A 230,686-nucleotide genomic window follows, 5' to 3' on the forward strand; every position below is an offset into this window, starting at 1 on the left:
TTTGATATTGCCGCACAAACAGTTTATGAGTTTACCTGGAACCAGTTCTGCGACTGGTACCTGGAGCTTACCAAACCGGTACTGAATAACGATGAGTCGAGCGACGCTGAAAAACGCGGTACCCGTCATACGTTAATTAATGTGCTGGAGAGCCTGCTGCGCTTACTGCACCCGTTAATGCCGTTTATTACCGAAACCATCTGGGAACGTGTGGCACCGCTTAGTGCGTTGGATTTCAACGCTGGCGACAGCATCATGGTTCAGCCTTTCCCGGCGGTAGATGCCGCTAAGCAGGATGAGCAGGTATTGGCCGACATCGAATGGGTTAAGCGCTTTATCGTAGGTATTCGTAACATTCGTGGTGAAATGGATATTGCACCGAGCAAGCCACTTCCTGCACTGCTGCGTAACGTTAGCAGCGAAGACGAGCGCCGTTTAGGTATTTCACGCACCTTTATCGACCGCCTGGCGCGTCTTGAGTCCACTGCGGTGCTTAAGGAAGGTGAAGAAGCACCAGCCAGCGCGGCAGCGGTAGTGGGTGAGATGGAAATACTTATTCCTATGGCGGGCCTGATTGATAAAGAAGCCGAGCTTGCCCGTATTGCTAAAGCCATGGGTAAACTGGAACAAGACGTAGCCCGCTTTAAAGGCAAGCTGTCTAACGAAAAGTTTGTTAGCAATGCGCCAGAAGCCGTGATTGAAAAAGAAAAAGCCAAGCTGGCCGATTCTGAGTCACAGCTGGCTAAGCTGAAAGCTCAGCACGAGACAATTGCTGCGTTGTAATGGTTTAGCCAAGCAATAAAAAGGTGAGGTGTCTATTAGACACTTCACCTTTCTTGTAACTGTAATGCACCGGCGTTATTGTGGCGCTATACCGCATTTATTATCAAGCCAATCAATCAGTTCACCATAAAACTGCATCTTATGGTCGTAAAACAGGGTATCGCTGAAGTGATCAGCGCCTTCAAGAACAACGTATTTGTGTTCCTTGTTTAGGCGTTTTAATTCGGCAACAAAAATGTCGCTGTGTTCAATAGGTACACGCTGATCAATATCACCGTGAATCACTAAAATTGGCACATTGGCCTTTTCAACATTTTCGACAGGACTTACACCATCAATGGTCGGTTTTTGTAGCTTCGATAATAAAGGACTGTCATTAAGCGTTGCATTGATTCTGGACAAATCACTTACCCCTGCACCGGCAACAGTACACTGGTATAGATTTGGTTCCCGCAACGTGGCTGCAAACGCTGCATAGCCACCATAGCTCCAGCCGAACATGGCCAATTTGTCTTTATCAGCCAGGCCTTTAGCAACTAAAAAGTTGGCTGCATCATCCAGATCATCCTGCATAGTTAAGCCCCAGTTTTTATCACCGGCTTTCCAGTGGTCCAGACCGTAGCCGGTTGAGCCGCGGAAGTTTGGCTGAATTACCAGATAACCATGAGAGGCCAGTAGTTGCGACCAGTCGTCGAAGATTGATGAATCGCGAGCCCACGGACCACCATGCGGTAATACCACGGTTGGGTAGGGGGCTTTGCCAACGGTTGGGCGAGTTACATAAGCATTAATCTTTCTTCCATCGCGGGCCTTGTAAGAAATGTAAAGGTTTTTACCGAGTTTGGATTTATCGATGAAAGGCATGCGCTCGCCGAGTTTTATAAGGTCTTTTTTATTACTAAGTAAGTAAAACGAGCCGGGATCATTGGCTGCCTGAGTCAAAACCACTAACTGACTATTATCATCCGACGCACTGATTACGGCCACCCGCCCTTTTGGCGATAAGCCGTTAATACTGTCCTGAATTGCTTGCCATTCGGCATCTTCATAGAAGGTTTGGCTGAACTTGGTGGTATAGTTGTAACCGATGACATGGCCATCATCGTCGAAGTTCACACCGTCTGCGTCGAGGCCATCAAGGCCAAACAGACGTTCGCTGTATTTGCCGCTTTTGATATCCAGCAAATACACACCGGTAGTATCTTCACCATTATTGGCCACTACATAGATTTTGTCTGGATCCTGATTATTAAACCCGTTAACAGCAAAATTTGAACGGTCTTCGCCGCTGGCAGAGTGCAGTAAAATCCAGTCATCACTGCCTTTGGCTCTGACATAGGTTTCTATTGCTTGCTCGCTGCGATTCCAGCCCTGGCCAATTCGAACTTCGCCATCATTGTCTACCCCAAAACTGTTACTCACTTTTGTGGTCCCACGTAACACGGTGTTGGTTCGACCATTATTAATATTTAACTTAACAACATCCGGGATCCAATTGTTGTTAATATCAACCTCAACCAGAATCTGGTCAGGATCATTTACCAGCATGTCGATCATCGAGAAGCTGATGTTGCCTTTATCCCTGAATGGGATAAGCCAGTCTCCTTTGCCATCGGCATCCGTAACGGCAAACTTCGTTACCCAGTATTTTCTTCCGCGATCCTCAAGCAATTGACGGAAGCTAACGCCGATTTTTTCGTTGTTTAACCAGCTAACGCCCGACACACGCATTTTATCTGCGCCCAACGTTACCGGCTCTTTGGCCAGACTGTTGGTCTGATGAATCTCTATAATGTAATCGCCATCCTTACTGGTGGCCCTTACCAGCGCCAGTTGTTTACCATCTGGTGACAATTGTACGCTTCGAATAGCGGGTTGAATGGCAAAGCTCTCAACAACGGAGATTTCCTGTTCGGCATTGGCCGCTGTTCCTGCTATTAACCCTGCCACTACAATGCTTTGTTGTAGTATTTTTTTCATGACTATTTCCTTAAATAAAAGGGCTTCGGCATTGCTGCGGAAGCCCTTGAAATTAAAAAAACTGCTTAATGACCTGGATTAAAAGGCAGCTCGGAAATTAATAAATGGCGTTCTACCATCAGTATCATAACCAACCCCTAGAGGAATGTTGGTATTAGAGAATGAACCATCTGGATCAACTGCTGGAGGCGCTTCGTTAAACACGTTACGAATACCTGCATTGATCTGAATGGTGTCAAACTCATAGGAAATACTCATATTGTGAACAAAGTAATCCTCGGTAAAGGCAACCGGACGACACAGTAATGGAGTGCCTGCAGAATTAAGCAAGCCGCGACAACCAGTGGTACCTTCTTCGAACTCACCTAAGTCGTCTTCTTCACCTTTACCAATAAAGCGGGTTTCCCAGTTAAAAGTAAAGTCAGAGACGGCTACGCGAAATCTCGCACTACCACGCCATTCTGGTACAGCAGGCTCACCTTTATCATCATCTACAGTCCCTAATACATCGTATAATGATTCGGTCATGCGAGTTGCCTGCAAGTCCAGGCTGACATCAACGTTTTGTTCGCCAATAACAAATTCTTGCGAGTAGTAAATGTTGTAGTCAAACCCTTTAGACGTTAACAAACCGATGTTGATAAAGCTTGAGTCTACGAAGCTGATTTGCTGGTTCTCGTCCCGGTTTATACGTCCACAGAATGCAGGGTTACCTGATGCAGAGTAACACTGTCCGATACTGTACCCAGCACTTGGCTCTGCAATACTGTTAGTCACTTCAATATTGAAGCGGGTTAATGAGAAGGTCAGATCTAAATCGTCACTGAATGGCTGTTCAACGATGAAACCATACGTTTTCGCTAATGATGTTTCAGGCTCCAGCTCTTCAGAACCCCCGCTTACTACCTCTGCACTAACAAAGTTAGTGAATTGGGTTTCTTCAGTGTCGCCTATACCCAGCGTCGTAGGGTCAACTCCTGCGGCTAAACAAGCGTCCAATACGCCTTGAACCCGAGTGTCTTCAGCTGGGTTGTAGGTAATGGGAGAGTCTGGATCCAACGGATCGGTTACCCGTGCGTTTTCAGGTACAACACAAGGATCACTTAAACTTGCGAAACCTGAAGTACCATTAAGGAATCTTTCTCGTAAATTAGGTGCGCGGTAGGAAGTACCTTTAGTGCCTCGAATAGTAAACCAGTCTACCGGGCGGTAAATCGCTTTCAGGCTATAAGTACTTTCCGGATCGTAAAAGCTTTCATCAGAAATACGGCCAGACATAGTTAATGTCAGCTCTTCAGCAAATTCAGCGCCACGAACCAGAGGTAATTCTATCTCAGCAAAAACTTCTTTTAGATTACGGGCACCATCAGCTCCCTGGTCGGAAAAATATCCCCACAGTAAGCCATCAGCGGCAACGTCATTTGGATCTGATTTAATTTCGTCGCGGCGATATTCCAAACCAAATACACCACTAACAACTTCATCATTCCACGGTAATGTCGTTAAGTCACCACCAATAAAACCATTTGCCACGAACTGGCTAACTTCTGTGCCAATAGTACGATCTACCATCAGATACGCTTGTTCTTCTGGTGTAAGTGTACCGCCACCTGGCTGATAAATATTGTCAGAGAAAAGGTTTACAGGCACGCATCCGTCGCCGCACGATACAGTGCCGTCATCGTTAACTACTGTATTGTACAGTGAATTTAACAGGCGCTCTTCACTAATACCAGGACGCGAGTCGGTACCTTCTGATGCGCTGTAGGAAACGTAAAAGTCGTAATACCAGTTGTTCAGGCCGATATTCTCAAACGATAGCAGGTTACCAGTTACACCGCCCACCAAACGATACTGTTCAACTTCTATATCGAAGCGATCGCGGTCACCACGAATATTCAGAATTGGCTGAACATCCTGCGGACCATAAGGGAAACCAATGCCTGCACGACAATCGATGCCATAGTCACCACAAGGGTTGAACGGGTTTGATGCTGGTACTACTTCAAAAATTTGCGCACCAGGGTTAAAAATTGGTGACTCACGCTTGGCATATAAGCCTTCGTAGTAGAACAGCGTATCACTATCATCATTTAACGCATATTCACCGTTTAACAGCAGTGAATACCGTTTGTTACGTGATCTGTAGTCACCACTTTTAAAATAATCAGATTGTTCGTAAGCATACATAGGATCCTGGAAGTCAACGTCTCGGTAACCGTCACCGTTGCCGTCAGGGAACCATACATCGGCAATGCCGTCACCATCGGAGTCACCATTGACCCAACCCGGTATACCATAATCCGGCCCTAGTGCACCGCCGGTAGGGTCAGCTGTTTCTGACCAGCCTGGAATACCAACGTTGGTAAAGCCATTTGTGCGATAAACACTACCCCAGAACGGGATACTCATACGGTTTGTTAGCGGGAAGATATCACAGCTGTCATCAGCGCGTGGAAGCGGGCCATCACCACTGTAACGACGAATGATATCGCCTTCTTCAGTTTCCCAGATACGCTCCTCACAGCCTTTAACGAATGGGTTGCCGCCATAAGACTGAGCCTTGCGATCCATGTATTCTGCACCAATAGACACGAATCCGTTATCAAATGTTTTACCCCACATAGCAGACAATACGGTTTCTTCGCCACCATCACCTTTAGGCTGAAGATAAGAGCCCTGAACCTCAAAGCCTTCCAGGTCTTTACGTAGAATAACGTTTGATACACCCGCTACCGCGTCAGAACCGTAAACCGTAGAAGCACCATCAAATAAGTTTTCAACGCGCTGAATCATTACACCCGGGATCAGGTTTAAATCAGGTGCCGTTGGTGCGCCACCTACACCGGCTGGTGCCATACGACGGCCGTTAACCAGTACCAGGGTACGTTCTGCTCCAAGGCCACGGAAACCGATAGTTGCAGAGCCCGGGCCGTTATCCAGAACATAACCACCAAAGGTGTTATCAATCTGAGTACCTGATGCCTGGTTGGTGTTTTGCAGCATCTGACCGGCGTCGAACAAGCCCATTTCACGTGCAAAGTCACCACTGATCACCTGAATTGGTGATGCATTAGAGAACTCTGAACGGCGAATTCGTGAACCAGTTACCTGAATTCGCTCAGTAACTTCTTCCAATGAATCTTCTGCAAGTGAGTCTTCAATCAGCACATCAGAACTCTGATTAGCTGAAACTTCAACTTCCTGCGTTTCTTGAGCAAACGCAACGTTTGTCGTTAGAGAAGCTATGCTGGTGAGCAGTGCATACCTAATAGCATTGCTTAGCTTGTTGGTTTTTATCATTTATGTACCCCTGGATGAGTTTTATTATTGTCGAGATCCAGACTATTTCAGGCCAGATTATCCCGTAGTTTTATAGTATTGATGTCGAACGGAGAGTTATGAGAATCGACATATTCCCGATTCTCAAACTTACAATGGGGCTTATCCTTACCGCGACCTGCAGATTGCGGAAACATTCGGCAGATTTTTAAGCTTAAACCTCATTAGAAAAACATGGATTAATTATTTCTACATCCATGTTAATTCCTGCTCCTGTCGCATCATTGCATATCAAACGTGTAATCATCGATAACACATCTGTATGCAACTATAATTATTTATATTTAAACAACCCCACCAACAAACGCGATTTGACGTTGTTACTGCGATGGCTTTGCCTGTCAACTAAATTAGAGAAATTGACAAACTGAAAGTTAAATAAAAAACATTCTGCTGTCAAATAAATGGAACTTTTTATATCCCTCCCTGTCAGTCCTTAATTGTATTGAAAATCAATGCTTTATGGTTGTCACCCTGGCAACTTAAAGTTACAGCGATGTTGCTTTTTTTGTAATAACGTCATTATTACGGCGGAATAATTTATTTTGACCATTTTATGCACAAAAAAAGTTGTTCAGACCATCGGGGGGCAGAATAAAATAAAGGCGTGTTACTAACACGCCTCTAAGAATGTGCAGTGATGAGCTGCACACACTGGAGCAGATTAAAACTGGTATGAAGCGAACAAGCGCAGGGTTCTGGGCTGGCCGGGGCCAACAAACTCGGTAGACTCAATGTCATCGTAAATGCCTTCCAGCACTTCATCTGCCTCGCCGTAGGTACCAAAGGTTTCAAACTCGGTATCAAACAGGTTTTCCAGACGCAGACCCACAGTAATACCACTACTGTGGGCATAAGTAGCACTCAGGTTAACCAGGGTGTAGCCGTCCAGTTCGCGGTTTTCATTAGCCTCATCGCCACGGAAATACTGGCCAGAGGCGTAATCCACATCGGCGCTGATATACAGGTTTTCAATCACAGGGTAAGTTACCTCAAAACCGGCCTGCCATTCAGGCTGGCCCGGAATGTTATCCCCGGGCATTACCTGACGTCCCGGACCCCTGGGATTTTGTGGGCTAAATGACACATAAGGCGTTTCAAACGTGGCCTGTAAATAGCTCACATTGGCTGAGATCTCCAGATCGTCGTATTGCTGCAGCAAGCTCAATTCGGCGCCCTGACGACGGGTTTTATCCACATTAACAAAATAGCCTACCGAAGCACGGTCGCCCGCTTGTTGGAAGATAATGTCGTCTTTGCTTTCGCTGCGGAATAATGCTGCGTGCAATAAGCCGTTCTCCAGGGAGTAATTCACGCCTACCTCCAGGGTGTCGGTGCGTACCTGATCAAGCGGCGGATCGGCCACAAAGCCATTGGGCAATTTACATGGGTCGTCTTCGTCGGCGCAGCTTAGCTCTGCCGGGCTCGGTGTTCGTGAGGATTGGCTGTAAGATGCATAAGCATGATAACCATCCTTGCGGTAATGCACGGTGGCTGAGGGGTTGAACCGGCTGAACTCATGGTTACCGTTTAGTGAGCCTTCGCCTACTTCCACGCCATCGACCATATCAATGGTGGACTTGTTGTACCGGCCGGCTACGGCGAATTGCCAGTGCGGGTTTAATTCAATCACGTCACTGACAAACAGGTAAGTGTGTTTTACATCGGTGTCCAGGCGAACCCGCGAACCTTCGTCGAATACACCAATGCCGGTTACGCCGCGGCTGTCTTGTGGCGTATCGTTATCGAGCACGGCAAATTCAGTGTCACTTCTGAACGAGATATCAGCAGTATCCAAACCCAGGCCAACTACCCAGTTGTGGGTTAACGAGCCTGATTGCGTCACGCCGGCAAGCTCAGCACTTAAACCATAGCTTTCCTGCTCGGTTAAGCTGGTGTTGGCAGTACCGTCCAGGGTATCCGGGTCGGCATTTGAGATATCTTCCAGTGGCACCAGCGGAGCGAAGCCAACAAACTGAATGGCATCGTCTTCCTCAAAGACTTCCTCTTCTTCACCTGCTTCCTCACCGTCTTCAGCGCCCTCGGCTAATTCGGCTTCTTCATCTTCTTCACACAAGGTTTCACCGTAACCTACGTCACATTCTTCGTAGTCACTGTCATCACCATTGTAGGTTTCGATTTCGTTTTCACGGAAGTAAGCATTAACACGTACCACCATATCATTGTCGAGTTGCCATTCGTGATTCAGGTTAATGAAACGCAGGCTGGTAAAGGTTTGGTCCGGACGGGTATAAATGGCGTCGCGGCCTTCATAAGGGATCAGATCAACCGGAATAGCACCGTTACCAATCAGATCGTTATCGTTGGCTGCCAGGGTGATCCGGGTAGCTGAGTCGTTACCCTTATGGGTAATGTTAGCCAGGCCTTGTTGAACATCACTGGGTGAATAGTCACGCCAGCCGTCTTCTTCATATTTATTAACATTAATGTAGTAACCCCATTCGCCGTTGTTGCCGCCGGATTCCAGGTTAATACCTTGCTGGCCAAAGTCGCCGCCCATCACGGTAACTTTATTATGCGGGAAGCTAAAGCCGTCTTTACTGTTCAAGATGAGTGCGCCGCCCAGCGTATTCTGACCAAACACAGGGTTTGCACCGGAAACCAGCGTGACAGATTCCAGCGCCGAAGGTGGGATCAGGTCCCAGTTTACCGTATCACCGAAAGGCTCGTTAAAACGGGTACCATTAAAATATACCGCCAGGCCCTGAGGTAAGCCCAGCAATGGTGAAGCCGTAAATCCGCGGTATTGTAAATCAGCCTGGAACGGGTTGTTTTGTACATCGTTAATCGACACGCTGACTAACTGGTTATCTAAAATACGTGCCAGCGAGTTGCCATTGTCTACATCCAGTGCATCGGCATCAATCGTCTGGCTGGCGGGTGAATATTCGGTTAAGCCGGAAACAAAGCTCAGTGGTGACTGGCCATACACGGTGACTTTTTCGACATCACCCTGATTGTCCTGGGCCTGCACCTGAAAACTGCCCGCGATACAGGCTGCAAGGTAGAGATAAGAGGTTTTTTTCATTGCGTTACTTCCAGTCCGTTTTCATCGATACATTACGCTGCTGGCTGCTATCACCAGAGCTTGTATTTTTTGTGTAATAAAGTGGTTAAGGCGAGGTAAGTATGGGAAGAGATGCGCGGTTATCCAAGGGATCTATTCCCTTATATAACCGGGAAAAGTTCCCGGTTTTAGCCATTGCGACTTTCGCTACAGACCAAGTGATTAGCGATATAGTGCTAAAGTAGTAATGCTTTACCGGCGGCCGCGCATTTCTCTGTAGAATTTAGAATTCACTTTCCTTTATGATGCAAAGCCTTTTTCTTAACGAACAGGTGATGCAATCATGACAAACGCTAAAATACTGGCTGTCCCTACCAATATCATTACCGGCTTTCTTGGAGCGGGTAAAACCTCAGCCATCTTACATTTATTAGCTCAAAAACCAGCGGATGAACGCTGGGCCATTCTGGTCAATGAGTTTGGCGAAATAGGCATTGATAAAAGCTTGTTTGAAGGTCAGTTAAATAACCTGAACAATGTGTTTATTCGGGAAGTGCCGGGCGGTTGTATGTGTTGTGCCGCGAGTCTGCCGATGCAGATTGCCCTTAACCAGCTACTGGCAGAATCACGTCCTCATCGGCTTATAATCGAACCCACCGGTCTTGGCCACCCTAAGGAAGTCATGCAGGTGCTCACTGCTGAGCACTATCAACCGGTGTTATCCATTCACAAAACCGTTACCTTAGTGGATGCGCGCAAACTGAGTGATGCAAGATATACCAGCCATGATACCTTTAATCAGCAACTGGCTATCGCCGATGTTGTTGTTGGCAATAAACAGGATTTGTATAGCACTGACGATGGTGACCGTTTAGCACACTATGTGAGTGAACATTGCCAGGCGAGTACGGAACTGATGCTGACCGAGCATGGGCAAATGTCGCTGGCAAGCCTTGACGGGACCGCTGCAAATTATCAACAGCCGCAGCATCATGAAAAGCATGCTCATCAAGAGCATCATCACCACGAGCACAGCCATCATCATACTGTTAGCGATAAGCCACCTGCTGCAGAACAAAAGTTGCCCGTTGGAGGGATGTTATCGGCTGAAAACAGCGGCGAAGGGTTTAACAGTGTGGGTTGGCGCTTTGCACCGGATTGCGTGTTTGATTACAACCAACTGCGTTTACTGCTAGCGAGCGTGGAAGCGGAAAGGCTAAAAGGCGTATTTATCACCAATGCCGGCATATTTGGCTACAACCTCACGGCAGATGGATTAACCGAAATAGCCCTTGATGAGAGTGTTGAGAGTCGGGTTGAGATCATCGCAACAGAGCTTCCCCCTGATTTGCAGGCTAACTTGCAGGCGTGTGTAAGTAGTGCGATGAGTTAGCCGATTTTATATATATTGGATTTACTACGGTTGTTAATTGTTATGTTATATTATTATAATAATTTTCCGGAGTGCTTGTTAGTCGCAGAAGAAGTGTGCAGAAATAGACACCGTTTCAATTCATTGGTTAAGGGTATAATCTGGACATAACAACAAGGTGTAGTGAAAATTGACATTGCCAGAAACGAAACCAGTACAGTCGATTAGCCTCGAAAATGTGACCTATCAGTATCCCAAAAGCACTTCCCGACTGGGCTTTCCCCATTGGCAGGTAGCGCAGGGCGAACGTCTGTTTTTATATGGGCCCTCAGGCTCGGGGAAAACAACTTTGCTAAACCTGCTGGCTGGGATCCTGACCCCGGATACGGGCAGCGTAGCGTTGTTGGGTAAGCCGTTTTCAAGTCTGAGCGAGGGCAAGCGTGACAAATTCAGGGCCCGCCACATTGGCGTAGTCTTTCAGCAGTTTAATCTGGTGAGCCATTTAACCGTGGCGCAGAACATTGCCCTGGCGGCGCATTTTGCCGGCGGCAGTCAGCCGGGCCAAGAGCAACTTGCCGCGCTTATCCAGGCATTGCAGTTGCCGGCAGAGGTACTAAACAAGCAGGCCAGCCAACTAAGTGTGGGGCAGCAACAGCGAGTGGCTATCGCCAGAGCGTTAATTAATCAGCCGGAGATCCTGCTGGTGGACGAACCTACCTCGGCGCTGGATGCCGAAGCACGAGATGCGTTTATGCGGCTGCTAACCGAGTTGTGCGAGCAGCATCACACGACGTTGATTTTTGTTAGTCACGATCAGAGTCTGAGTCAGTATCTGGATAAAAGTGTAGCATTAAGCGCAATTACCGCTCCTGCGGAGGCTTCGTCATGCTGATGTCTTTTGCCTTAAGCAGTTTGCGTAGTCGCGGTAAATCACTGGCACTTACCTTTTTGTCGCTGCTGATCAGCGTAAGTGTATTGCTGAGTGTGGAACACGTGAGATTACAGGCTCAGGAGAGCTTTAACCGAACAGTGTCGGATGTCGACCTTATCGTTGGTGCGCCAAGCGGTCAGTTAAACCTGATGCTTTACACGGTATTCCGTATGGGCAGTCCAACCAATAATATCAGTTATGCAAGCTATGAGATGTTGCAACAACACCCGCAGGTAAACTGGGCCATTCCCATTTCATTAGGTGATGCCCATCATGGTTATCGCGTGCTCGGCACCAATCAGCAGTATTTTGATCACTATAAGTTTGGTAACAAGCAGCCGTTAGTGTTTAGTCAGGGGGAACCCTTTAAAGGGGTGTTTGGCGCGGTGTTGGGCGCTGATGTGGCCAGTGCGCTTAATTATAAGCCAGGTGATGACATTGTGATTGCTCACGGTCTTGGCGCGGTGAGCTTTCAGAATCATGACGATTCACCTTTTACCGTTACCGGTATCCTGGCTCCCACCGGTACGCCGGTAGATAAAACTGTGCACGTTTCATTGCAGGGAATTGAGGCCATGCATTTGCCGCATGCCCGGCTTGATATCGTGTTAGAACAGCCAGATAACGTGACTAATCCGGCCGTACAGCCCGACAGTATTACCGCAGTGATGGTGGGTCTCACCAGTAAATTTGCCACCTTTACCCTGCAGCGGGAGCTGAATAATTACGAAGATGATCGTCTGATGGCCATTTTACCAGGCGTAGCGCTTACTGAAATGTGGCAGATGATGTCAAGCATCGAGAACCTGCTGCGTTTTATCAGTCTGCTCATTATGCTGTCTTCCCTGTTCGGACTATCCACCATGTTGCTGGCATCGATGCAGCAACGTGAAAAAGAAATTGCTGTATTGCGTATCATCGGTGCCGGGGCCGGTAGCATATTTCGCCTAATTCTGATTGAAGCCATGCTGTTGGCGGGCGCGGCGAGTGTTACCGCTGTAACGCTGATATCCGGGGTGTTTGCCGTGGCCAAAGAATGGTTAGCCAGCCACTACGGGATGTTTATTTCGGCAAATCTGTTAACTCTGCACACCGCAATGGTGGTTGGCGCGATAATGCTGGCAACGCTGATTTGCAGCCTGTTACCCGCTATTGATGCCTACCGGGGCGCCATTAACCAAAGGCTCTGATTACTGGGTGAGGCCCGGCAGACAGCCGGGCCTTCAACAACAGGTTTATTGACCGAGGCATTGCCCATCATTTTTACGGGCCGGGAAAATGCTATTAAGCGTGGCGATTAACTTCGCGTAATCGTTGGCCATCCGCTCCGCCTGCACCTTTGTTAGTACCTGCCCCTGCAGTTTTTTGCGCTCGGCTTCTACATGGGTGTAATGAAAAATCCGCATATCGGTGTTGTGCTGCTGCCAGGCGTTATCCATGTTTTCGATATTGTGTTGCGAATCATCGACAAACACGATGGCGTCAAAATCACGCCCAGTTGTATTGAGGATCCACTCCAGCATGGTGCCTTTGTTCATACCTGTGGTCATCATCAGGCCGCGGCTGTAACTCATTTCACGTTCAAGTTTTTCCCGGTAAACCGGGTTAGCGTTATCCACAGGCATAAGCGCTGCCTGGCTAACATCAATGCCGTGGCGTAACAGTTCGCGCTCGGTTGCCGCGCGATTTTTGGGCGCACGGGAAGTGAGTAACAGCAGGGTATTGCCGGCTTCCTGCCAATCGTTGAGTAACGCCGGAACCTGAGGTTCGGTAAGATTCATTGGCGCCAGTTCATAGAGCAGGCTGATAGTGTCTTCAAACAGGCAGCTCACCTGTTGCTCAGGCGTGGGCTTAACCGCCAGTTTACCGCGTTGCCACTGGTACCAGATATCGCCGCCCAAATCGGTGGCACTGGTCAGCAGCGTATTATCAATGTCGGCAACGATAAGGACGTTTTCGGCACCGTAATGGCTATTGAGGTTTGCAACAACCGGTGCAATCTTATCGAAAGTGTGTGCTTCGGTGACGGTAACTTCACGGTCGACGGTTGATGGAGTGCTGCTGCAGCCGGTGGCAGTCAGTACCAACGCGAAAAAGACGGCGCGAAGTGCGGTATCAGGGAAAGAAATTGAAAGCATAAGCATTATTGTTGATTAAAAGTTCTGCGTAAAACACCGTAATGTAGCAGATTTAACGGTTAATCGACATGCCTTATGGGCGGTTTGCCAGACAGACCACTAAGCGGTGTAATTGACCAATACTTAGTGGTAAAGCTTTATTCTGCGCAATGCCATTTTTTCTAAATTCATGAAAAATAGTGATTTATTATCTGGCGCGGCAATTGCTTCAAAGTACGCAGTTTAAATGGCATTGAACAATACAGGGAGCCTCCGTCATGGTAAAACTTGAAGATCGTCCTATCGAGCAGGTCAGGGAGGAAGTTATCGATAAGCTGATTTATCACTACAGTCATGGAGTGATTTCGGCCGAAGCGTTTGAACGCCGCTTGGATAAAGCGATGGCCAGTCAGGACCATCAGGAAATAGCCGATCTCGCGGCTGATCTCACCATGCAGGTCGATGGTGACTATACCCGTGAAAAAGAGCGAAAGCTCAATATTAATTACAGTGCCGGTGATGTGCCGGACAATGAAACGGTGATCAACATTATGGGCGGTTCAGATCGCTCCGGACGCTGGAAAGTACCCGCCGAAATTCGCGTGCTTAGTCTCATGGGTGGCTCAGACATCGACTTTACTGATGCTGTGTTTACGACCCCAAACGTCACTATTAAAGTGTTGTGTGTGATGGGAGGTATCGACATCAAAGTGCCGGAAAATGTCAACGTCGTCACCAAAGCATTTTGTTTAATGGGCGGCCTCGACAACAAAGCCCCGTCAATTGCTGACCGGCAGGCACCAACCATCACAGTGGAAGGCTTCGTATTAATGGGCGGCGTGGATATTGGTCTTAAACGCACCATCAAAGAAAAGTTTGTCGAGCTGGCTAACCAGATGAAAACCCTTTTTGGCAGTTCCCAACGCTAGGCTCCCGGGGCTTTTGCAACAAGGCTATAAGAGTTACATAATTCTGCTGGCCAGTGCCTGTGGATTGTGGTGTGACTCGGTCAGGGTATTCACAGTTAATTGCAACGTTGATGAGTGAGAAACAAAAGCACCGTGTAGTTCGGATGCCGGCCACTACCTGTGTTAAGGCGATGGAAAAAGAGCAACTGCTGCTGGAACAGGTGAAGCAGGGCAACTTTAGCCAGGGGTTATTGTTGTGGCGCTGCACAGCGCCGGCCATCGTTTTACCGGCTGGCAGAAAGTGGCAGATAACCGAGCCGTTAAGGGAATGGCTGGCGCAAAGAGGCTGGGATATTTTGCAGCGTCGCTCAGGCGGTTCGCCGGTTCCACAAAGCCCGGCCATGCTCAATATTGCTCACATGTACACCCTAACTGCAACGCAGTCTTATTCTGTTAAAGGCGCATACCAGAAGCTGTGTGATAGTCTGCTAGACTTCTTTGCCGCACTGGATATCAGCGCCGACATTCATGCTACCCCGTATGCTTATTGTGATGGCGACTATAACCTGAACATTAACGGTCAGAAAATTGTGGGCACGGCGCAGCGCGTGCTGACTGCCCCGGGCGGGCGCAAAATTGTGCTGGCGCATGCCTGCCTGCTGATTGATGATGTGCTGGAAAGCATTATTCCGCCGGTGAATGCGTGTAACGAATTCAATAATATCCCGGATAGAGTAAAGCTGAATGCCCACACCTGTCTAAATCGCCATCTCGCTGATTCACTCACTACCGATGAGTTGTTCACGGGATTAATCCGGGCTTTTTCTCGTCACACGGTTTTTTCTTAACGGTTAAAAAGACTATACTGCGTTCTTTTTTCAACCCAAGGACATTCAGTTAATGATTGTAAAACTTGTTCGCAACGCACTGGGTCTGGTTATTGTATCCGTTGATGTAGTAACTCGCTGGAGTCGGGTGAAGCGTACCCCGGAAGCACAGCAAAAGGTTGCTCAGGCTGCTGAGGGGATGACCCTTTACCACTTTTTTGCCTGTCCGTTTTGTGTCAAAACCCGCCGAGCTATTCATAAACTGCGCGTACCCATTGAAAAGCGCAGCGCCGTGCAGGGCTCACCGCACCGGGAAGAACTGATTCAGGGCGGCGGCAAAGTGCAGGTGCCTTGTTTACGTATTCAGCACAGCGATGGCCGGGAAGAGTGGCTTTACGAATCCAAGCAAATTATTGGTTACCTTAACAAACAGTTTGGCCCTGCCTGAATACTTCAATTGATGCCGCGGTTGCCTGAACAGCTAGCATCCGCGGTAGCATAACCCTGGTTTGTTTTACTCCCCACTCTCAGTTTTACAGTCCTCACAAAGTTTAAACCCCTGATTCCCGAGACCAGTGTAGTACCTGCGTGTTGACGCTCAAATAAAAATGGTTATCATTTACCTTTCCGCAAGGGTGCCCTGACAGCCAGGATATTCCTGCCCCCAAATGGGTTCACAGCACGTACTGCATAGCAACGATAAGGGTATTTCGTTATGCGATTTTCACTGGGCACGGCCCGTCAATGGCACTGGATCAGTGCTGCCGTTTCGCTGGTTGGCATGCTGCTATTTGCCGTTACCGGCATTACGCTTAATCACGCCGCAGTCATCCCTGCATCAATTTCCGTTACCACTGTAGAAAGTGAAGTGCCCGCCAGTGTGTTAACGCACTTACAGGACTTACCCATGGCAGCAATGCCTGCGCCACAACCGGTTCGCCAGTGGCTGGCCAGTGAACACAGTATTAGTGTTCCGGCCGATGTAGCGGGAGAATTTGATGGCATGGAGTTTTACCTGGCCTGGCCGGGGCCTGGCGCCGATCGCTGGCTGGCCATCAACGTGGATGACGCAGCACTGCTATATGAAGGTACAGAGCGCGGCTGGATTGCTTATTTTAATGATTTACACAAAGGCCGTAATACCGGGTCGGTGTGGTTTGTGTTTATCGACGTAATAGCCATTGCCATGATTGTGTTTACCCTGACCGGGTTATGGTTACTGGTAAAACAGGCCTCTCACAAACAGTCAACCTGGCCCGTCACCGCGCTGGGATTATTGATCCCAGTGGTCATCGCACTGGTTTTTATCCATTGATGCCGGGCGGGGAGCAGTTTGAATGACAGATAACCAACGACTGTGGCTGGCTATTGCCCTTTGCCTGGCTTATTGCGCATGGGTAGGCTTTATCATTGTTAGCCATTATGCCCGGCAACGAGAGCGGCGGCATGTCACTACCGGTGCGTTTATTGTGGCTTACGCCAGCCAAACCGGCACGGCAAAACAGTTGGCCGAATTCCAGGCTGAATTGCTGGGTGCAGACCGCCCGGTGAAAGTCATCGCCTTAAACGACCTGGCCATTGATACATTGCGCAAAGCAAGCGATGCACTGTTTGTGGTGAGTACCTATGGTGACGGTGAGCCACCCGATAATGGCCGACGATTTTACCGGGCGTTGCAACAACATAATAAACAGCACAATACCGCATTACCTCAATCCCTTTCATACCGGGTAATCGCTCTGGGGGATAGTCAGTATCCAGCGTTTTGTGCTTTTGGCGAGCAACTCGATGAAGCCCTTCAACAGGCCGGTGCTACAGCCATTGCAGATCTCGAAAAAATCGACCGGGCAGAGTCACAGCCCCTGCCGGGTGATGTTTCTGAGGGGGCTGATAGTCCTCTTACTTCAAGTACCTGGCGGGTCACTGAGCAACAGCAACTCAACAGTGCAGACGGCCGGGAACTTTTCATGGTGACACTGGATGCCGATCAGGCATTGCCCGCCTGGCAGGCCGGTGACATTCTCGACATTCAGCCCCACAACACTAACACGGCCATCGCTAAATGGCTTGAAAAGCATGATCTTAACCCGGATACGGTCATCGCAGTTGAGGGCACGCTAACCCCGCTTGAACTTGTATTGCAAACCCGCCAACTGACTGATTTATCCGGGGCTGGGAATGCAGAGCAATACATTCTAAGCATGCCCTTGTTACCTTTGCGCAGTTACAGCATTGCTTCTGTACCTGAGGAAGGGCAGCTAAAACTGATTGTCAGAAAACAGTATTACCCAAATGGTACGCCAGGTATCGGCTCCGGCTGGCTGACCACCTATGCGGGCGGTGAAGAGCCATTTTGTGCTTACGTGAAGGACAATCCGCTGTGCCATATTGCGCAACTTGATGTACCTCTGGTGCTCATTGGCGCGGGCAGCGGCCTGGCGGGCATTCGGGCGCAACTGGCAAAACGATATTATGCCAAAAGTGACGCCGATATCTGGTTAATTTACGGTGAGCAGTCGCCGCAACTGGACAATGTTATTCCTGCCGTTATTGAAGCGTGGCAAACCGGGTTTGCCGGGCTTAAGATTCAGCAGGCCTATTCGCGAGGCGAGCCAGGGCAATATGTACAGGATGTCATGGTCGCGGCAGCTGATGAACTGCAAAACCTAATCGCCCGGGGAGCGCATATTTATGTATGTGGCAGCCATCAGGGGATGGGGCAGGCAGTGCACCAAACGCTAACTGACATACTTGGTGAAGATGCATTAATGCAGCTTATTGATGAACAGCGTTATCATCGTGATACCTACTAGGGTGTGGTGCTGGCGGCAAATACTAATCAGGCAGTAGTTCATAAGTAGTACAGATGCGGCTTAAGGGATAATGTTAATCCATTATGCCGAGTGGTACATATATACTCATTTAACAGATGAGAGTATGTCTATGAAAAAGTGTTTAGCGTTTTTGTTGGTAGCCTTTAGCAGTTTTACCCTGGCTGATGAGTGCGCTGTGACTATCGAAAGTAACGATATGATGCAGTTCAACATGAAAGAAATGTCTGTGCCTGCCTCGTGCGATACCTTTGAGGTAACGCTAAAGCATACCGGACAGCTGGACAAGAAATATATGGGCCATAACTGGGTTTTATCGACTACTGCCGATGCCCAGGAAATTGTTAACGGCGCCCTGAAAGCAGGTCCGGATAATAATTATCTGCCACCGGGCGATGAGCGTATTATCGCGGCGACCAGGATTATTGGCGGCGGCGAGCAGGACACGATCACGGTAGATGTTGCCGGTTTAACTGCTGGTGAAGACTACACTTTCTTTTGTTCATTCCCTGGCCACTTTGCCATCATGAAAGGCGCGTTTATCGTTAACTAACCCATCCCGGCTAATCGCCTTTAGCAAAGGGCGGTTAGCTGACTTTCGCGATTATCTACCCCCCTCCACGTACTCCACAGCTGGTGATGAAACCTGATACTGGTTGGTCGCTAAGCATATCCTCCTAAGCCAAAATTTGTATCCCCGTACTGGTAACTTAGGCTTAGTAATGGCTGGTTTATTCATCAGGTATCGCCTGGTTTTGTATTAATAATATTCACAATATCAGCTTGTTATAGCACTGGCAGAATACTGGGTGGCTGCTAAACTTCAGGTAAGTACTGAGAAGAGCCCCCTCGGTTTGTAAGCTGTAAAGCAAACAGCCTGGTAAGCTTCGAAAAATGTAAGGTGTAAATGTGAGTGAACCAAGATGTGGTAATCCTTCCCGCTCTTCAGTGATGCGTCCTGTGTGGATGCTGCTGGGCATGTCCAGTGTTGTGCTAGGAGGCATTGGCGCGGTATTGCCGTTATTGCCTACGGTGCCTTTTATGTTGCTAGCGGCCTACTGTTTTGCCCGCTCCTCCCATCGTGCCCATGACTGGTTAGTTAATCATCGCGTATTTGGCCCGGCCATAGCCGACTGGCAACGCAGCGGCGCAATTAGCCTCGCTGCGAAATACGCAGCTACGGCATCGGTGGTAGTGGTTTACACCTTATCAATATTCATGGAACTGCGCCCGGCACTGCTTACCATCCAGGGGATTACGCTATGCGCTGTGATGGCTTTTATCTGGAGCCGGCCGCATCACTAGCGACTTGAGAAAGCGCCTGAAATAAACCAGTTTTCTGCTCCCGCCGTATCAGTTTCAGGTTTACTTTTTGGGAAAATGGCAGTGTTACCCGGGCTATTAAAACGTTTCAACAGCGCCGCGAAGAAAACCGATGTTAGCCAACCAGAGCAGCTTGGCGGCTCTATTTGGCAGGATACCGGTGAGGTGTATTATCTGGAAAATACCCTTAAGCTGACTTATACCGCCAACAGTGGGGTAGTAACACTGGAAAAGCTATCGCCGGATTCCCTGGCTAATGTGGTCGAAACGCTGGACCGACTGCCGCCCGACTCGCCCTTTGCCCGTGCAATCACCGCAACGCGAAATACTGCACTGGTTATTAGTGTTTGTGGTGTTACCTGGCAGAAAAACAACGAAACAGTTCGAATCAAAGCGCTGCCAGAGGCCGCACTGCTACGCAGCACCAACGTTGACTTCAGCAAGTCCCAGGCGGTGTTTAAACATGCATTTTTGCTGGAGCATGATGATTTGCTGACGCCTACAACCGGCAGCGGCAAGCCTGGTGTCTTCACTTATAATCGTATCTCTCCAGCCCAATTTACCCGACAACTGGCGCGCGCCAATGAACGCATTGCGCCGCCGCTTCGCCGCGCTATTCCTGTTCATCCGGACAATTTCAACAGCGCATTTACCGAGCATGAACAAACGGTTATCGATGGATTTCTGGATGCTGGCTCGCCGCCAGACAACGATGCGCTGAAGGCAAAACACGAGTAGCCTGTGCCTTAGGGCCAGGGTAGCTAGCGGAGAATCAAGTGAATAAAGATACGCTTATCAATAATGCATTACACTATTCGGCGGTCATCATTTCAGCCGGACTTGGTTACTTTGCCGTGTTCTTTGTGTTGCTTAGCCTCGAGGTAGAGGCTGACAGAGCGCTACACTGGTCCTTGTTTGCCAGTTTAATAACGGCGCTGGCAACCTTGTTTTTCAAAATGGTGGTTGCACCACTTAGAACTAGAGATCACGATAGTGAATGACTTTTATTGAAAAGGACAGTCAGATGTTTATTGCAATGAATCGTTTTAAGGTGAAGCCGGGCAGTGAAGCGGCATTTATCGAAATGTGGCGACAGCGGGAAAGTTTTCTTGATGAGGTGCCGGGGTTTGAGTCGTTCCATTTACTGCAAGGCGAAACATTTGAGGAACACACCTTGTTTGCGACCCATGTGTGCTGGGAAAGCCGAGCAAGTTTTGACAACTGGGTGAAATCTGACGCGTTCAAAAAAGCCCATGCCGGGGCAGGCCAGAATCGCGATTTCTACGCGGGCCCGCCCCGGCTTGAGCTGTTTGATGCCGTTCTGTAAGGATTGTCAGAACGAACATCATTGACTGATTTTCAACGCCAATGTTACTGGCTGTTATCGGTCAGCTTTCTCGGGTCGAGCAGTTCGGTTAACTCTTGCCGTGACAGGTCGGTCATTTCGTCGGCCACGTCGACAATCGGCCGCTTTTCTTTGTAAGCTCGCTTGGCAATTTCGGCGGCTTTGTTGTAGCCGATAATGGGATTCAGCGCCGTGACCAGTATCGGGTTTTTATCCAAAGCAGCTTCCAGATTCTCGTTTAATACCTCAAAGCCGCTTATGGCGCTATCTGCCAGTAACGAAGCGCTGTTGGCCATCAGCGTAAAGCTACTTAACAGATTGCTGGCAATCATTGGCAGCATGACATTTAACTCAAAGTTACCTGACTGACCGCCAACCGTAATGGCGGCATCGTTACCTATAACCTGGGCGGAAGCCATTGCCACGGCTTCGGGAATAACCGGATTTACCTTACCCGGCATAATGGAGGAGCCGGGTTGCAGAGCAGGCAGCGCGATTTCGCCGAGCCCTGCCAGTGGCCCTGAGTTCATCCAGCGTAAGTCATTGCTGATTTTCATTAAGCTCACGGCGGTTGATTTCAGCAAACCAGATAAGGTAACCGCGGTATCCTGCGAGGCAATAAGCGCGAAATAGTTATCTGCCGGCTGAAAAGGGACGCCGCTAAGCGTAGTCAGCTTTTCATTAAATCTCGCTGAAAAGTCAGGGTGAGCATTAATGCCGGTGCCAACTGCCGTACCACCCAGTGCCAGTGTTTGTATAGCCGGCTGGTGGGCATTCAATGCTTTAATCTGCTGGCCTAGTTGTGCCTGCCAGCCGGATAAACTCTGATCCATGCGCACCGGCATGGCATCCATCAGGTGGGTACGGCCGGTTTTACAGACACCTTTTAGCTCACTGGCCTTGTTACCAATCACGCGATACAGGTGACTGAGTGAGGGCAAGAGTTCCTGCTTCAGGGCTAGGGCGGCACTCACATGAATAGTGGTGGGGATTATATCGTTACTGCTCTGGCCGTAATTAACGTGATCATTGGGGTGAACAGACAGGCCGGACTGCTGACTGGCCAGCCTGGCAATCACTTCGTTAGCGTTCATGTTGGTGCTGGTGCCTGAACCGGTCTGAAAGATGTCGACCGGGAAGTGAGCCATGAGCTGCGGCGCGTTGAGCAATTGGTCGCAGGCCTGACAAATCGCATCACCTATATCACTGTCCAGCGTATCTAATGTGACGTTAGCCTGAGCCGCAGCTTTTTTTACCGTGATCAACGCTCTGATAAAAGCCTCTGGCATAGACTGGCCACTGACCGGAAAATTATTGACTGCCCGCTGGGTTTGCGCGCCATATAAAGCTTCTGCAGGGACTTCCAGTTCGCCCATGCTGTCTTGTTCGATTCGTGTTTCACTAGAGGTGGTCATAATTGAGGTCCTTAGTTAAAAAATGTCGGCGTGAGATGAGTAAACAGATGACTAAACTGCCTCACGCGATGGTGATCACCGGCTGTAATACTTTGCTTTTCGGCCGCCAGCAGCGGCCGGTAAATCTGGTCGAGACACTGGTAGCGCCAGCTCAGCACTATCTTTTGATCGCAGGCTGTCTCGAGCAAAAGCGCCGCGCAGTCCAGCAGGATACGAATTTTTTCGGACGATGCCCCGGCAGTGTTAGCACTGTCGAGGGCTAAGTTTATATAGCGTTTAAGCAACTGTGGATCATCCGGGTGACATGCCGTTCTGATTTGTTGCTTTAAATTGGCCGATGTCACAAGCGCTTTGGCAATGTGTTGTGTCATAGCATCTACCATTGTAGTCCACTGAAAGTAATTTTATGCTTATGCAAACAATTATCATTTGCAATAAGTCTAAAATGGCGTATGTTTAAGTCAGGAGGACATGCCAATGGAAATTTCTTTTTTATGTACCAAACACGCCGACTGGGTTTATAGCCATCCACTGGAGGCAGTTAATTTTTTAGCCCGGGATGAGTTTCAGGGCACGACCCTGTTTTACGACGGTGAGTATCGTGAATGTATTCCCTACTTAGGTTGCGCGTTCGATATCACCGCGATTTTGCTGGAGGTAGAGGAGGGTCAGAACCGGCAACTGATTGAAAAAGTTTTTGCCCTGTCGACACTGATTTGTGACGCCTACGGTGCCCTGGGACTGTTGGATTACCAGGCGGCCATGCAGCGCCGCGTTGCCAAACTGATTACCGCGGTAAGTTATCAGGAAGCGGCTGCTCATCAGGCCATAGCAGCCTTTACTGACTGCAGTGCCAGCCGGCATTAATTCAGGAGGTCATCATGAGTCAGTCTGACGCCACATACGCTAAGTGGCGGGAAGTGATAGCGGCAGGTAATGATAACTTTGAACTGCATCACACCCTGATAACACTGGTTTATTACTTCAGAGCCATTGAACTGGCCAGAACGCTGGTAAAAAAGTGGCCCGTATCACGCCGCACTGTTGAAGCGTTACTGGTGAGTTATCACAATCTCGCCGAGCTTTATGAGCGGGAAAACAGCCTGCAACTCGCCTGGCAGGTATTAGTCTCGGCAAAACAGCAGATGATGGCAGTTTTCTATAAACAGGGGGAATCAGCCTGCACGGTTTGGGGTTGTCGAAATGCTCATCAGCGTTTGAGTCGGTTTGAACAACAGCATGGCAGCTTCGACCGGCTCAGGCCAAGACAAAGATTGCTGAATCCCTATCAATACGATGGGTTTACATCAGGTTACTAACAACACAAAACAAGGAGATCATCATGCAACGGGTTGATTGGCGCTGGCTAATTATCGGGCTGTTAGCCATGAGCCACACTGTTCAGGCTCATGATGGGCACGATCACAGTCACTGGAGCAGCTTGTTTATTCATGCCTTACTGTTACTTTCTCTGGCCGCCTCCGGACTGGCCATTGTGTTTGCCATTTACCGTGCGATCAGCCGTTGGTTGCCGGCGGGCAAATGAGTAAGGCTTAGTGCAGCATCTATCCGCGAGCGCAATGGGAACAAAGTACTAGTTAAACAGACCGCAAAGTACCGGCTTAATTGGTTTTCTTAATGGTTATGAAGGTCTATCATGACCGCTGGCTCAACTCGGGCCGCATTTCATTAATCAAAATAAAAGATAAGCCATGACCAAGTTACCTCGAAGCGGCTGGTTGCCTGCATTAACCATCCTGTCCTGTGCCATTAGCGGTACGTTTAACGCCAGCGCGCAAACACCAGTGCAGTTGCCTGCAGATATCGAGCAGATCACAACCACGGGTTCCCGGCACGGCGCTGACGACAACAATGCTCCAGTCATCATCAGCGCCGTTGGCCAGCAGGATATTAATCTTGTTTCGCCGACGCATATTGAGGAAGTGCTTAAATTTATTGCCGGTGCTCAGGTGCAGCGAGGTAACGGGCAGGAATACCTGCCAGCCCTGCGTTCCCAGGTATTTAGTGGAGCAGGTGCCTGTGGTGGCCTGTTAACTGCTGAAGATGGCATTCCGCTGCGCGCTGCCGGCTTTTGTAACATTAACGAATTGTTCGAGGCGCATTCTGAAATGGCCGAGCGGGTAGAGGTACTTAAAGGGTCCGGGTCGGCATTGTATGGCTCTAATGCGGTACACGGCGTAATTAATGTCATCACCCCGGATACCACTCAGGGCGGCGGTTTGCTCGGCTATGACTATGGTTCTTACGGGTACAACCGGGTGAAGCTGCGCAGTGGTTATCACTACGGCGATGGCGGCGTAGGAGTTAATGCCAGCGTAACCAGGGACAATGGTTATCGGGTGGCCGAGGGGCTGGATCAGGAAAAGCTTAACCTGCGTCATGAACAGGCGTTCTCGTCATTAACCCTGACAACCGGCCTGACCTATACCAATCTGGAGCAGGAAACCGCTGGCTACATTACCGGTACCGATGCATATAAAGACGCTCAGCTTGCGCAGGGAAATGAAAATCCGGAAGCCTTTCGTAACGCCAGCTCGTTGCGCCTGTGGTCCAAAGCACTGTGGCAGTTAAACGGCGGCGATACGCTATCGATAACGCCCTATATGCGCGACCAGGACATGGAATTTTTAATGCACTTTCTGCCCGGGCAACCTACCGAAGAAAACAGCCAGCAAGGGGTGGGTGTGCAAAGTTTATGGACCCATAACGTTTCAGCCAGCGTTACCCTGAAGGCCGGTATTGATGCCGAGCACACTCAAGGCAGTCTGTTACAATATCAGGAGCAGCCAACCACCGGCTCGGCGTTTCTGGTTGCCACCATTCCGGCGGGTAAACATTATGATTACGATGTGGATGCGTCGTTGATTGCTGCCTTCAGTGAGTTGTTGTGGCGCAATGACAGCTGGTTGCTGAGTGCAGGTCTGCGCTACGAATATATGCATTATGACTATACCAATAATATGAATTCGGGGCGGCTTAAGGAAGATGGTACAGCCTGCGCTATGGGCGGCTGCCGGTACTCGCGACCACCCAGCAGTGAAAACAGCTTTACTAATGCCTCCCCCAAATTGGGTGCTACCTATCTCTACTCCGATAGTACGCAGTTTTATGCTAACTATTCACTAGGCTATCGCGCGCCTCAGGCCACCGAATTGTATCGTTTGCAGCGTGCTCAGCAGGTCGCGGATCTAAATTCGGAAGAAGCGCGTAACCTGGAGTTTGGGGTAAAAGGGAATTACCCCGGCTTAAGCTATACCCTTGCTGCCTATTACATGGATAAAGACAACTTTATTTTCCGCGACAGTAACTTCTTTAATGTTAGTGATGGTCAGTCGCGACATACCGGAGTGGAGCTGGAACTGCGCTGGCAGGCCAGTCAGCGCCTGGATGTTGCATTGGCGGCAACCCTGGCGAGTCACACTTACCGCTATAATCAGGAACTCGGTGGCGTTAATATAAACGGTAACGACATTGACACAGCGCCCAACACCATTGCCGATGTGCGAATAGGCTATAACTTCACGCCGCAAGTGCGCGCTGAGCTGGAAGTAAACCGCGTTGGTGAGTACTACACCGACCCGGAGAATCTGCACGAGTACGAAGGCCATGAGTTAGTGAATTTGCGTTCTTCCTGGCAGTTAACGCCCGAGCTCACCCTGTATGCCAGAGTCAATAACCTGCTGGATACCGCCTACGCCGAACGCGCCGATTTTACTTCATTTGGTGGCGATCGCTATTTTCCGGGCAGACCACGTAATTATATGCTGAGCGCCACCTACAGCTGGTAGTTAAGCGCTGGTCAGAGATACAAAAAAGCGCGTATCCTGGAGTTACGCGCTTTTTCTTTGAGTTGAAGAATAAGTCTTAAAGTGGCAGGACTTCAAACACCAATACGTAGCTGGCGCGGCGCTTTTTAGCCGGCGCTGTGGCTTTGTCGTCTTCGTACTCGGCTTCCAGCCAGTACATGCCCGGCTCATCGAATTGCAGGCTGATTTTGCCTTCTTTGTTGGCCGTCACTTCTACACCACCGGCGGTATCGCGATACTTCTCGCCGTCTTTGACCACAATCACTTTAGTGCCCTGGGCTTTATCGCCGCTCATAAAGAACTGAAAATCAATGGGCTCTCCGGTGTAAGCGTCGTTGGGGTGGGTTAATGCTTTGAGCTCAAGCCCCTTGCCGGTGAGTTTATTGTTGTCGGCCGTTGGTGCGCCCAGCGTGACATAGGTTTCCAGGCGGTTAGCGGTTTCCATTACGTTCAGGTCATCGGCATCCTGCGGTACTGCCTCGTAAAACTCCTCTACCGTGCCGGTTTTACCACGCCCGGGCCAGAAATGGCGCTCGCCGTCTGCGTCTTTCCAGAACGCCACTAAGGACTGTGAGGCATTAAACACTTTGTAGGTGCCGCTCTCAGTCAGCTCCACATCAAATACACTGCGGTAGCGCAGCTTTTGCTGGTTTTGAATGTCTACCGGCTTGCCGGTGGGTGAGACAACAGATAAACGCTCGGCCGGATAAGCAAAATGATCCGGATGAAAGATACCGTTGGCCACGGCCACATCGAAGGTGATCCATTCGCTGTCACCAGAAACAGAAGTGGTAGATGGCTTTATCCACACCCGGTGGGCCTGACTGAACGGGCTGGCCAGAGTCAGGGCCAGAGCGGTGGCACCGATTAATAGTGATTTCTTCATTGTGCAGGCTCCATGATTAATTTTATAGAAGAGAGTTCGTGCTGACCTTCAGCACGGGTATTAACTATTTGTTTTACCGGGAGTGATACCGGGACTTTAAGCGTTTCACGGCCACCGAGTTCGCGCGCGGCTTCAACCCAAACAAAATAGTCGCCAGCCGGTACATCATCGAAACGGCCGTCGAGCGCGATGCTCGAGGTGCCCGGTCGGCGGGTAGCGCCACTGACACCATCGATGGGCATGCTGGCACTGCGACCGCTACGCCGCCACCACATACGTAAGTCCTTGAGCCATTTTTCGCCTTCGCTATTGGCCATGTCGGTGTCGTACCATACGGCAATATCCACTACGCGCTTGCCACGTTCATCAGCCAGCCATGCGGCAACGTAAGGGGCGTGGTATTCGGCTACATTCAAGGCCGGTAATGTGATTTCAAGCTCATTGGCCTGGGCTGTCATGGCTGTGCTGAGCAACCCTAGCGGCAATACTAGCGGCAGGGCCAGCCGGTACAGCTTATTCAACAAAGTGTTGGGACGGCTTTTCTTGCCGTAACGCGGCAATAAGCAGGGGGTATCTTTTAACAACGTAAAATCTCCTGAAATAATATCCTGGTTGCTCTGCAAGACGAAAATCAAAACCTTAATCTAAATGGTATTGAGAATCAATTGCAATTAAGGTGGTTGACCCATTAATTCGGCTGATGACATAAACCTGATGACATAACAGAGCCCGGCGCTGCCTGCGCTCGGCATAAACCGGCGCAGGCAGTTTTACTAAAGCCCTAAAAAGACCAGGCCAGTGACAGCCAGTAACGTCGGCCATCTTCCACGTAGCCGTATTCTTCCATACCAATGTCTTTATCCAGCAGGTTATAAATACCGGCGCCGAGTTTTATATCGTTGGTTAAACCGTAGTTTAAGCCAACGTCTGCCAGCGTATACGAGGGGGCTATCAAGCTGTCCTGCGACGGACCCGTGGTGGGCTGACTCTCTTCACCACGGTAGTGAACGCGCAGCCAACTGCTGGTCATATCGTTGATGGCCCAGCGCAGAGAGGTTTGAACCAGATGTTTGGGTAGTTGATTGAGCGGGCTACCAGCATACTCACCGGTTTTTTGTTCCGAGTCGGTATAGGTATAGTTGGCATTAAACTCAATGGCTTTGGTGAGTTTAGCCTGCACACTCATTTCAAATCCCTGGGTGATGGCCTCATCGATATTGATATAGGTGGTGGGGGCTGAACCGAAATCGTTAGGCCCGTCACTGCACAGGTCTGCCGGGCACTGAATGCGGGTAATACGGTCTTCAAACTCGTTGTAAAACACTGTGGCAGAGACCGTGGTGTCCTTTCCAAAATCCTGATACAAGCCGAGCTCATAGCTCACCGACGATTCAGCTTCCAGATCCGGGTTACCATAAATATTACCGCCGCGACTGATTTGCCCCCACGAAGGATTAGTCTGGCGTAGGTTCGGCGCCCTGAAGCCAGTGGATATGCCACCCTTTAAAATGGTTGTTGAACTGATTTGCCACACCCCATATAAACGGGGGCTTAACTGGCCGCCATAGTTCTGGTCGTCGTCGTAGCGTAAACCGGTAGTAATCGCGAAATCCTTAATGAGTTTCCATTCCCCTTCGGCAAACACCGACCATTGATTGCCATCCACCAGGGATAGTTCGCTGATCTGGTTGCTGGTCTGATCATTGAGTTCTTCCTCAAAATAAGCGCCGCCAGCACTCAAGCTCAGCAGATCGTTGAGCGGAATGGCCCACATGGTTTGAGCATCGAGGTTTTTAACGTACATTTGCCGCGATTCATTATCAAACTCATCTTGTTTGATATAAGTTTGCGAGGTTGCCCAGCCCCAGTAACCGGTGTGACTGAGTGAAAGGTTTGTACGGTCATACTCGGTCATGCTCGATGCCGGACAACCGCGACGGCCGCATTCTTCACCTTCGGCCAGGGGGGCAACGGTTTTACCCAGGGTCGCGTTAATTTCCTGCATGGTATGGGTGGCTTCAAGCACAAACTCGTGATTATCATTGGGGGTAAAGGCCAGTTTGGCACTGATGTTTTTATGGTCACGGTCGCGAAAGCCATCGACGATGTTGTCTTCTTCGCGCTGGGTATACTGGCCATAAAGCTGCAAGCCGAGTTTGCCGGGGATCAGGGACCCGGCGGTGAAGAACGTGGTTTGGTATTGATTACCTGAGTCGCTGTCTTCCTGAATAGTAGCATCTAAACGTACTTCACCGCGCCATTCATCCGGGGTTTTGCTGGTGATAATATTAATCACACCGCCAATGGCATCTGAACCGTATAAAGAAGACATAGGGCCGCGGATAACTTCGATGCGTTCTATTGCCGATAACGGCGGGATCCAGGCGCCTTCAACACCCGGGCCGTCGCTGTTGGGCCTTGTTTCGCGTGAGGTCTGACGCTGACCATCCACCAGGATCAGGGTATACTGGCTGCCCATTCCTCGCAGGCTGATATCTTCTCTGTCACCGCCGCCGGTCACAATTACGCCCGGGATATCAGTCATGGCATCGGTGAGGTCCCGATAAAACCTTTCACTCAGGTCTTCTTTATCGAGCACACTGATGGAGGCGGGCGCTTCTTTGAGCATTTGTGCAGAGCCGGAAGCGGTCACCACAATTTTTTCCAGTTCTTCATTATCGGGAGAAACAGCCAGTACAGCTGAGGAAACGAAAGCACAGCAAAGTGCCAGGGACATCTTGGATAATTGCATATAACAGTAAAAATCTTAGTGAGAATGATTGTTATTTAGGATAAGATCGGGGTCAGTTATCTGCAATCGACTAATATTAAACGGTGTGTTTAGCAAAAATGAATTTCTATGAACGTTAAGTTTACCCGCGCCCTGAAAGTGTTTTTAACCGTTGCTGACTGTGGCAACATGAGTGTGGCTGCCAGGCAGTTACACATGACCGTGTCGGCCATAAGCCAGCAGCTGCGTAAGCTGGAAGAAGATATCGGCCAGCAACTGGTCAATCGTAACTCCCGCCATCTTAGCCTTACTGAAGCCGGGCGGATTTACTACCGCACCAGTCAGGAGTTACTTGCCACTGCTCAACAGGGACAGCAGGAAATCGACGCCTTGCTGCATTCAGCTTCCGGTGAACTGAGGATCCTCGCACCCGAAGGCTTTGGCGGGGGATTATTGAGTAAGCCACTGCGCCAATTACTGCAGAGCTCTGAGCGCATTTCCGTTGCGGTAACCCTGGGCGAAGGCTATGACGATATCGTTGCCAGTGGCGCCGATCTGGCGTTGGGGTTTACACCGGTTGATAAAGAAGGGTTTAAATCCTATCAGCTTGCCACCTGGTCACAGGTGTTATGCGTTGCCCCCTCTCATCCGTTAAGCACAGAGTCTTTATCGCACCCGGAGCAATTAAAACAACATCCGTTTATTGCTTACGATCACCTGCCTGTACACGAGCTGAGCGGACCGCATGATGAGCGTTATCTGCTGGCGCAACCCAGGCTCAGTGTCAATTCGATGCAGGCGCTTATTCAGTTTACCGTGGATGGACTGGGCTTTGCGGTGTTACCGCAAAAGGAAGTTCAGCACTATCTGGCCGACGGTGAGCTGGTTGATTTGCTGCCAGACTGGCAATTACCGGATTATCAGGTGTTTGCGGTTGTTGCTGATTATCCGACAATGCCGGTTAAAACACGCCAGGCCATTGAACTGCTGGAGTCCTATTTTACTATCCTGTGAGGCACGCTACACAGCCACTTTAAGGTAGCCCTGCTCAATAGCCAGGTGCACCAGTTCTGCGTGCGTGCTGATTTGTAACTTGGCTTTTAACTGGGTGAGGGTATTCGAAACGGTTTTACTGGAGACGTTGAGTTCGTCGGCTAACTGAGCCCGATCGAGGCCTTTAGCGATACCTAAAAATACATCAAACTCGCGCTGGGTGAGTTGTTTGCAACTGTCGTCTGCATCATTGAGTTGGTGGGTGGCCAGTTGAATAGCAATATTGTGCTCAATGTAGCGTTTGCCATTGAGTACGGCTTTAATCGCCTCAACCATCACCTCTGGCTTGCTGCGCTTGCTCAGATACCCTTTAGCGCCGGTCTGAATTGCACGGTTCACTACAGAGGGTTCGTCAAACATACTGAAGAAGATGATCTTAAGCCGTGGCCAGCGTTTTAGTAGCCGACCGGCCAGGTTCAGCCCACTGGCGTTTTCCAGATTAATGTCGAGAATAACCAGGTCAATATCTGTAGCGGCCAGTGCTTTCAGCGTTTGCTGGGCATTCTCGGCTTCGCTGACAACGGCATCAGGCAGCATCATGGTCAGTAGCGCACTATAGCCCTGGCGGACTACAGCGTGGTCGTCAACGATCAGAATATTCATAGCGGAGATCATCCTGTAGTTGCAAAGGTGCGACAAGAGTAACCGTCGTCCCTTTAGCATGGGTATCAAGTTTAAGTGTACCGCCCAGCAATGAGGCCCGCTCATGCATCGATTCCAGCCCCAGCCCGGTGGTTTTTGATTGCTGTGGATTAAAGCCCCGGCCATTATCGCGCACAAACAGAGTCAGCTGGTCGTGGGTAGTGGTTAAACCAATGGTTACTTCGGTGGCATGGGAGTGCTTGGCAATGTTATTAAATATTTCCTGCGTGATGCGATAAATCTGGGTGTCACGGTTGAGGTTACTGGCAAGGGTGGCAGCATCGGGTAACCAGCTTACTTCAATTTGATGAATGTCCTGCCAGGTCTGAATCATCTGTGCAATAGAGGTGGTTAACCCCAGTTTGTTCAAAAAGACCGGGTAAAGCTGGTTAGTTAAATCCTTCATCCCTTGATGCACAGCGTCACACTGTTGCTGAATAGTGGCGCAGGCTTTAACAATGAAATCGGGATTTTGTTTTTGCTGCTCAAGCATATAGGTTTGTACTGTAATGCCTGTGATCAGCTGACCAAGATTATCGTGGAGTTCTCTGGCCAGCAGCCGTCGTTCATTTTCCTGCAGCGCCGACAAGCGTTGACGTAACCCGGCAACCTGGGTGTCTTTGCTGGCCAGTGAGCTGATTAATTTATTGTAATGCTCAATCAACCTGTGGATTTCGGCAATATCAGTTGACGCCGCCGACAACCTGAACTGGCCCGACTGAATGGAATCCAGCCCCTGACAGAGCTCGGCCAGTGGCTTGAGGCGGGTATTTACCGCATAACGCAGGGTAAAAAGCGTCAGTAACAGTGCCATCACGAAAATGCAAAACACATTCCCCAGGGTAGCGCTAATTTCATCTAACTCAGCCGCGCTGTTAGCGATTACGGTAATGGGTTCTCCTGAGGCTGAATGGATAGTAGTGCTTGCTGGTGGTGGTGCCAGCCATTTTTCCAGCGGGCCGGTAAGTGTCAGTGGAGCAGAGCCTTCAGGTTGGTCAATAACAGTGAGGTGACGGCTGTTTTGTAAAATGCCAGTCAGGGTCTCGCTGTCCAGATTGGTTTGCGCCAGGGTTTCTGCCAACTGTAGCGCGGCTTCGCCTTCGTCGCTGATATCTGCTCTGGCCTGATAGAACATCGCGATCGCCAGCAAACTGAACACCGCAGTGAAAATCAGAACAATTGTCAGTGTGATCTTGTTGGAAGCATTCATATTGCTCAGCCGTACCGCACATAATTTACAAACCCGTAACATTATACTGGAGATGGGCAGACTAGCGTTATCTGATATCTGCTACTTTGGTTAGTGTCATCTACTACTTTGGTCCTGCTTTTAAGCTGAAAACCGGTTACGCCCCCGCTAAAAATGCACAGTACGAAAGTGCTACAGGATTTGTTTAACAAATTATCAACAATGATTTAACAATTGGTGAACACAAAAAGAAGAAGGTGGAGATATGACGTTTAACAATAAACTACTGGTAGCAGGGACACTGCTGTCTGCCACGCTGGCTTTACCTGCTCAGGCGGGCAACTGGCAACAGAATGTGGCAGTAGGTAATTTTAATAAGGTACACGTTTATACCCCGGATTCGCTATCACCAATAGGGCAGGGACGCTCGCTGCTAGTCGTACTTCACGGCTGCACACAATCCATAGACGCATACCTTTCTGCAAATCTTGAAGATGCTGCGGAAAGTTATGGGATGGTTATAGCGGTTCCTGATGCAATGAATAAGGCGGGTTTTGGTTGCTGGTCCTACTGGCAGGGCACCAAATCCCGCTCTGCTGGTGATTATGCCAATATCCTGTCGCTGGTGTCGTCGATGAAAGCTAACAGCGGCTACGCCATTGATGAAGACCAGGTGTACGTGGCGGGACTGTCTTCCGGCGCGGCCTTTGCCAATACTACGGCGTGTATTGCACCGGACGTATTTGCCGGGGTTGGCGTGAGTGCCGGACCCAGTATTGGCACCAGTTCCAGCGGCGCGATAGGCAGCTGTGAATACGCCAACGTCGCGCAGCGATGCCAACAGTATGCGGGAAGTTACAGCGGCTCGCTTGATGACCAGATCGCATCTATCGCACATGGCGATGCTGACACCACCGTTGATACCTGTTACAACCGTCAAAATGCTGAGGGGATGGCTGGCGCCTATGGGGTTAGTGAGTTGCCTGGCAGCAACCTCCTTGGCAGTGGCTCGCGTACCGCCGAGGAATACCTGTGGGAAGAAGGTCGGGTATCCATGGTCTGGCTTAATGGTGTGGATCACTCCTGGTCGGGCGGTGCCGGTGCAAGCGGTTCCTACGTGAGTGGCACTGGCATTAACTATGCGATGTACCTGGGGGAATATTTCAGTGAGAATAATAAACGGGTCGATCGAAACCAGCCTCCGCAGTTATCTTCGGTGACCGCTTCACAAAGCAGTGGTCAGTTGATTGTTACCGGGAACGCCACCGACGCTGAAGGTTACGTGGACAATGTTGATGTGCTGATCACCAATAATAGTGGCGATACCTATCAGTATTCGGCGTCGACCCAAAGTGATGATAGTTTCTCGGTAACCTCGGCCACCCTGCCAGACGATTTGTACTTTGTAACGGTGACAGCCAGTGACGATGTTGGTGCTGTGTCTGAGGCCAGCACCGTGAGTGTGCGCGTTGGCCCGCCACCGCCGCCTGCTGCACCAGTGTTATCTGATGTGCTGGTGGATGCCGATGGGCAGTGTGCAACGGTGACCGGTTCGGTTTACGACGAAAACCAGGACCTTACTACAGTGGAAGTCACCTTCGCGACCGGTACCCAAAACGCCAGTGTGGATGGACTTTCCTTTAGCGCCGAAGCCTGCGATCTGCCAGGCGGTGGGCAAACTATTACGGTAACGGCTATCGACGTCAGTGGCCTAAGCAGCAACATACAGCTGACGGTAGACATTGATGCTGGCGTGACTGCTACGCTTGATCAGCATATCAGCGCTGGTCGTCTCGATTATACCGGCTACTCTACCTGCTATCTGGAATACTCAACCGATACCTTTAAGCTTACCGAGCAAACCCAGAGTGGTGGTATGTGTGTTTGGCAGGATGACGATGCTTCCTGTACCGGTCCGGTTCAGGCTTGCAGCGGCACTGGTTCTGATGGCGGTAGTGGCGGTGATGACGGCTCTGGCGATGATGGCTCGGGCGGTGATACCGGCGGTGATACCGGCGGTGATCCGGCTACCTGTGCCGAATACACTACAGCAAACTACTATCACAAAGTAGCTGGCCGAGCTTACAGCACTGGCTACTACTATGCGCCGGATTATTTTGCCAGCGGCTCGGATGATCCACTGGCGGGTTCGACCTGGGGGACATCAACCTTGTACTCAACCGATGGCAGTGTGTGGTTTGCAGGCAACTGTCCTTAATAAATGGTTATTAAAGCATAACGGGGTCCATGGCCCCGTTTTACGTTGTTGACTTAGGTTACTTACCTGCGGCGCCATAAAATCAGGCCGAGCAGGCCCAGGCTCATCCACAAACTCCAGCTACCAGCGTGGGTTTCTACTACTACTTCTGACGTTACCGGCCGGTCATAGTCGAAACTTTCCATACTCTGATAAGATAAATCGGCATCTTCATAGGCATCAATAGTGGCCAATACCTGATCGGTTTGCGCATCGATTAACTCAATCAAAATATCGTAGTCGTTACTGGGGTACCCGCTAACTAACTCACTTTCCAGCAGCACTGAGTCATCACTGCTGTCGCTATACAGGTTAAATACCGACGTGACATGAAATGCTTCGTAATAGTCGTTGGTGCCCAGATACACAATGGCGTAAACCGGTGCCTGGTAATAGTTAGTGTCGGCGTCAAATTCAAGGTCGAAACTGGCGTAGTATCCATCGTAATCACGGTCGGTATAGAGTGTCATCCAGGCATCATAAAACCAGTAGTCAACACTGTGAGTGGCAGTGCGAAGCTGCTCGCCTGATTTACCCGCAATGCTACTGAGATCTTTCTTTTTCACCCGGGTCGGCACATTATCGGCGGCATTGAGTTCAGGCGTATTGATGGTTTCACTGACCGCCACCTCTTTGCCCGAGGCGGCAGATGAAAACGCGATAAAGCTCAGTGACATCAGCGTCGCAGCCAGTATAGTCTGTGTTACTCTTTGATTTTTCATAGTCCATTCACCCTGTTGTCTCTGCAATGACTGTATAAACAGTTTGCGAAAATCAGGCTGAACAATAACTGAAGCGAAACTTAACCATGCCAAACCGTGCTTTGTGGCAGCGTATTGCCATACTCTTACTGATGCCCGTCCTTTCGTTACCGGCACTGGCTGCGAACCTGACGGTAACGCCGTTGAGTGACGGGATGTACCTGCTGCGCTCTGAACGTGCTGTAGAAGGTTTTGGACTGGTAAGCGGCAATGGTTTAATTGTGCAGACAGCGCCGCATAAAGCGGTTTTAATCGACACACCCTGGGACAACAGTGATGTGGATACGCTGTTTAGCTGGCTTGAGTCGCAGGGGCTGAGTCTTGAGGCCGTGGTCGTCACTCATTCGCACGAGGATGCCGGCGGGCATCTGGCACGTTTTCACAGCAAAAATATCCCCTCATGGACGTTTGAGTTAACTAATGAGTACTTAACTCAGAATGGCGAAACGCCCGCTCAACATACTTTTAGCGACAACGCGTGGGTAGTACCTGAGATGATTGAAGTATTTTACCCGGGGCCGGGCCATACGCTGGACAACAGCGTAGTGTGGGTGAAAAAACATAACCTGTTGTTCGGTGGTTGTTTTATTCGTGAACAGGCGACCTTTTCGCTGGGGTATACCGCAGAAGGTGACGTGCGCGCGTGGCCAGAGTCCGTCAGCCGGGTAACTGATTACTTTCCGGAGGTGCAGAAGGTGGTTCCCGGCCATGGCAAAGTCGGTGATGCAGCGCTTCTTTCCCATACCCGCGAGCTGGCGCTAAAAATGCTGCCTTAACAGGCAGCATTTTAAAGCTTAACGTCGATCGAAATTCACCGGTTTGTCGGGGTGTTGGTAGTAGCCTTCGCGCAGTAAAGTTTTATAGCGGTCGAGTTTACCTTCCATTGCTAACTTGCGCAGACCTTTGTTGAACAAGGCTAAAATTAACTCGCCATCCTGACTTTTACGCGGAATAAGTAAGTGGGTTGTCACGGTAGAGATAAACGGCTTGAGCATTTTTATTTCGTCACGGTCGAAGGTGGTGAAATCCCGTTCCAGTAAATACCAGGCGGTTAGCTCATCGATGGGAAACAATTGAATATCGTTGGCAATCACCGCATTGAGGCCGTCTTTGTCGGTATCAACGGTGACGGTATTGGGCGCCTGCTTAAAAAACGCAAAGAGTTCATCGGTATAAGCGTACCCTTTGGTGACGCCTATTTTGTATTGCTCAAGTTGTTGCAGGTTTTCCCACTGATCCAGAGAAAGTTCTTCATTCGCCGTAAACACCAGGCTTTCTGAAGTGATAGGCTCGCTCTGCCAGAAATCAACACTGTAAACCCGGGTGAAGTTAGCATATGACACAGCGTCATAGCGGCCGTTTTTGGCACTTGCAATGGCATCTTCCCAGGACATGGTTTCGTACACCACGTCTACGCCAACCCGTAAGAACGCCTCACTGATAATATGGTTTATATAGCCATTGTGCTCCATGTCCGTGGAGGTATAGGGCGGATATTCAGTGGTGGCAATGGTGAGTGTGCGCCACGCGTGAGCTGAGGCATTATTTACAACTGCAAAAAGCAGGGACAGCATTAAAATAAGATTTTTCATAACGGTCACTAAAAATAAAGGCCTAAACTGATATTTAAACGATGGGTGGAGTCCTGATTACCGCCAAGGTCCAGACCAATGCCGGAACCGCCGGAAAACCACATGTTTTTACCCTGAATGCTATCCACATAGAAATACAACGCGCGCCAGCCAAAACTGCAACCATTAACCCATTGCGTTGAGCGCAGACCAGCCGCCACATCAGGCTCAACCGCCCCGTATTCGGAATAGCATTTAATCGGCGACAGGCCGGTTACTCTGAATGGTAATTCATAACTCACTGCCGCGGTGTAACTGTGCGCTTTGGAGGCAGTAAGGAAAGGAAAATCAAAAGCAGACAAAGCGAGACGGTCAGTTGCCTGATCTTGTGGTGCGGCAGATCATAATCGTAATCGGTATATTGCAGGGCAACGCCCAGCGGGCCCTGGGTATGGCGAAGGTGCAGGGCATAAGCGTTCATATCACCTTCGTTCAGAGTATCCAGATTGAGTACGTTAGCGGCTTGCCAGGACGCGCCAAACTCGGTAGTAGCGCCGCGGATCAACCCGGCAGTATAGCTTATCCGCAGGTTATACTGGCCATCTTCCTGATTACGAAACTCACCGTTATCGGCAATATCGAAAGAGTAGCGACCAAACCGGCCGGCATCATTGTACTCATCATTAAAGAAGTAGCCGGCGCGAATATCCCAGTTAGATTTCTCGTATTGCACTACCACGCCAGGGTCGTAGTCATCCTCGAAGCCAATATAGTAATTGATGGAAAACCAAAAGCTGTTTGAGGCGAAGGGCAATAAACCGAAGGGCACCTTGGTGATCCCGGCTGACACACTGGTGCGGTCGTCGTAGTGATAAGTCAGGTCGGCATAGCGCACGGTGTTAAAGTCGGTATTTTCATACCAGCGGTAATCTGCTTTATAGCTGAACTGGTCGGTTTCACCGGAGACGGTTAATTTGAGTGACTCAAAACCAAAGCCGTCACGCAATTCAACTTCCTGCCAGTCCTGATAACTGTAATTGAGGCGCACATGGCCGCCGATATTGACCGGGAAGTCATCGGCTGACTGTGCCGTGCCGGACACTAACAAAAGTACCGGTGCTAACCGGAGGAGCCTGGCATTGCTCATTATTCGATCCTGAATTGGTCTGAGGCAGCATGCAAGCAGGGTAACAAACCCCGGGAGTGATTGAAACATGCATGCTCATTGTTTGGATTAAGCCAGTTGTACGGGATGAGTCGATTACCTGATCAGTCAGCGATAAATACAGATAATAAAAAACCCCGCCAGGGCGTAATGCCAGTCAGTTAAGCTGACTGGCATTTTTCTTTGAGGGGTATTTAGCCGGTCTATTCCTTACCACTCGTGGATAATACCTGTCAGGTCGTTTGTCCGGTAACCTCATCATCCTCAACGATTCCATCAGGTATTCATAGTGAACTGGCAGTTTGGTCACTGTGTCTGGGATAGTGGTCAGGAAGAACACAATGATATGTCTCATGCAGAGTCCGAAGCTAAGTCGAGAGGGAGATAAATCCGGTATGTCTTTTACTGCATCTAGCATCATCATCCTAATCAGGTTGTAGGCGAGCAATAGTCCCCACAGTTCCTGACGCACCATCTCAGGTTTCTTACTACGAAGCGTTAGTTTTGCCTGATGCAGAGTCTGTTTCATTTCCCTGAAGCCCAACTCTATTTCCCAGCGCTGAACATACACATCAACAACGTCTTCATAGGGAAACTGCATCGCATCAACCATTGAACTAAGCACCCGATAGGTCTTTCCGTCGATTTCGTAGCTGGTCAGTCTCGCTTCGATGGTTTCCGGTAAACCATCGAACTTCTTCCTAGCCTGAGGAGAAGTTTTCAGTGTGACAATAGCATCATCTTCACTTAGTTGATGTTTTACTGTGTATTGTAAATCTTTACGTGCAGGGAGCATCCAGTGCGTGTTGACCCCTTTAGTCATCCACAAGTAGAGTAATCCCAGCGAGTAATAGCCTCTGTCGAACAGGGTCAGAGAGTTATCAGGCACCGAAGGGATAAGCCGTTCAGCGAGGGACATCTCTCCTACATTACGACTATCAAATTCACTGGCCAAAAGAAGGTGGCTGGACGTTTCCATCAGGCTGCACATGCGTACCTGCGGGTACGGATTATCACCCTTGGCATTCCGGTCACAACCAAATGCATTAAGGTTCTCCGTAGTATCCTGAGTACGAAACATCACGCCATCAACCGCCAGTACATTTAAACCACACCACTGCTCAAAAGCGTACTCACCAAATGCCCGCTGTGCCATCAGTTTAAAAGTGTGCCCGACGGCATCTTCCCCCAGTCGTTGGCGCGCTTGTACCACCGCACTAGGCGCAACAAAACGATTTTTACCCGGTAGTGAAACATCGAGTTTATTCGCAATGTCCCAGACAGGGTCGTTACGGAAAAGACTCATACCAACAATGGTAAAAACAACCGAATCCAGAGGTAATCGTCGACGCCTGACGGTCGCTACACCCGATAATTCATAAGCTTGCTGGAGAAGTTCGGGGTCAACGAAAGACATCAGTTTATCGATAGCATTCAAATCTTCTGCATGACCAAATGTATCATCGAGGTGTGTAAGTAAAGACATAAAAAAATCCGATACCAGAGACTGATATCGGATTGTGAACCCGTAGAAAGATCGGTCAACCGATCAGTATAAATTTCTTAACTGATCGGCATTACGCCAGGGCGGGGTTTTAAATAGTTTAGGTAAGCCTGATTAGCTGCGACGACGAGCGACCACAAGACCGCCTAAGGCCAAGGCTAGCAGCAGGGCAGTTTGCGGTGCTGCAACGTCAGATGATACACCCTCTGTTACGGTTAAACTGCCTTGGTTTATCTCGTATGAGATAGGATCGAAGGTAGCCGAGTCAAAAAAATCAAAGTTCAGCATGTCTGTTGTATCGAAAGTAAAATCGAACACACCCTCAGCCGTAGCTGTTACGTCAAAACTGAACAGTGAAAAAGGAGCCGGGTTAGTATAGGTACCGGCAGATGAGCTGGTCCAGCCCATGGTTACATCACCGGCGTTTTCATATAACTCAACGTAGGGGTCAAAATTCACATCATCTGACGGCAAATCTGATGCCAGGCTCAGTGAATCAACCAGTAGTGAACTATTGTCGAAGAACACTCTCAGCAAAGCAAAATCAAAAGCTTCCGTCTGGCTGTCGAACTCACCGGTAATATTAACGGTGGTGGTGTCTCCCACGGCAATTTCACTATCGGCAAGGTCTACCGAGATGACCGCTGCCTGGCTGCTAAACGCAACCAGACTGGCCAGGGTTAATAAAAACTTCTTCATTATTTGTTACTCCATTTTCAATTAAGGACGGCAACCACGGCGGGTACACAGCGCGCGCATGGCAACCAGGTCACGCATATTGACGCGGCCATCATTGTTAAAATCATATTCCATGCCTAGCGGCAGACGACGAACAATAGCCATCTGGAAAGCCCGGATATCAAGCAGATCAACATCGAAGTCACCATCCATGTCGCCTGGTAGTGGCGCCATGTCCAACTGGTAAGTAGCGACTACCGGGTCATGGTCTGATGCACGGAACACCAGCTCATTAAGGAAGTCGGCGGTTTTATATTCTTCGTTGTAATCCAGAATACTCAGTTCGTCAGCATTGATATGCCATTCAGTGGCATCGATTAACCATTCGCCCATAGCGGTATTAACCAGCTGGTAGTCTAGGCTGCCAACTAAGCCGTCAAAGGTATAGCTGTAAGCGGTATCGCCCAGAATGGTGCGTGCCGTATCGGTTAAGCCCGCTTCGGTCAGGACCTGAATCGGATCTTCCATGCCATAGCTGTTCAAATCACCCAGTACGGTAAATGGCATATCCGGGAAAGTGTCGTTTAACCAGACAACCAGTGCCTGAGCGGCACGGGTGCGGGTCAGGTTACAATTGCCCTGGCCTGTTGTTGTGTCGTCGTCACCGTTACCACATTTTGAACCCTTGGATTTAAGATGGTTAACATCCACTACAATGGTCTGGCGGGTTTCGCTGTGAACAAACGCCTGGGCCAGTGAAGGACGGTTACGTGAATCGTCAAACAGTGGTCCATCGGTATCAACGATACTGTTCGCAGAAGTTAGTAGCTCAGGCGCACCTTCCGGCGTTACTACCGCAGGTTTATAAATAATACCTACTGCAATTTCGTCGGTGCCAATACCGTTACCCACACTGATGTACTCATAAGTACCAGCGCCCATTTGTGCATTAATCGCATCAACCAACTGAGCAATCGCACTGGTGCTGCCGTAGCCATCGTTCTCAATTTCCATTAAACCCAGCACATCGGCATCAATAGCGACAATCGCATTAACGATTTTTGCCAGTTGACGCTCATATTCAGAGAAACTGTCGGCGCCACGGCTGGTTGGGAAGCCAGTGCCATCGCCATTGCCGTTAAACAGATTCAGAACGTTAAAGCTGGCAACCCGCAGGTTCCCGTCGGCAATGATCGGCGAGTCATTGCGCACATTGGTATTTACCACGGTAACGTCAGTGACCGGGCGAATACGGTAAGCACTGAAACCATAATCCATAATCCCTTCAACCCGGGAGACACTGTCGCCAGAGCGTAGCGGATTATAAGGACCTACATCACCGATAGACAGTAATGGCGCCGCATTGTCAGAACCATCGCGATTATCGTCGATGATCAACTGGTTACGGGCGTTAAAGTCGGCATAATCAATGGCTTCCTGACTGCCTGCATCAAACAGTTGGGTCGGGTTGTAGAGACGGCCATTAGAGACCAGAATTTCGCCATAACGAATGAAGCTGTAGGTGTCTGAGATATCCCAGCTGGTGTCGTTTACTACCAGCATGTTCTCTACTGATTCAAAACCGTCGCTGCTGTCCTGAGGCAGACTGATTATCGTTGCTGTCACAGCGCCAGTACCACAGATTGCAGACTCGGTAACAGTGGACAAAATGGTACGACCATATTGTTCTGCCACATTGCCCTGAACGCGGACAACGTCTGATGCCTGCAGGCCAGAAGGCAGGTCTGCCAGTTCAACAAACAGACCTTCAGAAGTTAGTGGGTCGGCATCGTGGTCTGCGTCTTCTTCCTGCATAAAGAAGCCGCCTAAATCGGGGAATACCGCCGTAACAACACCTTCTACTATCACGGTTTGTCCGCTTAGAGGTGACGTGTCGGTGCTGCCCTGGACAGCACTGATATAAGTTGCTGAGTCATAACAGGCGCCAAACTCTTCACCCGGTTCGCCAGGATCGCCCGGGTCACCATCACCATAGATACCGAAGTGATCCAGGGTGTTATTCGGGAAGCCTTCCCATTCAACAGACGGGTCAAAGGTATCGTCTGCGTTAGTGTCGCCGGTAGTTACCGAAAGCAGGCGACGCAGGGTATTGTCTTTGGTGCTGGTATCACCCGTGCCCCACTGGGAGCCCGGATCTACGCCGACCTGACCAATAGCATCGATGACTTCGCCGTCTCTGAAGAACACAACCGCGTCGTCGCCGTTAAAGTTTAACGAGGCTTCCTGGTCTGAAACGGCAGGAAGTGGCGCGTCTGCGTCAGGATGAGAAACCACAAATACATCGCCTGGTGCAATACTACCACTTAGGGTAACACTGAATGATGGGCTGTTACCGCCATTTGAGTAAACACTGATCACATAGCTGTGCGCCGACAGATCAACGCTTTGCGAACCAAGGTTGACGATTTCCAGGGCCTTATTATAGCCGCTGCCTTCAGTATATTCAGAGATAAACAGTTCAGGCTGCACAGCAGTAAAGGTTTTATAGGGATAAGGCGTAGTTGCTGTAGCATTGGTGCTCTCGCCGTCTAACGCAGAGCGTCCAGGCAGGATCCAGTCATTAACATTAAAGGATGTGCTGGCCGCAGTATTAGATTTGCGGTATGCCCAGCTATCGGTGTAATCCCATGCTTCATAGTCACCGTTTACATCCGGATCACCGAACACATCGACGACTTCACCGTCACAGAACAATTCAATGGCATCATCACCGTTGATGGATACGCTGCCGCTATTGTAGTCTGGTGTGCTATCAAAAAAGGCGCCAAATTGCGAAGTTTCTGATGCTACGATGATGCGCTCGCCTGCCAGGGCAGAGTCAGCCGGGAAAGTGTATTCCTGTCCATCCGTACCACCACCATTATTGGCGAAACCGATACCACAAACACTAAGGTCGGCGATATCACGAGTCGCGAAGACTTCAACGGCTTTCGGTAATCCGCCACTTAAATCGGCGTCAATGACACCGCTCAGGATAAGCGGGCTAGCGCCGCCGACTGGCGGGTCTTCTGGATCCACCGGTGGTTCTTCAGGGTCGGTAGGTTCGTCATCACAGCTAGCAGCCGGGTACAACAGGTCAACCCATTCCGGATGGTCTACGAATGGATTACGGTTACCCTGATACTCATAAATAGTGTCTGCACGTTGCGCTTCAGATGCATCAACCGGGTCGGCATTATGCCAGGCAATCAGAGTGCACAGTTTACCTAAAGCTGCTTCACCAGGACCGGTAGTGCGGTTAACCAGCACCAAATCAGGAGTGCTGTCACTGCCGGAGCCTTCATAGCGCACATCCATGTATAACATCATGCGCGCTACATCGCCTTTTACTGCATCACGGGGCTCAAAAGAATCGCCGTCAATACGGTTTTCAGGCGCTTCAGAGAGCGGACTGTCGCTGTAATCAAAATCCAGGTTACCCCGAGAGCCGTTTACCGTCACATCTTCAGGGCGCAGGTGATGAATATCGGTATAACCTTCGTAGGAATCACTGCTAAAGCCATGGCTGTTAGGCCATACGTGTTCGCGATTCCAGAAATCGTTATTATTGACGCCAGACTGATTGCTGGTTTTCGGTAGTGAAATACCCGAATAGAACAACACTACGTTGTCAGGATTAGCCGGATCTTGGTCGGTTTCGGTTAACGCAGTCCAGACCTCGCTGTAGCTTAGTACGGTATGGTCGGCACTGATAACCGTGTTGAGCGCCAATTTGATAAATTCGACCGGCGAGTTGGCGTCGATTTCGGTTTGTACCGGTGCGTAATAGCTAACCGGATCGAAAGTGCTGGCATCGGCCACTTTGTCCAAATCCGGGCAGTTAGTGCAAACGCCGGTCAGATCGCCACCATCGTCACCACCGCCTGTGTCGCCACCACCATTGTGAGCACCTAAATTACTGGTGTCGTCCTGAGCAAACTGTTCCCATTCCAGTGAGACGTCGAAAGCGTCATCAGGATTGATATCACCAGAGGTGACTGAAGCTTTACGCACCAGTGTTTGGTTTTGCGTTCTGACGCCGTTGGATTCCCAGTAACTGCCCGGATCAACACCAAGTTGACCGAAACTATCTACCACAGCGGTGCCATTCACCAGCAGTATGGCATCATCACCATTATAGAAAGAGCTGGTGCTGGTCAGGTCGGTTACAGCCAGAATAGCGGCATCGGCGCCGTCATCAGCTACTACGTATACATCGCCGCCCGCAAGCATGCCAGATAAGGCAATAGTGGTACCTGCGGTGGTGCTGCCATTTGAATAGATTTCCAGACGATAACCTCTCAGGTCAATGGCAGTGTCTGTGGGATTATGAATTTCTATCGCTTTATTGTTTGAGCTGCCTTCTATGTATTCGGAAATAAACAAGTCATCAGCGAGTGCTGAAACCGGTAAACCGAGTACAAGAGGCAACAGGATTTTTGCTTTCATCTGTGTGTTGCTCCTGCTTGATATTTTTGGATTACTGTCCTGAAGTGCAGGTAACACTATAAGTGCTTTGCTACAGAGAAATGACAAGTTTTTGACGGAGCTGTGGAATTGTTGAGCAGCTCTTTTATTAGTGCAGTATCCATGCGCTCTGGCTGGTAGGTAAGAAGGTTAAATTACTTATTTACGGTAAGCTTACCGGCTTAAAATAAGCTTATTTAAGTAAAATAGTACGGTTTTTTGACACCTGGCATACGCTGGCTGCAGCCGTTTGGGTTGAGGTTTTGCAAGCATTTTTGCGCTCTGCCCACGTGCCTGAAAATGGATTCATTAGAGGCAGAGCCCCGGATACCACGACAATTAACCTTGTTTACCAGCGGGTGACTGGGTAATCTGGGACAAATGGCAGTAAGACCATACCCTTAGCGTTTGAACTTTTGACATCAGGACTTAATTGAATCCTGCCTGTATCAGGCGGGAAGTTAATGGAGCCCTTATGCATCGTCGTCGTTTTCTTCAGGGAGCCGCAGGCTCAGGTATTGCAGCAACCCTTGGTGGTTGTGTCACGGCCAACCCCTCTTCTTCTCAGTTACCTTTATCGCCCGCAAGCTTACCCTTATCACTACCGGAACTGGCCCCAATCAATGCTTATCCGGATCGGATTATCAGTACCAACGTTTGTACCCGGCCTTTTCGGGCAACCGGACCACGGATAGAAACCGAAACTGTCGGCAATAAGACACTCATTCATAATTATGGCCACGGCGGCAGTGGCTGGTCGTTATCCTGGGGCACTGCTGCGCTGGCAGAATCACTGATCAATGCCGATAAACAAACGCCGGTGGCCGTTGTAGGCTGTGGAGCCGTAGGGCTAACCACGGCCATTCAGTGTCAGCGGGCAGGCTATAAGGTAACGATTTATGCCAAAGAACAACCGCCATACGTACGTTCCTCTTATGCCACCGGGATCTGGTCGCCGGACTCGCGCATTGTCACTCTGGCTAATGCTCAGCCGTTTGCCGAACGCTGGCAATGGATGGCCAGAATTTCTTACCTGCGTTTTCAAACACTGTTGGGACTGGCGGGTAATCCGGTGGAGTGGACCACTATGTTCCGTCTGGCTGACAAACCCTTTGATGATCATGGCGGGCATAATATTCCGGGCGAACCGGCTTATCCGAATTACCGTAAGGAATTGCTCAGCGACTTAAACCCCAAAGCCCGGGACGTATCGCCATCGCTCAACCCTTTTGCTACTCCGCATGTCAGACAGTTTCCCTTACTGATGTTTAATATCAGCGCTTACTCGCAGTATTTACTCGACCTGTTTTATCGTAGCGGCGGCCAAATCATTGACCGAACCCTGACTTCAATGGCCGATTTTCAGCAATTTGATGAATCTGTCATAGTTAACTGTACCGGCTATGGCGCAAAGGCTTTACTCAATGATGACTCTATTATTCCGGTGCGAGGCCAAACCTGTAAATTAATGCCGCAACCGGAGGTGAAGTATGGCATCCAGTACTTCGACCGGCACACCTCTGTGTATCCGCGTCGCGATGGATTGCTGGTGCAGGCCGGCGCTGAGGGTGATTTTAACAATCCGCTGGCAAATATTGACCCTCAGGAGTCGATAAAGGCGGTAGAACAGCTCGCTGCTATCATGGCAAAGATGAAACGTTAGCAACCTGAAACATCGGTGGCGACTTGATTAAAGCAACGCTTTTATTGTTACAGGTCAACTGAATCGCCGCTGATGTTTGCATAACATCTCTTATCGGCTTAGCTTTGCTATAGGCTAAAGAGGAGTTGAGGTTATGCGGTTATCTATTTTACACCGAAAGCTGGCTGGCGCAGCGGTTGTTATTACAGCATTGCTGGCAGGCTGCAGCTATAACTTATCTGATGTCAGAAAAGTCACTTACCCACCTGATTTTAATTATATCGAACCTAAGGATATCAAATCCGATATGGCCAGAATGGCGGCGCAAATTCGCCTGCTGGATATTGCTCTGGCGCCGGTGGACAGCAGCGATGCTGCTGCGCGGGAAAATCAGCGCGAGGCAGTGATGGCGGCGTTGAACAATATTGAAAACATTGCTTCTGGCCTGCAAAGTGTGGATGCGGGATCAAATCACCCTTACATGCAGGACTTTATGCGTGACTTTGTGGCTAAGGTCGACAAAGCCCGTGGTGCCGCATCACTGGCTGAGCCCCGCTACTATTTTGCCGGTAAGGTTGCTTGTGGTTGTGCGGTGTGCCATCAGGTGAATCGATAAAATCCTCCCGGCAGGGTTATACGGCTACATATTCACTGAAATGTGAAATCAGATAGTCTTTTAAAAACCTTGCCGGTGCACTCAGGCTCGTTCTTCCCGCCGTCAACAGGCTAAGCTGAGCAGAGCCAGCCGTCCAGTCGGGCAGGATACGAACCAGCTGACCAGCGGTCAGCTCCTCTTTACAGGCGTAGGCGGGCAGGGCCACGATCCCAAGGTTATCTTTCGCTGCTTGCTTTAATGTGCTCATATCATCGCTGCACAATGTCGGGGTAAATGGCAATGCCACTTCACTGGCGTCTGCCTGGCGCAGCGTCCACACGGCGTTAGTAGATTGCCAACCTACTTTAAGCGTCCTTCTTTTTAGCAGATCGGCAGGCGTTGCCGGCGCACCCCATTGTTCAATATGGACCGGACTGGCGAATAGCCACCATTCAACCAGGGCTAATGGGCGCTGAATTAAGTCGGAATCGGGCAAAGTATCCATATGGCCGCGGATCACCATATCAACGCCGGTTTCCAGCAAATTCACCGGGGTGTTGGATACATGCTGAGATACAGTTATTTTGAGATTTTCATGCAAGAAGCGGCTCAACAAACCTTGTAGGGCAAATTGCGCCACGCCAACTGAGCAACTGATACTGGCACTGCCAGAAAGCGATTCAGTAGCCATTTTTATAGCCGCTTCCGCCTCTTCCATTTCTGAGATCATACTTCTGGCATGGCGGTAGAAAAGCTGTCCTGCGTCAGTGATATGAAATTGCCTTGAGGTGCGCTGAATCAGCGTTACCTGAAGCCGTTGCTCCAACTGCACAATGTGCCGGCTTAGCCGCGAAGTTGGTACGCCCAGCGCCTGGCCCGCAGCGGAAAAACCTTTTTTCTCCACCACATGCACAAAGTAGTAATAATCATTAAGATCGATCATAACGAGCGCTCCGCGCCAACGAGGTTATTGTTAATCATTCTGAATATGCAATGGTAGCTTCTAATATTGGTTGTATATCGTTTAAATGTTTCATGTTTAGAATGGTATCGTCAAGTATAAGGAGTTCTCACATGTCTCACACAATGTTAAATACCATTCAGTCGCCCCTGAGCGAAGCAGGCTTACAAGTATCAGATGTCAGTAAAGGGCATTATTTCGAAGTGGGCAAAGGATTTTCGGCGCATAGCTTTCGCCATACCGATTATGCGGGCCTCATGGATCCGCTGATAATGGTGGATCATTACACCATGAGTAAGCCTACTTTTGGTGCTCACCCACACGCAGGGCTCGCAGCGGTATCATTGTTATTTGAAGACAGTGAGGGGCAGTTTCGCAACCGTGATTCCATGGGTAATGACTTCGCTTTACTGCCGGGTGATTTGTACTGGTTAACGGCTGCTGGTGGCGCCGTTCACGACGAATCCCCTCGGCCGGGCTCAGTAACCCACGGCTTACAGGTTTTTGTTAACCTGCCTGATAAGATGAAACAGGGCGTGCCAGGTTCGACACTAGTCAGGCGAGGCGACATGCCCGTAATAGAAAATGCCTCCTGCCGGGTCCGAATAGCCATGGGGCAATGTAATGGGGTGGTCGGTACCACCGCGCCACTGGCGGATATGACTATTCTGGAAGGAACCATTAATCCGTCCTCTGTGTTTGCCTTTCAGCCCGAACTGGCACACAACACCTGGCTGTATGCGGTAGAGGGCTCTCTCGAGGTCGTCTTTGCTAATCGTGCTATTACGCTCAACAAGGGCGAGTCGGTTGCCATCGGCAATATTGACACCCAGCTGAATTTGCATAACCGGCAGTCGGGTAAAGCACGCTTTGCGCTGTTTTCCGGCCGGGCAATAAAAGAGCACTTTATTCAGCAAGGGCCTTTCGCGATGGCTTCCGAGCAGCAAATTATCCAGGCCCGCAAGGATTTTGCCGCCGGTAAATTTGGCCGGGTAGAATAATCAGGAGTGAATATAAGAAGGGCTGCTTCGCTAAGCAATGTTGGAAGTGGACTAAACATGTTCCCCGCAGCTTTGCGCTTGCGGGGGGGGATGCAATGTTTCAGGGTTATTCTTCTTCGCCGGTGGCCCCATCACCGATAAAGTAGGTTCCCCAACCGTCGTAGTGTACCTGATGCTTGTCGGCAATTTGCAGCAGGGCATCAATGTCCGTATCGAGTAGCTCGCGATTTAACTGGCGTTCGGCAATAATGTCGAAACAAAATACCGTGCCACCGTCATCAAGGTATACTTCCTCGGCATCGGTGACTTCAAAGCCGGCCTTGAAGGCATCAACCGCGGCTTTTTCCAGACGATCAAAGTCTTTACAGGCCATGTGATGCTCGATGGTGTAAGTGGCGTCGGCTTCACTGCCGTCGGTCAGCAGCGCATCGATAGTTTCCTGATTGAATTCGTACCATTCGGTACGTTCGTCATATTGAGTCATAATAAAAGCCTGATTAGCAAAAGAGTTGTCTCTTCTTATTTTATCGTGATTTATCGCTTTCGGCGACTTCGTCGTTTAAAGCGGCAAACTTTTTTTCCATTTCGGAATGATAAAAAGCCATCCAACCCTTCGCCGAGCGGCTGGTATCAAGCTGTTGGGGGGGGCTTATGTCAATGATCAGTTCGCCGTTATTCCAGCGGTTCCACTTTATTTTATCGTGCAGGTTGCTGGCGGTAACCATGATCACCGGTGTTTCGGTAGCAATGGCTAAACGAAAAGCACCGACTTTAAAAGGCAGGATCCCGCGGCCATAAGACCTTGTTCCTTCAGGGAAGAACCACACAGACAGGTTATTCTCGGTGATTTTTTTAGCGGTTAACTGCAGCGTGTCCAGGGCTTTAGCGGTGTTTTTACGATCGATCATGATGTTACCGCTCAGCCAGTACATCTGGCCGAAGATGGGGATCCACTTCAGGCTCTTTTTACCAATGGTCACCACCCCCGGAAAAGCGGCTTTACAGATGGTGATAATATCGTAGCTGTTCTGATGGTTGGCCACCACCACATAAGACTTATCGGTATCGAGCCCGGGCGGGCGCCGGATAGTGATTTTGAGGCCCAGTAGTTTGGCTATCTGGCTATACAGCTGGCCGGCGAGATAGACATTATCGCGATGAAACGGTCGGGCCAGGCAGACGATGAGCACCAGTACATTGAGGATTAAAAAAGCCACCAGTACCACTGGAATTCGGATGAGAGCTAACACTTATTTACCTGTTACAAAATTTGGCCTGGGATTATAACGGTTTACATGCGCAGTGCATGTCCGATCAGTCTGTTTTTTAAGATCAGTGCAATGCGCTGTTTGTTCGTACCTGGAGGGTCTAAAAGTATCCAAGAACAAAAATCTCGTGCTATGCTAAATGTCATATAAACATAGTTTTAATGTCGCTTTTCGCCACCGGAACTGTTGAGAAGGCCTGGTGACTGGTTAGCAGTATGAAGCGGCATTTATCATTTGAGTTGTCTAAACAATGCAGACATTTATCCCTGAAGACCTTGAACCCGAGATCCTCACTGATCTGATTGAAGAGATTAATGAGCTATATGAGGCCAGTGAACAAACCTTGATTGAACTGGAACTCAAGCCCGAGGATAACGAACTTCAGCGGGCGTTGTTTCGTTCGGTGCATACCATTAAGGGCGACCTTGGGCTGGTAAACTTTTCTCCCATTATTCCGCTATTGCAACATGTTGAGGACTTACTGGATTACCTGCGTAAAGGGCAGGTGGACTACACCAGCATCATGAGCGATCTGGTATTGCTGACTATGGATCGGGTTAAACAGTTTGTTGAAAGCGTTATTGCCACCGGCAAAGCCGAATATGATGGCGTACTGTATCAACAGCTGATTATGGCCATTACCCGTATAGCGCCGGAGAATCAGGGCGATCATGACCGACTGCTTGGCGAGGCGGTACTGTTGCTTAATCCGGAGCTGGATCAGCCGCGCGCTCAGGCCGAGTCAGACAGTCCGGTAGAAACAGAAAAAGCGGCCCCGCCGAGTGAACCCAAGTTGTCTAAAACCGGTGTACCTAAAGATATCAGTGCAGAGAAGCGCCAGGATATTCTGTTTTTTCGCGATCTGATGCAAACCATCGAAAAGCGCTCTGAGGAGTGGGTAGGTAAGGGCGACCGCATAGCCAAACTAGCGTTATATGTAAACGATATTGCGGGTAATCCTATTGAAGAAGATCAGCTCGCCGTCGCCTGTTACGTGCACGACTTTGGCATGGCATTCATGCCATTAAAGCTGCTGCATAAGCAACAGGCTTACACCGATAATGAATTTAACCTGATGCGTTCCCATGTTTATAAAAGCTCCCGCTTGCTGGAGCATCTTGAACAGTGGGATATGGCCCGCAAAATTGTGATGCAGCACCACGAGCGTGCCGATGGCAGTGGTTACCCGCTGGGCTTAAAAGATGATGATATCTGTGATGGCGCCAAACTGCTGGCCATTCTGGATACCTTTGATTCCATGACGCACTGTCAGTCACGTCAGGATAAACCGCAGTATTCCAAGAAGCAGGCAGTGGTGGCGTTAAACCGTTATAACCAGAATAAGTTCAATTCCACCTGGCTGAATTACTTTAATCAGGCAATGGCCCGGGTGTTAACCCGCTAGCCCCGGAAATTCCGAGCCGGAGACAACAACAGTCCGCCGGCTCAGGCCTGAACTACCCTTCGATATCAAGTTCCTTGAGCTTACGGGTGAGCGTATTACGACCCCAGCCAAGGCGCTTAGCGGCTTCCTGCTTGTGGCCGTGGGTATAATGCAATGCTCTTTCGAGCATGATTTTCTCAAAGGTCATCAGCGCCTCATCGAGAATATTGTGCTGGCCATCCTTAAGCTGTTTGTCGACCCAGACTGACAGTAACTCTGTCCAGTCTCCACTTTGTGGGGCATTCTTTTCTGCGCTGCTATCGGCATGAATTTCCGGCGGCAAGTCTGACGGTAAGACTTCCTGACCAGACGCCATAACGGTTAGCCAGCGGCAAACGTTTTCCAGTTGTCGCACGTTACCGGGCCAGGGCAGTTGCGCCATGACCTTTTCGGCTTCTTTACTCAAAACCTTGGTTTCTACATCCAGTTCTTTGGACGCCCGGCGTAAAAAGTGGTGGGCGAGCAGCGGGATGTCTTCACGACGTTCTGATAGCGATGGGATATGGATTCGAATAACGTTTAACCGGTGAAATAAATCTTCACGAAACTTGCCTTCGGCCACCCGTTGTTCAAGATTTTGGTGGGTAGCAGCGATGATCCTGACATCAACGGTGACGGACTGATGGCCGCCTACGCGATAAAACTGGCCATCTGCCAGTACCCGCAGTAGCCGGGTTTGCACATCCAGTGGCATATCACCTATTTCATCCAGAAACAGCGTGCCGCCATTAGCCTGTTCGAAGCGGCCTTGCCGGGCGGTTTGCGCGCCGGTAAAAGCGCCTTTTTCGTGACCAAATAACTCTGACTCAACCAGGTCGGCTGGAATTGCCGCCATGTTCAGGGCGATAAACGGATTTGCGGCCCGCGGGCTGTGGCGGTGCAGCGCGTGCGCGACCAGCTCTTTACCGGTACCGGACTGACCATTGATCAATACGCTAATTGATGAGCGGGACAAGCGACCAATGGCTCTGAATACTTCCTGCATGGCCGGTGCTTCGCCTATGATCTCAGTGGCCGACTCCTGCTGCGGGACCTGAATGGTCCGTGATTGTTCCCTGGCATGCACCAACGCGCGCTCTACCAGTGTCACCGCTTCGTCAATATCAAACGGCTTGGGCAGGTACTCAAATGCGCCACTTTGGTAAGCGTTTACTGCGCTGTCTAAGTCGGAGTGAGCGGTCATAATGATCACCGGGATCATGGGAGCGATCTGATGCACTTCATTTAGCAGCGTCATGCCGTCCATCTGCGGCATGCGAATGTCTGACACCACCACTTCCGGGTAATGACCTGACTCTAGCTGCAACAGCAAGTCCTGAGGGTTTTCAAAACTACAGCACTCGATATTGGCAGTTTGCAGGGCTTTTTGCAGCACCCACCGGATAGAGCTGTCGTCATCAACAATCCATACAGACTCAGTATTCATTATTGTGACTCCTTACGGTCGATTGGCAGGGATAAGATAAACTCTGTATGGCCGGGACGGCTATCAACTTCAATTTTTCCATCATGGTGATTCACCAGTGTTTGGGCTATGGATAAGCCCAGTCCTGAACCAGAATCTTTGCTGGTTACCAGGGGGTAAAATAACGTGTCCCGAATTTCGCTGGGAATACCCGGGCCATTGTCGATAATTTTAATTTGCGCAGCCAACGGATGTCGGTGGCCGTGAATGGTCAGCTGTCTTTCGATGCGGGTAACCAACCGAATTTGTGGGTTTGGCGTTTTTGAATCCCGCAAAGCCTGAATCGCATTGCGCACGATATTAAGGACCGCTTGTTGGAGCATATCCGGGTCGACTCGTACCTCCGGGATACTGGGATCATAATCACGGGTAATCGCAATCGCCTGAGTGGTATCGGCTTTCATTAAGCTACGCACTTTTTCCAGCGGACGGTGCAGGTTACACCACTCCAGACGGGGCAGTGAGTTAGGCCCAAGTAAACGGTCTACAAGATTACGTAAGCGATCAGACTGCTCAATGATTAGCTGGGTAAACTCTTTTTGCTCGGCAGATTCCAGGGCCTTTTCAAGCAATTGAGCTGCCCCGCGAATGCCCCCTAAAGGGTTTTTAATTTCATGCGCCAGGCCTCGGATCAACTCGCGGGCGGCATAGTGCTGAGCGTGTTGCTGATTTTCCCGCGAAATACGTTTTTGCTGATCGATTTTCTTCACTTCGAACAGCAGCGTGGGGCCATCTTCGGTGCTCAGGTTAGTCACCGTCAGGTCGGCAAGCACCACGCGGTTATCGCGAAAGTACAATTTAATTTCATTTTCGGTGAAATCTTCACCGCGACGAAAAGCGGCGCGGAGTCTGGCCTTATTGATGGTGTTTGGGATAAAGAAATCAGCCAGCGGCTGACCGTAAAGTTGCTTGGTGCCCGTTGCAAACAATGCCTGTCCGGCATGGTTGGCATAAACAATACGCAGTGAGTTATCGATTACAACCAGCACTGTGTTGAGGTTTTCGAGCAAATTATTGGTATCAAACGGCGTGGCGTGCATGCCGGGCTTTCTCCAGTTGCACCAATATGGTGCCTTATTATTTCAGGCTGCTATCAGGCGTGCAATGACTTTCCGATTAAAAGTCTGATTGACCCCCCATGGTGCGCGGGATCCCTAGCGTGCACTGTTATAACCACTTTACTAATTGTTGATTAAACGTGATGCCTGATGCAGATAAAAAGTTTGTGGTGAGGTAGATGCAAGAGTCTTGCCCGTATTGTCTGTGTGGGTAATATAAAATGTGTGGGCCCCGCGGTTGATTCCCTGTAGCTGAAACACCGCGCTGGATTGTTCTTTTACCAGACTATCATTGATGTAGAGTTTAAATTTGCCCTGCTTGTCTGCATTACGCACATTGGCTGCTATGGTCATATTACCGGCGTTATTACGCACGGTGGCCTCGGGTTTAGGGTTAACCACCTCGATAACCGGCTTGGGTTTATCGGCCGTAGCCGATTTTGTGGCTGGCTGGACCGGCTGTGGTGGAGGTACTGGCATACTCACGCGGTTATCCGGACCAAGCTCAACCGGTTCTGCGTTGACCACCGGTTTATCGGTATAGGTGACCGAGCCGTCTTTATTGACAACTTTATAGATTTCCTGAGCGTAGCCTGGCGTACTGCACAAGCTAAGCATTAAAAATAATCTCAGCATGTCTTTGATTGTAGTGATTTACGGGCAAAAAAAAAGCCCGCAGATGCGTAATGCCAGTCAGTTAAGCTGACTGGCATTTTTCTTTGAGGGGTATTTAGCCGGTCTATTCCTTACCACTCGTGGATAATACCTGTCAGGTCGTTTGTCCGGTAACCTCATCATCCTCAACGATTCCATCAGGTATTCATAGTGAACTGGCAGTTTAGTCACTGTGTCTGGGATAGTGGTCAGGAAGAACACAATGATATGTCTCATGCAGAGTCCGAAGCTAAGTCGAGAGGGAGATAAATCCGGTATGTCTTTTACTGCATCTAGCATCATCATCCTAATCAGGTTGTAGGCGAGCAATAGTCCCCACAGTTCCTGACGCACCATCTCAGGTTTCTTACTACGAAGCGTTAGTTTTGCCTGATGCAGAGTCTGTTTCATTTCCCTGAAGCCCAACTCTATTTCCCAGCGCTGAACATACACATCAACAACGTCTTCATAGGGAAACTGCATCGCATCAACCATTGAACTAAGCACCCGATAGGTCTTTCCGTCGATTTCGTAGCTGGTCAGTCTCGCTTCGATGGTTTCCGGTAAACCATCGAACTTCTTCCTAGCCTGAGGAGAAGTTTTCAGTGTGACAATAGCATCATCTTCACTTAGTTGATGTTTTACTGTGTATTGTAAATCTTTACGTGCAGGGAGCATCCAGTGCGTGTTGACCCCTTTAGTCATCCACAAGTAGAGTAATCCCAGCGAGTAATAGCCTCTGTCGAACAGGGTCAGAGAGTTATCAGGCACCGAAGGGATAAGCCGTTCAGCGAGGGACATCTCTCCTACATTACGACTATCAAATTCACTGGCCAAAAGAAGGTGGCTGGACGTTTCCATCAGGCTGCACATGCGTACCTGCGGGTACGGATTATCACCCTTGGCATTCCGGTCACAACCAAATGCATTAAGGTTCTCCGTAGTATCCTGAGTACGAAACATCACGCCATCAACCGCCAGTACATTTAAACCACACCACTGCTCAAAAGCGTACTCACCAAATGCCCGCTGTGCCATCAGTTTAAAAGTGTGCCCGACGGCATCTTCCCCCAGTCGTTGGCGCGCTTGTACCACCGCACTAGGCGCAACAAAACGATTTTTACCCGGTAGTGAAACATCGAGTTTATTCGCAATGTCCCAGACAGGGTCGTTACGGAAAAGACTCATACCAACAATGGTAAAAACAACCGAATCCAGAGGTAATCGTCGACGCCTGACGGTCGCTACACCCGATAATTCATAAGCTTGCTGGAGAAGTTCGGGGTCAACGAAAGACATCAGTTTATCGATAGCATTCAAATCTTCTGCATGACCAAATGTATCATCGAGGTGTGTAAGTAAAGACATAAAAAAATCCGATACCAGAGACTGATATCGGATTGTGAACCCGTAGAAAGATCGGTCAACCGATCAGTATAAATTTCTTAACTGATCGGCATTACGCAGATGCGGGCTTTTGGTATATATCTTAATACAACGTTTTATACGCTGTAGTACATGTCGAACTCAACAGGGTGAGTGGTCATGTTCAGTTTAGTGACTTCTTCCATCTTCAGTTCGATGTAAGCGTCGATCATGTCGTCAGACATTACGCCGCCAGCAGTTAAGAATTCACGGTCACTATCCAGTGCTTCAAGCGCCATTTCCAGCGAGCTTGCAACAGTTGGGATTGCCAGTGCTTCTTCAGCCGGCAGATCGTATAAGTCTTTATCCGCTGCATCACCAGGGTGGATCTTGTTCTTAATACCGTCGATACCCGCCATCAGCATGGCAGTAAATGCCAGATATGGGTTAGCTGTTGGGTCAGGGAAGCGTACTTCGATACGACGCGCTTTATCGCTGGTTACGTAAGGAATACGGATTGAAGCTGAACGGTTACGTGCAGAGTATGCCAGCATTACCGGCGCTTCGAAGCCAGGTACCAGACGCTTGTATGAGTTAGTCGAAGCATTAGCAAAAGCGTTGATCGCGCGAGCGTGCTTGATGATACCGCCAATGTAATAAAGTGCTTCTTCAGAAAGACCTGCATACTTGTCGCCAGCGAAGATGTTTTTGCCATCTTTACCGATAGACTGGTGACAGTGCATACCAGAACCGTTATCACCAACCAGTGGCTTAGGCATGAAAGTCGCTGTCTGACCGTAAGCGTGAGCAACGTTATGAACAACATACTTGTAGATCTGGATTTCGTCAGCTTTAGCAACCATAGTGTTGAACTGACAAGCAATTTCGTTCTGACCAGCAGTCGCTACTTCGTGGTGGTGTGCTTCAACAACCAGACCCATTTCTTCCATTACCAGACACATTGCAGCACGCAGATCGTGCGCAGAATCTACTGGTGGAACCGGGAAGTAACCGCCTTTAACGCCTGGACGGTGACCCATGTTACCGTCAGCGAATTCTGAACCTGAGTTCCAGGCTGCTTCAGAAGAGTCGATTTTATACATTGAGCCTGACATATCAGTGTGGAACTTGATGTCGTCAAACAGGAAGAATTCTGGCTCAGGGCCGAATAAAACAGTGTCACCAATACCCGTAGACTTCAGGAACTCTTCAGCACGGCGTGCGATAGAGCGTGGGTCACGGTCGTAACCTTCCATAGTTGAAGGCTCAACGATGTCACAACGGATGTTAACCTGAGTTTCCTCAGCAAACGGGTCAACAACGGCAGTTGCCGCGTCAGGCATTAGGATCATGTCTGATTCGTTGATTCCTTTCCAACCAGCGATTGAAGAGCCATCGAACATCTTACCTTCTTCGAAGAAATCGTCATCTACGCATGATACAGGGATAGAGACGTGTTGCTCTTTACCTTTTGTGTCGGTAAAGCGAAGGTCAACAAACTTGGCTTCGCTTGATTTAATTAATTCTAATGCCTTCTCAATTGACATCGTGTCCTCCAGGTTGTTTCGTAAATTTGATGTTCGGGGAGCCGAATCATCAGGTGGAAAAATCGTAAGCGATATTCATGCCAGCTACTTGTAAAGGCTGAACAACGCAGTATTCCGGGCTGTCGTCAATTAATATAACTTATCATGCACCATTATGGTGATTTTATGTTTTATTTTGGTGCAGAAGGAAGTGTCAGCAAAGCTTTGTTTCCTTCTAGCATTCTTTCACTGCCCGCAGGCTTAATCAACAGATTAATTTTTCTTTAAACCTAAAAAAACATGCGCAATGCAGCGAGAATTTCTGTACAATCCGCGCTCATTTCCTTTTATCTGTACGAGAAAATTGCAAAATCTCTTTGTTGCATCGGCAATGATGCCGCGTGGGAGTTTTTTGCGGGTTGAAATTCAATGAATGTAACTGACATCAATAAGCTAAGAAATATCGCGATCATCGCGCACGTTGACCATGGTAAAACTACTCTGGTAGATAAACTGCTGCAGCAGTCTGGTACTTTAGAAACCAGAGGCGAGGCACAGGAACGCGTGATGGATTCTAACGATATTGAAAAAGAACGTGGTATTACCATCCTGGCGAAAAATACCGCCATCAACTGGAACGATTACCGCATCAATATCGTAGACACTCCCGGACATGCCGATTTCGGTGGTGAGGTTGAGCGCGTTATGTCGATGGCGGACTCGGTACTGCTGCTTGTTGATGCGCAGGAAGGCCCTATGCCGCAAACGCGTTTCGTAACGCAAAAAGCATTTGCTCAGGGCTTAAAGCCGATTGTGGTAATCAACAAAATCGACAAACCCGGTGCACGTCCTGACTGGGTAATGGACCAGGTATTTGATCTGTTTGATAACCTTGGAGCTACGGATGACCAACTGGACTTCCAGGTAGTTTATGCTTCTGCTCTGAATGGTTGGGCGTCAATGGATGCTGATCAAAGTGGTGAAGATATGACGCCATTGTTCCAGATGATCGTGGATCAGGTATCACCACCGGATGCAGACATTAACGGTGCGTTCCAAATGCAAATTTCGCAGCTGGATTACAACTCTTACGTGGGTGTAATCGGTGTTGGCCGTATCAAGCGTGGTAGCGTTAAGATTAACCAGCAAGTCACCATCGTTGGCGCGGATGGCAAGAAACGCAACGGTAAGGTTGGTCTGGTTTATGGTTATCTGGGTCTGCAACGCCACGAAGTAGAATACGCTACCGCTGGCGACATCATCGCTATCAGTGGTCTGGGTGAACTGAAAATTTCAGACACCATTTGTGACGTGAACACTGTTGAAGCGTTGCCGGCACTGAGCGTAGATGAGCCAACGGTTACCATGACGTTCCAGGTAAACACCTCGCCATTCGCTGGTAAAGAGGGTAAATATGTTACGTCGCGTAATATTCTTGAGCGTTTACAAGACGAACTGGTTCATAACGTTGCACTGCGCGTTGAAGAAACCAGTGATCCGGATAAATTCCGCGTCTCCGGGCGTGGTGAATTGCACTTAGGTATCCTGATCGAAAATATGCGCCGTGAAGGTTACGAGCTGGCTGTATCTCGCCCGGAAGTAATTCTGAAAGAAGAAGACGGCCAGGTTCTGGAGCCGTTTGAAACGCTGACCATCGACTGTGAAGAGCAGCATCAGGGCTCAATCATGGAGCAACTGGGTCTGCGTAAGGCCGAAATGACCGACATGTCACCGGATGGTAAAGGTCGTGTACGTATCGACTTTATGATCCCCAGCCGTGGCTTGATTGGTTTCCAGACTGACTTTATGACGCTGACCTCAGGTTCAGGTTTACTGTACCATTCATTCGACCACTACGGCCCGCACAAAGGCGGCGTAATTGGTAAGCGTAAGAATGGTGTACTGATTGCTAACGCTAACGGTAAAGCGCTGACTAACGCCCTGTTTAATCTGCAGGAACGTGGTCGTCTGTTTATCGGACACGGTGTTGAAGTTTACGAAGGGATGGTTATCGGTATTCACAGCCGTGACAACGACCTGACGGTAAACGCGTTAAAAGGCAAACAGCTGACTAACGTTCGTGCATCGGGTACCGACGAAGCTCAAACCCTGGTGCCACCGGTGAAAATGTCTCTGGAGCAGGCGCTTGAGTTTATCGACGAAGACGAACTGGTAGAAGTCACGCCAGAAAGCATTCGTATTCGTAAGAAGCTGCTGACCGAAAACGATCGTAAGCGGGCATCACGCGCGCCGAAATAATTCACTGCTTGCAAGTGAAACGTTGAATGGTTCAAGTAAAAAGGCCGGTTGTTAACACAACCGGCCTTTTTCTATTAAAATTATAGTCTGACTATTTATTCACAGACGGATCATGCAACCACTTAATATCGCTGTCATTGACGATGACGAAATCACCCTCGAACTCATCGTGGATGTATTGGAGTCTGAGTTGCCGGTAAATGTTGTTAGCTTTTCTAACAGTGCATTGGCGCGTGAATTCCTGCTTAAACAAACATCCGATTCACTCGACATGGTAATTAGTGATATGGTGATGCCCGGATTCGATGGGCTGGCCTTACTGCGGGACGTTCGATCGGCAGATTTAATGTTTCCCTTTATCTTTATGACCGCTTACGAATCCAGACAAACCAAATTGCTTGCCCGTCAATTAGGTGCGGTTGCCTATCTGGTAAAGCCCATTGTGCGCAAAAAGCTGGTGAGTCTGATCAAGCAAACTATGTCGTCATATGCAAAATAGTGGTGTATGCCGCTTACTCCGAATTAAAAGGTAGCAACATTGAGTCAATTTGATAATACCCCCGATCGTCGTGACTTCTGGTCTTTCAAATGGCAAAAATACGCGGGGCAGGACGTGATCCCCTGTTGGGTCGCCGATACCGAATTTCGCTGTGCAGAGCCTATTCTTGAGGCGCTTCAGAAACAAACCGAGTACGGCAATTTAGGCTACTCACTGCCGGCTCAGCATCAGCCGGCTAATCAGGCCGTGGTGCGCTGGCTTAAAGACAAGCACGACTGGGCCATCGAGGCCGACTGGATAGTCTGGACTCCCGGCGTGGTACCAGCTTTTAATGTGGCCATTAAGGCCTATTGTAAGCCGGGTGATAAGGTGCTTATCCAAACGCCTAATTACCCGCCTTTGCTGGCAGCGCCGGGCCTGAATAACACCCAGCGGATAGACATTCCCACCAAACTGGAAGCCGGACGCTGGACCATTGATCTGGCTGCGCTGGAAGAACATGCCGCCGATCCGCTGTGTAAGCTGATCATTCTGTGTAACCCGATGAATCCGGTGGGCTCAGTAATGACTCAGGCAGAGATAGATGCCATTGCAGGAATTTGTGCTCGTCATAACGTGGCATTGTGTTCTGATGAGATCCATTGCGATCTGATCCTGGAAGAGGGCGTACGTCATATTCCTGCCGGACGTGTTGAGCAACTGGCTAACCGCAGTGTGACCCTGATGGCGGCCAGTAAAACCTTTAATATGGCCGGCCTCGGTACCTCTTTTGCGATTATTCCGGATGCTTCTTTACGGCGTAAATTTACTCAGAGTGCAGCGGGTATAGTGCCGTGGGCAAATGTGATGGGGCTGGTAGCCACCGAGGCCGCCTTTACGCAGTGTGACGACTGGCTGGCCGAGCAGATTGCTTATTTGCGTGGTAACCGCGATTACCTGGTAGAGCGTATCAACGCCATTGACGGACTCGAGGTAGTGTCATCAGAGGCCACCTTCCTGGCCTGGATAGATGCAACCAGCCTGGGTGTTGAAGATGTGCTTAAATGGTGCGAGAGCAAAGGTGTCGGGCCATCTCCGGGCCGTGACTTTGGTGAGCCAGGATTCTTCCGGATCAACTTTGGCTGCAGCCGCGCCATGCTTAAAGATATTCTCGACCGACTGAGCAGCTAGACTGGCTTAGCGGGAATATTTCCCCGGGGCCTGATAGCTATCGGGCCCCATTTTTTACATAAACTTTTGCCAGCTTAGCCAGCCAATTAAGCCCACCACAGCCAGTCCTGCTACATTGGCACTCCAGTGGTTTTTTAACAACCCTAACTGCGAGTGGCGATTCATCATAAATAACAGCAGCAGTGCAATAACAGGTAACAACAAGCCATTCGCCGCCTGGGCAAACATAATTGCCAGCAGAGGCTTCGTACCGCTTAAAGTAAACCCGACACCGATAAGAATAATGCTCAGCCAGACCGCCCTGAACCATATACCACGCATGTCTGATGGTTTGTTTAATGCCCCGGTTACGGCATACGCGGCCGCAAGGGGCGCGGTAATCGCACTGGTTAAGCCCGCGGCAAACATCCCCAGGGCAAAAAACAGTTCGGCGAAGTCACCCAGCAGCGGCGCTAATTGTTTGGCCAGATTACCGGCATTCAGCACCTCAGCCTGTCCGTAAAATGCCTGCATGGCGGTGGCCATAATAAACAGCGTTATCAGACCGCCGACGCCAATGGCCAGCGCCGACTGGCGACGATAGTAGCCGGCAGGCTGAGAGCCTTCCTGTTCGTTTTGCGCCACCAGACTGGCATGCAGAAACAGGTTATAGGGCACAATGGTGGTACCGATGAGGGCCAGAATGGTGGTAATGCTTTCCATGGAGGCCACCGGCGCGAACAGTTGACCGCCCATTGCTCCCCAGTCTGGTTTACTCACCGCAAAGGTAACAACAAATACCATGGCCATAATGGCAACGAGCATCACCAGTACGGTTTCAATTAGCTTGTAGTGGCCGCTCCACAGCAGCACGATGGCTAAACCGCCGAGCACACAGCTCCAGGCTGGGATGCCAATGCCGGCAATACTGTTCAGGCCAATGGCGGCTCCAGTCAGGTTGCCGGATTCGTAGGCCGCATTGCCAATGCCAATGGCGCCGACAACCAGCAATGACAACAGCCCACGGATAAACGGGTTAGCAATCTGAGTTCTTAACGCTTCGCTCATGCCTGAGCGTGTGGCATAGCCGAGCCTTACCGCCATGTCCTGCAGAATAATGGTGGCCAGTACAGAAAATACCAGGGCCCAGACCAGATGAAAGCCAAAGTTAGCACCAGCCAGGCTGGCCGTGGATACGGTACCGGGGCCGATAAAGGCGGCGGCAATAATAAACCCTGACTTGGTTCGACGTTGCGACATGTTACACTCTTCTTATTATTGGATGTACGGGCACAAGTGCTGTGAGCGGTTAGGCTCGGTATAAAGTACATTAACACCATTTAGTATCTCAGGGGAATGGCATGGTTGGCAGCAGGACTGACTATGAAAAACTGGCAATGGCGGCCGTACTGCCGGAGCAATCTTACCTGCAAGGGCTCATTTTTGGCGTTGCCGCCTGCCCGGAAATCCCCATGCCAGAGCAGTGGATGCCCTGGGTGATCCGGGCCGATGCGAATACTGCTATCAGCAAGCAACAGGCCGATGAGCTGGCCGATTATCTGATGGGCCAGTTACGGGATACGCTGGACAGCATGCGTAAAGAGGAGCGTTTACTGCCTGAAGCGTATCAATGGCGCGGCAACGGGTTGCAGCATGACGAGTTGCAACAGTGGCTGAAAGGCCTGCTAACGGCCCATCAGCAGTTGGAGAAACAATGGCAACAAGCCTGGCAACTCAGTGAGCAAACTTTGGATTTGCCAGCGCTGTCCGGCCGGCTCAACCGCTGTTTAAAGCTTTTTACTACGCTGGCCGATCCGCAATCGAGATTACAACAAACACCGCCTGAGAAGCGGCAGGAGCTGGCCGACGGCCTGCCTCGTCTGGCAGCCAGTTTGCCGCCAATGTTAAGGGAATACGTAGCGATCAGCGGTGAATTAGTGCAGGTTCTGCCTAATCAGTTTGAGGTGGTCCCGAAGACAACCTGAGATTAGCGCTTAGCGGACTTTCTGATTATTACGGTACTGGAGTTGTTCGCGAAACTTAACCACGTATCGATCAAGTTCCATCTTTGCCTCGTCGTAAGCTGATTGGCGTTCAGAAGACGCAGGCTCATCCATCAGGGCGCGAAAGGCAATGTCGGTCTTATGCAGAAGTTCCTTTAGCAGCTGATTGTTTACATCCATTTAAATTGGTCCTTTAAAACACCACGACTTCCATTTGGGTGTGTGGGCTAGCAGGGCTTAATACCGTTTTGCCCTAGATAAATTTTACCACTGCCAGTAATACCACGGCGAGCAAAATCAGTACAGGTGCTTCATTTAAAATACGGAAATAGCGCGACGAATGCGTGATTTTATCGGCTGCAAATCGTTTAACCAGCGACCACAGATAAAAGTGATAAACGTACAGCAGAGCCACCAGCACTATCTTTATATGCAACCAGGTCGATGCGGCAAACCATGCATAGCCATAAGTGTAGATGAGAGCCAGGCCAAATACCAAGGTTAACAGCGCGAAAGGGGTAACAAACAGCCACAGGCGGCGTTCCATCACTTTAAACTGGTCTTTAACTGCCTGTTCATTGGTTTCAGCATGGTAAACAAACAAGCGGGGTAAGTAAAAGATACCGGCAAACCAGGCCACCATAAAAAAAATGTGCAGGGCTTTTAACCACAGTATTGTCATTGTTTTTTCTCTTATTAAAACTGGGCGCGTTGCAGAAAACTCTGCAACCGGTTCCAGGTAATTACACCGGTGAGTTTGGCCGGATCATCCTCAAAAATATACACCGCCCCGGAGCGGGTACTTTTCAGCAGTTCATAGACTTCCGCCAGGGTCGCCTGGGCTGATACCCCCTGCATAGCCTGATAGCTAATGGGGTGAGCGTGGCGATCCAAACTGACATCATAATGTACCCAGGAGTAGTTAATATCCTGTTCAAAGCGTTTTTGCTGTATAACCGTTTGGGTCGGATTATTCGACAGCACTTTTTCCAGTGCCGTTTCCGGTGCATCATAAAAGAGCTTAAAGTCCCTCTCCATGGCCGCCAGTACGCCGGTTTTCTCCAGTGCCTCGCGAATCGAGGTAATGGCATAGGGCAGCTTCTGGAAATCCAGCTGCTGAATAAAAATAGAGCGGTTACCTAAAAACTGCGTGGCAGTAACGTAAGCCGGCACAATCACTAATATAGCGGGTAAGATGATCTCCGGTCGGTAAGATAACTCCATTACCGCCGACAGCGCGGCCAGCGGCGCGTGTAGTACCGCAGTAAGCATACCGGCTATGCCAAGCAGGGCAAAGCTGGAGGTAAAGTCTTCAAGCGGTAACCAGTGTGCCACAGGCAGCAACAAAACAGCACCAGACAACATACCCAGTACCATTACCGGACCAATAATACCGCCCGGGATACCAAGGCCAATGGCAAAGGTGGCCAGCAGGAATTTCATTAACAGAATTTCAAGCAGGATCAGCGCCGTTGGGTGGGTAGAGAACAGCGCGTTGACGTCTTCGAAACTGGCGCCGAGAGCTTCGGGTAGTAAGGCACCGCCAATAGCCGTTAGGAGCCCGGCGAGTAACAACCGCCACACCATGGAAACCTTTCGAAAGGCTCTCATCACTGACATCAACAACTGATTAAACAGAGTAGCCAGCACGCCAAGCAAACAGCCAAATACAATCAGGTAAAGATACAGCCACTGACTGAATGATGAAAAAGAAAAGTAGGCCAGCTCGTTGCCTTCACCAAACACGATCCGGGTGATCACCGAGCCACAGGCGGCCGCCAGCATTACTGGCACAAAAACGTGGATTTTATATTCTCTTAATACCACTTCCATCACGAAAATCACTGCTGCAAAGGGCGTATTAAACGAGGCTGATATGCCTGCTGCAATGCCGCAACCAGCCAGGGTACGAATGCTGTTCTGAGGCAATTTAAGCGCCTGACCAAACAAACTGCTGCCAGCCGCACCGAGATGAACGGATGGCCCTTCCCGGCCAACCACAAAACCACCCGCCAGGGCCAGCATCCCGCCAAAAAACTGATTCACCGTAGTGCGCCAGGGGATATGGCCGTAATGTTGCTTTACGCGGTGAATGACAAAAGGAATGCCGAGCCGGTAGTGCTTAAAGCCGGTCAGAAAAGCAATTAGCAGAATAACCACTACGGCTGAAATAGGCATGACTACCCACACCCATTTAGCGCTCAACCCCCACTGCTGTAACAGACTAACGCCGGAGGTTTGTAACCAGTCTATGCCTAAACGAAACAATACAATAAGCAGCGCTGACGTAACACCGGCGATGATCCCCAGCAAGCATACCTGAACGGAGGTGCGGGGGTGAGCCAGTTCTTGTCGCAGTGCGCGCAATTGCATAAATTAGGAAAGCCGGTAAGGAATAACTAAATAGTATCACAAGTAGTTGGTTTGCAAAGTAATGGTCTGCCAATGGCGGGCATAAACCGAGGAATATTTGAATAATTGCGGTAAAACGGGCAAAGTTCGGTTTTTAGCTCCACAGTGATTGCCATGCACTTATCTGAAATACCTCAGAAGCTGGGTCAGACCCGCACCGTCCTGCTGTTAGGCGCCAGTCTGCTGGCCATGCTGGTATTCGGGATGTTTCTTGCCAACGCGGACCGTAGCCAGTTAGCTGATGAAACCCGGCAACTGCAACACTCCATCCGCAACCTGCAAACAGAGAATGAACAGCTCCAGACCCAGGCTAATCAACTGGATGTAAAGCTGGAACTGGCTGAAATGCGTGCCGAGCAACTAAAACAGGAAGTGGTGCGTTTGGAAGAAGTGGTGTTTAATCTGCAAAAAGATAAGGCGTTTTATCAGCATGTGGTAGCGCCTGAAACCACTCAGGACGGCTTTTTTATTGATGGTTTGGAACTCTTTGAGACCACAGCGGACGGCTATTTTAAAGCGACCATGGTGTTACTGCAGCAACGCGCAGTCAGCGCTATTGTTCGTGGCGATCTTAAAGTTGCGGTTACCGGCATTCAGAATGGTAAACATCGCATTCTTACCTCTGATGACAATGAGATTTTGCCTGAAGGCAATGTGAGTTACGGGTTTAAATATTTCCAGCCAGTCACCTTATACCTGCAACTGCCGGAAAACTTCGAACCTGAAAGCATCGAGTTTACCACAACGGTTTATCAGTATAAGCGGCGCCGGGGTGACTATCAGCGCAGCTACAACTGGCAGGAAATACTGGTAGCCGACCAGTAAGACAAACCAATCTCTTCGGTTAGTAAAGTTACATCCAGCCGGGTTTTTTCACCTCGACTTCATACAATACCCTTTCAATCAGCGGTGCGGCGTAATCGGTGGCCACGAAGGGGATTTTTACTCTGCCACTGGCCAGCACAAAACCTAAGGTGCTGAGCCGGCGACGGCGCATAAACAGGCTTTGTCTGACCTCTACCTGTTGCACTTTGGAGAGCGGAAAGCACCAGTAATCGATGCCGATAATGCCTTTGCGAACATAAATATAGTTTGCGTCGCTGGCAATTCCCCAGCGCTGCCAGCGAAGGTATGTCAACGTTACCAAAGCACTCAATATCAGCAGTGTCGGCAATGCGCCGGCCGTACCGAGTACCTTAAAACTGACGAAACCCGCCAGGGCGGTCAGGGGCAGGATCCACAGCATCAACTGGCGCCAGAAGAAGCGTATATGAATGGGCTCAAAGTTCATGTGCCGGGCCTGCTGCGCCGAGAAGACGTTGCTGGTCAGCTCATCTGATTCGGTAACGGTCACTGAGGGCACCAGTAGTTTATGGGTTGCCTTGAGTTCGTTCGGGTTGGTCCGGCCGGTGACATTTTGTTCAAAGTAAAGGTTTACCCGGCCGAGTAGTCGGTCGAGCCAGTCTTGTTGTTGACGGGCAATCTGCACCCGCGAGCGTTTCATATTGACTTCCTGACGGTTTAGCAGGCCACTGTTGCGAATGTATTTATCCCCTTGCCGGGTGAGGCGGTAGCCATAAAACATCAGCACACTGCCTCCGATTGAAAAAAGCGCCATCAGGATCAGCAGTACAATGGCAATCAATACGCTCATTACCCCCACGTACCATAATGCCACCACCTGCTCGCCAAGCCAGGCTTCTGCCTGAGGGCGCAGGACATTCATCTGGCGAAAAATAAACCCGGAGATTTGTTCATAGAAAGGCGCCAGGGTGCCGAGCACAATCCATACCCGGTTATTGGTAATGCCATGCAAAATAAGGTCGCGAATGGAGCGTTCATTAAGTAGCTTTTCGTCGGTGGCAGTTGAGGATGGTGATTCTTCTGTAGTGGTTGCCGATTGCTGGCGGTGTGCGCGCATTACTGTTTCTTTAACAAACTGCGCGTAGGCTGAGGTCACCCCGGCAAAGTGGGCTTCCTGTTTAGCCGAGCCAGCCGTGTCCAGGGTGACGATACGTAAATCATTAAAGCGAAAATAAAAGGGCTGATCGAACTTCACATTCTGGATCCGCTCATAGGGCAGATCGGTAAAAGTGCGGTCCAGCACACCAGAACGGATGGCAATACCTTTATCCGTCACCGTAAACTGAAAGAAGTAATATTTGAGTACCGACGAAATGGCCCAGCCCCCACCCATCGCCAGTAGCAATAGAGGGAAGTACTCAGAGTCAATCAGTTTATGACCGCCCACCACGTAGGCAGGCACAATATAAATGGCGAAACTGACCGACTGCCTAAGCTGCATGAACAAGAAATGTAAAATCGACCAGGGCGATAACCGTTGCCACTCAGTTGCTGTTGTCTGTACAGACTCTGTTGAGGTTGTCACGACTAATCCCGAGTGAGGTCTGAATGGTTTAATACAAACTGGCGCATCTTCTCGGCCGTCTCTTCGGACAGTCCCGGAATAGCCAGCGTATGGTCGCTGCCACCGGCAGAATAGACTTTCAGTGTTGCCAATCCGGCCAGACGCTCAAGAGGCCCCCGTTGAACATCAATATGCTGGATCCGTAACATTGGCTGGCAGATGACCTTTTTAAAAACCAGTCCTTTAAACAGCACGATATCCTGCTCTCTCAGAGTGTAATAAATCAGCCGGTCGGCAAAATAGTGGTAAGTAAAAATCAGCCCGCCGAGTAGGGCAGTGATCGCACCAGCAACGCCTAAGGAAAATTCCAGTTTTACCGGCAGCGTAAACCAGGGCTGGTAAGCCACAATCAGTAATACCGCAAACACCAACAACGAAATAACCACTGTTACCGTCAGGTTTAGTTTGCGGTAGGCGGGTGAAACCGGTTCGCCTGGCAGTTCACCCAGACAGGGTAGTTCCCGAGAGTAAAGCGGATGATTAGTGACTGAGGGATGTTCCATAGTAGCAACGTTATTTAACCGGGATTGACGTAGGTCTACTATACCACCACCACAAAGCGGTGAAATATCCGCGCCGGGTTAAATTGTTACGGAGTTTGTCGCAGGGCGTTGCGGCTGGCTTCAAAAGGTGCCGGGTAGTCGATTTCGCCGAGGATAGGCTCGCCGGGCAGGCAGTTTGCGTCCACATGTTGCAGGAGATCCTGACGCACTTCGCAAAACAGCACATCCAGGGCAAAACGATTATTGCCGTATAAGCCGCGATGCAGCATAGAAGCATCGAAAATCAGTAAATCGCCAGCGTTGAGTTTTATTTGCTGACCACGGGGTAAGTTGTGAAAAGTCTCGCGGCCGTTGCGAGCCAGCCGGACGTCGAGTTCTTCCGGGTTGTCCCAGCGGTTATGCGAACCGGGAATTAGCTCGATACCCGGTTCATCATACAGCGCTAAGCGGTAATGCAATACACGGGTAGAGCCGAGTTGTGCCTGTTCTTCCTCGGGTGAGTAGAGATACTGAGTATCGCGATGCCAGTAATTTTTCTGCTGCGGGTTATGTGGGTCAAAAAATAACTGGGTATTCATAAATGCCGCACCATCGGGCAATAACGGCTTAACGACCAACGCCATTTTGGCTGAGCCGATGATGTTGAACATTGTGTGCCGGTCTTCATCTGACATACGCTTGGCATGAGTAAGGTAGGCTGAGTTAATCGCCCGTTGCCGGTAAAAGTTCTGGTTTTCCTGCAGCCAGTGCTGGTGAAAGTGCGCGGTGATCCGGCGCAACTGCTCAAGCTCGTGTTGGTCAAGAAAAGCATGTTTGTAAACGTAACCCGATTGTTCGTACTCCAAGGCGATATCTGTACTGGCCAACACCAAAACCTCCTTTTTAGCGGCGGCTTATTGTCCGCCGGTTAGTTGAAACGCGGCCCAGTAAAAGGGATGCGGGTAAACCGCGCGGGTATCCTGCTGCGCAGCTGCCAGGGCTGAACTCGGTGTTTCAGACTGTAAATAGGTATAAAAGCGGCTAATCAGATAGGTGGTGGCTTCGTCTGGCACCTGCCACAGGCTGCTTACAATACCGTTGGCTCCGGCAAACAGAAAGCCCCGGTTTAAGCCCACCACATCATCACCGGCAGAGATATCACCCAGACCCGTTTCACAGGCCGACAGGACCACCAGGTTGGCATTGAGGTTTAAATCGTAAATTTCAGGCACTGTTAGCAGGCCATCGTTGGCAGCATCGGCAGCCAGAAACAGCCGCGACTGTAAAGGCGCATCAGGATTAAATACGCCGTGCGAGGCCAGATGGATAATCTGAAAATTCGCCGACTGTTGTTTTAATAAACTTTCAGACGCCTGTGCGCGACTGAAAACCTGACTTTGCGGCCACAGTGCACTGATTTGCCGGGCTTCGCGCTGAGCGCCGGGCAAATCCAGCTCCGGCGCGTTTAAATTAGGGTTGGCCAGGGCCAGCAACTGCTCGCCAGCCACCTTTTCATCCACAAACTGCAGTACCGAGGCCGCGGGCAGCAGGCGCAAACTAAACTGTTCACTCAGCAGGCGATTGTCGTAAGCGGTAAGAATGTTAAACGGTAGATAGTGCAGCACGCCGTGGGGCACTATGGTAAGCGTTCTGGCAGTGCTGAGTTTATCATTTACTGGCGCAATTAAATGGTTGTAAAGCTGCACCGCCTCTTGTTGCCAGGCGGTGCTTGTACCCTGATTAATAGCATCCCGCAGGGATGTAATGGACTCTTCAAGTGCCGGTAACGGCTGAGAATGCACGGCGAGAGATGAGGCCGTTACCACAAAAGTAAATAACTCAGGCTGCCGCCCCTGACTGAAAAAATACAGCAGCAGGGTTTCCTGTTTGCCCAACCGACGCTGAATCGTGGGTAATGAGGGCGGCGCTACGGTCAGTAGGGAAGCAAGCTGCGGCGTAGTTTGTTTTATGGCTTTTAATTGCACTGCAATACCGCGTGTGGCTTCGTTGGTGATACCGCCATCGTTCTCGAGCGCTTGTTGTTCGATAGATTGTAGAGACGTAAGGGCTTGTTCGGTGGCGGGCGGTAGCTGACTGCCAAAGCGTTGTTTGGTGGCGAGTAAATCTACCAGCGCGCGGGCCTTGGCACGTTCCACATAATCATAGGCATCGCTAAAGCGCTGTTCTTTTACCAATAACGATACCAGATCACCGTATACCGCCTGCTTGTCGTTAACAAAACCAATGCGCCCGGCTTCGGTATCCATGCTCTTGCGTTGTCGCTCAATAACCGCAATGGCTTGCTGGTAATAGTCGATAGCCTGACTTTTTTTGCTCTGTAAGTCGGCAATGCGGCCCAGACCATAAAGTGCCTGCCAGTATACGGTGCCGAAGCCTTTTACCTTAGGCTCGTTAATAATGGCCTGATAACCTTCTTGTGCCGCGGCCAGGCGGCCGGTTTCAAGCTCTGCCTGATGGCGCATAAAGCGCGGTTCAAACTCAGCGGTAAAATTCAGTGCGGTTTTATAATCGGTGTCGCCATAGGCATCTACCATGGCGGCATACATTATCGGGCCAATCACATCGAGCGCGGTCGTCAGTCCATCGAGAAATTCATACATGGCGTTTTTTTCGATAACGGAAGCCTGGTAGGCCTCCTCAAAGTCGCCAAGGGTTAAATAGATACGTCCCAGCCACAGCGCTTTGGCCTGGGGCAGTCGCCACTGTGCGGCGTTAGTCGATGACGCGTCTATGGCAGCGATTTTTCTGGCATAACCGCTGGCGAGTTCAGGCTGGTTATTGCGGGCAGCCATTAACCCCAGTGTGCCAAGTGCCAGCACCTGATGTTTTAAGCGGTAAATATTGCTGTAGCCACTTTCATCGTAGCCGGCAATTTGCGGGTATCTGTCAGCATAGTCGGTATCGGTAACCGCCAGTGGATAGGCGTAGGTTGTGGTCAGATCATAAAGTGAGTTGGCAAGCCGTTCGGTGTTCTTGATATTGCCTCTGGCCATTGCCGCTTCGAGTTTCAGTTCGGTGAGCATGCCCTCACCGAAGGCGCCGGGGGCAATAAACTGTGTATCAAACCAGCCCTGTACCATGTACAGTAAGGTGTCATCGGCGTCTTCAAAGCGTTTATCGAGTTCGTTTAAGCAGCCATCAATGGGGGTAAATACCCGGCTCTTCACAAAGCTCTGACAATAAGCCCACAGCTCATTGGTGGGCAGTGACAACAGTTCCGGCGTTTGCTGTCCCTCATCGGCCAGGGTTTTATAATCCCCGCTTAAGGTTGAGCGGGTAACATTGGAGGTACACCCGGTAACAAATACTGCGATAACAAGGAGTAAAATACGACGCACGGCAATCACCTTCTTCAGCCTGTCTGTCAAATTTAGTCATAAACCCGGCGACAGTAAACCTGCCATGGGCAGAATGCGTATACAAAGCGAGTTATATTTACTGGTCAGCAGCGGTCAGATCAGGTCTGACAATAGTTGATGTATTTACTCAGGTATTAGATAATACCGCTATTAATTGCCGAGTGTGATCGGCCCAGGATTGAGGTGAATATGTCAGTAGAGATGGCGTTACCCATTGATTTTTCAGACGCGGCGGCATTGAAAGTCCGTGAATTGGTGGAAGAAGAAGAAAATCCGAACCTGAAACTGCGGGTCTATGTTACCGGCGGCGGTTGTTCGGGGTTTCAGTACGGCTTTACTTTCGACGAGAAAGTGAACGAAGGCGACATGGCCATTGAAAAGAACGAGGTGACTCTGGTGGTAGACCCAATGAGTCTGCAGTATCTGGTGGGCGGCACGGTTGATTACGTGGATGGGCTGGAGGGCTCACGGTTTCTGGTGAATAATCCGAATGCTACAACCACCTGCGGCTGCGGGGCCAGCTTTAGTGTTTAATGATTATCATAAAGCAGCCTAAGGGCTGCTTTTTACTTTCGGGCCTCTTTTAAATTTGCGTACAGGGATTAATACTATGAAACTTTATGGCTCTACCACGTCACCCTATGTTCGTCGTATTCGCTTGTTTTTATCCGGTAAAGACCATGAGTTTATCAACATGGATATTTTTGCAGGGCCGGGCCGCGAACTCCTGAGAGCCAAGAACCCGGCCCTCAAAGTACCAATGCTGGAAGACGGCGAGTTAATCATTTATGACTCCAGAGTGATATTTCGTTATTTGAGTGAAAAGTTCGCACTGGCGCCCCTTAGCTGGCCGGAAGAAAATCGTCTGACCCTGATTGATGCGGCCAACGATACGTTTGTGCAACTGATGATGCTTAAGCGTTCCGACATCGCAAACCAACCGGATAAGCTGTTTTTCAAGCTCAATAATGAACGCGTTGATACCTTGCTGGCTACGCTTAACGGTGAAGTAGAGGCAGGGCATTTTTCACGGTGGGATTATCCGACAATTTGCCTGTTCTGTTTACTGGACTGGGTAGCTTTCAGAGAATTAGCCAGCTTCGATGCTTATCCTGCGCTACAGGCCTTTTGGCAACAGCAGCAAACACAGGACGATATTGCCGAAACCGACCCGCGGGTTTAATACCCCCTGTCGAAGTCAAAAAGGTAGATGAGCGGGGCGTTTTCAAGAAACCTTATAAGGTTGCCTTTAAATATCACCGCCACGTCCTGCTCTTTTGAAATAGCCGCTGTATGCTGGGTGACGTAAGCATTGGACAAAGTCCAGTAAGGATGATCGTCGGCTAAGGGTTCGTCTACAAATACGTCGAGTACCGCTGCGCGCAGTTGCTGTGTCGAAAGTGCCTGGATCAGGGCGATATCATCGACCACCACACCTCTTCCGGCATTAATCAGAATACTGTGCGGCGCCATGGCTGCTAAAAATTCCGCATCGATGAAATGACGGGTAGCGGGTGTGTCGGGCAGCAGGCTCAGTACAAAGTCACAGGCGGCAGCAAATTGCAGTTTGTTATCAGGGGTATACACCTGCGTGTAGTCGGCTGTGGCACTGCCATGGCGATTAAGCCCCACCACTTTCATATCAAATACCGTTGCCACATCCACCAGGCTGGCGGCAATGTCACCGGCTCCCGCGATACCCAGAGTTTTTCCTGCCAGAGCGTCAAACCCCGGCGGCTGCCATTTATTGGCTGGTGCCTGTCCCGCTTCGGTAAAGCCTTCAATATTGCGCGCAAAATACAGCAGATAGGAAAACACGTACTCGCGCATTTGCTGATCGAATATCCCCTTTACTCCGGTAAGCTGATAATCTCGTTTGCCCGCGCGTAATAAAGGCGCATTACCTGCGAAGGTGGATTGCAGCCAGCATAATTGCTGGCATTGGTTAACGACCTGTGCCAGCAAATCAGGATCGCCCAGCGCCAGCTGGACGTGCTGGCAATCAAACTGTTCAGGGTCATCGGTAGCAATCGACAAGCGGACGTTGTCTGGCAACAGCGACGCAAGAAGCGCTGAGTAGACCTGGTAGTCGCGGCTTAAGATGCTGAATTGCCAGGTGGCAGCTGACGTAGAAGTGGCCATAAGTAAAGAAAAGTTTCCTATTTGTGATTTTTATGTGAATTATATTCCTTAGTTTTGTTTATGATCCGAATTATATTCAGTTTAAAGCAAAAAGGAACTCATATGAAATCAAACTCATCGTTATCCGTGGAGACCTGTCGCCCACTGTCGCCCCGCCGCCATACCAGCGACGCTAACTCGGTAGAGCAACTGGTAGAAGAGCAACTGGCGCATTTTAATATTCGCCCTGACACCGCTTACGGTCAGGCGCTGGCCGACACAGCGCGTCATCTGTATGGCGCACAGCAAGGCGTCCAGCAACTCTGGCAGGTTACACGAGATACGCTGGAAAGGTTAGATCAAACCGACAAACTGAGCTATTTCAATGCTAAGAAGTTTTTATCGTTTCAGATAGCCAAAGTACTCGATACCCTGCAAAACCCCTTTCGGCAAACCTGGCAAAGTCTGAATAAATCCGCACCGCAACACTATCCGATTTTTGACAACGTGCCGGCGCTGTTCTCGGCGACACCGGCGGTGGTGAAAACCGCAACCTACGTGTATGCCTGTACGGAATGGATAGAAGACGCCTTTGAAGGCAAGGAGTCAACGCATCAGATCTATAGCCGGTTGATGAATCCGACCAATATCTCACTGGCCAATGCTATTGTGGATCTGGAAGCCGGCGATCAGGCAGGCGCTTATCTGGCCTGGAACTTCAACTCCGGTATGGCAGCTATCGATGCGCTGTTATCAAATGTATTAAGCCACGGTGACATCCTGATTGTGTCACGCAATGTGTATGGCGGCGTGTATCAGTTACTGCACGATTACTTTGCCCGCGAGAACCGCTTAAACGTGACACTGGCCTGGTTTGACGGCTATTCGGCGGACGAGTTTGCCGACCATCTTGCCGACGTACAACACCAGTATGCCGATAAGCTGGCTGGCGGTAGCCGTTTGCATGTGTACATTGAATCGCCCTGCAACCCCCATGGTCTGGTATTGGATGTGCCGGGTATCTGCAAACTGGCCCATGCACAGCAGCTGCTGGTCATGCTCGATTCCACGCTGGCTACACCGGTGTTGCATAAGCCCCTGCAACATGCCGATAAACACTGCCGGCCGGACTATGTGGTGCACAGCTATACCAAGGATATCTGCGGTACCGGCACCACTACTGCAGGCGTGGTGATTGGTGAAAACCATCGTATGTTCCAACCCAAAGGCACCCATTGTGAGGGCGTCGACTGGTCGCAAACCCTGTTCTGGGACGTATATTATATTAAGGGCGCATTCCTTGATTCAGAAAAGGCCTTTGACGTACTGACCGGTATGAAGACGCTGACTCAGCGAATGCTAACCAAGGTGATTAACACCCAGGTATTTACCCATTTCCTCGACTCCCATCCGCACATTAAAGTAAACAGCCACGCCTTGAGTCATCACGAAAATGCCGGCCTGCGCGAACAACTACATAGTCATGGCTGGCCTTGTGCGCTGTTTACCGCTGAGCTCGACCTGCCGAAACTGTACCGGGTGCAATTTGCGCGTTTCTTTGATTCGCTGGAACCGGCTTTCGGCCACCAGATAAGCATCGGTCAGACCAACACGTTGATCCTGTGCCCGGCGCTAACCTCACATTCTGAAATGAGTCGCGCTGAGCAGCAAAAGGCCGGTATTGCGCTAACCACCATGCGTATTGCCATGGGCTGTGACTGTGTTAAATCACTCATCGCGCATTTCGTGCTAGCGCTAAAGCAGGCTATCGATCCGATTCATCCCGGATTCAGTGATGGCTTTATGGCGCCGGCGAGACTGGACGAGTTGCACCAGCGCGTGGCGGCAGACGTCCACGCTCAATACTATGATTCTCAACCGACACTGGTAGACATGTTGAAGTAACAATAGGGCAAACAAAACGGGGTATCGAAAGATACCCCATTGATACTCAATTGCCCGATTAAACGAGCTTTTCAGCCTGGTCGATGCCAGCGGCTGCCTGGTAGTCTGAATAATCGCTGTAACCCTCGCTACCACCACCGTACCAGTGACTTGGATCATCGAATGACTCAAGCGGATAATCATTGGCGAACCGTTCAGGTAAATCCGGGTTAGTGATCCAGGGGCGGCCAAAGGCAATCATATCGGCGTCACCGCTGCTGATGCGTTGCTCAGCCGTGTCTTTATCGTAGCCACAATTACCTATCAGTAAGCCTTTATATATATGGCGGAAGTCCTGCAGAGTCATGGCTTCGCCGCGCTCGTGAAAACCAAACGCCAGGCCATCCATGACATGCAGATAGCCGATCCCCAACTGATTGAGCTTATCCGCTACAAACAGATAGGTTTCTTTGTAGTCATCGGCGCCCATATCATTAAATACGCCGTTAGGGGATAAGCGCACGCCAACCTGCTCGGCAGGCCAGACGTCAAGAACCACCTGCATGACTTCAGCTAAAAAGCGGTAACGATTTTCCAGACTGCCGCCATAGTCGTCGTCACGCTGGTTACTGCGGCTATCCAGAAACTGATTAATCAGATAGCCATTGGCAGCGTGCACTTCAACGCCGTCAAAGCCTGCGTCTTTGGCATTAATAGCGGCCTGACGATAATCTTCAACGGTGCGCTTAATATCTTCAACGGCCATAGGGCGGGGCACCTCAAAAGGTTTTTTGCCTTCAGGAGTGTAAATACCATCCCCGTCGTTAATGGCCACTGCCGATGCCGAAAAAGGCAGTTCGCCGTTGTGGAAATCGCTGTGTGAGGCGCGGCCGGTGTGCCACAACTGCAATACCATACGGCCGCCTGCGTTATGCACTCTGTCGGTGATACTTTTCCAGCCGGCCGTCATGTCACTGGTATAAATACCTGGCGCATCCACCCAGCCATTGCCCTCTGGAGAAATACTGGTTGCCTCGCTGATCAGCAGGCCGCCTGAAGCCCGCTGCACATAGTAATCGCCCATGATCTTGTTGGGTACTCTGTTCGGGCCCGCACGGCCGCGGGTGAGAGGGGCAAGTACCATACGGTTTTTCAGCGTCTGGCCGGCAAATGCGACCGGGGATAATAAATGCGGTGCTGTCATCAAGTCTCCTTGCTCTGTAGTGAAAAGCTGCGCTCATGCGCTAACCCAGTTACTACGCAGCAATGTGGTTTTTAGTTTATCCGAAGTAGGGCAGGGAGTTGCTGGTAACGTGATCATAAATGAGGGTGGTTTCCACGTGGACCACCTCATCCCGACCGGTAACCTGAGTAAAAATAAAGTCGCGCAGATGCAAGGCATCGGGCACACACACATGGAGTAAAAAGTCATTTTCACCGCCCATATGAAACACACTGAGCACTTCTTTCTGCTCGACCAGCTGGTGTTGAAACTGAGCAACGGTATCACGGTTATGTGAAGCTAGCCGTACTGCCACCATGGCCTGAATATGGCCGCCGAGTAAGGTGTAATTGAACTGGCTGCGGGCGCCTAAAATTATCCCCTCATTTTGTAAGCGTTTAATGCGTTCAAGACAGGAAGACGGCGCCAGAACCACATGGCTGGCTATGGCTTTGTTGGTAATGCAGGGGTCTTTGAAGATACAGGCCAGTATGGCGATGTCGGTTTCATCAAGTTTACGCATTATCCGTTTTCCCTTACGATTCTGGTAGGTTAATTAATCAGCCAGTGTCAGGCTACCGAGCACCACAGGGCGCGATGCGCCGGTGACATTCGGCACATTACCCGGCACCCGGTGTAAATAGGCCCACGCCAGCCAGGCAAAGGCAACGCCCTCAACCCACTGCGGGTGCAATGCCAGGCTATCCGTGGCTTTTACCGTGCAGTCCGGGAGTCGTTTTTTAAGCTGTGCCATTAACTGGCCGTTAAACGCACCGCCACCGCATACATAGCATTGCTGCACCTGTTTCAGTGCTCGTATTGCATTAGCAATAGTTGTAGCCGTGAGGGCCAGCAGGGTGGCCTGAACATCTTCGGGGGCGATACTGGTACCAAGGTCGCGCAGATGATGGCGGAGCCAGACCAGATTAAAATATTCCCGGCCGGTACTTTTTGGCCCGGTACCCGAGAAATAGGGGTCGGTGAGCAGGCTAGTCAATAATGGCTGGTTAACCGTGCCGCTGGCAGCCCAATTTCCGTCGCGGTCGAAGGGTTGGTTCAGGTGCTGTAAGCACCAGGCGTCCATCAGCGTATTACCTGGCCCGGTATCAAAGCCTCGGGTCGAACCGGGATCTACGCCCTCGAGCACGGTAATATTGGCAAAGCCGCCGATATTTACGATGGCACGGTGTTCGCCGGCTTCGGCAAACCTGGCGGCATGAAAGGCAGGTACTAATGGCGCGCCCTGGCCACCATAGGCAATGTCTTTACGGCGAAAATCGGCGACCACATCAATACCTGTAAGCGTGGTAATCGTATTAGGATCGCCGATTTGCAGGGTAAAGCCGTTGTCATCCTGGTGGCCAGGGGGGCCGTTGGGATAGTGACGCACGGTTTGACCATGAGAGCCAATAGCGCGGATGTCCGCCGGTGATAAGTGCTGTTCTGCCAGCAGTTTGTTTACCGCCTCAGCAAATACCCGGCCTACGGCCCGATCGGCCTGGCCAAGGTGATTGATTTCGTTGGGACTAACAGTGCAAAGCTGATGCAGTAGTTCGAGAAGTTCGGCTGGGTAAGGTATTGAAACTGCGGCTATTGGCGCGATGGACGTATCGGTAATATCAGTCAGGATGGCGTCTACACCATCCATACTGGTTCCCGACATCACGCCAATATAGTAGGCCATGGGTTTATTGCATGGCCAGCATTATACGGCGTGAAGTGCCGAGTTGAGCGAGGCGTTGCTCGGCGATTTGCATAAAGGCATCGCGCTGTTTCGGGTCGATAGGCAGCGCCTTGGGTAAATCCACGGTTCGCGGGTTACGATGCACGCCGTCTACCAGGAACTCATAATGTACATGTGGGCCTGACGCCAGCCCGGTACTACCGAGATAACCAATGGTTTGACCCTGTTTTACCATGTCACCTTTCTTTACTGCTTTCTTCTTAAAGTGCAGGTATTTGGTGATGTACTTCTCACCGTGCTGGATGAACACGTAATTACCGTTGTATTTGTTGTAGCTGGCCTCGATGACTTTACCATCACCGGCTGCCATTACCGGAGTGCCTACTGCCGCAACGTAATCGGTTCCACGGTGCGCTTTCCAGCGTTTTTGTACCGGATGAAAACGTGCTTTAGTAAAATTGGAACTCACGTACTTAAAGTTTATCGGCGCGCGCAGAAAGCTCTTGCGCATACTGCGGCCTTCAGGGGTATAGTAGTTGCCGTCTTCGTGCTGAATGGCGGCAAATTTTTCACCCTGGTTAACAAATTCGGCTGCAACAATATCGCCAAAACCAACAAACTCTCCATCAATATAGCGCTCTTCAAAGACCACATTGAATGTGTCGCCCGCGCGTATTTCCATGGCAAAGTCGATATCCCAGCCAAAAATGCCGGCCAGGTGCATTATTTGGTTATCCGTCAGGCCTGCAGCCACTCCGGCGTTCCAGAAACTTGATGTAATTTCGCCCTGAGCAAAATTGTGACGCACTTCAACCGGTTTGCTGTCGATATGGGATAGCAGTTCGTCACTGTCTTCCTGAGGTTCGATATACAGGGTATCGGTAGGCGACAGTGCATAACGTAATCCGGCAAACTGATTATCGATCACGTTAAGGTCCAGCCTGTCACCGGGGAGCAGGGTTACCAGGGTTTTTGCCTGTTCACCTGCATGGCTGACTGCGTAGGTATCTTTAGGGCTGAGACCGGCGCGTTTGAATATTTTGGCCAGCGTATCGCCGCTTTTCACCGTGTAGGTTTGCCACTGAGGTTCGTCATCCTGCTCAATGAGCACATCGGATTGCGTTAACGTCATCGACAGTGGATAACGCTTGCCGGTTTCCAGGATCAACGACTCTGTATGGCGCGACGCTTCCACCTTTTCAGACGGCAGTAAAATGAGTAATCCAACAAATGCACTGGCTGCCACCAGACCAATACGGTGCGGCCGCGGCATTTGCTTAACTAAATCAGTGAGTAATTGAGGTCTAAATATCTTTCTCATAACAGCCTGAGAATAGCGGTTTCGGCCCTTAGATGCTAGAGGGATCAAGCAAAATTCAACGGATCAGAGGCACAAAACGGCAAATATTTGCGTTGTAGGGCGCATAAAGTGCGTAAAGGGTTTTAATAGACGGTCGGCGCGCGTAAAATGCCCGCCCAGAATGAAGTTAGATGGAAGCAGAAAAATGAGTGACTGGCAAGCAGCCCTGGCCGAAATTAAACGGGGTACTGACGAAATATTGCCCGAAGATGCCCTGATTGAAAAGTTAAAGTCAGGCAAGCCGCTAACCATTAAAGCGGGATTCGATCCGACCGCACCGGATTTGCATTTAGGCCACACGGTCCTGATCAACAAACTGCGCGCTTTCCAACAATTAGGTCACAACGTTGTGTTCCTGATTGGTGATTTTACCGGCTTAATCGGTGATCCGACGGGTAAGAATGTTACTCGTAAGCCACTTACAAAAGAGCAAGTGCTTACTAACGCTAAAACCTATCAGGACCAGGTTTTCAAAATCCTAGACCCGGAGAAAACGCAAATTCGTTTTAACTCTGAGTGGATGGATCAACTGGGCGCGGCAGGCATGATCAAGCTGGCAGCCAGTCAGACCGTGGCCAGAATGCTTGAGCGTGATGACTTTAAAAAGCGTTATGCCAACGAGCAGCCTATTGCCATTCATGAATTCTTATATCCGCTGGTTCAGGGGTGGGATTCTGTAGCACTAAAAGCCGATGTTGAGTTGGGTGGTACCGATCAGCGTTTTAATCTGCTGATGGGACGTGAACTGCAAAAAGAGCAGGGCCAGTCTCAACAGGTGGTACTGATGATGCCGCTGCTGGAAGGCCTTGATGGCGTGCAAAAGATGTCCAAGTCGTTAAACAACTACATCGGCATTACTGACGCGCCGAATGAGATGTTTGGCAAAATCATGTCCATTTCGGATGAGCTGATGTGGCGCTATTACGACCTGCTGAGCTTCAAGCCGCTGGACGCAATTGCTGAGCTTAAGCAGCAAATGGCGGATGGCGCGAACCCTCGCGACATTAAAATTACGCTGGCGAAAGAAATCATTGCCCGCTTCCATTCGGAAGAGGCCGCAGAAGCTGCGCATCAGGACTTCATCCAGCGTTTTCAGAAAAATGCCATTCCTGATGACATGCCGGAAGTGACTGTCGCATTAACCGACGGTGAAGTCGCGATTGGTTACCTGTTGAAAGAAGCAGGTCTGGTTGGCTCAACGTCTGATGCCATGCGCATGATTAAGCAGGGCGCTGTAAAAATTGATGGTGAAAAAGTCACTGATACCCGTTTAGTACTCACTGAACAGGGTGAAAAGGTGTATCAGGTAGGTAAGCGTAAGTTTGCCCGCGTCACCTTGGCGTAAGCTTCTGTTGCGCTGCGTTCTGCAGCGCACTTTTATACATTATTATTGTTGGTTAAACGTCAGCAGCATTTCCGCTGCCACACAGGCACAAAGTGAATCACACACCGGGCAGTCGTAGCCCTCATACATGGCCGCATATTGCCATTTATTAGGGTGCTCTTTAATGAGTCGGCCGCCATTCTTACTGAAGTATTTAAACGCGCTGTTGCCAGGGCTGGCCAGCCAGATATGGGCCAGGCCCGCGTTACTGCCCTGACGCTGAGCGGCGTCGACTGCTTTGCTTAGTAAAGTGGAGCCAATCCCGTAACCCTGCATCGCCGGATCTACCGTATTGCATTTAAAGTAGCAGACCGTTGCGGGATCCACGTCCCATTCCGCAGGGGTTGCCCACTGATCTATATCCCACTGGCCCTGGGCAAAGGTGAGGCGAAAGCCGACTAACTTCTCGCGATAAAAAGCAACGATGCCAGCATTAATACCGTCTTTTACCCCGCGCTGGTAATAATCGGTTAAATTGTCCAGATTCAGATAGCCTTCGCCCTGCACCCGGTTGCCCAGTTCCAGGACTGCGGCAAAATGGTCCGGGGTGAGCGCTGTATAGGTAATATCAGCGCTATTTTTTAGTTTTGCCAAGATCCATTCCCTGTAAGTGTACGTCGAGGGCATCCAGCGATATCCGGATCTCCAGAACCGACTGCCAAAGACTATAAAGAAGAAAAACCAGACTGGCGGCAAACAGCCAGTTACCGGCTAACTGATACGACAGGTAGATGGCCAGCATCGATAATACGCACAGAAAGAAGCTGAACACGCCGGTCTCCTGCATGCGTTTAATGTAATGAATACGCTTGCGCAGGTTTTTGATTTGCGCCTGGGTACTCTCATTGTCTTCGCCCTTATCAAAGTGGCGAATTAACGACGCCAGGGTGAGGAAACGGTTGGTGTAAGCCAGTAGCAAAAGGGAAATCGCCGGGAACAACATGGCCGGCGTTGAAATATCAATAGTCATAATAAAACGCGTGGAGCAACAAGACCGCTATGATGCCGCTAAAGCCGCAATATGTCTATGCCAGGATGTGAGTCGGACAGTGTCGCTAAGGGTTATTGTTCGATGGGCAATGAATCACTCTGCCACGCCTGCATATCGCCATCGAGATGATATAGCTGCTTAAAACCAAGGTCGGTCAGTGTCTCCAGAGCAATGCCAGCACGACGCCCGGAACGACAGTAAACCAGCACCGGTTGTTGGATAGAACCAAGTGTGGCCAGGTGAGAAGTAATCCTGGAATGAGGAACGTTGAGCGCACCGGGAACATGGCCTTCGGCAAACTCTTCGGCGCTACGCACATCCAGAATCAGGCCATCAAAGCCATTGCTGTGCAGGCTTTCAGGGCTTATGTCCGGGATAGTGTCGTGCCCCCAGGCGGCAGCAGAAAGCAGTAAACCTAACAGAGTCAGGGTAAAGGTAATTAATCGCATGCTTGCTCCTATTGTCGGTAACTGTCGATTTGTTGGCACAGGGTGTCTATTGCCTGGGTAATTCGCAGTGTAAACCGATGCAGGGCGTTAGCATCAGCAGTGACAAGCGGTGCCTTAATAACAGACCGGTGAGGTGTCCAGAAAGATTCAAGTGTCTCCACCGACTGATCGCTTGCGGCAATGAGTAGCGCCGGTTGACGCAATAAAACCTGTTTCACCGACACCTCAGGGTAGTCGACGGGGGAGTCTATAAAAACTGACTCAGCGCTGCAACTGGCGAGAATCTTATTGGCCCATGCGCCCTCACCAATGGTCATCAGTGGCTGTGACCACATGTAGTAAAATACTTTAACCGGCGTGAGATGCTGATATTGCTGCTTAATTTGTTCAAGTTCATGGCGGTAACCGGTGACCAGTGTTTTACCTAAATCGGTTTGACCGGTCAGTGCTGCGACTTCGAGTAACTCGATGCCAATATCATCTAACGTCTGTGGCTGGGAAATGTATACTTCAAGTCCGAGACTTTTCAGGCGGGCAATGTCCTGGGGTTTATTGCCGCCGCCCCAGGCCAGTACCAGATCAGGCTCGAGAGCCATCAGCGCAGTGAAGTCCACGCCCTGATAGTCGGCGACAACCGGCAGTTCAGCCGCTTGAGCAGGGTAATCACTATATGCGCTTACCCCTACCAGACGGTCTTGTGCCGCTAAACTGTAAACCCATTCGGTAAGGTGCGGCGACAGGGTCACAATGCGTTCTGCAGCAAGCGCTTTTAAGGGGGAAAAGAGTACTGGTAGCAATAGCCAGAGGAGCTGTTTTTTCATAATTTTAATTGCCAGCAAAGTATTAAGAGCAGAGTGAGTAACACGGTAACCAGCCAGGTCTGGCGGTTGATGGCACGCAACACATAGGTTAGATCAGAAAAGCGCACCTGACGGGAGCCGCCCACTCGTGGATGACGTAATTTGATACCGTCGTAAAAAGCCGGGCCACCAAGCTGGATCCCCATGCCGCCACCAAATGCTGCCAGCAGTAAAGAGGTTAAATCCCTTTCGGTAGCGTACCGTAGCCCCTTAATGGCACCAAGCGGTGAGGTGCTTAAAACAATAAACAACAGACCAAGACAGTAGGGAACAATAATCATAGTCTGACTCAACCAGTAGGCCGGCAGACCAAATGCGCTGAACTGGCGTTTCTTGCGGTGCCATTGCCAGCGAAACTCAAGCAATAACCGGTAAGTCAGGGCGGCTAGCGGACCGGCCAGTAAAAACCAGAACAGCACACCTACAAACTGCTGCATAAAGCGCAGTAAATAGCTTTCGATAGCTGCTTTGGCGATGCCAATATCAGATAACGAATCTGTCTGACGGGCCACCAGCACGCCAAGGCGTTCGCGGGCAAGCAGTTTCTTGTTGCCGCTGAGGGCTTGCGTGATCAACTTGTACTGGCGACGTACCGGGTAAAAATTGACGCAGCAGAACAGCACCAGCGCATCAAAAAACCAGGTGTACTCGGCCAGGCTCAGCACAAAAGCCAGCACCACCAGAAAAGGCAGGGTTAACACCACAATCCCCAGCGTACCGCTAATGTAATGCTGCGAAAGCGGTGCGGAAGGAGCCGGGCAAACCCTTACTGCCAGATTAGTTACCAGCATCCGGTAAAGTGTCATTGGATGGGTTTGAGACGGTATCCGCCAAACCCGGTCAAACAGGATCACGCAAAGCGCGATGATCAACGACAGTGTGATGGCTGGCGGCAACACAATCATCAGGCTGAATCAGTCGCCAGTTGTATGGTCAGTCATAACTTTAATCATGCCCATCACCAGCTCAGCGGAGTTTTTTGCTGCGGTCTCCAGATAAGCGTTGAAGGAAACCGTAGAGGTCTTGCCGGCGATATCCGAAAGTGAACGGATCACCAGAAACGGCGTACCTAACATGTGGCTGGTCTGAGCAATGGCGGCGCCTTCCATTTCGGATGCGCTGATGGCCTCAAAGTCTTCGCGCAGCCGGGCGGCAGCTTCATCCGTACCAATAAATGAGTCACCAGTGCAAATCAGGCCGCGGATGGTTTTAACGTGCAGCGCACTGGCCGCCGCTTGTTCTGCTGCGGTAATGAGTTGCTCATCACACTCAAAGACGGTTGGCATGCCTACACACTGACCGGGTTCATAGCCGAAATGAGTGATGTCCACATCATGGTGTTGAACGCCATTACCAATAACAATGTCACCAATATCAAGACTGGTATCGAAGCCACCCGCAGAGCCGGTATTGACGACAAAGTTCGGTGCAAACGACTGGATAAGAATGGTAGTGGCGACTGCGGCCGCTACCTTGCCGATACCACATTTTACCAGCACCACATCAACGCCGTGCAGGGTGCCGGTGTAGAAAGTCAGGTGAGCGATTTCCTGTGTTTGTAACTGGTCCAGAGACTCTTTTAACAGGGCGACTTCCTGGTCCATGGCGCCAAGGATACCAATTTTCATAATCTGCCTTTAAATTGCTTATTTAACTGGGAAATGAGTGCGTAAGATTGACTGTTGCACTACTATACACACTAAGGACGAAGTGTAATATGAATGTGTTATCGGGTACACAAGGATTCGTAAAAGGAAGGTCAATCGGCCCCATAGCCAGGCATTGACCTGTTATGGCATTTTGACTTGGTTGTTTTTAGAACCTATGAACGCAAAGTTTAACGTAAAATTGTCTGCAGCCATGCTCTGTAGTTGTCTGCTGGCCTCCCCCGCGGTACTGGCAAGCAGTGAAAAACTGGAAATATCCGGTTTTGGTCGGGTGGTGGCCGGGTTTACTGATGATCGCGATGTGTCTTTTGAAGGCTACGAGAATGAGCTCTCGTTTCAGGAACAGACCCTGCTGGCTTTGCAGGTGGATTATCATTTACTGGACAATCTGACGATAACCTCACAGCTGCTGGCACACACCAACAGCGAGCGTGACTCTGGCGTTGAGTGGTTGTATGCCAGCTATGTACCGCACAGTAACTGGCTGGTAAAAGGCGGCCGGATGAGAACCCCTTTTTATCATTACAGTGACGTGATTGATGTAGGCTTCGCTTATCCGTGGATTTCGCCGCCGCAGCAACTTTACAGTGCGTTCTTGTTTAATCAGTACGATGGCGCCAGCGTAATCCACAACTTTGCACTGGGAAATTTCAGTGGTTCGGTTGAAGGCTATTACGGTTCATTTAATGGTGATACCCAGTTTCAGGATCGCCGTTATGCCACGAATATTGATGGCCTGACCGGGCTAGTTTTCAGCGGCGTTTACAACGCAAATCTGCGTTTAAGGGCTTCTTATAGCACCGCCGATTTTAGCGTGAATCTGGCCGAAATCTCCGCGTTTGCCGATCAGCTCCGCAGCTTTGGCTTTGTCGAAAGTGCCGATTCTCTGACTATGGAAGGCGAGTTTGATATTTACCAGGTGGGGCTGGCATTGGATGAGCTCGACTATAATCTTGCCTGGGAATGGATGAGAATTGAGTCTGACACCGTATTGGCGCCGAATATCGAAAGTTATTATGTGCAGGGCGGGCTGGTCTTCCAGCCATTTACCGTGCATTTGACTTACGCCGATATGGCCACTAATCCTCAGGGAGCAGCAACCGACATTCCGCTGGGTTTAGCACCGGATCTCGACCAGTTGTATTACGCCTATCAAACCGTCTTTGCCAGAACCCAGGCTGCTGATCTGGAAAGTATAACCCTAGGTGTGCGCTGGGATGCCGGTGTACGTGTAGCCTTTAAGGCTGAGGTTACCCATTATCGCGGAGCGCTTGGCATCTCCACCTTCGAAGCCGTTGGTGACAGAGACGCATTCGATGAACGAGTAAACCTTTATCAACTGGGTATGGAGTTTGTGTTCTGATGCAAATAACAAACTCTCTCAGAAAGCTTGTAATGGCGTCCTTGTTCGGGGTTTATGCTATAAACGCCCTGGCACAGGAACACGACATTATGGTGGTGGCCAACATCGACAACCAGACAGTGAAACTGGACAAAGTCGATATCCGCAATCTGTTTATGGGTAATGCCAGCGATGTGGTGCTTGAACCGGTGTCGCTGCCGCCGCAAACTCTGGCCAGAGCGGTATTTAACACCAAGATAATCGGTTTAACCGAATCCCGGATCCAATCATACTGGTCGCAGATGCGCTTTAGCGGGCGCTCTCGTCCGCCTAAAGAAATATCAACGGTGGATGAGTTGATCAGCTATGTATCCAGCCATAAGGATACGGTGGCGTTTGTTCCGGCCAGTGCTGAAATCCCCGCCCATCTTACCGTAGTATATTCAACGGCAAAGATGTAATAAGCACTTGCTGATAAAATACCAAAAGGGCCCGAGGGGCCCTTTTTTAATTGCTTTGGTTATTACGCAGCAACCTGTTCACCGCCAGGCTGACGACTGGAGCGTAGCGGCCGGGTAGGGCGCGTTGGCTGCGGCGGATTCATTTTGCTGGCGGCCAGTTTAGCCTGTTGTTTTCGCAGTGGGATCAATTTGGTTTCTACGCACTCTTTGACCTCATCTACTGAGTAGCCGGATTTCACTTTGAAGCGGGCGTGGGGAATACCGGCGGCATCCAGGGCGCCAGACACAAACCAGTCGCGCTGGGTTTTATAACCTTCCTTGCCTTGTTTGTGAACCAAATCAATGGCCAGCACCGGTGTCATGTCGTCGCGACGGCACAGCACGAAGTCGAGTTGCTTACTGCCAGCGCGCAGCAGTGCCTGGCGAGCCTGACGTTTATTGGTGCTGTCGCGAACGGCAAGCAGGTCATTAAGGCGAACCCGTGAGACAATTCTGAATTCACGGCCAACGGCCTGTTCCAGCAAATTGATAAAGGTATGCTCTACCTGGGTAAAAAGCTGTTGTTTTTTACGAAAGGGAAAACTCATACCGTGATCAGAGAGTTTAAGTGCACCAACAGTTACTACTATCAGCAGCATAAACAAAATAATGGCAAGTTCCATACGCTTCCTCAACAATTCAATGCGCACGAGTGTCAATAAAATGACATGCCCGGGCGGCAGGACAAACTTGTTAGAGAAATAGCAAAGGCGGTGCCAGTTATTCGAAACACTGGCAGGCGAGAGAAATAAAAGTTAGTCGTTGGTTAAACTGGCCAGGGGAGCGGGGGTTTCTGCGCCCAGCACCAGGATATCTACCTGAGCGCCATCGCCATCGGGTGACACCACTACGCGTACATTCTGCGCGTCATTGACCAGCAACACACGTTCGTTGTGTTCGCCTTTCAGCGACAAGTCTGGCATCAACGCCAGATAGTAAGCCACAATGGCGTCGGGTGTATCACCAATAAAGTAAACCAAGGAGGCCGGCATTTCGGTGTCAAAAGGCTGACACTGCCTGGCATCCTCGTGAATTTTGACGGCAAAAAACTCCGTCGGACAGCTACTGATTTGCGGCTGTGACTCCGGAGCCGTGGTGGCCATTGAGTCGGTTGCCACCAGCGACGAAGCCATCACCATCAGGCTGGTTACCAGAATGAGTTTACGCGGCGTGAATTTCATAGTCTGACGTTTACTTTTATACATACTGTTACTATAGGAGAGCTCTGCACGCTAAGCAATTGCAATAGCCTCGATTAAAGTATTGCGTAGCAATCATAAGTATATTTCCTGAGGACAGGTTTATGCTGCCATAGCGGCGGTATGGCAACACAAAATGCAGTGGGGAATACCATTGCGACGGAGCAATAGTTTGGGAAGGCTTTCCATACTATGTACCATAATGCACAATACCCCAGTGCAATTCACTTCAGCACCCTCAACCAGGAGCGTGCTCTTCAGTCTACGGCAGTGATCGCTGCCGTGGGTGAATAAGGGGTATGACATAATGCCAGACAAGACTTCCTCCATTACCACCCTGAGTGACATGGCGGCCTGCGCCGATTACTCTTTTATATCTTCTCTCAAGGCAGACCCTCAGGCCACATCTGATGGCGTTGATCATCAGCCACGGCAGGTGTTTTGCGGTCACTATGTGCCGGTCTCACCAACGCCATTAAAAGCGCCAGGTTATGTTGCGCACAGCAACTCACTGTTTCGCGAGCTGGGTCTGGATGACGAGTTGGCAGTAACCGAAGCGTTTGTTCGCTTCTTCTCTGGCGATCTCTCTCAGGCTCCTCTGCCTATGCGCAAAACCGGCTGGGCCACCGGCTATGCGCTGTCTATCTACGGCACTGAATATATCCAGCAATGCCCCTTTGGGACCGGCAATGGCTATGGGGATGGCAGGGCGATGTCGGTGTTTGAGGGGATGTTTAATGGTAAGCGCTGGGAGATGCAACTTAAGGGCGGCGGGCGGACGCCTTATTGTCGTGGCGCAGACGGACGTGCGGTATTACGTTCCAGTGTCAGGGAGTTTCTGGCCCAGGAACACATGCATAGTCTCGGGGTACCCACCTCGCGCTCCCTCAGTTTAGTCATGTCGCATGCTGAAACTGTTAACCGGCCGTGGTATTACGAAGGATCGTCGTCTTTTGAGCCTGAGGTGATGGTGGCCAATCCGGTGGCGATTACCACGCGCGTAGCACCGTCGTTTATTCGAGTGGGTCAACTGGAGTTGTTCGCCCGGCGGGCGCGCAGTCAACAGCACTCCGAGGCTGTTGCTGAATTACACGCGCTGGTAAGCCATTTGATTGAGCGCGAATACTCCCTCGAAATAGACAGCAGTCTGGCATTGCCTGAACAGATCATACAGCTGGCCGAAATCTTTCAGGAACGTCTGACCTCACTGGTGGCCAACTGGATACGGGTCGGCTATTGCCAGGGTAATTTTAACAGTGATAATTGCGCAGCCGGCGGTTTTACGCTGGACTATGGCCCATTCGGGTTCTGCGAACTGTTTGATCCCGTTTTTCAGCCCTGGACGGGCGGAGGCCGGCATTTCTCCTTTTTTAATCAAACCGCGGCAGCCGGGAAGAACTTTATGATGTTCTGCGGGGCTCTGGCACCGCTGCTTCAGGACGAACCTGACCGGCTCAACGAACTGGAGGCAATTGGCACTGGCTTTGCCGCCATGATGGAAAACAAACTGGCGGGCATGTGGGCGTCTAAACTGGGCCTAAAAGCTTACGAACCTGAGTTGGTAATGGCGTTGCTCAGGCTGATGGTGCGTACGTCAGTGGACTACACCATGCTGTTTCGCGAGCTGTGTCAGCTTCCCGATACGGTTACAGCGATAACAAAGTGTTTCTATCAGCCGGTGGATGAGGCATTAGAGCAGCAGTGGAATAACTGGCTGCAGAGCTGGCATCAACATCTCGACGATCGCTTTAGTCATGCTGAAATCACAACCAGGATGAAAGGGGTAAACCCCAAATACACCTGGCGGGAATGGTTGGTAGTCCCTGCCTATAAGCAGGCTGAAAAGGGCGATTTCACCTTATTAAGGGAGCTGCAGAAGGTGTTATCTGCCCCTTTTGAGGAGCAATCTGAAAACATTGAGGCAAGTTATTATCGCTTACGACCTGCTGAGTATTTTGACGCCGGCGGCGTTTCGCATTACAGCTGTTCTTCATGAAAAACACCGGATAAAAAAATGGAGCCTTGCGGCTCCATTTTTCGTTTAGCTTGCTGTCAGGCTATATCAGGCACCGATGTAATCGAGGATACCATCAGCGGCTTTACGGCCTTCATCAATAGCGGTCACCACCAGATCACTACCGCGAACCATATCGCCACCGGCGAAGATTTTCGGATTGGATGTCTGATAAGCGTACTGGCCTTTTGCCGGCGCACGCACGCGGCCTTTCTCGTCCAGAATAATACCGTAGTCGGCAAACCATGGGGCCGGGCTTGGCTGGAAGCCAAAAGCGATAATGACCGCGTCGGCTTCCTGGACAAACTCAGAGCCTTCCACCACAACCGGACGGCGACGTCCTGCTGCATCGGGTTCACCCATTTCGGTGCGTACCAGTTTAACGCCAATGGCTTTACCGGTTTCATCCACAGCAATATCGAGCGGCTGGGCGTTAAATTCAAATTCAACGCCTTCTTCCCGGGCATTCACCACTTCACGGCGTGAGCCGGGCATGCTTGCCTCATCACGACGGTAAGCACAGGTTACCTGCTCAGCACCCTGACGAATGGAGGTTCTTACGCAGTCCATGGTGGTATCACCACCACCCAGTACGACAACCTTTTTGCCTTTCATATCAATAAAGTCTGCGGCGTCTTTTTCCAGACCCATGACTCGATTGGTATTTGAAATCAAAAACGGCAGAGCTTCGTAAACACCGTCGGCACCTTCGTTATCGAAGCCACCTTTCATTGACTTGTAAGTCCCCATACCCAGGAACACGGCGTCGTACTGGTCAATCAGATCCTGAAACGGCATGTCTTTACCAATTTCAGTATTCATTACAAACTCGACGCCCATCTCGGTAAAGATCTCGCGGCGCAGTTTAATAACGTCTTTTTCCAGTTTGAAAGAGGGAATACCAAACGTTAGCAGACCACCAATTTCTTCGTATTTATCAAATACCACCGGCTTCACGCCGTTACGTACCAGAATGTCTGCACAGGCGAGGCCAGCCGGGCCGGCACCCACGATAGCGACTTTCTTGTCGGTCCAGGTAACGCCGCTCATGTCCGGACGCCAGCCCATTTTAAAGGCCGTGTCGGTAATGTGCTTTTCGATAGAACCAATGGTTACCGCACCAAACTCATCGTTTAAGGTACAGTCACCCTCACACAGACGGTCCTGAGGACAAACCCGGCCACAGACTTCCGGCAAACTGTTAGTTTGGTGAGACAGCTCGGCTGCCTCGATAAATTTACCTTCGTTGGCCAGTGCCAGCCACTGAGGAATGTAATTATGTACCGGGCATTTCCATTCACAGTATGGGTTACCACAGTCCAGGCAACGATCTGCCTGGCCTTCTGCCTGTGAGTTGGTCAGAGGATGATAGATCTCAGCAAAGCCATTTTTACGATCCATTATCGGCTTCTTCGGCGGATCAATCCTTTCTACGTCAATAAATTGATATACATTCTTAGCCATTATCTTCTAACCCCTCTATTGCGCCTGAATGCGCAGTTCCGCGCTGGAACGACTAATATGGCCCAACAGATTTTTTACATCACTGGTTTTTGGCTTAACCAGCTTAAAGCGATTCAGTGTATTGGCGAAATCGTGCAGCAGGCTCAGAGAGAACTGGCTGCCGGTTTCTTCGTAGTGCTGGTTGATCAGGCCGCGTAAGTGCTCGGCCAGAATGACTTTATCGTCGATATCCAGTACTTCAACCAACTCCTGGTTAACCCGGCTGTTCAGATCGCCCTGCTCATCATAAAGATAAGCAAAACCACCTGTCATACCGGCACCAAAGTTAATACCTACCGGACCCAGTACCGCCACAATACCACCTGTCATGTATTCACAACCGTTGTCGCCAACACCTTCTACTACCGCAATCGCACCAGAGTTACGAACACCAAAACGTTCACCGGCACGGCCAGCAGCAAACAGTTTACCGCCGGTTGCACCGTACAGGCAGGTGTTACCCATAATGGCACTTTCGTGGGCATTAAATTCGCCTTTGCGCGGCGGATAGATAACCAGCTTACCGCCGGTCATGCCTTTACCCACATAATCGTTGGCGTCGCCTTCGATGTACATGTTCAGACCACCGGCATTCCACACACCGAAGCTCTGACCCGCGGTACCTTTAAAGGTAACGGTGATTGGCATTTCTTCCATATCGTGGTTGCCGTAATGCTTGGCGATTTCACCAGACAGTAAGGCACCAACCGAACGGTCGGTATTACGGATTGGATAACTTAAGTTAATACCACAACCTTTAACAACGGCCTCTTTAGCATCCTTAAGCATCTTCGCGTTAAGTACCCCTTTGTCGAGCGGCGCGTTGGTGGTTTCAGAGCAGAACAAACGAGTGTGCTCACCAGCAACCGGCTTGGCCAGAATGGGTGACAGATCCAGTTTGTTTTGCTTAGCGGTATGACCGTCCAGCAATTCCAGTAATTCAGTGCGGCCGATCAGCTCGTCGAACTTACGAACGCCCATGGAAGCCATGATTTCACGGACTTCCTGTGCCACAAACTTAAAGTAGTTCATGACCATTTCCGGCAGGCCAATAAAGTGGTCGCTGCGCAGTTTATCATCCTGAGTTGCTACACCGGTTGCACAGTTGTTGAGGTGACAAATCCGCAGGTATTTACACCCTAAGGCAACCATCGGGCCGGTACCAAAACCAAAGCTTTCCGCGCCAAGAATAGCGGCTTTGATTACGTCCAGACCGGTTTTCAGACCACCATCGGTTTGTACCCGTACTTTATGGCGCAGGCCATTCTCAACCAGTGCCTGCTGTGTTTCAGACAGACCCAGCTCGAACGGACTACCCGCATATTTTACTGAGGTTAACGGGCTGGCACCGGTGCCGCCGTCGTAGCCAGAAATTGTGATGAGGTCGGCATAGGCTTTAGCAACACCGGTTGCGATGGTGCCTACACCTGGCTCAGAAACCAGTTTCACTGAAATAAGTGCGGTTGGGTTCACTTGCTTCAGATCGAAGATTAACTGAGCTAAATCTTCAATAGAGTAAATATCGTGGTGCGGTGGTGGTGAAATCAGGGTTACGCCCGGCACCGAGAAACGCAGCTGCGCGATATACTTATTGACTTTATCACCAGGTAACTGACCACCTTCACCCGGTTTTGCACCCTGTGCAACCTTGATTTGGATAACATTGGCATTAACCAGATAATGTGGCGTAACACCAAAACGGCCAGAGGCGACCTGCTTGATTTTAGAGTTCTTTTCGGTGTTGAAGCGTTTCGGATCTTCACCACCCTCACCGGAGTTTGACTGACCGCCCAAACGGTTCATGGCAATCGCCAGCGCCTCGTGTGCTTCCGGACTTAGTGCGCCGATAGACATGGCCGCGGTGTCAAAACGTGGGAATAGGTTTTCCGCCGGTTCAACTTCGCTGATATCCACTGCTTCACCCGCTGGCAGCACTTTCATTAAGTCGCGCAGGTGAGAAGGGGAGCGGTCGTTAACCAGTGCTGCGTACTGCTGATAGTCGGCATATTCGCCGCTAACCACAGCTTTTTGCAGGGTTTTGACGACATCCGGGTTGTACGCATGGTATTCGCCATCATGAACATACTTAAGTAAGCCACCATGGGACATTTTCTTACGTTTCAGCCAGGCAACGCGCGACAGGTTGATGGCGTCCTGCTGGAAGTCGTCGAAAGACGCGCCTTCAATTCTGGAGGTCACCCCTTTAAAGCACATTTGCACTACGTCGCGGCTGATACCGATGGCTTCAAACAGTTTAGAGCTACGGTAGCTCGCAACGGTACTGATACCCATCTTCGACATGATTTTATACAGGCCTTTATTGATACCTTTACGGTAGTTCAATACGGCCTGCATCGCGGTTACGTCGAGCTCACCTTTTTCGCACAGTTGCTCGATGGTTTCATAAGCCAGAAACGGATAAACCGCGGTAGCACCTAAACCAATCAGTACGGCGAAGTGATGCGGGTCACGGGCAGATGCGGTTTCTACCACGATATTTGCGTCACAACGTAACTGCTGATCCACCAAGCGGCGGTGAACTGCACCAACGGCCATCGCGGCAGGGATAGGCAGCTTGTTCGGCTTGATGTTACGGTCTGACAGCACTACAAAAGCGGCGCGTTTTTGTTTCACAAGGTACTCTACCTCGTGGCACACACGCTCAATGGCTTTCTTCAGGCCTTCATCCTGTGAATACTGCAGATCAATAACTTCTGAATAATAGTGTTCAGGGTTGAATTCACGTAACTGTTTTAAATCGGTGTACATCAGGATGGGCGATTTAAATAACACGCGATCAGCATAACCACTGGTTTCGCTAAACACGTTTTGCTCACGACCAATACAGGTCGCCAGTGACATTACGTGGTTTTCCCGCAGCGGATCGATAGGCGGGTTTGTCACCTGCGCAAACTGCTGGCGGAAATAATCGTACAGGGTACGGTGTTTGGAAGATAACACTGCCATTGGCGTGTCATCACCCATTGAGCCTACGGCTTCCTGACCGTCTTTACCCAGTACTTTAATCACCTGATGGATTTCTTCATAGCTGTAGTTAAACAGCTTGTGATACACCGCCATGGTGTCGTCGTTGAATACCCGCTGACCAATGAGAGAGGCATCCATATTTTCAATCGGCGTTAATGAACGGATGTTTTTCTCAATCCACTCATGATAGGGGTGACGGTCTTTCAGTTCGTCATCAATTTCGGTAGAACGCCAGATTTTGCCGTTGTAGGTATCAACTGCAAGCATTTCGCCCGGACCAACGCGGCCTTTTTCTACTACGTCTTCAGGTTCGTAATCCCAGATACCAATTTCTGAGGCCAGCGTAATGAAGCCGTTTTTGGTCAGCACATACCGCGCCGGGCGCAAGCCGTTTCGGTCCAGGTTACAGGCAACGTGACGACCGTTGGTCATTACGATACCGGCAGGACCATCCCAGGGTTCCATGTGCATTGAGTTAAACTCGTAAAATGCACGCAGCTTGGGATCCATGGTGTCATTGTTCTGATATGCTGGTGGCACCAGTAAGCGCATGGCACGGAACAGGTCCATACCACCGGCCAGGAACAGTTCCAGCATGTTATCCAGCGACGATGAGTCAGAGCCTTCAGTGTTAACAAAAGGGGCAGCGTCTTTCAGATCCGGGATCAGTGGCGTGGCGAATTTACCGGTACGGGCCATTGCCCAGTCGCGGTTACCTTTAATGGTATTAATTTCGCCGTTGTGCGCCAGATAGCGGAAAGGCTGGGCCAGCGGCCATTTGGGCAACGTGTTGGTAGAAAAGCGCTGATGGAATACACAGATGCTGCTTTTCAGATCTTCATCGGCGAGATCTTTATAAAAGGCAGGTAAGCCTTTGGGCATTACCAGGCCTTTATAAATAGTTACCAGGCCAGACAGGCAGGCAACATAAAAGTCAGGGTCGTTTTCGAGGCGTTTCTCTACCCGGCGACGCACCATAAATAAACGGCGTTCAAGATCGCGTTTACGCCAACCCGCCGGCGCGTTAACAAATACCTGTTCGATTTGTGGTACACCGGTTAACGCCAGTTCACCCAGCACGTCGTGATTAACCGGCACTTCACGCCAGCCCACAACATCCAGGGTTTCTTTTTGCAGCTCTTCATTAACGACTTCCCGCGCAGCTTGTGCCAGTGTCTCGTCCTGATTAAGGAAAATCATTCCCACAGCATATTTCTTGCTGAGCTTCCAGCCATGCTGCTCTGCGATCATGCGGAAGAAGGCATCGGGCTTTTGTAATAGCAGACCACAACCGTCACCGGTTTTGCCGTCTGCGGCAATACCGCCACGATGTTGCATGCGGTCAAGCCCTTCAATAGCAGTAGTTACCAGCTTATGGCTGGCTTCACCTTCTATGTGGGCAATCAAACCAAATCCACAGTTATCCCGTGAATCGTTGGGATTATATAAACTCATTCTCTTAACTCCTTAAACCTTAGACTGGGCAAGGTATGCGCTGCATTTTTGGCCAGAAGTGGCTTTGCAACGTCGTAACAACGCGTAATCAACTGAAAAATATAGAAAAATCAGTTTGCGCCGGTTTGTCGTTAATTATTATTAGTGGATACCAGTCATGTACCGCATTTTTATGCACTATTGCCAAGCGGGCCGTACAAAATACCGATATTGATTCCTAAAATCAATCGGAATGTGTAGGCCGGGTTTTATGAAATCGTATACAATCTTTGTTGTGTATAAATATCAATGGCTTAGCTGTATTCTTGGACGCAAAAAAAATCGAAAAAAAATACTCAATCGTAGCTGGAAAACCATTGTCAGGGTTTTATGTCTACAACTTAAGTTGCATAAAAAGTCGTAATATTTGGGTATTTACCCAGTTTTCGTAAGCAACACTGAATGTTTATTTTAAATTAATCTGGCTGCTTCATAGACAGCAGTGAACAAGGCTACCGTATCAGTCTTACCAGGTGGTGTCCGCTGTACGGTTAGATTGAACCAATTATAAAGGCAGGCTAGGATTCCATTAAACCAATAATTACCGCAAAAGCCCAGTGTTGCGTAGACAATTATTGCAAGAGAATAAAAGTAAACAGTTAACACCGGGCCATTTTATCGGTTTTTCGCAGCGCAGTAACCTATGCGAATGTCGCTAAGACCTGCTAGGATAGCGGCACTAAACAACGAAGTATTTCAGTTATGCAACAAGAAACTCCGAATGATTCCTGGGCGATACGTTTTGCGCAGTTTGTAGAGCGCTTTGGCACTATTAAGCTAAGTGTATTGTTTGTCGTACTAACGCTGGCATTTACCGTGGGCGGCTCGTACGTCATCCGCGTGAGCCTTGGTAGTGACGTGCAGCCTGATGACTTTATTAGTGCCGTTATCCTTACCATGCTGTCGGCGCCCTGGGTGTTGTACTTTTTCAGTGAATTGGTAAAGCAACTGGAACATTCGCGAACGAATTTAAAAGAAGTGGTCAGCCAATTGGAACACCTTCGTGAAGAAGATGTGTTTCTCAACCGCGAGCTGCAAAACAATATTCGCCAGCTCAACCACGAAATAGAGCAGCGTAAACACGCCCAGGAAGAACGGGAAACGGTGTTTAAAGAACTGGAAAAAGAAATTCAGGATAAGTCGGAGAAAGAGGCCCAGGCCCGACGCTTATCTACGTTGCTACGTTCTATTATTGATGCCTCGCCGGATCTGATTTATTACCGCAACGAAGAAGGGCGCTTTGCCGGGTGTAACCGGGTGGCGGAGCAATTGACTGGTATGTCTGAGAGAGAATTGCTTGGCCTTACTCCACACGATGTTTATGAAGAAGAACTCGCCCGCCAGGTAGTGGCCAGCGATCATGAGGTACTTGAAACCAATGCCAGCATCACTGATGAGCTATGGTTACGTTTTGCCGACGGCCGTCGGCGTTTCTTTGAAATGCGTCGGGTGCCTTTTTTTGACCACGAAGGTAACCGGTTGGGGTTACTTGCTTTTGGTCGTGATATGACCGAGCGCAAGCAGGCCGAAAGTGCGGCAGCCAAAGCCAGTACCGACAAAACCCGCTTTATTGCCACCATCAGCCATGAATTGCGTACGCCGCTTAATGGTATTGTAGGGCTAAGTCGTATGCTGCGTGATACCGAGCTTAACGAAGAACAGTGGAGCTGGGTGAGCACCATCTATGCCAGTGCTATTACCCTTGGCAACATATTTAACGACATTATCGATTTGGATAAACTCGACCGCGATAAGCTGGAGCTCTCACTGAAAACGGTATCATTGCGCGATTTCACTGAAGAGCTGAGCTCGATAATCCGCTTGTTGGCAAAAGACAAATCGTTGGAGCTGATCACCAATATAGTTGAACCGTTACCTAAGCAGGTGGAGGTAGACGGTACGCGGTTACGTCAGATCCTGTGGAACATCCTGTTCAACGCCGTAAAGTTCACCCAGAAGGGGCACGTATCGCTCACCGTTTCGGCCACCCGTCCGGATAACGATATCTCACTGGTCACCTATGTGATTGAAGACACTGGTGTAGGTATTCCGGACAGTGAAATCGATAAGATCTTTGCCATGTACTACCAGGTGGATCACCCCGACCATCAATCGGCCACCGGTACCGGAATCGGCCTGGCGATATGTAAGCAAATGGTTGATTTAATGCACGGTGATATCCGCGTTGAGAGCGAGCAGGGCAAAGGCACCCGCTTTATCGTTGAGCTGCCGTTACAGGTTTCCAGTCGTCCGATGCAAGTGGCACAGTTACAGGTAACCGGACTCAATATTCTGCTGGTTGAAGACATTGAGCTCAATGTAATGGTAGCCAAAGCATTATTGGAGAAGCTGGGTCAGCATGTGGATGTGGCGATGACCGGCCAGGAAGCCATAGACAAAGCGCGGGAAACAACCTACGACCTTATTTTCCTCGATATCCAGTTGCCGGATATGACCGGCTTTGATGTGGCAGCCACACTCCATGAAGAAGATCTGGTTATGCAAACGCCGATTGTTGCGCTGACCGCCAATGTGATTAGAAAGCGTGAAGAATATCTACAAAACGGTATGGATGACGTGATAGCCAAACCGGTTAAGAAGAGCCGGGTAGTCGAAGTCCTCAACATGCTGTTTGCGGAGTCTGAAGTGGAACAACCGGCTCCGGAAGCGCCGCAGCGTAAGACACTCGACAGCAGCAAACTGCTGACCAATATCCTCGATATGGAGTTGCTACAGATGCTGGTGGATACCATTGGTGAAGATATGGTTCGCGCCAGTGTGAAAGTGTTCCACGAAAAGATGCCGGAATATATGGAAATCCTGCAACTCAGCTTAAGTGCCGATGAAAAATCTGAAGTCTGCGCGCAGGCTCATAAAATCAAGGGAGCAGCCAGTTCTGTTGGTCTTGCAAGGGTGCAACGAATCGCCAATCAAATCCAGCAAGGCGACCACCCGGCCTGGTGGCAAAACGTGCATGACTGGGTAGAGGAGCTGCAAATGGCGGTACCTCACGACATGGAAAAACTGCACGACTGGTTAAAAGAGCAAACCATCGACGATTAAACCGGATTACAGGGTGTCAAAGTAAGCACGGGCTGAGGCAGACTGCCTCTTCCCGTTCCAGGAATAGCAAAGAAATAATTATGAAACGGATGTTACTGATGATGTTGCTGCTAACAGCAGCTTCAGCCAATGGCAATAGCCTGTTTAAAACCGAAAGTGGCCTTGGCATAGAATATGGCGGCCTGGGTTTTCAGGCTATCGCGCAGATGCCATTTAAATCTCTGGAATTATATGGCGCACTTGGTATCACGGAGGATATTCGTGAGAATGAGAGAGGCATAAGAGGGGGGATTGGTGCCAATTTCTTTGTGACCAAACATATATCACTCACCACTTTTGGCGGCATTATCGACGTTGATCGTTATCGCAGTGATGAATGGTTTGGTGGTGATTTAGAATTAACCGAATATGAGTATGAACGTCAATATGGTGGTTCGATTGGCGTTAAACTTTATGTAAGCGGGCAGGATAAACCCGGTTGGGTAATTGGGGCGACCTATAGCGCCTGCAGTGATGACAGTTTCGGTTTTGTCAGCCTGGCGTATCGTTTTTAGGCTTGTTGCTGCTGATTAATCAGTGAATTCAACCAGGTTTTGGCGTCGTCGGCTGAATCAAAAAACGCCACCTCATGGCCTGGCAGCTCATAAATCGATTCAAACTGGTGCTTTGACAGCAACGGCGAGTTTACGTCTTCAAATACGACTGCCGTGGCTACCCGGCCGAGAGTGATTTCTTTTTTAATTTGCTTGCGAAGTAACGCGAAGGCTTCGGGAACGTATACGGCCTCGCCACGAAAAATGGCCAGCACGCCCCAGGGAGAGCCATACATGGCGCGTAAATTCTGCATGATCTTATCGTCAGATAAGTGCAGTGACTCTGCATTCCACGGGCCTTCACCATTTAACACAATCAGTCTGCCGTCAATGGCAACACTCAGAGAGCCGTGTTTATTAAATTTACCTGCCATATTCCATCTCCAGGTATGTCCATCTCCACTACGCTGATGAATGGTTATTGTGCGCTTTAAAAAAGCAGATTGCCAGTGTTGCAAAAGAAAAGGGGTGACCAGCCCATGCCCAATAGTAGCTGGCCACCCAGAGAAACAGCTTAGTAAAAGCTATACCTGAGGTTCGGGGATATGCACGCGTCCTTCCATCAGAATTCGCGCTGAACGGCTCATCACCGCTTTGGTGGCAGTCCATTTGCCGTTAACTAACGCCGCTTCCGCGCCAACACCCAGGGTACCGGAAGGGTGGCCAAACACTACGTTAGAACGGTCGACACCGCCGGCTGCATCATTCACCAGGGTGGCGGGAATAGCGGCTGCGGTGGCGATAGCTACGGCTGCCGTACCCATCATCGCATGGTGTAATTTACCCATGGATAGTGCACGTACCAGTACGTCGATATCATCAATCTCAATCCGCTTACCACTTGATGAAGTGTATTCGGCGGGAGGCGCAACAAAGGCTATCTTCGGCGTATGCTGACGAGCCGCCGCTTCACTGATATCGCTGATTAGCCCCATCTTTACCGCGCCGTGAGCGCGCAGGGATTCAAATTTGGCCAGTGCTGCCGGGTCGCTATTTATATCGTCCTGCAACTCGGTACCGGTATAACCGATATCCGCCGCATTAACAAAAATGGTTGGGATGCCGGCATTGATCATAGTGGCTTTAAGTGTGCCAAACTCCGGTGTAGTGAGTTCATCAATCAGGTTGCCGGTGGGGAACATATCACCCTCGCCATCGGCCGGATCCATAAACTCCACTTTCACTTCGGCAGCCGGGAAGGTAACGCCGTCGAGCTCAAAGTTACCGGTTTCCTGCACTTCGCCATTGGTAATGGGAACATGCACGTTAATCGCTTTGCTGATATTCACCTGCCATACACGGACCACAACAACGCCGTTGTCAGGGATACGAGCAGCATCTACCAGACCATTATTTACCGCAAAAGCGCCCACCGCAGCCGTTAAGTTACCGCAGTTACCGCTCCAGTCCACAAAGGCTTTATCGATAGACACCTGACCAAACAAGTAATCTACATCGTAACCTTCATGCTCGCTTTTACTCAGAATAACGGTTTTGCTGGTACTTGAAGTGGCGCCGCCCATGCCGTCGGTTTGCTTGCCGTACGGGTCAGGACTACCAATAACGCGCAGCAACATGGCGTCGCGATAAGCGCCCGGTTGTTGCGCTGCCTCAGGCAAGTCGGTCAGATTAAAAAACACGCCTTTACTGGTACCGCCACGCATATAGGTGGCCGGAATTTTTATTTGTGGTGCAAAAGCCATAAGTCTCTCACTAAGGGATTGTTAACTGCTAAGGGGGCGTAAAGCCCCCCTGATATCAGATTAATTTGCTTCGGCTTCCAGGAAGTCCTTGGCAAAACGCTGAAGTACACCGCCAGCTGAGTAGATAGATACTTCCTCGAACGTATCCAGACGACTGGTTACCGGCACTTCCACGGTTTCCCCGTTGGCACGGTGGATAACCAGTGTCAGGGTATTGCCTGGCGTGTGTTCACCAATGACATCGTAGGTTTCAGTACCATCGAGCTCCAGCGTCTTGCGGGTAGTGCCCGGCTTAAACTCAAGCGGTAATACGCCCATACCAATCAGGTTGGTGCGGTGAATACGCTCAAAGCCTTCTGCAACAATCGCTTCTACACCCGCCAGACGTACGCCTTTGGCGGCCCAGTCGCGGGATGAGCCCTGACCATAGTCGGCACCGGCGATGATAATCAGCGGTTGCTTGCGCTCCATGTAGGTTTCGATGGCTTCCCACATGCGGGTCACCTTGCCTTCCGGCTCAATACGCGCCAGAGAACCCTGTTTCACTTCGCCGTTTTCAATCACCATCTCGTTGAAGATCTTCGGGTTAGCCAGGGTGGCACGCTGGGCTGTGAGGTGGTCACCGCGGTGGGTAGCGTAAGAGTTGAAGTCTTCTTCCGGCAGGCCCATTTTGGCCAGGTACTCACCGGCTGCACTCGACGCCAGAATCGCGTTCGACGGCGATAAATGGTCGGTGGTGATATTGTCCGGCAGTATCGCCAGCGGACGCATCCCTTTTAAGGTACGTTCGGCAGCCAGTGCGCCTTCCCAGTAGGGCGGACGACGGATATAAGTGCTCATTTCGCGCCACTCGTAAAGCGGATCGATGTCATCACCGTAGTCAACCGAGAGATCAAACATTGGCTCATACACCTTGTTGAACTGCTCAGGTTTTACTGAGGCTTTCACTACCGCATCGATTTCCTCATCGGATGGCCAGATGTCTTTAAGCGTTACCGGGTTGCCGTCCTGATCATGGCCGAGTACGTCTTTTTCGATATCAAAACGCACGGTACCGGCAATCGCGTAGGCCACTACCAGCGGTGGTGAGGCCAGGAAAGCCTGCTTGGCATAGGGATGGATACGGCCATCAAAGTTACGGTTACCGGAAAGCACCGCTGTTGCATAGAGGTCGCGGTCGATGATTTCCTGCTGAATGCGTGGATCCAGCGCGCCGCTCATACCGTTACAGGTGGTACAGGCAAAAGCCACTACACCAAAGCCTAGTTGTTCCAGTTCTGGCAACAGGTTGGCTTCTTCCAGGTACATTTTTACGACTTTAGAACCCGGTGCCAGTGAGCTTTTTACCCACGGCTTACGCACCAGACCTTTCGCGTTGGCATTACGGGCTAACAGACCGGCTGCCACCACGTTTCGCGGGTTACTGGTGTTGGTACAGCTGGTGATAGCGGCAATGATGACTGCGCCATCGGGCATCAGGCCTTCCTGTTCTTCCCATTTACCGGCAATGCCGCGTGCCGCCAGGTCGCTGGTGGCTAAACGTGCATGAGGGTTCGAAGGACCGGCCATGTTGCGGGTTACTGATGATAAATCAAAGGTCAGTACGCGCTCGTATTCGGCTTTGGTCAGGGTGTCGGCCCACAGGCCTGCCTGTTTTGCATAGGTCTCTACCAGCTCGACCTGCTCAGCGGTACGGCCGGTGAGTTTCAGGTAATCCAGCGTCTGGTCGTCAATGTAGAACATCGCTGCCGTGGCACCGTATTCCGGCGTCATGTTAGAAATGGTGGCACGGTCCCCTAAGGTTAAGTGCGCTGCACCTTCGCCATAGAATTCAAGGTAGGCTGAGACGACACGTTCTTTACGCAGGAACTCAGTAAGCGCTAATACGATATCGGTAGCAGTAATGCCAGGCTGTGGTTTACCGGTTAACTCAACACCCACAATATTCGGTAAGCGCATGTATGAGGCGCGGCCCAGCATAACGCTTTCCGCTTCAAGGCCACCTACACCTACAGCGATAACGCCCAGGGCATCAACGTGTGGTGTGTGACTGTCGGTACCCACCAGGGTATCCGGGAAGGCTACGCCGTCTTTGGCGTGAACAACCGGCGACATTTTTTCCAGGTTAATCTGGTGCATGATGCCGTTGCCGGGAGGGATCACGTCCACGTTTTTAAACGCGGTTTTAGTCCAGTTAATAAAGTGGAAGCGGTCATCATTACGACGGTCTTCAATAGCGCGGTTTTTTTCAAAGGCGTCTTCTTCAAAGCCTGCGTGTTCAACCGCCAGTGAGTGATCCACAATCAGCTGAGTAGGCACAACGGGGTTTACCTTAGACGGATCACCGCCTTTTTCGGCGATGGCATCACGTAAGCCGGCTAAGTCAACCAGCGCGGTCTGGCCGAGGATATCGTGGCACACCACGCGGGCCGGGAACCAGGGAAAATCGAGGTCGCGTTTGCGCTCAATTAACTGAATAAGGGAGTCTTTAAGCTGGTCTGGCGGACAACGGCGAACCAGGTTTTCTGCATGCACACGAGAAGTGTAGGGCAGGGTATCAAATGCGCCGGGTTTAATGGCATCAACGGCTTCACGCGCGTCGAAGTAGTCCAGATTAGTGCCTGTCAGGCTTTTACGGTATTCGGTATTCATGACGTATCCTAAAGCGTAGCAAGACTGCCGCTTCGACGGTCACGAAGCGGCAATAAGGATTTAAGCGCGATCTGCGATAGCAGGCACCGGGCGCAGATCTTCGCCGGTGTAGTCTGCAGAGGGGCGGATAATACGGTTATCAGCACGTTGCTCCATCACGTGAGCAGCCCAGCCGGTTAAACGCGACATCACAAAGATAGGGGTAAACAGTTTAGTGGGGATGCCCATAAAGTGATAAGCCGAGGCATGGAAGAAATCCGCGTTACAGAACAGCTTCTTCTCGCGCCACATCACTTCCTCACAGCGCACTGAAACCGGGTAAAGTACAGTATCGCCCACATCGGCAGCCAGTTTTTCAGACCAGCCTTTAATGATTTCGTTACGCGGGTCTGACTCAGAATAAATCGCGTGACCGAAGCCCATGATTTTCTCTTTACGTTCCAGTTTACCCATCATCTCTTCTTCAGCGTGCTCAGGTGAAGTGAAGTTTTCAATCAGTTCCATGGCCGCTTCGTTGGCACCGCCGTGCAGTGGGCCACGCAGTGAACCAATCGCGCCGGTAATACACGAGTGCATGTCAGACAGCGTTGAGGCACACACGCGAGCGGTAAAGGTTGAAGCGTTAAACTCATGTTCTGCGTACAGGATCAGTGATACGTGCATGACCTGCTCGTGCAGATCGTTTGGCTTTTTGCCATGCAGCATATGCAGGAAATGTGCGCCAATTGAATCATCGTCGGTGTTAACGTCGATGCGCACGCCATCGTGAGAAAAACGATACCAGTAGCAGATAATGCTTGGGAAACAGGCCAGCATACGGTCGGTGATTTCACCCTGTTCGCTGAAGTCGTTTTCCATTTCCAGGTTACCCAGCATCGAACAACCGGTACGCATCACATCCATTGGGTGAGCATCAGCAGGAATACGTTCCAGTACATCAAGCAACGCCTGTGGCAGACTGCGCATGCCTTTCAGTTTTGCTTTGTATTCATCCAGTTCGGCCTGGTTTGGCAGCTTGCCTTTAAGGATAAGATAGGCAACTTCTTCAAACTGACAGTTATTGGCCAGGTCCTTTACATCGTAACCACGATAGGTCAGGCCGGAACCTGAAACGCCTACGGTTGATAAAGCGGTTTTACCGGCTACCTGACCACGTAAGCCTGCACCACTGAGTACTTTAGCCATCGTTTTTCTCCTAATGTAATTTTTGTAGAGTACATCTGTTCGGGCTGACGCTGTGCGGGTGGCAAAACCCGATTGGGCGGCGTCAGCCGGTTAATGGTTTACTTGTTTTTACCTTCCGCGAATAACGCATCGAGCTTCTGCTCGTACTCGTGGTAACCCAGGTAATCATAGAGTTCCATGCGAGTTTGCATCATGTCTGTGACCGCTTTTTGATCGCCGTCTTTTAAGATGGCTGTGTACACGGTTTCGGCGGCTTTGTTCATGGCGCGGAAGGCACTTAGCGGGTACAACACCATGGCTGCGCCCCATTCACCCAGCTCTTCCTTATTCCACAGTTCGGTTTGACCGAATTCAGTGATATTGGCCAGAATTGGCACATCCAGCGCTTCAGAGAAGGCGCGGTAGTGTTCTTCGGTTTTAACTGCTTCGGCGAAAATACCGTCGGCACCGGCAGCCACATAGGCTTTAGCGCGCTCAATGGCTTTTTCCAGACCTTCCTGGGCAAAGGCATCGGTACGGGCCATAATGAAAAAGTCCGGATCGGTGCGGGCGTCCACGGCTGCTTTGATACGGTCAACCATCTCGGCGGTTGATACAATTTCCTTATTAGGGCGATGACCACAACGTTTTTGCGCTACCTGGTCTTCCATGTGCACTGCTGCGGCGCCGGCTTTTTCCATGTCTTTAATGGTTTTGGCAATGTTAAATGCGCCGCCCCAACCGGTATCGATATCTACCAGTAATGGCAGATCGCAGGCAGAGGTGATGCGCTGAACGTCAACAATAACGTCATTTAACGAGGTCATGCCCAGATCCGGCAGACCGTAAGAAGCATTAGCAACACCACCACCAGAGAGGTAGATGGCCTGATGGCCAATCGCTTTTGCCATCATGGCACTGTAGGCATTAATGGTGCCTACGATTTGAAGAGGTTTATTGTCGGCCAGTGCCTGACGAAATTTTTTACCTGCGCTCATAATCATTCTCTTGGTTTAGGTTGATTAGGATTGAAGCAACTTGCGTTCAATGTTGTTTTTTGAATACAAAATATGACGACGCATGAGCATTTCGGCCAGCTCTTCGTCACGGTTTGCAATCGCCTGTACCACGTGTTTGTGTTCGTCAAATGCGGTAGTTACCCGCGGCCCGGCCATGCCGAGCTGCACACGGTACATGCGAATCAAATGGTAGATGCCGTTAACCAGCACTTCGATAAGGTGTTGATTTTTACTGCCCAGAATAATCCGGTAATGAAAATCCAGATCGCCGGCTTCCTGATAGTAAGACTCGCCGTCTTTGACAGTTTGAAAGTGGTTGTCGAGCAGGGCAGTGAGATCGGCAATTTCTTCGTCCGACATATTCTTTGCTGCCAGACGAGCGGCCATGCCCTCAAGCGCTTCGCGCACCTGGTAGAGCTGGATTAGGCCTTCTGGGGTTAGCGATACGATCCGTGCGCCGACATTGGCTTTACGCTCCACCAGATGACAGGATTCCAGGCGATTAATTGCTTCGCGGATAACTGCGCGACTGACCTGATACTTTGTCGACAGTTCAGTTTCACTGAGCTTACTGCCTGCCGGAATAGCTCCTTCAACAATATCTACCCGAAGCTGTAAAAATGTTTTATCAGCACTGGTAACTGCTTGTTCAGCAAAGGCTGCGATACTCACAATTAACGACTCACTGTTAGAAATGATGTCGACAATATAGGGGTTTTAATCTGTTCAGTCAATACGGGTGCCCCGTTATTGTCGACAAAGCTGGGCGGCGGATAGGGATGAAAGTGGTACTGAATATTGCTGACCAGTCGCCAGCCCCTGCCAGTTCTGCGCTCTGTAACTACAGTAGTATAGCTGATGGTTATTTGAGCAGCGCTGCCATACCACCAAAGTATTATGTCGACGATAAAGTGGCTATGCAGGTCTGGTGGCACAGTCTTTTGGAGTTAGCCTGCCCTCATGGTATTTTGGAAGGATTGGTAATATCAAAAAACCGCTTTATGACCGCTTTTCTTAATGCTATCGAAGACTTTGTCCGGCAAATCCGGCTCGAGTGCCAGAGCAATGCTCCTGATTATGTTCAGTTACAAGCTTTCGGTAAGTGTATGCGAGAAATTTGCCTGGCATCAAACTTCGATTTAAGTCAGTTTCGTCGCGCCGGGCCGGGTGAAGAGTTTATGTACCCACTGAGTGAGGATCCGGCCGGCGGCCCATCTGTCTATCTGGTATCTGATGGGGTGGGAGTCAACACGCCACCTCATGACCATCGAACCTGGGCGGTAATTGTTGGACTCGCAGGAACAGAATTCCACGTGTTTTATGATTGCGCCGATGCTAACAGCTTAACTGAAACTAAAGCATGCGCAGTGGCGAAAGGAGATGTGTTGGTGATGACTGAGAGTGATATTCATGCAATCGACGCTACGCGGGGCATGCATCCCACCTGGCACGTGCATCTCTATGGCCGGTCACAGGCCAGGTTACCTTCGTTTGCCAGTCGTTGTTACCCAACAACAGATTAAAGCCCGGCCGCTTAAATCCGGGTAAGACGGTTGCGGCCCGCTTCTTTAGCGGCGTATAACGCTTTGTCAGCCCGCGCTATTAACTTATCAAAAGTATCATCGCTGCGATAAGCCGTGACCCCAATGCTTATGGTCAGGGAGATGTCCGGGGCAATGGCAGAGCAATCTATCTCGCTAACCGCCAGGCGAATGCGCTCGCAGATGTCCTGCGCCGCCTGATTCTCGCAGTTGGGCAGGAGTATGGCAAATTCTTCACCGCCCCAACGTGCAACCAGGTCTTCCTCCCGGCAGTGTAGACTGATGGTATCGGCCACCAGCTTAAGCACTCTGTCGCCTATGCTGTGATTAAACGTATCGTTAATTTGCTTGAAGTGATCGATATCCAACAAGGCCAGACAAAGCGGCAGATTGCGTCTCTTGGAACGGGCACACTCGCGGTGCAGTGATTCATCGAATGCCCGCCGGTTGGCGAGTCCGGTAAGCTTGTCGGATCGGGCCTGTTGCTCAAACTCAGCAGCCTGGCGCTTTATTTCCAGTAATAACGCCGAGCGCTCTTCATCGACTTTACGTAGGTTGTCGGCCTGTTGTTTGAGCGTATAAGTTTGCTCGGCCACCTGGGTGCTGAGTTCCTCGGCACGTTGGCGCAAGCTTTTCATACGCCAGCGGTGAGCCACAATGACCATGGCGATAACCGTCAGCAATGCCACCAGCCAGAAGCCGGTTTGTTGCCAAAAATAAGGGGCAATGGTAAAGCGGAAACTGGCATTTTGTTCGCCCCAGGCGCCTCCCGGATAGGAAGCGCTTACCATAAACTGGTAGTCGCCCGGTGCCAGGTTAGTGTATTCCGCAATAGTATTGGAGCCCCGGTCGACCCAACTGTTATCGAAACCCAGTAAGCGGGTGCGGTACTGAATCCGCTCCGGCATAACGAAGCCCAGCCCGGCAAACTGAATCTCAATCCGGTCAGCACCTGGGGCAATATCTTTATCGGCGTTTAAAGACCAGACCGAACCATTTACTTTGAAGCCTTCTAATACCACCGGCGGGGTATTGGCTGAAAAGCGGGTCAGTTCGGCAGGGTTAACCCGAGTGGCGCCTTTTGATGTGGCAAACCATACCGTGCCATCCTGAGCCAGTGTGGCCGCCTGCATTGAGCCGCCATTGGCCTGCGCACTTTGCATCCCATCACTTTCGCCAAAGAGTTCGTAATCAATCTGCTGGCGCTTTCCGGTGAGGTATTCCTCAATTTGTTCGCGTCTGAAACGCAATATACCGCGGTTACTGCTTAACCACAGATGTCTGTTCTGGTCGATGACCGCCTGAAAGACTTTGTCGAAAGGCAGACCTGCATTCCGGCCAAGCATGGTCAAGTGGCCTGAGGTCAGGTCAAAGGCTATCAGGCCACGATCGGTACTCATCCACAGCAGGCCTGCTGCCGGATCCGGGGCGAAACCAAAGGCATACTCCGCATCATCAAGGTGGCTGATGTCGACTGGGATAATAGCGCCGTCCGGGGTGCTTATAACCACGCCGCCACCGGTACCAATAAACAAACGACCGTCATCGTGTAAATACAGCCCCATTACAAATGGTGTGGGCAGGCCATCTTCTGAAGTGAAACTGCGCACGCCGTTGCCGTCGACATAGTTCAGACCGTGACCTGTGCCTACCCATAAACTGCCCTGTGGGGTAACGGCGATGGCGCGGACTTCGTTAGCCAGTAAACCCGTGTGCCGGTTGTATTGCTGTACAATGGCACCGTCCTGCCACTGCAGAACACCATCAGAATAGGTGCCTATCCAGACTGAGCCATCAGGCCCTTCAACCATACTCAGTACTGACTGGGCGTCACTGTATGCTGAAAGGTCAATAGCTTCTACGCCCTGCTTTGTAATACGGCTGACGCCCTGACTGCTGCCGACCCAGACACTGCCGTCACTGTGTGACAATACTGAGCGAATATAATTGCCGGCTAACCCCTGCTCGGTGGTTAGCGTGACAAAGGGTGCGTCACGGAGCCGGAATAAGCCGCCATTGGTGCCTACCCAGATGCTGTTTTCCCGGTCGCGGAACAATGAAAGGATCCGATTGTTTGGTAACCCGGCAGCCATATTGAGACTCTCCAGGCCTGCGTCACTATAGCGCAGGAGACCACGGTCGGTGGTGCCTACCCAGATTTGGTTATCGAAAGCCAGTAACACTGATACTGGCAGATCCATTAACTGCGCAGAGAAAATGCTGACCTCACCGGACTGATACTGATAAAGACCTCGTTCCGTGCCAATTAACAAGCCATCGTTATAGGCAGTTAATGCCAGCACCGGGACTTCAGGTAGCCCGGCGATCTTTTCCGGCGCAAAACTTTCATCTTCGCTGTTAAGGCGCACCAGCCCGCGCCCGGTGCCTAGCCAGATACTGCCATCATCTGTGCTCAGTACGCTGGATACTACGTTACTCGGTAAGCCTTGTTGAATAGTTAGTTGGGTTCGTTCGCCACGGGCTGCCTGACGGTAGACCCCTTGTCCTTCAGTTGCCAGCCACAGATTGCCCTGTTTATCGTCGGCCACGCCGTTAATTAATACCCGGTAAGGCTGCCAGCTTTGCCAGTCATCAGGGCGACGCTCACTTAATCCGCCGCGGGCGCCGGCAAAGATCAAATTCTGCTGACGATTTTTATAGATGGTGCGGATACCGACATCCGGCATACCGCTGGGTTCGCCGCGGCCAAACACGGTAAACGAACGGCCGTTGAATCGGGCAGCACCTTCCCAGGTGCCTACCCAAAGGTAGCCGTCTTCACTTTGTGCGATGGCATTGATGGTGTTGTGCGGGAGTCCGTCGCGGGTGGTCCAGACTTCTTTAAAATAATCGCTGAGCTGCGATGGCGCAGTATTGCCTGTGATACTAAAAAAAACAGTCAGGGAGTAAATGACTACACGAAAGGCGACTTGTTTAACAGTCTGGCGACTGACGTACCTGGACATCCACGATTTTCCAATCAACATTGTCAGAGTAACTCCCTTTAGCATAATTGCACTATGCATTTTTGTCTATCAGGGAAAAGCCCGCGTTACTTGCTGCTGAAAGACTTCGCCCTGTTAGTAAATTTCAAAAGCACGTATGACCCGCGCGACACCGTCTACATGGCGGGCGATATCGACCGCTGCGGTGGCTTCCTGATTGGTGACCAAGCCCATTAAAAATACTTCGGAGTCTTCAACAATAATACTGATTTGCGAGGTCGGCACGTTATCTGAGGCCAGAATTTTAGCGCGGATCTTAGTCGCCAGCCAACGATCGTAGAGTTCACTGGAGGTGGCAATAGGTTGGCCGATGCGGATCTGGTTGTGGATCTTGGTGACATAACTAATGCTGCGAACCTGTTCTTCGGCCAGCTTAATATCGGCCTGGCTTGGCGCCTGCCCGGTAAGTAACGCCACCTTGTTGTAAACGGTCACCTCAATATTGGCCGTTTCGCTAAGGCTTTCCTGCTTTCCTAACAACCGGGAAGCCGTATTTTGTGCATTAAAATCGTCTAACTGGGTGCCAGCCGTGCGGCGGTCGTTGGACACCGATACGGCGGTGGCGCTGACCGCGCCTACTGCCACTACGGCACAGCCGTTGAGGCTGCCTGATAAAATCAGCACAGCGCCAATGGTGAGTATATTACGTAACAGAGGTTTAATAGCCATCAGGGTCATGGGCCGGGAACAGACTGTCATCAATACACTCGCATAAACAATGAATGACCAGCAGGTGCACTTCCTGGATCCGCGCTGTGCGGTTGGAGGGAACACGGATTTCTACATCGTGTTCACCCAGAAATCCTGCCATCTCACCGCCGTCTTTACCGGTCAGAGCAACGATTGTCATGTCTCGTGACAACGCGGCTTCCATGGCGTTAATCACATTACGGGAGTTACCGCTGGTGGAAATAGCCAGTAATACATCGCCCGGCTGGCCCAGCGCTCTGACCTGCTTGGAGAATACTTCATCGTAGCTGTAGTCGTTGGTGATAGAGGTCAGTGTTGACGTATCAGTGGTAATGGCTATCGCCGGCAGGCTGGGGCGGTCGCGTTCGAAACGGTTTAACATTTCTGATGAAAAGTGCTGGGCGTCGCCGGCTGAACCACCGTTACCACAGCTCAGAATTTTGTTACCACGGATAAGCGCTTCAACCATCATCATGGCGGCTTTATCGATGGCTGGCGGCAGCATTTCAGACGCTGCAATTTTAGTTTGGATACTTTCGGTAAAATTCGCTTTGATATTTTCGATCATGTAGATATATCGTTTCTCTTAACTGCACAGGCCCATGACTCTACTGAGCGATGTTCTTCAGCCAGTTGATGGTGTCACCGTCAATGACTACTGCGTCAAGCCGCATGGGAACCATATTGGAATTAATACCATTATCACTTAAATAACGTTGAAACGCAGTACCCATGCGGTGAATTTTTGCCGGGCTGATCGTTTCGGCAGCATGACCATGGCTATCCTGCTGGCGATATTTTACTTCCACGCATACCCAGGTTTGCTGTTCTTTCATTATCAGGTCGATTTCGCTGCCCCGATAGGTCACATTTTTGGCCACCAGAGTGAGTCCGGCCCGTTGCAGGTATTGTTGCGCACGTTTTTCCTGGTTGTGACCAATCCAACGTGCCATACCATTACTCTGCCAATACCTGTACGCGCTCCTGGGTTACCACTGCTTCCGGTAAACTGCGTACTATCTCATTGTTCTGATTAACACTGAGCGCGCCGGTAAGGCCCTCGTATTGTAACTGTGGTAACCACGCCATACTGTTAATGCGCGGAAGCAGGTTGTAGGCATCCACGCCAAAAGCAAACAGGCGTTGCAGTGGAGTAGGGCGCTGCGGCCAAAGCGCATCGGTTTGAGCGGCCAGCTCCGGCGCCGGATTGTCGGGCAATACCCACGGCATGTCGAGGAAATGCAGGTTCTCTAAATCTCGCCACTGATTGCGCGACTGGGCATAATCGATGGAGCGGGAGGTTGCAAACACCGGCACGGTAACGCCACCAAAGGGGCTGATGCTGGCTTCAATCACCGGGTTAACCAGTTCGGTTTGTTCCGGTGAGGTAAAAACCACTACCGCATCAATATCGCGCCGGTTACGCGCCATGTTATACAGCTCTCCGTCGGCGAAGCTCTGTATTTCTTTTATGCGTTCTTTACTTTGAGCAACATCCAGAGCATCCAGAATGCCTTCGCGCAACGTATTGTTGTCGGAATACGTTACCAGTGTCGGGGCGCTGTGCTGACTGGCTGCCAGGCCACTGGTGAGTTGTTGCCAGCGGGTCAAAAAGGCGTCCTGCATACGCTGGTGAAGCGTGTTCTCTGAGGCGACCAGCACCGGTGAACGTCGGCCCTGAGTAAATACTCGCTCGGCCAGCTGGCTGGCTTCATCTTCTGGTGCCAGGGCATAGTAAACCTGTGAGCTGAAGCTGGCTGGCAGCAGCTCTTGTTGTTCGCCATTACCTAGCGCCGGAAGTGAAGCTTCAGGGCGGTTCAGCGTCAAAATGCGGTGTTGTGGGCTGAGTTTCGGCAGCAGCGCATCGACATTTTCTTTCAGCAGGGGGCCGATGATCCAGTCTGCGTCGGCAGCGGCTACAATTAACTCATCGGCGGTTGCACCATTGGTGTCGATAAATTGTAACTGGGGGATCCGGGTCGCATTCATGGCACTGGCATCGTTAAAGTAAGCGGCGAGGATCCCTTCTTTAATCGCCATACCGGTGACCTGTAAACGACCACTGAGTGGTAACATCACGGCGATATTCTCGCGATTAGTCTGGGCTAGCTGGTCGAGGTTGCTCAGGTTGTCCGGCCAATGAGTTACCAGCGGGTGATTACGAAATACGCGCTGATACTGAGCCAGTTGCTGCCTGAGTACGTCAGGCTCAAAACCATGCTCAAGAATAAGCTGACGCAGCGAAACGTAGGCAGGGAGTTTGTTAAAGCGGCCACTGTCCTGTAACTGCTGCGCCGAAGCCTGATTAACCCATTGCCAGGCCTGCGCTACATGTTCAGGATTGGCATCATCACTATTGAGTAGCGCGTTAGCGGCCGCCAGCCACTGACCCAGGCGGGCATAATCGGTTGCCATCAAAGCAAACTTTTGTGCCTTGGTAGCAGGGTCCGAAGCGGTTATGGATTGCAGCAGTTCGAGCCGTTGTGCACTGCCAACCCGGGGATCGTTACCGTACAGTTCAGCCAGCAGTAACTGATAGCGATTTTGCTGTTCCGGTAAGCGGATTTGATCGCGCAGCATGTAACCAATCTGGCTGGCTTTAGCCGGCGCACCGTCAGCCATAAAGGCTTGCGCGGCATCCAGCAGGTAGCCGTTGCGTAAATTTATATCGCCGGTTGTCTGCCAGACATCCTGCGCCCGGGCGACCATCATCGCCGGCGTCAGCGTTGTCTCGGTGTTTTCTTCGGTTTGCACCTGGGGCACTGAACTTTTCACCGGGGCGCGGGTGGTGGTGGCAGTTGAACCACAACCACTCAACAGCAAAGTCACACTTAAACCAAACAGTAACCATGGGTAACATCGACGCATAAACGTTCCGCGATTCCATACAATTATTCCTGAACCGCCAGTTTAACTGACTGATAACTAAAATCTACGGATTAATCTAAATTCTGGCTGAATGGCCAGCGAATACCACACAAAGGTTTCCGCCATTGTGACAAACAGGTATATTGGCAGCCTTTCAGCTTTGCCGGATTTTACCCTATGACCGCCGCTACCCTTTACATTGTGCCCACGCCCATTGGCAACCTGCAGGATATCACCCAGCGGGCTATCGACGTATTAGGTGCGGTAGACTGGATCGCCGCGGAGGACACGCGCCATAGCCAGAAGCTTTTACAACATTTCTCAATCCAGGCGAAAACCCTGTCGCTGCATGATCATAACGAAGAAAAGCGAACTCAGATGCTGTGCAATAAATTGCTCGGCGGTGAAGCCGTTGCGTTAATCAGTGATGCCGGTACACCATTGATCAGCGATCCGGGTTTTGTACTGGTGCGTGCATGCCGGGCAGCCGGCATTAATGTGGTCGCCTTGCCCGGCCCTTGTGCGGCGATAACGGCGTTGAGCGCCTCCGGGCTGGCTACCGATCGGTTTATATTTGAAGGGTTTTTACCGGTTAAAAGTCAGGCCCGTATGAACGTTCTGGCAACGCTGCTCGACCGAACCTGTACCAGTGTATTTTACGAGGCGCCGAGGCGTATCCTGGATACCGTTAACGATATCAAAACCGCTCTGGGGCCAGATCGGCATCTGGTTCTGGCCAAAGAGCTGACCAAAACGTTTGAGGCCTACGTCAGCGATACGCCGGACGGTATTGTCGCCTGGCTGGAAGCAGATGCAGTGCATCAAAAAGGTGAATTTGTGCTGATGGTGGCCGGCGCGCCGCCTGCCAGCGACGAACTGCCCAGCGAAGCCATGGCTCTGCTTAAACGCCTGAAGCAGGATTTACCCCTGAAAAAAGCTGCTGCTATTGTGGCAGATCATTATCAGCTAAAGAAAAACGCTTTGTATCAGGCTGGTTTGGCCCTAAAATAAATTTAACAATTTGTCCTACATCCGGCTGTTAGTTCTAAGGCCGTTATTTCAATAATTCAAATATCAACACACTGGCAGTTGCGGTGTGCTTCTTTAGTTATTTCAGGTGACACACAATGTTTTTCGGAGAATAACGAATGCTTGAGAAAACGCTCAATATCGATATGGACCGCGGTAACTGGATGGTGAATATCATCAATGAGCATGCCGACAACGGGATATACGAATTAGTCTCACCGGCCCGCTCAGCAACAGTACATATTCATGACAACCATATTTACGGGTTTGAATACAGTATTGTGGGTAAAGCTGACAGTCCGTTCAAAATTAAGCTCGATGATACGGTACTGGCTGAAGGTAAAGTTGCTGCCAGCGGTATAAGCCGTGGGCACGGTATTATTTAGCTTAATCTTAAGCGCTCAGTTATCAGCCATAAATTAAAGCGATGGTAGCGGTCGAGAGAGCGTAATTTATTCTCTGGTGCGCGTTTTACACCAAACTACAGTTTTAGTAGGGAGTGGTGTATTTAATGTTGGATAAAAAACACCATCAAAGCCGCATTCTTTTATCTGTGGGACATTTAAGATAATCTGAAATTATTAGGAGATTGAAAAGCACCAAAATGGCAGTTTTATTCAGCCTGTTTTGGTGTCTATTTAACAGTTATACACCATGGTAACTACTGCTGATGTAATCAAGGGTGCAGTCCTTAGTCCCTTATTGGTATTTCCTTATTTCATAGTCGCTACTTTTAGTAGCGAGCTAATATTGGACGGTTTAGCGGGCGCTTTTATGGCGGCTAGTTTAAGTTTATTGGTTGTTTATCCAGTGATGCTAATTTACGGTGTCCCGCTAGCACTTTTGTTAAATAAATTTTCTATGTTTAAACCACAATACTTTTTACTAGTGGGCATAGTTCCTGGACTTTTAACAAGTTGGCATTTGGGTTTATTGGCTCTATCTATTGCTATCAGCTTATGTGGTTGGTGGGTTGCTCAGCGAAATGCAAATGGTGTATAACAAAAAAATTATGACGCCCGCAGGCGGGCTGGGACACAAACAGGCAGGCGGCTTCGCCATTATAGCCTGCCTGTTTGTGCCCCATATTTAAAAGTTAGCCCCCATTCGTTAATTGTTGCAAAAATAAAAGCTCGGGGCAGTGTTAACGCCGGTATTTTTTTCTTGTTTTAGCGTCCCACCGCTATTGGTTGTTTTTGTGTCCATGGCTATCAACCAACTGTGGTAATTTCTTCCCGTGGTTTGCGCGGCGCGGGCAATCTTTCGCTGTAAGCAAGGATTGCTTTTATCAGCAATCGTACCGTGCAATTCTCAGCTTAATTGGCAGCGCAGATTTTTCAGTACCGGCAAATGGCTAATGTAAAAATCAGTTGTTGTTTTTCTGGTGGTTGTTTAAGGTAAAAGCATATCAGGGAAGGGCAATTATTATATGCAAACATCTTGGTGCAGGGCAGCAAAGCTGCGAACGTTCAGTGTTAGGGCTAACAAGGCGCTGTTGTGGACACAAACACGTGGGCTGCTTCGCAGTATAGCCCACGCGTTTGTGCCCAAAGCTTAGCGTTAGCCCCCATTCGTTAATCCGTTCAAAAATAAAAGATCGGGGCAGTGTTAACTGCCGGTATCTTTTCTTGTTTTAGCGTTCCAACGCCATTGGTTGTTTTTGTGTCCTGGGCTATCAACCAACTGTGGTAATTTCTTCCCGTGGTTTGCGCGGCGCGGGCAATCTTTCGCTGTAAGCAAGGAGAGCTTTTATTAGCAATCGTAACGTGCAATTCTCAGCTTACTTGGCAACGTAGTTTTTTCAGTTCCGGTAAATGGTTAATGTAAAAATCAGTTGTTGTTTTTCAGGTGGTTGTTTAAGGTAAATGCATATCAGAGAAGGGCAATTATTAAATGCAAACATCTTGGAGCAGGGCAGCAAAGCTGCGAACGTTTAGCGTTAGGGCTAACAAGGCGCTGTTGTGGACACAAACACGTGGGCTGCTTCGCAGTATAGCCCACGCGTTTGTGCCCAAAGCTTAACGTTAGCCCCCATTCGTTAATTGTTGCAAAAATAAAAGCTCGGGGCAGTGTTAACGCCGGTATTTTTTTCTTGTTTTAGCGTCCCACCGCTATTGGTTGTTTTTGTGTCCATGGCTATCAACGAACTGTGGTAATTTCTTCCCGTGGTTTGCGCGGCGCGGGCAATCTTTCGCTGTAAGCAAGGATTGCTTTTATCAGCAATCGTACCGTGCAATTCTCAGCTTAATTGGCAGCGCAGATTTTTCAGTACCGGCAAATGGTTAATGTAAAAATCAGTTGTTGTTTTTCTGGGGGTTGTTTAAGGTAAATGCAAATCAGGGAAGGGCAATTAAGTAATGCAAACATCTTGGTGCAGGGCAGCAGAGCTGCGAGGGTTCAGTGTTGGGGCTAACAAAGCGCAGCACGGGACAATAACGCGCAGTTCCCCTTTTTTGCAAAGAGCGCAAAAAAGTGGCCCTTCGCTATTGCCCGTGTGCTAGGCGTTAAGCGCACTTAAGGGTAGACACAGTGATACTGGAAACGTCTCGGCTGATAATAAGGGAAATATCAGAATCTGATATAAGTAGTTTATCTGCAATGCTTGCTGATGAAAAAGTGATGGAGTTCTCTATTAATGGTCCTATGAGCAAGTCTCAAACGTTAGAGTTTATTAAATGGTGCCAATCATCTTATGAAGATCATGGGATTGGGCCATGGGCATTGGAAAATAAGCGTGATGGTTCATTTATAGGGTTTGCTGGTCTCAGTAAAGAGCTTATAGATGGTATTGAAGAAGTACACGTTGGTTATAGACTTGCAAGAAATCATTGGCACAAAGGCTTTGCTACCGAAGCTGTTAGCTCGGTAGTCGACTATGGTTTAAATAGCGAGGGTCGTGAGTGCATCTACGCAATTATTGAGCCTGAGCACTACTCATCCATAAGAGTAATAGAAAAATCTGGATTCAATGTCTCTAAAAAAACCAAATTCCATGATAGGTTTGTTAATATATATCGCAAAAGTAAGTTGCAGTGTGAGGTGGTCAGCGCTTAACAAGGCAATTAAAAATCGCCCACAAAAAGCGTGGGCTGGACTCGCTACCGCTCGCCTTTTATTGCGGCGTTATAGCTAAAATTAAAAATAGGTAATAGAAGCTAGTAGTAGCATCAAGCTCATCTTAAAAAATCAGCACACTGGCCGCCGCCACAATCCTTCAGCTTTCTTGCAAAGTAATAGCACCTTCAGTTTAAGATAAAGGCTGCATTGCGCTAAACGTCAATGTGCAGCTCTCATCTAATAATCGCATCAATTTAGCAAAGTTCAGTGGTAAGCGGCTTGGAAATTGAGTGCCAACGGCCTTTTGGTTTTTGTGGTTGTTTTGGTAATAATTACTGTACAAACAATAGTTTGGCAGGTAGTTTAAAAATCAATTAAACAAGGGTGCTTCATGGTTGAGTACGATTAATTACACAGGCATGTTGCTATAACAAGTTGCTGTTGTCGCCGCTACGCGGCTGGGACCTCCGTTCCAGCGCTTCGCGCCTACACTATGGCCCCAAAGCAAAACGTTAGCCCCCATTCGTTAATCCGTTCAAAAATAAAAGATCGGGGCAGTGTTAACGCCGGTATCTCAACTTGTTTTAGCGTCTCACGGTCATAGGTAGTTTTTGTGTCCAGGGCTATCAACCAACCATGGTAATTTCTTCCCGTGGTTTGCGCGGCGCGGGCAATCTTTCGCTGTAAGCAAGGAGTGCTTTTATCAGCAATCGTACCGTGCAATTCTCAGCTCATTGGCAACGCAGTTTTTTCAGTTCCGGTAAAAGGTTAACGCAAAAATCAGTTGTTGTTTTTCTGGTGGTTGTTTAAGGTAAATGCATATCAGGGCAGGGCAATTATTAAATGCAAACATCTTGGTGCAGGGCAGCAAAGCTGCGAACGTTCAGTGTTGGGGCTAACAAAGTGCAGCACGGGACAATAACGCGCAGTTCCCCTTTTTTGCAAAGAGCGCAAAAAAGCGGCCCTTCGCTATTGCCCTTGTGCTAGGCGTTAGCCCCCATTCGTTAATTCGTTCAAAAATAAAAGCTCGGGGCAGTGTTAACGCCAGTATCTATTCTTGTTTTAGCGTCCCACCGCCAGTGGTTGTTTTACTTCCAGGGCCATCCACCAACCATGGTAATTTCTTCCCTTGGTTTGCGCGGCGCGGGCAATCTTTCGCTGTAAGCAAGGAGTGCTTCTATCAGCAATCGTAACGTGCAATTCTTAGCTTAATTGGCAACGTAGCTTTATCAGTTCCGGCAAATGGTTAATGTAAAAATCAGTTGTTGTTTTTCTGGTGGTTGTTTAAGGTAAATGCATATCAGGGAAGGGCAATTATTAAATGCAAACATCTTGGTGCAGGGCAGCAAAGCTGCGAACGTTCAGTGTTGGGGCTAACAAAGCGCAGCACGGGACAATAACGCGCAGTTCCCCTTTTTTGCAAAGAGCGCAAAAAAGTGGCCCTTCGCTATTGCCCGTGTGCTAGGCGTTAGCCCCCATTCGTTAATTCATTCAAAAACAAATGATCGGGTAATTTTTACACCAGTGTCATCACTCGTTTTAGCGTCCCACCGCCATTGGTTATTTTTGTGTCCAGGGCTATCAACTAATCAAGGACGTTTGTTCCCGTGGTTTGCGCGGCGCGGGCAATCTTTCGCTGTAAGCAAGAAGTGCTTTTATCAGCAATCGTAACGTGCAATTCTCAGCTTAATTGGCAACGCAGTTTTTTCAGTTCTAGCAAATGGTTAATGTAAAAATCAGTTGTTGTTTTTCTGGTGGTTGTTTAAGGTAAATGCATATCAGGGAAGGGCAATTATTAAATGCAAACATCTTGGTGCAGGGCAGCAAAGCTGCGAACGTTCAGTGTTAGGGCTAACAAAGCGCAGCACGGGACAATAACGCGCAGTTCCCCTTTTTTGCAAAGAGCGCAAAAAAGTGGCCCTTCGCTATTGCCCGTGTGCTAGGCGTTAGGCACCGTTTAAGGATCGATGGATGAATAAAAGCTGCGTGAATTGTCATTTCTTTGCCAAGAAGACATCATTAAAGAATGACGACAGTGTATCTATCTCTTTAAATGAGTCAGACAGGACTGCTCTGAAAAATACAAAAGAAAAACCGAACTGTGACAAATTTTCTATAACCTTATGCCACAAGGGCGTGTGGGATGAAGGTATAATTCCTCATGAAAACTATTATTCTTCAACAGTCCTAGAGAAGCGAGATGCGTGTTTTTTCTTTCCGTTTAGACACAATATGTTATTTAAAGCCGCCGACGAATTACAAAGAAGAGAAGACGAATATACTAAATTTTATCGGACAAATAGAAATGCAGTTTGGGGTTTATGGATAGCAGGTATAGCGTTAGTGGTTAATGTTTTGGTCAAGCTATTCTGTAATGCCTAACAATCAAATGTTGGGGACACAAACACGAGGGCTGCTTCGCAGGATACCCCACGCGTTTGTGCCACCAAATTAGGGCGTTAGCCCCCATTCGTTGATTCGCTTGAAAATAAAAGAACGGGGCAGTGTTAACGCCGGTATCTTTTCTTGTTTTAGCGTCTCACCGCCATTGGTTGTTTTACTTCCAGGGCTATCAACCAACCGTGGTAATTTCTTCCCGTGGTTTGCGCGGCGCGGGCAATCTTTCGCTGTAAGCAAGGAGTGCTTTTATCAGCAATCGTACCGTGCAATTCTCAGCTCATTGGCAACGCAGTTTTTTCAGTTCCGGTAAAAGGTTAACGCAAAAATCAGTTGTTGTTTTTCTGGTGGTTGTTTAAGGTAAATGCATATCAGGGAAGGGCAATTATTAAATGCAAACATCTTGGTGCAGGGCAGCAAAGCTGCGAACGTACAGCGTTAGGGCTAACAAGGCGCTGTTGTGGACACAAACACGTGGGCTGCTTCGCAGTATAGCCCACGCGTTTGTGCCCAAAGCTTAACGTTAGCCCCCATTCGTTAATCCGTTCAAAAATAAAAGATCGGGGCAGTGTTAACGCCGGTATCTCAACTTGTTTTAGCGTCTCACGGTCATAGGTAGTTTTTGTGTCCAGGGCTATCAACCAACCATGGTAATTTCTTCCCGTGGTTTGCGCGGCGCGGGCAATCTTTCGCTGTAAGCAAGGAGTGCTTTTATCAGCAATCGTACCGTGCAATTCTCAGCTCATTGGCAACGCAGTTTTTTCAGTTCCGGTAAAAGGTTAACGCAAAAATCAGTTGTTGTTTTTCTGGTGGTTGTTTAAGGTAAATGCATATCAGGGAAGGGCAATTATTAAATGCAAACATCTTGGTGCAGGGCAGCAAAGCTGCGAACGTACAGCGTTAGGGCTAACAAGGCGCTGTTGTGGACACAAACACGTGGGCTGCTTCGCAGTATAGCCCACGTGTTTGTGCCGCCAAATTAGGGCGTTAGGCAACAAGGAGGTATTTATGAAATTTGCTGTAGTTTTAGGTAGTTCAAGAAGCGGTGGAAATACTGCACAACTCTCCCAATATATAGCAGAGAGGCTAGACGCCAAACTCATAGATCTTAATAAGTTTAGTATTTCGGCTTTCGATTACGAAAATCGGAATATAGACGATGATTTCGTCAGCCTAATTGAATCACTTATTCACTATTCTCATATCATTTTTGCTACACCTGTTTATTGGTATTCAATGTCTTCACAGATGAAAGTCTTCTTCGATAGGTTTACGGATTTATTAACTGTTCATAAAGACTTAGGGCGTAGTCTGCGAGGAATCAAATGCTCTGTAGTCAGTACTGGAACAGACGCAACATTGCCAGAATGCTTCTTAGAACAATTTAAACTGGCCTTTGATTATTTAGGAATGGAGTTTGTTGGTTGTCATTATTCACCTTGTCCAGAACCGTTCTCATTGCATTCCAACAAAGACCAAATCGAAGGTTATATTCATAATGTCGCCTAACAAGCCACTCAAGGCTCTCGCTTCGCTCGCTGGGACGCTAACACATGGGCTGCGTCACTTCGTTCCTAATTTTAGCCCATGTGTTATCGCCCCTTAGTGGGGTGTTAGGGCTTTGTCAAAATCAAACAAGGAGTACAAATGTTTATCACCGAAATAGTTTCATACGGAATTGATAAAAGTTTATTTGAAGAAAAATACGGTGATAGGCTTCTTGAGATTCAAAAATCTCTTGAAGGTCTTACGAGAGAAAATATCGGCGCATCAAAACCAAGGCGTGGGCCTCAAGGTGAAGATGGAGAGGTTACTATCTGGAAGATGAAGTATCTCTGGGAAGAACTAGTTCAGGCACAGGGCTGGACTGAATCTAGAGTTCATATAGAAAACGTGGTTGGTCGTCGTTTTTATATGAGGATGCTTGGTTTTATCAATGGTCGAGTATCTTGTACGTTCTCAACTCACAGAGATCATTTAAATAGGTGGCTCTATACATCTACCCCTATCGCTTATAAAAACGGGTTGGTTGATCTTCCTATAATGCTCCTGCCTGTCAAACATCTGTATCAAGACTTTTTTGAAAACAGGGGAATGGGAATGAGAGAAGAGTTCGAAAGAATTATTGGTGATCTCCAGGAATTATCCCCTTTGTCTCACTCACACCCATTTATCTTGCTAGGAGTATCAAGTCAAAAAGAAGACATTAAGTGGAGAGAGTTAGAGGCCGAAAAGGAAATGCATGGGGAAAAAGTAATTTTAAATAGATCCATTGAATTTCCTCCAGAATTTCGTCAAGCGGGACTCGGCATTCTTAACTATTTCGGTGAAGTGGTTCGAGAAAAATATCCAGAAGAAAGCGCAAAGATCAAAATCGAACAAGACGGCTCAATCGTTAGAATGATTGTGGAAGCTGAAGATGGTAGCAGGGAAACTATAGAAAAGGCTCTGGAGGAATATGAATTAGTTGTTACAGGTAAAATGCCTCCTGAGTCGCTTTTTGATAATAGAGCAAAAATACTTGAGCTAAAAAATGAGCTTAGAATAGCTGAGAGTAGAATTGAAAGCCAAAGAGACTTAATAGAGTATCAGCGCCAAGATATGGCTGACCTAAGGCAGTTGTTCAATAGCTCTCTTACCAATAATAATGCGCCAGCCCTTAATTTGACCGTCGCCCCAAACATCAACGTTTCTTCTAGCCAATCCTCAATGCTAAGTGTTGTGTGCGGCCTTGGAGAAGCTCTTGAAGATATTCAGTTCTTACTTGAAGAAGGTAGTGCGAACTCAGAAGTATCTCTACGATTAAACGATTTATATGAATCAGTAGAAAATGTTGATCAAAGCGCTAGTGCCAATGACGTTAAATCATCGTCGGGGCTACGGAAGCTTCAGAAGTTTATTTGCGATGCTAACGAGACTGGAACAAAAACAAATGAATTTCTAAAAGGCTATGTTCTGCTAAATTGTTGCTATACTGTATATGAATACAGTTATTGAGGGTTGATCATGATCCCAGCACAATTTACAAAGCTTATAGCCGAGTTAGAACACTTAACAGATGGCTATGTTCTGCTAAATTGTTGCTACACTGTATATGAATACAGTTATTGAGGGTTGATCATGATCCCAGCACAATTTACAAAGCTTATAGCCGAGTTAGAACACTTAACAGATAGTCAAACCCGTTATGTTGAGAAGCTGCTGAAAGGCACTGATAGCGTCTCACAGTTGATAACAGAGCTTGAGGAGCGGATGGTTGAAAACCCTGAATGTCCGCACTGCCATAGCTCACTGATCAATCGGCACGGCAAGGTAAACAAGATGCAGCGTTATCGCTGCAAGAACTGCGGCAAAACCTTTGTAGCGACAACGGCGACACCGCTAGCTCGACTGAGGTACAAAGAGCTTTGGTTAGAATATATTCGCTGTATGCTGGACAGTAAGCCATTGCGTAAATGTGCCGAAGAATGTGGCCTCCACCTTGAAACATCGTTCAGGTGGCGGCACCGATTCTTGGCGCTACCATCAGCACTGAAAGCGAGCAAATTAGAAGGCATTATCGAGGCAGACGAAACACTTTTTCCCTACTCAGAGAAAGGCTCAAAACGGATGACTCGTCAGCCCCGTAAAAGAGGGGTGAAAGCGAAAAAACGAGGACGTTCAAAGGATGATTGGGTGCCAGTTTTAACGGTCAGAGACCGAGCTAAGAGTACGTATGAAGCCGTTGTGCCAAGTGTTACATCGGAAGCTTTGCATCAGGAGCTAGCAGGAAAATTAGAGAAAGACAGTGTGTTGTGTAGTGATGGCTATAAGCCCTACATAGCTCTTTCTGAGAAAAATGATTTAATACACAAGCGCTTAGATGTGGCAGGAGGAATTAAGGTGATAGATAAAGTCTTTCACATTCAAAATGTTAACGCCTATCACAGCCGTCTGAAAGCGTGGATAAAACGGTTTCACGGAGTAGCCACAAAATACTTGGAACACTACCTGGGTTGGTTCAGGTTTATGGATAATCCAGAAAACCTTAACGAAAACAGGCTCTTTTCGATTCAACAACAGTTAATCCGAACATAGCCTTCTAAAAAATATATCCGGCGGAATGGATACGCTAAAAAACTTAGCTAAAAAATACAATTCGGTGGCGGAATGGTGTGGCGCACCACAGGTGCCAAAGGTTTTTACTGAGTAAGCCCTAACAAAGCGCTGCTGGCGGACAAATTTTACGCTGCGCTCCAAATTTGCCGCAGAGCGCGGCGTTATGCGCCGTTGTTTATTTCTCAAATATTGAGTGCGGCGGTAGTGGGTTAGGGTAAGGTAGTTTCAATAGGTTGTATCAGTGCCTACCGCTTTCAGTTTTCAAAACTGCTTTATCAACACTTGTTCGTTTTAACCTGGTAACACCAGCATTCGGCACGGTCAGTTTTGCTAGCCCGCTCACTTCTCAGGCAATCATTTTATCATCTGGCTTTTCGCTCAGGGTTGTTTTAAGGTAATTGTTATTATTTAAATCAACAGTTTGTTGTAGCGGGCGGTGGCGGCAAAGTCGCGTAGGGCAGGAGTCTCGCACGCATAACAAACAAATGTTGGGGACACAAACACGCGGGCTCTGCTTCGCAGTATAGCCCACGCGTTTGTGCCGCCAAATTAGGGCGTTAAATGCCAATGGAAGCTACAAAGACAACATCATTTATAGCTGGTGCATTAATAGTACTCAGCCAAGTCTTTATTGAGTTGTACTCTTTTCCCGGGGGAGTTTTCGCATTTATTTTTTTCTTCTTAATATTTTTTCTAGTCATCGGTAAGCAAATTTTTAGAGAGTATGAGAGACAATTACGAAATAGTAACGAATTTGACAGGTCCTGTTGGAACGATCCAGAAGGTAAACGTTTTGCTGTTCGCCTTATTACGCGTATGTTGTTTTTGATTTTTGGTTGGTTGTCTGTGGCAACTGTGATCGATTTGGTAAATGTCATTTAACAAAAAAATTATGTCGCCCGCCAGGGCGGGCTGGGTCACAAACAGGCAGGCGGCTTCGCCATTATCGCCTGCCTGCTTGTGCCCCATATTTAAAAGTTAGGCGTCAAGTTGCACCGCGTTGCGCAATACGCCACACTCTTTCCATGATTAAGTCATTTAAACATAAGGGTCTGAAGCTGTTTTTCGAAAAAGGGAAGACTTCAGGCATACAGACTAAGCACGCGAAAAAACTTCGCATGCAGTTAGCCGCTATCCACACCGCGTAAGATATCGATGACATCAATTTACCTGGCTTTTCTCTACACCAACTTAAAGGAGAAAGGTCAAATATTTGGTCGATATCAGTCAACGGCAATTGGAGAGTCACTTTCGAGTTCACGGATGGTAATGCTTACATCTTAAATTACGAGGATTATCACTAATGAATATGCATAACCCACCACATCCGGGTGAATTTATTGAATCCATTTACATGGAGCCACACGGTATTAGTTGCAGGACACTTGCTACCCATCTTGGTGTTGCCGCTTCAACACTAAATCGTGTAGTGAAGGGCAAAAGTGCAGTAACGCCAGAAATGGCCTTAAGGCTATCAAAAGTATTGGGGCGCAGCCCTGAAAGTTGGCTTAGCATGCAAGACAACTATGAGCTCTGGCAGGCAAAGCAAAAGATCAATTTGGATAACGTGCAGCCAATAGATCTGCATGCCGCCTAACAAACAAATGTTGGGGACACAAACACGCGGGCTCTGCTTCGCAGTATAGCCCACGCGTTTATGCCGCCAAATTAGGACGTTATAAGCCTTAAGTAAATTCATGGTAGAAGATCAAATGAAACTATATCGATTTATTACTGGACCCGATGATGAAACATTTTGCATGAGAGTTTCAGAGTCTCTCAATAACGGCTGGCAATTACACGGTAGCCCAACTTTGACTTTTGATGGTAAGACGCCAATAGCTGGACAAGCGCTAATCAAAGAAATTCTTGGTGAAGAGTTTAATCAAGAAATAAATTTAAGGTCGTACTGAGTGCCAGCTTATAACAAGGCGCTTAAGCCGCATTCCGCTGGCGCGGCCTGCTGGGACACAAACCTGTGCGCGGCTTCGCCATTCTCGCGCACACGTTTGTGCCCCTTAGCTTGGTGTTAGGCATCACTGGAAACGACATGGAATTTCATCCATTACTCGGATTTTTTTGGATCGCTGGAGTTATATTCTTCCTCACAAACTCTTGGCGATTTTCGAAAGACATCAGCAAGTTCGTAAATGAGTTTAGAGCACAACGTAAAAATGGATTAAGATTTTCTATGTGTGGTGCAGGCCTTAAACGCAGGGGAAAATTAACTACTTGGGACGGGCTAGGGCAAGTAGCCACAGACAAACATGGCGTCTATTATTCATCTCTTTGTCTTCCTCGCTTATTCCTGCCGTGGCATAGGATCTCTTTCGTAGGTCTGAACAATTCAAGGTACTCAATTTTGAAAATATCAGGGTTTCCAACTTACACTGTGCTAATACCTAAAAGGATTCGTCTAGAAGAAAGGGCAAACTGAGTGAAGCCTAACACATATGAGCCTCCGGGCTGTCAATGAAAAAAGATAGCCCCTTGACCACTATTTCAAGATCAATACATAGCCCTTTATAGAACCTGTTTACTTCGTCTGTCATGGTCGATGTTAGGCGTATTGCCTACGTCAAACACATATAGAGGCTCTTAATGTTGCACTTATCAATTCCATCTGACTGGCAACGGCACTAGACATTCATCGGTTAACCTTCCTCTGTCCTATTCAAAGCTAAGTGGCTGGTTTACGCCAGTTAGTAGCGGGCTCAGTGAAGGTGTAAGCAAATTCTGAAAAAGGGAATAATGCGCAACAGTGGCATGTCTAATCAAACGCAACGGGTTATGAGCTGTTGGTATACTTATCGAAACTGCTGATTGCAGAGTATTGTGCGATAAGACGATACTCGTCGTTTAACCAGTTAGACGCTAAAGCTCATGCCACTGTGCGACTTACCCGTTTAAAAAGCGTTCTTCATCAAACACCTGTTGATTTTTCAGCATAAAATAAATACATCGCCCGATTTTATGGGCTAAAGCCGATAAGGCTTTAGCTTTGCTCATGCGTTTTTGCAGATTAGCAAGATAGCGTTTAGCGTTGTCATTGCCTTTCAGGTACAACACAGCCGCTTCACTGAAGGCCCATTTCAAATGTGCATTGCCGATTTTATTCCCTTGGGTGCCGTATGATTTGCCGGCGGACTCCGCTTTGCATTTTACTAACCGCGAATAGGATGCGAATTTCTGAACAGAGGGAAAGCGTTGAATATCGCCAACCTCGTATAAAATGGTCAGGGCAAGGATTTTACCAATACCTGGAAACGACTTAAGAATATGAAGGTCACGAGCGTTATGCGTTTGCGCCTGGATTTTTACATAGTGCTCAATTTTATACAGCTCATGCACCATGGTGCTAATGATATTGAGGTTTAAATCCATACTTTTCTGCACAGCTTCGTCAGGGAAAAAGTGATGCATTTTCTGGCGGTCCGGTGAGTTTTGCAGATTTAACCGGGTTTCCAGGGCGGGTAGGTTATATTGACTAATCGTACTGGCAACATGAGCTTTCAACTGTGCGCTCATTCTCATAATGTGCGTTCGGCGACGCAGCGCATCACGAATAGAACGGTGCTCTTTTGAATAAGCGTGAGCTAACGGAAAGTTGCCGCCGCGGATAAGCTTAGCAATCTTCAGTGCATCAATTTTATCATTCTTGGTTTTCCCGGCATGAATGGCTTTCATGTACAGTGCATGGCCGAGAATAAAGTCGATATTGTGCTGTTCACAAAAATCAGACACCCAGTACCAGCAGTGCATACATTCCACACCAACTACGATATTGCCTAAATAGGGCGTTAGAAGTGCCAATAATTTCTCTGGTGAATCGTCGATTTTCTCGTGGACTAAGATATTGTTTTCATTATCGATGATACAGACATACAGTAATCGTGTGTGAAGATCGATTCCACAATAGAAAGGATGTGTATTAGTATAAAAGTTCATTGAGTTTTCTCCCTCGGTTTGGTCGCCTATTAGGATAAACTCTGTTTATGCTGATAGGGAGGAGGCTCAATGAGTATCAATCTGCTGTAGCCGCTCGCGGGCTCGCTGGGACACAAACTCGTCGGCTGTGTCACTTCGTTCCGATTATAGCCGCCGTGTTTGCGCCCCTAAGCAGGGCGTTGGTATGACTCCCTTTGTCAACTCTGAACGAGTGTTTCCCTGACACTCTTTCAGCCCATAATTAGTTGTATTTCTCACTCAAAATAAATGAGCTAACGCACCGGATGAGGCAGTAATTTTGTCGGTTGTTATGCTGGTATTCGTAGGTTACTTCTTCTTAGAATAAGCAGAGCTGACCTTACTCAATCCGCCGTGGTCACCTTCTCATCAGTCTATGCTCGTGGATCAATTACCGGTAAGTAACAGCCATCATTGTGTCTAAGGGGAGGTCAGATGAGCAGGGGCATCCATTCGCTTATGCAGCACTCGAATGATTTCAATGGCGTGCGTATCAGAGTGTCGAAAGTAAATTACATGACTGCCTTGGGGAAACTTTCTATAACCGTTACGAATATTATCTATTTTCGCCGCGATTTCAGGGGCATTAGCAAGATGGTTGAAAGCTTCAAACAATTCGCTAATGTAGGCATCTCGCTGCGGCTCTCCCCAATGCTCAAGAGTGTGTGCAGCTATCTTTCTCATGTCAGCGTCCGCAGCCGCTGAGAGCCGGAATTTTCTCACTTATGTCAATCCAAGCTATCCATGAACTCTTTGAGGTTATACTCAACGAAGCCGCTGTTTTCACCTTCAATAAGGGCTGCTCGCAGTTGCTGAACTCGACCCTCGTGTTCTTCCAACAGTCGCAGCCCTGCTCGTACTACTTCACTGGCGCTACCGTAGCGGCCTTCTTGAAGTTGCTGGGCAATAAAGGCCTCATAGTGGTTTCCTATTGTCACACTGGTATTTCTAGGCATGCAGTCCCCCTGTATTACATATTGGTACATCGTGCCTCATTCCCCTTAACAAGTCAATTTGCCCGTTAGCTGTCACAGCGCAGTAATGCACAATATCTTGTACATGTGCTCATTTCCGATCTAGATTTGTACTATATAATGTACAAGTGAGGTGCAAAATGAGAATTGTCTCTTTTACCGAAGCACGAAATGGTCTAAAAGCCGTTTTGGACAATGTAATCAACGATGCAGATACAACAGTAATCACTCGTCGTGACTCTGAAGATGCTGTTGTAATGTCATTAGATTACTACAACAGCCTTATGGAAACCGTTCATCTACTTCGTTCTCCAGCGAACGCTGAACAATTAAATCGTTCAATAGCTCAGTTTAAAGCGGCAAAAACGACCCAACGAGAACTTATTGATGAGTAACAGGTTGTTATCATGGACTGATGAAGCTTGTAGTAGTTACGTTTATTGGCAGACTCATGACAAGAAAACCTTGAAACGTATCAATAAATTAATTTCTGATGTTAAGCGCGCTCCATTTGATGGAATTGGAAAGCCGGAACCTCTTAAAGAAAATCTTTCAGTTTTCTGGTCCCGCAGAATAGATGACACTAACCGTTTGGTATATGCGGTAGACGATACAGCAATTACGGTTATCTCGTGTCGTTACCATTGCTAGTTGGTGGCAGCTAACATCAAATTAAGGCACTCGCCTAGTTCGCTGGGACATAAACACGCGGGCTCTTCGCAGTATAGCGCATGCGTTTGTGTCGCCAAATTAGGGCGTTAGATTGATGGGGGAATAATGCTAATTAAACTTATTCTTTTTTTCCATTTCTAGTAGCTTCACAACCCCAAATGCTTGATATGTCAGGCTACTGGTATGGAAAATTCCCCGCGAAAAAGAAAGCGAATTTCGGTTTTCTACATTACGGAAGAGGGTAGTTTAGAGATCGATGAAAGCTAACAAGGCGTTCAAATCACAGTGACGGAAACGCGCTTAGGATAAGCGCGCTTTAAAATCGTCGTAATGGAATTGACGGACTAATTCAAAATCTCCGTTGGAGCGTAAAATTCCAATAGCCGGGTGTTCCACACCGTTAAAAAACGTGGTTTTTACCATGGTGTAGTGCATCATGTCTTCAAACTGCAGTCGCGTACCGATAGCCAGGGGCTCGGCAAAACTGTACGTATCTATCACATCGCCTGCCAGGCAGGAATTGCCGCCAAGCTTGATATCATGGCCCAGTTCTCCGGGTTGTCCGCCGTGCAATATCGTCGGGCGATAGGGCATTTCCAGTACGTCCGGCATATGCGCGGTGGCTGAGATATCCAATAGCGCAATGGGCCCCTCGTTATTAACGATATCCACCACTTCGGCTATCAGCGGCCCGGTTTGCCAGGCCACAGCAGAACCCGGCTCGAGGATGATATCCAGATGCGGATATTTGGTTTTAAACGCTTTTAGGGTGCTAATCAGATGGTCAACGTCGTATCCGGCGCGGGTCATCAAATGCCCGCCGCCTAAATTTAACCATTTGAGTTGCCCCAGCCATTTACCGAAGCGCTGCTCGATGGCCTCGAGGGTGCGAGCCGTGGCAAACGAGTCGCACTCGCAAAGGTTGTGACAGTGAAAGCCTTCGATACCACTTAAATCGATATCGGTGAGTTCGCTGGCGCGGATCCCTAGGCGCGAACCCGGTGCGGCCGGGTCGTATAACGGCGTATCTGCTTCCTGATGTTCAGGGTTAATGCGCAAGCCAAGTGAAACGCCGGGTAATGCGTCCTTATAAGCCTGCCATTGAGTCAGACTGTTAAATGACAGGTGATTGACCAACCTGGCCAGTTCAGCAATGTCTTTGGCCTTGTAAGCCGGCGCATAAGCGTGCACCTCTTTACCCATTTCACTGGCGAGTTTGGCTTCCCACACAGAACTCGCGGTAGCGCCATGGAGGTACTGCTTTACAATGTCAAACACAGACCACATGGAAAACCCTTTAAGCGCCAGAATAATTCTGGCGCCGGATTCATCCTGTACGCGTTTCATCAGTTCCAGGTTGTTAACCAGCTTCGCTTCCTCCAGCACGTAGCACGGGGAGGGAATATCAGTGCGTTGGGTTAAATCGGTCACGCCGTCGTCTCCAGTAATACCGTTACTTGCTGAATGGGCTGCTATCGCATTCGAGCACATGCCACGGCAAGCCGTGTTTGTTGAGCTCTTCCATAAACGGATCCGGATCAAACTGCTCCATATTCCACACGCCAGGCTTATGCCATTTGCCCTGCAGCATCATCATCGCGCCAATCATAGCCGGTACACCGGTGGTGTATGACACTGCCTGAGCGCCAACTTCCTCGTTACACACGGCGTGGTCGCAGTTGTTATAGATGAAGATGGTTTTTTCTTTGCCGTCTTTAATACCCGTAATATAAGTACCGATACAGGTCATACCGGTGTAGCCTTCAGCCAGTGAACCCGGGTTAGGCAATACCGCTTTTAAGAACTCCAGCGGGACAATTTGCTGACCCTGGAATTCCACCGGCTCGATGCTGGTCATACCGATGCCTTCCAGTACCCGCAGGTGATTCAGATAAGCATCGCCAAAGGTCATCCAGAAACGGGCGCGTTTCAGCGATGGGAAATGTTTAACAATGGATTCAAGCTCTTCATGGAACATCAGGTAAGACGCACGTACGCCGATGTTCTGGTAGTCGAGATCTTCACGTACGCTCAGTGGATCGGTTTCTTTCCACTCGCCATCTTCCCAGAACCGGCCGCGCTGGGTGATCTCACGGATGTTGATTTCAGGGTTAAAGTTAGTGGCAAAGGCCTTGCCGTGGTCGCCGCCGTTACAGTCGACAATATCCAGATAATGGATTTCGTCGAAATAGTGTTTCGCCGCATAGGCGGTGTAAACGTTGGTTACACCCGGATCGAAACCACTTCCGAGCAGCGCCATAATACCGGCATCTTTAAATTTGTCCTGATACGCCCACTGCCAGCTGTATTCAAACTTGGCAACATCTTTAGGCTCATAGTTGGCGGTATCAAGATAATCGGTTTTGGTGGCCAGACAGGCGTCCATGATAGGCAAATCCTGATACGGCAGAGCCAGGTTAACTACCAGATCCGGGTTAACATCGTTTATTAATGCTTCAACGGCTTTCGCGTCGTCGGCATCAACGGCAAATACGCCTTTCACACGGTCGATGCCCACTTCCTGTTGCAGTGCTTCACATTTGGAAACGGTGCGGCTGGCCAGGTAAATTTCGTCGAAGTACTCAGGTAGGCGAGCACATTTTTTTACGGTAACTGCCGCTACGCCACCAGCGCCGATGATCAGAACACGAGACATAGTCATTATCCCTTTTGTAATGGATTTAAAATTTGCGTTGAATGCTATCAGACGGCACAAAATAGGCAAGCAAAGTTGACTGTCTGCCGCGCTGTAGAATTATAGATGATGATTACTTTTCGACCAGTGGCGGTGCAAGGATGACGCGCTGGTTTTGTCGATAATAAGGATAGACCACCGAACGTTCAGGACGGTTGGGTTCGCACAGTGTAATCACAATGGCGTCCTGGGCTTCCTGCTCATTAATTTCAATTTGTGCCGCGTATACTAACGTCGCGTAGGCATCGTTGTCGGTAATGTTGTCGATAATCCGCCATTGCAGATGCTCAAGAATTTGCATCTCACCGGGATTCTCTACGCCGAAGTCTTCACTGAATAAACAGCCTATGCGACCGTTTTCATAAATCGCTGCAAAGGGATAAAAGGAGTTTTCCATTCGCAGTAGTGATTTACACAGGGTTAACGAGCGGTCGATTAACAACTGGCTGGGACGTGAAAAAACGGTGTGATTGTCACTCATGTAGTCTCCCTGTTAGTTTTTGATGCTCTTAGTTGGTAACGTTACGAATGGCTGTCAGGATCAGTTCGGGCCCCCTGTAGCCCGCCGGTATGCACAATGATAACCTGCTCGCCGGCCTCGAAAGCGCCTTGGGCCAGCAAGTCTTTAACCGCATAAAATACCTTGCCTGAATAAACAGGTTCTACCGGGATCGCATATTTCTGCTGCATTTCTTCACACAAGGTCAGTAATGCCGGCGAGGTGCGGGCATAACCACCGTGGTGGTACTGATGCAGAATCTGCCAGTCGCGGTTTGATTTAGTGGGTAAAAATCGTGCTACCAGATTTTCAAGATACCCAACCCCATTAAGAACTGCAATACCCAATACTTGCTGCCTGGCGCTAACGCCAGCAATCATTCCGGCGCCATTTATTATTCCGGCCATCGTCGCGCCACTGGCTACGGGAGTGATAATTTTATCAAAGGGTATCTGACATTCCTCCAGCATGGTTTTGACGCCTGCCAGCGCGGCATGCTGACTGCCACCCTCAGGAACGAGCAGGGCGTCGGGATATTGTTCGCGCAGGCTAGCTATGAAGTCAGGCTCATCACGTTGCTTGTATTCCAGTTTAGTGAGATAGCGGATATTGGCCTGCCAGCGGCTAAGATCGGTCAGCATCGGCGTTGGCGATGCGCCATAGTTACCTCTAATCAGGGCCGTAAACTTAATACCCAGTTGATGGCAGCACCAGCCAAGGGCATGCAGATGATTAGAGAAGCCCCCACCAAAGCTCACAATATGTTGCGTTGTGGTGGCGTTGTCTGCCAACAGCTGACTCAGCTTGCGCCACTTATTACCCGAAATAATAGGGTGGATGAGGTCATCGCGTTTCACCCACAGGGTGACATTTACTGCACCTGGCCAGTTTGGTGTAAAACGCTCTAAAGGAGAAGGCAGACTGAGTCCTAACTGCTTTTGCAGATGCTCGGGAGTCATGTTGGCTATTGCTATCAGTAACGAAAAGGGCAGGGTAATCCCAGCCATTACAAAGATCAATCGCCGGTACGTTGCCAATGTGATCACGAATGTGGTTGCCACGGTATAAGCAGTATCAGGTTTTTCGGAGATTTTATGAAAAGTTATCTGCAGCGGCTCGGCGCCCTGACATTTTTCATACTGAGTTATACAGCGCACGCCAGCAGCGTGCCTGAATTGGTTACCTCAGCGATACCCGGCGCAGCCAAAGTGGGTGAAGCCCGTTATTCGTATTTGTTCTGGGACGTGTATGACGCCCGCTTGTTTGCCCCGCAGGGAAAATGGCAGCCTCAGGAATCTTTTGCTTTGGCGCTTACCTACCTGCGCGATTTTGACGGTGAAGACATCGCCGCGCGTTCGATTAAAGAAATGCGCGAACAAGGGCTGTCGGACAAATCCCGCATTGAACGCTGGCAGAGTACGATGCAGCAAATTTTCCCGGATGTGAAAGAACAGGACACTATCACCGGCATCAAAACCAGTGCCGGCGTCACGCGCTTTTTTCACAACGATGAGCTGGTGGGCGAGGTAGAGGAAGTGGCATTTGGCGAATGGTTTTTTAATATCTGGCTGGGACCACAAACCACCGAGCCTGAATTCAGAGCAAAATTACTGGAGTTGGAGGAATAGAAATGTATCGTATATTGGTTTTAGGGATTTTATTTTTTGCATTAGCCGGGTGCAGTGCCTCTATTGATGGCAGCAAGTATCAGCAGACTACACCGCCATTGTCGCTGGAGTCATTTTTTGTTGGTGATGTAAAAGCCTGGGGCATCGTACAAAACCGATCCGGAGATGTGGTGCAGCGCTTCACGGTAGACATTAAAGGCAGTATGGATGGCAACACGCTGGTGCTGGACGAGTCGTTCAACTACGAGGTGGGCGAGGGGCCAATGCAACGCACCTGGCGGATAACGCCAACCGGCAACGGTGTTTATGAAGGCCGGGCCGGAGATATTCTGGGTGTGGCAAAGGGCACGTCGTACGGCAATGCATTTAACTTTCAATACGAAATGGACTTACCGGTAGACGACACTACTTATAAGGTGGCGTTCGACGATTGGTTCTGGGCCATGGGCGATGGCACCCTGATGAACCGTTCTTACGTGAAAAAGTTTGGTCTGGTTATGGCCGAAGTTACAATATTCATGCAACAACAATAGCGTTACTCTGACACCCGAAAAGGAGGATCACCGGTGACAATTTTTTTACTTTGCCTGATGCTGGTTTGCGTCATGCCGTTTTTAGCTAAGGTGCCGCTGGCAGTGGCCATGCAGCGCTCCGGTGGTTACGATAATCGCCACCCACGCGCCCAGCAACAGGCCCTGGAAGGGTTTGGCGCGCGGGCCAATGCGGCCCATTATAATTGTTTTGAGGCGATTACCTACTTTGCTCCCGCGGCACTGGCGGTATTGGCATTAACCACGGTTGGGACAACCCACGTATACCTGGCAGTGGCCTTTGTGATTTGTCGCATCGTGTACCTGCTTTGCTATTGGTATGACATCGACAAGCTGCGCAGCATCATGTTTGTGGCAGGACTGGGCATTAGCGTTGCCTTGTTCGCTACTCTTTTATAAGTGAAATTAGACTAGTGGTGGATTGCACAAAAATTAATATCAGGCTCCCGTTTGCAGGCAAATTTGAACGATCTGCCTGCAGGCTTTCATCACACCATAGAATGCCTCAATGCGTTGCAAGAGCGAATCCATTGCAAAACTGCGTAACTTGAACATTTCGATAAAGAAAACGTAAATAATCTGGTGAGTAACGTTATTCCTGTGATAAATTCCTGACCGGACATCGGGCAGTGGATTTGCCTTTCTCCCATTTGATGGGTCCCTGCCTGTGTTGGTCATCATTACAAAGGAAAAATGTAAAATGAAAACACTTCTTAAAACACTCTCTTTTTCTCTATTAATTGGCGCATCCGTTTCTGCCAATGCCCAATGGAACGTGTCAGGCGGTTATTCCAGCTTGAATGAGGACATTGAAGCTGATGATATTTCACTCGGCGCTGTCTACGGCAGTGTTGGCTATACCTATGACAATGACTCGCTGACTTTCATGCCGGAATTACGTGTGGGCTTTGGCGTAGGTGACGATACGGTTTACGGTGTTGATATTGAAGTCGACAGCCTGATCGTGGCAAGCGTTCGCGCACAGTACAACGTAAACGAAAAGTTCGGCGTTTTCCTGCAACCGTCGTACGGTCGTTTAGAAGCAACAGCCAGTGCGGGGGGCGAGTCTGTTTCTGAAGATGACTGGGAATTTGGTTTCGGTGGTGGCGCATCATTTAAGGTAAGTGATCAAGTAGCAATTGAAGCTCTGTACGAAGCCTTTGATGAAGTCGATGTATTATCTTTAGGGGTTCGTTATAGCTACTAATGCTAATATTGAGGCGCAGATTACACTTGCGCCTTTACCATTTAGCCCATGTCTTTCCTGTTACACTGAACTCCAGCAAATTCTCACCGATTTACAAACACCCTCTTATCACTGATTCTGGCGTTTAAAGCGGCGCGAACCCGGATAAGGCGTAAAGTTATGAATGGTGCCCTGGGAGACTTCTTTTTGCGCATCGCGCCAGTACTCTGGTGTCATCAGGTCGCCGTGCAGGGATTTCAGCATCTCCTTAAACGGCCGCTTCCCCACAATAAAGTGTTCAAACTGTTCAGGAAATACATCGTTCGGCGCTACCGACAAGGTGTCTAAGGCATAGGGATCGTCCGATTTCGGGATTGAGCGAAAATTACGTTCATCCATCCAGCAAATTTCATCATAGTCATAAAAGATCACCCGGCCATGTTTGGTGATACCAAAGTTCTTATGCAGCATATCGCCGGGAAAAATATTGGCCATGGCAATTTGTTTAATGCAGGTGCCCAGTTCATCAATGGCATTGTGCAGTTTGTCCGGATCGGTTTCCTGCTGCAGGTAAAGGTTTAACGGTGTGAGCTTTTTCTCGATATACAGGTGTTTAATGATCAGCTCATCGTCGGTTAACTCCACACTGGAGGCGCAGGTATCCTGAAGTTCTTCAAGCAGAGCCGGGCATATCCGGCTGAGCGGAAAACGAAAGTTCACATACTCGTGGGTATCGGCCATACGGCCCACCCGGTCTGACATTTTTACCAGCTTGTAGCGGTCAATAACGTGCTCACGGGTAATCTTTTTACTTTCGGCAAATTCATCCTTTATCACTTTAAACACCACGCCATAGGACGGCAGGTGAAATACCATCATCACCAGGCCTCGAATACCGGGCGCAATTTCAAACTGATCCTCTGAGTTACCCATGTGTTCCAGGAAGTTACGATAAAAGGCCGTTTTACCATGCTTATAATGGCCCAGGGCAATAAACAACTCGAACTGTTTTTTGTTGGGCAGCAGTTCATGCAGAAACGCCACCAGTTCGCCAGGAAACTGGGTATCAGCCATAAAGTAACTGCGGGCGAAGCCGAAAACCACGCTGAGATCCCGGCGCTCGGTGAGCAGAGCATCTACATAGATCTGGCGATTTTCGTTGGTATGCAGGGCTATTACAAAAGGCACGGTGCGCTCAGGCATACAAATCCGGCCAACCAGGTAAGCGGCTTTACCCCGGTAAAACACCGGTTTCAGCATTTCAACCGCGGTAACGCTGGCTAGTTCTTCTTTGCTCAGGCGCTGGCGCAGGGCATCATCGAGTTGCTGCATATCCCGGCCACGGTCCTCGAAGGGAATATTGAACCGGTAACAGGCAAAAATGGACTCGTACATTTCCATTACTGTGGTGGTGGTATCGAAACTGTGGATCACTTTATGTCTGTCCTGGCCGGCCAGGAAGCAACGGCTTGAGGTCACAAACATAATACTGTTGTCGATAGATTTATGCCGGAATACCTTACCTATGACTGAGTTGTAAAAGGTTTCTGCCAGTTCATACTGCGGATGGCTTTCAATCAGCTCCGCAAAGGCTTTTTTTAGCAGCTCCCAAAACTGCCGGTCCTTGCGGTGGTCCATGATAAAGTCATATAACTCGGCTACCGCCGTTGCCAGGCTTTGTTCGTACAGTGAGATGCGCTCTTTGGAAGCTGCCAGAGCCTGCTGCCACTGGCCTTTTTCGAAACGTTCCTTGGCGCCGCGGGTTACACGGCTGAACCAGCGATAGTTTTTGTCGAAGCTGGTCATAATCTGATAGGCCATTTTTTTTGCCTGCGCTTTATCTGACACTGTGGGTATCCGCCTGAACTCAATGAACAGAACATAGCACAAGCAACCCCTCGTTCGGTACGCCCCGCTGCGTTATGTTGATATAAATCAGCATGAATAGTAGCGCGCTACAGTAAACTGTGCCTGAAACTAAAGTATAAGGAGACGTTATGGCTGCCCAGGTTACTCATGGTATTGCTATTGGTATAGAACGGTTTGACAACACTCTGTATGTGTCGATGAAAGCAGTAGGTAAGTTAACCCACGAGGATTACAAAGCGTTCATGCCTTTGCTGGAAGGCGCGCTCGAGACGATTGAATCACCGCAGGTTCGAATGCTCTTTGATGCTACCGAATTTAAGGGCTGGGAACTGCGGGCCGCCTGGGATGATTTTAAAATAGGATTACGTCATGGCAGTGAATTCAGCAAAATTGCTATTGTTGGCAATGCCGAATGGCAGGCATTGATGGCCAGTATCGGCAGCTGGTTTATCAGCGGCGAAATCAATTATTTTAACGAAAGTCGCGAAGCCATTAACTGGTTGTGTGAATAATCCATCGTCAGCGATTTTGGGTTCAGCGTTAAGAAAGGTTAATTCGCTGTATTCCACAGAAAATTTTCGGCAGAATAGCGCCTGTTCAATAATCCCAGGCAAGATTTCTGCCGCATTACGAGTTTTAAAGAGGACCCCATGGCGTCGCCCAAATTTCATAATAGTTTCAGACAGTATCACCGTTGGATTGGTTTTTTTCTGGCCGGCATCATGGCGGTTTATGCGCTCAGTGGCGTGTTACTGATTTTTCGCTCCACCGACTTTCTGAAGTTTGAACAAACCTCTCATCGTCAGTTAGAAGCAGGCTTAAACGGTAAAGGGCTTGGCGAACAACTGCGCATGCGTGGGTTTAAAGTAGAACAGGAAACAGACGGTAAAATTGTTTTTCCCCAGGGCGAATACAACAAACAAACCGGTGAAGCCCGCGTAACGAGCAAGGATTATCCGTTCCCGCTCAATAAAATGGTTAAGCTGCACAAGGCAACAACTAACAGCCCGTTATTTTTTATGAACATTGCCTTTGGTATTGCGCTGCTGTTTTTCGTGGTGTCGGCTTTCCTGATGTTTATCCCGCGCGCATTACCGTTTAAAAACGGGCTTAAAATAGCCGGTGTAGGTTTTGTGTTTGCCGTACTGATGGTGTTGTTCAGTAGCTAATTCTGCCAGGCCACCAGAACCACAAAAGCCGCTCATTACAGCGGCTTTTTGCATTTTACCATAGGGTGCAATGATAGATGTTGGTTTGCTAGCTTATTCGGATAGGCAGGGGCGGTTCACAGGCTGTTTCGGGTCGGTCAGAAACTGGCGCAGTCATGCTACGCGCAGGGGATTGTGAGAAACATACTCTGGTTTGAGGTGGGTATCATAACAACCTGGCTGTGCCGCTTACCGCCGCGAACTAAGCCTAAGGGGCTGTTCTAAGTTATTTCCACTTTTCCCGCATATATAGAAAAGTCAGCGGCTACAGCCCTTCGGATTATCTGGCTATGGTGCAGGTAAGTCATGCCGAGCACAGAGCTATGCTGGCGGCGTTTAAAAAATACTGTGGCGTTACACCCACAGAGTATCGCAAGCAGTATTACGCCGATTTCGAATGGCGCGCCGATGATGAGCGCGTGACGGCAACCCCGAATAAACCGCTCCCTTTATCCAGTGCCCGGCAGATGATGCAGGACAGCACGGCAAACCAGTAACATAAAGGCGGGTTGTGGGTGTAGAAGTGAGGCATACTCTCGTGATATTATGCGCGCCCAAAATAAAGATTCCCGCCGCAAAAAGGTCAGGGAACGGTCTAAAATTGTGCAAATGGCTGTTGACATATAGACGTCTATACGGCAAATTGACCACATGAAGACGATTATGAGCACCACCGGCATGATTATTACCACCTCAACGAGGGCGGTCGCTGGCTAGTGCGCGTAAGCAAACAGACAACGAAAGCCCGCCCTCACAAGAGCGGGTTTTTTTTGCGGTAAAGAAAATGGGCAATGCCCAAAACACGATGCAGTCAAGGAGCATTCAATGAAAGTCTTAAAGTTTGGTGGTTCATCTCTGGCCGATGCGCAACGTTATTTGCGAGTGACCGAGATTAGCATGACGATCCACCAGGCCAATGGAGCTGCGGTAGTATTATCGGCCCCGAAAGGCGTCACTAACGCTCTTGGTGCGCTTTGCGAACAAGCTGCGGCGGGCGAAGACTACGAGGCTCTGTTTGGCGAATTAAATGACAAAGTGCTGGGCATCGCTGCTGAACTCAGCGAACAGGTTGCCGGTTTTGATGTTGCCACCATCAACGATTTTATCACTACTCAGTTAGCCGGACTGAAAAAGCAGTTACAAGGTATCGCGCTATTAGGGCGTTCTCCGGATGCCGTAACCGCCAGCATCATGAGTCTGGGCGAATACATCAGCGTTAATTTGTTTAGCGGCATTTTGGCGGCGAAAGGGATCAGTAACCAGGTCCTTGATCCGGTTAAATATGTATTAGCCGAGGGTGATTACCTCGATAGCATTGCGGATGTGTCGCTGAGCAAAGCCAATTTCAGTGAAGTGGTTACCGATGGCAGCCAGTTGATCATTATGCCAGGATTTGTGGCCGCCAATGAAGAAGGCGAGAAGGTGACTCTGGGTCGCAATGGCTCTGACTATTCTGCCGCTGTACTGGCCGCTTGTATTGACGCTGAATGTTGTGAAATCTGGACCGATGTGGATGGCGTTTACAATGCCGACCCGAATCAGGTTGAGGGCGCGGTATTACTTGATAAGCTAACTTATCAGGAAGCCATGGAGCTGTCTTACTTTGGTGCCAAGGTACTGCATCCTAAAACAATTGGCCCAATCGCCCAGCATCATATTCCCTGCTTAATTAAAAACACCTTAAACCCCAGCGCACCGGGTACGCTTATCAGCAATGAGGCGAGCACCACCTGGACCAGCGTAAAAGGGATTTCTCAGCTTGATGACATCTCTATGTTTAATGTGGCCGGTCCGGGTATGAAAGGCATGGTTGGCATGGCAAGCCGGGTGTTTGAGGTAATGTCTAACGCGCATATCTCTATCAGTCTTATTACCCAGTCGAGCTCTGAATATTCCATCAGCTTCTGTATTTCCAGCAAAGATGCACTGCGTGCGCAGAATCTGCTCGAAGATGCCTTCGCCCTGGAATTGCAAAATCAGTTGCTGGATCCCATTGAGGTGCGTCATGAATTAGCCATCGTGACCCTGGTTGGTGATGGCATGCGTCACACCAAAGGTCTGGCTGCCCGCTTCTTTAATGCGCTATCCCAGGCGCGGGTGAATAATATTGCCATTGCCCAGGGATCCTCTGAACGTTCTATTTCAACGGTTATCGAAGCCAAACGCGCCAAAAAAGCGGTTAAGGTAATTCACCAGAACTTCTTCTCAGACCTGCATACTATCGACGTATTCCTGGTAGGCTGTGGTGTAGTAGGCGCAGAGTTGCTGGGGCAGATTGCCAAACAGCAACCTACCTTACTGGCGCGCAACATCCAGCTTCGTGTATACGGCATCGCTAACAGCCGTAAACTGCTGTTGAGCAGCCAGGGTGTGGATGTGAACAGTGACTGGAAAGCCCAGTTAAATGAATCCGCCGATGCGTTCTCCGTTGAGCGTTTACACGACTTTGTGAACAGCAATGCGCTGGTGAATCCGGTGATTGTAGACTGCACCAGTAATGCGGCCATTGCCAGTCAGTATGTCGATATGATGGAAAACGGCTTCCATGTGGTGACGCCAAATAAAAAGGCCAATACCGACAGCCTTGCCTATTACAAAAAACTGCGCAAAACTGCCTTGAATACTAACCGCCAGTATCTGTATGAAACCACGGTTGGTGCTGGTTTACCGGTAATTGATAACCTGCAGAAACTGTTCATTGCCGGTGACGTACTGCACTGCTTTGAAGGTATTTTGTCGGGCAGTTTATCCTACGTCTTTGGTAAGCTGGAAGAAGGCTTGACCTTATCTCAGGCTACCGCCATTGCCAAAGAAAACGGCTTTACCGAGCCCGATCCACGCGACGACTTAAGCGGTATGGACGTGGCTCGTAAACTGTTAATCATGGCCCGTGAAGCCGATTTGGAACTTGAACTGAGCGACATTGAGATTGAATCAGTGCTGCCGGAAGGGTTTGCTGAAGACTGCGACGTGCCGAACTTTATGGAACAGTTACCCGGGCTTGATGCTGACTTTGCCAAGCGGGTTGAAAGTGCTGCGGCAGAAGGTAAAGTATTACGTTACATTGGCTCAATTGAAGGTGATAAATGTAAAGTCACCATTCAGGCGGTACCGGGCTCACACCCACTGGCAGCCGTGAAAGATGGTGAAAACGCGTTGGCAATCCACAGTGATTATTACACGCCTATTCCTTATGTTATCCGCGGCTACGGCGCAGGTGCTACGGTAACCGCTGCTGGCGTGTTTGCTGATATTCTTCGTACCATGCCATGGAAACAAAACGCGTATTAACCGGTTTTAGAGATTAGTAAAAATGAAAACAACCAGAGCTTACGCACCCGCATCAATAGGCAATATCAGCCTTGGCTTTGATGTACTGGGCGCAGCCTTACAACCATTGGATGGTAGCTTACTGGGTGACGAAGTCATTATCAGTGATGCAGACGAATACGGACTCACCGTTGCCGGTGTCTTTGCGCATAAACTGCCGGCCAATGCCGATGAGAATATCGTTACCGACTGCTATCACTTTTTTGTGAAAGCCATGCAGGCCAGAAACCTGGCCACTACACCGGTACACATTACTTTGCTTAAATCGCTGCCTATCGGCAGTGGCCTGGGCTCCAGTGCCAGTTCGATTGTGGCGGCTTTTCATGGTCTGAACGAACATTTTGAGCGTCCTTTCGACCAGAATACTCTGTTAAAGATGATGGGTGAGCTGGAAGGGCAAATCAGCGGCAGTATCCACTACGATAATGTTGCGCCTTGTTATCTGGGTGGTATGACATTGATGACCGGGCAGGAAGATAACGTTACCGTTTCGCTGCCGGTAGTCAAAAGCTGGTACTGGGTGGTGTGCTATTCGGGTATCAGTGTTTCTACTTCTGCAGCGCGTAATATCCTGCCTAATGCGGTGCCGCTTAAAGATACGCTCACCTTTGGCCGTCAGCTCGGTATCTTTGTGCATGCATTGTATAACGATGACTATGCCATGACTGCCAGCGTAATGCAGGATGTTATTGCTGAGCCTTACCGTAAGTCACTGCTGCCGGTGTTTGATGAAGCACGGGATTACAGCATGGCTAACGGCGCGCTGGCGTTTGGAATTTCAGGTTCTGGTCCAACTGTGTTTGCCGTGTGCGATGATTATCGCCAGGCCAACGATATAGCCAACTGGTTAACCGAGAACTACATTCAAAATGAAGATGGCTTTAGCCATGTATGCCGTATCCCCGCAAAAGGCGCCGGATCACAGCAGGAACAAGAGTAGGTATAACGAAGTGCAATTGGTAAATTTAAAAGACGCAACTGAACAGGTGTCATTTGCGCAGGCAGTAAAGCAGGGCCTGGGACGTAATCAGGGGTTATTTTTCCCTACCGAAATCCCCAGCTTTGACAACATTGATGAATTGCTGGCAATGCCTTTTGTTGAGCGTTCCACTAAAATCCTGTCGGCCTTTATAGGCGACGAATTAGGTGAAGACACCGTTGCCGGGATTGTAAAAGACGCGTTTACTTTTCCGGCCAAGGTGGAGCAGGTGAATGATAAAACCTACTGCCTGGAGTTGTTCCACGGCCCCACACTGGCCTTTAAAGACTTTGGCGGCCGGTTTATGGCCCAGTGCCTGGCTCGCATCAGTGACGGCGCACCTATCACAATTCTGACTGCAACCTCCGGTGACACTGGCGCTGCAGTAGCCCATGCCTTCCACGGGCTGGATAACATCAACGTAGTTATCCTGTTTCCCAAAGGCAAGATCAGCCCGCTGCAGCAAAAGCTGTTTACCACCCTGGGCGATAATATTCACACTGTGGCTATTGAGAGTGACTTTGATGCCTGTCAGGCGATGGTTAAACATGCCTTTGATGACGTTGACGTACGCGAAGGCCTGCACCTTAACTCTGCTAACTCTATCAATATCAGCCGCCTGTTAGCTCAGGTATGTTATTACTTTGAAGCGGTAGCACAGCTGCCTGAAGACAAGCGTAGCAAAGCTGTCTTCTCGGTACCCAGTGGTAACTTTGGTAACCTCACCGCCGGTATGATTGCCAGGGTAATGGGTTTACCCATTAAACGCTTTATTGCCGCCACAAACCTGAATGACACCGTACCACGTTACCTGAAAACCGGTGAATGGGCGCCTAATGCTACCGTGGCTACCATGTCTAATGCCATGGATGTCAGCCAGCCTAACAACTGGCCACGCATTGAAGCGCTGGTTGAGCACGGTTACATAGACAAAGCCATCCTGCGCGGTGAGTCTGTAGACGAAGAGTATACGCAACTAGCCATGCGTCAGTTGCTCAAAGAAGGTTATACCTCTGAGCCGCATGCTGCTATTGCTTACCGTGCGGTGAGCCACGACCTGAATGACGATGAAGTCGGTGTATTTTTGGGGACTGCGCATCCAGCTAAATTCCGTGAAACGGTTGAAAACGTATTAGGTACGCCGCTGAGTCTGCCTAAGCCGCTGGCCGACTGTGCTAATCAGGACAGCCTGGAAGCGGAGTTGCCGGCCGATTATGAAGCCTTGAAAGCGCATATGATTGCGTTACTCAAAGGCGAGTAATGACCACCTGGCAGGAAGCCCTGGGGCCACAAAAAGAGGCTGAGTACTTTACCCGGCTACTGGCCCGTGTTGAGTCTGAGCGCGAGGCGGGTAAGGTGATTTATCCGCCTCAACAAGACGTATTTAATGCGCTTAGGTACACACCGCTGGAAAGCGTGAAAGTGGTTATTCTTGGTCAGGATCCCTATCATGGTGCGGGCCAGGCCCACGGCTTGTGTTTTTCGGTATTACCGGGGGTTAAAACGCCGCCGTCGCTGGTTAATATCTACAAAGAACTGGCCACCGACATCGATGGGTTTGTGATACCAGAACATGGCACACTCACCAGTTGGGCGGAGCAGGGCGTATTGCTGTTAAATACCGTATTAACCGTAGAGCAGGGTAAAGCCCACAGCCATGCGAAATGGGGCTGGGAAACCTTTACCGACGCTGTGATTGATGCCGTTAACCGCCATCAACAAGGTGTGGTCTTTTTGCTGTGGGGCAGCCACGCGCAAAAGAAAGGCAAGCATATCGATACCAGCAAGCATCATGTACTGAGTGCACCTCATCCTTCACCGTTGTCTGCACACCGGGGATTTTTGGGCTGTAAACACTTCAGCCAGACTAACCAGCTTCTGAGTAGCCAGAACAAATCACCCATTAACTGGCAGGTATAGCAATATTAAATTGCAATAACCCACCAATTAATAAGTCACTTTCTAGCCCGATTTAAAAACCAGACACCCTAAACGCAAACGACCACATCAATGATGTGGTCGTTGTGTATTCTTAGCGTGCGCTTTCTTCTAAAGCCAGGTCAAAACTCATGTCGATATCAGCGAGTTCCTTTTCAAGTTGATACCGGTCTTTAATTGCTTCGATTTCTCTCCACTTTCGTTTTTTACTTTTGGTTTTGGTTGAAGTTTCGTCTAGGTTAAGCATTGCAAATAGATCTGAAGTATCCACGGAGATCTCCTTGTTATTACCGCTAACTACACTGTCAGTGTGTCTTTATTGACCCCTGACAATTTTTGTACCACAGCTATCGTTAGATTAAAATAGTTTTGTTTACTTTTAATTAACAAATTATGACGCTGTGATGACAATCCGTGGTGTTCTTATGTACAGAGGGACCCCGTGAGCGGTTCCCTCTGTTTTGCACATTATTGGCTCAGATTATAACCAGTAATGTTTATTTTGGTGCATTGGCTTGCTTAAAGCGGTTAATCAGATCCTGGGTTGAGCTGTCAAAAGTCTCTGCTTTTGTATTCCCCTGAATCCCCGCTAACACTTGATTTCCAAGGACTTTACCTAATTCTACGCCCCATTGGTCAAAGGAATTAAGCTGCCAGATAACACCTTGTACGAACACCTTATGTTCATACATAGCAACCAGCGCGCCAAGTGTAAACGGATCCAGCTTTTCAAATAAAATGGTGTTGCTGGGTTTGTTGCCCGGCATGGTTTTATGCTGAGCCAGACGTTTACGCTCTGCTTCGTCCAGCCCTTTGTCGGCTAAATCAGCATAGCAGTCATCAAAGGATTTACCCTGCATCAGAGCCTGTGCCTGACCAAAGCAGTTAGAGGCCAGCATCGCGTGATGGGTGTCGTCCTGATTAGGTACGTTTAATGGCAGCAGAAAGTCCGCCGGAATAACGCCGTGCCCCTGGTGAATGAGCTGGTGGAAACTGTGCTGACCGTTAGTTCCCTCGCTACCCCAGATGATCGGCCCGGTTTCGTAACCGATAGCATCGCCATCCTGTGTCACCATCTTGCCGTTACTTTCCATGTCGAGCTGCTGTACATACGCAGGTAAACCACGCAGATAATGATAGTAAGGCAACATAACGTGAGACTGCGCCCCAAAGAAGTTGCGATACCAAATGCCCAGCACTGCCAGGATAACCGGCAGGTTCTGCTCATTAGGAGCCGATTTAAAGTGCTCATCCATAGCAAAAGCACCTTCCAGCAGGCCTTTAAAATTGGCAAAGCCGAGACATAAGGAAATTGGCAGACCGATGGCAGACCACAACGAATAACGACCGCCTACCCAGTCCCACATAGGGAAGATGTTTTCTTCAGCTATTCCGAACTCGGTAGCGGCTTTAACATTGGAAGATACGGCAACAAAGTGCTTGGCGATATCTTCCTGTTTACCGCCCTGTTTAAGGAACCAGTCTTTGGCGGTTAGCGTATTTTGCAGAGTTTCCTGCGTTGAGAAAGACTTGGAAGACATCACGATAAGTGTATCTTCATGGTCCATCCCGGCGAGAACGTCAGTAATGTGGCAGCCATCAACGTTGGCCACAAAATGCACTTTTACTGCATCCTGCTGATAAGGTTTGAGGGCTTCGGTCATGATCTTCGGCCCTAAGAAGGAGCCGCCGATACCAATCGCCACAATGTGTTTAATCGCTTTGCCGGTATAACCTCTGTGCTCACCGCTGTGAATACTGTGCGTGAATGCCTCAATTTTCTCCAGCGTGGCGAGCACTTCCGGCATGACATCTTCGCCGTCGACCATGACTGGCCGGCCTGAAAAGTTACGTAACGCGGTATGTAATACTGCACGGCCTTCGGTATTGTTAATGATATCGCCGTTGAACATCGCGTCGCGATGTTGGGCGACACCACGCTCATCAGCCAGGTCAAACAGGGCTTTTAAAACATCTTTGGTCACCCGGTTTTTGGAAAAGTCGATATAAATACCGCAGGCCTCTGCATTCATTTCGGCAGCGCGGTTTTCGTCACTGGCAAACCAGTTACGCATATGTTCTTTTTTAACCAGTTGGGCCAGTGATTCAAGCGTTTGCCACTGGGCTGATTCCGTGAGCGTTGTCATACTTATTTCCTACAAAAACTAATCAGTAAAGATGGTTGATAATTTCAATTTAATGTTAATATTGTATTACAAATTATCGAGCTTGTCTTTTAACATTGTTTCCAGTTTTTCCTGGTCGGCTGCGAAGTTGCGAATACCTTCTGCCAGTTTCTCTGTAGCCATGGCATCTTCATTCATATCCCAACGGAACTCAGCTTCGGTAAGCGCTGCGCCCGGCTGCTCAGTGGCGCCGTTATCAGTTAATTTAGCGGCCACTTCGCCCGGCGCATTGGCCAGTTCTTCAAGTAACTGCGGGCTGATGGTCAGACGGTCACAACCGGCCAGCTCTAGGATTTCGCCGATGTTACGGAAGCTGGCGCCCATCACGATAGTTTTATATCCATTGGCTTTGTAGTAGTTGTAGATGCTGGTAACAGAAACTACACCCGGGTCTTCGTTAGCTGCGTAGCTGTCTTTACCGGTTGCTTTTTTGTACCAGTCCAGGATACGCCCAACAAACGGGGAGATCAGGAACGCACCGGCTTCTGCGCACGCACGAGCCTGGGCAAAGCTGAATAGCAGTGTCAGGTTACAGTTGATGCCTTCTTTTTCCAGTACTTCTGCTGCTTTGATACCTTCCCAGGTAGAGGCAATCTTAATAAGGATTTTCGACTTGTCGATACCGGCATCCGCATACAGTTGGACCAGGCGCTTCGCCTTGGCGATGGTGGCTTCGGTATCAAACGATAAACGGGCATCCACTTCGGTAGAAATACGGCCAGGAATGCTGCCAGAAATTTCTTTACCAATAGCTACCGCAAGCTTGTCTGATGCGTCGGTAAGTTGTTGCCCGGCATCATCAGACTGACTGGCGGCCCAGCTGACTGCGTCATCAATAAGCGCAGCATATTGTGGCAGGCTGGCGGCTTTAAGCAGTAGTGACGGGTTGGTGGTCGCATCCACTGGCTGATACTTTTTAATGGCATCAATGTCGCCGGTATCGGCAACTACAGTGGTTAATTTACGGAGCGATTCAAGCTGGTTACTCATAGTCTGTTATATCCTGAATAAGTGGTGGCCGTGCCATCAGTACAGATGGTACGGGCCGGTTAAATTTGCTGTAGGGTGCCGTCTTGAATTTTTATGACGTGTTTTACTCAGTGTATAACAATCTTCGGTTGAGGTTAACCGCTGACGGTGCGCTATCGCTTTAAAATAAAGCGCTGTACAGTTTTCATAAGCACCGGTGTGGGTAAAACCCGTTTTGCGGTTTGTTCTGACCCATTTTATTGAACCTGCTAATCGATTTTTAGTGCCTGATTGACGTAATTAACAGTGGTATACTCTCCGGTAAAGAAATAGGAGAAAGCATGTTAGTTGTTGTATCCCCAGCCAAAAATTTAGATTACGAGTCCTCTGTTCCGGTTAGCGAATATACCCAGCCTGAGCTGTTGGATGATGCCTCGACGCTCGCCGAAGAATGTAAGGAATTAAGCCCTGCTCAACTTGGTTCACTGATGAAGATCAGTGACAAACTGGCGACCCTGAATGCCAACCGTTTTGCTGAGTTCAGCGTGCCGTTTACCGACGACAATGCGCGCCAGGCACTGTTTGCGTTCAACGGTGATGTGTACACTGGCCTTGATGCCCAGAGTTTAAGTGATGAAGATATCGCTTACGCCCAGCAGCATCTGCGGATCCTTTCGGGCCTTTATGGTGTTTTGCGACCGCTGGACCTGATGCAGGCTTACCGGTTGGAAATGGGCACTAAGCTGGAGAACTCCCGCGGTAAAAACCTGTATGAATACTGGGACAACAGAATTACCAAAGTGCTTAATGAGGCGCTCGAAGCTCAGGGTGATAATGTGCTGATTAACCTGGCGTCGAACGAATACTTCAAGTCTGTTAAGAAAGCAGCGCTTGATGGCATGATCATCACGCCCGTGTTTAAAGACAAGAAAAACGGTCAGTACAAAATTATCAGCTTCTTCGCCAAAAAGGCACGGGGACTGATGGCCCGCTATATTATCCAACATCAGGTTAAGGATGTAGACGGTCTGAAAGCCTTTGATACGGCCGGTTATTATTATAGTGAAGAGCAAAGTACAACGACGGAGCTGGTGTTTTTACGCGAAGAGCAGTAGCGCATGCGTTAAGCTAAGAAAACGCAGCAAGCGTGATGCCATGCTGCGTTTTTTATGTTTGCTGTGCTGAGCGCTGCTTAAGGTTGCAGGTGCTCAAGGAAGAAGTTGGTTTTCATTGTTTGCAGGTGCAACGTGGTACCGTCGCCTTCACTAATGCGGTGGCTGCGGTTGGGGTAGGACATAAACTCAAACTGTTTATTGTGTTTCACCAGCTCGTTAATTAATGCCTCCGTGCCCTGATAGTGAACGTTATCATCGCCGGTACCGTGCACCAGTAGCAGCTCGCCCTGTAAGTCTTTGGCAAAGGTGATGGGCGATGTCTGCGTGTAACTGCCCGGATCGTTTTTAGGATTACCGGCGTAGCGTTCCTGGTAGATGGTATCGTAATAGCGGATATCAGCCACTGGTGCCTGGGCTACCCCAACATGGAATTTGTCTGGGTGTCTGAACAACAGGTTAAGGGTTGAGCTACCGCCACCGGAATGGCCCCATACACCAACCCGGCTGGTGTCTATTTGCGGCCAACGGACCGCCATGGCGTCCAGGGCATCGGCCTGATCGCGCACCGTGATACTGCCTATTTTCTTGTAAATCGATTTGCGCCAGTCCCGGCCTTTCGGGGCGCGGGTGCCGCGATTATCTACCGATACCATGATAAAGCCCTTCTGCGCCATCATACTATTCCACAAATAGCCGCTACCACCCCAGCTATCCTGAACGGTAGAGCCCCAGGGTTCGCCATAAACGTAAAAAATAATCGGATACTTCTTTTCAGGGGCCATATCTGGCGGGAACATAATCCAGCCGTCCAGCGGTACACCATCTCTGGCTTCAACCCGGAAAAACTTGTGTTGTGGCAGAGATTCTTTGGCCAATTGCGCTTTTAGTTCCTCATTGGTGGTCAGTTGGGTGATAGGCTCATGACCCGCTGTTTTGATGATCTGGCTACTGGCTGGTTGATTAAACCGGCTGTGGGTATGCATGGCATAGCTGGCATCTTTTGACATGTAATAGCGGTTATTGCCGGTAAATTTTGCCGGTGTCAGCTGTTCAACCGGGGTAGTGCCATCCAATGAACCTTTAAACAAAAAGCGCTGTTCTGGTGCATCCGGTGAAGCGGTGAAGTAAATACTGTTAGTGGCTTCATTAATCGTGATCAAATCCACGATATCATAGTCACCGGGGGTCAGATCGATAATTGACTTGCCATCCCGGGAAATCCGGTACAGATGCCGCCAGCCGTCACGCTCACTGTGGAACACAAAATGACTGCCATCTTCTTGCCACTCAGCCGCATAATACCACTCAAGGAAGGCATCATCCTGATCGGTATAGATGGTTTTCAGGGTATTTTCCTGCCAGTTAAACAACCGCAGTACATTGGTATTTTGTGGACGATTAACATCCTGAATCAGCACTTCCTCGCCGGTACCTGCCCAACTGATGCGTGGCACATAGCGGTCGCGATTGTCGCCGGAGAGCGGTGCCCAGTGAGTTTGTTGGTCAGCAAGTGACACCACACCCACCTTTACTGCTGAGTTTTGCTCACCAGCCTTGGGGTAGGGAAAACGCGTGAGGGTTGGGTAAAGCGAGTCGGTATTGTTGATCATGGTAAAGTATTCAACACCGGATTGATCAAGCTGCCAGTAAGCTATTGCTTTACTATCAGGACTCCAGCGAAAACCATCGGTAATTGAAAACTCTTCTTCATATACCCAGTCGAAATTACCATTGATAATGGTATCGCTGCCATCGGTAGTAAGCGCGGTGACGTTTTTGCTACCCAGGGTTTCCACATAGATATTGTTGTCCTGTACATAGGCCACTTTCTGGCTGTCAGGGCTGAACTTGGCGAACATCAGGCTCGTTTCTTTGGGTGTCTCGCCACCGAGTTGGTAGAGTGAGTCAGACTCCAGGTTCAACACCCAGTAGTCACCTCGGGTGCGGTGCCGCCAGACCTTTTGCCCGTTAGTAAAAATCAGAGCCCATTTGCCGTCTTCGGACCATTGGTAGTTTTCAATACTCAGGGCGTCATCTGCGCCTTCAGGAGTGAGCTGTTCTACAGTTACCAGCACCTTGCGGCCGCTGCCATCAGGCTGATAAAAAACGATGTCATTGCCGGTTACGCCGTGGCTGTCATCATCAGTTTGCTGAGTATTTTTACTGCGCGCTTCGGGCACTGTGTAGCCGCTGCCATCATCCAGCCAGCGAAAATAGGGCGCACGTTCACTGTTAAATTCTTTATCAGTATAAATGCGTTCGAGAGATAAGGTTGGGGCAGGCTCAGCGTTTTGTTGCCCGCTCGGGGCACAGCCAAACAGAGCAAGCAAACCAACGCCTGTGATCAGGGATTGCGTTAACTTTTTCAATGTGAGTTCCGTCGTTATTATTGATGTAGAGGATTATTCTTCCAGCAAAAGTGTAATGGATAGGGCACTTAAAACAAGCAATTTGGTAGTCTGAAAGATACCGCTCAGCGGTTTTCTACCGGCAGAAGTTTGAGTATTACCCCGGCCAACAGAGCAAAAGCAACGCCAATTAATACATCTGTCATACGGGCAATGATAAGCGTTTGAGCGCTGTAACCAATCGGCGCAGTGTGGGCAAGGATAACGGTTAATGGCGTAATGAAAATACACGCCAGTGCATAATTTTTGGTGATCAGCATTTCGATAGTAAACGCCAGCACAAACAACAGCAGGATCAGTACCAGCGGCGAAGGAGACAGGGCAAAAATACCAGCGGCAAGTAACATGCCCAGCGCCGTGCCCGTGGCCCGGTGCAAAGAGCGTTGCCAGAACTCGGTCATCCGTTGGCCTTGCAAGATGGCAGCAACTGTAATGGGTACCCAGTACGGATTATCAATACCACCCAGGCTGGCCAGATAATAACTGCCGCCAACGGTTATTCCGGCGACCAGCGCTTTTACGAATGCGGCAGGTTGCCAGAGTGGTTGTGCCGGGTCGGTGACTTGTTTCGGTTTGTCTTTCACCATTATGCGGTCGTGAAGCCAAACGGCAATCGTTACCATCAGGCTACCGGCAAAAAAAGCGCTGGCAATGACAGGAATATGGTCTGTTGGTACATGATGGGTTTTGCTCAGACAGCACACCATAATGAAAAAGAACCCGGCCGGTGGGCGCATCTTTTTATACAAGGCAAGGTAGATCGCTATCAGCGCAACCAGCCCAAGGAAAAAAGCTGAGGCGGGTAAATAGCGAGCAGTTATAAGCCCGAGGGTAAACGAAGCGCCAAATGGAATTATCATTTTCAGCAGCGCACGGGCCCGGTAGCCAGGGGTAAAAGAGGGGCTGTACAATCCCAGAAGCGCACCAATACAAGCTGTAAGGCCAGCTTCCAGGTTGTCACTGAGTACGCCAAGTAACAGTGGCAAAGCCATGCAAAAAGAGCAGAGAGCGATTAGCGATAACGGACGGGGAATGGGATTAATAGTAAAAAGTGATTTCAGGCTATATAAGAAACCGTTATGTGCCTGTTTTGCTGTGGCTGATAGTTTATGCCGTATTGGGCGCGTCACCCTGGTTTCTCCGTTACGGGTTGCTGACATTGAGTCTGCATTTAGCTACCCCGGCAACGGAATTACCGTGCCGGGGTACCTGCTAAGGATTAGTCCACGTACATCTTCTGCTGAAATTTAAGATTTTCTACCGTGTTACCCCGGCGGATCTCGATATTAAAGCGGTAAGTTTCTTCATGGCGAAAGCTAAACACGGCCAGGTAGTAAATCGCTTCACCTTCCTGAACTTTTTTAAAGTTAAGTTTTTTTTCGGTGCCAAGCAGGTTGGTTGCCGTGCCCTGCATACTCACTGTTTGTGCTTGCTGAGTGTCGCTGTTAAGCACAGATATATTTACCAGCGCGTTGTACTTACTGCGGACTACGCCGTACTGACGGGCGATTTGGGGACTAAAAAACGTCGAGTTGACTACAATGTAATGAACGTCCCAGTCCCCCAGCTGCTCTTTTTGTTCGGCGCTGGCAGTAAATGCCAACGGCAGTAACAGGAGCGCAAATAACAGTTTATAAAAAACGCGGAGTCGACCCATAGTTCACCTCTGCTTAGTAATAAGGTAAGTAATCACGCAGTACCAGCTGTAACGCCTGCAGGGCTATAATGGCAATCAGTACCGATAAGTCGAGTCCGCCAATCGGCGGAATAATGCGCCGGATAGGGGCCAGAAACGGCTCTGTGAGTTGTTGCATGACGTATTCGATGGGATTACGTCCCTGAGAAACCCAGCTCAGTACGGCACGTAAGATAAGCACCCAGAATACCAGGGTGAGAAACTCTTTGACCACATCCAGTAATGAAATGATCACCAGGCCCACGGGATTAATGTTGCCACCAAACAGCAGGTTGAGCACCAGGTACTTCGCCATCGCGACCAGAATCGCCAGCACCAGGGTGGCCACATCAAAGGTACCAATGGACGGAATAATCCGTCGCAACGGACCAACAATCGGATGCGTGGCTTTAACCACAAACTGACTAAACGGATTGTAAAAGTCAGCCCTCGCCATCTGTAACCAAAGCCGCAATAACACCACCATCAGATAAAGGTTAAATATCGTGGTGATCAGAAAAACCGAAGCGCTCATTGAATGTTCCTATCTAAAATAAAGTAGCCATTTCTTCAGCCCGCGCAACGGCGGACTGCATTGCCTTGGCAACAATGCCCTGCAAATCGCTGTCGATTAACGAATTACATGCAGCGGCAGTAGTGCCTCCCTTCGATGTGACCTGAGCACGCAGCTCGCTGAGCTCCAACTGTGGGTTTTCGCATACCATTTCGGCTGCGCCCAGCATTGCCTGTTGCACTAATACTCGGGCGTCGGCCTGAGAAAATCCCTGCGCCATACACTCTTCCTGCATGGCCTGTAAAAATAAGAAGAAATAGGCAGGACTGCTGCCGGCAGCAGCAATAACGCCATTGATGTCGTCTTCTTTTTCAACCCACAGAGTTTTACCTACGGCGCCCATTACATCGGCAACGTAATCGCGGTCTGCTTGCTCCACACTGTCGTCGGCATACAGTCCCGACATCCCTTTGCCCAGTAAACTTGGCGTGTTGGGCATTACCCGTACTACCGGATACTCACCACCGAGCATTTCCTGTAACCGGGCCACCGGCAGGCCTGCTGCGATGGAAACAAAAAGTTTGCCGGCAAAATCGGTATTTTGCTGCATCGCCGCGCACACATCCGCCATCATTTGCGGTTTTACGGATAACACAATGGCATCGGCAAACTGGCAGGCTTCGTCGTTGGATTGGGTAACATTAATGCCCCGTTCTTCCTGTAAGGCGTCGAGTTTTGGCCGAGAACGGTTACTGGCAATGATGGCCTCTTTGGGATAACCAGACGCGACCAGTCCGGCAACGATACTACGGGTCATATTTCCCGCGCCAATAAATGCAAGTTTACGATGTTGCATGAGTCTCCTTTAATTTTGCTGTTGTCGGGCACCAAAAATAGCGGTGCCAATTCGTACCATGGTTGAACCATAGGCGATAGCTTCGCACATATCACCGCTCATCCCTACAGAAAGGGTATCCACGGTATCGACCTGCGCTGCCACATCATTATACAACGATTGCAGTGCAGCGAGCGTCTGATGCTGAGCTTGTGGTGTTACATCGGCTGCCGGAATTGCCATTAATCCCCGTAAGCATAACCGCGGAAGATTAATTATTTCTTGCACCAGTGCCGGCAGCTCGCCCGGAATAATGCCGGACTTGGTGGTTTCCTGCTCTATATTGAGCTGAATACACACGTTTAATGGTGGCATACCCTCAGGGCGCTGGTCGTTAAGTCGTCTGGCAATTTTCAGACGATCGATGCTCTGCACCCAGTCAAAATGTTCAGCCACAATTTTCGTCTTATTTGATTGTATGGGGCCAATCATGTGCCATTCAATGTCTGACAAGTGCTCAAGCGTCTGAATTTTATCGACGCCTTCCTGAATGTAGTTCTCACCAAACAATCGTTGTCCCGCTTCATACGCTAGCTCGATATCTGATACGGGTTTGGTCTTGCTAACCGCCAGTAATCTAACAGAATGAGGATTACGGTTAGCAGACGCTATGGCGTTATCGATTTCTTGACGTGCGTTTATCAGTCGATCTGCTATTGTTTGCATTAATACAACTTACCTACAGGTTATGGAGAAGTCAGGCTGTGGATATTACCGAACTTTTAGCATTTAGTGTTAAGAATAACGCATCAGACCTTCACTTGTCCGCAGGCCTTCCTCCGATTATCCGGGTGGATGGCGAAATGCGTCGGTTAAACGTTGACCCGCTCGATCATAAACAAGTGCATGCGCTGGTTTATGAAATCATGAACGACAAACAACGTAAGGAATACGAAGAAAATCTCGAAACCGATTTTTCTTTTGAAGTAAAAGACCTTTCTCGCTTCCGGGTTAATGCCTTTGTTCAGAACCGCGGCGCCGCGGCTGTACTTCGGACCATCCCCAGCAAGGTACTGACCCTGGACGATTTAGGCGCGCCCGCCATTTTTAAGGAAATTATCAACCAGCCCACGGGAATTGTACTGGTTACCGGTGCAACCGGCTCGGGTAAAAGTACCACCCTGGCTGCCATGATCGATCACATTAACTCGCACAAGCGCGAGCACATCCTGACCATCGAAGACCCTATCGAATTTGTGCACGAAAACAAGTTAAGCGTACTTAACCAGCGGGAAGTTCACCGCGATACGCACAGCTTCTCAAACGCCCTGCGTTCTGCTTTGCGTGAGGATCCAGACGTGATTCTGGTAGGTGAATTGCGGGATTTGGAAACCATTCGTCTGGCGATTTCGGCGGCGGAAACCGGGCATCTGGTATTTGGTACCCTGCATACTAACTCCGCCCCCAAAACCATTGACCGTATCATCGATGTGTTCCCGGCGGAAGAAAAAGCCATGGTACGCTCTATGTTGTCGGAATCGCTGCGGGCCGTTATTTCGCAAACCCTGCTCAAGAAAATTGGCGGTGGCCGGGTTGCGGCCCATGAAATCATGGTGGGCATACCGGCTATCCGTAACCTGATCCGTGAAGATAAGGTGCCGCAAATGTACTCGGTAATCCAAACCGGCCAGTCCCATGGCATGCAGACCATGGATCAGTGCTTACAACGCCTGGTGGCTACCGGCGTGATTACCCAACAGGATGCCATGGCTAAGATGGTTGATAAACAACAGCGGCCCGGGTTTTAAGGAGAATTACCATGCTTGATCAGCTGTTACAGAATATGGTTGACCGCGATGCCTCTGATCTATTTGTGACATCAGGCTTTGCGGTAAGCGCCAAGATTAACGGCAAGCTGACGCCGCTGATGGAAACATCGCTAACCGAACAGGCCGCGCTGGATTTAGTCCATGAGGCCATGAGTGATAAACAGCGCGATGAGTTTCATACCACCAAGGAATGTAACTTTGCTATTGCGCGGGAGGGCATTGGTCGTTTTCGTTGTAGCGCGTTCTGGCAACGGGATCAGGCGGGTATGGTGATTCGGCGGATTGTGACGCAAATTCCCAATGCTGAGGATCTCGGGCTGCCACCGGTCCTTAAGGACATTATTATGTCTAAACGGGGACTGGTGCTGTTTGTGGGTGGCACCGGTACCGGTAAGTCGACGTCACTGGCGGCGTTAATAGGCCATCGCAATACCCATTCCCATGGCCATATTCTGACTATAGAAGACCCTATTGAGTTTGTGCATGAACACAAAAATTGCGTGGTCACCCAGCGTGAAGTAGGCATTGATACGCAATCTTTCGATGATGCTCTGAAAAGCTCATTACGTCAGGCGCCGGATGTCATCCTGATTGGTGAGATCCGGTCTATGGAAACCATGGAATATGCCATGTCGTTTGCTGACACCGGTCACTTGTGTGTGGCTACACTGCACGCCAATAACGCTAACCAGGCCATTGAACGGATCATGCATTTAGCACCCAAGGATCAGCACGACAAACTGCGCTTTGATCTAAGCCTGAATATCCGTGCCATTGTAGCTCAGCAACTGGTACCCACCGTGGATGGTAAGGGCAGGGTAGCAGCCATTGAAATCCTGCTTAATTCGCCACTGATTAGGGACCTTATTCAGCGCAATGAAATTGGCAGTCTTAAAGAGGCCATGGAAAAAGGTAAGGAGCAGGGCATGCAAACCTTTGATATGGCCTTGTTTGATTTGTATAAAACGGGACGAATCAACCTTGAACAGGCATTGCATCATGCTGATTCACCGAACGATTTGCGCCTGATGGTTAAGCTGGATTCGAATAATCCACAGAGCGACGGTCTGGGCTCGTTATCCGGCGTGTCCATTGATATGGATTAAACCTTGATCCGATTTAAATCAGGGGTGACGCCATTTGTCATTCAGCAATACTATGATGCACTCACCACACAGGGGATCCCTTGTGTGGTGCGCAATCAGTTTATCAGTGGCGCCATGGGCGAACTGCCGGCGCAGGATCTGGAACCGGAACTGTGGTTAATTAATGCCGACGATCTGGTGTTTGCTGAGCGGGTATTAACTTCTCTTAAAGAAGATAACAACGCCGAAGCCTGGATATGCAGCACCTGCCAGGAACCTCAGGACGCCGAATTTAATCTGTGCTGGAATTGCCAGTCCCCCAAGTGTTAGCTTAAACACAAACAGAGTGTACTTATTGCGGCGCTTTCCCGTATATTAGTGACATCAAAGCAATATTTGCCGTCTGTCGACTAATCCATGAAAAAACTCAAGCGTTATCAATACGAGCGATACGCCATTCTTTGTCAGCTTGCTTATCCTGACGCCGAAGAGAATTACCAGAAGGTGCTGGAGCCCTTTCATGAACGCCAACTGGTGGATAAATATGGTCGCATGAGTGTGCGCATTCTGTGGACGGATAATAAAAAAGAAGCCATCGTAGTGTTCAGAGGCTCACTGGGAATCAGAGACTGGCTGGCTAACATGGTGTTTGTACCGGCGAAGATTAAGCAAGTAGACCGCCATTTTTATGTGCACTGGGGATTCAAGCGGCTGCTCAATCAGCCCATGTTTTCCAGCACCAAAACCATTAACGAAGCGCTACCCCTGCGCGAGTTGCTGGTAAAGGTACTGGAGCCATTACGCCTGCAGGGCAAACGCTTTACGTTTACCGGGCACTCTTCCGGTGGCGCGGTAGCGGTGTTGATGGCCGATTACTTTGAGCGGCAGAATAAGAAAGCAGTGAAACGGGTGGTGACCTTTGGTCAACCGGCTGTGGCCACCCGGGCCTGGAACAAACACTATTTGTTACACCATAAAACCTACCGCATTTGTTGCGATCTGGATATGGTGACCTTTATGCCGCCGTTTCCTTATTACTTCTGGCATGTGGGCAAGATGCTCTGGCTTCACGATGATCAGATTTACGAGAATACGCCTACCCACGAACGCTTTTTAAAGTCGTTGCACAGCTGGCTGTTGCGGCCGATTACTTACCATTACATGCGCAAGTATATCCGCAATAAAAGCTTGTTTGATGAACACTAATCGGGTTGGCGGATAACCCGGTTTTTCAGTTTGTCCAGGCTGTATTTGTCTTTAATACTCATGATCAGCGCAGCGATGCTGAGCAGCAAAATGCTGCCAGATTCGTAAATCAGGACAATTTTATCCAGCTCTTTACTTTGCAGGATTATCATTCGACTGAGAGCAGTCATGGCAATTATCAGCGGCAGGGTTACCGGAATACGGTTGCTGTTGTAATAAGCCGCCAACATGCCCATAACTTCGGCGTAAATAAATAGCAGCAGCAGGTCTGACAACTCCACCGTGCGATATTCAACCATGTGCATAATCTCTGCTCCCACCGCTACCAGCGTTGCCAGCATGATGAGGATCAACAGCAGCTTCTCGATTTGCTCAATAAATTTAGACATCGACATAACCATTCCCTTACCGTTGGAATTTTCATCAGTGTGATGGAAGCATCGGGGGAAGGCTATAACTATTTAGTATGATTTTTATAGTGCTAATTGATCACGTGAATTGTTTTTGGCAGCGTAATAGTTAATCCCAGAGGTTTTCAAACCAACTGGTAAAAATCACACAGGCCGACACGCTGTCGACTTTACCTTTGGTCAGCTTTTTATAACCGCCTAATTCAAAAAGCGTTGCTCTGGCATCGGCAGTACTTAAACGCTCATCATAGGTCGTCACTGGTGTCTTAAAGCGGCCATGTAAGCGGTTAGCAAACTTCTGCGCCCGCTCGGTCATGGTCTGAGAAGTGCCGTCCATGTTCAGTGGTAAACCCACTACTACGATATGCGGCTGCCATTCATCATAGATTTTTTGAATCTTATCCCAGTCAGGGATGCCATCCCGGGCTTTGAGCGCTTCTAAAGGCGCGGCAGTGCCGGTGACTTCCTGACCAATTGCCACACCAATGCTTTTAGTGCCAAAATCAAACGCCAGTACAGTGCGTTGCCCGGCCTCAGGCATGACCCACCTCAGGTGCGATCTGCCAGACATCAATACCCAGGCTGCTGACCGCCAGTTGCCAGCGCTGGTGGATGGGCGTATTAAATAAAATTTTCGGATCGGCTTCGATAGTCAGCCATGAGTTTTCCTGAATTTCCCGCTCCAGCTGACCCGCACTCCAGCCGGCATAACCTAAAGTGATGATAGCCTGATCGGGCCCGCGGTGATTGCCGAGTGCACCCAATATGTCCTTGGAGGTGGTGACCATAATTTCTGAGGTCAGGTTGAGGCTTGAGCTCCAGCCAGGCTGAGGGCTGTGCAAAATAAAACCGCGCTCCTGGCTCACCGGTCCACCGGCCAGCACGATTTGCTGACCTTTCTCATCATCCACTTCTGCGTCTTTATCGGCCTGTTCCAATAGTTCTTTAAGGGTCATATTGGTAGGTTGATTCACCACCAGACCCATAGCACCTTCTTCGTTGTGTTCACAAATATAGGTCAGGCTGCGGGAAAAAAACGGGTCTTCCATTGACGGCATGGCAATCAGAAAATGATTGGCCAGATTTTTCAGTTCAGTCATGTTCAGTACCTCGTTGGGCCGACTTACAAAAATGGCGACGGCTTAGTTAAGTTTAGCTTCAATGGCGTCAAATAACTCGCCCGTTATGTTTATATCGTACGCGCGCTCGATTTCTCTAACGCAGGTAGGGCTGGTAACGTTGATTTCAGTGATGCGATCGCCAATGACATCGAGCCCGACAAACATTAACCCGCGCTCAACCAACACTGGTGCGATGGTTTCTGCCAGTTCCCGGTCGCTGTCACTGATTGGCTGAGGTCGTCCTGTGCCGCCGGCTGCCAGGTTACCGCGGGTTTCTCCCGCTGATGGCAAACGCGCCAGACAATAAGGCATCACCTTACCGTTGACTATGAGTACACGCTTGTCACCCTCTTTAATGGCCGGCAGATAGGCCTGCACCATCATTTGGCTCTGGCCGTTATTGGTCAGGGTTTCAATGATTACGCCCAAATTAGTCCCGTCTTCCTTAATACGGAAAATAGAAGCGCCGCCCATGCCATCAAGCGGTTTACAAATAACATCCTTATGTTTGGCATGGAACTGGCGTACCAGAGCAGCGTTGCGGGTGACCAGCGTATCTGGAATAAGCGCCGGGAAATAGGCAGTAAACAGCTTTTCATTAAAATCTCGCAGGCTCTGCGGTTTATTTACTACCAGTGCGCCTGCACGCTCAGCCAGGTCAAGAATATGCGTAGCATACAAAAATTCACTGTCGAAGGGCGGATCCTTGCGCATCAGAATAACGTCGAGTTCACCCAGCAGATACTGTTGTTCTTCGCCAAGGGTATAGAAATCCTGCGCCTGGTCTCTCACAGTCACCGGGTAACCAATGGCTTTAGGCACGCCATTGTCGATATATAAGTCTTTGAGTTCGAGGTAAATCAGTGTCGCACCACGATGCTGAGCCTCTAACATCATTGCGAAACTGGTGTCTTTTTCTGGCTTTATTTTGGCAATGGGGTCCATTACCACGCCAACGGTATAGGTCATAGTGCACTCTCTTTGGTCATATAAGACAAAAATGGAGGTAACAACCGCTTAATTCAAGTCATTATGCGGTTACTGGTCGTATTATTTAGTCGCTTACAGGCGCAGGATTAACGATTACAAATCGCCAAACGTTGCCTGTAATACTGACAGACCGGTGATTGCGGCAGTTTCTGTGCGTAAAATTCTGGGACCAAGGGAGCATGCAGTAAAACCGGCTTCCTGAGACTGATGCACTTCGGTATCGGATAGTCCGCCTTCAGGACCAATCAGTAAGCGGTAACCAGCATGGTTTGTAGTTAGCTGAGTCAGGCGTTGTTGACTGCCCGGTGATAATACCAGTCGGGTTTGTGAGGTGGAGTCGGCCAGCCAGTCTTTAAGCAGGGTGACCGGCTTTAATTCCGGCAGCGTATTGCGGCCGCATTGCTCACACGCGCCCTGAATGATTTTTTGCCACTGCAGTATTTTTTTCTGCCAGCGGGACTCATCCAGTTTTACCGGACAGCGTTCTGTAATTAACGGTGTAATGATTGTTGCACCCAACTCCGTGGCCTTTTGCAGAACCAGGTCCATACGGTCACCCTTTGATACTGCCTGGCCTAAGTGCAGGGGTAATGGCGACTGCGTGTCGATGGCCAGCCGGGAATCCACTTCGATGACAACCTGGCGCCGTTGAGCCAGAATGATGGTTGCCGGATATTCATTACCGTCACCGTTAAATAACACTACCGGATGACCACTCTTCAGTCGCAGAACGTTTGCTACATGATGCGCTGCGTCGGCAGTTAACGTTAGCTCACTGTCTACAGTGATGGTGTCGGGATGAAATAAACGAGGGATACGCATAAAGACTATCTTACCAAAGTGAAACGGCGGACAGTTTAGCTTTCATTGCGAGAGGAATACAACAAAACATCGCTGCAACAGTCTGGGCTATTGCAGCGATGCTGACTGTTATTTCGAGGCAAAAGTATTTATGGATTGTGCCTGATTGACCGCCATGGATTTATTGCGACGGGCATGAACGGTGTGTTTTCCCTTGTCGCCTTTGAGCGCATAACCAAGAATAAATAACACAACCAAAAATAGACAACTAAGTAGTAACATTTTCTATTCCTTAAAAAATTTCTACTGATTATAAGCAGTTGCAACACTATGCCAGACCAGACATGATGCATAAGCATGCTTACAAATACTTCTGAATGACCCTAAATACCTTTTCAGGCGCATTCGATTTCCCAACTTTTGGAAAAATTGCGCTAAAAAATATAGTCGTTTACGGTCCTCAGATCCAGTAAAAAAAAGGGCTCAGACGGCCTTTTTAAAAACTCAAATGCAATCAACTGATTAGCAAATTAAGCAGTAAAATCTGTAAAAAATAGTACGTCGCGGGTGTGACAGCTTAATGAAATTATAGCCCAAAAAAACCAATTCTGTTGCGCAGTTCACACGAACACTGGTAACTTACTGTTAGCTAAACAATAAAGGAATTTTAGTATGTTCACTCAAGAAGACATTGAAATGTACGTTAATACCTATGCGATTCCGTGGGGTATTAATATTGCGATGGCGCTTATTATTTTCGTCATCGGTAGGATGGTTGTTGGAATTATTATTTCAATGTTCGGCAAGTTGATGTCGAAATCGAAGTACGACGATATGCTGGTCGATTTTTTGAAGTCGATTCTTAACGCAGTTCTCATGCTGTTTGTGATTGTAGCGTCGTTAGATGAATTAGGTGTCGATACCACGTCGTTAGTTGCCATTCTAGGTGCCGCTGGTCTGGCAATTGGCTTATCGTTACAGGACTCGCTGAAGAACTTTGCTGCGGGTGTAATGTTGCTTGTTTTCAAACCGTTTCGTGCCGGTGATTATGTTGAAGCTGCAGGTGTAGCAGGTACGGTAAAGAAAATAGGCATTTTTACCAGCTCTATGAACACCCCTGACAACAAAGAGATCATCGTACCAAATGGTAAAATTTATGGTGACAACATCATTAATTATTCAGCCATGACAAACCGCCGCGTTGATATGACTTTTGGTATTGGGTATGGCGATGATCTGTTAAAGGCAAAAAATGTTCTGGAGCAGATGGTTAAGGAAGATGAGCGGATTTTAGAAGAGCCTGCGCCAGTAGTAGCCGTGTCTTCACTAGGCGATTCCAGTGTAAACTTTACCGTTCGCCCATGGGTCAAAAAGGAAGATTATTTTGCAGTATTGTGGGCGTTTACTGAAAATGTAAAGTTACGATTCGACGAGGAAGGTATTTCCATACCATTCCCTCAAATGGATGTGCATTTCTTCAAAGAAGCGGATAACACCGAGAAGAAAGAAGGCGCTGAATAAACCATTTAAAGGTATAAAAAAAACGGCTCTCAGAGCCGTTTTTTTGTTCGCGATTTACGGGCTGCAACGGGCTTTTGTGGGACTGGCCTGATAGTCGGCCATTGCCGCATCCATATTGGCCTGCAGATTTTTAATCCGGCTATCGGGGGCCGGATGAGTTGACAGCAACTCCATTGGCCGTTCCCCACCGCTGGCCGCTTCCATATTACGCCACAAGTCAACGGACTGACGGGGATCAAACCCGGCCTTAGCCATGAGCTGCAAACCAATCAGATCGGCTTCTGATTCGTGAGTACGGCTAAACGGCAGCTGTACACCCAACTGCAAACCGAGCCCCAGTGCGCCCATAATTTCGGCGTTATAAGGCACCTGATTTGCTGCCAGTACCTGATTGGCAACCTGCGAACCGGTTTGAATTAGGGTCGTCTGCGACATCCGCTCGTTACCATGCTGCGCAATAACGTGGCCGATTTCATGACCGATGACAGCAGCCAACTGATGCTGATTAGTGGCCACTTTTAGCAAGCCGGTGTAAACGCCAATTTTACCGCCGGGCAGTGCGAAGGCGTTAACCTGATCGTCATTGAACACCACGACTTCCCAGTCGCCTGAATAAACGCCCGAGGGTATGTAGGGTAATAAGGTGTCGGCCACACACTGAACGTACTGATTCTGTGCAGGCTGTTTGGACACCGGGATTTCGCTTTTCATGCCATCAAAGGCCTGAACGCCCATGGCATTAAGCTGATCGCTGCCAAACAACAGTATCTGATTGCGACCGGTAGGTGAGGTTGCACACCCAACAAGGGTGCTGGCAGTCATTGCCATTGCCAGTACATAAGCGGATAACTTCATCAATTTGATTCCTTTTTCAATCTGCCAGCCGTGCTACGACTCGGGATTTCACATTTCTGTCACTCAAGGGACATGAAACTGTCACTCGGCTTTTCTACGCTTGGACGTTTAAGCAGGATTAACACGCTGAAATAGTTAAGTTTCGATCAGTGAGTGTCTTTGCTAAGCATACTTCAATTAACTATAAAAAAGGAAATGCAATGAAAGCGTCAATGTTCAAAACGAGTTTACTTGCGCTAACTGTAGCGGGTCTGTTAAGCGGTTGTAGCCTGGATGGTGATGACGGTACTGACGGTGCACAAGGACCTCAGGGTGAAGCCGGTCCGGTGGGTGCAGATGGTCAGGATGCAACCCGTGGCATTGAGCTGGCCGTTATTGGCCGCGCATCACTGGAAGCCGAAGGCGCTGCTGAAATTGTTCAGTACGATGTGGCAAGTGGCATGGTTTACGTCACTAACAGTGATTCTAATACGGTTGCGCTGGTAGATATCAGTGACTTGTCTGACGCGCCGCTGGACAGTCCGATTACCGATTTAAATCTGACCGTAGGTTCAGAAGTTACCTTGCCCACCGAGGTAGATGGGGTTGCTCTGGACGGATTAACCAGTATTGCGTTATCCGGTGATTTACTGGCTGTAGCCGTACCTGCTGACGCCAAGGCTGATAACGGTTTTGTGCTCTTCTACACCGGCGTATCCGCGTCTGCGCCAACGCTATTAAAGGCGGTAGAAGTAGGTAATCTACCCGATATGGTGACGTTTACGCCGGATGGTAGCAAAGTGCTGGTGGCCAATGAAGGTGAACCAGGTGGCGATTATACTGTTGACCCGGAAGGTTCTGTAGCCGTTATCGACGTCACCGACGGCGTTCCAGCTGATGAGGCTAGACTGCTCGATTTTACAGACTTCAACGGACAAAAGGCTGAGTTAATGGCTATGGGGATGCATTTCCCTAACCCGGCCGGACGTACAATCAATGGTGTGACCATCACAACTTCGGTTGCCCAGGATTTAGAGCCTGAATACATCACGGCCAGCAATGAGATGGCATACGTTACCTTGCAGGAAAACAATGGTGTGGCGGTAATTGACCTGAACACGATGACAATGGACATAGTGGGTCTGGGGTTCAAAAACTGGGCCGGGCTGAATATCGACGTGCAGGAAGACGGTGAAGTAAGTTTCGGTCAGTACGAAGGATTGTACGGTGTGTATATGCCCGACACGATTGCTATGATTAGCTGGAAAGGCGCGGATTTTCTGTTAACTGCCAACGAGGGTGATGCGCGGGAATACTTTATTTCTGAAGACATGAGTGAGACGGATTGTACTGCTGCTGGCGGCCAGGATTGGGACGACAGAGAATGTCTGGCGTATACCGAAGAAGTGAAAATTAAGGATCTTGATGCTGAGCCCGGCTCGGCGCTTGAAATGCTGCAGATGAATGGTGAAGCCGACGATCTGCGGGTGACCAACGCCTTAGGCGATGCTGATGGCAATGGACTGTACGATGCCGCTTATAGTTATGGCGCCCGGTCATTCACTATCTGGGACCAAAATGGTTTAGTCGTATTTGATTCCGGTGATGACTTTGAACGCATCACGGCATCACTATACGGTAGCGCTTTTAACAATGGGGATGATGAAAACGAAGGTGATTCACGTTCTGAAAACAAGGGGCCTGAGCCTGAAGCACTGACCGTCGGTCAGGTAGGTGAGCGTACTTACGCATTTATCGGTCTGGAGAGAATGAGCGGCATTTTTGTTTATGACATCACCAACCCTTACGACGCGTCCTTCGTTGAATACATCAATAACCGTGATGTGACCGAAGGATTGGTTGTAGGTGATGCGATTGGTGATTTGGCACCCGAAAGCTTACTGTTTGTTGCTGCAGATGAAAGCCCAACCGGTGGCCCCGCTCTGATTGTGGGCAACGAAGTGAGCGGTACGGTGGCGGTGTATTCAATTACACAAAAATAAACCCTGAAGATCCGGTAATACTGGATAGCTAAAGATTGCACCTCCTGTAAATTTGCGCAGGGGGTGCCAACTGCAAACCAACAATGCTGTGTTACTCCATAGCCGTTCAGCCTCTCTGTCTGTTAATTTGAAAAATCGCTGATTTACTATACGTTTTATGCCTGTTCATTCGAAAGTTACCGGTATTTCGACTACCTTTTATTCAGACTTGAGACAAAATGATTGCTGGATAAATAGTGAAAGAATACGAGATAGTTATTGTTGATGATGACATCATCACCTTAGCGTTACTGGAGGAAGCGTTAAAGGAATTTAACGTCCTGGTTATGGCCTCACCGGTTGACGCGCTGGAGGCTGTCAGAGAAATGGAAATCCCACCATTACTCATCATACTCGACGTAACAATGCCGCAAATGAGTGGTTTTGAATTGTGTGTCAAACTACGCGAGTTTGTTAGTGAAGAACAGTCAGATATTATCTTCCATACCGCTAGCAGTGAGATGGAAGAGCGCTTAAAAGGGTATGAAATAGGCGCCAGTGACTTTCTGATAAAACCAATAGAAATTCAGGAGTTGCGTAAAAAAGCCAAAACCATCATCAAACGCGGCAAAAAACGCCGTGCAGAACAGGCCAGTACAGAGTCGAATTCGCAACTGATACAGGCGGTGATATCGGACCTCACGGAACAGGGAATTTTAATTCACTACTTCCGGGCTGCGTCGAAAACCAGCAGCATTTCCTCGCTGCTAAATCTTATTGTGAAAACCGCTACCAGTTTCGGTGTGAACAGTTCTGTTCAGGTGAAATATGCAATGAACGACATCGAATACCGCCAGGCATTGTCTACTGAATCGTCTATTTCTGCTCTCGAGCGGGAGTTACTCGACAGGCTTGAGTATTCGGAGCGCATAATGAGCAGGGGCAAACGGTTATTTCTGAATTATCCACCCTTTACCCAAATTATCAAAAACATGCCGGATGATCCTGCGCAGGCAGGGCGCTACCGGGACCACCTGGCCATCATTCTGGAGGCCGCTTCAAGTCAGTACCGGGACATTGTTAAGACTGAAGAAGTGAATTTAATGATTCAGGAACTGGAGGTCGTGCAAAAGAAAGCAGATGCAGAAAACCAGGCAAAAAATCGCCAGGTACTAGCGACCCTAACCGAGTTAGTTGATTCTGTGGAAAGCAAAATCTTTGAATACGGCTTAACCGAAGAACAGGAAAATGAGTTGTTACAGCTGTTCCGAAAGAGCACCGACAAAGCCTACGATACTATTGATAATGCAATGACAACTGAAAATCTGCGCTTAATTATGCAGCGATTGAAAGCTTTACGAGAATTAAGCCAGTCCCAGGATGAAGCTGAAGACAGTATTACAGACGTGGAATTGTTTTAAGTCAGCCGCCGGTGGCAGTGAGGCTAAGAATCCAACGCTGTAACCTGACCAATGATAGCCTGAGAGTCTTTCGTAAAGCGCTCGCCGGCATAGTGGTCCATGACATTTGCGTGACAAAAGGGTAAGCTTAGCAAAACTCATTGGACCTGTTTGATTGCCCGTTGCCGGGGCTGACAGGCCATTTGCTAAAGAGAACCGAAAACATGAACGCAAATGTCGTATTAAGTGGTGTGGGCCTGTGGACGCCGCCCTATAAAATTACTAACCAGGAGTTGGTTGAAAGCTATAACGCCTGGGCTGAGGCCTACAATCAGCAACATCAGGCGCAGATTGAAGCCGGCGAACTGACCGCTAAACCGTTTTCCAGTGCCGAGTTTATTGAAAAAGCCTCTGGTATTAAAAGCCGCTTTATCTATCGCAAGGATGGCGCACTGGACATTGAGCGGATGCGTCCGGCGATCCCGGAGCGGGGTGAAGGCGAGCTGTCTAACCAGGCTGAGATTGCCATTGAGGCGGCCAGACTGGCCATGGCCGATGCCAATAAAACCGCTGCTGAGATTGATGCCGTGATCGTTGCCTGTGCTTACACGCAACGTTCCTACCCGGCGATTGCCATCGAAGTGCAAAACGAACTGGGTATTGATGGTTTTGGTTTTGATATGCTGGTGGCCTGTTCGGCGGCGACCTTTGGCATGCACCGGGCATGGGAAATGATAGCGTCGGGCAATGCTAAATGTGTGCTGGTAATTAATCCGGAGCTGGTTTCACCTCAGGTTAACTATACCGATCGTGACAGCCATTTTATTTTTGGTGATGTGGCAACGGCGACCATTCTGGAAACCGCCGAAACGGTCAACACTGATACCGCCTTTGATATCCTCAGCACCAAAGCGAAAACCGTTTATTCCAATAATATCCGCTCGAATTTTGGCTATATGAGTCGGGCCAATGATGTTGATCCCTTTGGTCCTGACAAGCTCTTTCATCAGGCCGGCCGCCGGGTCTTCAAAGAAGTTTGCCCCATGGCGGCTGAGCACATTGCCAGCCACCTTAGCCAGCATGAGCTATCGCCGGACACTGTTAATCGCTGGTGGTTACACCAGGCGAACATCAATATGAATACGCTGATTTGCAAAAAACTGCTGGGCCGGGATGCCAACAGCGAGGAAGCCCCGATTGTTCTGGATGAGTATGCCAATACCGCATCGGCGGGCTCGATCATTGCTTTCGCCCTGCATCATCAGGATCTTGCCAGTCAGGATATTGGTGTTATTTGTTCCTTCGGCGCTGGTTATTCCATTGGTAGTCTGGTTGTCCGCAAAAGGTAGCTGGAAGCTACAGGCAGATTGTGATAGAAAATAACCAATAAATAGAGGGGGTTAAACTTCCCCTCTTAAGCAGTATCGATAAATACTGCGGCCCACCACAACTGCCCCGGTGTAACAGTAGGACAACAAATGATTGCAGATATCGGCTACGGCCTGAATAGTATTGGTTACCTGGTATTGTTGTTACTGCTGTTTACGGTGCGTAAACCGGGGCTGGCGAAATACATGCTTAGCCTCGCTACACTGGTTACGCTGCTTTGGTCGCTGAGCTTTGTGTCGCTGTTAAGCGGCCCGTTAAGTGTTTTTCATCTGCTGCAGGCTGATACGATCAAGCAGGGCATCTGGCTGCTGTTTATTGCCAGCTGTCTGAAAAATGACTTTGCCAATATCTGGCAGGTGTTGCGTCAGCCGGCCACCTTATTTGCCTTGTTGGTGCCGGCCATCGCTCTGGTAAGCCCCTGGTTTATTCAGGTTGATATCACCTGGCATTTCCTGATGCAAACCCTGATAGCATTGGAAGTGCTTATTCTGCTGGAAGTGCTTTACCGCCAGGTTGGGCAGGATCAATGGGCGTATAAGCCACTGGCGTTGTATTTGGGCGCGACCAACCTGTTTGAGTTTGTCTTTTATGCAAACTCCACCATGATCGCTAATGTGGAGCCCGGGTTTATTGCCGCCCGCGGTTATATCTACCTGCTGATGTTACCGTTTCTGGTAATTGCTACACGGCGGATAAAGCACTGGGGCGTGAATATTTTTATCTCCCGGGATGTCGTACTACACAGCTCACTGCTGCTGGTGGCCGGGGTATATCTCTTTATCATGGCAGCCATGGGCTACATTATCAGCTACCTGGGCTGGAGCTGGGGTTATACAGTGCAAATTATACTGATTGCGCTGTCGCTGGTTATGCTCGCTACGCTGTTTTTATCCAATACCTTTCGCACCCGCATTAAAGTATTTATCACCAAACACTTCTTTGCTAATCAGTTTGACTATCGTGAAGAGTGGGTCAAACTGACCAACGTATTGTCGCAAAACGATCAGTCCTTACCCAGTGTGTACCAGGTAGCACTGGAAGGCGTGATGGGAGCGATCAACTACGACAGTGGCGCACTCATCAAAAAGCAGGGGCCGGGCTTTCACGTGGTGAGCAGCCATTATTTTATGCCGTTATCCGAGGTCGAGGGGACACTTAAGCCATTATGGGATTACTGCGAAAAAACCGGCTGGCTAATCGACCTCGATGAGTATCGCACTAAGCCTTATGTGTACGAGGGACTAAACCTGTCTAATGAAACGGTCGAAACGACCCGTTTGCAACTGGTTATTCCGTTTATTCGCGAAGGCAACATGTGGGGACTGGCATTACTGTGCGCCGTGGATCGACCCAAAGTGTCACTCAACTGGGAGGTGCGTGACTATTTAAACGCCGTCACTAACCAAATTGCTAATTTTATTTATCTGCATGAAGCAGCACAATCATTGGCAGAAAATGCTCAATTCGCGGCGTTTAATCGTATGGCAGCTTTTGTTTTACATGATCTTAAGAATGTGCTGGCACAGATAGACTTAATCCTGTGTAATGCAGAACAGCACAAAGGAAACCCTGAATTTATTGAAGATACCTTCGAAACCCTGCATCATACCAAAGCACGGATGGACAGGATGCTGCGCCAGCTGACAGAGAAACAGGTAGAAGAGCGGGGCGCCGACGCCACGCACACCTTGTCACTGTTAATAAAGCAGGTGGTTGATAAGCGTTGTCAGGCTTTATTACCGCTGCCGCAGATAGTGATTAAAGAAGAAACCGACGTCGTGGTAGATCAGGATAAGTTTGCCAATGTGATGTATCATCTGATAAGCAATGCTCAGCAGGCCTGTGCCGATGACGGTGAAATTGAGGTTATGCTGGTACTGGACACAGAGCGGCAACACCAACTCGTGTTTATTGAGGATAATGGCACGGGGATGGATGAAGAATTTATCAAGCATCGCCTGTTCAAGCCTTTCGATACGACTAAAGGTAACGCGGGGATGGGCATCGGGGCATATGATGCAAAAACCTATATGGAATCGATAGGCGGATATTTACAGGTACAAAGCCAGCCAAACATTGGCACCTGCTTTACGCTGGGCTTTCCCATTCAGTAAAACGTCAATATCGAGCAGAATAAAAACGGAAACAGAGTATGAGTGACACCATCCTGGTAGTTGATGACGATTTAGGTATTCAAAAGCAGTTAAAATGGAGTTTAACCGACTTTAACGTGGTTTTCGCCGACGATCGTTCCTCTGCAATTGCGCAGTTACGTCGGTTCGAACCCAAAGTGGTGACTCTTGATTTAGGCTTACCGCCTGATCCGGCCAACGCCTCAGAAGGCCTGAAAACCCTGGAAGAAATTCTGGCTTTGGCGCCCAATACCAAAGTCATAGTGGTAACCGGTAATAATGATAAAGAAAACGCGCTGAAAGCCATCGACTTTGGTGCCTATGATTTTTATCAGAAACCCATCGATTCCGACACCATAAAACTGCTCATTAATCGTGCGCTGAACCTGGCCAAGCTGGAAGATGAAAACCGGATCCTGGCTAAGACAAGACCAGCCATGGGGCGGATTATCGGCAACAGTGACGCTATCCAGACCGTGATGCGCAAAGCTGAAAAGATAGCCGGTACCGACATCAGCACCTTATTACTGGGCGAAAGTGGTACCGGTAAAGAAGTCTTTGCCCGCACCATTCACGAGCACAGCCCCCGCAAAGACCAGCCTTTTGTGGCCATCAACTGTGCCTCAATCCCGGAAAACCTGCTTGAGAGTGAGTTATTCGGTTACGAAAAAGGGGCCTTCACCGGCGCGAATAAAACCACCGTAGGTAAAATCGAAACGGCACAAGGGGGCACACTGTTTCTCGATGAAATTGGTGATATGCCCATTGGTTTACAGGCTAAGATGTTGCGTTTCCTGCAGGAACGGGTGATTGAGCGGGTTGGCGGCAGAAATGAAATTCCGGTGGATATTCGGGTGATTTGTGCCACTCACAGAGATATTCAGACCATGGTGGGGGAAGAAACCTTCCGTGAGGATTTATTCTATCGTATCGGCGAAATCCCGATTAATATTCCGCCGCTGCGGGAACGTGAGCAGGATATTGTATTACTGGCGCGCACTTTTCTGAATCAATACCGCGAAGAATTTAATGCCAAAGCCAAGAGCTTCAGTGACGGCGCGATAAGAGCCATGCTGGCCCATCGCTGGCCGGGCAACATTCGCGAACTGCAGAACAAACTCAAATCTGCTGTCATCATGGCAGAAGGCACGGTTATTCAGGCCGACGATCTGGGTCTGCTCGAGCCTTCGGAAGATTTTGCAAGTGAAATCCTTAACCTGCGCGAAGTGCGTGAACAGGCTGAAAGTAAAGCGATCCGTAAGGCTTATCAGCGAGCCGACAAGAACATGTCTAAAACGGCGGAGTTACTGGGTGTTACCAGACCAACGCTATATTCATTAATCGATAAGTACCACCTGGAAGATTTGAAAACCGGTGTGTAATACCTGTAGCGGCGGTTGATTTGCGGCGCTGATTAACTGCTTTGTTCAGCCCAGCTAATGGCTGATAAATGGTTAAGAGAGGTTTGTACCCGGGTCGGCGGTAAATCAAATTTTTCTTCCAACCGGGATGTCGGCCGGTCAGCGGCCTCTGATTTCTCGCCGGTTAAACCTATCCAGCAGTCTTTTCCGGACCGCTTTGCCGCATACAGGCATTCATCCAGTAAACCAAAGTAACTGTCCCAGTCGAGGCGTGCAGGTTCGCTGGGGTATAGTGGCAGAACACAAAAACCAATGGAACAGGTAATGTGAAGGCTATGCTGTTGGCTAACATGAAAGTCGTGATCGTGGATCCCCTGGTGTAGTCTGTCTGCGAGGGCTACGGCTTCAAGTCGATTGGTATTGCGGCACACGGCCAGAAATTCTTCACCTCCCCAGCGGATAAGCATGTCTGAGGGCCTGAATACTGAGCGCATCACTTTCGCTAAATCGGTTAAAATGCGGTCTCCTGCCATGTGACCGTAGGTGTCATTAACGTGTTTAAAGTTATCAATGTCGAGTAGAAAGCAAAGCATGTCCGAGGGGCTGTTGGTAAGCGTGCCCTCACGGGATAGCAGATACGCCTGCTGTGCGCGATTGATTTCCTGTGGTAACTGATTATTCAGGTACTGACGATTGTACAAACCGGTTAACGGGTCCATCAGACTGGCTCGCTCCAGCGCAATGTAGGCGTTTTCCAGTTCGGCATTTTTAGATTCCAGTTCCTGGGTGCGACGGCGTACTTCACGCTTTAGAAAGCGCGAACGCTGACTATGGTTAAACCGGCTCCAGATCAAGAACACCAGTAAGGTGACAGCAAATAACGACGCGTACAGCATCCGCACTTCCAGCTCCTGCTGTTCAGCCTTGGCCAGCTGAATGGCCTGGTTTTTATTCAGCAGTTCCAGCGATTGGGCCTGACGCTCTACTTCCAGCTGCGATTGCAGATATAGCAGCGCCAGCGAGCGACGTTGCTCAATACTTTGCTTTTCCAGCTGTTGCTGGCGCTTGAGGGCGTTAAGCGCTGCGGAATAATCCCCGCTTTGTTCATGCATTTGCATTTTTACTGCTTCAAACCGCGCCTGAGTGAGTAATTCACCCCTCTCTATAGCTTGTTGCAAACCCTGGTCAATGTGGTCAGTTAGTGCCTGTTGATTTTTGCCGAGGTAAGCCTGAGCCAGGGTTAAGTGAAGCTCGGTCAACAGGGTAGTGCAGTTATTTTCGGTCGCTTGTTGAAGTTTTGACTCGAGCAGTTGGATGCCGGCTTCCGGCTGACCCTGGCTAAGCAGTATATTACCCAGACTGGAGTCTATTTTAGCCACATCGCATTGTGCTTCTAGCTGGCTGAACTGGTCTTTGCTCTGTTCCAGATGGCGCCGGGCATTATCATAATGCCCCATTTGGATATTGACCTGGCCAAGGTGATAATCGAGCTCCGCTTGCAGGGTTTTTATTTGCAGGGTATCAATCAGTACAGCGGCATCCTGCAGGTACAGCATAGCTTCATCGTTTTTATCGATTTCACTGTATACCCGGGCAATTTGCATCAGAGTGGACGCGGTTGCCTGGTTGTTGTTTTCCTGCCGTAACAAGGGCAACGCACGCTCTAACTGACTCAGTGCACTTTCAAACTGACCTAACAAACGCAGAGATATGCCCACTTCCAATTGTTGCAGGGCGATACCGTCGTAACGTCCCTGCTGATGATAAATGTCTTTGGCGAGATTAAAGTAGCCCAGAGCAGACTGATAAAGCCCCATCACCCGATAAGTTCTGCCGATATCAGTATATAAATCGGCCATGCCTAATGGTTCTCTGACGGCTTTAAAAAAATCCAGCGCACTCTGAAACTGCCTTAGCGCCAGCGGATAATTGTTTTTGATAAGTGATATCTGTCCCAAAAAATGGGAGCCGGTCGCTACTGCTCGCTGGTTCTGTTCTGCCTGAGATAGCGCTAACTGGTCGCGGATATGGCGTTCGGCTTTCAGGGTGTCGCCCTGATTAACCAGTTTCTCAACATTGAAGCCGCTGGTATAGAACGCGTGTCCATCCATTGATACGTGGCGCACTGAATGCGCTAATCCGGGTACAGAGCAGCACAGCAAGGACAACAACAGGCCAACACGGTTTAACATCATTACTTTCTACACCGCCCTGTGACGTAAGACGCGCGACTCCATTACTGCGCTGTCATGTCGTATTTATATTTAAGTTTACGCTTTTATTATGTTGTTATTTTGAGGTTCGTTTAAAAAATAATCAATAGCGCAAGCCAGTTTTCTTCCGCTTAATCAAAATTGAGACTGGCGTAGCGCTGGATCCATAGCCTGATCAGTTTAGATTTCGCTATACCGCTTTGCTCTGAAAGTTGCTGAAGCTGATCTATACATTCCTGCGTCAGCGTAAAGGTAGCTCTGCGCATTGGCTCATGATGGGAGTCGTTAGCCTGCCGCTCTGCAACAGCGGTAAGGGGCACTGCCGCACCACTGGCATAATGCAGTGCGTCCTGGATAAATTCCTCTGCACTGATACTTTTGGTTGTGGTTCGATTAGCTTGCGGCGTAGAGCGAGACAGGTTTATCAGACTCATGTTGTTCCCCTTTACGTCGGGCCAGTAACTCTTCAATGATACTGCGAATTTCCACGGCAGCTTTACCATCGGCTTCACTTTCCAGCACCGAACGTCCGGACTCCTCTGAGTCGTCATACATGTAGCGGCTAAAGGTAACGGAATTTAATACTGGTACTTCAAAGGAGCGACACACCTCTTTGGCTTCCAGAATCCTTGACGCCAACGAAGGCAGTGAAGGACACTGAGTAATAACAAAAGCAGCGTTCATGCGCGGGTTGACCATCTTACAGGTCGACAAAATGTCTTCCATGTGCGGTACCGTTTTCAGGTCGCGGCGCTTGGGACGCAATGGAATTAAGATATGGTCGGCAACCGCCATAGACGATCGCAGCGCCAGGTTATCCTGACCACCACAGTCGATAACCACATAGTCGTAGTGCTCTTTAAGGCTTAACAGCTCATTGCGGATCTTGCCGTAAAGCTGGATACAGTTGATGGAAGGCAGCTCTTCGTTGCTGCTTCGCTCCTGGGCCCAGTCTGACGTGGTTCGCTGGGGGTCACAATCCACCATCAGTACACTGGCCTTTTTCTCACAGCGTAAATATACGGCGATGTTCTGTGCAAGACAGCTTTTGCCGCTACCACCTTTTTCGCCACCAACTAAAATCATCATTGTTCAATCCTCATTAAGTAATCGCAATTACGTAATAAAAAAGTGAACTGACTGTCGGTGTCGCTGGCTTGCCGGGGGAAGCAAGCCGACGTCACCTCACAGTGTTCGGTAACCCCGCTATCCTATCTTTCGACGTAGACCGGAGGTTTTGCGTCACACCCTTTCGGCGTGTTTTGCCTTTTTCATGTACTGCGGGATGCTCATATAGCACCCGTTGATTCCTGTTCAAATAATAGAGTATCGGGTTGCTGGCATCCATTCACAGCGGGCATTGAAATTTATATTAAGGGATTAATGCGTATACCCTAGCTGGTAAGGGTAATTCTTATTTGCGTTTAAATATTTTATTTTCAATCGTTAATTGTGATTAGCATGATTGGTATTTACCGCTGGTTCTCTGCACTGTTAGGGTTATACTTATCGAAACTGTTAAGGAGAATGTAATGACACACCCCATTGATAAACCTTCTTATGAAGGAAAGAAAGTACCTGATGTGACCTTTGCCATTCGGGAAGGTGAGCAGTGGATTAATCGCACTACCGACGATATTTTCGCCGGCAAAACCGTAGTGGTTTTCTCCCTGCCAGGTGCTTTTACGCCGACTTGTTCGTCGACTCACCTGCCACGTTATAACGAGTTGGCCGACACATTCAAAGATCACGGTGTAGATGAAATTGTTTGTATTTCAGTGAATGACACCTTTGTTATGAATGCCTGGGCAGCGGATCAGGAATCAGACAACGTCTCGCTGGTACCGGACGGTAACGGTGAATTTACCGATGGCATGGGAATGCTGGTGGACAAAGCTGATTTAGGCTTTGGTAAGCGCAGCTGGCGCTACTCGATGCTGGTAAAAGACGGCGTAGTGGAAAAAATGTTTATTGAGCCGAACAAACCGGGCGACCCGTTTGAGGTCTCAGACGCTGATACCATGCTGGCCCACATTGCGCCTAATGCAGTGAAACTGGAGCCGGTTTCCATTATTACCAAACCAGGCTGTCCGTATTGTGCGAAAGCCAAAGCGCTGTTGCAGCATAAAGGCTTTAAATACGAAGAAATCGTCATGGGGCAGGGCGCTACGCTGACGACATTAAAAGCTATCAGCGGCCGTGACACAGTACCCCAGGTATTTATTGGTGGTAAGCATATTGGCGGCAGCGACGATCTGGAAGCTTATTTCGCCGAATAGCGTTATAGTAAACTGATAAAAAACTCGCCAATCGGCGAGTTTTTTTGGTTTAAAGACTTAGTTACAGCTGCGGGGCGTCGAAGTCCTCAGGCTCATCGGTATAAATACACACGTTCCAGTCTTCTGCCAGGCCGTCCTCGGCCTGACAATAAGTAGCAAAGAAATCGCTGATTTCCTGACGCTGACAGTGAGCTTCGAAGCTGGCCATATCGGCCCAGATTTCATTAAACGCAATGGGAAAGCTGTTGCCTTCGGCGAACGGACTGGTGATATGGCGGGTAACGATATACTGAATACAGCCATCTTCTCTTAGCGTGTTGGGCTCGAGGCTCTGGAGCACTTTAAACAGCGCTTTTTCTTTGCCGGGTTTGGGTAAAAACTGGGCGCTACAATACACTTTCTTTGACATGAGTAATCCTTAACAGGCGTGGACTTTGTTTTTTTATAGTCTCAGTATGGCGATTCTGGTCCTGAAGTCAAAAGCTTACCTGCAATCTGTTTTTACTGACCTTTTATCGTTATTGCCCTCGTTATCGTCAATGGTTTTTGCCATAGTAGAAAAAACACAACAAATCAGGGGCAAACACTTTGAAACCTTCTTTTCTGACAACATTTACCTGCGCCACCAGTCTGTTGTTCTCGCTGGCAACCAGTGCGGCGCTATCCGGCGATGAGCTGCAGATGGCCGATTATATTGATGGCCGTAAAGAGGCAGCGATGAGCTTGCTGGAAAAAAGCGTCAACATAAATAGCGGCACCATGAACTTTTCCGGCGTCAGAAAGGTGGCAGACCAATTGATGCCGGAATTTGAGGCGTTGGGCTTTGACGTTTGGTTTGAGGATGGAGCCGCATTCAACCGGGCTGGCCATCTGATTGCCAGAATTGAAGGCGGCAAGGGCCCCAAAATGCTACTGATTGGCCACCTCGATACGGTGTTTGAGCCTGGCAGTCCGTTTCAAACCTTTACCCGGGTGGACGATAAGCATATTAAAGGTCCGGGCGTTGCCGATATGAAAGGCGGCAACATTATTATGCTCGAAGCACTGCGAGCACTGCACGCGGCAGGTAAGTTATCATCGATGAATATTATGGTGGTAATGACCGGCGATGAAGAGCTCAGTGGCCGGCCGTTAGCCTTGTCTAAAAAAGCCTTAATCGAAGGTGCCAAATGGGCCGATATTTCACTGGGCTTTGAAAATGGTGATGGTAATCCGGCCACCGCTAATGTTTCACGTCGTGGGTCGGTAGACTGGGTGTTAACGGTTAAAGGCACGCCGGCGCATTCTTCCCAGGTATTTAAACCCACCGTGGGCGCTGGCGCGATTTATGAGGCCTCGCGTATCTTAACCAGCTTTTACGATAAACTCCGAAGTGAACAATTACTTACATTTAATCCTGGCAGAATAATGGGGGGGACAGAGGTTACCCACGATAAACTTAACAACAACGGCAGCACCTTTGGCAAAAACAATGTGGTTGCCGAACATGCCATTGTTACCGGTGATATCCGTGCGGTTTCGCAGGATCAGTTAATTCGGGTTCAGCATAAAATGCAGGCCATCGTAAAACAGAGTCTGCCTAAAACCAGCGCCGTCATTGAGTTTGGGGAGGGCTACCCGCCTTTATCGCCAAAGCCGGGTAATCACGAGTTGTTGGGTATTTACAGCAAAGTCAGTCAGGATCTAGGGCAGGGCAGCGTAACCGCAGTCAATCCGCTTAATGCCGGCGCCGCGGATGTCTCCTTTACCTCAGAGTATGTGGAAATGGCCCTGGATGGTTTGGGCATGAGTGGCTCAGGCGGTCACACCGTACATGAAACGGCGCTGGTCAGTGCCTTGCCTGCGCAGGCGAAACGCGCGGCTATTTTGATGTCACGTCTGAGTGAACGGTAACCCGCTATTGTTTTCCTGCCAATGATTGCAATTCACTGGCAAGGCCGCCATAGTAGGCGCCCTTGCTGCTTTTAATGGAGTCAACCAGTGAAGTCGTTGTTACATCTGGTCTGTCTGACCACTACATTGTGTTTTTCTGCGCTGGCGACAGGGCAGTCTCAGTTTGCACTGAATCAGTCGTTTGCCGCTTTATACGAGCAGGAGCTAGGTAGCACGCAAAAGTGTCTGAGTTCTTCGGCGAATCGTTATGCAGTGTGTTCACCGGCGCTGAGAGGCGATGGTAATGCACCATTTATTTTGTTTCAGCAAGCAGACAGCCCCATTATTGTACTCATCCACGGGCTCAGTGACTCCCCCTTTTTCGTGTCAGCGATTGCCGATGAGCTTTATCATTCCGGATATACTGTTATCGCACCGCTATTGCCGGGCCATGGTCTGAAAGACGCTGATGCTGATATGGAAGATGAGCAACTGGCCGAACGCTGGCAGGCGCATCTGGCAGAAGTGGTGGAACTGGCTTTGCAATCCACCGATAAAGTGGTGTTAGGCGGCTTTTCTACCGGCGGCGCGTTGTCGGTGGATTACTACCTGTCTAATCCCGATAATGTGCAGGGCATTCTGTTATTTTCTGGCGCGCTGGCGCTGAATGGTAATGTTGAATCACTGTCGAAGCTGTGGGGCATAAAGACACTGGCCAGGTTACTCGATGGTGATTATCAGACCAGCGGACCCAATCCACAAAAGTATCCCAAAGTCGCCAGCTTCGCTGGCCTTGAGTTAATGGAGCTTATTCGCAGTATCCGCGAACGCCTTGAGGAAGGCGCCCGGGTGGAGGTACCGGTTTTCGTGGCACACTCTCAGGCCGACCAGACCACGCCCATCGAAGGCGTACAAAACCTGCTGACGTATGTGGATGCGGATAACACCTTTTATGTCATCGACGAAGAGTATCAGTTATGCCATGCCGATCTGGTGGTTAACCGTCTGCTGCTGGAGAAAATGGACTTTGATAAAAGTCGCGCCGATTTAAGCGAAACCTGCGCGATCCCTCAGGTTAACCCGCAGTTTTTTCCTATGGCGAGAGCCCTGCGCGGATTTGTTGAGTTTGCCCTGCCGAAATGACAGGGCTTAACCCACACTACGTTATTTACACTGGCAGGGCTAGCGGAGTTTAGCCCGCTGGATCAGGAAAAAGCCCGCCGGCACCACCAGTAAAGAGAGCACCAGCGCACTGGCCATGCCGCCCACCATGGGGGCAGCAATCCGACTCATTACCTCTGAGCCCGTGCCGGTACCACTTATGACCGGCAATAAACCTATCATTACCGTTAGTACAGTCATCAATACCGGACGCACGCGTTTAAGCGCGCCTTCCTCAACTGCCTCACGCAGGCGGGCACTGATATCCACGTTAGCGGAAGGGGGTATATCAGCGCAGGTGCTGTTAAGGTAAATCACCATGATGACACCTATTTCAACGGCTACCCCGGCCAGTGCAATAAAACCAACGCCAACCGCAACAGAAAGGTGGTAATCCAGCGCATAGAGCAACCAGATCCCGCCGATCAGTGCCATGGGCAGAGTACCGAGTACCAGTACTACATCGCTGAGACGGCGAAAACTCATAAACAGTAAGATCACTATCACTGCCAGCGTCATTGGCACAACAAAGGTTAGCTTTTGCATGGCCCGTTCAAGGTACTCATACTGACCAGCCCACTGTAACGTGTAGCCAGTGGGAAGGTTAAGCGCTTTGTCCAGAACGCCTTTGGCCTGTTTAACGTAACTTTCAATATCAATACCGGATACATCAATAAACGCATAGCCTGTGAGTCGGGCATTTTCGCTCTTAAGGGCAGGCGGGCCTTCGGCAATGCGTATATGCGTGATATCTCCCAGCGTGATGCGCTCCCCGCCAGGTGTAAGTACAGGTAAGCCTGCCAGCGCTTCCGGACTGTTCCGGTATTGCTGGGGGGAACGTAAATTAACCGAATAGCGGGCAATATCCTCCACCGTTGTGGTAATGGTTTTACCGCCTACGGCCGTGCTGATGAGTTGCTGCACCTGGGCTATTGTCAGTCCATACCGGCTGATAGCAAGACGGTCGATATCAATATCAATATACCGGGCGCCGGCAACCCGCTCGGCGTAGACCGATTCGGTGCCCTCAAGGTCGCCCAGCAATTTTTCAATATCGGTGCCAATGGCTTCGATTTGCTTCACATCCGGGCCAGAGATTTTAATGCCCAGCGGCGTTTTAATACCGGTGGCCAGCATGTCAATGCGGGTTTGGATCGGCATCACCCAGGCGTTAGTCAGGCCGGGGAAAGCAACAATGCTATTGAGCTCATCGCGTAAATCCTGACTGGTCAGCCCCTCGCGCCACTGCGATTTGGGTTTAAGCTGAATAAAGGTTTCAATCATCGTCAGCGGTGCAGGGTCAGTAGCGGTCTCAGCCCGGCCGACTTTACCCAATACGGTTTTAACCTCCGGCAGGGTGCGGATCAGTTTGTCGGTTTGTTGCAGGATCTCCCTGGCCTCAGCAATGGATACGCCGGCATAGGTGGTGGGCATATACATCAGGTCGCCTTCGTCGAGCGGCGGCATAAATTCGCTGCCCAGCTTCGATAGCGGGTAGAAACCGGCAAGTGTGATCAGCATCGCCATTAATAAAGTCACTTTAGGGAAGCGCAGCACGACTCTCAATGCCGGCTTGTAGGCTGCCTGAGCAATGCGATTAACCGGGTTTCGTTCCTCTGGCGCAATGTTACCGCGGATCAGGTAACCCATAAGTACCGGGATCAGCGTAATGGCCAGGCCCGCCGCCGCGGCCATGGCAAACGTTTTGGTGTAAGCCAGGGGCGCAAACATTCGCCCTTCCTGAGCTTCCAGAATAAATACCGGCAAGAAGCTCACTGTGATAATCAGCAAACTGAAAAACAGTGCCGGGCCCACTTCGGTGGCGGCTTTACTCACCAACTCCCAGCGATTAGCGTCTGGCGGCGCCTTTTCCAGATGTTTGTGAAAATTTTCAATCATCACTATGGCGCCATCGGTCATTGCGCCAATGGCAATGGCAATACCGCCCAGCGACATAATGTTGGCATTGATACCCTGCCAGTGCATCAGCAAAAAAGCGCCCAGTATGCCCAGCGGCAGTGTCACCAGAGCCACCAGCGCGCTGCGTAAATGCAGTAAAAACAGGCCGCAGATAAGCGCCACTATCAGTAGTTCTTCAAGCAGTTTATCCCACAGGTTATCGATGGCACTGGCAATCAGGTTGGACCGGTCATAAACCGTGGTGATCTCTACGCCCTCGGGCAGGCCGGCCTGCAAGTCCTGCAGTTTTGCCTTAACCCCATCAATAGTTTGCTGAGCGTTTTCGTTATAGCGCATAACGATAATGCCGCCCACAGTTTCGCCTTCGCCATTCAGTTCGGCGATGCCGCGCCGCGGCGCTGGCCCCTCTTTAACATCGGCCACATCGGCCAGTGTTACCGGTGTGCCGGAGGTTGATAAGGCCAGGGTGATTTGCCTGATATCGTCCAGAGTTTCAATATAGCCATTGACCGTGACCATATATTCTGCTTCGGCCATCTCAATCACCGAGGCGCCTACCTCCTGGTTGTTCTGACTCACAGCCTGTTCCAGCTGGGCCATCGTCAGGTTATAGGCGTCCAGTTTGTAAGGGTCGGCGACGATCTGATACTGCTTTTTCATACCACCTACCGTGGCGACTTCCGACACCCCGGGCACCGATTGCAGGGCAAACTTCAGGTACCAGTCCTGCAGGCTGGTGAGTTCATCGATATCATGCTGTCCGCTCGGATCGCTTAACGCGTACATATACACCCAGCCCACGCCGGTCGCATCCGGGCCGAGCCTGGGCTTTGCCGAGGCTGGCAGGGTAGGCGCTACCTGGGAAAGGTATTCCAGTACCCGGGAGCGGGCCCAGTACATGTCGGTGTCATCATCAAACAGGATGTACACATAGGAGTCACCAAAGAAAGAAAACCCGCGAACAGTATGTGCGCCCGGTACCGACAACATGGCTGACGTGAGCGGGTAGGTGACCTGCTGCTCTACCACAGAGGGCGCTTGCCCGGGGTAGTTGGTTTGAATGATCACCTGCACATCGGATAAGTCCGGAATGGCATCCACCGGGGTTTGTTTCACCGACCAGATGCCTGCCGCGGTGAGCATCAGTGCTGCCAGCAACACCAGTACGCGATTGTTAAGCGACCAGTTAATGATGATTGCTATCATGACTGGCTCCTGCTATTGACCGGCATGGTCCATGTCATGCGACATGGCCATGGCAGGTTCAATATGGGTGATAACAAACTCGCCGTCTCTGATTTCAAACGTAAAGCGGATTGCCTGCTATGGCTGCCAGTCTGTCGTATCAATATGACTGCTGAGGGTAAAGTCCATGGTGGCAGGCCCGCGTCCCCACTTTTCAATGGCGCCGCGGGAGATATTCATGGCGTGGTTTTGCTCATCAATACTGTTAATCGTGCCATCAACGGTAGCCGAGGGAACACTCGATTCAATGCTGCCGGTATCAATGGCAATAATCTCTACCATGCCATCGGTATTACGATTCAGCTCGGCATCAAGGCGAATACCACTGTTGAGCTCAGCCTGGCTGACCTGTTCACCAATGGCGAAGTCCATGGTCATGGCTGGCCAGTCCCAGGCTGCTACCGGCCCGTGGCTGGCGGTCACGGTGCCTGCCTCGCTATCAATAGCATCGATAGTTAAGGTTACCCATTGAGTGTCATTACTCTGGCTATCCTCCTCGCCCGAGAGCCTCGACAGGTCGGCATCTACGGCACTTTCTGAATCAATCAGGAATAAGCCGTTCATCACCACTTCATCTCCTTCTTCAAGGCCTGCTGTGATTTCGGCATAGTCTGCAGTGATGCGACCCACCGCCACGGCCGTTGAACGGAATTCACCGTTGCCCAGTGCCAGCACCACACGGTCGTTGGCGGCAGTTCTGATAAGTGCTGAGCGGGGAATACTCAGGCTTTCGTTACGCGGTGTATCGAATGATACGGTGGCAAACATATTGGGTTTTAACCGGCCGTCAGGATTATCCAGCACCAGACGCACTTTCAGCGTGCGGCTCTGGCTGTCGAGCTCCGGGTAAATAAAGTCTACCCGGGCTGTAAACGTCTCCCCCGGCAATGCCGGTAGCGTTACGTTCAGCTCTTGCTCCGTACTGAGCATGTCGGCATAGCGCTGGGGAATGCTGGCGGTGATCCACACCGTCTGCAGACTGGCGATAGCCAGCATGGTGGTGCCTGGCGTAACATAAAAGCCAGGTCGGATATTAAGGTTAGTGACGTAGCCGTTCTGTGGCACCTCAAAGGCGATTTGCTGTTGTACGTTACCGGTTTTATCCAGACTCTGAATAACCTTAGGTGGTAATTGCAGGGCAGTCAGTCTGTCTCTGGCAGCGTTGATCAGTGAGCGATTGTTGCGACTGCGGGCCAGCAAATATTCCTCCTGGGCATTTACCAGCTCAGGTGAATACAGGGTGTATAAGGTGTCGCCCTGGTTGACCGGCTGACCATCAGTGGTGACGGTAAGGCGTTCTACCCAACCACTCACCCGCGGATGGACGTGAATGATTCTGTCTTCGGCGACTTCTATAATACCGCTGGCAGCAACTGCTTCAGATAGAGAGCGAGTTTGGGCTTTGGCGGTGGTCACCCCCAGGCTCTGAACAATTTGCGGGGAAATACTCACCGTTCCCGGTGTGGTGCTTGCTTCACCGGCATAAACGGGTACCAAATCCATGCCCATAGGCGATTTACCGGGCTTATCCCGGCGGTAACTGCTGTCCATTGGCGCTACCCAGTAAAGAATGTCCTTTTCCCCTTCGTTTTGAGCGGTGGCGCTATTCTTACCCTGTGGGGGCGTTAGCCGGTAATAACGCGTAGCCAATACCCACCCCGGCTATGAGGGCAATAACAGGAACAATAAAACGGTTCATAGAAAACTCCCTCAAAGCGGTGATATGGGATTAAGAAAATAGTCAAGCCGGGTCATCAGCGCGGCCATGTCACCCTGCAGATTGAGTAATTTCATCTGGTCATCAATCAGCGCCAGGTGGCTCTGCATCACATCTGAAAAGTTGCCGCTGGCGGTGGTGTAGGCGTTAAGCGCAGCGTCGTAATGCTGTTGACGCAGCGGTAATAACGTTTGTTCATAACGGTTAATGCGCGACTGCAGAGCAGGGTAGCGGGCATAGAGCTGATTCACCTCACTGAGTTGTTGTTGGATCACCAGGCGTTTTTCGGTTTCCAGGCTCTCTGTTTCGGCCACGGTGGCTGCCATAGCGGCTTGTTTTACCTTGCGGGAAAATAGCGGTACATCAACACTCATTCCGACCGACACAAAGTCAGCCCGGGAAGTGTTGTTAGTCGCATCCTGGCGATAGGCATAGCTGGCATTAAATTCCCACTGCGGGTCGAAACTGGTTTCTACCTGCTGCTGTTTTATCTTCTGCACATTAATCACGGCATTACGACTGATAACCTGCGGGTGTTGCTGTAAACGTTCCAATAGCGCCGAAGTGTTGGCAGGCAAAAGTTATTGGCCGATAAGGCTGGTTAACCAACGCTGATCGGCCTGATTCGGGGTGATGTTGGTTAGCGTGGCCTGTTGCATTGGGGTCAGCCAGTTAGATAAACCGGCAATAGCGGTTTGCTGCTCAGAAGTCAGCGATTCCAGACGGTCTTCCAGTGCCGTGTGCAGCACTTCCATACTCAGCACATCATACTGACTGGCACCTGAAGAGCTGGCGTAGTTATTTTCAACGGCAATGGTCAGTTGGTCCAGTAGTTGTAACTGTTCGGTAACCAGTTCCTTACTGTTGTGCAGAATAATAATATCAATCCATGCCAGTGTGATAGCCAGGGTAACTTCAGCTTTACGCAGGTCGCGTCGGGCCGGGTGTTCGGCTGCTTTGGCCGCCAGCGCATCCCGCTGCAGGGCGACGGAGTCGCCGCGGGGCAGCATTTGGCTGACGCCCATTTTGAGCTGGGTCATGGCCTGTTCATTAAGCGCGAATCCGTCGGTGGGGACATTGAGCATACCCACTGAGATCCGTGGGTCGGGCATGGATTGCACTGCATTGCCCTGAGTTGTCAGAGCATGCTCGCTCTGTCGGCTGCGTGCCAGGGCATAATCCTCACTTAACGCTTGCGACAGTAACTGCGGTAATTGTGGCTGTTGGGCTTGCTGCGCTGTGGCTACAAACTGCCAGCAACTGAGTAAAATGCCTGCTGACACGACATATAAAGGAGGAAGTTTCATACTTGCCTCAATGGTTAACCTTAAAAAATGCGGGTACAGACACCCGGTCACAATGTCTCAGACATTGCACTTAAAAGAGGTTTGGTTAACTCAGGCGTATTGGAGGACGAAACAGCGAGGTTGGGAATCCGGAAAACGCCACTACCGGTTTACCGACGATTTGGCTGGCAGCGGTTTTAACAATAAAGGGGGCTGCTATTCCGGCCAGATAACTGACTAAATGGGAACTGGCATGCTCGCACTGGCAGCCATTTTTATCACAGGGCGAAGCTTGCTTGGCACAGTTATGCTCGGCATTGTTCTGGCAACAATCTGCTTTTGAAGCGCCGTCTGCCTGTGCAGCGTGCAGAGCATGAACCATTTCATTGTCCGGTTGATGCATCATGCAATCAGTGTTTTCTGCCTGCATGGTGTGCACTACCTGTATTTCTGCCATACGTACGCTTTACGCCTGACCTGAGGTCGGCAGAATAATCAGCATGCTTAGCAGAAAGTAACAAAGTAGTCGTTGCACTGAATAATCCGGTAACTGTACTAACGTGAGTATACGATAATCATATCAGACAGGGAAATACTGATTTTGCTTTCACCGGGTAAACCCATTTACTGCTGATTTAACCCGGTGAAATAGCGTTATGTGCCGGGCTAATGCGTGCTAGCGTAGGCTTCTACCTCAGTCCATACGCGCAGCAGATTTTCGCCTAACAGCTTGGCAATGTCAGTTTCGGAGTAACCTCGATCCAGTAAGCCCTGTACCAGTGACGGGTAAGAGGACACATCCTTCAGGCCAATCGGCAGTGAGTCGCCAACGCCATCGTAGTCAGAGCCGATTCCCACATGATCAATGCCAATAAGACCCACTACATGGTCAATGTGGTCGAGTACATCGGCTAAAGTTGAGTAAGGGTAAGGGTTTTCCTTACTGTAATTATCAGCAAAATTCGCAACTTCTTCACTGTCTGCGCCAAATTCTTTGATCAGGGCATTGCGTTGTTTCGTGCGATTATCACTCCACATGCGCGCTTCTTTAGTCACAAAACCGGAGCCAAAGTTAATCATTACCACACCGCCGTTCTCGCCCAGCTTCACCAACATATCGTCGGTCATATTGCGTTCAAAGCCCGGTGTGAAGGTACGTAATGAAGAGTGGGAGGCAATCACCGGGGCCTTGCTGATGTCGATAGCCTGGTAAAAAGCGTCATCTGATACGTGGGAGATATCCACCATCACGCCGATGTTGTTCATTGCAGTGACCAGCTCTTTACCAAAAGGGCTCAGGCCGTGCCACTTGCGGCGAATGTCGTAGGACGAGTCGCTGATATGGTTAGCCCTGGAGTGTGCCAGCGTGATATAGCGAATGCCGCGCTGCTGAAAAATTTCGAGGTTTTTCAGGTCGCCCTGGATTGGCGAGCCATTTTCCATCCCCATAGGGAGGGAAATTAACCCTTTAGCAAATTGTTCGCGCACGTCTTGCGGGCTCATGGCAATGGCAAACTTATCCGGGGCACGAGCTGTGATGGCCTCAACGTTGTCGATGAGCATATGGGCAAGCTGAGTGGACTCATCTGAGTCGTCGAGACTGGCGGGCACGTAAATCGACATAAATGGCGCATTCAGGCCACCGCTAACGGCACGCGGATAATCGAAATCGCCGCCTTCGGTGGCTTTGGTGACATCCACCCATTTGTTATGTACCCGGTACGGTACATCAATGTGGCCATCCACAATAATATAACGTTGAGCAATATCCTGCGCCGTGGATAAGCCTTTGGGCGGTTGACCGGGGGCAGACGTCGACTGGCAGCCGGTTAATAACGCGAGTGCAGTAACAGTACCCAGCAAGAAAGCGTGCTTCATGGTGTAAATCCCTGTAAGTGACGTTAGATGGTATTTTTTTATAAACCTACCATGATTTTTCGATTTACTCACCTGGTGGTTTATTCAAAAAGGTGTTTGTTTGCTTTAATATTTTATTCATCTTGCGAGGTTACCCTCTTATCGGTCTTACCGTTGAGTGGCTGGACGCGCAAGTTCAAATACGCCATACTGCCGGGCGGTTGTCTGGCATCTGAGAAGCAACAGGTGGCGGGAAGTGTGGCCTGCACAGGATGGACTACCTGTGATGATCCACTCATAAAACCGGCGCCATAGCGGGTATCGTAAATAAAATACCAACTTGTTGGTATGCGCCCCTTGAATAATGTCGCCAGACCCTCATTAACTAAAAAATAACAGGTGTTGGTGTCTGATACGGATACCAGACCACACATTACAATTGAATCGAGAAAGTACTTATGGCAATGAATTTCGTACCGCTGGATAAAAATACACATAAAGATCTTAAAGTAGCGGTAGATCCTGCTTTTCCATACGCGAAAAACACCCACCTGGCCGCGGCATCCATTCGTGAATTTGCACAATTAGCCGGCGCTATGCCACTGGTGTTTATCCAGGATCCTAAAACTAATAAACATCACGTTGTAGCAATGCTGGGTATCGAGCCAGGCCAGAACCTGTTTTTACAGGATGGCAAATGGAATGCGCCACATATTCCAATGAACATCATTCGTTACCCGTTCGACGTGCGTCCTGACGGCGATAAGCTGGGCGTTTACATTGATGAAAACAGCGATTTGATTAAAGAAGAAGGTCAGCCATTGTTTAAAGAAGATGGCAACCCATCTGACTTCCTGAACAACCGTCAGCAATTGCTGGGCGACCTGGCTAACAGCGAAATGCTGACCCAGCAGTTCGTGTCTAAAGTGGTTGAACTGGATTTGTTAAACCCAATGCAACTGCGCGTTCAGTACAGCAACGGCCAGGGCCGAAACGTTGGTGGCATCCTGACCATCGATGAGAAGAAGCTGGTAGAACTGGCAGATGAGCAAGTAGTAGAGCTGCACCGAGCTGGTTTCATGGGTGCACTGTACGCCATGATGCTGTCTTTAGGTCAGCTGAACCGCCTGATTGAGCTCTCTACCAATGCTGAAAGCCCAATCAAAGCGATGCAAATGGAGCCAGCGCCGGCAGAACAAGCCGAGGCAGCGCCACAGCAGTAATAACTGTTCGGCAAAGAAAACTAAAAAGGGTGGGCGCGAGCCCACCTTTTTTATTGATATTCAGTTAACCAGAACCATCCTGTGGAACGCCTTTCATGTCACTCACTTTAGTTAATCCCAGCGTAAAATTATCGGCGACATTAACCGTTGAAGGTCCAACACTGACTATTAAAGAGGGGCAGCACACCATTATCAGTGGTCTCAATGGCAGTGGTAAATCGGTACTGGCTGCGGTGCTGGCCGGAGAAGGGAAAGTGCTTAATGGCGAACGGCAATCAGGTGGTCGTTGCGGGTGGGTAAGTGTTGGCCAACAACAGGCGGTAATAGAAGCTGAGCGCCGCAAAGACGACGCCGATATTCTTGATGTGGTGCCGGTACCCAGCACGGCTAAAGAGGTTATCCTTGACGGTCTTGCCGACGAACAAAGCGTAACTGAAACGCTGAGCGAATTGGCGGAGTTACTGGGTATCAGCAGTCTCCTTGGGCGGGAGTTTCTGGCCCTGTCCACTGGAGAGACGCGCAAAGTGTTATTAACCAGAGAGTTGCTCAAGGAACCTGACTGGCTGGTGTTGGATGAGCCCTATGATGGCCTTGATGTTGAAACGGTGGGCAGATTTGCGCAATACCTGGATAAGCTGAGCTGCCGCTGTACACTGATTATGGTGGTCAACCGGGTAAGCGAAATTCCTGTTTGGGCGCGGCGCTTGCTGTTCTTACAAAATGGTCGTATCGCCTGGCAAATTGAAGGCGACACACTTGATGACGCCGCGCTGCAGCCGCTTAGACAAATTATGCATATTCAGCAAAATGTCGAAAAGCTGCCCGAACGCGATAGCGATTGCCATGCGCCCCAGCGTACCGACCCTAATGCGCCGCTGGTCAGACTGAATAACGGCCGTGTTGCCTGGGGTGACAATGTTGTGTTTGAGCAGCTTAACTGGACTATCGCGCCTGGTGAGCATTGGCAGGTAATCGGCCCGAATGGCTCGGGGAAAACCTGCTTACTGACGCTAATCACCGGTGACAACCCCCTTTGCTACAGCAACGATTTGAACGTGTTTGGTTATCAGCGTGGCAGTGGTGAAAGCATCTGGGACATAAAACAACACCTCGGCATTATTTCTAACAGTTTGCACCTGCAGTACCGGGTTAACTGCTCGGTTGCAGACGTGGTGTGTTCTGGTTTTTACGACAGTATTGGGCTGTACAAAACACCTACCGACAGGCAGCGCCTGCTGTGCCGGGAATGGTTGGTTGCTATTGGCCTGGATCAAGAAGCGAAAACGCCGTTTCAGTCATTATCATTTGGCGATCAGCGTTTACTGCTCATCGTGCGTGCTATGGTGAAACATCCGAGCCTGTTGATTCTTGATGAGCCGTGCAATGGCCTGGATGACATCAACCGCACCAAGGTGCTGGCGATGCTCGATTTACTGGCTCGGGAAGGCAATACCACACTGCTGTATGTTAACCATCACAGCGAAGATAAGATCCCGGCTATCAAAAACACGCTGAATATGCGTGATTACCAGCCTCGCGACTAATTGGTAAAACATTACAAATTCAGGTTCTCTCGGCCGTACCTGAAACAAAGGTAAAAGTAACCGACGATAGCGATAACACCGGGTAAAAATCCGAAAAATAATGGAAACTGGTTAAGCAATAAGTCAATAAATGCGCCGATGATAAAGCCTGAGAATATTGCTTTTTGTAATCCGGCTCCACCCTTTATACCGTTAAACATCCTGACTTCCCCTGTAATAATTTAGATTGTGTGGGCCTGAATCTTTACTAGGAGACAGGCCGTTAAAATTACTTGTTCATGACTAACTTATACAGATAGCCACTCCCAGTCACCATCATTAGCGATCGCATTACCAAAGAAAAGTCCACCGCCAAAGCTTGTTGCTGCGGCAGCACCCGCTCCAACCCAGCCAACAGGACCAGATGCAACTATGCCAATAGCAAGTGCAACCATGCCAATTCCCAAGCTTGCTTCTCCACTATCTACACCGCCTACTACTACTTCAATGTCTGCTAAATTTAGTTCTTTCATAACATTCCTCGTTAATAACTCTGTAATCACCAACCTTTTATTGATGAACCACAATAGTTCCACTGCCAGTAAAAACAGACTACTGAGCTCAGGTTCAGTTTTTGAAGTGTAGTGATTAAGTAGATCGTTGTCGCGATTGCAGGCGCAGAATGTCAACAACGCTGATTAGCGTTAGATCGCGTATAAATTTGGTTTTTTTCGCCGCCGATCTCAGACCTTTTTAGAATTAAATACCCACTTCCCCTTAGCTTTGCTTCTAAGGGGGGCGGTTTTTCCCACTTTTCCCCCTTTTTCCTTCTTTCTAATCAGCCACTTCAGCGCAAAGCCCGAAAATAAGGGATTTTTCCCCATTTTGTCACTCGTCCTGTAAGGCGCGTTTTTGCTTGACAGTGGGGAGGAATGATACCTAAACTGTCAAAAGTGGGTAAAAGTGGCAAATAGTGGATCATATAATCAACGTTTTGCAGATTAGATCTCATAAAACACGAATAATAAGATCAATACACAAAAGGCTAGGGGAATGTTCCGCGGCGCTAACGCAATCAATCTGGATTCCAAAGGGAGACTGGCTATTCCGACAAAGCATCGGCAGCCCCTTCTGGATGATTGCGCCGGACAACTGATCTGCACCATTGACACACAACAAAGCTGTTTGCTGCTTTACCCGCTTCCCGAATGGGAAGAAATCGAACTCAAACTGAGTAAATTTTCCAGCAACATTGAGCAGGAAAGACGCAAGATTCGTTTATTACTCGGCTACGCCATTGACTGCGAAATGGATAAGAGCGGTCGTGTGCTCATTCCTGTACCCCTGCGTAATCATGCCAAATTAGACAAAGAAATTCTGCTGGTTGGCCAATTAAATAAATTCGAAATCTGGAATTCAGAAATCTGGGCTAAACGTATCGAAGAAGATATGGAAGTTGAGCGTTCTGGTAACTTTGAGCTCACTGAGCGTTTACAGGACTTCTCACTATGACCGCATCGTTTTCGCATACCTCTGTACTCCTGCAGGAATGCCTGGACGGCCTGGCCATCAAACCCGACGGTATTTATATCGATGCCACCTTTGGCCGTGGTGGCCATTCAGGTGAGATCCTCAAACAGCTGGGCAGCAATGGCCGCTTAATTGCGTTCGACCGCGATCCCCAGGCCATTGAAGCCGCCGCCCGGTTTGCTGAAGATAGTCGCTTTGAGATTGTGCATTCGGCGTTTGGCGACATGGCTGACGTGATTGAGCAGATGGGCCTGACACAGCAAATTGATGGCGTATTGATGGATTTAGGCGTTTCCTCGCCTCAGTTAGATGATGCTGAGCGTGGTTTCAGTTTTCTACGTGACGGCCCGCTGGACATGCGCATGGATACGTCACGGGGCATGAGCGCCGCCGACTGGCTGAACAGTGCTGATGAGCAGGATATTACCCAGGTTATCAAAGAGTTTGGTGAAGAAAAGTTTGGTAAACGTATCGCTCATGCCATTGTTAATTATCGCAAGGAACAGCCACTTTCCCGGACCAGTGAGTTAGTCACTATTATTGACCAGGCTATGCCGGTTAAAGACAAATTCAAGCACCCGGCTACCCGCACTTTTCAGGGCATTCGAATTTATATCAATGCGGAGCTGGAACAACTCAGAGTAGGCCTTAAAGCCGCCACCAACGTTTTACGTTCTGGTGGTCGTATGGCCATCATCTCTTTTCATTCGCTTGAAGACCGCCTGGTTAAGCGCTTTATGAAGGAGCAAAGTAAAGGCAAATCGTTCCCGCCCGGTTTACCGGTAACCCAGGCTGAAATAGACGCCGATAAGGTACTCATCCTGATTGGACGGGCCATCAAGCCCGGCGACCAAGAACTCAAGCATAACGTGCGATCCCGAAGCGCGGTACTCAGGGTAGCGGAAAAACGATGACCGGTTCGACGACCAACTTTAATTTTCTCCTCATCCTGGTTACCGAATTGACCCGCCATAAGCTGCGGGTTTTGTTGTTTATAGCGGTTATCGCCAGCGCTCTGGCGGTGATCCTTAGCACGCACCACAATCGCCAGCAAAATATCGCCCTGGAAGAGCTAATGCGCGAGAAAGACCAGCTCGACGTAGAATGGCGAAACCTGGTGCTGGAACAACGTGCACTAACCGAGCATAACCGAATTGAAGCCATGGTGCAGAAGGAACTCGACATGCATCGTCCTGATGTGGATGACGAGGTTGTGGTGCGGATCAAATGACAGCTATTACATTAAAAAATTCCAAAGCCAGGGCTGGCGGGGCAAAAATCAACACCCGTCCGGGCCCTATGCAGTGGCGCTTTGTGCTGGTAGTGGGCATCATCGTTCTGGTGTTTCTGATCCTGGCGCTGCGCACGGCTTTTATCCAGGTTATAGCCCCGGATGCGCTGATTGAACAGGGGGATAGTCGCACTCTGCGAACCCGAAATACCCCGACATACCGCGGATTGATCACCGATCGTAACGGCGTAGAACTGGCCGTAAGTGTGCCGGTGAGAGCTATCTGGGCCGACCCAAAAATTATTCATGAGCAAAATGGGCTTAATCAAACCCGCCGCTGGCTGGCGCTGGCTGAAGTGTTGGGGCAGGACGTTGATGAGCTGGTGGGCAAAGTCGGCAACCCGAAACGCCGTTTTGTTTATCTGCAGCGTCAGGTGTCGCCAGCGATGGCGGATTATGTTGAGAAACTGGAAATCCCGGGCGTTTATTTGCGTAAGGAATCACGCCGTTATTACCCGACCGGCGAAGTTGCGGCACAGTTAATTGGTATCACCAATGTGGATGACAAAGGCATTGAGGGACTCGAGCGTTTATATGACGACTGGCTTACCGGTTCGCCGGGTACCCGCAAAATTCGCCGTGATGCCAAAGGCCGTCAGGTTGAGGTGTTGGAAAGCAAAGACGGCGAAGCTGCGGGCAATCTGACACTGACTATCGATCAGCGCATTCAGGCGCTGGCCTACCGTGAAATCAAAGAGGCGATGCTGTATTACCAGGCCAGCTCAGCGTCGGCCATTGTGATTGATGTGCATAGCGGTGACATTCTGGCGATGGTCAACGCGCCATCGTTTAACCCTAATGATCGCAGTGATATCTCCCCGCGACGAATGCGAAACCGGGTGATCACGGATGCCTTTGAACCCGGCAGTTCATTAAAGCCACTGGCGGTCCTCAGCGCGCTGGAGTTTGGCGCGGTAAAAGTGGGCGATATTGTGGATACCTCGCCTGGCTGGATGCGCCTTGGCGGCAGTCTGGTTAAGGATTTCCGTAACTACGGTAAGCTTACGTTGGCCGAGATTATTCAGCATTCCAGTAATATGGGCACCTCGAAATTGGCTTTGTCGGTGCCTAAACCATTCTTGCTGGATACTTATTACAACATGGGCCTGATGTCGGATACCGGCATCAATATGCCTGGCGAGAGTAGCGGTATTTTTCACGAACGCAGCCGCTGGTCTGAGTTTGAGCTGGCCACTCTATCTTTCGGCTACGGTATTTCCGTCACTACCGCTCAGTTAGCCAGAATGTACTCAACCATAGCGTCGGGTGGCATTAAGCGGCCACTTAACATTGTTAAAAATACCGATAATCAGGCTTACAAGCCTGGCGCCGAGCGTGTGATCAGCGAGCAAAATGCCAAAGCCATTATGGCCATGATGGAAACCGTTACGCAGGAAGACGGCTCCGGGGTGAAAGCCCGGATCCCGGGTTACCGGGTAGCGGGTAAAACCGGTACCAGCCGCAAAGCCGTGGCCGGGGGATACGGTGAAGAGTACGTTAATATCTTTGCCGGCATAGCCCCGCTCAACGACCCGCAACTGGTTACGGTAGTGCTGATCAACGAACCCGGCGGCGATCTCTATCATGCCGGCGATACCGCTGCGCCGGTGTTCTCTGAAATTATGGGGGGGGCGTTACAACTACTGAATATTGCACCGGATGATCGTCAGGTCAGTGCCACACAAGTGGTAGAGAGGTCAACCAATGGTGGTTAACGCGTTTATGCAAAGCCTGCATGCACTGTTGATTAAATTTGGTATCAATGCACCGGATATCCGGGTGCATGGACTCACGCTGGATAGCCGTGAGGTGACACCGAAGCTGGCATTTGTTGCGGTTAAAGGGCACAGCCGTGATGGACGTGACTTTATCCCACAAGCCATCAGTCTTGGTGCCCGGGCGATTCTCGCGGAAGCAGAAGAAGCCGGTGAACACGGCCAGGTAATGATGCGCGAACATACGGTTATTGTGAAGGTGTGGGGGCTGGCTGACCTGCTTTCCTCACTGGCAGCAGCGTTTTACGATTATCCGGCCAATAAAATGGCGACCATCGCAGTGACTGGCACCAACGGCAAAACTTCTGTGGTGCAGTTAATTACCCAGATGAAACATCTGTTGGGTCACCGCGCTGCGTCAATCGGTACCCTCGGTAGTGGAATCTATCGGGACGATGCCGATTTTAAGCCACCGGCCAATGGCAATACCACACCCGATGCCATTTCTATGCAGTATTTACTGGCCGAATTTGTGCAGCAAGAAGTCCATCAGGTGGCGTATGAAGCGTCATCTCATGCGCTGGTGCAGAATCGCCTGAAGCAGGTTAATACCGATATTGCGGTGTTTACCAACCTGACTCGGGACCATCTTGATTATCACGGCACCATGGAGGCTTATGCACAGGCAAAGCTTGGTTTGCTGGATTTACCCGGCCTGCATTCGGTGGTGCTCAATTTTAACGATGAGGCAAGTCAGGCCTGGGCGAAGAAGGCTAAAAAGTCGATACAGAAGGTTTGGACTGCCGTGTTGCCAGAACCTGCCCGGGATATGCCAGAAGGTCGCTATTGTTTTGCCACAAATGTGCAATATCATCCTAATGGATGCCAGTTCAGGCTCGCAACATCCTGGGGGACGACCGTGGTACAAACCGATTTACTGGGGCACTTTAATATTGCCAACCTGATGAGCGCCACTGCGGCTTTACTCTGTCAGGGCGAGCGCTTTGACAATGTGGTGAAAACCATTGAGCAGGTACAGGCAGTCGCCGGTCGCCTGGAAGTCTTCGAATTTCAGGACAATGCCAATGTGGTAGTGGATTATGCCCACACCCCGGATGCGTTGAGTCAGGCACTTAAAGCCCTGCGCCTGCATACTAAAGGCAAGCTCTGGTGCGTATTTGGCTGTGGTGGTGACCGCGATAGAGGTAAACGGCCATTGATGGCGCAAGCCGCCGAACAGAGTGCCGATGAGCTGGTGATCACCACTGATAACAGTCGCTCAGAATCACCTTCGGCCATTGCTGAGGATATTCGCGCGGGTCTTAATCACCCTGAAAAAGCGCAGGATATTCCCGACCGTGAGCAGGCCATTCGTTATTGCCTGGCCAAAGCGGACAGCGATGATCTTATTCTGGCGGCGGGCAAAGGGCACGAGAGTTATCAAATTATTGGCGAACAAAAAATAAACTATAACGAACGGGAAGCCATTACCCGTTTGCAGCAGGAGTGCAGCAAATGATTACCAGGTCTTTGATGTGGATAGCAGAGCAAATAAAAGGTCGTCTGAGTGGCGAAGACTGCACTGTATCTGCCGTGAGCACTGATACCCGAACCCTCTCGCAGGGGGCCGTATATCTTGCGCTAAAAGGCGAAAACTTCGACGGTCACCAATTTGTTGAGGCCGCAGAAAACGCCGGCGCAGTGGCCGTTATTGCCAGTCAGCCGGTGACTACCGAACTGCCGGTGATTTATGTTGAAGATAGCAAACTGGCACTTGGCCAGCTTGGCGCAGCAGTTAAAGCAGAAGTAAACCCTAAAACCATTGGAATTACCGGCAGCAGTGGCAAAACCACTGTTAAGGAAATGTGCGCGGCTATCTTATCGCGGCGCGGCAACGTGCTGGCTACCGCTGGTAACTTTAACAACGAAATCGGGGTGCCACTCACCTTACTGCGCCTGACTCCGGAACATGAGTACGCGGTAGTGGAAATGGGCGCTAACCATCTCGGTGAGATTGCCTATACCACTGATCTGGTAAAACCGGATGTAGCAACCATTGTCAATGCAGCCGCAGCCCATCTCGAAGGCTTTGGCAGCTTACTCGGTGTGGCCCGGGCCAAAAGCGAAATCTTTAAGGGGCTGGGCGAAAAAGGCCTGGCTATTGTTAACCAGGACAGTCAGTTTGCTGAATTCTGGCTGGGTAAACTGAAATATCAGCCTGTGCAAACCTTTTCGCCGGATAATCATAATGCGCAGGCCGACTTTTACGCTACCGACATCACCATCGATTTGAATGGCTGCGCAGCATTTGAGATGCACTCGGTGCAGGGCAATACTGATATTCGCCTGGCTGTGCCAGGCATGCACAACGTAGGCAATGCACTGGTTGCTGCGGCACTGACCATGGCCGTTGGGGCTACGCTGGAAGACGTTAAGTATGGCTTGCAGGATATGCAGGCAGTTGGTGGACGGTTAAAAGTAGTGCCGCTCACTGAACAGGTACGAATTCTTGACGACACCTATAACGCCAACGTGGGATCCGTTAAAGCGGCCATCGACACCCTCGCCAGCTTTTCTGGTCGGCGGGTGCTGGCCCTTGGTGATATGGCGGAACTGGGCGAAAAAGCCCGTTACTACCATGAACAGGTTGGTGAGTATGCCAAAGAGAAATTCATCGACTGTTTATACACCTCCGGGGTGTTGAGTCAGAGTGCCTCAATTGCTTTTGGCGATAATGGCTACCATTTTAGCGAGCAAAGCGCGCTGATTGAGGCTCTGGAACAGGATTTAGGTCATGAGCAAAGAGACTTAACGATTCTGGTGAAAGGCTCGCGCAGCGCGAGGATGGAAAATGTCATAGCGGCGTTGGAGAAATCGCCGCTGGGAAAGCTTAGTCGTCGGCGGGAGAAAATAGCATGTTAATATGGCTCGCCGACTGGCTGACACAATTTGAATCTGGCTTTAACGTCTTCTCGTACCTCACGCTAAGAGCGATCCTGAGTACGCTGACGGCGCTGTTGATTGCCATTATTATTGGGCCGAAGATGATCCGCTGGTTACAACGGATGCAGATTGGCCAGACAGTGCGCACCGATGGCCCCGAGTCGCACTTATCCAAATCTGGTACGCCCACCATGGGCGGTTTACTCATTCTGGCGGCCATTGTCATCAGTGTGCTGCTATGGGCAGATTTAACCAATACCTATGTGTTGGTAACCTTATTCGTAGTGGTTACCTTTGGCATTATCGGATTTGTCGATGATTACCGAAAAGTAGTGCGTAAGGACTCAAAAGGCCTGATTGCCCGCTGGAAGTATTTCTGGCAATCGGTAATCGCTCTTTGTGTTGCGTTTTATCTGTATTCCTCTGCACAAACCATGGAAGAAACGGCCTTACTGGTGCCGTTCTTTAAAGAGGTACTGCCACAACTGGGCATTTTGTATATCGCCATTGTGTACTTTGCACTGGTAGGCACGAGTAACGCGGTTAACCTGACTGACGGGCTCGATGGCCTGGCCATTGTGCCGACAATCCTGGTCGCCGGGGCTTTTGCTATTTTTGCTTACGTCACCGGTAACGCCAACTTTTCCGGCTATCTGAATATTCCGCATATCCCGCTAACCAGTGAACTGGTTATTGTGTGTACCGCCATTGTGGGTGCCGGGCTGGGCTTTTTATGGTTTAACACCTATCCGGCAATGGTCTTTATGGGCGATGTGGGCTCGCTGGCACTTGGCGGAACGCTGGGCGTGCTGGCGGTGCTGGTACGTCAGGAAATCGTGCTAATTATTATGGGCGGCGTGTTCGTAATGGAAACCGTCTCGGTGATCATGCAGGTAGGCTCCTACAAGCTGCGAGGACAACGCATTTTCCGCATGGCACCTATTCACCATCATTACGAATTAAAAGGCTGGCCGGAACCCCGGGTGATTGTGCGATTCTGGATCATCTCGTTGATTCTGGTATTGATTGGTTTGGCAACGTTGAAATTACGCTAGGTTATGACTGAAACAGCGCGTTTACCACAGTATGTTATTGCCGGTCTCGGACAGACCGGTCTTTCCTGTGTGCGCTATCTGCTACAACAATCGGTAGCGTTTAAAGTGTGGGACACCCGCGCAGACTACACTGTCGGCGAGGAGCTGGCTGCCCGGGTAAACGCTGATATCACCTGTGGTGAGTTGCCGCAAAATTACTGGCAAGGCGTAACCCATCTGGTATTAAGTCCTGGTATCGCCACCGATTTACCGGAAGTTGCACGGGCAAGACAGGTGGGTGTCAGCGTGATTGGTGATATTGAATTATTTGCCCTGGCAGTTAAGCAGCCGGTAATTGGGATCACGGGCTCCAACGGCAAGACGACAGTGACTCTGCTAACCACTCATATATTACAGCAACTGGGCTTTAATGCGGTGGCGGCCGGCAATGTCGGTTTACCAGCCCTGGATTCTCTGCAGCAAGCAGCGGATGTAACGGTGCTGGAATTATCCAGCTTCCAGTTGGAAACCACCCGCAGTTTAGCGCTCTGGGCTGGGACGATACTTAACATTTCAGCTGACCATCTCGACCGTCATCATACACTGGCCGCTTACAGTGAAGCCAAACAGCGAATTTTTGACCATTGCCGGGTAGCCGTGGTTAACCGCGACGACAGCAATACCATGCCGATGACTGCCGTCGAGACTAAAATAGCCACCGGTCTCAACCCGGCCAGCGAAGACTTTGGCTGGGATGCGGCCGGGCAAACCATTACTTATAATGGTAAACCCTTACTGGTTCTGGCTGATACCGCACTGGTAGGGCTGCATAATGCACTGAATATTCAGTCCGCACTGGCACTGGTCAGCGTCTTTAGTCAGGATATGACAGCTGCCGCCGAGGCGGTGAAGTCATTTAAGAGTGCGCCGCACCGCTGTACTAAGATTGCCGAAGTCGCGGGCGTCAGTTTTATCGACGATTCAAAAGCAACCAACATCGGCGCTACTGAAGCGGCACTGCAAGGGCTGGCTGGTAGCGTAAAAGGTAAATTGATTCTCATTGCTGGCGGCGATGCGAAAGGCGCAGATTTAAGCGAACTGGCGCCGGTATTATCAGCCCATGTGGATGTTGTCATTGCCCTTGGCAAAGATGGACAGGTACTCAGTGATATAGCTGAGCAAGGCTATTATGTTGAAAGTCTTGAGCGTGCTGTTCAGCAGGCGTTTCTACTGGCGAAACCAGGCGATACGGTGCTGTTATCGCCGGCCTGTGCCAGCCTGGATATGTTTAATAATTACCAGCACCGGGCCGAGGTTTTCCAGCAGGCGGTAAAGGAGTTATCCGCATGAATGCCGTAACTTCTCAGCTTGCCGGCCTTTTCGCTGCGCGCCACGATAAGCCAAACACCAGTGCTCCGGCGTTTGACGGCGGCATTGTATTGGTGGCGTTTGCTCTGATGGCGATTGGTCTCATTATTGTAACCTCTGCTTCCATGCCGGTTGCCGACCGCCTCCATGACAATCCGTTTTATTTCTCAATTCGTCACGGTATTTACCTGATTGCCGCCATTATCGCTGCCATGATTACGGTGCAGTTACCCATGCAATTCTGGCGGGTGACCAACCCCTATATGCTACTGGCTGCCATAGGCCTGCTGGTGGCGGTACTGCTGATTGGCAGAAACGTTAATGGTTCAACTCGCTGGCTGGTTGTCGGGCCTATTACGGTTCAGGCCGCGGAACCGGCGAAGCTGTTTTTCTTCTGTTATCTGGCGGGCTATATGGTCCGGCGTTACGATGAAGTCACAGAGAATCTGAAAGGCTTTATTAAACCGCTGGTCGTGTTCTTTATTCTGGCATTGCTGTTACTGGCGCAACCCGATCTGGGCACTGTAGTTGTAATGCTGGCTACCACCATGGGCCTGTTGTTTTTAGCCGGTGCTAAACTGTGGCAGTTTTTCGCTTTACTATTTGCCGGTGTGTTAGCTGTGGTCGCCCTGATTGTGGATTCAGAGTACCGGCTGGCAAGGGTTACCTCGTTCTGGGATCCCTGGGCCGATCCATTCGGCAGCGGCTATCAGCTGACCCAGTCTTTAATGGCTTACGGGCGGGGTAACTGGTTTGGACAGGGACTGGGCAACAGTTTACAAAAGCTTGAATTCCTGCCTGAAGCGCACACTGACTTTGTTATGGCCATTTTAGCCGAAGAGCTGGGATTCACCGGGGTAATGGTGGTGCTGCTACTGATGTTATGGCTAGTTATCCGGGCGCTACAAATTGGTAATCAGGCGCTGGCCAGTGAACGGGCATTTGAAGGCTTTCTGGCCTATGCCATTGGCATTTGGTTCAGTTTCCAGACCGCAGTAAATATTGGCGCCAGCGCCGGTATCCTGCCCACCAAAGGGTTAACGCTGCCACTGGTGAGTTATGGTGGTTCAAGTTTAATTATTATGTCGGTTACCGTGGCTGTGCTGTTACGGATTGATTTTGAATTACGGGTTGCAGGCGTTCAGGCGCTGGATAAAGGCCGCAAGCGGGAAGGCAAAGCCAAAGTGAAGGCGGCCATGAAACCGCTGCAGGCTAACGATCAGGATGTAGCGCAGGAGCCGGATGATGAGTAAACGTTGTCTGGTGATGGCTGGTGGTACCGGCGGGCATGTATTTCCCGGCATTGCGGTGGCCAATGAATTACAGCGCCGCGGCTGGCACATCGACTGGCTGGGCACGGCAGAACGTATGGAAGCCCAGGTGGTACCGGCCCATGGCTTCCCGATTCATTTTATCCCGGTTAAAGGGTTGCGTGGTAAAGGGATTGGAGCTCGTGTATCGGGCTTACTGGCGCTGGTTAAATCTTTATTTAACGCCCGCAAATTACTGCAACAGCTGAAACCGGATGTGGTTATCGGGATGGGCGGTTATGCCAGCGGCCCAGGCGGTGTTGCGGCGAAAAGCCTCGGCATCCCGATTGTCATCCACGAACAAAATGCGGTGCCTGGCATGACCAACAAGTTACTTGCCCGCATTGCTAAAAAAGTCATGCTTGGGTTTGCTTCGGCGGCGCCGTATTTTGCCGGGGCTAAAACGAAATGCCAGGCCGTGGGTAACCCGGTGCGGGATGAAATTCTCGCCATTGAGCCTAAACGTCAAACCTCACAGCCCATGCGGATGCTGGTGGTGGGCGGCAGTTTAGGGGCGCGGCCACTGAACGAACAGCTGCCGGTGATCTGTCAGTCTTTTCCTGAACTACAGATTCGCCATCAGTGTGGTAAAGGTAACGAACAAACCGTACGCAGAGCCTATGGCGACAAGCCGGTGACCGTGAATGAATTTATTACTGATATGGCCGAGGCTTATCAGTGGGCTGATTTTGTTGTGTGCCGGGCGGGGGCATTAACCGTGGCAGAGGTTTCCGGTGCCGGTAAACCAGCCATTTTTGTGCCGCTGCCCCATGCCGTAGACGACCATCAAACCCTGAATGCGCGCTATCTGGCCGACCAGAATGCCGCCAAAGTGGTGGCACAATCGGCACTTAGCCAGGAATTACCGGTGATTCTGCGTGACTGGCTGGAAAATCCTGATGACTGTGTCAGGATGGCGGCCAATGCGAAACAGTTTGCACCTTACAATGCAGCTCAGCAGGTAGCAGATGCCTGTGAAGCTTTAACTAAAGAGAGATAGCGGTAGATGGTATTGGAAACGCCTTTTCAAAGTCCCCTGATGCGAAAGATCACGCGCATATTTTTTGTCGGGATTGGCGGTGCCGGCATGGGCGGGATCGCCGAAGTGCTGTTGAATGAAGGCTACGATATTGCCGGTTCTGACATCCAGACCGGTGCAATGACCGAGCGCCTGACCGCGCTGGGCGCAGATATTGCCATTGGCCATCGTGCTGAAAATGTGGTGGATGCCAACGTTGTGGTGGTTTCCAGTGCAATCAACGAGGCTAATCCCGAGATTCAGTATGCCCGGGAAAAACGTATCCCGATTATCCGTCGCGCGGAAATGCTGGCTGAATTAATGCGTTTCCGTCATGGCATCGCGGTGGCTGGTACCCATGGTAAAACCACCACTACCAGCCTTATTGCGACCATTTTTGCCGAGGCCGGGCGCGATCCTACTTTCGTGATTGGCGGTTTGCTTAACAGCGCCGGTACTAATGCACGACTCGGCAGCAGTCGATATTTAATCGCTGAAGCGGATGAGAGTGATGCTTCGTTTCTGCACCTTCAGCCGATGATGAGTGTGGTGACCAATATCGAAGCTGACCATATGGAAACCTATGGCGGCGATTTCAGTAAAATGACCGACACCTACATTGAGTTTTTACATAATCTGCCGTTTTACGGACAGGCCGTAGTGTGTGGCGATGACCAGGTTATCCGTTCGCTGTTGCCACAAATCGGTCGCAGCGTGATCACCTACGGTCTGGATGAAGACAACGATGTATACGCCACCGATATTCACTACAGTTTTGGCTCGGCGCATTTTACCGTTCATCGCCCGGACCGAGAGCCACTGGCTATAAAGCTGAATCAGACCGGTAAGCACAATGTGCTCAACGCCCTGGCTGCTATCACAGTGGCTACGGAAGAAGGGATAGACGATCAGTCAGTGCAGGCCGCGCTGGCCGGTTTCGGCGGCATTGGCCGTCGTTTTGAGGTGCTCGGACAGTTTGATACCAGTGTGGGAGAGGTGACCCTGGTGGACGATTACGGCCACCATCCAACGGAAGTGGCGGCGACCATTGAAGCGGCCCGCAACAACTGGCCGGATCAAAGGCTGGTAATGATTTATCAACCGCACCGTTACACCCGAACCCGTGATTTGTACGAAGACTTCGTGGAAGTACTGTCTCAGGTGGATTGTTTATTACTGCTGGATGTTTATGCGGCCAGCGAACAGCCTATTGATGGTGCAGACAGTCGTTCACTGGCGCGCTCGATACGTGCCCGCGGCCAGTTAGAGCCGGTTTATGTCAGCGATCACGGTGAACTGCCTGCGATTCTCGCTAATCAGTTGCAGGAAGGTGATATTGTGATGACGCAGGGCGCCGGTAACGTAGGCCAGCTGGCCAGGAAACTGGCGGCGATGCAGTTAAACCCGCAACTGATGCAGCAGGAGGAGCCGTAATGGCCTTTAAAACTTATGCCCCGCAAGCCTTCGGGCGTGTTGCTGTAATGTACGGCGGCGACTCTGCTGAGCGGGAAGTTTCCTTGCGCTCCGGCGAGACCGTTTTAAAAGCCCTTACAGAAGCCGGCGTAGAGGCCATCGCTTTCGATACAGCTGAGCGTCAACTAGTTGAATTGATTGATGAAAAAGTCGATCGTGTACTGATAATGTTACATGGTCGTGGCGGCGAAGATGGCAGCATGCAAGGGGCTTTACAGCAGCTCAAAATACCTTACACAGGTAGCTCCGTACTGGGTTCTGCACTGGCCATGGACAAGATCCATAGTAAGCAAATCTGGCAATGCCTGAATATTCCCACCGCGAAATATGAAATTGCTGTAAAAAGTCGCTTTGAAGCTGGATCATGCGGCGCTATAATGAATAAATTAGGGGGAAAAGTCATGGTTAAACCGGCTCGGGAAGGTTCGAGCATCGGGATGGCCAAAGTGACTAGCGCTAAACAACTCGCGACTGCCATACAAGACGCATTCAAATACGATAATACAGTCTTGTTGGAGCAGTATATTGAAGGACCTGAATATACCGTTGCCGTTGTGCAAGGTCAGGCTTTACCTTCGATCCGCATGTCAACCCCGCATATATTTTACGATTATTCGGCTAAGTATCAGGATAATACGACCGAATATTTTTGCCCGAGTGGTTTGTCTGATGAAGACGAACAACACCTGGCAACGCTGTGTGCATCTGCATTTGAAGCGCTATCGGCCACTGGCTGGGGGCGGGTAGATGTGATGCAGGACAAACAATCTGGTGAGTTTTATTTGCTTGAGGCCAATACGGCGCCGGGTATGACTGAGAAAAGTCTGGTTCCCAAGGCCGCGGCTGCAGCCGGGATTAGTTTTACAGACTTAGTATTAGCGATTCTGGCTACCAGTATGGAGTAACCCGAGAATGTCAGCAGAACAACACCAGGCGCCCTGGGGCGGCATTGCTTTTTTAGCCGTGTTGGTGGTGTTGCTGATAAGCGGTGTCATTCATACCTATAACTGGATGCAGGATGAGCAACAGGCACCGGTGCAGGTCATTGACTTCTCCGGGCAGTTTGAACAACTGGACGTACTGAAACTGGAGCGGCTTATCCGTCAGTCTCAGCCTGGCAGCTTTTTTGCGCTGGATGTGAACGACATTCACCGGCTGCTGGAAGATCAGGCCTGGGTGTACCGGGCGTCGGTACGTAAGCAGTGGCCTAACCGGTTAAAGGTTTACCTGGTGGAGCAAACACCAGTAGCCAGATGGAATGAAGATTTAATGCTCAACCCTTACGGCGAAAGCTTTAACGCTGAGGGTAAAAATTTAGGCTTACCGCGCCTGTTCGGCCCGGGCGGCAGTGAGAAAACGGCATTAGAAGGATTTAACGCCATGCAGCGGTTACTGCGTAGCCGGCAACTGGATATCGAAGAGTTGTCGTTATCAGAGCGCTTTGCCTGGCAGGTACAACTGGTAAACGGGATTGAGATAAACCTTGGTCGACAGGAGTTTATTGACCGTTTACAACGATTTGTGGATGTTTACCCATTACTGAGTGAACAACCTAAGGGTGTTAGTTACGTGGATTTACGTTACGACACAGGGCTGGCCGTAGGCTGGCAAAATGAAACTGATACTAATCAGACTAAAAGTTAATAAGAGATAAGCGGCATATGTCTAAACCGGCAGAACGTAATTTGATTGTAGGACTGGATATCGGCACCAGCCGTGTAAAGGCCGTCCTCGGCGAGTTACTCGACGATGAGCAAATCAGTATCGTAGGTGTCGGTACCCATCCTGCCCGTGGTATGGATAAGGGTGGTGTGAACGATTTGAACCTGGTGGTGAAGTCTGTTCAAAGTGCAGTAAACGAAATGGAACTGATGGCCGATTGTCAGGTCTCTTCTGTGTTTATGTCGATTTCCGGACGGCACGTGAAATGCCAGAACGAAAGTGGCATGGTGCCGATTAATAATCAGGAAGTAACTCAGGAAGACGTCGATAACGTGGTCCATGCCGCACGCTCGGTACCCATTGCGGCAGAACGTCGGTTACTGCATGTATTGCCACAGGAGTTTACCATTGATGTGCAGGAAGGCATTAAAAACCCGATTGGCATGTCAGGGGTAAGAATGGAAGCCGAGGCCCATATTATTACCTGTGCGGACGATATGGCGAAAAACCTGGTGAAATGTATCGAGCGCTGCGAGTTACAGGCCGATCAAATCATTTTCTCGGCGCTGGCATCCAGTTATGCCGTGCTGACAGATGATGAGCGTGAGCTCGGTGTCTGTGTAGTGGATATCGGTGCCGGCACGATGGATATTGTGATCTACACTGATGGTGCAATTCGTTATACCGCGGTAGTGCCGTTAGCCGGTAATCAGATTACCAGTGATATTGCAAAAATCTTCAGAACGCCAATTAGCAACGCTGAAGAAATAAAAGTTAACTATGCCTGCGCGCTAAAAGACATGGTTAGCATGGAAGAGAGTATTGAGGTACCCAGCGTTGGCGGTCGTCCGGCGCGGGTAATGTCTCGTCATACTCTGGCAGAGGTCATAGAACCTCGGTATCAGGAATTGTTTGAACTGATACATAAAGAAATTAAAAACAGTGGTTTTGAAGAGCAGATCGCTGCGGGCCTGGTGTTAACTGGTGGTACCGCAAAGATGGAAGGGGCTGTTGAAATCGCTGAAGAAATTTTCCAAATGCCGGTGCGGGTGGGTAGTCCGCTGAATATGGTTGGCTTGTCGGAATATACTGACGATGCCAGTTTCGCAACGGCAGTGGGGTTACTCCACTATGGAAAGATGCAAGCAGATAATAAAAAAACGAGCAAGCAACGCGTAGCGGATGGTTTATTCAAGCGCGTGCAAAGTTGGTTTAAAGGTGAATTTTAAATTTTAGGGGGCGCTTAGGTTTATCCGCGAGAGTCATGGAATGCTCAATATGCAGGTGAACTCAAGTGTTAGAAAGACGTACAGAACCGGAGAGTAAGTATGTTTGAATTAATGGATAGCCACGGCGAAGAAGCCGTAATCAAAGTCATCGGTGTCGGTGGCGGCGGTGGCAATGCGGTTGAGCACATGGTGTCTCAGAGCATTGAAGGCGTAGAATTTATTGCAGTAAACACTGATGCACAGGTGTTACGTAGCTCTTCTGCAGATGTCACTCTGCAGATTGGCTCAAATGTGACTAAAGGTCTGGGTGCAGGTGCTGATCCTAACAAGGGTCGTGAAGCCGCACAGGAAGATCGCGAAACTATCCGCCAGGCGCTGGATGGTGCTGATATGGTATTTATCACCGCAGGTATGGGTGGTGGTACTGGTACTGGTGCCGCGCCGGAAGTGGCCAAGATTGCCCGTGAAATGGGCATCCTGACGGTTGCTGTGGTTACCAAGCCGTTTCCATTTGAAGGTAAAAAGCGGACTGATTTTGCTAACCAGGGCACTGATGAACTGGCTCGCAACGTTGACTCGCTGATTACTATTCCCAATGAGAAGTTGCTGAAAGTGATGGGCCCGGGTACGCCGCTGTTACAAGCGTTTAGTGCTGCTAATGACGTATTACGTGGTGCAGTGCAGGGGATTGCTGAACTGATTACCCGCCCTGGTTTGATCAACGTGGATTTCGCTGACGTACGTACTGTAATGTCTGAAATGGGTAAAGCCATGATGGGCAGCGGTTCAGCCTCAGGTCCGGACCGTGCTGAAGAAGCAGCAGAAGCAGCGATTGCCAGCCCGCTTCTGGAAGACATCGATCTGTCTGGTGCGCGCGGTATTCTGGTGAATATCACCGCGGGCCCTGATTTCGCCATTGACGAGTTCGAAACGGTGGGTAATGCGGTTAAAGCATTTGCCTCCGAGAACGCTACGGTAGTAGTGGGTACCGTTATCGACATGGAAATGACCGAAGAACTGCGGGTTACCGTGGTGGCAACCGGGATTGGTGCGGAGCGTAAGCCTGACATCTCACTGGTGAGCTCTGAAGGTTCACGCCTGAGTGCTTCAGCCCGTGAGTTCCAGTCCAGCGGTGAATCCCGTGCGGTAGGCGGTACTGAAGGTAACCAGGCGCTGAAAGCGGATGAAAATGCGCAGCCTGGCAATGACCTTGAATACCTGGATATTCCGGCTTTCCTGCGTAAGCAGGCAGACTAGAACGGTAAACAAAAATTTACAGGGTGCTTGGTCAAAAGGTTAATATTGTTCATAAAGTGACCGATACTTTTGACAAGTAAGTGATGGCTAACTATAATGTTCGGCCGCTTTAGGTTAGGTGTTTTTTAAAGCCATGATTAGACAACGTACAATTAAACATGCAGTCCAGGAAACTGGCATAGGTTTGCACAAAGGGGACAAGGTCACGATGACTCTCCGGCCTGCGCCTGCGAACACGGGAATCGTGTTTCGGCGTATTGACCTTGAACCGCATGTGGACATTCACTCCCGCGCGAACGCGGTTGGGAATACCATGCTGTGTACCTGTCTGAATAATGACGACGGTGTGAGCATTCATACCGTGGAACACTTAGCGTCAGCATTGGCCGGACTGGGTATCGATAACATCATTGTTGAAGTTAACAGCAATGAACTGCCGATTATGGACGGCAGTGCGAGTCCGTTTGTGTTCTTGCTGCAGTCGGCTGGTATTGAAGAATTAAATGCGCCTAAGCGCTTTATTCGCATTACCAAACCCGTTCGTGTAGAAGACGGCGACAAATGGGCAGAACTACGTCCGTATGACGGCTTCCGGGTTGATTTCCAGATTGACTTTGAACACCCGGTTATCAGCCAGACTCGCCAGCATATGGTAATGGATTTTGATTCGTGCTCTTATGTGAGCGAGGTGAGCCGTGCCCGTACCTTTGGTTTTATGCGCGATCTGGAATACATGAACGCCAACAATCTGGCCCTCGGAGGCAGCATGGAAAATGCCGTCGCGCTGGATGACTACCGGGTACTGAATCCGGAAGGTTTGCGTTATGATGATGAGTTCCTCAAACATAAAATCCTCGACGCCATCGGTGACCTGTATTTAGGTGGTCACAGTATCATTGGTGAGCTGGCGGCATATAAAACCGGCCATGGTCTTAACAACAAGTTGCTGAATGCGGTACTCGCGCAGAGTGATTGTTGGGAATACATCACCTATGAGTCGCAGGACGAAGCGCCAATTCGCTACGCGCAACCCGCTATGGCTTGATACTTTATGCTGAAAAAGCCGCCCTCGTGGCGGCTTTTTTGTTGTTTAATAGGGGTGAATGTCGCTAGAATAGCGAACCATAATAGTTAAGCTGGCTGATATTGCACCGCTGGCTCAGATTTGAAAGATAAAAAAGACTTCAAAATGAAACTAACCGTGACATTTATTGGTAAGCATAAACGCATCAGGCGCAGCATCAGTGTGCGCTCGATAGTGAGCCTTACCGTGTTATCGTCACTGTTTCTTCTTGTATCCAGTCGTTCTACCGACTCTTCCTTTGAAAACCTTGCCCGCGTAAAAGTTGCCCAGAATATTCTGGAAGCCGAACAGCAGCAGGTAGATTCCCTTGCTGCCGCAACCGATGAACAGGTTAAGGCATTGGCGGCGCAACTAATGGCAATGCAAAACTCGCTGGATAAAATAGACGCGAAAACTCAGGTACTGGCTAAAGCGATGGGTGTAGACGAGCAGTCGGTAGGCGATTTCGGGCTGGCGTCAGCCAGCATAAATAGTCAGTTGGAAGACGAAGAACGGCGGTTGTTATCGCCGATAAAAGCATTAAGCAGTCAGTTAAAGCATAAGCAGCAGCAACTGGCCGCACTTGAAAGATTGGTTACCGGGCACCATATAGATGAACAGATTAGTTTGTCGGGACGCCCGATAGAGACAGGATGGTTATCATCCTACTATGGCATGCGCACGGATCCCTTTACCGGACAACCGGCCATGCACAACGGATTAGACTTTGCCGGTGAAGTAGGTGACGATGTTGTTGCCACCGCGGCAGGCATAGTGACCTGGTCAGGCGATCGGTACGGTTACGGACATCTCGTGGAAATAGAACACGGCGATGGTTTAGTAACGCGCTATGGCCACAATCAGACTCTGCTGGTTAATAAGGGTGATTTGGTTACGAAGGGCCAGGTCATCGCGCTAATGGGGAGTACCGGACGTTCTACCGGCGCCCATGTCCATTACGAAGTCATTAAAGCAGGTCAGAAAGTCGATCCACTCCCTTACGTTTACAAAAAATAGCGTAAGCCTCTATTACACGCCAATCAATCTATTGTAACGCGACAGATTAATCTGCCGATCAGATTTTTTTGTTTTTGATAAATCACAGAAGTGGAAATACCAACACAATGTTTGCAAGCATGCTCAGGAAAGTATTTGGCAGTCGTAACGATCGACTATTAAAAAAATTACAAAAGCACGTCAATGCCATTAATGCGCTGGAAGCAGAATACGAAGCCCTTGATGATGCTGCGCTAAAGCAGAAGACGGCAGAGTTTCAGCAACGCCTGAAAGACGGCGCGAGTCTCGATGATATTCTTATCGAAGCATTCGCAACCGTTCGTGAGGCCAGCAAACGTGTGTATGGCATGCGCCACTTCGATGTTCAGATGCTTGGTGGACAGGTACTGCACTCCGGTAAAATTGCCGAGATGCGTACCGGTGAAGGTAAAACGCTGACCTCTACCTTACCCACTTACTTAAATGCACTCACCGGCCGTGGTGTTCACGTGATTACCGTGAACGATTACCTGGCCAAACGGGATGCAAACTGGAGCCGCAGTTTATTTGAATATCTGGGCTTGACCGTGGGATGTAACGTGCCAGGACTAGCGCCGGAGCAGAAGCGCGAGGCTTATCAGGCAGATATTACTTACGGTACTAACAACGAATTTGGTTTTGATTACCTGCGCGATAACATGGCGTTTAGCCCCCAGGATCGTGTGCAGCGTGAACTCTATTATGCGGTAATCGACGAAGTGGACTCCATCCTGATTGATGAAGCCCGTACGCCGCTGATCATCTCTGGTGCCGCCGAAGACAGTTCAGAGCTGTACTTACGCATTAATCAGATAATTCCTGAGCTGACCAGACAAGACAAAGAAGACGAAGAAGGTAAGCATGGCGATGGTGACTTCACTATCGATGAAAAAGCCAAGCAAATTCACCTGACAGAACACGGTCAAATTCACGTTGAAGAAATAATGAAACGTGAAGGTCTGCTTAACGAAGAAGAATCGTTATTTGATGCCGGTAATATTTCATTACTGCACCACGTCAACGCGGCCTTGCGTGCCCACAAGCTGTTTACCAAAGACGTCGACTACATCGTCAAAGACGATAACATTGTTATTGTTGATGAGCATACCGGCCGTACAATGGAAGGCAGACGCTGGTCAGAAGGTTTACACCAGGCGGTTGAAGCCAAAGAAGGCGTGAAGATTCAGAACGAAAACCAGACTCTGGCATCCATTACTTTCCAGAACTATTTCCGTTTATACGAAAAACTGTCGGGTATGACAGGTACGGCTGACACCGAAGCCTTCGAATTTAATCATATCTACAGCCTCGAAACAGTGGTTATTCCTACCAACCGCGCCATGGTGCGGGATGATAAGGCAGATTTAATCTACCTGACGGCTCAGGAAAAATACGACGCCATCGTCGAAGATATTCGCCGCTGCGTTAAGCGTGGTCAGCCTACGCTGGTAGGTACGGTGTCTATCGAAAACTCTGAGTTGCTGTCACGTATTCTCAAGAAAGAAAAGATTCCCCATAAGGTACTGAATGCCAAGTTCCATGCTCAGGAAGCCGATATCGTTGCGCAGGCCGGTCGGCCCGGCGCGGTAACTATTGCTACCAACATGGCGGGCCGTGGTACCGATATTGTGCTTGGTGGTAACTGGCAGGCGGAAGTCGATAAGCTGGAAAATCCAACCGAAGCCCAGATTCAGAAAATTAAAGAGCAGTGGGAAAAAGACCACGAGACCGTACTGGCTGCCGGTGGCCTGCACATTATTGGTACCGAGCGCCATGAGTCACGTCGTATCGATAACCAGTTACGTGGTCGTGCTGGTCGTCAGGGTGACCCTGGGTCATCACGTTTTTATCTGTCACTGGATGATGCCCTGATGCGTATTTTCGCCTCAGAAAAAATGGCCAGCATGATGAAACGTCTGGGCATGGAAAAAGGCGAAGCTATCGAGCATCCATGGGTAACCCGCGCAATTGAAAACGCCCAGCGCAAGGTAGAAGGACGCAACTTTGATATTCGTAAGCAGTTGCTGGAGTACGACGATGTTGCCAACGATCAACGTAAGGTGATTTACGAGCAGCGCAACGAACTGCTGGATGAGTCGGACATCAGTGAAACTGTACAGGCAATCCGCGAAGACGTTATCAGTGGCGTGGTAGATGAGTACATTCCACCCCAGTCGCTGGAAGAAATGTGGGATGTGCCCGGGCTGGAGCAGCGTCTTAAGGCAGACTTTGCACTGGACGCGCCAATTCAGCAATGGCTGGATGCAGACGACAAACTGTATGAAGAAAAACTGCGTGAGAAAATTCTGGATGAGTTAAACGCAGCTTACAAAGCCAAAGAAGACATGGTGGGTGAGCAGGTACTGCGTCAGTTTGAAAAAGCGGTGATGCTGCAGAACCTCGACAGTAACTGGAAAGAGCACCTGGCCGCCATGGACCATCTGCGTCAGGGCATTCACTTGCGCGGTTACGCTCAGAAAAATCCTAAGCAGGAATATAAGCGTGAAGCTTTTGAGTTATTCTCGAATATGCTGGAAGGGCTTAAGCTTGAGGTAATTACCATTTTAAGCCGGGTGCAGGTTCGCGCTGAATCGGATGTTGAGAAAGTGGAAGAGCAACGTCGTCAGGCCGACGATGTACCTAAGAACTTCCAGCATGCCGAAGCTGACGGTAAGCCATCAGAAGACGTGAGCGGCCCTCAGGCAGCCATGCGACAGGGGCCAAAAGTCGGTCGTAATGATCCTTGCCCCTGTGGTTCAGGCAAAAAATACAAGCAGTGTCACGGTAAATTAAGTTAAACCGAAAGCGCTGAATAAGAGGCTGGTTATCTGTGGTGAGCAGGTTGCCAGCCTTTTTTTTGAGCAAAACAGGTAATGAGATATGAAATACATCGATGTGGCAGTAGGGGTAATCCTGCGCGATAACCAAGCCTTTGTCTGTTTACGCGCCAGTGATAAGCATCAGGGCGGTAAGTGGGAGTTTCCCGGCGGCAAAGTCGAGCCAGGCGAATCACCGGAGCTTGCGCTGGGCAGAGAATTGCAGGAAGAAGTGGCCATTGTAACCACGCAGTGTGATTCACTTATACTCATTGAGCACGATTACGGTGATAAGTGTGTACGTTTGCATGTGTACACTGTTACCGGGTTCGACGGCGAACCCACCGGTGCCGAAGGCCAGTCGGGTAAATGGCTGGCACTGGATAACCTGAATTACGATGACTTCCCGGCAGCTAACCGGGAAATCATTGATGCTCTGATGGCACAACAAGCGAAGACGACAAGTTAAAACCGGTAGCGTTTAAGTTGTTGCTGCATGCTGCTGATTTCGTCGACCAGTTGCGCACAGTTTTGCGCAACCTGGCGGGCGTATTCACTGTTCTGATTGCCCACATCCTGAATACTGCTCAGACGTTTGGCCACATCCTCGGTGATGCTGGCCTGCCGTGACGCCATGGTCGCCGCTTCCTGATTTAACTCAGTAATGGTAGCCACTGCATGCAGTGACTTCTCCAGGGACTCGCCGGCGTTTTGTGTCACTTGCACAGTAGCAAACGCATTGTCCTTGTTTTGCTGCATTTTATCAGCCGCCTCCCGACTGCCCTGTTGCAAGCGCTCAATCATCACGCGGATTTCTTCTGTAGATGACTGGGTGCGACTGGCCAGTGAGCGGACTTCGTCTGCGACCACGGCGAACCCGCGGCCTTGCTCTCCGGCTCGCGCAGCCTCAATCGCTGCATTGAGTGCCAGTAGATTTGTTTGCTCAGCGATATTACGTATAACATCCATGACGCCACTGATTTGTTCACTGGCAGCAGCCAGTTCATTGATAACCTGAACCGACGTATCGATATTTTGTGCCTGGGCCTCAATGTCCTTAATGGTTGCTGACAACACACTAACACTGTTGCGGGTATCACGGTCGGCTGCGCCGGCGGCTTCATTAGAATGGTTAATGTTAGTGGAGACCGCCAGCGCATTTTCCTGTAGCGTGGTTAATGCGTCGCCGATGGCACTGGTTTCACCGGTAAGTTCTGTTACTGTCGAACTGGATTTCACCGCAGTGTCATTAAGTTGCCGGGACTGGGAAAGCATGGTGTCTGTGGCCTGATTTACGCTCCTCAGAGTGGTCTGTAGTTGCGAAAGCAGTTTATTAAACCCTTTTGCCATCTGGCCAAATTCGTCGCTGGTGTTGGCATTAAAGCGAAAGGTTAAGTCGCCTTCGCCCGAAGCAAGGTCGTATATCACTGCAATAAATTCATCCAGTGGCTTACCGACAAAATGTCTTATCAGATAGAATAACGCCACCAGGATAACCCCACTGACGACTATAATTTTGAGCAATATCGACAATACCGCACTGGTAACCAAGGCCGATTTTTCGTCATTTGAAGCCGCCAGTATTAACTCGTAGCCCCACTTCTCGAACGGAACTACGGTGACTTCCCATTCATCGCTGGCATTGCTGAGCGCACTGTTAACTAAACTTTCATTAACGTGGGAAGAATACATTCGAAGGTTACCCTTGCTGTCTTTCAGAGCGACAAATCCCTCTTCAAGTAATTTGCTTTTGGTTATGGCTTCTTCGAGAACATTGAGATCGGCAGAATAGCCCACGTACCAAATACCTATGACTTGTTGAGCCGCATTAAACATCGGCTCGTAAGCAGTGAGGTAAGGACTGCCGAGAATATCCACCGCGCCATAATAGGCTTTACGTTGTTTGATCTGCGCCATAGCTTTACCTTGCGGTGCCAGCTTGGTACCAATCGCCCGTTCACCGTCTTTGATAACATTGGTGCTGACCCGAATAAAATCATCGCCGGTTTTGCTAAACAGTGTAGCGGTGCCACCCATTACAGAGGTAAGACCGTCAACCAATGCAAAGTTATTGGCCTGTGCTTCGCCGCCAATAAACAGTTGGGTGGCCGGTGTCTGCTTCACCATTACTTCGCCACCCTGAGAGGGAATACCCATTTCATTCCCGCGTTCTTTTAGCAGTTTCATACTGCTAACCACACGTTCGTGCATTAGAGAATCAGTGACGGTGAGAATATTTGTCAGCCTGGCCGACAACTGTTCTTTTTGCTGGTTTATCTTATCTTCAGCCTCTGAGGAGGCTGAAACAGAAGTAATAATCGCAATCACCACCGCAAAAGCGGCAATGACCACTGTGATAGCAATTAGAAATTTACGCTGAATGGACATACTTACTCCGGCAACTATCGGGTTTTGCTGGCGTCCCTGCCTGGCAAAAAATGCAGCAGCTAAATTGGCTGCTTTGTTATTACTAGTTAATAGTAGAGTAAATTTACGATTCAGCTAATTTTTTGAAATGAATCTGATTGTCACCGGCGTTTCTAAACAAAAGCGCTAAGTAAGGTATTAAGGTATCGACGCCCCAGGGAGGTGACCTGCCAGTCGTTTGCTGTTTCAGCCAGCAACCCATTACTGATAGCCTGACCAATAGCATCTTGCTGTGGCGTGGTGAGAGAGGTACCGGTGAGTGCCGCGAAATCGGCTTTTGGGCAGGGCTCCACTAGTCGAAAACGGTTCATAAAAAACTCAAAGGCCAGATCGTCTTCCTCAACCTGGTTTTGATGATCAAGGTAAGGCCGGTTAAGTGTCATGTAACCACGGGGATGCTTTACTTTTACCGTGCGGTCAATAGAGCGATTCTCGATGTTGGTTAATTTGCCATGGGCGCCGCAACCAATGCCAATATAGTCGCCAAATCGCCAGTAGTTGAGGTTGTGCTTGCATTGGTTTCCGGGTTTACTATAGCCGGATATTTCGTATTGCTCGTAACCAGATGCCGCCAGTAATTTGTGACCTTCAGCCTGGATATCCCATAGAATATCATCGTCAGGTAATTCCGGCGGCCTGGAGTAAAACGGTGTATTAGGTTCAATAGTGAGCTGATACCAGGATAAATGCTTTGGCTGCTGGTTTATTGCCTGGCTTAAGTCATCGAGTGCGTTCTGCAGGGTCTGCTCCGGTAAGCCGTGCATAAGATCTACGTTAAAGCTTTTAACACCACTTTGTTCGGCTTGTGTAATCGCGAATAAAGCCTGGGCCGGGTCGTGAATGCGCCCCAGCGCGTTTAAATGCCTGGCCTGAAAGCTTTGAATACCAATAGAAAAACGGTTTACCCCTGCGGCTACGTATCCTTCAAACCGGGCCGCCTCTATGGTGCCAGGATTGGCCTCCAGCGTTATTTCGATGTCTTTGGCGAAGGGCACGCGTTTTTGCGCCTCAGTAAGCAGGTAGCCAATGCTTTCGGGACTAAACAGACTTGGCGTGCCGCCGCCGATAAAAATGGTTTCTACCGGCCGCTCACCGGTGAAGCGGGCGTCCTGCTCTAAATCGGCCAGTAAATGGGCGATATATTCCTGCTCTGGTAGCCCGCTTTTCAGCGCGTGGGAATTAAAGTCACAGTAGGGGCATTTTTGCACACACCAGGGAATGTGAATGTACAGGCCCAGAGGGGGTAACCGCATTACAGACCTTTAATACGTGCCAGCAACTGTTGCATGGCCAGACCGCGATGACTCACCGCGTTCTTCTGGGCTTTTTCAAGTTCAGCAGCTGTGCACTTAAACTCGTCCACATAAAATACAGGGTCGTAGCCAAAACCGCCTTCACCATGAGGATGGCGGGTAATGCTGCCGTGCCATTGCCCTTCACTAATAAACGGGATAGGGTCGTCAGCGTGGCGCATCATGACCAGTACACACTGAAAGTGCGCGGCACGGTTTGCGTTGTCTTCGCCTAAAGCGGTAAGTAATCGCGCAATGTTGTCGCTGTCTGAGGCGTCTTCTCCGGCGTAACGTGCCGAGTAAATACCCGGAGCACCTTGCAAAGCATCAACCACCAGGCCAGAGTCATCGGCGATAGCGGGTAAACCGGTTTCCTGCGCTGCATGGCGGGCCTTAATAATGGCATTTTCCACAAAGGTGGTACCGGTCTCCGGCACACTGCTGACGTTGAACTCACTTTGCGGCAACACTTCGATATTAAGCGGTGCGAACAAGCTGGCAAACTCTTTGACTTTCCCGGCGTTACCGGTAGCCAGAACCACTTTAGCAGGCAGTGACATAATCATTATCTCTTCTTCTTTTTGGCGGTTTTGGACGTTTTGGCTTTCTTTTTCTTAGTCTTATTTTCCGGCGCTTTGTGCTTAGGACGCAGGCCTTCAACAAACCGGGCTTTAAACGGCTCATCCATGTAGCGCGAGACTTTACCGACCATCTCAAAATCATGGGCTTCGATTAACGAAATGGCAGTGCCTTTAGCGCCCGCGCGCCCGGTACGTCCTATACGGTGAACGTACACATCGGCCTTGCGAGGCATATCAAAGTTAATCACATGGCTGACATTGGGTACATCGATACCGCGGGCAGCCACATCGGTAGCCAGCAGAATATTCAGTTTGCCTGATTTAAAGCTGGCCAGGGCGGCATTACGTTTGTCCTGGGGCATTTCACCCTGCAGGTAACATACGTTGACGCCCAGTCGCTGGAGGTTTTCACGCAGCCATTGCAGGCGCTCACGGGTTTTAACGAACACCACGGCGCTGGTGATTTGTTCCTTAAGGATTTTTTCCAGTAAGGCAAGCTTATGTTCAAGGTTATCGGCCAGGTGATACCACTGGTGAATTTTGGCTTTCTCACGACGTGGTGGATCGGCTTCGATGATTGCCGGTTCATTGAGCAGATCATTGGCAAAATGCCGTACGCCAGCGCCTTCCAGCGTGGCCGAGAACAACATGTTCTGTTTACGCCAGCGGGCTTCAGAAGCGATTTGATTGACGATGCCGGAAAAGCCCATGTCCAGCATGCGGTCGGCTTCGTCAAGAATTAAACATTCGATGTCACGGCAATCTGCCGATTCCTGTTCGATGTGTTCAAACAGACGACCGGGCGTAGCCACCAGGATATCAAGGTTTTGCGACAGGGTTTCCCGGTCGGTGCCGTAGTTAATACCGCCGGTGATCACACCGCAAATCAGATCGGTGTGGCGGGTAACGGCAACGGCTTGCTCATAGACCTGTAGTGCCAGTTCACGGGTCGGGGTCAGAACCAGAATACGGGTAGCGCCCGGCTGTTTGCGCGGAAAATCCAGCAGAAACTGACAGGCGGGTAATAAGAAACCCAGGGTTTTACCTGTTCCGGTTGGGGCTGAGGCCAGAATGTCTTTACCTTCCATGGCCTGAGGGACCACCATAGACTGGATGGTAGTAGGGCGGCTCAGGCCCATATCCGCGAGTGCCCGGCACAGGTCATCGTCTAATTCTAGTTGTTCGAATGTCATAAAAATACGTCTGTCGCATGAATGGCGCTATTGTAGCATTAAATCTGCTGAACGCCGTGATTTGTGATGCTCTGTTCAATCTGTTTTAGCCGTTGCTGGCTAAGTTGCTGTTTGATGTCGGGACCTTTATGCCCGGCAGCAATAATGGCTTTCACATCTACCTGATTAGCCGCTGTCAGGGCACTGGTAAATACTGCATTAAAATGTTGCCCTTGCTTAGGATAAACAACGGTAAACAGCGGCATCAGGCGCTCGAGTCGTTCGGGGCGGCGCCAGGCATCGCAGGTATTGAGCGCGTCCAGTAGCCATTCGCTGTGGTGAATGTGTTCGGCCAGTGAAGGCAGAATTCTTGCCGCCAGTTGCGCACAGTCGGCTTCCTGATTGGGTACCTTGAGTCTTTTTTGCAGAGCTTCTAAAGACTGTTGTTCAAGGGGCCAGCATACTGTCGCCCACCGCACAGCTAACGGATGTTCAGATGCTGCTGCCTGCTGCAGTGAATCTGTTATTGATTCATCTGATATGACCGCTTCAAGTTCTGGCATCCAGGCCTTAAGTGCGCCGCATTGCTGTAATACGCTAAGATACACTTCGGGGTTATCTTCCATTAGCGCCCGGCGTGTCTCCTGCCATACGCGCTCCGCACTCAAATGGCGGATATCGTCAGAAGTTGCCATGACTTGCATTAGCTTCATGGTTTCTTCTGCCACGCTAAACCCCAGGTAAGCGTAGCGGGCGGCAAACCGTGCAACCCGGAATATACGCAGTGGATCCTCGCTAAAAGCCGAAGATACATGGCGCAGTAACCGCTGCTGCAAATCTGCCTGGCCATTGTACGGGTCAATGAGTTCGCCGCTGGCGGATTCTGCCATGGCATTGATGGTGAGATCCCGACGCAGCAGGTCTTCTTCAAGGGTCACATCAGGCGTGGCATGGCAGCTGAAACCAGTGTAGCCGCCGCCGGTTTTTCTTTCGGTGCGGGCAAGAGCATATTCTTCCTGAGTTTGCGGGTGCAGGAACACCGGGAAGTCTTTGCCCACCTGCGTATAACCTTCAGCCAGTAACTGCGCCGGCGTTGCGCCCACTACTACCCAGTCACGCTCGGTGACTTTGCGATGAAGTAATTTGTCGCGTACTGCGCCGCCAACCAGATAAACCTGCATGCTTACAATCTGCTGTTGAATAATGGGCATATTATGCCTGAGTAAACACCTGAAAACACGGTGTTGTTGACTTCAACCGACAGTCTGATAGTTTACCGGACATATGGACAGTTCAGCTGGCACAACATGTTTTTACAATATTTCGGGTTAACTGATAATCCGTTCTCCATCGCGCCCAACCCTGATTACCTGTATATGAGCCCGCGTCACAAGGAAGCGCTGGCGCATCTTACCTTTGGGTTGCGGGAAAGTGGCGGCTTCGTAATGCTAACCGGCGAAGTGGGCACCGGCAAAACTACCGTTTCGCGTAAGTTGTTGCAGCAGTTGCCCGATTCAACCCAGGTGGCGATGATCCTTAATCCCACCTTGTCAGCTATTGAGCTGCTGGCAACGGTGTGCGATGAGCTTAATATTGAAACCGATCCTAATCAGGCCAGCCTGAAATACTTTACCGATAAGATTTTACAAAAACTGGCAGATAACCATAACGCCGGTAAGAACACCGTGCTGATGATCGATGAAGCGCAGCACCTGTTACCGGAGGTGCTCGAGCAACTCCGGTTGTTGACCAACTTGGAAACCAATCGCGAAAAGCTGCTTAAGGTGGTGCTGATTGGTCAGCCTGAGTTACAGCAATTGTTAAAACGTAATGAGCTGCGTCAGTTGGCGCAGCGGATCACCGCACGTTATCATCTGTTACCCCTCAATGCCGACGAAGTAAAAGCTTATGTGAACCATCGCCTGAGTGTGGCCAACGGCGATTTATCAGTATTCAGTGCAGCCACGGTGCGCACCATGTACCGGGTAACTGCCGGGATCCCTCGGGTAATTAATTTGCTTTGCGACAGAGCCATGACCCTGGCTTTTACCCAGCAAAAACCGGTAGTCAAAAAGCACCTGTTTTTAGCGGCGGCAGAACAAATTTTAGGTGAAGACGTGGTACAGCAGCGCCTGCGCGGCCAGCAAACACTGATATACGCCGGTATTTTCTTCAGCGCCCTGGTGGGCGGCTATTTGTGGGGCATGGCATGAACCAGATCATTCCCATACAACAAGCTTCGCCTGGCATGATGATTGTGCAGGTGACAGCGCAAAATGGCCCGGTGAAAATCAAAAAGTCCGGCCTTATCACCAGCGATGCCATGATCCAGGGGTTGATTGAGATGGGCGTGCAGGAAATTGAATATGATCCTGAGCAAACCGTTGAGATCTGCACCGATGAAGCGCTGGTGACCACTGAACAAACACCTACTCAGGCGCTATTGCGCGGGCAATACGACACCCGTGCACAAAAAGCCGATAGCGCCATCAGCGATCAGTTTAACCGCAGCTTATTTTTACCCACGGTCAATGGCCTGCCCGGACAATGGCAGCGCTTATTTAAGCCAGTCATGACAGGATTGTTGCTGGCCATAGGTGGTTGCGCTACCGGCTACTTGCTGGCTGTAGGCCCTGCAATGCTGAAACCGTTATTAGATGGGCCGGACACGGTCAGTGAGCGGGTCGTGAGTCAGACTGTCGTCGTTTCGCCGCCTGCGGTACCGAGCTCACCTGTAGCGGCAGTTGAGAATGCTAAGCCTGCCGCTGAGATGGCCGGTAAAGCAGAAGAAAATAGCCCATCAGAGCAAACAGCAACCAACAGGGTGGCTAACACCGACAGGGAGACCGCAACGCCTGAACCTGCAGCGATTGAACCAGAAATGCCAACGGCTGAAGAAAGCGCCTTGGTAGCAGACAATGAAAGCGATAAGGTGGCCGTGTCGCCTGAATTGATGGCCCGGTTTAATAAAGTACTAACCGATCTGGAAAAAGAAGAGGCTCGTGGTATAGAACCTTCAGCATCTGACACAGTTGTGACGGTGCATGATGATATTCAGCGGGTTGATCAGTTACCGGCGCATCTGCTTACCCGTTTACCAGCAATGGATTTCAGTGCCCATATGTACGCCTCTGCACCAGCCGACCGTTGGGTGCGGGTGAATGGTGATGACAAGGGGGAAGGCGACTGGATCGCCGATCGTGTTCAGATAGTCAATATTGAGGCGCAACGGGTGATATTGCGCTTTGAAGGTGAGGTGTTTAGCATGACGGCGCTCACCGACTGGTAATTTCTGTGCCGGTTAGGTCTTATTCACTTACCTGTGGAATAAACACTTCCGTGAAAAACTTCGGCAGGTTTATGGCAAACTCATCGGGGCCAATACTGCTCTCTATCTCATCGCTGCCTTTGGCGAGATCTACCCGTTTTACTTCCTGGAAATGGCCGCTGTTGATACTGTAAAACGTCATTATCTGTGGTTGTAACAGGTTAGAGGGGTTGCGCCGGCTGACAATGCCCAGTTTGCCGCTTTTCAGCTTAACCAGTGAACCAACCGGGTAGATACCCAGAACGCCAATCAGGCGGTTTACCAGCGTTTGTTCGAGGCCCTTGTTGTTAGCCAGTGCTTTCAGTACCTTGCTGGTCGGCATGGCATTGCCAAAGGGGGCTGGCATACCTAATCGCGAAAATTCATCAACCACAGCTGCAAGCTGCGCCAGCGGCTCAATATCGTTACCGCTGAGGCCTTTAGGGTAGCCCGAGCCATCAATTCTTTCGTGGTGCTGACTGACGATGTCTTTGACTACTTCCGGCAGATCATCGCTATGTTCTATAGCCGCCAGGGATTCATCGACGTGGGTCTGATACATCATTAAATCAGTGCCGCTGAGTTGTTCTTCAGGCACGCAGAGTTCGGCGGGTAACTTCACCATTCCTGTATCCATTAACAACCCGGCCAGGCTGGCATACTCAACAGATTGCTGATCAAACCCTGCAGCGTCGGCCAGAATGGCCATATGGATACTGCAATTAAGCGAGTGCTCAAGCAGGCTATCATTACCGCGTTGAACCATGGATAAGCAGATCATCGCCGCCTGGTTTTCAAATACGCATTCCAGAATATCCTGGGTCAGCGTACTTAATTTATTCACATCGGCACCTTTGCCAGATTTTAACTGGTTAAGGAAGTTTTGTTGTATTGCCATAGCTTTCTGGAATAACTGTTCGGCTGCTTTCAGGCCGTCGCTGGTGAGTGGCTCACTGCTGACTTCATGGTTAACGTCGTTGTCTGGTGGGCTTTCGCTGGCTGCTTCCGCGGCGCTGGATGAAGAGGGCTCCGCGGTATGTGCTTTGCCTTTGTCGGTGTCTATTTCGACAAACTCAACACCTTTACTCCGTAATTGATTAATCACGGCATCTGAACGGACAACACCTTTGGAGCGTACTTTTACCTTGCCGGTCTCATCGAGCACCCGGTTTACGTACATTCCGGGGGTTAAATCATCGATGGCAATTCGTTGTAGCATTTCCTCTCCAGGCCGGCTTATTAATGTCTGTGTGCGTTTTGCTAACTATAGCCTAACTGTATGGAGATGAAATGAAAAAAACAAAAATGCCGCTCATCTGGATCAAATAGGCGGCATTTATACCTGTGCCAACTCAAAAGGCACGTTTCAGCGCGTATTACAGCCAGGCAGGCTGTTTGGCTTCGAAGGACTCGATATCGTCGGTCAGCTCAAGGGTCTGGCCAATGGCATCCAGGCCTTTTACCAGATTGTTTTTGTGGTGTTCGGCAATCTCAAATGACATGCTGGTATCACCTACAGATACGGTTTGCGCAGGCAGGTCTATGCTGATGACTGCACTGGCATCTTTGGCCACGGCCGCAAACAATACGTCCATTTCACTGCTGCTCAGGGCGATGGGCAGCAATTGGTTGTTCATGCAGTTACCGTAAAAGATGTCAGCAAAGCTGGTAGCGATAACCGCTTCAAAGCCAAAGTCGGTTAACGCCCAGGGCGCGTGTTCCCGGCTTGAGCCACAACCGAAGTTTTCCCGGGCCAGTAAAATAGCTGCGCCCTGATGCTCCGGTTTATTCAGCACAAACTCAGGATTTGGCTCTTTCTCTTCCAGATCCAGATAGCGCCAGTCGTGAAACAGGTGCTTACCAAAGCCGGCGCGGCTGACGCTGGTTAAAAATTGCTTGGGAATAATCTGATCGGTATCAACATTGGCCTGGTCAAGCGGGCAGGCGGTGCCGGTCAGGGTGGTAATGCCTGTGGTAGTCTGGCTCATAAATTACTCCTGAAAATCTCTGACGTCGGCAAACTTACCGCGTAATGCTGCGGCAGCGGCCATTGCCGGGCTAACCAGATGGGTACGGGCGCCGCGGCCCTGACGGCCTTCAAAGTTACGGTTGCTGGTAGAGGCACAGCGATCGCCCGCGGTTAACAGGTCGTCGTTCATACCCAGACACATTGAGCAGCCCGGTAAGCGCCATTCAAATCCAGCATCTTTGAATATAACGTCCAGTTTTTCTTCCTCAGCCTGACGTTTAACCGCCGCTGAACCTGGCACAACCATAGCCGTAACGTTTGCTGCTACCTTACCTTGTTTAGCAATGTGCGCCGCGGCGCGCAAATCTTCGATACGGCTGTTAGTGCACGAACCGATGAACACGTGCGAAACCGGCACATCACCTAATTTCTCGCCGGCTTTCAGGCCCATGTATTGCAGGGCCTTGCGGGCTGACTCCTGTTCAACACTGTCGGTGAAGTCGTCCGGGCCAGGAACCGGGTCGTTGACGCCGATAACCTGACCGGGGTTGGTGCCCCAGGTAACCTGTGGCGTGATATCTTTGGCTTCAAGCTCTACCACGGTATCAAACCCGGCATCGTCGTCTGAATACAGTGTTTGCCAGTATTCAACGGCTGCGTCCCAGTCGGCACCCTGTGGGGCAAATTCACGACCTTTAAGATAATCAAAGGTCGTTTGGTCTGGCGCGATCATACCTGCCTTGGCACCCGCTTCGATGCTCATGTTACAGATGGTCATACGCTCTTCCATCGATAACGCTTCGATGGCTTCTCCGCAGTATTCAATAACGTGCGCGGTGGCACCGGCGTGACCAATCTTACCAATGATGGCCAGAATGATATCTTTGGCAGTAATGCCGACAGCCAGTTTACCGTTGACTTTGATCTGCATGGTTTTGCCACGGCTTTGCTTAAGCGTTTGCGTAGCCAGCACGTGTTCTACCTGCGAGGTACCGATACCGAATGCCAGGGCACCAAACGCGCCGTGGGTAGCCGTATGCGAATCTCCGCATACTACGGTCATGCCAGGCAGGATTAAGCCCAACTCGGGGCCCATTACGTGGACGATACCCTGCTTCTGGTGACCTACGGGGAAAAGCTTAACCCCGTGCTCTTCGCAGTTCTCGGCCAGGGTTTGCAGTTGCAGTTTGTTTTGCGGACCACAGGCATCCAGCGCCAGGCTGCGGGTAGAAATTGAGTGATCCATAGTGGCAAAGGTACGGTCCGGGCGGCGCACCTTACGGCCTTTTTCGTTCAGACCGGCAAAGGCTTGCGGACTGGTGACTTCGTGGATCAAGTGACGGTCGATGTAGATCAGGCTGTCATCACCCAACTGGCTGATGATGTGGGCCTGCCACACCTTGTCGTATAAGGTTTTAGCCATGAATAATTACTCCTGACCTAAAATAGATTTAACAATGGCGTCGCCAACCTGCGAGGTGGAGGCGGCCTGATCGCGCTTATCGGCGGGTAGCAGCTCGCCGGTTAAGATACCGGCTTCCAGTACCTCTATTACCGCTTTATCAATAGCGTCGGCTGCGGCTGCCTGATTCAGACTAAAGCGCAGCATCATCGAAGCAGACAGGATTTGCGCGATAGGGTTTGCAATGCCCTGACCAGCGATATCCGGTGCTGAACCTCCGGCCGGTTCGTACATACCGAAGCCGTCTTCGTTCAGACTGGCAGAAGGCAGTAAGCCCATAGAACCTGTGATCATGGCGCATTCATCAGACATGATGTCACCAAACAGGTTAGAACACAGCATGACATCGAACTGAGCCGGGTTTTTAACCAGCTGCATGGTAGCGTTATCAATATAGATGTGATCGAGGGCGACTTCGGGGTAGTCTTTGGCCACTTCTTCTGTGACTTCGCGCCACAGGCGGCTGCACACCAGTACATTCGCTTTATCAACCGAGGTTACTCGCTTATCACGCTTCATCGCCGCTTCAAAAGCACTTACGGCGATGCGGCGGATTTCACGCTTGGAATAGCGCATGGTATCAAAGGCGTATTCTTCTTCACCCTCGCCGTCGCGGCCTTTCGGCTGACCGAAATAAATACCACTGGTAAGTTCGCGGATAACCAGTACGTCCACACCGCTGGCGGCGATGTCTTTTCGCAGCGGGGATAAGTCTTCCAGACCCGCATAAATTTTGGCCGGGCGCAGGTTACTGAACAAATCAAAATGGCTGCGCAGGGTTAACAGTGCCGCACGCTCCGGGCGTTGATCCAGTGGCAGGGTATCCCACTTAGGGCCGCCAATAGAGCCAAACAGAATGGCATCGGCCTGTTCGCAGCCGAGCAGTGTTTTGGCCGGCAGGGCTTCACCTTCGGTATCAATGGCGTAACCGCCAACAGGATAAGCAGTACGGTTAAAGGTGATGGCAAACTTCTGTTCGATGGCATCCAATACTTTATTGGCTTCCTGCATCACTTCCGGGCCGATGCCGTCACCGGCAAGCACGGCAATGTTAAACTGGCTCATTTATACTCCTGTTACGCGTTCTTGTTGGTTCTTCTGCTGATCAATCTGGTCAGCGAGGTAGGTGTTGTTTAAAACGAATATCAGTGCTTTAACACCGGCTTCAACGATATCCGTGGCTAGGCCCAGGCCGTGGAAACGGCGGCCCTTGTATTCAGTGATAACGCTAACCGACGCCAGTGCGTCTGCACCTTCGCCTTTAGAATCTAATTTAAAGTCGACCACTTCCAGGTCGTTGTGACCCAGCATCGACATAATGGCTTTGTACGAGGCATCCACCGGACCGTTACCGGTCTCACAACGGGTCACCAGTTCATCACCAATTTTCAATTGCACGGTGGCGCTGGGGATAATTTCTTTCCCTGACGTGGCGTGCAAATAGGTTAACTGATAGTGGGCCTGATCGTGTTTTTGTTGGTCGAAAAACAGCAGCGCTTCTAAATCATAGTCGTAAACCTGACCTTTTTTGTCGGCCAGATTCAAAAATGCCGCATAAATGGCTTCCAAATCGTAATCGGTATCTTTATAACCCAGCTCCTGTAAGCGGTGCTTGATAACGTGACGCCCGGAACGTGAGGTCATGTTCAGGTTATTTTTGTTAATGCCCACACTTTCTGGTGTCATGATCTCATAGGTATTTTGCGCTTTTAAGACACCGTCCTGATGGATCCCTGAAGAGTGGCTAAAGGCATTCGCACCAACAATCGCTTTATTAGCCTGTACCGGCATATTGCACAGTTGGCTGACCAGCTTAGAGGTACGGCTGATCTCTTTGCTGTTAATGTTGGTGTTAAGGCCATACAGCGCGTGGCGGGTTTGCAGGATCATGGCGATTTCTTCCAGCGAGCTGTTACCCGCACGCTCACCAATACCATTAATGGTGCCTTCTACCTGACGGGCGCCATTTTCAATTGCCGCCAGTGAGTTGGCTACTGCCAGTCCTAAATCGTTATGACAGTGCACAGAAATGATGGCTTTATCAATATTAGGCACACGCTCGAATAACTGACGGATTATGCCGCCGAATTCGGTTGGGGTGGTATAGCCTACG

General features: G+C 49.8%; 206 protein-coding genes, 1 pseudogene and 1 riboswitch (2 of these 208 running past the window's edge). Of the genes and pseudogenes, 102 read left to right on the forward strand and 105 right to left on the reverse strand.

What is annotated here, in order from left to right:
- Positions 1-783, forward strand: partial view of a valine--tRNA ligase gene (locus AC566Q_RS04970; RefSeq protein WP_499614347.1) — the 3' portion only. The gene continues 2,004 nt to the left of window position 1, outside the view; 783 of the gene's 2,787 nt are visible here — the last part of the coding sequence; its start codon lies beyond the left edge, outside the window; the stop codon is at positions 781-783.
- Positions 784-858: 75 nt separating this feature from the next.
- Here the strand turns inward: AC566Q_RS04970 and AC566Q_RS04975 are convergent, their stop codons facing one another.
- From AC566Q_RS04975 to AC566Q_RS04985, 3 genes are all read right to left on the reverse strand, one after another.
- Positions 859-2,763 carry an alpha/beta hydrolase family protein gene (locus AC566Q_RS04975; RefSeq protein WP_499614349.1) on the reverse strand — a complete coding sequence of 635 codons (1,905 nt, stop codon included), beginning with the start codon at positions 2,761-2,763 and terminating at the stop codon, positions 859-861.
- A gap of 78 nt (positions 2,764-2,841) precedes the next feature.
- Positions 2,842-6,066, reverse strand: a complete 3,225-nt coding sequence (locus AC566Q_RS04980) for a TonB-dependent receptor domain-containing protein (RefSeq protein WP_499614352.1) — start codon at positions 6,064-6,066, stop codon at positions 2,842-2,844.
- A gap of 703 nt (positions 6,067-6,769) precedes the next feature.
- Entirely contained in the window at positions 6,770-9,154 is a 2,385-nt protein-coding gene (locus tag AC566Q_RS04985) for a TonB-dependent receptor (RefSeq protein WP_499614354.1), read from the reverse strand.
- A 322-nt stretch (positions 9,155-9,476) separates the two neighbouring features.
- On the opposite strand from AC566Q_RS04985, the gene AC566Q_RS04990 reads away from it, so the two are divergent.
- The 3 genes from AC566Q_RS04990 to AC566Q_RS05000 all read left to right on the forward strand — a co-directional run bounded on the left by AC566Q_RS04990 (position 9,477) and on the right by AC566Q_RS05000 (position 12,626).
- Positions 9,477-10,526, forward strand: coding sequence for a CobW family GTP-binding protein (locus AC566Q_RS04990; protein WP_499614357.1), 1,050 nt, complete (start codon positions 9,477-9,479; stop codon positions 10,524-10,526).
- 169 nt (positions 10,527-10,695) lie between these two features.
- Positions 10,696-11,397, forward strand: coding sequence for an ABC transporter ATP-binding protein (locus AC566Q_RS04995; protein ID WP_499614360.1), 702 nt, complete (start codon positions 10,696-10,698; stop codon positions 11,395-11,397).
- Entirely contained in the window at positions 11,391-12,626 is a 1,236-nt protein-coding gene (locus AC566Q_RS05000) for an ABC transporter permease (RefSeq protein ID WP_499614363.1), read from the forward strand. Before AC566Q_RS04995 ends, AC566Q_RS05000 begins: the two co-directional genes overlap by 7 nt.
- Positions 12,627-12,671: 45 nt before the next feature.
- Here the strand turns inward: AC566Q_RS05000 and AC566Q_RS05005 are convergent, their stop codons facing one another.
- Entirely contained in the window at positions 12,672-13,574 is a 903-nt protein-coding gene (locus AC566Q_RS05005) for a DUF2608 domain-containing protein (RefSeq protein ID WP_499614366.1), read from the reverse strand.
- 257 nt (positions 13,575-13,831) lie between these two features.
- Here AC566Q_RS05005 and AC566Q_RS05010 point away from each other — a divergent pair, with 257 nt between their 5' ends.
- The 10 genes from AC566Q_RS05010 to hmuQ all read left to right on the forward strand — a co-directional run bounded on the left by AC566Q_RS05010 (position 13,832) and on the right by hmuQ (position 20,769).
- Complete coding sequence (locus AC566Q_RS05010; protein WP_499614369.1) at positions 13,832-14,482, forward strand: DUF1707 SHOCT-like domain-containing protein; 651 nt, start codon at positions 13,832-13,834, stop codon at positions 14,480-14,482.
- A gap of 110 nt (positions 14,483-14,592) precedes the next feature.
- A complete protein-coding gene (locus AC566Q_RS05015) occupies positions 14,593-15,309 on the forward strand; it encodes a lipoate--protein ligase family protein (RefSeq protein WP_499614372.1) in 717 nt (238 codons plus the stop codon).
- A 52-nt stretch (positions 15,310-15,361) separates the two neighbouring features.
- On the forward strand, positions 15,362-15,736 hold the full coding sequence (locus AC566Q_RS05020) for a glutathione S-transferase N-terminal domain-containing protein (RefSeq protein ID WP_499614375.1): 375 nt from the start codon (positions 15,362-15,364) through the stop codon (positions 15,734-15,736).
- A 267-nt stretch (positions 15,737-16,003) separates the two neighbouring features.
- Positions 16,004-16,603 (forward strand): PepSY-associated TM helix domain-containing protein, encoded by a 600-nt coding sequence (locus AC566Q_RS05025; RefSeq protein WP_499614378.1) that lies wholly within the window; start codon positions 16,004-16,006, stop codon positions 16,601-16,603.
- Between the two features lie 22 nt (positions 16,604-16,625).
- The gene (locus AC566Q_RS05030) at positions 16,626-18,101 is read left to right on the forward strand and encodes a flavodoxin domain-containing protein (protein WP_499614381.1); all 1,476 of its coding nucleotides are present in this window, start codon (positions 16,626-16,628) and stop codon (positions 18,099-18,101) included.
- A gap of 130 nt (positions 18,102-18,231) precedes the next feature.
- Positions 18,232-18,672, forward strand: a complete 441-nt coding sequence (gene azu / locus AC566Q_RS05035) for an azurin (RefSeq protein WP_499614384.1) — start codon at positions 18,232-18,234, stop codon at positions 18,670-18,672.
- 356 nt (positions 18,673-19,028) lie between these two features.
- Complete coding sequence (locus AC566Q_RS05040) at positions 19,029-19,424, forward strand: YbaN family protein (protein ID WP_499614387.1); 396 nt, start codon at positions 19,029-19,031, stop codon at positions 19,422-19,424.
- 75 nt (positions 19,425-19,499) lie between these two features.
- On the forward strand, positions 19,500-20,180 hold the full coding sequence (locus AC566Q_RS05045; RefSeq protein ID WP_499614390.1) for a hypothetical protein: 681 nt from the start codon (positions 19,500-19,502) through the stop codon (positions 20,178-20,180).
- A 38-nt stretch (positions 20,181-20,218) separates the two neighbouring features.
- A complete protein-coding gene (locus tag AC566Q_RS05050; protein WP_499614393.1) occupies positions 20,219-20,443 on the forward strand; it encodes a hypothetical protein in 225 nt (74 codons plus the stop codon).
- Complete coding sequence (gene hmuQ / locus AC566Q_RS05055; protein ID WP_499614396.1) at positions 20,440-20,769, forward strand: heme-degrading protein HmuQ; 330 nt, start codon at positions 20,440-20,442, stop codon at positions 20,767-20,769. Before AC566Q_RS05050 ends, hmuQ begins: the two co-directional genes overlap by 4 nt.
- Before the next feature lie 44 nt (positions 20,770-20,813).
- Here the strand turns inward: hmuQ and AC566Q_RS05060 are convergent, their stop codons facing one another.
- Together AC566Q_RS05060 and AC566Q_RS05065 are read right to left on the reverse strand one after the other, a co-directional pair.
- Positions 20,814-22,202 carry a class II fumarate hydratase gene (locus tag AC566Q_RS05060; protein WP_499614399.1) on the reverse strand — a complete coding sequence of 463 codons (1,389 nt, stop codon included), beginning with the start codon at positions 22,200-22,202 and terminating at the stop codon, positions 20,814-20,816.
- Positions 22,203-22,213: 11 nt separating this feature from the next.
- Positions 22,214-22,573 carry a hypothetical protein gene (locus tag AC566Q_RS05065; protein ID WP_499614401.1) on the reverse strand — a complete coding sequence of 120 codons (360 nt, stop codon included), beginning with the start codon at positions 22,571-22,573 and terminating at the stop codon, positions 22,214-22,216.
- Between the two features lie 106 nt (positions 22,574-22,679).
- Between AC566Q_RS05065 and AC566Q_RS05070 the strand changes: the two genes are divergently transcribed.
- The 4 genes from AC566Q_RS05070 to AC566Q_RS05085 all read left to right on the forward strand — a co-directional run bounded on the left by AC566Q_RS05070 (position 22,680) and on the right by AC566Q_RS05085 (position 26,011).
- Positions 22,680-23,069: a hypothetical protein gene (locus AC566Q_RS05070; RefSeq protein WP_499614404.1), complete on the forward strand. Its 390-nt coding sequence runs from the start codon at positions 22,680-22,682 to the stop codon at positions 23,067-23,069.
- 14 nt (positions 23,070-23,083) lie between these two features.
- Positions 23,084-23,521, forward strand: a complete 438-nt coding sequence (locus AC566Q_RS05075) for a DUF2753 family protein (protein ID WP_499614407.1) — start codon at positions 23,084-23,086, stop codon at positions 23,519-23,521.
- A 23-nt stretch (positions 23,522-23,544) separates the two neighbouring features.
- Positions 23,545-23,748: a hypothetical protein gene (locus AC566Q_RS05080; protein ID WP_499614410.1), complete on the forward strand. Its 204-nt coding sequence runs from the start codon at positions 23,545-23,547 to the stop codon at positions 23,746-23,748.
- Positions 23,749-23,914: 166 nt separating this feature from the next.
- A complete protein-coding gene (locus AC566Q_RS05085; RefSeq protein ID WP_499614413.1) occupies positions 23,915-26,011 on the forward strand; it encodes a TonB-dependent receptor in 2,097 nt (698 codons plus the stop codon).
- Positions 26,012-26,087: 76 nt separating this feature from the next.
- Here AC566Q_RS05085 and AC566Q_RS05090 read toward each other — a convergent pair whose 3' ends face one another.
- The 3 genes from AC566Q_RS05090 to AC566Q_RS05100 form a co-directional block, all read right to left on the reverse strand.
- Entirely contained in the window at positions 26,088-26,915 is an 828-nt protein-coding gene (locus AC566Q_RS05090) for a DUF4198 domain-containing protein (RefSeq protein WP_499614416.1), read from the reverse strand.
- Entirely contained in the window at positions 26,912-27,499 is a 588-nt protein-coding gene (locus AC566Q_RS05095) for a DUF2271 domain-containing protein (RefSeq protein ID WP_499614420.1), read from the reverse strand. The genes AC566Q_RS05090 and AC566Q_RS05095 overlap by 4 nt, the downstream gene beginning before the upstream one ends.
- 197 nt (positions 27,500-27,696) lie before the next feature.
- Positions 27,697-29,667, reverse strand: coding sequence for a ligand-gated channel protein (locus tag AC566Q_RS05100; protein ID WP_499614423.1), 1,971 nt, complete (start codon positions 29,665-29,667; stop codon positions 27,697-27,699).
- 108 nt (positions 29,668-29,775) lie between these two features.
- Between AC566Q_RS05100 and AC566Q_RS05105 the strand changes: the two genes are divergently transcribed.
- Entirely contained in the window at positions 29,776-30,660 is an 885-nt protein-coding gene (locus AC566Q_RS05105; protein ID WP_499614426.1) for a LysR family transcriptional regulator, read from the forward strand.
- 6 nt (positions 30,661-30,666) lie between these two features.
- On the opposite strand, the gene AC566Q_RS05110 is transcribed toward AC566Q_RS05105, so the two are convergent.
- A complete protein-coding gene (locus tag AC566Q_RS05110) occupies positions 30,667-31,302 on the reverse strand; it encodes a response regulator transcription factor (protein ID WP_105936497.1) in 636 nt (211 codons plus the stop codon).
- On the reverse strand, positions 31,283-32,551 hold the full coding sequence (locus AC566Q_RS05115; protein ID WP_499614430.1) for a sensor histidine kinase: 1,269 nt from the start codon (positions 32,549-32,551) through the stop codon (positions 31,283-31,285). The genes AC566Q_RS05110 and AC566Q_RS05115 overlap by 20 nt, the downstream gene beginning before the upstream one ends.
- A gap of 244 nt (positions 32,552-32,795) precedes the next feature.
- On the opposite strand from AC566Q_RS05115, the gene AC566Q_RS05120 reads away from it, so the two are divergent.
- Positions 32,796-34,748: an extracellular catalytic domain type 1 short-chain-length polyhydroxyalkanoate depolymerase gene (locus AC566Q_RS05120; RefSeq protein ID WP_499614433.1), complete on the forward strand. Its 1,953-nt coding sequence runs from the start codon at positions 32,796-32,798 to the stop codon at positions 34,746-34,748.
- 62 nt (positions 34,749-34,810) lie between these two features.
- Here AC566Q_RS05120 and AC566Q_RS05125 read toward each other — a convergent pair whose 3' ends face one another.
- A complete protein-coding gene (locus AC566Q_RS05125; RefSeq protein WP_499614435.1) occupies positions 34,811-35,509 on the reverse strand; it encodes a choice-of-anchor H family protein in 699 nt (232 codons plus the stop codon).
- Between the two features lie 86 nt (positions 35,510-35,595).
- Here AC566Q_RS05125 and bla point away from each other — a divergent pair, with 86 nt between their 5' ends.
- A complete protein-coding gene (gene bla / locus AC566Q_RS05130; RefSeq protein WP_499614437.1) occupies positions 35,596-36,324 on the forward strand; it encodes a subclass B1 metallo-beta-lactamase in 729 nt (242 codons plus the stop codon).
- Between the two features lie 18 nt (positions 36,325-36,342).
- Here the strand turns inward: bla and AC566Q_RS05135 are convergent, their stop codons facing one another.
- The 6 genes from AC566Q_RS05135 to AC566Q_RS05160 all read right to left on the reverse strand — a co-directional run bounded on the left by AC566Q_RS05135 (position 36,343) and on the right by AC566Q_RS05160 (position 44,915).
- The gene (locus tag AC566Q_RS05135; protein WP_499614440.1) at positions 36,343-37,140 is read right to left on the reverse strand and encodes a substrate-binding periplasmic protein; all 798 of its coding nucleotides are present in this window, start codon (positions 37,138-37,140) and stop codon (positions 36,343-36,345) included.
- An 8-nt stretch (positions 37,141-37,148) separates the two neighbouring features.
- A complete protein-coding gene (locus tag AC566Q_RS05140; RefSeq protein WP_499614443.1) occupies positions 37,149-37,421 on the reverse strand; it encodes a hypothetical protein in 273 nt (90 codons plus the stop codon).
- Positions 37,418-38,266 (reverse strand): porin, encoded by an 849-nt coding sequence (locus tag AC566Q_RS05145; RefSeq protein ID WP_499614446.1) that lies wholly within the window; start codon positions 38,264-38,266, stop codon positions 37,418-37,420. Before AC566Q_RS05145 ends, AC566Q_RS05140 begins: the two co-directional genes overlap by 4 nt.
- Before the next feature lie 175 nt (positions 38,267-38,441).
- Positions 38,442-39,770 carry an IS4 family transposase gene (locus AC566Q_RS05150; protein WP_499612139.1) on the reverse strand — a complete coding sequence of 443 codons (1,329 nt, stop codon included), beginning with the start codon at positions 39,768-39,770 and terminating at the stop codon, positions 38,442-38,444.
- Between the two features lie 132 nt (positions 39,771-39,902).
- Entirely contained in the window at positions 39,903-40,487 is a 585-nt protein-coding gene (locus tag AC566Q_RS05155) for a hypothetical protein (RefSeq protein WP_499614449.1), read from the reverse strand.
- Between the two features lie 21 nt (positions 40,488-40,508).
- A complete protein-coding gene (locus AC566Q_RS05160; RefSeq protein WP_499614452.1) occupies positions 40,509-44,915 on the reverse strand; it encodes an ExeM/NucH family extracellular endonuclease in 4,407 nt (1,468 codons plus the stop codon).
- Positions 44,916-45,408: 493 nt separating this feature from the next.
- Here AC566Q_RS05160 and AC566Q_RS05165 point away from each other — a divergent pair, with 493 nt between their 5' ends.
- Both AC566Q_RS05165 and AC566Q_RS05170 read left to right on the forward strand, forming a co-directional pair.
- Positions 45,409-46,596 carry an FAD-dependent oxidoreductase gene (locus AC566Q_RS05165; protein ID WP_499614455.1) on the forward strand — a complete coding sequence of 396 codons (1,188 nt, stop codon included), beginning with the start codon at positions 45,409-45,411 and terminating at the stop codon, positions 46,594-46,596.
- A gap of 133 nt (positions 46,597-46,729) precedes the next feature.
- Positions 46,730-47,191, forward strand: coding sequence for a hypothetical protein (locus tag AC566Q_RS05170; protein ID WP_499614457.1), 462 nt, complete (start codon positions 46,730-46,732; stop codon positions 47,189-47,191).
- A 16-nt stretch (positions 47,192-47,207) separates the two neighbouring features.
- Here AC566Q_RS05170 and AC566Q_RS05175 read toward each other — a convergent pair whose 3' ends face one another.
- The gene (locus AC566Q_RS05175; protein WP_499614459.1) at positions 47,208-48,113 is read right to left on the reverse strand and encodes a LysR substrate-binding domain-containing protein; all 906 of its coding nucleotides are present in this window, start codon (positions 48,111-48,113) and stop codon (positions 47,208-47,210) included.
- Between the two features lie 131 nt (positions 48,114-48,244).
- Between AC566Q_RS05175 and AC566Q_RS05180 the strand changes: the two genes are divergently transcribed.
- Positions 48,245-49,132: a pirin family protein gene (locus AC566Q_RS05180; protein WP_499614462.1), complete on the forward strand. Its 888-nt coding sequence runs from the start codon at positions 48,245-48,247 to the stop codon at positions 49,130-49,132.
- 106 nt (positions 49,133-49,238) lie between these two features.
- Here the strand turns inward: AC566Q_RS05180 and rraB are convergent, their stop codons facing one another.
- A complete protein-coding gene (gene rraB / locus AC566Q_RS05185; RefSeq protein WP_499614465.1) occupies positions 49,239-49,616 on the reverse strand; it encodes a ribonuclease E inhibitor RraB in 378 nt (125 codons plus the stop codon).
- A gap of 40 nt (positions 49,617-49,656) precedes the next feature.
- Positions 49,657-50,382: a 1-acylglycerol-3-phosphate O-acyltransferase gene (locus AC566Q_RS05190; protein WP_499614467.1), complete on the reverse strand. Its 726-nt coding sequence runs from the start codon at positions 50,380-50,382 to the stop codon at positions 49,657-49,659.
- 268 nt (positions 50,383-50,650) lie between these two features.
- On the opposite strand from AC566Q_RS05190, the gene AC566Q_RS05195 reads away from it, so the two are divergent.
- The gene (locus AC566Q_RS05195) at positions 50,651-51,805 is read left to right on the forward strand and encodes an HD-GYP domain-containing protein (protein ID WP_499614470.1); all 1,155 of its coding nucleotides are present in this window, start codon (positions 50,651-50,653) and stop codon (positions 51,803-51,805) included.
- Positions 51,806-51,857: 52 nt separating this feature from the next.
- Here AC566Q_RS05195 and glnG read toward each other — a convergent pair whose 3' ends face one another.
- The 5 genes from glnG to glnA form a co-directional block, all read right to left on the reverse strand.
- The gene (gene glnG, locus AC566Q_RS05200; RefSeq protein WP_499614473.1) at positions 51,858-53,270 is read right to left on the reverse strand and encodes a nitrogen regulation protein NR(I); all 1,413 of its coding nucleotides are present in this window, start codon (positions 53,268-53,270) and stop codon (positions 51,858-51,860) included.
- Complete coding sequence (gene glnL, locus AC566Q_RS05205; RefSeq protein WP_499614478.1) at positions 53,270-54,349, reverse strand: nitrogen regulation protein NR(II); 1,080 nt, start codon at positions 54,347-54,349, stop codon at positions 53,270-53,272. Before glnL ends, glnG begins: the two co-directional genes overlap by 1 nt.
- Before the next feature lie 141 nt (positions 54,350-54,490).
- Complete coding sequence (locus AC566Q_RS05210; protein ID WP_499614483.1) at positions 54,491-55,003, reverse strand: DUF4124 domain-containing protein; 513 nt, start codon at positions 55,001-55,003, stop codon at positions 54,491-54,493.
- Between the two features lie 57 nt (positions 55,004-55,060).
- A complete protein-coding gene (locus AC566Q_RS05215) occupies positions 55,061-56,389 on the reverse strand; it encodes an IS4 family transposase (protein WP_499612139.1) in 1,329 nt (442 codons plus the stop codon).
- 134 nt (positions 56,390-56,523) lie between these two features.
- Entirely contained in the window at positions 56,524-57,933 is a 1,410-nt protein-coding gene (gene glnA / locus AC566Q_RS05220; RefSeq protein ID WP_499614486.1) for a glutamate--ammonia ligase, read from the reverse strand.
- 408 nt (positions 57,934-58,341) lie between these two features.
- Here glnA and typA point away from each other — a divergent pair, with 408 nt between their 5' ends.
- The 3 genes from typA to AC566Q_RS05235 all read left to right on the forward strand — a co-directional run bounded on the left by typA (position 58,342) and on the right by AC566Q_RS05235 (position 61,840).
- Positions 58,342-60,171: a translational GTPase TypA gene (typA, locus tag AC566Q_RS05225; RefSeq protein ID WP_499614489.1), complete on the forward strand. Its 1,830-nt coding sequence runs from the start codon at positions 58,342-58,344 to the stop codon at positions 60,169-60,171.
- 112 nt (positions 60,172-60,283) lie between these two features.
- On the forward strand, positions 60,284-60,670 hold the full coding sequence (locus AC566Q_RS05230; RefSeq protein ID WP_105936479.1) for a response regulator: 387 nt from the start codon (positions 60,284-60,286) through the stop codon (positions 60,668-60,670).
- A gap of 39 nt (positions 60,671-60,709) precedes the next feature.
- On the forward strand, positions 60,710-61,840 hold the full coding sequence (locus tag AC566Q_RS05235) for a MalY/PatB family protein (protein WP_499614495.1): 1,131 nt from the start codon (positions 60,710-60,712) through the stop codon (positions 61,838-61,840).
- A gap of 54 nt (positions 61,841-61,894) precedes the next feature.
- On the opposite strand, the gene AC566Q_RS05240 is transcribed toward AC566Q_RS05235, so the two are convergent.
- Positions 61,895-63,079, reverse strand: a complete 1,185-nt coding sequence (locus AC566Q_RS05240) for an Nramp family divalent metal transporter (protein ID WP_499614501.1) — start codon at positions 63,077-63,079, stop codon at positions 61,895-61,897.
- A 101-nt stretch (positions 63,080-63,180) separates the two neighbouring features.
- Between AC566Q_RS05240 and AC566Q_RS05245 the strand changes: the two genes are divergently transcribed.
- Entirely contained in the window at positions 63,181-63,804 is a 624-nt protein-coding gene (locus AC566Q_RS05245) for a UPF0149 family protein (RefSeq protein ID WP_499614506.1), read from the forward strand.
- 9 nt (positions 63,805-63,813) lie between these two features.
- Here the strand turns inward: AC566Q_RS05245 and AC566Q_RS05250 are convergent, their stop codons facing one another.
- From AC566Q_RS05250 to AC566Q_RS05260, 3 genes are all read right to left on the reverse strand, one after another.
- Positions 63,814-64,002, reverse strand: a complete 189-nt coding sequence (locus AC566Q_RS05250) for a hypothetical protein (RefSeq protein ID WP_499614510.1) — start codon at positions 64,000-64,002, stop codon at positions 63,814-63,816.
- 73 nt (positions 64,003-64,075) lie between these two features.
- Positions 64,076-64,504, reverse strand: coding sequence for a CopD family protein (locus AC566Q_RS05255; protein ID WP_499614515.1), 429 nt, complete (start codon positions 64,502-64,504; stop codon positions 64,076-64,078).
- A gap of 14 nt (positions 64,505-64,518) precedes the next feature.
- Positions 64,519-66,195, reverse strand: a complete 1,677-nt coding sequence (locus tag AC566Q_RS05260) for a chloride channel protein (RefSeq protein ID WP_499614518.1) — start codon at positions 66,193-66,195, stop codon at positions 64,519-64,521.
- Positions 66,196-66,348: 153 nt separating this feature from the next.
- Between AC566Q_RS05260 and AC566Q_RS05265 the strand changes: the two genes are divergently transcribed.
- Complete coding sequence (locus AC566Q_RS05265; RefSeq protein ID WP_499614522.1) at positions 66,349-67,059, forward strand: DUF6776 family protein; 711 nt, start codon at positions 66,349-66,351, stop codon at positions 67,057-67,059.
- A gap of 28 nt (positions 67,060-67,087) precedes the next feature.
- On the opposite strand, the gene AC566Q_RS05270 is transcribed toward AC566Q_RS05265, so the two are convergent.
- The 4 genes from AC566Q_RS05270 to AC566Q_RS05285 form a co-directional block, all read right to left on the reverse strand.
- The gene (locus AC566Q_RS05270) at positions 67,088-68,623 is read right to left on the reverse strand and encodes a PH domain-containing protein (protein WP_499614526.1); all 1,536 of its coding nucleotides are present in this window, start codon (positions 68,621-68,623) and stop codon (positions 67,088-67,090) included.
- A gap of 2 nt (positions 68,624-68,625) precedes the next feature.
- The gene (locus AC566Q_RS05275) at positions 68,626-69,165 is read right to left on the reverse strand and encodes a PH domain-containing protein (RefSeq protein ID WP_499614530.1); all 540 of its coding nucleotides are present in this window, start codon (positions 69,163-69,165) and stop codon (positions 68,626-68,628) included.
- Between the two features lie 86 nt (positions 69,166-69,251).
- Positions 69,252-70,034 (reverse strand): phytanoyl-CoA dioxygenase family protein, encoded by a 783-nt coding sequence (locus tag AC566Q_RS05280; protein ID WP_499614535.1) that lies wholly within the window; start codon positions 70,032-70,034, stop codon positions 69,252-69,254.
- Positions 70,035-70,058: 24 nt separating this feature from the next.
- Positions 70,059-72,503, reverse strand: coding sequence for a CHAT domain-containing protein (locus AC566Q_RS05285; RefSeq protein WP_499614540.1), 2,445 nt, complete (start codon positions 72,501-72,503; stop codon positions 70,059-70,061).
- Between the two features lie 210 nt (positions 72,504-72,713).
- Between AC566Q_RS05285 and erpA the strand changes: the two genes are divergently transcribed.
- Both erpA and AC566Q_RS05295 read left to right on the forward strand, forming a co-directional pair.
- Positions 72,714-73,058: an iron-sulfur cluster insertion protein ErpA gene (gene erpA, locus AC566Q_RS05290; RefSeq protein ID WP_105936467.1), complete on the forward strand. Its 345-nt coding sequence runs from the start codon at positions 72,714-72,716 to the stop codon at positions 73,056-73,058.
- A 76-nt stretch (positions 73,059-73,134) separates the two neighbouring features.
- The gene (locus tag AC566Q_RS05295) at positions 73,135-73,707 is read left to right on the forward strand and encodes a glutathione S-transferase family protein (protein WP_499614544.1); all 573 of its coding nucleotides are present in this window, start codon (positions 73,135-73,137) and stop codon (positions 73,705-73,707) included.
- Here the strand turns inward: AC566Q_RS05295 and AC566Q_RS05300 are convergent.
- Positions 73,704-74,666: a D-2-hydroxyacid dehydrogenase gene (locus tag AC566Q_RS05300; protein ID WP_499614545.1), complete on the reverse strand. Its 963-nt coding sequence runs from the start codon at positions 74,664-74,666 to the stop codon at positions 73,704-73,706. The genes AC566Q_RS05295 and AC566Q_RS05300 overlap by 4 nt on opposite strands.
- Before the next feature lie 102 nt (positions 74,667-74,768).
- Here AC566Q_RS05300 and AC566Q_RS05305 point away from each other — a divergent pair, with 102 nt between their 5' ends.
- On the forward strand, positions 74,769-76,550 hold the full coding sequence (locus AC566Q_RS05305) for a trans-sulfuration enzyme family protein (RefSeq protein WP_499614549.1): 1,782 nt from the start codon (positions 74,769-74,771) through the stop codon (positions 76,548-76,550).
- 58 nt (positions 76,551-76,608) lie between these two features.
- On the opposite strand, the gene AC566Q_RS05310 is transcribed toward AC566Q_RS05305, so the two are convergent.
- From AC566Q_RS05310 to AC566Q_RS05325, 4 genes are all read right to left on the reverse strand, one after another.
- The gene (locus AC566Q_RS05310; protein WP_499614552.1) at positions 76,609-77,733 is read right to left on the reverse strand and encodes an alkene reductase; all 1,125 of its coding nucleotides are present in this window, start codon (positions 77,731-77,733) and stop codon (positions 76,609-76,611) included.
- Positions 77,734-77,809: 76 nt separating this feature from the next.
- A complete protein-coding gene (locus tag AC566Q_RS05315) occupies positions 77,810-78,274 on the reverse strand; it encodes an Lrp/AsnC family transcriptional regulator (protein ID WP_499614555.1) in 465 nt (154 codons plus the stop codon).
- Between the two features lie 33 nt (positions 78,275-78,307).
- Positions 78,308-79,435, reverse strand: coding sequence for an anhydro-N-acetylmuramic acid kinase (locus AC566Q_RS05320; protein ID WP_499614557.1), 1,128 nt, complete (start codon positions 79,433-79,435; stop codon positions 78,308-78,310).
- Positions 79,436-79,439: 4 nt separating this feature from the next.
- Positions 79,440-80,756 carry an OapA family protein gene (locus tag AC566Q_RS05325; protein ID WP_499614559.1) on the reverse strand — a complete coding sequence of 439 codons (1,317 nt, stop codon included), beginning with the start codon at positions 80,754-80,756 and terminating at the stop codon, positions 79,440-79,442.
- Positions 80,757-80,940: 184 nt separating this feature from the next.
- On the opposite strand from AC566Q_RS05325, the gene tyrS reads away from it, so the two are divergent.
- Positions 80,941-82,140, forward strand: a complete 1,200-nt coding sequence (gene tyrS, locus AC566Q_RS05330) for a tyrosine--tRNA ligase (protein WP_499614563.1) — start codon at positions 80,941-80,943, stop codon at positions 82,138-82,140.
- Positions 82,141-82,182: 42 nt separating this feature from the next.
- On the opposite strand, the gene AC566Q_RS05335 is transcribed toward tyrS, so the two are convergent.
- The 6 genes from AC566Q_RS05335 to AC566Q_RS05360 form a co-directional block, all read right to left on the reverse strand.
- On the reverse strand, positions 82,183-82,773 hold the full coding sequence (locus AC566Q_RS05335) for a GNAT family N-acetyltransferase (RefSeq protein WP_499614567.1): 591 nt from the start codon (positions 82,771-82,773) through the stop codon (positions 82,183-82,185).
- Complete coding sequence (locus tag AC566Q_RS05340) at positions 82,754-83,149, reverse strand: DUF2721 domain-containing protein (RefSeq protein ID WP_105936458.1); 396 nt, start codon at positions 83,147-83,149, stop codon at positions 82,754-82,756. The genes AC566Q_RS05335 and AC566Q_RS05340 overlap by 20 nt, the downstream gene beginning before the upstream one ends.
- Positions 83,150-83,241: 92 nt before the next feature.
- On the reverse strand, positions 83,242-83,619 hold the full coding sequence (locus AC566Q_RS05345; protein WP_499614571.1) for a rhodanese-like domain-containing protein: 378 nt from the start codon (positions 83,617-83,619) through the stop codon (positions 83,242-83,244).
- An 8-nt stretch (positions 83,620-83,627) separates the two neighbouring features.
- Positions 83,628-84,440: a cobalamin-binding protein gene (locus AC566Q_RS05350; protein ID WP_499614574.1), complete on the reverse strand. Its 813-nt coding sequence runs from the start codon at positions 84,438-84,440 to the stop codon at positions 83,628-83,630.
- Positions 84,437-85,384, reverse strand: coding sequence for a cobalamin biosynthesis protein (locus tag AC566Q_RS05355; protein WP_499614577.1), 948 nt, complete (start codon positions 85,382-85,384; stop codon positions 84,437-84,439). The genes AC566Q_RS05350 and AC566Q_RS05355 overlap by 4 nt, the downstream gene beginning before the upstream one ends.
- A gap of 9 nt (positions 85,385-85,393) precedes the next feature.
- Positions 85,394-86,107, reverse strand: a complete 714-nt coding sequence (locus tag AC566Q_RS05360; protein WP_499614579.1) for a 5'-methylthioadenosine/adenosylhomocysteine nucleosidase — start codon at positions 86,105-86,107, stop codon at positions 85,394-85,396.
- Positions 86,108-86,303: 196 nt separating this feature from the next.
- Between AC566Q_RS05360 and AC566Q_RS05365 the strand changes: the two genes are divergently transcribed.
- Together AC566Q_RS05365 and AC566Q_RS05370 are read left to right on the forward strand one after the other, a co-directional pair.
- A complete protein-coding gene (locus AC566Q_RS05365; protein WP_499614582.1) occupies positions 86,304-87,509 on the forward strand; it encodes a hypothetical protein in 1,206 nt (401 codons plus the stop codon).
- A 32-nt stretch (positions 87,510-87,541) separates the two neighbouring features.
- Positions 87,542-87,949: a hypothetical protein gene (locus AC566Q_RS05370; protein WP_499614585.1), complete on the forward strand. Its 408-nt coding sequence runs from the start codon at positions 87,542-87,544 to the stop codon at positions 87,947-87,949.
- Positions 87,950-88,011: 62 nt separating this feature from the next.
- On the opposite strand, the gene AC566Q_RS05375 is transcribed toward AC566Q_RS05370, so the two are convergent.
- Both AC566Q_RS05375 and AC566Q_RS05380 read right to left on the reverse strand, forming a co-directional pair.
- Positions 88,012-88,611, reverse strand: a complete 600-nt coding sequence (locus tag AC566Q_RS05375) for a DUF2726 domain-containing protein (protein ID WP_499614588.1) — start codon at positions 88,609-88,611, stop codon at positions 88,012-88,014.
- A 132-nt stretch (positions 88,612-88,743) separates the two neighbouring features.
- Positions 88,744-89,193, reverse strand: a complete 450-nt coding sequence (locus AC566Q_RS05380) for a hypothetical protein (RefSeq protein ID WP_499614591.1) — start codon at positions 89,191-89,193, stop codon at positions 88,744-88,746.
- A gap of 301 nt (positions 89,194-89,494) precedes the next feature.
- Between AC566Q_RS05380 and AC566Q_RS05385 the strand changes: the two genes are divergently transcribed.
- A complete protein-coding gene (locus AC566Q_RS05385; protein ID WP_499614593.1) occupies positions 89,495-91,183 on the forward strand; it encodes a protein adenylyltransferase SelO in 1,689 nt (562 codons plus the stop codon).
- 66 nt (positions 91,184-91,249) lie between these two features.
- On the opposite strand, the gene AC566Q_RS05390 is transcribed toward AC566Q_RS05385, so the two are convergent.
- On the reverse strand, positions 91,250-92,665 hold the full coding sequence (locus tag AC566Q_RS05390; protein ID WP_499614598.1) for an FAD-dependent oxidoreductase: 1,416 nt from the start codon (positions 92,663-92,665) through the stop codon (positions 91,250-91,252).
- Between the two features lie 15 nt (positions 92,666-92,680).
- Positions 92,681-97,147, reverse strand: coding sequence for a glutamate synthase large subunit (gltB, locus tag AC566Q_RS05395; RefSeq protein ID WP_499614601.1), 4,467 nt, complete (start codon positions 97,145-97,147; stop codon positions 92,681-92,683).
- A gap of 741 nt (positions 97,148-97,888) precedes the next feature.
- On the opposite strand from gltB, the gene arcB reads away from it, so the two are divergent.
- Complete coding sequence (gene arcB, locus AC566Q_RS05400; RefSeq protein ID WP_499614604.1) at positions 97,889-100,249, forward strand: aerobic respiration two-component sensor histidine kinase ArcB; 2,361 nt, start codon at positions 97,889-97,891, stop codon at positions 100,247-100,249.
- 80 nt (positions 100,250-100,329) lie between these two features.
- Entirely contained in the window at positions 100,330-100,803 is a 474-nt protein-coding gene (locus AC566Q_RS05405; protein ID WP_499614607.1) for a hypothetical protein, read from the forward strand.
- Here AC566Q_RS05405 and AC566Q_RS05410 read toward each other — a convergent pair.
- From AC566Q_RS05410 to AC566Q_RS05435, 6 genes are all read right to left on the reverse strand, one after another.
- Positions 100,800-101,216, reverse strand: a complete 417-nt coding sequence (locus tag AC566Q_RS05410; protein WP_499614610.1) for a hypothetical protein — start codon at positions 101,214-101,216, stop codon at positions 100,800-100,802. The genes AC566Q_RS05405 and AC566Q_RS05410 overlap by 4 nt on opposite strands.
- Before the next feature lie 150 nt (positions 101,217-101,366).
- Positions 101,367-102,545, reverse strand: coding sequence for a 2-methylaconitate cis-trans isomerase PrpF (gene prpF, locus AC566Q_RS05415; protein WP_105936443.1), 1,179 nt, complete (start codon positions 102,543-102,545; stop codon positions 101,367-101,369).
- A gap of 60 nt (positions 102,546-102,605) precedes the next feature.
- Entirely contained in the window at positions 102,606-105,197 is a 2,592-nt protein-coding gene (gene acnD / locus AC566Q_RS05420; protein ID WP_499614614.1) for a Fe/S-dependent 2-methylisocitrate dehydratase AcnD, read from the reverse strand.
- A gap of 60 nt (positions 105,198-105,257) precedes the next feature.
- On the reverse strand, positions 105,258-106,382 hold the full coding sequence (gene prpC / locus AC566Q_RS05425) for a bifunctional 2-methylcitrate synthase/citrate synthase (RefSeq protein WP_499614617.1): 1,125 nt from the start codon (positions 106,380-106,382) through the stop codon (positions 105,258-105,260).
- A 98-nt stretch (positions 106,383-106,480) separates the two neighbouring features.
- Positions 106,481-107,359 carry a methylisocitrate lyase gene (gene prpB / locus AC566Q_RS05430; protein WP_499614620.1) on the reverse strand — a complete coding sequence of 293 codons (879 nt, stop codon included), beginning with the start codon at positions 107,357-107,359 and terminating at the stop codon, positions 106,481-106,483.
- 24 nt (positions 107,360-107,383) lie between these two features.
- Complete coding sequence (locus AC566Q_RS05435; protein ID WP_499617373.1) at positions 107,384-108,046, reverse strand: GntR family transcriptional regulator; 663 nt, start codon at positions 108,044-108,046, stop codon at positions 107,384-107,386.
- 113 nt (positions 108,047-108,159) lie between these two features.
- On the opposite strand from AC566Q_RS05435, the gene AC566Q_RS05440 reads away from it, so the two are divergent.
- Complete coding sequence (locus AC566Q_RS05440) at positions 108,160-108,903, forward strand: hypothetical protein (protein WP_499614622.1); 744 nt, start codon at positions 108,160-108,162, stop codon at positions 108,901-108,903.
- A gap of 11 nt (positions 108,904-108,914) precedes the next feature.
- Here AC566Q_RS05440 and AC566Q_RS05445 read toward each other — a convergent pair whose 3' ends face one another.
- The 5 genes from AC566Q_RS05445 to AC566Q_RS05465 form a co-directional block, all read right to left on the reverse strand.
- Entirely contained in the window at positions 108,915-111,908 is a 2,994-nt protein-coding gene (locus tag AC566Q_RS05445) for a diguanylate cyclase (RefSeq protein ID WP_499614625.1), read from the reverse strand.
- Positions 111,909-112,001: 93 nt separating this feature from the next.
- Positions 112,002-112,625: a BON domain-containing protein gene (locus AC566Q_RS05450; RefSeq protein WP_499614628.1), complete on the reverse strand. Its 624-nt coding sequence runs from the start codon at positions 112,623-112,625 to the stop codon at positions 112,002-112,004.
- The gene (locus AC566Q_RS05455) at positions 112,585-113,184 is read right to left on the reverse strand and encodes a phosphoheptose isomerase (RefSeq protein WP_105936437.1); all 600 of its coding nucleotides are present in this window, start codon (positions 113,182-113,184) and stop codon (positions 112,585-112,587) included. Before AC566Q_RS05455 ends, AC566Q_RS05450 begins: the two co-directional genes overlap by 41 nt.
- A gap of 40 nt (positions 113,185-113,224) precedes the next feature.
- Positions 113,225-113,569 carry a YraN family protein gene (locus AC566Q_RS05460; protein WP_105936436.1) on the reverse strand — a complete coding sequence of 115 codons (345 nt, stop codon included), beginning with the start codon at positions 113,567-113,569 and terminating at the stop codon, positions 113,225-113,227.
- 4 nt (positions 113,570-113,573) lie between these two features.
- Positions 113,574-115,484 carry a penicillin-binding protein activator gene (locus AC566Q_RS05465; RefSeq protein ID WP_499614632.1) on the reverse strand — a complete coding sequence of 637 codons (1,911 nt, stop codon included), beginning with the start codon at positions 115,482-115,484 and terminating at the stop codon, positions 113,574-113,576.
- Positions 115,485-115,661: 177 nt separating this feature from the next.
- Between AC566Q_RS05465 and rsmI the strand changes: the two genes are divergently transcribed.
- The 12 genes and pseudogenes from rsmI (at position 115,662) to AC566Q_RS05525 (ending at position 127,978) form a co-directional block, all read left to right on the forward strand.
- Positions 115,662-116,495 carry a 16S rRNA (cytidine(1402)-2'-O)-methyltransferase gene (rsmI, locus tag AC566Q_RS05470; RefSeq protein WP_499614634.1) on the forward strand — a complete coding sequence of 278 codons (834 nt, stop codon included), beginning with the start codon at positions 115,662-115,664 and terminating at the stop codon, positions 116,493-116,495.
- A 137-nt stretch (positions 116,496-116,632) separates the two neighbouring features.
- Entirely contained in the window at positions 116,633-116,899 is a 267-nt protein-coding gene (locus AC566Q_RS05475) for a hypothetical protein (RefSeq protein ID WP_499614636.1), read from the forward strand.
- A gap of 268 nt (positions 116,900-117,167) precedes the next feature.
- Entirely contained in the window at positions 117,168-117,515 is a 348-nt protein-coding gene (locus AC566Q_RS05480; protein ID WP_499614639.1) for a hypothetical protein, read from the forward strand.
- Positions 117,516-119,042: 1,527 nt separating this feature from the next.
- Entirely contained in the window at positions 119,043-119,567 is a 525-nt protein-coding gene (locus AC566Q_RS05485) for a GNAT family N-acetyltransferase (protein WP_499614642.1), read from the forward strand.
- A gap of 1,974 nt (positions 119,568-121,541) precedes the next feature.
- On the forward strand, positions 121,542-121,952 hold the full coding sequence (locus tag AC566Q_RS05490; RefSeq protein ID WP_499614645.1) for a hypothetical protein: 411 nt from the start codon (positions 121,542-121,544) through the stop codon (positions 121,950-121,952).
- Between the two features lie 1,023 nt (positions 121,953-122,975).
- A complete protein-coding gene (locus tag AC566Q_RS05495) occupies positions 122,976-123,476 on the forward strand; it encodes a flavodoxin family protein (RefSeq protein ID WP_499614647.1) in 501 nt (166 codons plus the stop codon).
- A gap of 138 nt (positions 123,477-123,614) precedes the next feature.
- Positions 123,615-124,964 (forward strand): hypothetical protein, encoded by a 1,350-nt coding sequence (locus AC566Q_RS05500; RefSeq protein ID WP_499614650.1) that lies wholly within the window; start codon positions 123,615-123,617, stop codon positions 124,962-124,964.
- A gap of 123 nt (positions 124,965-125,087) precedes the next feature.
- Positions 125,088-126,044: an IS1595 family transposase gene (locus AC566Q_RS05505; protein ID WP_139336491.1), complete on the forward strand. Its 957-nt coding sequence runs from the start codon at positions 125,088-125,090 to the stop codon at positions 126,042-126,044.
- A 582-nt stretch (positions 126,045-126,626) separates the two neighbouring features.
- Positions 126,627-126,947: a hypothetical protein gene (locus AC566Q_RS05510; RefSeq protein ID WP_474820678.1), complete on the forward strand. Its 321-nt coding sequence runs from the start codon at positions 126,627-126,629 to the stop codon at positions 126,945-126,947.
- A gap of 143 nt (positions 126,948-127,090) precedes the next feature.
- Positions 127,091-127,369: pseudogene (locus AC566Q_RS05515) on the forward strand (type II toxin-antitoxin system RelE/ParE family toxin).
- A complete protein-coding gene (locus tag AC566Q_RS05520; protein ID WP_105933215.1) occupies positions 127,369-127,662 on the forward strand; it encodes a HigA family addiction module antitoxin in 294 nt (97 codons plus the stop codon). The pseudogene AC566Q_RS05515 and the gene AC566Q_RS05520 overlap by 1 nt, the downstream one beginning before the upstream one ends.
- Before the next feature lie 100 nt (positions 127,663-127,762).
- Entirely contained in the window at positions 127,763-127,978 is a 216-nt protein-coding gene (locus AC566Q_RS05525; protein ID WP_499614655.1) for a DUF1737 domain-containing protein, read from the forward strand.
- Positions 127,979-128,963: 985 nt separating this feature from the next.
- Here the strand turns inward: AC566Q_RS05525 and AC566Q_RS05530 are convergent.
- From AC566Q_RS05530 to AC566Q_RS05540, 3 genes are all read right to left on the reverse strand, one after another.
- The gene (locus tag AC566Q_RS05530) at positions 128,964-130,013 is read right to left on the reverse strand and encodes an IS110 family RNA-guided transposase (RefSeq protein WP_499614658.1); all 1,050 of its coding nucleotides are present in this window, start codon (positions 130,011-130,013) and stop codon (positions 128,964-128,966) included.
- Between the two features lie 438 nt (positions 130,014-130,451).
- Complete coding sequence (locus tag AC566Q_RS05535; RefSeq protein WP_499614661.1) at positions 130,452-130,754, reverse strand: type II toxin-antitoxin system RelE/ParE family toxin; 303 nt, start codon at positions 130,752-130,754, stop codon at positions 130,452-130,454.
- A 5-nt stretch (positions 130,755-130,759) separates the two neighbouring features.
- Positions 130,760-130,987: a type II toxin-antitoxin system ParD family antitoxin gene (locus AC566Q_RS05540; RefSeq protein WP_499614664.1), complete on the reverse strand. Its 228-nt coding sequence runs from the start codon at positions 130,985-130,987 to the stop codon at positions 130,760-130,762.
- A 158-nt stretch (positions 130,988-131,145) separates the two neighbouring features.
- Between AC566Q_RS05540 and AC566Q_RS05545 the strand changes: the two genes are divergently transcribed.
- Both AC566Q_RS05545 and AC566Q_RS05550 read left to right on the forward strand, forming a co-directional pair.
- The gene (locus tag AC566Q_RS05545; RefSeq protein WP_499614666.1) at positions 131,146-131,400 is read left to right on the forward strand and encodes a type II toxin-antitoxin system Phd/YefM family antitoxin; all 255 of its coding nucleotides are present in this window, start codon (positions 131,146-131,148) and stop codon (positions 131,398-131,400) included.
- Positions 131,393-131,656: a Txe/YoeB family addiction module toxin gene (locus AC566Q_RS05550; RefSeq protein ID WP_499614669.1), complete on the forward strand. Its 264-nt coding sequence runs from the start codon at positions 131,393-131,395 to the stop codon at positions 131,654-131,656. The genes AC566Q_RS05545 and AC566Q_RS05550 overlap by 8 nt, the downstream gene beginning before the upstream one ends.
- Before the next feature lie 321 nt (positions 131,657-131,977).
- Here the strand turns inward: AC566Q_RS05550 and nspC are convergent, their stop codons facing one another.
- From nspC to AC566Q_RS05570, 4 genes are all read right to left on the reverse strand, one after another.
- Positions 131,978-133,108 carry a carboxynorspermidine decarboxylase gene (gene nspC / locus AC566Q_RS05555; protein WP_499614672.1) on the reverse strand — a complete coding sequence of 377 codons (1,131 nt, stop codon included), beginning with the start codon at positions 133,106-133,108 and terminating at the stop codon, positions 131,978-131,980.
- Between the two features lie 22 nt (positions 133,109-133,130).
- Complete coding sequence (locus AC566Q_RS05560) at positions 133,131-134,333, reverse strand: saccharopine dehydrogenase family protein (RefSeq protein ID WP_499614674.1); 1,203 nt, start codon at positions 134,331-134,333, stop codon at positions 133,131-133,133.
- Positions 134,334-134,445: 112 nt separating this feature from the next.
- Entirely contained in the window at positions 134,446-134,853 is a 408-nt protein-coding gene (locus tag AC566Q_RS05565) for a hypothetical protein (RefSeq protein ID WP_105936425.1), read from the reverse strand.
- Positions 134,854-134,894: 41 nt separating this feature from the next.
- A complete protein-coding gene (locus AC566Q_RS05570) occupies positions 134,895-135,932 on the reverse strand; it encodes a 1-aminocyclopropane-1-carboxylate deaminase/D-cysteine desulfhydrase (RefSeq protein WP_499614679.1) in 1,038 nt (345 codons plus the stop codon).
- Between the two features lie 33 nt (positions 135,933-135,965).
- Between AC566Q_RS05570 and AC566Q_RS05575 the strand changes: the two genes are divergently transcribed.
- The 4 genes from AC566Q_RS05575 to AC566Q_RS05590 all read left to right on the forward strand — a co-directional run bounded on the left by AC566Q_RS05575 (position 135,966) and on the right by AC566Q_RS05590 (position 138,257).
- Positions 135,966-136,499 (forward strand): chalcone isomerase family protein, encoded by a 534-nt coding sequence (locus tag AC566Q_RS05575; protein WP_499614681.1) that lies wholly within the window; start codon positions 135,966-135,968, stop codon positions 136,497-136,499.
- A 2-nt stretch (positions 136,500-136,501) separates the two neighbouring features.
- Positions 136,502-137,032 carry a DUF3833 domain-containing protein gene (locus AC566Q_RS05580; RefSeq protein ID WP_499614684.1) on the forward strand — a complete coding sequence of 177 codons (531 nt, stop codon included), beginning with the start codon at positions 136,502-136,504 and terminating at the stop codon, positions 137,030-137,032.
- Between the two features lie 33 nt (positions 137,033-137,065).
- The gene (locus tag AC566Q_RS05585) at positions 137,066-137,449 is read left to right on the forward strand and encodes an MAPEG family protein (protein ID WP_499614687.1); all 384 of its coding nucleotides are present in this window, start codon (positions 137,066-137,068) and stop codon (positions 137,447-137,449) included.
- Between the two features lie 301 nt (positions 137,450-137,750).
- On the forward strand, positions 137,751-138,257 hold the full coding sequence (locus AC566Q_RS05590; protein WP_499614689.1) for an outer membrane beta-barrel protein: 507 nt from the start codon (positions 137,751-137,753) through the stop codon (positions 138,255-138,257).
- A gap of 108 nt (positions 138,258-138,365) precedes the next feature.
- On the opposite strand, the gene aceK is transcribed toward AC566Q_RS05590, so the two are convergent.
- Entirely contained in the window at positions 138,366-140,084 is a 1,719-nt protein-coding gene (aceK, locus tag AC566Q_RS05595) for a bifunctional isocitrate dehydrogenase kinase/phosphatase (protein ID WP_499614692.1), read from the reverse strand.
- A gap of 149 nt (positions 140,085-140,233) precedes the next feature.
- Between aceK and AC566Q_RS05600 the strand changes: the two genes are divergently transcribed.
- The 7 genes from AC566Q_RS05600 to ung all read left to right on the forward strand — a co-directional run bounded on the left by AC566Q_RS05600 (position 140,234) and on the right by ung (position 147,542).
- Entirely contained in the window at positions 140,234-140,617 is a 384-nt protein-coding gene (locus AC566Q_RS05600) for a SpoIIAA family protein (protein WP_499614694.1), read from the forward strand.
- A gap of 138 nt (positions 140,618-140,755) precedes the next feature.
- Complete coding sequence (locus tag AC566Q_RS05605) at positions 140,756-141,274, forward strand: PepSY domain-containing protein (protein WP_105936417.1); 519 nt, start codon at positions 140,756-140,758, stop codon at positions 141,272-141,274.
- A gap of 329 nt (positions 141,275-141,603) precedes the next feature.
- Positions 141,604-141,810: a hypothetical protein gene (locus tag AC566Q_RS05610; protein ID WP_499614697.1), complete on the forward strand. Its 207-nt coding sequence runs from the start codon at positions 141,604-141,606 to the stop codon at positions 141,808-141,810.
- Positions 141,811-142,138: 328 nt separating this feature from the next.
- On the forward strand, positions 142,139-144,604 hold the full coding sequence (gene thrA / locus AC566Q_RS05615) for a bifunctional aspartate kinase/homoserine dehydrogenase I (RefSeq protein WP_499614699.1): 2,466 nt from the start codon (positions 142,139-142,141) through the stop codon (positions 144,602-144,604).
- A gap of 22 nt (positions 144,605-144,626) precedes the next feature.
- Positions 144,627-145,583 (forward strand): homoserine kinase, encoded by a 957-nt coding sequence (gene thrB / locus AC566Q_RS05620; RefSeq protein ID WP_499614702.1) that lies wholly within the window; start codon positions 144,627-144,629, stop codon positions 145,581-145,583.
- A gap of 10 nt (positions 145,584-145,593) precedes the next feature.
- On the forward strand, positions 145,594-146,883 hold the full coding sequence (thrC, locus tag AC566Q_RS05625) for a threonine synthase (RefSeq protein ID WP_499614705.1): 1,290 nt from the start codon (positions 145,594-145,596) through the stop codon (positions 146,881-146,883).
- A complete protein-coding gene (ung, locus tag AC566Q_RS05630) occupies positions 146,883-147,542 on the forward strand; it encodes a uracil-DNA glycosylase (protein ID WP_499614708.1) in 660 nt (219 codons plus the stop codon). Before thrC ends, ung begins: the two co-directional genes overlap by 1 nt.
- A gap of 112 nt (positions 147,543-147,654) precedes the next feature.
- Here the strand turns inward: ung and AC566Q_RS05635 are convergent, their stop codons facing one another.
- From AC566Q_RS05635 to tal, 3 genes are all read right to left on the reverse strand, one after another.
- Positions 147,655-147,831 (reverse strand): DUF3545 family protein, encoded by a 177-nt coding sequence (locus AC566Q_RS05635; protein WP_083271860.1) that lies wholly within the window; start codon positions 147,829-147,831, stop codon positions 147,655-147,657.
- Between the two features lie 226 nt (positions 147,832-148,057).
- Positions 148,058-149,707 (reverse strand): glucose-6-phosphate isomerase, encoded by a 1,650-nt coding sequence (gene pgi, locus AC566Q_RS05640; protein WP_123324978.1) that lies wholly within the window; start codon positions 149,705-149,707, stop codon positions 148,058-148,060.
- Positions 149,708-149,773: 66 nt separating this feature from the next.
- The gene (tal, locus tag AC566Q_RS05645; protein WP_105936409.1) at positions 149,774-150,736 is read right to left on the reverse strand and encodes a transaldolase; all 963 of its coding nucleotides are present in this window, start codon (positions 150,734-150,736) and stop codon (positions 149,774-149,776) included.
- A 320-nt stretch (positions 150,737-151,056) separates the two neighbouring features.
- Here tal and yaaA point away from each other — a divergent pair, with 320 nt between their 5' ends.
- Positions 151,057-151,830, forward strand: a complete 774-nt coding sequence (yaaA, locus tag AC566Q_RS05650; protein ID WP_105936408.1) for a peroxide stress protein YaaA — start codon at positions 151,057-151,059, stop codon at positions 151,828-151,830.
- A 77-nt stretch (positions 151,831-151,907) separates the two neighbouring features.
- Here the strand turns inward: yaaA and AC566Q_RS05655 are convergent, their stop codons facing one another.
- From AC566Q_RS05655 to AC566Q_RS05680, 6 genes are all read right to left on the reverse strand, one after another.
- Positions 151,908-154,199: a S9 family peptidase gene (locus AC566Q_RS05655; RefSeq protein WP_420836950.1), complete on the reverse strand. Its 2,292-nt coding sequence runs from the start codon at positions 154,197-154,199 to the stop codon at positions 151,908-151,910.
- A 104-nt stretch (positions 154,200-154,303) separates the two neighbouring features.
- Positions 154,304-155,368 carry an FUSC family protein gene (locus tag AC566Q_RS05660; protein WP_170308555.1) on the reverse strand — a complete coding sequence of 355 codons (1,065 nt, stop codon included), beginning with the start codon at positions 155,366-155,368 and terminating at the stop codon, positions 154,304-154,306.
- A gap of 89 nt (positions 155,369-155,457) precedes the next feature.
- Positions 155,458-155,895 carry a DUF4426 domain-containing protein gene (locus AC566Q_RS05665; RefSeq protein ID WP_105936405.1) on the reverse strand — a complete coding sequence of 146 codons (438 nt, stop codon included), beginning with the start codon at positions 155,893-155,895 and terminating at the stop codon, positions 155,458-155,460.
- Between the two features lie 13 nt (positions 155,896-155,908).
- Entirely contained in the window at positions 155,909-156,448 is a 540-nt protein-coding gene (locus tag AC566Q_RS05670) for a YggT family protein (protein ID WP_105936404.1), read from the reverse strand.
- Positions 156,449-156,461: 13 nt separating this feature from the next.
- Positions 156,462-157,283 (reverse strand): pyrroline-5-carboxylate reductase, encoded by an 822-nt coding sequence (proC, locus tag AC566Q_RS05675; RefSeq protein ID WP_105936403.1) that lies wholly within the window; start codon positions 157,281-157,283, stop codon positions 156,462-156,464.
- A gap of 9 nt (positions 157,284-157,292) precedes the next feature.
- Positions 157,293-157,988, reverse strand: coding sequence for a YggS family pyridoxal phosphate-dependent enzyme (locus AC566Q_RS05680; protein ID WP_105936402.1), 696 nt, complete (start codon positions 157,986-157,988; stop codon positions 157,293-157,295).
- A 38-nt stretch (positions 157,989-158,026) separates the two neighbouring features.
- Here AC566Q_RS05680 and AC566Q_RS05685 point away from each other — a divergent pair, with 38 nt between their 5' ends.
- The 4 genes from AC566Q_RS05685 to AC566Q_RS05700 all read left to right on the forward strand — a co-directional run bounded on the left by AC566Q_RS05685 (position 158,027) and on the right by AC566Q_RS05700 (position 161,382).
- Entirely contained in the window at positions 158,027-159,070 is a 1,044-nt protein-coding gene (locus tag AC566Q_RS05685; protein ID WP_105936401.1) for a type IV pilus twitching motility protein PilT, read from the forward strand.
- An 11-nt stretch (positions 159,071-159,081) separates the two neighbouring features.
- The gene (locus AC566Q_RS05690) at positions 159,082-160,197 is read left to right on the forward strand and encodes a PilT/PilU family type 4a pilus ATPase (RefSeq protein WP_105936400.1); all 1,116 of its coding nucleotides are present in this window, start codon (positions 159,082-159,084) and stop codon (positions 160,195-160,197) included.
- A gap of 3 nt (positions 160,198-160,200) precedes the next feature.
- Positions 160,201-160,506, forward strand: coding sequence for a putative signal transducing protein (locus AC566Q_RS05695; protein WP_105936399.1), 306 nt, complete (start codon positions 160,201-160,203; stop codon positions 160,504-160,506).
- 87 nt (positions 160,507-160,593) lie between these two features.
- Entirely contained in the window at positions 160,594-161,382 is a 789-nt protein-coding gene (locus tag AC566Q_RS05700) for a lipase family protein (RefSeq protein WP_105936398.1), read from the forward strand.
- On the opposite strand, the gene AC566Q_RS05705 is transcribed toward AC566Q_RS05700, so the two are convergent.
- The 6 genes from AC566Q_RS05705 to AC566Q_RS05730 form a co-directional block, all read right to left on the reverse strand.
- Positions 161,379-161,777, reverse strand: coding sequence for a phosphate-starvation-inducible PsiE family protein (locus tag AC566Q_RS05705; RefSeq protein WP_123324966.1), 399 nt, complete (start codon positions 161,775-161,777; stop codon positions 161,379-161,381). The genes AC566Q_RS05700 and AC566Q_RS05705 overlap by 4 nt on opposite strands.
- A gap of 124 nt (positions 161,778-161,901) precedes the next feature.
- Positions 161,902-162,333, reverse strand: coding sequence for a Holliday junction resolvase RuvX (gene ruvX, locus AC566Q_RS05710; RefSeq protein ID WP_499614717.1), 432 nt, complete (start codon positions 162,331-162,333; stop codon positions 161,902-161,904).
- On the reverse strand, positions 162,326-162,892 hold the full coding sequence (locus AC566Q_RS05715) for a YqgE/AlgH family protein (RefSeq protein ID WP_499614720.1): 567 nt from the start codon (positions 162,890-162,892) through the stop codon (positions 162,326-162,328). Before AC566Q_RS05715 ends, ruvX begins: the two co-directional genes overlap by 8 nt.
- A gap of 42 nt (positions 162,893-162,934) precedes the next feature.
- Positions 162,935-163,882: a glutathione synthase gene (gene gshB, locus AC566Q_RS05720; RefSeq protein WP_499614723.1), complete on the reverse strand. Its 948-nt coding sequence runs from the start codon at positions 163,880-163,882 to the stop codon at positions 162,935-162,937.
- Positions 163,883-163,996: 114 nt separating this feature from the next.
- Entirely contained in the window at positions 163,997-164,725 is a 729-nt protein-coding gene (locus tag AC566Q_RS05725) for a 16S rRNA (uracil(1498)-N(3))-methyltransferase (protein WP_499614726.1), read from the reverse strand.
- Between the two features lie 108 nt (positions 164,726-164,833).
- Positions 164,834-164,986 (reverse strand): hypothetical protein, encoded by a 153-nt coding sequence (locus AC566Q_RS05730; RefSeq protein WP_164464649.1) that lies wholly within the window; start codon positions 164,984-164,986, stop codon positions 164,834-164,836.
- Between the two features lie 390 nt (positions 164,987-165,376).
- Between AC566Q_RS05730 and AC566Q_RS05735 the strand changes: the two genes are divergently transcribed.
- Complete coding sequence (locus AC566Q_RS05735; RefSeq protein ID WP_499614729.1) at positions 165,377-166,225, forward strand: mechanosensitive ion channel family protein; 849 nt, start codon at positions 165,377-165,379, stop codon at positions 166,223-166,225.
- 54 nt (positions 166,226-166,279) lie between these two features.
- Here the strand turns inward: AC566Q_RS05735 and AC566Q_RS05740 are convergent, their stop codons facing one another.
- A complete protein-coding gene (locus AC566Q_RS05740) occupies positions 166,280-167,080 on the reverse strand; it encodes a M48 family metallopeptidase (RefSeq protein WP_499617376.1) in 801 nt (266 codons plus the stop codon).
- 200 nt (positions 167,081-167,280) lie between these two features.
- Here AC566Q_RS05740 and AC566Q_RS05745 point away from each other — a divergent pair, with 200 nt between their 5' ends.
- The 5 genes from AC566Q_RS05745 to prsR all read left to right on the forward strand — a co-directional run bounded on the left by AC566Q_RS05745 (position 167,281) and on the right by prsR (position 175,344).
- Positions 167,281-169,062, forward strand: a complete 1,782-nt coding sequence (locus tag AC566Q_RS05745) for a choice-of-anchor I family protein (protein WP_499614733.1) — start codon at positions 167,281-167,283, stop codon at positions 169,060-169,062.
- A gap of 236 nt (positions 169,063-169,298) precedes the next feature.
- On the forward strand, positions 169,299-170,462 hold the full coding sequence (locus AC566Q_RS05750) for a response regulator (RefSeq protein WP_499614735.1): 1,164 nt from the start codon (positions 169,299-169,301) through the stop codon (positions 170,460-170,462).
- 203 nt (positions 170,463-170,665) lie between these two features.
- A complete protein-coding gene (locus AC566Q_RS05755; RefSeq protein ID WP_499614738.1) occupies positions 170,666-171,790 on the forward strand; it encodes a beta-ketoacyl-ACP synthase III in 1,125 nt (374 codons plus the stop codon).
- A 129-nt stretch (positions 171,791-171,919) separates the two neighbouring features.
- Positions 171,920-173,944 carry an XrtA/PEP-CTERM system histidine kinase PrsK gene (gene prsK / locus AC566Q_RS05760; RefSeq protein ID WP_499614741.1) on the forward strand — a complete coding sequence of 675 codons (2,025 nt, stop codon included), beginning with the start codon at positions 171,920-171,922 and terminating at the stop codon, positions 173,942-173,944.
- Between the two features lie 38 nt (positions 173,945-173,982).
- Positions 173,983-175,344 carry a PEP-CTERM-box response regulator transcription factor gene (gene prsR, locus AC566Q_RS05765; RefSeq protein WP_105933351.1) on the forward strand — a complete coding sequence of 454 codons (1,362 nt, stop codon included), beginning with the start codon at positions 173,983-173,985 and terminating at the stop codon, positions 175,342-175,344.
- 32 nt (positions 175,345-175,376) lie between these two features.
- On the opposite strand, the gene AC566Q_RS05770 is transcribed toward prsR, so the two are convergent.
- The 3 genes from AC566Q_RS05770 to AC566Q_RS05780 form a co-directional block, all read right to left on the reverse strand.
- Positions 175,377-177,518 (reverse strand): tetratricopeptide repeat-containing diguanylate cyclase, encoded by a 2,142-nt coding sequence (locus AC566Q_RS05770; protein WP_499614744.1) that lies wholly within the window; start codon positions 177,516-177,518, stop codon positions 175,377-175,379.
- A 149-nt stretch (positions 177,519-177,667) separates the two neighbouring features.
- Complete coding sequence (locus AC566Q_RS05775; protein WP_499614747.1) at positions 177,668-177,970, reverse strand: ribbon-helix-helix domain-containing protein; 303 nt, start codon at positions 177,968-177,970, stop codon at positions 177,668-177,670.
- A complete protein-coding gene (locus AC566Q_RS05780; protein ID WP_499614750.1) occupies positions 177,930-178,625 on the reverse strand; it encodes an AAA family ATPase in 696 nt (231 codons plus the stop codon). The genes AC566Q_RS05775 and AC566Q_RS05780 overlap by 41 nt, the downstream gene beginning before the upstream one ends.
- A 104-nt stretch (positions 178,626-178,729) precedes the next feature.
- Positions 178,730-178,813, reverse strand: a riboswitch (cyclic di-GMP riboswitch).
- 255 nt (positions 178,814-179,068) lie between these two features.
- Here AC566Q_RS05780 and AC566Q_RS05785 point away from each other — a divergent pair.
- Complete coding sequence (locus AC566Q_RS05785; RefSeq protein WP_499614753.1) at positions 179,069-179,815, forward strand: glutathione peroxidase; 747 nt, start codon at positions 179,069-179,071, stop codon at positions 179,813-179,815.
- A gap of 61 nt (positions 179,816-179,876) precedes the next feature.
- Here the strand turns inward: AC566Q_RS05785 and AC566Q_RS05790 are convergent, their stop codons facing one another.
- Positions 179,877-180,224: a putative quinol monooxygenase gene (locus AC566Q_RS05790; RefSeq protein WP_105933356.1), complete on the reverse strand. Its 348-nt coding sequence runs from the start codon at positions 180,222-180,224 to the stop codon at positions 179,877-179,879.
- Positions 180,225-180,403: 179 nt separating this feature from the next.
- Here AC566Q_RS05790 and AC566Q_RS05795 point away from each other — a divergent pair, with 179 nt between their 5' ends.
- Together AC566Q_RS05795 and AC566Q_RS05800 are read left to right on the forward strand one after the other, a co-directional pair.
- Positions 180,404-181,708, forward strand: a complete 1,305-nt coding sequence (locus AC566Q_RS05795; protein WP_499614756.1) for a M20/M25/M40 family metallo-hydrolase — start codon at positions 180,404-180,406, stop codon at positions 181,706-181,708.
- Positions 181,709-181,795: 87 nt separating this feature from the next.
- Complete coding sequence (locus AC566Q_RS05800; RefSeq protein WP_499614762.1) at positions 181,796-182,830, forward strand: alpha/beta hydrolase; 1,035 nt, start codon at positions 181,796-181,798, stop codon at positions 182,828-182,830.
- Between the two features lie 39 nt (positions 182,831-182,869).
- On the opposite strand, the gene AC566Q_RS05805 is transcribed toward AC566Q_RS05800, so the two are convergent.
- The 6 genes from AC566Q_RS05805 to AC566Q_RS05830 all read right to left on the reverse strand — a co-directional run bounded on the left by AC566Q_RS05805 (position 182,870) and on the right by AC566Q_RS05830 (position 190,894).
- A complete protein-coding gene (locus AC566Q_RS05805) occupies positions 182,870-185,974 on the reverse strand; it encodes an efflux RND transporter permease subunit (protein ID WP_105933358.1) in 3,105 nt (1,034 codons plus the stop codon).
- Between the two features lie 117 nt (positions 185,975-186,091).
- Complete coding sequence (locus AC566Q_RS05810; RefSeq protein ID WP_146129484.1) at positions 186,092-187,663, reverse strand: efflux RND transporter periplasmic adaptor subunit; 1,572 nt, start codon at positions 187,661-187,663, stop codon at positions 186,092-186,094.
- 60 nt (positions 187,664-187,723) lie between these two features.
- Positions 187,724-188,284 (reverse strand): TolC family protein, encoded by a 561-nt coding sequence (locus tag AC566Q_RS05815; protein WP_499614765.1) that lies wholly within the window; start codon positions 188,282-188,284, stop codon positions 187,724-187,726.
- A gap of 27 nt (positions 188,285-188,311) precedes the next feature.
- Positions 188,312-189,037 (reverse strand): hypothetical protein, encoded by a 726-nt coding sequence (locus tag AC566Q_RS05820; protein ID WP_499614768.1) that lies wholly within the window; start codon positions 189,035-189,037, stop codon positions 188,312-188,314.
- Between the two features lie 85 nt (positions 189,038-189,122).
- On the reverse strand, positions 189,123-189,473 hold the full coding sequence (locus AC566Q_RS05825; RefSeq protein ID WP_105933361.1) for a hypothetical protein: 351 nt from the start codon (positions 189,471-189,473) through the stop codon (positions 189,123-189,125).
- A gap of 209 nt (positions 189,474-189,682) precedes the next feature.
- A complete protein-coding gene (locus tag AC566Q_RS05830; RefSeq protein WP_105933362.1) occupies positions 189,683-190,894 on the reverse strand; it encodes a dipeptidase in 1,212 nt (403 codons plus the stop codon).
- Positions 190,895-191,331: 437 nt separating this feature from the next.
- Here AC566Q_RS05830 and AC566Q_RS05835 point away from each other — a divergent pair, with 437 nt between their 5' ends.
- Positions 191,332-192,096: a SapC family protein gene (locus AC566Q_RS05835; RefSeq protein ID WP_105934318.1), complete on the forward strand. Its 765-nt coding sequence runs from the start codon at positions 191,332-191,334 to the stop codon at positions 192,094-192,096.
- 95 nt (positions 192,097-192,191) lie between these two features.
- A complete protein-coding gene (modF, locus tag AC566Q_RS05840; RefSeq protein WP_499614772.1) occupies positions 192,192-193,640 on the forward strand; it encodes a molybdate ABC transporter ATP-binding protein ModF in 1,449 nt (482 codons plus the stop codon).
- 287 nt (positions 193,641-193,927) lie between these two features.
- Here the strand turns inward: modF and AC566Q_RS05845 are convergent, their stop codons facing one another.
- On the reverse strand, positions 193,928-194,152 hold the full coding sequence (locus AC566Q_RS05845; protein ID WP_499614775.1) for a hypothetical protein: 225 nt from the start codon (positions 194,150-194,152) through the stop codon (positions 193,928-193,930).
- A gap of 520 nt (positions 194,153-194,672) precedes the next feature.
- Here AC566Q_RS05845 and mraZ point away from each other — a divergent pair.
- The 19 genes from mraZ (at position 194,673) to mutT (ending at position 216,832) form a co-directional block, all read left to right on the forward strand.
- Positions 194,673-195,131 carry a division/cell wall cluster transcriptional repressor MraZ gene (gene mraZ, locus AC566Q_RS05850; protein WP_105934320.1) on the forward strand — a complete coding sequence of 153 codons (459 nt, stop codon included), beginning with the start codon at positions 194,673-194,675 and terminating at the stop codon, positions 195,129-195,131.
- The gene (rsmH, locus tag AC566Q_RS05855) at positions 195,128-196,063 is read left to right on the forward strand and encodes a 16S rRNA (cytosine(1402)-N(4))-methyltransferase RsmH (protein ID WP_499614777.1); all 936 of its coding nucleotides are present in this window, start codon (positions 195,128-195,130) and stop codon (positions 196,061-196,063) included. The genes mraZ and rsmH overlap by 4 nt, the downstream gene beginning before the upstream one ends.
- Positions 196,060-196,380, forward strand: coding sequence for a cell division protein FtsL (gene ftsL, locus AC566Q_RS05860; protein WP_123325895.1), 321 nt, complete (start codon positions 196,060-196,062; stop codon positions 196,378-196,380). Before rsmH ends, ftsL begins: the two co-directional genes overlap by 4 nt.
- Entirely contained in the window at positions 196,377-198,155 is a 1,779-nt protein-coding gene (locus AC566Q_RS05865; protein WP_499614780.1) for a penicillin-binding transpeptidase domain-containing protein, read from the forward strand. The genes ftsL and AC566Q_RS05865 overlap by 4 nt, the downstream gene beginning before the upstream one ends.
- Positions 198,145-199,674, forward strand: a complete 1,530-nt coding sequence (locus AC566Q_RS05870; RefSeq protein ID WP_499614783.1) for a UDP-N-acetylmuramoyl-L-alanyl-D-glutamate--2,6-diaminopimelate ligase — start codon at positions 198,145-198,147, stop codon at positions 199,672-199,674. Before AC566Q_RS05865 ends, AC566Q_RS05870 begins: the two co-directional genes overlap by 11 nt.
- Entirely contained in the window at positions 199,671-201,077 is a 1,407-nt protein-coding gene (locus AC566Q_RS05875) for a UDP-N-acetylmuramoyl-tripeptide--D-alanyl-D-alanine ligase (protein ID WP_499614786.1), read from the forward strand. The genes AC566Q_RS05870 and AC566Q_RS05875 overlap by 4 nt, the downstream gene beginning before the upstream one ends.
- Positions 201,071-202,153: a phospho-N-acetylmuramoyl-pentapeptide-transferase gene (gene mraY / locus AC566Q_RS05880; protein ID WP_105934326.1), complete on the forward strand. Its 1,083-nt coding sequence runs from the start codon at positions 201,071-201,073 to the stop codon at positions 202,151-202,153. Before AC566Q_RS05875 ends, mraY begins: the two co-directional genes overlap by 7 nt.
- Positions 202,154-202,156: 3 nt before the next feature.
- The gene (gene murD / locus AC566Q_RS05885; RefSeq protein ID WP_499614789.1) at positions 202,157-203,482 is read left to right on the forward strand and encodes a UDP-N-acetylmuramoyl-L-alanine--D-glutamate ligase; all 1,326 of its coding nucleotides are present in this window, start codon (positions 202,157-202,159) and stop codon (positions 203,480-203,482) included.
- A complete protein-coding gene (gene ftsW / locus AC566Q_RS05890; protein WP_499614792.1) occupies positions 203,479-204,753 on the forward strand; it encodes a cell division protein FtsW in 1,275 nt (424 codons plus the stop codon). The genes murD and ftsW overlap by 4 nt, the downstream gene beginning before the upstream one ends.
- Positions 204,746-205,810, forward strand: coding sequence for an undecaprenyldiphospho-muramoylpentapeptide beta-N-acetylglucosaminyltransferase (murG, locus tag AC566Q_RS05895; protein WP_499617379.1), 1,065 nt, complete (start codon positions 204,746-204,748; stop codon positions 205,808-205,810). The genes ftsW and murG overlap by 8 nt, the downstream gene beginning before the upstream one ends.
- Before the next feature lie 6 nt (positions 205,811-205,816).
- A complete protein-coding gene (gene murC, locus AC566Q_RS05900) occupies positions 205,817-207,262 on the forward strand; it encodes a UDP-N-acetylmuramate--L-alanine ligase (protein ID WP_499614795.1) in 1,446 nt (481 codons plus the stop codon).
- On the forward strand, positions 207,262-208,206 hold the full coding sequence (locus tag AC566Q_RS05905) for a D-alanine--D-alanine ligase (RefSeq protein ID WP_499614800.1): 945 nt from the start codon (positions 207,262-207,264) through the stop codon (positions 208,204-208,206). The genes murC and AC566Q_RS05905 overlap by 1 nt, the downstream gene beginning before the upstream one ends.
- A 7-nt stretch (positions 208,207-208,213) precedes the next feature.
- Positions 208,214-208,945, forward strand: a complete 732-nt coding sequence (locus AC566Q_RS05910; RefSeq protein ID WP_499614804.1) for a cell division protein FtsQ/DivIB — start codon at positions 208,214-208,216, stop codon at positions 208,943-208,945.
- A gap of 17 nt (positions 208,946-208,962) precedes the next feature.
- Positions 208,963-210,192: a cell division protein FtsA gene (gene ftsA, locus AC566Q_RS05915; RefSeq protein WP_105934333.1), complete on the forward strand. Its 1,230-nt coding sequence runs from the start codon at positions 208,963-208,965 to the stop codon at positions 210,190-210,192.
- Positions 210,193-210,291: 99 nt separating this feature from the next.
- Positions 210,292-211,449 (forward strand): cell division protein FtsZ, encoded by a 1,158-nt coding sequence (gene ftsZ / locus AC566Q_RS05920; protein ID WP_499614809.1) that lies wholly within the window; start codon positions 210,292-210,294, stop codon positions 211,447-211,449.
- 133 nt (positions 211,450-211,582) lie between these two features.
- Positions 211,583-212,494, forward strand: a complete 912-nt coding sequence (gene lpxC, locus AC566Q_RS05925) for a UDP-3-O-acyl-N-acetylglucosamine deacetylase (RefSeq protein WP_499614812.1) — start codon at positions 211,583-211,585, stop codon at positions 212,492-212,494.
- Positions 212,495-212,638: 144 nt separating this feature from the next.
- Complete coding sequence (locus AC566Q_RS05930) at positions 212,639-213,529, forward strand: M23 family metallopeptidase (RefSeq protein WP_499614815.1); 891 nt, start codon at positions 212,639-212,641, stop codon at positions 213,527-213,529.
- Between the two features lie 107 nt (positions 213,530-213,636).
- A complete protein-coding gene (gene secA, locus AC566Q_RS05935) occupies positions 213,637-216,345 on the forward strand; it encodes a preprotein translocase subunit SecA (RefSeq protein WP_105934336.1) in 2,709 nt (902 codons plus the stop codon).
- 82 nt (positions 216,346-216,427) lie between these two features.
- A complete protein-coding gene (mutT, locus tag AC566Q_RS05940; RefSeq protein WP_105934337.1) occupies positions 216,428-216,832 on the forward strand; it encodes an 8-oxo-dGTP diphosphatase MutT in 405 nt (134 codons plus the stop codon).
- Here mutT and AC566Q_RS05945 read toward each other — a convergent pair.
- The 5 genes from AC566Q_RS05945 to AC566Q_RS05965 all read right to left on the reverse strand — a co-directional run bounded on the left by AC566Q_RS05945 (position 216,829) and on the right by AC566Q_RS05965 (position 223,016).
- Entirely contained in the window at positions 216,829-218,751 is a 1,923-nt protein-coding gene (locus tag AC566Q_RS05945) for a methyl-accepting chemotaxis protein (protein WP_499614820.1), read from the reverse strand. The genes mutT and AC566Q_RS05945 overlap by 4 nt on opposite strands.
- Before the next feature lie 152 nt (positions 218,752-218,903).
- On the reverse strand, positions 218,904-220,043 hold the full coding sequence (hemW, locus tag AC566Q_RS05950) for a radical SAM family heme chaperone HemW (protein ID WP_105934339.1): 1,140 nt from the start codon (positions 220,041-220,043) through the stop codon (positions 218,904-218,906).
- The gene (rdgB, locus tag AC566Q_RS05955; RefSeq protein ID WP_105934393.1) at positions 220,043-220,642 is read right to left on the reverse strand and encodes an RdgB/HAM1 family non-canonical purine NTP pyrophosphatase; all 600 of its coding nucleotides are present in this window, start codon (positions 220,640-220,642) and stop codon (positions 220,043-220,045) included. The genes hemW and rdgB overlap by 1 nt, the downstream gene beginning before the upstream one ends.
- A gap of 5 nt (positions 220,643-220,647) precedes the next feature.
- Positions 220,648-221,856 carry an ATP-dependent RNA helicase SrmB gene (gene srmB, locus AC566Q_RS05960; protein ID WP_105934340.1) on the reverse strand — a complete coding sequence of 403 codons (1,209 nt, stop codon included), beginning with the start codon at positions 221,854-221,856 and terminating at the stop codon, positions 220,648-220,650.
- A gap of 38 nt (positions 221,857-221,894) precedes the next feature.
- Positions 221,895-223,016 (reverse strand): tRNA nucleotidyltransferase/poly(A) polymerase-related protein, encoded by a 1,122-nt coding sequence (locus AC566Q_RS05965; RefSeq protein WP_105934394.1) that lies wholly within the window; start codon positions 223,014-223,016, stop codon positions 221,895-221,897.
- A gap of 126 nt (positions 223,017-223,142) precedes the next feature.
- On the opposite strand from AC566Q_RS05965, the gene AC566Q_RS05970 reads away from it, so the two are divergent.
- Together AC566Q_RS05970 and AC566Q_RS05975 are read left to right on the forward strand one after the other, a co-directional pair.
- On the forward strand, positions 223,143-224,048 hold the full coding sequence (locus AC566Q_RS05970; RefSeq protein ID WP_105934341.1) for an ExeA family protein: 906 nt from the start codon (positions 223,143-223,145) through the stop codon (positions 224,046-224,048).
- Positions 224,045-225,124, forward strand: a complete 1,080-nt coding sequence (locus tag AC566Q_RS05975) for a general secretion pathway protein GspB (RefSeq protein WP_105934342.1) — start codon at positions 224,045-224,047, stop codon at positions 225,122-225,124. The genes AC566Q_RS05970 and AC566Q_RS05975 overlap by 4 nt, the downstream gene beginning before the upstream one ends.
- A gap of 19 nt (positions 225,125-225,143) precedes the next feature.
- On the opposite strand, the gene AC566Q_RS05980 is transcribed toward AC566Q_RS05975, so the two are convergent.
- The 5 genes from AC566Q_RS05980 to leuA form a co-directional block, all read right to left on the reverse strand.
- Positions 225,144-226,361: a cyclic di-GMP phosphodiesterase gene (locus tag AC566Q_RS05980; RefSeq protein ID WP_105934343.1), complete on the reverse strand. Its 1,218-nt coding sequence runs from the start codon at positions 226,359-226,361 to the stop codon at positions 225,144-225,146.
- A 157-nt stretch (positions 226,362-226,518) separates the two neighbouring features.
- A complete protein-coding gene (gene leuD / locus AC566Q_RS05985; RefSeq protein WP_499614825.1) occupies positions 226,519-227,130 on the reverse strand; it encodes a 3-isopropylmalate dehydratase small subunit in 612 nt (203 codons plus the stop codon).
- A 3-nt stretch (positions 227,131-227,133) separates the two neighbouring features.
- Positions 227,134-228,534, reverse strand: coding sequence for a 3-isopropylmalate dehydratase large subunit (leuC, locus tag AC566Q_RS05990; protein ID WP_105934345.1), 1,401 nt, complete (start codon positions 228,532-228,534; stop codon positions 227,134-227,136).
- Positions 228,535-228,540: 6 nt separating this feature from the next.
- Positions 228,541-229,638, reverse strand: a complete 1,098-nt coding sequence (gene leuB / locus AC566Q_RS05995) for a 3-isopropylmalate dehydrogenase (RefSeq protein WP_499614828.1) — start codon at positions 229,636-229,638, stop codon at positions 228,541-228,543.
- On the reverse strand, positions 229,639-230,686 hold the 3' portion of the coding sequence (gene leuA / locus AC566Q_RS06000; RefSeq protein WP_105934347.1) for a 2-isopropylmalate synthase. It continues 512 nt past the right edge of the window; the window shows 1,048 of its 1,560 coding nt (coding positions 513-1,560); its start codon lies off the right edge, out of view; it ends in the stop codon at positions 229,639-229,641.

Source organism: Alteromonas sp. H02, from assembly GCF_059682525.1.

Coding starts and splice junctions, on each gene's coding strand:
- AC566Q_RS05405 (WP_499614607.1), top strand. CDS start 100,330: ATGAAACGGATGTTACTGATGATGTTGCTGCTAACAGCAGCTTCAGCC.
- AC566Q_RS05475 (WP_499614636.1), top strand. CDS start 116,633: ATGCTTGAGAAAACGCTCAATATCGATATGGACCGCGGTAACTGGATG.
- AC566Q_RS05150 (WP_499612139.1), bottom strand. CDS start 39,770: ATGTCTTTACTTACACACCTCGATGATACATTTGGTCATGCAGAAGAT.
- rsmH (WP_499614777.1), top strand. CDS start 195,128: ATGACCGCATCGTTTTCGCATACCTCTGTACTCCTGCAGGAATGCCTG.
- AC566Q_RS05495 (WP_499614647.1), top strand. CDS start 122,976: ATGAAATTTGCTGTAGTTTTAGGTAGTTCAAGAAGCGGTGGAAATACT.
- erpA (WP_105936467.1), top strand. CDS start 72,714: ATGTCAGTAGAGATGGCGTTACCCATTGATTTTTCAGACGCGGCGGCA.
- AC566Q_RS05175 (WP_499614459.1), bottom strand. CDS start 48,113: ATGATCGATCTTAATGATTATTACTACTTTGTGCATGTGGTGGAGAAA.
- AC566Q_RS05345 (WP_499614571.1), bottom strand. CDS start 83,619: ATGCGATTAATTACCTTTACCCTGACTCTGTTAGGTTTACTGCTTTCT.
- AC566Q_RS05090 (WP_499614416.1), bottom strand. CDS start 26,915: ATGAAGAAATCACTATTAATCGGTGCCACCGCTCTGGCCCTGACTCTG.
- AC566Q_RS05375 (WP_499614588.1), bottom strand. CDS start 88,611: ATGGAACTTGCCATTATTTTGTTTATGCTGCTGATAGTAGTAACTGTT.
- AC566Q_RS05015 (WP_499614372.1), top strand. CDS start 14,593: ATGAGTGAGAAACAAAAGCACCGTGTAGTTCGGATGCCGGCCACTACC.
- typA (WP_499614489.1), top strand. CDS start 58,342: ATGAATGTAACTGACATCAATAAGCTAAGAAATATCGCGATCATCGCG.
- rsmI (WP_499614634.1), top strand. CDS start 115,662: ATGACCGCCGCTACCCTTTACATTGTGCCCACGCCCATTGGCAACCTG.
- srmB (WP_105934340.1), bottom strand. CDS start 221,856: ATGACATTCGAACAACTAGAATTAGACGATGACCTGTGCCGGGCACTC.
- leuB (WP_499614828.1), bottom strand. CDS start 229,638: ATGAGCCAGTTTAACATTGCCGTGCTTGCCGGTGACGGCATCGGCCCG.
- AC566Q_RS05730 (WP_164464649.1), bottom strand. CDS start 164,986: ATGTTACTACTTAGTTGTCTATTTTTGGTTGTGTTATTTATTCTTGGT.
- AC566Q_RS05410 (WP_499614610.1), bottom strand. CDS start 101,216: ATGGCAGGTAAATTTAATAAACACGGCTCTCTGAGTGTTGCCATTGAC.
- AC566Q_RS05805 (WP_105933358.1), bottom strand. CDS start 185,974: ATGATAGCAATCATCATTAACTGGTCGCTTAACAATCGCGTACTGGTG.
- AC566Q_RS05775 (WP_499614747.1), bottom strand. CDS start 177,970: ATGAGTCTGATAAACCTGTCTCGCTCTACGCCGCAAGCTAATCGAACC.
- AC566Q_RS05665 (WP_105936405.1), bottom strand. CDS start 155,895: ATGGGTCGACTCCGCGTTTTTTATAAACTGTTATTTGCGCTCCTGTTA.
- proC (WP_105936403.1), bottom strand. CDS start 157,283: ATGCAACATCGTAAACTTGCATTTATTGGCGCGGGAAATATGACCCGT.
- AC566Q_RS05380 (WP_499614591.1), bottom strand. CDS start 89,193: ATGTATAAAAGTAAACGTCAGACTATGAAATTCACGCCGCGTAAACTC.
- AC566Q_RS05500 (WP_499614650.1), top strand. CDS start 123,615: ATGTTTATCACCGAAATAGTTTCATACGGAATTGATAAAAGTTTATTT.
- AC566Q_RS05360 (WP_499614579.1), bottom strand. CDS start 86,107: ATGAAAATTGGTATCCTTGGCGCCATGGACCAGGAAGTCGCCCTGTTA.
- AC566Q_RS05600 (WP_499614694.1), top strand. CDS start 140,234: ATGGCTGCCCAGGTTACTCATGGTATTGCTATTGGTATAGAACGGTTT.
- AC566Q_RS05870 (WP_499614783.1), top strand. CDS start 198,145: ATGGTGGTTAACGCGTTTATGCAAAGCCTGCATGCACTGTTGATTAAA.
- AC566Q_RS04980 (WP_499614352.1), bottom strand. CDS start 6,066: ATGATAAAAACCAACAAGCTAAGCAATGCTATTAGGTATGCACTGCTC.
- AC566Q_RS05490 (WP_499614645.1), top strand. CDS start 121,542: ATGAATAAAAGCTGCGTGAATTGTCATTTCTTTGCCAAGAAGACATCA.
- AC566Q_RS05705 (WP_123324966.1), bottom strand. CDS start 161,777: ATGTCGATGTCTAAATTTATTGAGCAAATCGAGAAGCTGCTGTTGATC.
- AC566Q_RS05160 (WP_499614452.1), bottom strand. CDS start 44,915: ATGAAAGCAAAAATCCTGTTGCCTCTTGTACTCGGTTTACCGGTTTCA.
- murD (WP_499614789.1), top strand. CDS start 202,157: ATGACTGAAACAGCGCGTTTACCACAGTATGTTATTGCCGGTCTCGGA.
- AC566Q_RS05210 (WP_499614483.1), bottom strand. CDS start 55,003: ATGCTGAGATTATTTTTAATGCTTAGCTTGTGCAGTACGCCAGGCTAC.
- AC566Q_RS05830 (WP_105933362.1), bottom strand. CDS start 190,894: ATGAAGCACGCTTTCTTGCTGGGTACTGTTACTGCACTCGCGTTATTA.
- AC566Q_RS05965 (WP_105934394.1), bottom strand. CDS start 223,016: ATGCAGGTTTATCTGGTTGGCGGCGCAGTACGCGACAAATTACTTCAT.
- AC566Q_RS05110 (WP_105936497.1), bottom strand. CDS start 31,302: ATGAATATTCTGATCGTTGACGACCACGCTGTAGTCCGCCAGGGCTAT.
- tyrS (WP_499614563.1), top strand. CDS start 80,941: ATGAGTGACTGGCAAGCAGCCCTGGCCGAAATTAAACGGGGTACTGAC.
- AC566Q_RS05780 (WP_499614750.1), bottom strand. CDS start 178,625: ATGATGATTTTAGTTGGTGGCGAAAAAGGTGGTAGCGGCAAAAGCTGT.
- AC566Q_RS05300 (WP_499614545.1), bottom strand. CDS start 74,666: ATGGCCACTTCTACGTCAGCTGCCACCTGGCAATTCAGCATCTTAAGC.
- AC566Q_RS05365 (WP_499614582.1), top strand. CDS start 86,304: ATGAACGCAAAGTTTAACGTAAAATTGTCTGCAGCCATGCTCTGTAGT.
- prpC (WP_499614617.1), bottom strand. CDS start 106,382: ATGGCTAAAGTACTCAGTGGTGCAGGCTTACGTGGTCAGGTAGCCGGT.
- AC566Q_RS05215 (WP_499612139.1), bottom strand. CDS start 56,389: ATGTCTTTACTTACACACCTCGATGATACATTTGGTCATGCAGAAGAT.
- AC566Q_RS05875 (WP_499614786.1), top strand. CDS start 199,671: ATGATTACCAGGTCTTTGATGTGGATAGCAGAGCAAATAAAAGGTCGT.
- AC566Q_RS05755 (WP_499614738.1), top strand. CDS start 170,666: ATGAACGCAAATGTCGTATTAAGTGGTGTGGGCCTGTGGACGCCGCCC.
- AC566Q_RS05075 (WP_499614407.1), top strand. CDS start 23,084: ATGAGTCAGTCTGACGCCACATACGCTAAGTGGCGGGAAGTGATAGCG.
- murC (WP_499614795.1), top strand. CDS start 205,817: ATGGTATTGGAAACGCCTTTTCAAAGTCCCCTGATGCGAAAGATCACG.
- AC566Q_RS05080 (WP_499614410.1), top strand. CDS start 23,545: ATGCAACGGGTTGATTGGCGCTGGCTAATTATCGGGCTGTTAGCCATG.
- bla (WP_499614437.1), top strand. CDS start 35,596: ATGCCAAACCGTGCTTTGTGGCAGCGTATTGCCATACTCTTACTGATG.
- thrB (WP_499614702.1), top strand. CDS start 144,627: ATGAAAACAACCAGAGCTTACGCACCCGCATCAATAGGCAATATCAGC.
- hemW (WP_105934339.1), bottom strand. CDS start 220,043: ATGCGGTTACCCCCTCTGGGCCTGTACATTCACATTCCCTGGTGTGTG.
- AC566Q_RS05060 (WP_499614399.1), bottom strand. CDS start 22,202: ATGACCACCTCTAGTGAAACACGAATCGAACAAGACAGCATGGGCGAA.
- AC566Q_RS05980 (WP_105934343.1), bottom strand. CDS start 226,361: ATGCTACAACGAATTGCCATCGATGATTTAACCCCCGGAATGTACGTA.
- AC566Q_RS05325 (WP_499614559.1), bottom strand. CDS start 80,756: ATGAGAAAGATATTTAGACCTCAATTACTCACTGATTTAGTTAAGCAA.
- AC566Q_RS05460 (WP_105936436.1), bottom strand. CDS start 113,569: ATGGCACGTTGGATTGGTCACAACCAGGAAAAACGTGCGCAACAATAC.
- AC566Q_RS05455 (WP_105936437.1), bottom strand. CDS start 113,184: ATGATCGAAAATATCAAAGCGAATTTTACCGAAAGTATCCAAACTAAA.
- prpB (WP_499614620.1), bottom strand. CDS start 107,359: ATGAGCGCAGGTAAAAAATTTCGTCAGGCACTGGCCGACAATAAACCT.
- AC566Q_RS05510 (WP_474820678.1), top strand. CDS start 126,627: ATGCCAATGGAAGCTACAAAGACAACATCATTTATAGCTGGTGCATTA.
- mraY (WP_105934326.1), top strand. CDS start 201,071: ATGTTAATATGGCTCGCCGACTGGCTGACACAATTTGAATCTGGCTTT.
- AC566Q_RS05505 (WP_139336491.1), top strand. CDS start 125,088: ATGATCCCAGCACAATTTACAAAGCTTATAGCCGAGTTAGAACACTTA.
- rraB (WP_499614465.1), bottom strand. CDS start 49,616: ATGACTCAATATGACGAACGTACCGAATGGTACGAATTCAATCAGGAA.
- AC566Q_RS05255 (WP_499614515.1), bottom strand. CDS start 64,504: ATGACAATACTGTGGTTAAAAGCCCTGCACATTTTTTTTATGGTGGCC.
- AC566Q_RS05970 (WP_105934341.1), top strand. CDS start 223,143: ATGTTTTTACAATATTTCGGGTTAACTGATAATCCGTTCTCCATCGCG.
- AC566Q_RS05045 (WP_499614390.1), top strand. CDS start 19,500: ATGGCAGTGTTACCCGGGCTATTAAAACGTTTCAACAGCGCCGCGAAG.
- AC566Q_RS05005 (WP_499614366.1), bottom strand. CDS start 13,574: ATGCTTTCAATTTCTTTCCCTGATACCGCACTTCGCGCCGTCTTTTTC.
- AC566Q_RS05085 (WP_499614413.1), top strand. CDS start 23,915: ATGACCAAGTTACCTCGAAGCGGCTGGTTGCCTGCATTAACCATCCTG.
- ftsL (WP_123325895.1), top strand. CDS start 196,060: ATGACCGGTTCGACGACCAACTTTAATTTTCTCCTCATCCTGGTTACC.
- AC566Q_RS05135 (WP_499614440.1), bottom strand. CDS start 37,140: ATGAAAAATCTTATTTTAATGCTGTCCCTGCTTTTTGCAGTTGTAAAT.
- AC566Q_RS05845 (WP_499614775.1), bottom strand. CDS start 194,152: ATGAAAGAACTAAATTTAGCAGACATTGAAGTAGTAGTAGGCGGTGTA.
- AC566Q_RS05390 (WP_499614598.1), bottom strand. CDS start 92,665: ATGGCTAAGAATGTATATCAATTTATTGACGTAGAAAGGATTGATCCG.
- AC566Q_RS05785 (WP_499614753.1), top strand. CDS start 179,069: ATGACACACCCCATTGATAAACCTTCTTATGAAGGAAAGAAAGTACCT.
- AC566Q_RS05320 (WP_499614557.1), bottom strand. CDS start 79,435: ATGGCCTACTATATTGGCGTGATGTCGGGAACCAGTATGGATGGTGTA.
- AC566Q_RS05825 (WP_105933361.1), bottom strand. CDS start 189,473: ATGGCAGAAATACAGGTAGTGCACACCATGCAGGCAGAAAACACTGAT.
- AC566Q_RS05575 (WP_499614681.1), top strand. CDS start 135,966: ATGAAAAGTTATCTGCAGCGGCTCGGCGCCCTGACATTTTTCATACTG.
- AC566Q_RS05745 (WP_499614733.1), top strand. CDS start 167,281: ATGAAAGCGTCAATGTTCAAAACGAGTTTACTTGCGCTAACTGTAGCG.
- ung (WP_499614708.1), top strand. CDS start 146,883: ATGACCACCTGGCAGGAAGCCCTGGGGCCACAAAAAGAGGCTGAGTAC.
- AC566Q_RS05125 (WP_499614435.1), bottom strand. CDS start 35,509: ATGAAAAATCAAAGAGTAACACAGACTATACTGGCTGCGACGCTGATG.
- ftsW (WP_499614792.1), top strand. CDS start 203,479: ATGAATGCCGTAACTTCTCAGCTTGCCGGCCTTTTCGCTGCGCGCCAC.
- AC566Q_RS05340 (WP_105936458.1), bottom strand. CDS start 83,149: ATGACTATTGATATTTCAACGCCGGCCATGTTGTTCCCGGCGATTTCC.
- leuC (WP_105934345.1), bottom strand. CDS start 228,534: ATGGCTAAAACCTTATACGACAAGGTGTGGCAGGCCCACATCATCAGC.
- AC566Q_RS05945 (WP_499614820.1), bottom strand. CDS start 218,751: ATGTCCATTCAGCGTAAATTTCTAATTGCTATCACAGTGGTCATTGCC.
- AC566Q_RS05445 (WP_499614625.1), bottom strand. CDS start 111,908: ATGTTGATTGGAAAATCGTGGATGTCCAGGTACGTCAGTCGCCAGACT.
- gltB (WP_499614601.1), bottom strand. CDS start 97,147: ATGAGTTTATATAATCCCAACGATTCACGGGATAACTGTGGATTTGGT.
- mraZ (WP_105934320.1), top strand. CDS start 194,673: ATGTTCCGCGGCGCTAACGCAATCAATCTGGATTCCAAAGGGAGACTG.
- AC566Q_RS05115 (WP_499614430.1), bottom strand. CDS start 32,551: ATGAATGCTTCCAACAAGATCACACTGACAATTGTTCTGATTTTCACT.
- AC566Q_RS05195 (WP_499614470.1), top strand. CDS start 50,651: ATGCAGACATTTATCCCTGAAGACCTTGAACCCGAGATCCTCACTGAT.
- AC566Q_RS05975 (WP_105934342.1), top strand. CDS start 224,045: ATGAACCAGATCATTCCCATACAACAAGCTTCGCCTGGCATGATGATT.
- AC566Q_RS05250 (WP_499614510.1), bottom strand. CDS start 64,002: ATGGATGTAAACAATCAGCTGCTAAAGGAACTTCTGCATAAGACCGAC.
- AC566Q_RS05465 (WP_499614632.1), bottom strand. CDS start 115,484: ATGCGTCGATGTTACCCATGGTTACTGTTTGGTTTAAGTGTGACTTTG.
- AC566Q_RS05385 (WP_499614593.1), top strand. CDS start 89,495: ATGCCAGACAAGACTTCCTCCATTACCACCCTGAGTGACATGGCGGCC.
- glnL (WP_499614478.1), bottom strand. CDS start 54,349: ATGCACGCCACGCCGTTTGATACCAATAATTTGCTCGAAAACCTCAAC.
- arcB (WP_499614604.1), top strand. CDS start 97,889: ATGCAACAAGAAACTCCGAATGATTCCTGGGCGATACGTTTTGCGCAG.
- AC566Q_RS05865 (WP_499614780.1), top strand. CDS start 196,377: ATGACAGCTATTACATTAAAAAATTCCAAAGCCAGGGCTGGCGGGGCA.
- AC566Q_RS05545 (WP_499614666.1), top strand. CDS start 131,146: ATGAGAATTGTCTCTTTTACCGAAGCACGAAATGGTCTAAAAGCCGTT.
- AC566Q_RS05540 (WP_499614664.1), bottom strand. CDS start 130,987: ATGCCTAGAAATACCAGTGTGACAATAGGAAACCACTATGAGGCCTTT.
- AC566Q_RS05670 (WP_105936404.1), bottom strand. CDS start 156,448: ATGAGCGCTTCGGTTTTTCTGATCACCACGATATTTAACCTTTATCTG.
- AC566Q_RS05010 (WP_499614369.1), top strand. CDS start 13,832: ATGGTAAAACTTGAAGATCGTCCTATCGAGCAGGTCAGGGAGGAAGTT.
- AC566Q_RS05165 (WP_499614455.1), top strand. CDS start 45,409: ATGCATCGTCGTCGTTTTCTTCAGGGAGCCGCAGGCTCAGGTATTGCA.
- AC566Q_RS05100 (WP_499614423.1), bottom strand. CDS start 29,667: ATGCAATTATCCAAGATGTCCCTGGCACTTTGCTGTGCTTTCGTTTCC.
- AC566Q_RS05355 (WP_499614577.1), bottom strand. CDS start 85,384: ATGATTGTGTTGCCGCCAGCCATCACACTGTCGTTGATCATCGCGCTT.
- AC566Q_RS05275 (WP_499614530.1), bottom strand. CDS start 69,165: ATGGAACATCCCTCAGTCACTAATCATCCGCTTTACTCTCGGGAACTA.
- hmuQ (WP_499614396.1), top strand. CDS start 20,440: ATGACTTTTATTGAAAAGGACAGTCAGATGTTTATTGCAATGAATCGT.
- yaaA (WP_105936408.1), top strand. CDS start 151,057: ATGTTAGTTGTTGTATCCCCAGCCAAAAATTTAGATTACGAGTCCTCT.
- AC566Q_RS05070 (WP_499614404.1), top strand. CDS start 22,680: ATGGAAATTTCTTTTTTATGTACCAAACACGCCGACTGGGTTTATAGC.
- AC566Q_RS05350 (WP_499614574.1), bottom strand. CDS start 84,440: ATGAAAAAACAGCTCCTCTGGCTATTGCTACCAGTACTCTTTTCCCCC.
- AC566Q_RS05145 (WP_499614446.1), bottom strand. CDS start 38,266: ATGAGCAATGCCAGGCTCCTCCGGTTAGCACCGGTACTTTTGTTAGTG.
- azu (WP_499614384.1), top strand. CDS start 18,232: ATGAAAAAGTGTTTAGCGTTTTTGTTGGTAGCCTTTAGCAGTTTTACC.
- AC566Q_RS05605 (WP_105936417.1), top strand. CDS start 140,756: ATGGCGTCGCCCAAATTTCATAATAGTTTCAGACAGTATCACCGTTGG.
- AC566Q_RS05230 (WP_105936479.1), top strand. CDS start 60,284: ATGCAACCACTTAATATCGCTGTCATTGACGATGACGAAATCACCCTC.
- AC566Q_RS05310 (WP_499614552.1), bottom strand. CDS start 77,733: ATGACAGCACCGCATTTATTATCCCCGGTCGCATTTGCCGGCCAGACG.
- AC566Q_RS05910 (WP_499614804.1), top strand. CDS start 208,214: ATGTCAGCAGAACAACACCAGGCGCCCTGGGGCGGCATTGCTTTTTTA.
- AC566Q_RS05550 (WP_499614669.1), top strand. CDS start 131,393: ATGAGTAACAGGTTGTTATCATGGACTGATGAAGCTTGTAGTAGTTAC.
- AC566Q_RS05835 (WP_105934318.1), top strand. CDS start 191,332: ATGGCAATGAATTTCGTACCGCTGGATAAAAATACACATAAAGATCTT.
- tal (WP_105936409.1), bottom strand. CDS start 150,736: ATGAGTAACCAGCTTGAATCGCTCCGTAAATTAACCACTGTAGTTGCC.
- lpxC (WP_499614812.1), top strand. CDS start 211,583: ATGATTAGACAACGTACAATTAAACATGCAGTCCAGGAAACTGGCATA.
- AC566Q_RS05560 (WP_499614674.1), bottom strand. CDS start 134,333: ATGTCTCGTGTTCTGATCATCGGCGCTGGTGGCGTAGCGGCAGTTACC.
- AC566Q_RS05690 (WP_105936400.1), top strand. CDS start 159,082: ATGCTTGATCAGCTGTTACAGAATATGGTTGACCGCGATGCCTCTGAT.
- AC566Q_RS05000 (WP_499614363.1), top strand. CDS start 11,391: ATGCTGATGTCTTTTGCCTTAAGCAGTTTGCGTAGTCGCGGTAAATCA.
- AC566Q_RS04990 (WP_499614357.1), top strand. CDS start 9,477: ATGACAAACGCTAAAATACTGGCTGTCCCTACCAATATCATTACCGGC.
- AC566Q_RS05680 (WP_105936402.1), bottom strand. CDS start 157,988: ATGCAAACAATAGCAGATCGACTGATAAACGCACGTCAAGAAATCGAT.
- AC566Q_RS05610 (WP_499614697.1), top strand. CDS start 141,604: ATGGTGCAGGTAAGTCATGCCGAGCACAGAGCTATGCTGGCGGCGTTT.
- glnA (WP_499614486.1), bottom strand. CDS start 57,933: ATGTCAATTGAGAAGGCATTAGAATTAATTAAATCAAGCGAAGCCAAG.
- AC566Q_RS05265 (WP_499614522.1), top strand. CDS start 66,349: ATGCACTTATCTGAAATACCTCAGAAGCTGGGTCAGACCCGCACCGTC.
- murG (WP_499617379.1), top strand. CDS start 204,746: ATGAGTAAACGTTGTCTGGTGATGGCTGGTGGTACCGGCGGGCATGTA.
- AC566Q_RS05240 (WP_499614501.1), bottom strand. CDS start 63,079: ATGTCGCAACGTCGAACCAAGTCAGGGTTTATTATTGCCGCCGCCTTT.
- AC566Q_RS05525 (WP_499614655.1), top strand. CDS start 127,763: ATGGTAGAAGATCAAATGAAACTATATCGATTTATTACTGGACCCGAT.
- AC566Q_RS05770 (WP_499614744.1), bottom strand. CDS start 177,518: ATGATGTTAAACCGTGTTGGCCTGTTGTTGTCCTTGCTGTGCTGCTCT.
- thrA (WP_499614699.1), top strand. CDS start 142,139: ATGAAAGTCTTAAAGTTTGGTGGTTCATCTCTGGCCGATGCGCAACGT.
- leuD (WP_499614825.1), bottom strand. CDS start 227,130: ATGAGCCAGACTACCACAGGCATTACCACCCTGACCGGCACCGCCTGC.
- pgi (WP_123324978.1), bottom strand. CDS start 149,707: ATGACAACGCTCACGGAATCAGCCCAGTGGCAAACGCTTGAATCACTG.
- AC566Q_RS05440 (WP_499614622.1), top strand. CDS start 108,160: ATGAAAGTGGTACTGAATATTGCTGACCAGTCGCCAGCCCCTGCCAGT.
- AC566Q_RS05315 (WP_499614555.1), bottom strand. CDS start 78,274: ATGCGTAAACTTGATGAAACCGACATCGCCATACTGGCCTGTATCTTC.
- ftsZ (WP_499614809.1), top strand. CDS start 210,292: ATGTTTGAATTAATGGATAGCCACGGCGAAGAAGCCGTAATCAAAGTC.
- AC566Q_RS05580 (WP_499614684.1), top strand. CDS start 136,502: ATGTATCGTATATTGGTTTTAGGGATTTTATTTTTTGCATTAGCCGGG.
- AC566Q_RS04975 (WP_499614349.1), bottom strand. CDS start 2,763: ATGAAAAAAATACTACAACAAAGCATTGTAGTGGCAGGGTTAATAGCA.
- AC566Q_RS05020 (WP_499614375.1), top strand. CDS start 15,362: ATGATTGTAAAACTTGTTCGCAACGCACTGGGTCTGGTTATTGTATCC.
- AC566Q_RS05065 (WP_499614401.1), bottom strand. CDS start 22,573: ATGACACAACACATTGCCAAAGCGCTTGTGACATCGGCCAATTTAAAG.
- AC566Q_RS05740 (WP_499617376.1), bottom strand. CDS start 167,080: ATGAAGTTATCCGCTTATGTACTGGCAATGGCAATGACTGCCAGCACC.
- AC566Q_RS05565 (WP_105936425.1), bottom strand. CDS start 134,853: ATGAGTGACAATCACACCGTTTTTTCACGTCCCAGCCAGTTGTTAATC.
- AC566Q_RS05370 (WP_499614585.1), top strand. CDS start 87,542: ATGGCGTCCTTGTTCGGGGTTTATGCTATAAACGCCCTGGCACAGGAA.
- AC566Q_RS05700 (WP_105936398.1), top strand. CDS start 160,594: ATGAAAAAACTCAAGCGTTATCAATACGAGCGATACGCCATTCTTTGT.
- AC566Q_RS05025 (WP_499614378.1), top strand. CDS start 16,004: ATGCGATTTTCACTGGGCACGGCCCGTCAATGGCACTGGATCAGTGCT.
- AC566Q_RS05245 (WP_499614506.1), top strand. CDS start 63,181: ATGGTTGGCAGCAGGACTGACTATGAAAAACTGGCAATGGCGGCCGTA.
- rdgB (WP_105934393.1), bottom strand. CDS start 220,642: ATGTCACTGCCTGCTAAAGTGGTTCTGGCTACCGGTAACGCCGGGAAA.
- AC566Q_RS04985 (WP_499614354.1), bottom strand. CDS start 9,154: ATGAAAAAAACCTCTTATCTCTACCTTGCAGCCTGTATCGCGGGCAGT.
- secA (WP_105934336.1), top strand. CDS start 213,637: ATGTTTGCAAGCATGCTCAGGAAAGTATTTGGCAGTCGTAACGATCGA.
- AC566Q_RS05260 (WP_499614518.1), bottom strand. CDS start 66,195: ATGCAATTGCGCGCACTGCGACAAGAACTGGCTCACCCCCGCACCTCC.
- AC566Q_RS05715 (WP_499614720.1), bottom strand. CDS start 162,892: ATGACTGAACTGAAAAATCTGGCCAATCATTTTCTGATTGCCATGCCG.
- acnD (WP_499614614.1), bottom strand. CDS start 105,197: ATGAATACCGAATACCGTAAAAGCCTGACAGGCACTAATCTGGACTAC.
- AC566Q_RS05520 (WP_105933215.1), top strand. CDS start 127,369: ATGAATATGCATAACCCACCACATCCGGGTGAATTTATTGAATCCATT.
- AC566Q_RS05790 (WP_105933356.1), bottom strand. CDS start 180,224: ATGTCAAAGAAAGTGTATTGTAGCGCCCAGTTTTTACCCAAACCCGGC.
- AC566Q_RS05030 (WP_499614381.1), top strand. CDS start 16,626: ATGACAGATAACCAACGACTGTGGCTGGCTATTGCCCTTTGCCTGGCT.
- AC566Q_RS05180 (WP_499614462.1), top strand. CDS start 48,245: ATGTCTCACACAATGTTAAATACCATTCAGTCGCCCCTGAGCGAAGCA.
- AC566Q_RS05930 (WP_499614815.1), top strand. CDS start 212,639: ATGAAACTAACCGTGACATTTATTGGTAAGCATAAACGCATCAGGCGC.
- gshB (WP_499614723.1), bottom strand. CDS start 163,882: ATGACCTATACCGTTGGCGTGGTAATGGACCCCATTGCCAAAATAAAG.
- mutT (WP_105934337.1), top strand. CDS start 216,428: ATGAAATACATCGATGTGGCAGTAGGGGTAATCCTGCGCGATAACCAA.
- AC566Q_RS05480 (WP_499614639.1), top strand. CDS start 117,168: ATGGTAACTACTGCTGATGTAATCAAGGGTGCAGTCCTTAGTCCCTTA.
- AC566Q_RS05295 (WP_499614544.1), top strand. CDS start 73,135: ATGAAACTTTATGGCTCTACCACGTCACCCTATGTTCGTCGTATTCGC.
- AC566Q_RS05820 (WP_499614768.1), bottom strand. CDS start 189,037: ATGAAACTTCCTCCTTTATATGTCGTGTCAGCAGGCATTTTACTCAGT.
- AC566Q_RS05590 (WP_499614689.1), top strand. CDS start 137,751: ATGAAAACACTTCTTAAAACACTCTCTTTTTCTCTATTAATTGGCGCA.
- AC566Q_RS05530 (WP_499614658.1), bottom strand. CDS start 130,013: ATGAACTTTTATACTAATACACATCCTTTCTATTGTGGAATCGATCTT.
- AC566Q_RS05120 (WP_499614433.1), top strand. CDS start 32,796: ATGACGTTTAACAATAAACTACTGGTAGCAGGGACACTGCTGTCTGCC.
- AC566Q_RS05155 (WP_499614449.1), bottom strand. CDS start 40,487: ATGAAGAAGTTTTTATTAACCCTGGCCAGTCTGGTTGCGTTTAGCAGC.
- AC566Q_RS05450 (WP_499614628.1), bottom strand. CDS start 112,625: ATGACAGTCTGTTCCCGGCCCATGACCCTGATGGCTATTAAACCTCTG.
- glnG (WP_499614473.1), bottom strand. CDS start 53,270: ATGAATACTGAGTCTGTATGGATTGTTGATGACGACAGCTCTATCCGG.
- AC566Q_RS05905 (WP_499614800.1), top strand. CDS start 207,262: ATGGCCTTTAAAACTTATGCCCCGCAAGCCTTCGGGCGTGTTGCTGTA.
- AC566Q_RS05170 (WP_499614457.1), top strand. CDS start 46,730: ATGCGGTTATCTATTTTACACCGAAAGCTGGCTGGCGCAGCGGTTGTT.
- ftsA (WP_105934333.1), top strand. CDS start 208,963: ATGTCTAAACCGGCAGAACGTAATTTGATTGTAGGACTGGATATCGGC.
- prsK (WP_499614741.1), top strand. CDS start 171,920: ATGATTGCAGATATCGGCTACGGCCTGAATAGTATTGGTTACCTGGTA.
- modF (WP_499614772.1), top strand. CDS start 192,192: ATGTCACTCACTTTAGTTAATCCCAGCGTAAAATTATCGGCGACATTA.
- ruvX (WP_499614717.1), bottom strand. CDS start 162,333: ATGCCTGAGGCCGGGCAACGCACTGTACTGGCGTTTGATTTTGGCACT.
- prpF (WP_105936443.1), bottom strand. CDS start 102,545: ATGGCTTTTGCACCACAAATAAAAATTCCGGCCACCTATATGCGTGGC.
- AC566Q_RS05105 (WP_499614426.1), top strand. CDS start 29,776: ATGAACGTTAAGTTTACCCGCGCCCTGAAAGTGTTTTTAACCGTTGCT.
- AC566Q_RS05725 (WP_499614726.1), bottom strand. CDS start 164,725: ATGCGTATCCCTCGTTTATTTCATCCCGACACCATCACTGTAGACAGT.
- AC566Q_RS05305 (WP_499614549.1), top strand. CDS start 74,769: ATGAAATCAAACTCATCGTTATCCGTGGAGACCTGTCGCCCACTGTCG.
- AC566Q_RS05735 (WP_499614729.1), top strand. CDS start 165,377: ATGTTCACTCAAGAAGACATTGAAATGTACGTTAATACCTATGCGATT.
- prsR (WP_105933351.1), top strand. CDS start 173,983: ATGAGTGACACCATCCTGGTAGTTGATGACGATTTAGGTATTCAAAAG.